Here is a 229,989-nt window from a genome sequence, read left to right on the forward strand (position 1 = left end):
AGCACGTATTCGCCGCGGCTGCTGTCGGCCAGCTGGAACGCTTCCGGGGTGTCCGGATCAATCACCACCTGCACCAGGCCTTCGCGGTCGCGCAGGTCGATGAAGATCACGCCGCCATGGTCGCGGCGGCGGTGAGCCCAGCCCTTCACGGTGACGGTCTGGCCGAGGTATTTCTTGTCAATAAGTCCGCAATAGTCGGTACGCATTTGGGTAAACCCTTTTATTCAAATTCGTTGAGGCTTCCCCGCCCGGGGGAAAGAAAGGCGTTAAGGGCTAGACAGGGTGTCGGTCTAGCCCTGCCGATTATGTTCGTCGTTCAGGCGCGGACGCTGGGCGGCCGGCGGCGGATTCGGCGCCACCATGCCCATGGAGATCGCGTATTTCAACGCTTCGTCCACGCTCATGTTCAAGTTGCGGGTGTCCTTCTTGGCCACCATCACGAAATAACCCGAGGTCGGGTTGGGGATGGTGGGCACATAGACCCCGATGAACTCGTCGTCGGACAAGGATTCGGACACGACATCAGGCAGCGGGCCGGTTTGAAACGCCACCGTCCACATGCCGGAATGAGGAAACTGGACCAGCAGCGCCTTTTTGAAGGCCTGGCCGGAATCGGACAGCAAGGTGTCGCTGACTTGCTTGACGCTGTTGTAAATGCTCTTCACCACCGGAATGCGGGACAGCAGCGCGTCCCACATATCCAGCACGCGCTGGCCCAGCACATTGGCGGCCAACATGCCGGTGCCCAACAGAATCATCACCGACAGCACCACGCCCAGGCCCGGCAGATGGAAGCCGAGCAAGGCCTCCGGCTGCCATTCCTGCGGCAGCAGGTTCAGCGTCTGGTCCAGCGAAGTGACGATCAGGTTCAACACCCACAGCGTCACGGCCAGGGGCAACCACACCAGCAAGCCGGTGACCAGATAGCCCTTTAGCGTCATTTTGATTTGCGGCGTCATTGGGGTTTACGCGCACCCACAGCCAGTGCCGCAACTATGCCCGCCACCGCTGTCCGAAGACGCGCTGTCGGAGGATGCGGAGGATGAGCCGCCGGATGCGCCGCCCTTGAAGTCCGTGGCGTACCAGCCGGAACCTTTCAACTGGAAGCCGGCCGCGGACAGCTGCTTGCGATACTCGGCGCTGCCGCAGGCAGGGCATTGAGCGATCGGCTCGTCGCTGAGTTTTTGCAGGTGCTCTTTGGCGACGCCGCAGGCGCCGCAACGGTATTCGTAGATTGGCATAGCTTTGCTTCCCCACCAGTAATCATGATGGCATAATAAACCGAACTCATGCTGCACTGCACTATCCGAGCGAGAACTTCCGCTCGGCATGCCTAGTCGGACAGATGCGGACGAAGCGCCTCGAGATCAAGCCTTCGTTCCCGCCAAATCGTCGATTATATCCGACTGAATCGTCAATACAAAAATCCCTTTGCTTCATTAGCCCGCAATACTGCCCTGCAACCCTACAAATCCCGGAGGTCACATGGTTTACCAAGAGGGTCAGATGGAAAGCATTCGCAACATTCTTGCCGGCAAGAAAGGCCTGATTGTCGGCATCGCCAATGAGAACAGCATCGCCTACGGCTGCGCCAGCGTATTGCGCGACCTTGGCGCGGAGTTCGCCGTTACCTACCTGAACCAGAAAGCGGAAAAATACGTGCGTCCGCTGGCCGACCAGCTAGGCTCGCCGCTGGTACTGCCGCTGGACGTGGAGCAGCCCGGGCAGATGGAAGCGGTGTTCGAGGCGATCCGCCAGCAATGGGGCAAACTGGATTTTGTCATTCACTCCATCGCCTTCTGCCCCATGGACGACCTTCACGGCCGCGTCACCGACTGCTCGCTCGCCGGTTTTCAGCAGGCGATGCGCGTGTCCTGCTATTCCTTCATCGAAATGGCCCGCTTGGCCGAACCCTTGATGATTCAGGGCGGCAGCCTGATCACCATGAGCTATTACGGCGCGGACAAGGTGGTGGAGAACTACAACATCATGGGTCCGGTCAAGGCGGCGCTGGAAAGCGTATCGCGCTACCTGGCCAGCGAACTGGGCGCCAAGAACATCCGCGTGCACGCGGTGTCTCCCGGCCCGCTGCGCACTCGCGCCGCCTCCGGCATCGCCCATTTCGATCAATTGATCGAGGACGCCATCGCGCGAGCGCCTCAGAACCGCCTGGTGGAAATCGAAGACGTGGGCACCACCTGCGCCTTCCTCATCTCCGAAGCCGCCCGCGGCCTGACCGGTCAGACCATCTATGTCGATGGCGGCCATCACATCAAGGCCTGAGGGAGCACGCCATGACTCGCGACGAACATGCTTTTTCCGACATCCTCCAACAGGCCGTTGGCCTGGGCCCGCTGCCGATGGCCGTGGCCCACCCCTGCAGCCGCGAAGCGCTGCTGGGCGCGGTGGAGGCAGCCGACCACGGCATCGCCACTCCCATTCTGGTCGCCCCCGCCGCCAGGCTGGCCAAGTTGGCCGACGAACTGGAAGTGGACCTGAAGCGTTTTGAGCTGGTCGACGTGCCGCACAGCCATGCCGCCGCCGAACAGGCGGTGACCCTGGTGCGCGAAGGCTACGCCGATATTCTGATGAAGGGCAGCCTGCACACCGACGAATTCATGGGCGAAGCGCTGGCGCGCGGCACCGGCATCCGTACCGACCGCCGCATCAGCCACGTTTGGATCATGAAGGTGGAAACCTATCCGCGTTATCTGTTCATCACCGACGCCGCGATCAATATCGAGCCCGACCTGCTGACCAAGCGCGACATCTGTCAGAACGCCATCGACCTGACCCAGGCGCTGGGCATTTCCCAGCCCAAGGTGGCCATCCTGGCGGCGGTGGAAACCATCAATCCGGCGATGCGCTCCACACTGGACGCCGCCGCGCTGTGCAAGATGGCGGATCGCGGCCAGATCACCGGAGCCATCCTCGACGGCCCGCTGGCCTTCGACAACGCCATCTCGCGCGAAGCCGCCGACAGCAAAGGCATCGTCTCGCCGGTGGCCGGCGACCCGGACATCCTGCTGGTGCCGGACCTTGAAGCCGGCAATATGCTGGGCAAGCAGCTGACCTATCTCGCCGCCGCTGCTTCCGCCGGCATCGTGATGGGCGCGCGCGCGCCCATCGTGCTGACCAGCCGCGCCGACGACGCCACCGGCCGCCTCGCCTCCGCCGCGGTGGCCAACCTGCTGGCGCACAAACGCCGGCAAAGCGGGCCCCGCTCATGAGCCGGGTACTGCTCGCCGTCAACGCCGGTTCCTCCACGCTTAAATTCCGCGCCTTCACCCCGGATGGACGCCAGTTGCTGGCGCGCGGCATGGTGGACCGCTTTGGCCAGACCAAGCCGGAACTGCAATTGCTGGACGGCAAGGGCCAGACGCTGAGCCGCCACGCGCTGGACGACGGCAGCCGCGGCAGCGCCATCGCCGCGGTGATCAACAGCCTGGCCGATCAGCAGCTGGAGCCGCTGGCCGTGGTGCACCGGGTGGTCCACGGCGGCGGCCGCTTCACCGCCGCGCTGCGGCTGGACGCCGACATTCGCGCTCAGTTGGAGGACTATGTGGCGCTGGCGCCGCTGCATCAGCCGGTCAGCCTGTCCGTGATCGCCGCCTTCGAGGAGTACGACGCCCGTTTGCCGCAGTTCGCCTGCTTCGACACCGCCTTCCACGCTCAGCAGCCGGAAGTGGCCACCCGCTTCGGCATCGCCCGCCACTGGCACGACGACGGCGTTCGCCGCTACGGCTTCCACGGCCTATCCTACGCCGCCATCGCGCGGCGGCTGCCGGAACTGGGCCTGGACCGCGCCAAGGTGGTGGTCTGCCACCTGGGCAGCGGCGCCAGCGCCTGCGCGCTGGACGCCGGCCGCAGCATGGCCTCCAGCATGGGCTTCTCCGCGGTGGACGGGCTGATGATGGGCAGCCGTCCCGGCTATATCGACCCTGAAGTCATTCTCTACTGGCAGGAACAGGCCGGCATGAGCGTGGCCGATGTGCGGCGCGAGCTGTACAAAAACTCCGGCCTGCTAGGGGTCTCCGGTCTCTCGTCCGATATGCGCGAACTGCTGGCCAGCGATTTGCCTGCGGCGCGCGAAGCCATCGAGCTGTTCTGCTATCGGGTGGCGCGCGAGGTGGCCAGCCTGGCCGCGGCGATGAAGGGCCTGGATGCGCTGGTATTCACCGCCGGCGTGGGCGAGCACTCGCCGGAGGTGCGCGGCCGAGTGCTGCAACAGCTGGCCTGGCTGGGCTTTGAAGCCGACCAGGCGGCCAACCTGGCCCAGGCCAGGCGGCTGACCACCGCCGCCAGCGCGCGCGCCGCCTATGTGCTGCCCACCGACGAGGAGGGCGAGATGGCGCGCCAAGCGGCCGCGCTGCTGCAATAAGCGCAGGGCCCGCCCATGGGCGGGCCGCTCACATTCTTTCCAGCAGCCACGCAGCGGACTCCAGCCCCGGACAGCTCGCGAGGCTCACTCCAGCCAATCGCTCATCGTCAGGCCAATGCCCAGCGCGCGAGTGCGCACGTTGTAGTCGATCAGGCTTTCGCCGTAACCGTCGAAAGCCTGCACATACCCCCTCAACTTGCCCTTCACCGGGAAACTCCAGTCCAATTGCAGGCCGTGCTTGCCGCTGTCGAAATTAGGCCGCCACAAGGCGCTGAAAGTCTGGCCGCGATATTGGTAGATCGCCTGCAGATCACCGTGCCCCATGTATTTCACGATATCCGGGTTGTCGTCCTTGTCGCCGGATTCCGGCAGCCGCGCCCACCAGCGTCCTTGCAAGGTAAACGGACCGTTGTCCAGCGCCGCCATCGCGTACACCCGGTTCCAGCTGCGCGACAAGGGATTGGCTCGGCCGTTGGATTGATGCAACAAACCCAGGCCGCCCATGCGCAGCCGGGTGTCGCCCCAGGCCCAGGCGGACGGCAACGGGAAGGTCAGGATCAACTCCGGTTCGTAGTCGGTGCCGCGGAACGGCGCGGAATGCGCCTGGTTGTAGATTTGCCAATGCGATTGCTGGGTGTAGGCGAACCACAGGTTCAGTGGGGTATCGAACATGTCTTCCCACACCTTGGTCTTGAACGACAGCTGGAACTTGGCCTCGGTCTTGTCCAGATCCCCGCCCGGCGTCTGACTGGGCGAACGGGTTGGCGATTGCGGCTCGTTGTTGGGCCTGGCCATCTGCCAGACCGGCAGATAGTAATTGGGGCGGTACAAGCGGAAACCAAAAGTGTCGCCGCGGGAGCGGCCGTCCAGATCCCATGCCTCGGCCAACCGGCTGGGCGCCGGCGCCGCGTCCGGCGGAACGCCGCCGGCCGAAACCTGCCGCTTCTGGGACTGAACGGCGGGGGAAGGCAAGGCCGCCGCCGCGGGCTGGCCGGCGGCTAGTCCGTCATAGCAGGCCAAACGCAGCTTGGCGTCCGCCAGGCGGCCGCACTCGGCCAGTTGCTGCGGCAGCTCCGCCGCCAAGGTCTGCGCCGCGCACAAAGCCAGCGCACATGCCGTCCATCCAGACATAGCCATGCCTCCCCCAGGGAAATCAATGCGCCAGACACACAAAAGGCTCCGCGATGCGGAGCCTTTGCGTATTCTTCAGCTCTGGGCTGTGATCAGGCCATGGCCTTGATCTGAGCCGACAGACGGCTCTTGTGACGAGCGGCCTTGTTCTTGTGGAACACGCCCTTGTCAGCAATGCGGTCAATCACTTTTTCGGAAGTGTGGAACACTACCTTGGCAGCGGCTTTATCGCCGGCTTCAACTGCCTTGAGCACTTTCTTAACTGCAGTACGGAATGCAGTACGCAGGCTGGCGTTGTGCGCGCGCTGCTTAAGGGCTGTGCGTGCACGCTTGCGAGCTTGTGCGCTGTTAGCCATGAATCTTTCTCCTGATGAGCGGAATCTGAAACCCGCGATTCTAAGCCCTAAACTCAGGTTTTGCAACAATAAACCTGGCGGCGTACACTAGCGGGCCTGCTCAACGCTAGATAAACCACCCGCAACATGAATCTGCTCAAGGCTCTGGCTGCTGTCAGCAGCATGACCATGGTGTCCCGCATCCTGGGCCTGGTCCGCGACACCATCATCGCTCGCGTTTTCGGGGCCGGCATGGCCGCCGACGCCTTCAACGCCGCCTTCAAGATTCCCAACATGCTGCGCCGCCTGTTCGCCGAAGGCGCGTTTTCGCAAGCTTTCGTGCCCATTCTGGGCGAATACAAGAACCAGCGCAGCGAAGAGGAAACCCGCGAATTCGTCGCCAAAATCACCGGCGTGCTGGGTTCGGTGCTGCTGCTGGTCACCGCCGTCGGCATGCTGGCCGCGCCCCTGATCATGTGGATATCCGCGCCCGGCTTTTACCGCGAGCCGGCCAAGGCGGCTCTGTTCGCCGATATCCTGCGCGTGTCCTTCCCTTATATTTTCTTCATTTCGCTGTCGTCCATGACCGGCAGCGTGCTCAACAGCTGGGGCAAGTTCTCGATTCCGGCCTTCACGCCCACCTTTCTCAACCTCAGCTTCATCGTGTTCGCGCTGTTCTTCAGCAGCCACTTTGATCCGCCCATCATGGCGCTGGCTTGGGCGGTGTTTGTCGGCGGCCTGGTGCAACTGGTGTGGCAGCTGCCCTTCCTGAAACAAATAGGCATGCTGGCGCGCCCGGTGTTCGCCTTCCGCGACCCGGCGGTCTGGCGCGTGATCAAACAGATGGGGCCGGCCATTTTCGGCGTGTCGGTGGCGCAGATCTCGCTGCTGATCAACTCCACCTTCGCCTCCTTTCTGCCCACCGGCAGCGTGTCCTGGATGTATTACGCGGACCGGCTGATGGAGTTCCCCTCCGGCGTGCTGGGCGTGGCGCTGGGCACCATCCTGCTGCCCTCTCTATCCAAACACGCGGCCACCCGCTCCGACGGCGAGTTCAGCGTGCTCTTGGACTGGGGCATCCGCCTGTCGTTGCTGCTGGCGGTGCCGGCCACGGTGGGCCTGGGCCTGCTGTCCGGCCCGCTGCTGGCCACGCTGTTCACCTACGGCAAATTCACCGCCCACGACGCTCTGATGTCGCAGCAGGCGGTGATCGCCTACTCCTTCGGCCTGCTCGGCCTGATTCTGGTCAAAGTGCTGGCGCCCGGCTTCTACGCGCGCCAGGACATCAAAACCCCGGTGCGCATCGCCCTGATCACTCTGTGCCTGACCCAAGTGATGAACCTGGCCTTCGTGTTCCCGCTCAAGCACGCCGGCCTTGCGCTGTCCATCGGTCTCGCCTCCTGCCTCAACGCCGGCCTGCTGCTGCGCGCGCTGCTCAAACGCGGCATCTACCAGCCCTCCGCCGGCTGGGGCGGCTTCCTCGGCAAAATGGCCGTGGCCATCGCCGCCATGGCCGCCGCCTTGCTGGCGCTGCAATGGCTGCTGCCCGTCCACTGGCACGGCCCAGCCTGGCAGCGCGTGGCCTGGCTCGGCCTGCTGGTGACGGCCGGCGCGGTGGTCTATTTCGCCGCGCTGTTCGCGCTCGGCTTCCGCCCGCGCGACTTCATGCGCCGCGAACGCTAAACATGAGCAGCCTGCCGCACACGCCCTCCCTGACGCCGGCCGACCGCCAGGCCGCGGGCGTGCTGCTGGTCAGTTGCCTGTGCCTGACCCTGCTCTACTACCCCGCCAACCGCTACTGGATGCTGGACTGGCTGCAGCAATCGTGGCCGGCGCTGGGCCTGTCCTTCCGCCAGCAGGTGGTGCACAACCCGGACACCGATCTCTACCGCGCCGCCTATTGGGCGCTGGCCAGCATCGCCAGCTACTGCCTGCTGCCGCTGCTGGCCATCCGCCTGCTGGACCGCCGCCCGCTGGCCGACTTCGGCCTGGCCTGGCCGGACCGCGCCGCCTTGAAAACCGATCTGAAGCTGTTTCCGCTGTTCTACGCGGTGATGCTGCCCCTGGTGTGGTGGGCGTCGGGACAGCCGGGCTTTTTGAAGATCTACCCTTTTTTCCGGCTTAGCGCCGGCGAAAGCCTGTGGCCGCACTGGCTGCTGTGGGAGCTGTTGTACTTCGCCCAGTTCGCCGCGCTGGAATTCTTCTTTCGCGGCTATATGGTGCATGGGCTCAAGCCCAGGCTGGGCATCAGCGCCATCTTCGTGATGGTGCTGCCCTACTGCATGATCCATTTTGAAAAACCGCTGCTGGAAAGCCTGGCCGCCATTGTCGCCGGCGTTGCGCTGGGCGCGCTCAGCTATCGCTACCGCTCCATCTGGCTGGGCATCGCCTTGCATTGCAGCGTGGCGCTGACCATGGATGTGATGGCGCTGTGGCGCAAGGGCCTGCTTTAAAAAGCGGCTCACGCTCAGCGACGCCGCGGCGATGCCGCTTTGAAAACCGATATAATTCAAGCCATGAACACTCAAGCCATGTCCCCGGAGCAATCGCCTCTGGGCAAAACCGTCAGCTACCAGGACCATTACGCCCCCGGCCTGCTGTTTCCGATCCCCCGCCAAGTCAAGCGCGATGAAATCGGCGTGGACGCCGCCGCGCTGCCATTTGCCGGCGTGGACATCTGGACCGGTTTCGAGCTGTCCTGGCTCAATGCGCGCGGCAAGCCGCAGGTGGGCATCGCCACCTTCCGCATCCCCGCCGACAGCCCCAACCTGATCGAATCCAAATCGTTCAAGCTTTATCTGAACAGCTACAACCAGACCCGGATGGCCGGCCTGGACGCGCTGCGCCGCCAGCTGGCCGACGACCTATCCGCCGCCGCCGGCAAGGCGATAGGCGTCGACATCATGCTGCCGCAAGAGTTTGGCGGCGAAACCATCGCCGAACTGGCCGGCGACTGCATCGACGATCTGGACATCGAGGTGGATAACTACGCGCCCTGCCCGCAGATCCTGCGCGCCAACGCCGACGATGTCGTCAGCGAAACCCTGTGCAGCCATCTGCTGAAATCCAACTGCCTGGTCACCGGCCAACCGGACTGGGGCAGCGTGCAGATCCGCTACACCGGGCCGCGACTGGACCGCGAGGCGCTGCTGCGCTACCTGATAGGCTTCCGCCAGCACAACGAATTCCACGAGCAATGCGTGGAACGCATCTTCACCGATCTGCTGCGCGCCTGCGCGCCCAGCCGGCTCACCGTCTACGCGCGCTACACCCGCCGCGGCGGACTGGACATCAACCCCTTCCGCAGCAATTGCGGCGAGATGCCGGTGGGGAATACCCGCACCGCGCGGCAATAAGGTTGCTCTGAGAACCAGTTCAAAGTCTGCTGCGCTTCGTGGAGCGTTGCACGGTGAGTACAAGCTCAAAATGCTCATGTACCACGTGTACATTCCGCTTTTTCGCTCGTTTTCGCTCTGTCTCGCCCTTGCTCGCGAGACTTTGAACAGGCTCTGAGCGGGGAAAAGCAAACAGGCCGGCAAATGCCGGCCTGTTTGTCGTATTGGAAACGATGATCAATGGTTCAAGGGTAGAACCAATACAAGCTATACCCCATCGCATGCACCTTGCCCGCATCCAAGCGCATGGTCACCTTGACCTCGCTGTTGGCGTTGAAATGCCCCAGTTTGAAATCGTCGGGCTTCAAATACTCCTTGGGCGCGAACACTTTGCGGATCAGCACTTGGTCGTCCGAATCCTTCAAGGTCACTTCCAGCATCGGATAGGCCTGGGAGTAAGTGGCGTGGTTCTTCAGCGTGGCGGATAACTGGATCAGATTGGGGAAATCCGGGACGAAGGCCAATTCCGACCACTCGGTGCGCACGCGGGCGATGTCGGTGGGCCAAGGCACCGCGCAGCCTACGGCGCCGCACAGGCTTTCCAGCGTCGGACGCAGCTCCGGCACTTCCGCCGCGATCCGGGTGCGGTTGAAATACACCAATTGGCCGGCCAACACCAGCACGCCTATCACCGAGGCGAGGACGGCCAGGAAGGTTAGCGCCGGATGGCGTCGACGCGGCGACTCGTCCGGCTCGTCTTCACGGTGGCTAGACAGCGGCTCGACGCGCGCTTCCTGCATCGGTCTGGCGGGGGGCTCTTCAAACTTGGGCTCAGCAATCGCTGCCGGCGCGGCTTCCGCTTCCGGTTCCGGCGCGGGGCGACGACGGTTGCCGAACACTTCCGGCGCGGGCTCCGCGGCGGCAGGCGGCTCGGCGTCAAACGGGTTGCCCAGCGGCGCGCTGACATGGCGATTCTGCATCGCCTCCGCCAAAGCGCGCTGGAACTCCTCGACGTCGGCGCGGGCGGCCGGGGCCTCCTCCGCCATCGGCGGCGGCATCAGCAATTCGTCCGGCGGCGCTTCAGCAGTGCTGGCGCCCGGATCGAAATCCGGCACTTCCAGCTCGAAATCGTCCAGCGCCTCGCGAGGCTGGGCAACCGGCTGCGGAACGGCCGGCTGTGGCGCCACGGCGCGCGGAGGCTCCGCCGGCGGCGCTTCCGCCGCGACGAAGTGCTCGGTGGCGTTGAACACATGCGAACAGCGCCCGCAGCGCACCAAGCCATTGGCGGCCGCTAATTGGGCATCATTGACCTTGAAGCGTGTCTGGCAATTGGGGCACTGTGTCGTATATGTCATACCGTGGGACGTCGGGTTCCTGTCAGTCTGGTCCATCCTTCGTCGAACACCGGAGCGTCCATCTGGAACCATTGTTCGTAGATGGCCGACAATTCTTCGGCTTGTTCGGCGAGAATGCCTGAAAGCACGATTCTACCACCGGTTTTGACGTGGCTCGCCAGCAACTGGCCCAACATGCGCAGCGGATTGGCCAGAATATTGGCCAGTACCACGTCGTAGACCGCTTCCGGGTTCTGGTCCGGCAGGCGGAAATCCGCCTTGACCTGGTTCTGCTCGGCGTTGTCCTGGCTGGCCCGCACCGCCTGCGGGTCGATATCCACGCCCAAGGCCGAGACCGCGCCCAACTTCAGCGCGGCGATGGCGAGGATGCCCGAGCCGCAACCGTAATCCAGCACGCTTTCTCCGCCTTGCAGATGCGCGTCCAGCCACTGCAGACACAAGCGCGTGGTGGGATGGCTGCCGGTGCCGAAAGCCAGGCCCGGGTCCAGTTGCAGGTTGACGGCGTTCGGCGCCGGCGGTTCGTGCCAGGTCGGCGTGATCCACAGCCGGTCCGAAATCCGGATCGGATCAAACTGCGACTGGGTCAGACGCACCCAATCCTGCTCTTCCACCCGCTCCACGTTGTAGCTAGGCAGGCTCAGGCCGCAGGCGTTGGCGGCGGCGGCGATCAGCAGGGCCACGTCGGCCGCTTCATCAAACAAGGTGATGATGCGGCTGCGGCTCCACAGCTTGTCCACCGGCTCGCCGGGCTCGCCGAAAATGGGCTCTTCGCGCTCGGTGCCGGCAAAAGCGTCCTCGATCGCGGTGGACAGCGCGCCGGCGTCCATCAACGCGTCGGCCAGACGCTCGGCAACGGTTGACTCGGCGTCAATGGTGGCTTGCAGCCAGGCCATTACGCGCCCCCTTTTTTCTGCTGCGACAAACGCTGCTCCAGATAGTGAATGCACGTGCCGCCGCGTTGGAAGGCCGCGTCCATGAACAGTTCCTGATGCAGCGGAATGTTGGTCTTGATGCCGGAAATGGAGATTTCCGACAGCGCTACCCGCATCCGCGCCATCGCCTGCTCGCGGGTATCGCCGAAGGCGATCAGCTTGCCCACCATGGAATCGTAATGCGAAGGCACGGTGTAGCCCTGGTAAATATGCGAATCGATGCGAATGCCCGGGCCGCCGGCCGGATGGTAGCTTTCGATCTTGCCCGGGGACGGCACGAAGGTGAACGGGTCCTCGGCGTTGATCCGGCACTCCATCGCATGGCCGCGCAACACCACGTCTTTCTGTTTGTAGCGCAGTTTCTCGCCGGCGGCGATGCGGATCTGCTCTTGCACGATGTCGATGCCGGTAATCATCTCGGTCACCGGGTGCTCAACCTGCACGCGGGTATTCATCTCGATGAAGTAGAACTCGCCTCGCTCGAACAGGAATTCGAACGTGCCGGCGCCGCGGTAGCCGATGCGTCGGCAGGCTTCGGCGCAGGCTTCGCCTATCTTCTGGCGCTGCTTGTCGGTGATGCCCGGCGCCGGCGCTTCCTCGATGATCTTCTGGTGGCGGCGCTGCATCGAGCAGTCGCGCTCGCCCAGATAGATGGCGTTGCCGTATTCGTCCGCCAGAATCTGGATTTCGATATGGCGCGGCTCTTCCAGGAATTTTTCCATGTAGACGGTGGGGTTGCCGAAAGCCGCGCCGGCTTCGGTGCGGGTCATCTGCACCGAATTGATCAGCGCGCCTTCGGTATGCACCACGCGCATGCCGCGACCGCCGCCGCCGCCGGCGGCCTTGATGATCACCGGGAAACCAATTTTCTTGGCGATCTTGACGATTTCGGCCGGATCTTCCGGCAAGGCGCCGTCGGAGCCCGGCACGCAGGGCACGCCGGCCTCTATCATCGCGTTCTTGGCGGACACCTTGTCGCCCATCTGGCGGATGGTGTCCGGACGCGGGCCGATGAACACGAAGCCGGACTGCTCGACCCGCTCGGCGAAGTCGGCGTTTTCCGACAGAAAACCGTAACCCGGATGGATGGCCTGGGAGTCGGTCACTTCGGCGGCGGCGATCAGGGCCGGCACGTTCAGGTAACTCTTGCCGCTAGGCGCCGGGCCGATGCAAACCGACTCGTCGGCCAGCTTCACGTACTTGGCTTCGCGGTCGGCCTCGGAATGCACCACCACGGTCTTGATGCCCATTTCGCGGCAGGCGCGCTGGATACGCAGGGCAATCTCGCCCCGGTTGGCAATCAGAATTTTTTCAAACATGGAATTCTCCGCTGGCGGCCCCGCCGGCGTCGTCGCCGGCGGGGCCGCCAATGCTGTCGTGGCAAACGACAAGGGCACAGACGCTGCGCCGTGCCCCCTTGCCGTCAGCCTGTCGTCTGGCTTACTCGATGATGAACAACGGCTCGCCGAATTCCACCGGCTGGCCGTCTTCAACCAGAATGGCCTTGACCACGCCGGAACGGTCGGCTTCGATCTCGTTCATCAGCTTCATCGCTTCGATGATGCACAGGGTATCGCCGGCGTTGACGTTCTGCCCCACCTCGATGAAGCTCTTGGCGCCCGGGCTGGGCGAGCGATAGAACGTACCCACCATAGGCGATTTCATTGCGTTCTTGTCGTTGCTGGCCGGCGCGGCGGCCTCGGCAACCGGAGCGGCAACGGCTGCGCTTTGCGCGTTGGGCACTTGCAGTGCGGTCATCGGCTGAGCGTAAGCCATCTGCGGCGCGGCGGATACGCGGGTGATGCGGACTTTTTCTTCCCCCTCGGTCACTTCGAGTTCGGCGATGCCGGATTCCTCGACGAGATCGATCAGCTTCTTGAGTTTACGGAGATCCATTGATAATCCTTCGAGTGGGATATTCGGTAGAGTGAGTCAGGCTTGCGCGGCAAGGTGCCGGATGGCGTGCGCAAGCGCCAGTTCATAGCCGTGGGCGCCGAGTCCGCAGATCACGCCGACCGCGAGGTCGGAGAAATACGAATGTTGGCGGAACGGTTCGCGGGCATGAACGTTGGAAAGGTGGACTTCGATAAACGGCACTCGCACCGCCGCCAGCGCATCGCGCAAGGCGACGCTGGTATGGGTGAAAGCGGCCGGATTGACCAGAATGAAGGCAGTACCGTCATGCAGGCACTGCTGCACGCGATCAATCAACACATGTTCCGCATTGCTCTGCAATGCCGACAATTCAAACCCTGCGGCGCTAGCCTGCTGTTCCAGCCGCTGGTTGATATCGTCAAGCGTTTCCCGGCCGTAGTGCTGCGGCTCCCGCTGTCCCAGCAGATTGAGGTTGGGGCCATGCAACACGAGGATTTTTCCGGTCAAAGCCTGCTCCTGTTTATCATCTTGGGCGCGAGTTTGCCGCAATTCGCTGCAAGATGTCTAGCTTTTGCATCATTTAAAACAGTTGTTTGGACACCAGGCACGGCCATTCTTCGAGTCAAAGCACTAGTATCCACGGGCGTTTTTCCACGTGGCAAGTTTTTACCGCCTTGCCGAAAATCGATGTTGATTCAGCGCAAATCCCGCCACCTCGCTCACTAAGCTGATGCCGGAGGGCGGCGGCACGGGTATAATTTGCCGATTCTGAATCTTTTACGTCTTATGCAGCTTTCCGACTTCGACTACCACCTGCCCGAGCGCTTGATCGCCCAGCACCCCCCGGCGGAGCGCGGCGCCAGCCGCTTGCTGCGCGTGGCCGGCCATGAGCGCGCCAATCTGCGCTTCACCGATTTCATTGATCAGGTCAGCCCCGGCGACGTGATGGTGTTCAACGACACCCGCGTGATCAAGGCGCGACTGTTCGGCGAAAAAGCCAGCGGCGGCAAGATCGAGGCGCTGATTGAACGCGTGCTGGACGCGCACACCGCGCTGGCCCACATCCGCTCCTCCAAATCGCCCAAGCCCGGCACCAGGCTGATTTTCGCCGATCGCTGGGAGGCGGAAATGGTAGAGCGCCACGGCGAACTGTTCAAGCTGCGCTTCCTGGCCGAGGACAATCTGTTCGACATCCTGGAAACCTCCGGCAAGCTGCCGCTGCCCCCTTATATAGAGCGCGGCGCCGGTCACGAGGATGACGAGCGCTACCAAACCGTCTACGCCCGCGAACGCGGCGCGGTGGCGGCGCCCACCGCCGGCCTGCATTTCACCGAGGACATGCTGGAGCAGCTGCGCGCCAAAGGCGTGCGGCTGGCCTACGTCACCCTGCACGTCGGCGCCGGCACCTTCCAGCCGGTGCGGGTGGACAATATCGCCGAACATAAGATGCACAGCGAGATCTACGAAGTGCCGGAAACCACCCGCGCGCTGATAGCGGAAGCCCACGCCGCGGGCCGCAAAGTGTTGTCGGTGGGCACCACCAGCATGCGCGCGTTGGAATCCGCGGCCCGCGGCGGCGAACTGACCGCAGGCCGCGGCGAAACCGACATCTTCATCACTCCGGGCTATCGCTTCCGGGTGGTGGACCGCCTGCTGACCAATTTCCACCTGCCCAAGTCCACGCTGCTGATGTTGGTCTCGGCCTTCGCCGGCTACGAGGAGATCCGCGCCGCCTACCAGCACGCGGTGGAGCAGGAATACCGTTTCTTCAGCTATGGCGACGCCATGCTGCTGGAACGAAAAGACTGATGCGCGGCTTGATCAGCCGCCTTTAGAGGATCAGATCATGTCCGGACTCACCCCCGACGCGCCCTCGCCGCAGGACATCCAGCTGCACGCGGTATCGCGCGTGCTGGAAATCAGCTTCGACGACGGCGCCCGCTTCGAACTGCCTTGCGAATACCTGCGCGTCTACTCGCCATCGGCGGAAGTGCGCGGCCACGGCGCCGGCCAGGAAGTGTTGCAAACCGGCAAGCGCCATGTCGCCGTCACCGCGCTGGAGCCGGTGGGCCATTACGCGCTGAAGATCACCTTCGACGACGGCCACGACAGCGGGCTGTACAGCTGGAGCTATCTATACGAGCTGGGCGCCAAGCGCGACCAGTACTGGCAGGATTATCTCAATCGCCTCGCCGCCGCAGGCGCGAGCAGGGAGTGACCATGGACAAGACGACCCACTTCGGCTTCAAGACCGTAGCCGAAAGCGAAAAAGCCGCCAAGGTGGCCGATGTGTTCCACTCGGTGGCCAAGAAGTACGATGTGATGAACGACCTGATGTCGGGCGGGCTGCACCGGGTGTGGAAACACTTCACCCTGACCACTTCCGGCGTCAAGGCCGGCGACAAGGTGCTGGACATCGCCGGCGGCACCGGCGACCTGTCCCGAGGCTGGGCCAAGCGCGTGGGCAAGAGCGGCGAAGTGTGGCTGACCGACATTAACAGCTCCATGCTGACCGTGGGACGCGACCGGCTGCTGGACGAAGGTCTGATACTGCCGGTCTCGCTGGCCGACGCGGAGAAACTGCCCTTCCCCGAGAATTACTTCGACGCGGTGTCGGTGGCTTTCGGCCTGCGCAATATGACGCATAAGGATGCGGCGCTGAAGGAAATGTGCCGGGTGCTGAAGCCGGGCGGCAAACTGATGGTGCTGGAGTTCTCCAAAGTGTGGAAACCGCTGTCGCCGTTCTACGACTTCTACTCCTTCAAGGCGCTGCCGGTCATGGGCAAGCTGGTGGCGAACGATCCCGACAGCTATCAGTACCTGGCGGAATCCATCCGCATGCATCCAGATCAGGAGACTCTGAAGCAGATGATGCTGGACGCCGGCTTCGGCAAGGTGGACTACCACAATATGAGCGGCGGCGTGGTAGCCCTGCACAAGGGCTACAAGTTCTAAGAAGCTGTTCATAGTCTGCTGCGCGTCGGCGATACGGCGTTGAAAACAGCTTCGAAATGCTCATGTACCTTATGTACATTCCGCTTTCTCAGCCGTTTTCGCCTTGTATTGCTCTAGCTCGCGAGATCGTAAACAGCCTCTTAAAGAACCGGTTTATCATCGGCGGCGCTCCGGCAATGCGGCCTTGAGACTAGACCCCTTCACCTTCCAATCACGGCGGAGACAACGCATGGGCATCCAGATTGCGGCATTCAACCACTTGTTGAACCAGCACCCGGCGGTGCGAGCGGAACTGGCCGCGCACGCCGGCCGACGCGTCGCCGTGGCGCTACCGCCCTTTCATGTGGCCGGCGTGATCACCGACGACGGCTGGCTGGCCGCCTGCGAGGGCGAGCCGGAAGCCACGGTGCGGCTCAAGCACGCTGTCGCGCTGGCGGCGGTGGCCGGACGGGACCCGGCGCTGAACGACATCCAGCTGGAAGGCGACGCCGAACTGGCCGCCGCCCTTGGCCGCCTATTGGGCCGCTTGCAGTGGAACGCCGCCGAGGACCTGTCCCGGCTGGTGGGCGACGCCGCCGCGCAACGCGCGGAAACCCTGGCGCGCGGCCTGCTCGGCTTCAAGGGCCAGGTGGCCTGGCGTTTGGCCGCCAACTGGGTGGAGCATCTGCGCGAGGAAGCGCCGGTCCTGGCCGGCCGCCGACAAGTGCAAGGCTTCGTCGCCGCGGTGGACACCTTGCGCGACGACGCCGGCCGCCTGGAAAAACGCCTGGCGCGGCTGCAGGCCGCGCTGCAACAAGAACAGACAAAGGCCTGACGGCACATGCGGATTTCGCGCTTCATCAAAATTGTTGGCACTTGCTATCGCTTTGGACTAGACGACTTTCTGGAAGGTCATTCCAAACTCGGCTTCATCCACAAGCTGTTCGCCCTGCTGCCGCGGCGCCGCGACGCCAGCGCACCGCTGCCGCAGCGGGTGAGGCTGGCGCTCGAAAGCCTGGGGCCCATCTTCGTCAAATTCGGCCAAGTGCTGTCCACCCGCCGTGATTTGCTGCCCCCGGACTACGCCGACGAACTGGCGCGGCTGCAAGACCAGGTGCCGCCTTACGACGGCTTGCAAGCGCGCGAGATGATAGAACGCAGCCTGGGCCGCAAAGTGGACGAACTCTACGTCGACTTCGACAACACCCCGGTGGCCAGCGCCTCGGTGGCCCAGGTGCACAAAGCCTGGTTGCGCCAGCCCGACGGCGGCCGCGGCCGCGAAGTGGCGGTCAAGGTGCTGCGCCCCGGCATCCAGCCTGTGATAGAGCAAGACCTGGCGCTGATGGCCACGCTGGCCGGCTGGGTGGAGAAGCTGTTCACCGACGGCAAGCGCTTGAAGCCGCGCGAAGTGGTGGCCGAGTTCGACAAATACCTGCACGACGAACTGGACATGATGCACGAGGCCGCCAACGCCTCGCAGCTGCGCCGCAACTTCAAGAACTCGGACATGCTGATCGTGCCCGAGGTGTTCTACGACTACACCAGCCGCGACGTGCTGACGCTGGAATGGATGCACGGCATCCCGGTGGGCCAGGTGGACCGGCTGCGCGAAGCCGGCGTGGACCTGTCCAAGCTCAGCCGCTTCGGCGTGGAAATCTTTTTCACCCAGGTGTTCCGCCACGGCTTTTTCCACGCGGACATGCACCCGGGCAATATCTTCGTCGCCGCCGACGGCCGCTACATCGCGCTGGACTTCGGCATCGTCGGCACCCTGACCGACACCGACAAGCACTACCTGGCGGTCAACTTCCTCGCCTTCTTCAACCGCGACTACCACCGCGTCGCCACCGCTCACATCGAATCCGGCTGGGTGCCGAAAGACACCCGCGCCGAAGAACTGGAAGCGGCGGTGCGCACCGTGTGCGAACCCATCTTCGAAAAACCGCTGTCGGAAATCTCCTTCGGCATGGTGCTGCTGCGTCTGTTCGAAACCAGCCGCCGCTTCAATGTGGAGATCCAGCCCCAACTGGTGCTGCTGCAAAAAACCCTCCTCAATATCGAAGGCCTGGGCCGCCAGTTGGACCCCAATCTGGACCTGTGGGACACCGCCAAGCCCTTCCTGACCAAGTGGATGAACGAGCAGATAGGCTGGCGCGGCCTGCTGCGCACGCTGAAGCACGAAGCGCCTCAATGGGCCACCACCCTGCCCACGCTGCCGCGCAAGCTGAATGACGCGCTGTCCTCCGCCAACAGCGAGCTGCTGATCAGCGGCTATATCCAGCTGATGCGGGAACAAAAGCGCCAGAACTGGCTGCTGGCGCTGATCGCCGTCCTGCTGGGGGCGCTGCTGCTGAAGAACTGGCTTTAAAAGCCTGTTCACAGCTCGCGCAGCGCCGTCCCCTCCACTGGCTTGCGCAGCCAGCCCTCCAGCAGCTTGTAGCTGTCCAGATCGAAAGACGGCGCGCCCTCCAGCGGGCCGCCCTCGCCCTGACGCGACCCCAGATAGCACCAGCGGTCGAACACATGCTCGGCGCGCTCGCCGGTCACTTCGTCGGTTTCCACCACCGCGATGGCGCCGGCGAACGGCCAGGCCTTCACTTTCAGCTTGGCCAAGGCGCCCAGCAACCGGATATCGTGCACCTCCGCCGGCTCGCGGCCGACACAGGCGCCGCGGCAACGGCCCAGCTTCAAGGCCGCGCACGGCGCGCCTTTGCGGCTGGTCACCGCTTCCACTCCCAACACCGACTGGCACAGCGCATTGCCCAGCGCGATTTCCGCCAGGATCTTGCGCGCCTCGCGCGCATGGCGGAACAAGCCGTACAAATCCGCGGTGCGGCTGAAATCCAGTTCGCGCGCGTACACCACCTTGGGACGAATGAAGCCGTCCTCCGTCACCAGTTGGATGGAACACAGCTCAGGGCTGAGCTTGCCGCGATGGTTATGCCTCGGCGCCAAAGCGTGGATGCGCTGCAACTCCAGCAAATGCCCGCCGAAATCGCCCAAGGTCTCCTGCCATTCCACCCTGCCTATCGGCTCGCCGATATGCACCTCGCGGCTCTTGCCTCCGCCTTTGACCGCAACGAAATGCGCCAGCACCCGGTTGCGCAGATTGCCGCCGCGGCCCACGTACAAAGGCTTGTCGTCCTCGTCGTACAGCGTGTACACCCCCGGCACGTCCGGCAGCAGTTCCAATTGATCCTGCAAGGCCGCCGGCAAGCCGGCCAGCTCCGGCGGCGCGGCCAGCACCGCCGCCATCGCCGCGCCCATCGCCTCCGCGCCCAGTTCAAGATGGGCGATGTCCAGAAAACGGCGCACCGCTTCCGCGTCCGCCAGCGCCCGGTGGCGTTCCGGCAGGCGAATGTCGTGGCGCTCTATCAGGCTGTCCAGGCTATGCTTGAAAAACTGCGGGTACAGGCGGCGCGACAGCTTCACCGTGCACAGCGACTGGCTCTGGAAGCGCAGCCCGACGCGGCGAAACTCGTTTTTCAAAAAGCTGTAATCGAAACGCGCGTTATGCGCCAGAAACAGACGGCCGGACAACATCGACAGCAAACGCTCGGCCAAGTCGGAGAACTTCGGCGCCTCCGCCACCATGGCGTTGGAAATGCCGGTCATGTTCTCGATAAAGGGAGGGATGGGCTGGCCGGGGTTGATCAGAGAGCTGAAGCGCTCCACCCGGTCTCCATCGATCAGGATGACGCCCACCTCGGTAATGCGGTCGCGGCTGATGTGGCCGCCGGTGGTTTCCAAGTCGACAATGGCGCAAGGCTGGGCAAACAGAGGGTTCAATGTCTCGCTTTCAAGTGCGGCGCGCGGCGGCTTGATTGCACTATAGCCACCGCCCTGGCCCCGCGAAGTTGCAAATCAAGAGCGGCATTTTACTCCAAGAGCCGGGGCGCAATCCGCTTTCCGCCGCCGCTATTTCGCCTTCGCCACCGGAATATCTTCCCAGCGCGTGGTATAGGCCGGCGACAACATGTCCTGCTTCATCTTCCAAGGCTGTTCCAAGCCTTCCGCCAACAACTTGACCGTCCCACGGCCCATGCGCTGGTTGATCGCGTCCAGCGCCGCCATCAAGCGTTTCCCTTTCTCAGGATCCGGCCCGCTGGCGAACAGGTCCGGCTGCGCCCGCTCCGCGTCCACCAATTGCCAGGCCATCACCCCGCACTTCTGGTAGCTGGCTCCAGGCCGCCACAAGCGTTCAAGCGCTCGGCTGGCCGCGGCCACCAACACCCGGCTGTCGGCGCTGGCCGGCAGCAAGGGCACCACCTCGCCGTCTCGCTGCACCGTGCCCTGCTGGTACACGCCGCGTTGCAGGCTCACTTGCAGGAAGGAGGCCAGAGAGCCTTGTCGCCGCAAACGCTCCGCCACTTGCGCCGCGTGCATCGACACCGCCTCGCGCGCCTCCTCCAGCCGCGTCACCTTGTGGCCGAAGGAGCGCGTGGACATCAAGGACTGCCTCGGCGGCAGCGCCTCCTCCAGGCTCAGGCAGGACAGGCCGTCCAGTTCGTCGGCGATGCGCGCCACAGTGACGCCGAAACGGCGGATCAGCCAATCCCGGTCCGCAGCCGCCAGCGCCGCGGCGTGGTTTATGCGCTCCAGCCGCAGCTTGACCGAAAGCTTGCGTCCCACGCCCCAGATATCCTCCACCGGCACGGCGGCCAGCAAGCTCCGCAGCTCCGCCGCGTCCAGCGCTTGCAGATTCATCACCCCGTCGCAGGCCGGGTTTTGCTTGGCCAGGTGGTTGGCCAGCTTGGCCAAGGTCTTGCTGGGGCCGATGCCGACGCACACAGGCAGGCCCAGGCCGCGCAGCATGGCATAGCGCATCTCTTGCGCCAGCCGTTCCGGCTCCGGCTCGCCGCCGATGTCCAGAAAGCATTCATCTATCGAATACACCTCCTGCGCGCGCGCAAAGCCGGCCAGCAGCCGCATCGCGCGGCCGGACAAATCGCCGTACAAAGCGTAGTTGGAGGAAAACACCGCCACGCCCAACTGCTCCAGCCGCGCCTTGTGCAGGAAGTAAGGCGCGCCCATGGGCACGCCCAAAGCCTTGGCCTCGGCCGAGCGCGACACGATGCAACCGTCGTTGTTGGACAACACGACAATGGGCAAGCCGGCCAGACCAGGGTTGAACACCCGCTCGCAGGAAGCGTAAAAGGAATTGCAGTCGACTTGGGCGTAACAGGATGGCATGGCTGGGCGGAATGGCGCGAATCCGGCGCGGTGGGAACGCTTATAGTGTAGCCTTCGCCGACCGGCGTAAGCGAGCGCGCAAAAAAACGGCGCGCCAGGAAGGCGCGCCGTCTCCGCTCTCTTCAAGCTTCAGAACTTGTTTACGATCTGCTGCGCGTCGTGATACGTCCCACGGCGAGCACCGCTTCGAAACGCTCATGCAGCACGCCTACATTCCGCTTTCTCAGCCGTTTTCGCCTTGTCTCGCCTTAGCTCGCGAGATCGTAAACGCGTTCTCAGAGACCCAGGCTGTCCAGCAAGGGCGAGGAGAACAGACGGTACGGATCGTAAGCCGCCAGCGCCGCCTTGGCCGCATCCCAGTTGGCCGCCGCCGGCTGCCCAGCGCGGAAGGCGTTGGGGATGGTCGTCTGCAGCATGGCGGAATCCGCCCACGCCGCCTGATCGGTATAGCCCCAGCCCTTGGACCACTCCGGACGCACCGCCGCGTAAGAACCGTTGAAATTGGCCTCTATCCACTGCTCTATCTCGCGATAGAACTGGTTGGCGTACGGCGTGCCCGGCAGCGTCAGAATGTCCAGCCACACGGCGACATTCCATTCAGGATGATCCGGGCGCGGGCGAATGGCGGACAGCGCCGGCGCCACGCCGCCGCTCAGCGCCGCCTCGCTCGGATCGTCCAGCCCGGTCACGCGGATTTCCACCGGCCCGTTCATCGGGTAGCGGCCCAACTGCTGATAAGCCTGCACCCGCGCCTGATAGAAGGTGACGAATTCATTGAGCACGCGCTGCACGTTCTCGCGACGGGTCAATACCGCGTAACCGTTGGCGGTGACGCGCAAGGTGGTGGGCTTGACGTAGAGCAGCAGGTTTTTGGACCAGCCCCACAAGTCCCAGCTGGCCGTGGCCACCAGGCCGGCGCTGGCCGCGGCGAACTGCGCCTTGCCGAAGGCCGGCGTCAGCTTGCCGTCTCCCAGCGACAGAATCTTGTTGGCCAGATCGGTCACTTCGTCGGGCAGGTTGTCGGAGAAGGGGTAGTTGAACGGCTTGTCGGTCTGGCGGGAGAACAGCGGCTTGTTCGGCGTCACCGTCCACACCTTGAGCCAGGGATTGCTGGTGAACGGGAACCAGATCGCTTCCACCCGACCCGCGCTGTCCAGGTAGCTGGCGAAAGTCCGTCCGCCGCTGCCCGCCGCGGCGAACATTTCGCCATAGGGGATGTTGAACCAGCTTTGACAACGCAAACGCTGGTTGGGCGCCGCCTGCAAAGTGGCCTCCACAATCAGCGAGCGGCCGACATGCGCCAGCAGCGGCGCGATTTGCGGATCATTGCGGACAAACTTGCGCAGCGCGTAAGCGCCGCTGGCCTTGTCGTAAACCACGGCGGTGAGGCTGAGCACCAGATTGCTGATTGAGCCGTAACTGGCGCCGGCCAGACGGCGTTCGCCCTTTGCCGGAATCGCGGTGCCGTGGCCGTTGATGGCCAGCACGCCGCCCAGGGTCAGGTCCCCCGGCGCAGGCGCGGCGGTCACACCCAGGCCGGCCTTTTCCAGGCCGGTAAGCAACGCTTCCATGGTGATGCCGGCCTGGGCCGTGACCTTGGCCACCGGCCCCGAGGCGTCGATGGACATCGCGGTCAAATATCGCGTGGTGTCCAACAACACCACCGCCGGGCAGCTCACGCCGGCGGCCAGCGTCAACGGCGACCAGTTATGCATCATGCCGCGCGCCCGCACCTTATAGCCGTTGTCCTTGGCCCAGTTGGCCACCTTTACCACCTCGTCCGCGGAGCGCGGCGCGCAGGTCCAGACATCGTCCACCTTGATGTCGCCGGCCCAGTTTTTGAAGCTTTGCTTGTATAAGGGAATTTCCGCAGGGAAATTATTGGGCTGGCTGCAAGTCAGCCTCGCCGCCATGATCCGCTCGGCCGGCAACCACCCCGCCAAGGCCCCCGCGGAAGCCAGTTTCAATCCTCCGGTCAAAAAGTCCCGACGGCTGGCGGCCAAAGGTTTTTCCGCATCATTCGAACTCATTCCAAAACTCCTCGCAATTGCAAAAGTAAAAATAAAAACAATACGGATTAAACATGAATTATTTAAACCGTATTCAGCAGGAATATTTGAAAATTTATAATGCGGATCGCTGATTCAGCTATCCCATTATCTTAATAGAATGACGCTATCATGTAACGCAACCATTAAAAACCTGACTTATTTACCAGTTAAATTGCTTCACTAATTTAATTCACTCCAGTGTAGATTTACGCGACACACACAAGGCCGTACAGAAGCATATTTCGGCATAATACTTTCTAAATAAGATTGGAATAACTCAAATGAAAACCTTCCCGCTTACACGCCGGCAGCTGGAAATTTATTTTCATCAATCGTTATTCTCCGCACCCGAACTATTCAATATCGGCGGTTTCATCAAAATTCAGGGCGCACTCGATATCGAAACCCTGCAAGCCGCGCTCGCCGCCCTGATGGAGCACACGCCGACGCTACGCATCGCCATTGACGATGCCGACGGCCAGCCGCGCCAGGTGCTGTGCCCGCGTCATCCCCGCCCATTGACGGTAATCGACACCCGCGGCGAGCCGGAGCCGGAACGCGCTGCCCGGGAATGGACCGAGCGCGACTTCGCCCAAGCCTTCGCGTTCGACGGCCAAACCCCGTTGGCCGCCTACACCTTGCTGCGTCACGGGGAAGAGGATTTCATCCTGTACGGCCGCTTCCACCACATCGCCTTCGACGGCTGGGCCATCGCCCAGCTCTACGGCGAGAAGTGCCGTTACTACAATCACCTGCGCCAGGGCTTGCTGCCGGCGCCGACGCCGATGATGACGCCGGCCGAATTGGTGGAGGAGGAAGACGGCTACTACGAATCGCGCCATTACGCGAAGGACCGGGAATACTGGCAAAACAAACTCGCCGGCTACCAAACCCGGCTGTTCGCCGACGCCGGCGGACAACTGAGCTGCGGGCAGCGCAGCTTCCAACTGTCGGCGGAAACCTACAGGCGCATCGGCGAACTGGCCGCCGCGCACCAGGCCACCGTCTTCCACTTTTTCATCGGCCTGATCTACACCCATGCGCTGCGCGAGTTCGGCGCCGACGATCTGCTGTTGGCCCTGCCCATCCTCAACCGCCGCAATGCCTTGGCCAAGAACACCCCGGGACTGTTCGCCAGCCTGTGCCCGCTGCGCTTGAAGCTCCAACCGCACTGGAGCTTCGCGGAACTGCTCAGCCTGATCCAGCGCGAACTAAGAGCCGATTTCCGCCATCACCGCTATCCGATAGGCGAAACCGAAGGCCTCGGCCGGGACAGGCTGCCCTACGAAATCAGCCTGTCGTACGAGAAGCACGATTACGACGCCATGTTCGACGGCACCGTCAGCAATATGACCGCGATGCGCGCCTTGTCGCAGCACTATCCGCTGAAGGTCTTCGTGCGCGAGGCGGACTCGCGCCAGCCGGTGAAAGTGGACCTCGACTACAACCTGGCCAGCTTCGCCGAACTGGATGCCGCCGCCTTCATCGACGGCGTGGAGCCCTTGCTGCACAGCCTGCTGCGCGATCCGGAGCAAACGCTGGCCAAGGCCCCGCGCCTCGCCGAGCCGCCCGCGCCCGTCGCCCCACCTCACCCCGATCTGTGCAGCTGGTTCGAACACGCCGCCCGGGCCTTCCCCGAGCGCGTCGCCGTTCAGGGCGAAGCCTCCGCCCTGCGCTACCGAGAACTCGACGCCCGCGCCAATCAATTGGCCCGGCAATTGCTCCAGCTCGGCGTGCTACCGGAACAGCGCGTCGGACTCTGCTGCCAACGCCAGCCCGATCTCCTCGTCGCCATGCTCGCCATCCTCAAGGCCGGCGCCGCCTACGTCCCGCTGGACCCCGGCTATCCCGCCGAGCGCCTCGAGTTCCTCGTCCGCGACAGCGCCATCCATGTCGTCGTCGGCGACGCCGAATCCGCCGAAGCCCTGCCTACCGGCCTCGCCCTGCGCTGGCTGGATGTGGCCGTCTCCTCCGGCGACGCCACGCCGCCGCCGCGTCGTCTGCATCCGCGGCAGGCCGCTTACGTCATCTATACCTCCGGCTCCACCGGCGCCCCCAAGGGCTGCGTGGTCAGCCACCACAACGTGGTCCGATTGATCGCCGCCACCGCCGAGCGTTTCGCCTTCGGTCCCGACGATGTCTGGTCGCTGTTCCATTCCTACGCCTTCGATTTCTCGGTGTGGGAGATCTGGGGGCCGCTGCTGTTCGGCGGCACTTGCCTGGTGGTGCCTTACTGGGTGTCCCGTTCGCCGGAGGCCTTCGCCGATTGGCTGCAGCAGCATCGCGTGTCGGTGTTGAACCAGACCCCGGCCGCTTTCCGCCAGTTGATCCCCGCCGCCGCCGCTCACGCCTTGCCCGACTTGCGTCTGGTGATCTTCGGCGGCGAGGCGCTGGAGCTGGCCAGCCTGGAGCCCTGGTTCCAACAACGCGGCGATCAACGTCCCCAGCTGGTCAATATGTACGGCATCACCGAAACCACCGTGCATGTCACCCAGCGCGCCATACGACAGGCCGATCTCGACGCTCGCAAAGGGCAGGTCATCGGCCCGCCGATTCCCGATCTGGCCTTCCACCTGCTGGACCGCTTCCTGCAGCCGGTGCCCGTCGGCGTGCCCGGCGAGATCTACGTCGGCGGCCCCGGCGTCGCTCGCGGCTACTGGAACCGCCCGGCGCTGACCGCCGCCCGCTTCCTGCCCAATCCCTTCGCCGCCGACGGCTCCCGCCTGTATCGCTCCGGCGATCTCGCCCGCCGCCGCGCCGACGGCGAGATCGAATACCTGGGCCGCGCCGATCATCAGGTCAAGCTGCGCGGTTTCCGCATCGAGCTGGGCGAGATCGAAGCCGCGCTGTGCCGTCTGCCCGCCGTGCGCGAGGCTCTGGTCCTGTTGGACCGCCCCGCCACCGGCGAACCCCGGCTGGTGGCCTATGCCGTCGGCGACGCCGAACCGGCCGCCCTGCGCGCCGCGCTGGCCGCCGAGCTGCCCGAGCACATGCTGCCCGCCGTCATCGTGGCGCTGGAGCGTTTCCCGCTGACCCACCACGGCAAGATCGACCGCGCCGCGCTGCCCGCCGCGCAGGCCGCCAGCGACGCGCCGCGCGTCGAACCCCGCTCCGACGCGGAACGCGCGCTCGCCCAAATCTGGGCCGATGTCCTCGCCGTGCCCCTGCCCGGCATCGACGACAATTTCTTCGCCCTGGGCGGCGATTCCATCCTCTCCCTGCAAGTGGTCGCCCGCGCCCGCGACCAGGGCTTGGCCCTCAACGTGCAACAGCTGTTCAGCCGGCCCACCATTCGCCAGCTGTGCGAAGCGCCTGAGCCCGCCGACGACGGCGCAAGCGCCGCCGCGCGGCAAGCCTTCTCGCTGATTGCCGACGCCGACCGGCTACGCTTGCCGGACGACGTGATCGAAGCGCTGCCCATGTCGCGGCTGCAGGCAGGCATGCTGTTCCACAGCGAGCTGTCGCAAAACGGCGCCATCTTCCACGACATCTTCAGCTTCGATCTGCGCCTGCCCTGGGACGAAGCCGCCTGGCGCGCCGCTGTTCGCCGCTTGGCGGAACGCCACGCCGCGCTGCGCACCACCTTCCACTGGAACGCCTACTCGGAACCGCTGCAGCTGATTCATCGCGACGGCGACATCCCGCTGAGCGTCACCGACTTGCGCGCGCTGGCGCCCGAAGCGCAAAGCCGGGCGCTGGCCGACTTCGTCGCCGCGGAAAAAGCCCGGCCTTTCCAGCCGCAATCCCCGCCGCTGCTGCGCCTGGCTCTGTTCCGCCTGGACACCGGCCGCGCGCGGCTGACGCTGAGCTTCCATCACGCGATTCTGGACGGCTGGAGCGTGGCCACCTTGGTCACCGACCTGCTGCGGCTGGCGCGGCACGCGCAAAGCGCCGGCCCAGCCGACGCGTCCGGCGCGCTGAGCGCGCTGTTCATCGAGCAGGAAAAACAAGCCGAGAACGACCCTGAGCTGAAAGCGGCTTGGCGGCAACGGCTGGCCGGCTTGGAAGCCTCTGTCTTGCCCCGGTTGAGGCCTCAGCCGGCCGCGGGCGGCGCGCGCAGCGTCCGCCGTCTCAGCCGCATGCTGCCGGCCGAACTATCCATGGCGCTGGACGCCGCCGCCGCGCGGCTGGCGCTGCCGCTCAAAACCGTATTGCTCACCGCCCACCTGCGCGTGCTGGCGCTGCTGACCGGTTCCGCCGCCGCCAGCACCGGCTACGTCACCCACAGCCGCCCCGAGCGAGAAGACAGCGCCGCCGCGCTGGGCCTCTTCCTGAACACCGTTCCGTTGAGCGTGGCACTGCAAACCGGCAGTTGGGCGCAACTGGCGCGCCGCGTCTTTGCCGAGGAAACGGCCTTGCAAGCGCTGCGCCGCCTGCCGCTGGCCGCCATCATGCAACTGAACCATGGTAGGCGCGGTTTCGAAGTCGGCTTCAACTACATCCACTTTCATGTCTACGGACAGGCGCTGCGCTTGCCCGACGTGACGGTGGAAGGCGTGGAAGTGTTCGAGGAAACCGACTTTCCCTGCCTGGTGCAATTCAGCCGCGATCCACGAAACCAAGGCCTGGAACTGACGCTGGCCTGGGACGAGGCGGAGTTCGACGCGCCGCAGATGGAGGATATGGCCGGCTATCTGCAAGGGGCGCTGGCGTCGCTGGCCGAAGATACCGACGCCGATTGGCTGGCCGCGCCGCTGCTGAACGCCGAGCAAACCGCCCAGGCTCTGGGCCCCGCGCCGGTTTCCGTCGCCCCGCCTCACCCCGATCTGTGCAGCTGGTTCGAGCACGCCGCCCGGGCCTTCCCCGAGCGCGTCGCCGTCCAGGGCGAAGCCTCCGCCCTGCGCTACCGAGAACTCGACGCCCGCGCCAATCAATTGGCCCGGCAATTGCTCCAGCTCGGCGTGCTACCGGAACAGCGCGTCGGACTCTGCTGCCAACGCCAGCCCGATCTCCTCGTCGCCATGCTCGCCATCCTCAAGGCCGGCGCCGCCTATGTCCCGCTGGACCCCGGCTATCCCGCCGAGCGCCTCGAGTTCCTCGTCCGCGACAGCGCCATCCATGTCGTCGTCGGCGACGCCGAGTCCGCCGAAGCCCTGCCTACCGGCCTCGCCCTGCGCTGGCTGGATGTGGCCGTCTCCTCCGGCGACGCCACGCCGCCGCCGCGCCGCCTGCATCCGCAGCAGGCCGCTTACGTCATCTATACCTCCGGTTCCACCGGCACCCCCAAGGGCTGCGTGGTCAGCCACCACAATGTGGTCCGATTGATCGCCGCCACCGCCGAGCGTTTCGCCTTCGGTCCCGACGATGTCTGGTCGCTGTTCCATTCCTACGCCTTCGATTTCTCGGTATGGGAGATCTGGGGGCCGCTGCTGTTCGGCGGCACTTGCCTGGTGGTGCCTTACTGGGTGTCCCGCTCGCCGGAAGCCTTCGCCGATTGGCTGCAGCAGCATCGCGTATCGGTGTTGAACCAGACCCCGGCCGCTTTCCGCCAGCTGATCCCCGCCGCCGCCGCTCACGCCTTGCCGGACTTGCGTCTGGTGATCTTCGGCGGCGAGGCGCTGGAACTGGCCAGTCTGGAGCCCTGGTTCCAACAACGCGGCGATCAACGTCCCCAGCTGGTCAATATGTACGGCATCACCGAAACCACCGTGCATGTCACCCAGCGCGCCATACGACAGGCCGATCTCGACGCTCGCAAAGGGCAGGTCATCGGCCCGCCGATTCCCGATCTGGCCTTCCACCTGCTGGACCGCTTCCTGCAGCCGGTGCCCGTCGGCGTGCCCGGCGAGATCTACGTCGGCGGCCCCGGCGTCGCTCGCGGCTACTGGAACCGCCCGGCGCTGACCGCCGCCCGCTTCCTGCCCAATCCCTTCGCCGCCGACGGCTCCCGCCTGTATCGCTCCGGCGATCTCGCCCGCCGCCGCGCCGACGGCGAGATCGAATACCTGGGTCGCGCCGATCATCAGGTCAAGCTGCGCGGTTTCCGCATCGAGCTGGGCGAGATCGAAGCCGCGCTGTGCCGTCTGCCCGCCGTGCGCGAGGCTCTGGTCCTGCTGGACCGCCCCGCCGCCGGCGAACCCCGGCTGGTGGCCTACGCCGTCGGCGACGCCGAACCCGCCGCCCTGCGCGCCGCGCTGGCCGCCGAGCTGCCCGAACACATGCTGCCCGCCGTCATCGTGACGCTGGAGCGCTTCCCGCTGACCCACCACGGCAAGATCGACCGCGCCGCCCTGCCGGCGCCGGAGCCGCTGGCGCGGCGCGCCTTCGAAGCGGCGCGCACGCCCAGCGAATTCCTGGTGGCGGAGGTGTTCGCCGATCTGTTGCAGCTGCCGAAAGTCAGCCGCGACGAAAGCTTCTTCGAGTTGGGCGGCGACTCCATCCTGGCGGTGCGCGCCGCCAACCGGCTGCGCGAACGCCTGGGCGTTCCGCTGCCCCTGCGCCTCCTGTTCGAACATCCGCGCGCGGCGGAGCTGGCGCAACACATCGACGCGCAGCGCGGACAGACATCGGCCGCCTCGCCGGTGCGGCAAGCGCGCCGCCAGCTGGCGCGCGTCACGTTCGGCGCCGACGGCGACACCTCATCCCAGCAGTCCAATCAAGGCCAACCATGAACGCAATTGACGCCCACGCCTCTTTCGACGCCTATGTTTTCCCGCAATCCGGCGCCCAGCGCCGCTTGTGGACGCTGGCGGACCTGGCGCCGGACTCGACGGCCTACCACATCCCGCTGGCCCTGCGCCTGCGCGGCGCGCTGGACGCCGACGCGCTGCAAGCCGCTCTGAACGCCCTGGTGGCGCGCCACGAGATCCTGCGCACTCAATACGATCTGGTCGACGGCGAACCCTGCCAGTTGATCCGCCCGCAAGCCGGTTGCGAGCTGCCGCGCACCGCCTGCGACGAGGCCGGCCTGGCGGCGCGCTTGCGCGCGGAAGCCGCCCTGCGTTTCGATCTGCGGCGCGATCCGGTGATCCGGGCGCGCCTGTTTGTTCTGGGCCCTCAACACCATGTGCTCTCCATCGTGATCCATCACATCGCCTGCGATGGCTGGTCGCTAGGCATGCTGGTGCGCGAACTGGGCGCGCTCTACCCGGCGCTGGCCGCCGGCCTACCCGCGCCGGCCCTGCCCGAGGCGCTGCAATACGCCGACTTTTCCGAGTGGGAACGCGAAACCCGCGCCGGCGGCGGCAGCGACGCCGATGCGCTGCGCTACTGGCGCGAACGCCTCGCCGGCCTGGACGGCGAAATGGAGCTGCCCGGCGATTACGCCGCCGGCCAAAGCCGGAGCGAGGAAGCCGGCCACGTCAGCCTGACGCTGCCGGCCTCGCTGGTCGACCCGCTGCGCAAGCTGGCCCTCGCCGCCGACGCCACCTTGTTCATGGCCTTGCTCTCCGGCTTCCAGGCGCTGCTGCAAAGGCTGAGCGGACGCGACGACATCTGCGTCGGCAGCCCTGTGGCCAATCGCGACCGCGCCGAGTTCGAACAAACCCTGGGTTTCTTCGTCAACACCCTGATCCTGCGTCAGGATCTGAGCGGCTCGCCCAGCTTTTCTCAATTGCTGACGCGCAACCGCGCCGATTGCCTGGACGCCTTCGCCCATCAGCACGCGCCCTTCGACCAGGTAGTGAAACTGGCCGGCCCCCGTTCCCAGGCCCAGGACGCGCCGTTCCGCGCCCTGTTCGCGCTGCAGAACGCGCCGCTGGGCCGTTTGGACTGGCAGGGCGTGGAAGCGGAAGCGCTGCCGCTATTCCCCGCCGACGCCAAATTCGACCTGAGCCTGATGCTGGAGCCGGCCGGCGACGGCCTGCGCGCCACGCTGGAATACCGCGCCGGCCTGATCGGCGCCGACACCGCGGCCCGCTGGCTGGAACACTACCGCGAACTGCTGCAATCCGCGGCCGCTCAACCGGATTGTCCTGTGGCGCGGTTGCCGCTGCTGAACGCCAAGCAAACCGCCCAGGCGCTGGGCCCCGCGCCGGTTTCCGTCGCCCCGCCTCACCCCGATCTGTGCAGTTGGTTCGAACACGCCGCCCGGGCCTTTCCCGAGCGCGTCGCCGTTCAGGGCGAAGCCTCCGCCCTGCGCTACCGAGAACTCGACGCCCGCGCCAATCAATTGGCCCGGCAATTGCTCCAGCTCGGCGTGCTACCGGAACAGCGCGTCGGACTCTGCTGCCAACGCCAGCCCGATCTCCTCGTCGCCATGCTCGCCATCCTCAAGGCCGGCGCCGCCTACGTCCCGCTGGACCCCGGCTATCCCGCCGAGCGCCTCGAGTTCCTCGTCCGCGACAGCGCCATCCATGTCGTCGTCGGCGACGCCGAATCCGCCGAAGCCCTGCCTACCGGCCTCGCCCTGCGCTGGCTGGATGTGGCCGTCTCCTCCGGCGACGCCACGCCGCCGCCGCGTCGTCTGCATCCGCGGCAGGCCGCTTACGTCATCTATACCTCCGGCTCCACCGGCGCCCCCAAGGGCTGCGTGGTCAGCCACCACAACGTGGTCCGATTGATCGCCGCCACCGCCGAGCGTTTCGCCTTCGGTCCCGACGATGTCTGGTCGCTGTTCCATTCCTACGCCTTCGATTTCTCGGTGTGGGAGATCTGGGGGCCGCTGCTGTTCGGCGGCACTTGCCTGGTGGTGCCTTACTGGGTGTCCCGTTCGCCGGAGGCCTTCGCCGATTGGCTGCAGCAGCATCGCGTGTCGGTGTTGAACCAGACCCCGGCCGCTTTCCGCCAGTTGATCCCCGCCGCCGCCGCTCACGCCTTGCCCGACTTGCGTCTGGTGATCTTCGGCGGCGAGGCGCTGGAGCTGGCCAGCCTGGAGCCCTGGTTCCAACAACGCGGCGATCAACGTCCCCAGCTGGTCAATATGTACGGCATCACCGAAACCACCGTGCATGTCACCCAGCGCGCCATACGACAGGCCGATCTCGACGCTCGCAAAGGGCAGGTCATCGGCCCGCCGATTCCCGATCTGGCCTTCCACCTGCTGGACCGCTTCCTGCAGCCGGTGCCCGTCGGCGTGCCCGGCGAGATCTACGTCGGCGGCCCCGGCGTCGCTCGCGGCTACTGGAACCGCCCGGCGCTGACCGCCGCCCGCTTCCTGCCCAATCCCTTCGCCGCCGACGGCTCCCGCCTGTATCGCTCCGGCGATCTCGCCCGCCGCCGCGCCGACGGCGAGATCGAATACCTGGGCCGCGCCGATCATCAGGTCAAGCTGCGCGGTTTCCGCATCGAGCTGGGCGAGATCGAAGCCGCGCTGTGCCGTCTGCCCGCCGTGCGCGAGGCTCTGGTCCTGTTGGACCGCCCCGCCACCGGCGAACCCCGGCTGGTGGCCTATGCCGTCGGCGACGCCGAACCGGCCGCCCTGCGCGCCGCGCTGGCCGCCGAACTGCCCGAGCACATGCTGCCCGCCGTCATCGTGGCGCTGGAGCGTTTCCCGCTGACCCACCACGGCAAGATCGACCGCGCCGCGCTGCCCGCCGCGCAGGCCGCCAGCGACGCGCCGCGCGTCGAACCCCGCTCCGACGCGGAACGCCGGCTCGCCCAAATCTGGGCCGACGTCCTTGTCGTGCCCCTGCCCGGCATCGACGACAATTTCTTCGCCCTGGGCGGCGATTCCATCCTCTCCCTGCAAGTGGTCGCTCGGGCGCGGGCGCAAGACCTGCCGCTGAGCCCGCGCCAGTTGCTGCTGGAACCCACCATCCGCCAACTGGCCGCCGCGCTCGGCACGGCCGCGACCGAGGAGGAAGCCGCGGCCGCCGGCCCGCTGCCGGCCACGCCCATCCAGCGCTGGTTCGCCGGCCTGGGTCTGGCCGAGCCGCGGCACTGGAACCAAGCGCTGGCGCTGCAACTGGCCCGCCCCGTGGACGCAGTCCGGCTGCAAGCCGCGCTCAACGCCGTGGCCGCGCGCCACGACGCCTTCCGCCTGCGCTTCACGCCGGAGCCGGCGCTAAGCGAAGAGACCGGCGGCTGGCCTTGCCGCGAACTGGAACTAACAGACGACGGCGACGAAGCCGCGCGCGCGGCGCTGGAACAAGTCCAGCGCGAGCTGGACCCAAGCGCCGGCCCGCTGGCCCGCGCGCTCTTGCTGCGCCGCGGCCGACAAGCGCCGGTGCTGGCGCTGATCGTCCACCACCTGGCGGTGGACGCGGTGTCCTGGGGCATTCTGCTGGACGATCTGAACCAGGCGCTGGACGCGCTGGCGCGCGACGAAACGCCGCGACTCCCCGCCGTGCCAGCCCACTGGCGCCGCTGGGCGGAACAACAACGGGCCGAGGCCGCCGAGGCGGACCCCGCGCCTTGGCACAGCCAGGCCGAGGCAGGCTTCCCCACGCTGCGCCGCGACGCCGCCGCCCCTGCGGCCAATACCGAAGCCGCCTCGCGGCTGCTCAGCCGCGAACTGGACGCGGCCTTGACCGGCCGCCTGCTGGCCGCCGGCACCCGGGCCGCCGGCCAGCGCGTCAGCGCCCTGCTGCTGTTGGCGCTGTGGCGCGCGCTGGCGCCCCGGCTCGAAACGCCGCGCTTCGCTGTGACGATGGAACACCATGGCCGCGACGCCGAATCCGGCCTGGACCTGTCCCGCACCGTGGGCTGGTTCACCGCGCTGTATCCGCTGAGCGTGGCCGGCGACGCCGCCACCGCCGGCGCGGCCGAACTCCTCGCTTCCATCGCCGCGCAATTGTCGCGGCTGACGCCCGTCGCGCCGGAATACGGCCAGGCGCGCTGGCTGGGGCCGGACCTGGACGCGCGCCGGCAACTGGAGGCGGCCGGCCTGCCGGAAATCAGTTTCAACTACCTGGGCGCGCCGCGCGGCGTCGACAAGGCCTGGTTCCAACTGCGGCCCGAGTTGATTACCGGAGAACGCGCCGCCGACAACCTGCGCCCCTTCGCGCTGGATCTGGTGCTGGTCGTGCTGGACGGCAGGCTTCGCGTGGACTGGCGCTACCCCGGCGGCCAGTTCGAGCCGGCCACCGTCGCCGGCTGGGCCGACGCCTTCGCCCGCGAACTGGCGCTGGCGCTGGACGAGATCGAAGCCGCGCCGCTGCTGGCCGCCGATTACCCGCTGGCCCGTCTGGAACAGGCCGCCGTCGAGGAGCTGGCGCGCCGGACCGGCCCCTTCGACGATCTCTATCCGCTGTCCCCGCTGCAACAGGGCATGCTGTTCCACAGCGTGGCCGACGCCGCCGACGGCGCTTACTTGGAACAACTCAGCAGCGTGGTCAACGGCGCGCTGGACCCGGACGCCTTCGCCGAGGCCTGGCGCGCGATGCTGACGCGCCATCCGCTGCTGCGCTCCAGCTTCCACTGGCGGGGCCTGGCCCAGCCGCTGCAGGCGGCGATGCGCGCGGCGCCGCTGCCGATCAGCCGGCTGGACTGGTCCGATCTGGCCGAGCCCGAAGCCGCGCTGGCCGACTACCTGGCCGCAGACGCCGCGCGGCCCTTCGCTCTGGACGCCGCGCCGCTGATGCGGCTGGCGCTGATCCGGCTGGGCCAGGACCGCTGGCGCTGGATCTGGAGCTATCACCACCTGCTGCTGGACGGCTGGTCGCTGCCCTTGTTCTTCCGCGAGCTGCTGACCCTGTACCGCGCGCTCAGCCGCGGCGAAACCCCGGCCCTGCCGCCGGAGCGGCCGTTCTCCGCCTATATCGGCTGGCTGGACCGCGCCGGCCGCCGCGCCCGCTCGGACGAAGGGTTCTGGCGTCGTTACTTTTCCGGGCTGGAACACCCCACCCTGCTCGCCGGCCCCGCCGACGGCGACGCTGACTTCGTCGAACGGGAAATCCGGCTGTCGCCGGAATGGAGCGCGCGCGCCGCCGCCGCGATGCAGGCTTGCTCCAGCACGCTGAACACCCTGTTCCAGGCCGCCTGGGCGCTGACCCTGGCGCGCAGCGGCCACGGCGAGGACATCGTCTTCGGCACCGCCTTGTCCGGCCGCAACGGCGATCTGCCCGGCATAGCCGAAATGATAGGGCTGTTCATCAACACCTTGCCGCTGCGGGTGCGGCTCAACCCCGCCACCGACGCGCGCGCGCTGCTGGCCCAGGTACAGACCAATCAAGCCCAGGTGCAGGACTATGCCCACAACCGGCTGGTGGACGTCCAGCGCTGGGCCGGCCGCGACAACGCCCAGTTGTTCGACTCGCTGCTGGTCTTCGAGAACTACCCCGCCGACGCGCTGCTGCGCGACGAGGCCGCCGGCCTGGGCTTTGAAACTCCGCGCTTCAGCGAACACACCAATTATCCGCTGACGCTGGCCGTGATCCCCGGCGCGGCCTTGACCGTCAAGCTCACCTTCGACCGCAGCCGCGTCGCGGACGCCGCGGCCGAGGCATTGCTGCAAGGCTTGCTCGCCGTGGCGGAAGGTCTGGTCGCCGCTCCGGACACCGCCGTCGCCTCCATCGAGCTGCTGCCGGCGGAGGCGCGGCGGGTGCGGATAGCCGACACCGCCCGGCCCCCGCTGGCGTCGCCGCAACTGGCGCAGCGCCTGTTCGAGCGCCAAGCCGCCGCCGCTCCGCGCGCGCCGGCGCTGCTGGACGAAAACGGCGCGCTTGATTACGCCGGGCTGGACGCCCGCGCCAACCAGTTGGCCTACCGGCTGCAAGCGCTGGGCGCCGGCCCGGAAACCGTGGTGGGCGTGCTGCTGCCACGCGGCGCGGCCGCAGTGACCGCGCTGCTGGCCACGCTGAAGGCCGGCGCCGTCTATCTGCCGCTGGACCCGGCCTACCCTGCCGAGCGGCTGGACTACATGCTGGCAGACAGCCGCGCCGCCATCCTGCTCAGCGAAACCCGCCTGTTGCCGACGTTGAGCCGGCTGCCCGCCAGCCTGCTCTTGCTGGACGACGCCCCAGACGCTGCTGACGCCGCGCCGGACTCCGCCCCGCCCTGCGCCGCCGGCGTCGACAACCTGGCCTACCTCATCTACACCTCCGGCTCCACCGGCTGGCCCAAGGGCGTGGGCGTCAGCCATCGCGGCGTCGCCAATCTCTGCCGCGCCCAATGCGAAGTGTTCCAGGTGGACGCCGGCAGCCGGGTCTATCAGTTCGCCCCGCTGAGCTTCGACGCCTCGGTGTCGGAAATCTTCATGGCGCTGGGCAGCGGCGCGGCCCTGTGCCTGCCGGAGGCCGACGCCGCGCAAGATCCGGCAGGCGCTCTGCGCCGCGCCGCGCAGCGCCACGGTCTGACCCACGCCACCCTGCCCCCGGCGCTGCTGGCGGCGTTGGATCAAAACGATCTGCCCGGCCTGCGCACCCTGATCGCCGCCGGTGAAGCCGCCGCGCCCAGCCTGCTGGCGCGCTGGGCCGCCGCCCGCCGCGTGGTCAACGCCTACGGCCCGACCGAAGCCACGGTCTGCGCCAGCATGCGGGTCTGCGACGCCGTGGAGCCGCTGCCGTCCATAGGCCGCGGCATGGCCGGCGTCCGCCTCTATCTGCTGGACCGCTGGGGCGCGCTAGTGCCGCCCGGCGTGCCCGGCGAGATCCACATCGGCGGCGAGGCGCTGGCGCGCGGCTATATCGGCCAGCCCGGCCGCACCGCCGCCAGCTTCGTGCCGGACGCCGTGTCCGGCCTGCCCGGCGCGCGGCTGTACCGCAGCGGCGACCTCGGCGAATACCTGCCCGACGGCGGCATCCGCTTCCTCGGCCGCGCTGGCGGCCAGGTCAAACACCGCGGCTACCGCATCGAACTGGACGGCGTCGCCGCCGCGCTCAGCGCCCATCCGGACGTGGACGAAGCGCTGGCGCTGATCCGCGTGGACGGCGAGCGCCGCCAACTGGTGGCCTACGCGCGGCTCAAGCCGGAAGCGGGCTTCGACGCCTCCGAGCTGCGAGAACACCTGGCCGCCCGCCTGCCGGCCCACGAACTGCCGCAAGCCATCGTCGGCGTGCGGCAATGGCCGTTGACCCCCGCCGGCAAAATAGACCGCGCGGCGCTGCCGTCGCCGGAGGAGGCCGCACCGGACTCGCCGGACGCGGACAAGACGCTGAACCCGGCCGAGGCCGCGCTGCTAGAGATCTGGCGCTTGGCGCTGGGGCGGAGCGGCATTGGCGTTCACGACAATTATTTCGCCGTCGGCGGCGACTCCATTCTGGCCCTGCAGATCGTCTCTCGCGCCAAGCAGGCCGGTTTCGACATCGAACCGCGCGCGCTGTTCGCCCATCCCACGGTGGCCGGACTGGCCGCCGTGGCCGGCGCCGCCGCGCGGCGGGCGCATATCGAGGAGCCGGAACAGGCCGAGGCGCCGCTGGCGCCTATCCAGCGCTGGTTCCTGCAACAAGACTGGCCCGCGCCGCAGCACTGGAACCTCAGCCTGCGGCTGAGCCTGGACGCCGCCGCGGACCCCGCCGCCTTGCAGGCGGCGCTGACGGCCGTGGCCTTGCGGCACGACGCGCTGCGCCTGAGGCTGCGCCGCGCGCCCGACGGCGCTTGGAGCCAGCATTACGGGCCGCGCGCCGCACCGCCGCTTGAAACGCTGACGCTGCGGGCGACGGAGCCCGCCGCCCGCGAGGCGGAGCTGCAAACCCGCTGCGCGCGGCTGCAGGCTTCCCTGGACCTGGAAAACGGCCCGCTGCTGCGCGCCGTGCTGATCGAGGCCGGGCCGGGCGGCCGCGCCGAGCTGTTGCTGATCGCCCATCACTGGGTAGTGGACGTGGTGTCCTGGCGCATTCTGCTGGACGACCTGGACCAGGCCTACGGCCAGGCCATGGACGGCGCCGAACCTTCGCTGCCTCCCGTGCCCGTCAGCTACCGGGCCTGGGCGCAATCTCTGGCCGACGACGCGCCCGCGCTGGCCGGCGAGTTCGACTACTGGCGACGCGCCGTCTCCCCGCTGACCGCGCCGCCGGGACTTGCCGCCGTCGGCCGCGTGGCGGAACGCCGCCGCGCGACGGTCAGCCTGGACGCCGACGCCAGCGCCGCGCTGCTGGAGGGCGGCGCCGAACGCTACCGCGCCCAGCCGCAGGAACTGCTGCTGGCGGCTCTGACCCTGGCCTGGCGCCGGCTGAGCGGCCTGCCCGCGCTCGCTCTGGACCTGGAAAACCACGGCCGCAACGCGGCGGCCGGCCCCGCGCCCGATCTGTCGCGCAGCGTGGGCTGGTTCACCTGCCTGCACCCGCTGCGCATAGAGCCGGCCGGCGACGGCTGGGAGCCGGCGGCCGCGGCGGCCAAGGCCGCGCTGCGCGGCGTGCCCGGCGGCGGCATCGGCTTCGGCGTGCTGCGCTATCTGGGCGATCCGGCCCAGGCCGCCGCTCTGGACCAGGCGCCGCCTCGGCCGCTCAGCTTCAACTACCTGGGCCGGCTGGACGACGCCGCCGACGGCGTGCTGCCGCGGCTGCGGGCGCGGCTGTCGACGCTAGAGGCCGGGCCGGCGCAAGACCCGCGCCAGCGGCTGCCGCACGCCATCGCCGTCAACACCCGCATAGAGAAGGGTCGCCTGCGGCTGGACTTCGACTACGCCGACGCCCACGAAACCCCGGCGCTGGCCGAACAGTGCCGGCTGGCGCTGGAAGAACTGGCCGCGCTCTGCCGCGCCGGCGGCCTGCCCGCCGTCGCCTACCACACCTCGGACTTCGCCGGCGTCGCGCTGGAGGAGAACGAATTGGCCGCCTTGCTGGACGACCTCACCGACATCGAATGAACATGACAAGCACACCGAACCTCAAAGACCAGATCCAGGACATCCTGCCCCTGAGCCCGCTGCAGCGCGGCGTCTTGTTCCACACCTTGTTCGCGCCCGGCTCCCCGGTCTATTTCGAACAATTGATCTGCCGGCTGGACGGCGCGGTGGATCCCGCCGCCATGACCGACGCGCTGGAGCGGCTGGCCGAGCGCCACCCCATCCTGCGCACCGCCTTCGTCACCAAGGGCCAGGCCGAGCCCCGCCAAGTGGTGTTTCGCCACGCGCGAACGCCGCTGGACGTCCACGACTGGAGCCGGGACGATCCCGCCGAGCGCGAACGGCGGCTGGAAGCGCTGCTGGACGAAGACCGCCGCCGCGGCTTCCAGCTGAACCGGCCGCCGCTGATGCGGCTGACCCTGCTGCGCTACGGGCAAGAGGAATGGAGGCTGATCTGGAGCCATCATCACATTCTGCTGGACGGCTGGTCGCTGCCCATCCTGATGCGCGATTACTTCGCCCTGCTGTCCGGCGCGGCGCTGCCCTCGGCGCCGCCGCCCTTCGCCGCCTACCTCAGCTGGCTGGGCCGCCAGGACCAGGACGCCGCCGCCAAGCGCTGGCGCGCCGCGCTGGGCGATCTGGCCGCGCCCACCCCGCTGGGCCTGGACCGGCCGGCGCTGCCGGGCGCGCTGGCCGGCGCCGACGTCGGCCAGATCGAGATGCGGCTGGACTACCGCTCCGACGGCGACCTCGCGGCCGCCGCCGAACGCTGCCGGGTCTCCCCGGGCAGCCTGCTGCTGGGCGCCTGGGCCATCCTGCTCAGCCGATACAGCCGCCAGGACGACGTGGTCTTCGGCCTCACCCTGTCCGGCCGGGCCATTGATCTGCCCGGCGTGGACGGCATGGTGGGCCTCTTGATCAACTCCCTGCCGCTGCGCTTGCCGGTGCCGGCCGACGCCGCGCTGCCGCAATGGCTGGCCGAGGTGCAACGCCGTCAGTTGGAGCTGCAATCGCTGTCGCACAGCGATCTGGCCGAAGTGCAGCGCCACAGCGGGGTGCCGCGCGGCCAGCCGCTGTTCGAAACCCTGGTGGCGATAGACAACTTCCCGATAGGCGAGGCCCTGCCCTCGGACGGCTTGGGCTTCCGGATATCGGACGTCTCCCAGCGCGAGCGCACTCACTACCCGCTGACCCTGACCCTGGTGCCGGGGGCCGACGGACTGAGCTTGAAGCTGGGCTTCGACCGCGCTCGCGTGGACGATGCTCCGGCCGCGGCGCTGGCGGAGGCCTATCTGGAACTGCTGCGCCAGATCGCCGCGCGGCCGGACGCCGCGCTGCGCGAGCTGGGCCTGGTCCGCCCCTCACCCGCCAAGCCGTCCGTGCCGGGCCCGCGCGGCGGGCCGGACACCCTGGCCGCCGCCTTCCTGGCCGCCGCCGAACGCTTTCCGGACCGCATCGCCGTCAGCGATGGCCCCGCGACGCTGAGCTACCGGCAACTGCGCGCCCAGGCCGCCGCCATCGCGGAACGGCTGCGTCAAGACGGCGTGCAGCCCGGCGTCAGGGTAGGCATTTGCCTGCCGCGCTCCGCCGGACAAATCGCCGCCATGCTTGGGGTGACGCTGGCCGGCGGCGTCTATCTGCCGCTGGATCCGGACTATCCGGCGGAGCGGCTGGCCTACCAACTGGCCGACAGCCAGGCGCTGCTCACGCTGACCGACGCCGAACTCAAGCCGCGATTGCCGGCGGAACACCGCTGCCTGTCGCTGGCGGAGATAGGCTGCGGCGCCAGGCCGGCGGCGCGGCCGCCCGCCGGCCTGGAAGCCGGGCACGGCGCTTACGTGATCTACACTTCCGGCTCCACCGGCCAGCCCAAGGGCGTGCTGGTTTCCCACCGCAACGTGCTGCGCTTGTTCTCCGCCAGCGCCCGCCACTTCGCCTTCGACGAAAGCGACGTCTGGAGCTATTTCCACTCCTTCGCCTTCGATTTCTCGGTATGGGAAATCTGGGGGGCGCTGCTGCATGGCGGACGCTGCGTCGTGGTGCCGCGCGAGCTCAGCCGCGATCCGGCCGCCTTCGTCGAACTGCTGGGCCGCGAAGGCGTCACCGTGCTGAACCAGACCCCGTCGGCGTTCAAACTGGCGATAGCGGCCGAAGCCGCCGCGCCGCTGCCGCGGCCGTCCGCGCTGCGCTGGGTGATCTTCGGCGGCGAGGCGCTGCGGCTGGCGGAATTGGGCCCGTGGCTGGAGCGGCACGGGGACGACAGTCCGCGGCTGGCCAATATGTACGGCATCACCGAAACCACCGTGCACGTCACCTTCCGCCGCATCCGCGCCGCCGATCTTGAGGCCGGCGGCGACCTCAGCCCGATAGGCGAGCCGCTGGACGACCTGAGCCTGGAACTGGCCGACCCCTGCGGCCACCCCGTTCCCTTGGGCGCGCCCGGCGAAATCCTGGTCGGCGGCGCCGGCGTCAGCCTCGGCTATCTGAACCGCCCGCAACTCAACGCCGAACGCTTTCCCGGCGTCGGCGCGGAACGGCGCTACCGTTCCGGCGACCTGGCGCGGCGAACCGCCGACGGCGAGCTGCTCTACTGCGGCCGCATCGACCATCAAGTGAAGATTCGCGGCTTCCGCATCGAGCTGGGCGAAGTGCGCGCGGCGCTGCTGAGCCATCCGGCGGTGCGCGATGTCCATCTCGTCGCCGCCGACAACCAACTCATCGCCTATCTGCTCGCCGACGACCCCGCCGCGGCCGGCGCCGAAACCCTGCGCCGCCATCTGGCCGCGCGCTTGCCGGCGCATATGATTCCGGCGGTCTTCATCGCGTTGACCGAGTTTCCGCTCACCCTCAACGGCAAGGTTGACGCGCGCGCGCTGCCCTCGCCGCAAGGCGCGCGTTCGGCGCTGGACACGCCCTATGTCGAAGCGGCCACCCCCAGACAAAAGCTGCTGGCGGAAATCTGGCGCCAGGTGCTGGACCTGCCGCGCGTCGGCATACGAGACAACTATTTCACGCTGGGCGGAGATTCCATCCGCAGCGTGCGCATCGCCGGGCTGGCCAAGGAACGCGGCTGCCCGTTGAGCATCCAGGACATTTTCCGCCACGGCACCATCGAAGCCATCGTCGAAGCGATAGGCGAAGCCGAAAGCACGGCCGCGCCGGACACGGCACTGCCGCCGTTCGCGCTGATAGACGCCGCGGACCGCGCGCGGCTGCCGCCCGAGGTGGAAGACGCGCTGCCCCTGGCCAGACTGCAGGCCGGCATGCTCTTCCACAATGAATACGACGACGGCCGCAACCTGTACCACGACGTGTTCTCCCACCGGCTGCGCGTCGATATCGACCCGGAGCGCCTGCGCCGGGCGCTGGCGGATCTGAGCCGCGAACACCCGCTGCTGCGCACCGGCTTCGCGCTGGCCGGCTACTCCCAGCCGCTGCAACTGGTTTGGCGCGATCTGACGCCCAGCCTGGACATCGACGACCTGCGCGGCCTTTCTCCGCAGCAACGGGACGACGCCGTCGCCAGCCAGCTGCGACAGCTAAGCGAACAGCGCTTCGCGCCGGAACGGCCGCCGCTGCTGCGCGTCGGCTGCCTGCGGCTAGCCGAGGACGAATGGCAGCTAACGCTGGCTTTCCACCACGCCATCCTGGACGGCTGGAGCGTGGCCACCTTGTGCGCGGCCTTGTTCAAAAAGATGCGCGACCAGGGCGGCCCCGCGCGGGCACCGCGCGCGGCCTTCCGAGAATTCGTCGCTGCCGAACGCGCGGCGCTGGCCGATCCGGCGCAGCGAGACTACTGGCGCGCGCAACTGAAAGGCCTGCCGTCCGCCGCCATCCCGCGCTGGCCTCAACGCGCCGCGCCGACGGGCAAGGCCAGGGTGGGCTCGCGGGAAACGCGCTTGCCAAGCGCCACCGCCGCGGCGCTGATCCGGCTGGCTGCGGACAGCGGCATGCCGCTGAAAACCCTGCTGCTGGCCGTGCACGCCCGCGTGCTGGCCTGCTTGTGCGGCCAGGACGAAATCGTCACCGGCCTGGTCAGCAACGGCCGGCCGGCGGACGCCGACGGCGCCGAAGCCTTGGGCCTCTTCCTCAACACCCTGCCGCTGCGCGTCCGCGTTGGCGGCAGTTGGCGCGCGCTGCTGGCGGAAACCATGACGGCGGAGGGAAACAGCCTGCCCCGCCGCTTCTTCCCGCTGGCGGAAATCCTCAAACTGGACGAGGCCGCCCGCTTCGACGCCTCGTTCAACTATGTGGATTTCCATGTCTACCGCGAACTGAGCGAGAGCGGCGGCCTGGAGGTGCTGGACAGCAGCCGCCTGGAAGCGGTGGACATCCCGCTGGCCGTCACCTTCAGCGCCAGCCGCGCCGAGGGCGCCGTCACCCTGGGCTTTTCCTACGACCGCGCCGCCTTCCCCGACGAGCAGGTGGCCGCCATCGGCCGGCTCTACCTGGCCGCCGCCGCCGCGCTGGCGCGAGACCCCGACGCCCTCTGCCTGGACGCCGCGCTGACGGAGACCGCTGTCGAGCCGCTACGCGGACCGTCCGCCGGTCTCGCGGCCTTCTCGGTGCCGCAGGCGGTCGCCGCCATCGCGCGGCGGCAACCGGACGCGCCCGCCGTCGCCGGAAACGGCGAGGCGCTGAGCTACGCCCAGCTGGACGGCCAGGCCAACCGGCTGGCGCGCCGGCTGTTGGCGCATGGCGTTGGCCCGGACGCGGTGGTGGCGCTGGACTTGCCGCGCTCGCCCGAACTGGTGGTGGCGATGCTGGCGACCTTGAAGGCCGGCGCCGCCTATCTGCCGCTGGACCGAGGCCAGCCCGAGGCACGCCGCCGCGAAATCCTGCGGGAGGCCGCCCCGGCGCTGCTGCTCAGCCTGAACCCCGCCGCTTACGCGCCGCCCGGCTGCGCCGTCTTGCAGGCGAACCTGGCCGAAGATCTGAACGACGAAGACGCGGCGGCCCCCGCCGCGCCCGTCCATGGCGACGCGCTAGCCTACCTGCTGTTCACCTCCGGCTCCAGCGGTCGCCCCAAAGGCGTCGCCGTCGGCCGCGCCGCGCTGGACAACCACATGGCCTGGATGAACCGCCGCTACCCGCTGGACGCGGACGACGCGGTGCTGCAGAAGACCCCGGTGGGTTTCGACGCCTCGGTCTGGGAGTTCTGGGCGCCGCTGACCCAGGGCGCGCGGCTGCTGCTGGCGGCGGAGGACGGGCACCGCGACCCGGACTACCTGATCCGCGCCGTGCGCGAACAAGGCGTCACCGTGCTGCAGCTGGTGCCCAGCCTGCTGGCCGTGCTGCTGTCGATGCCGGACTTCGCCGGCTGCCGCGCGCTGCGCCGGGTCTTCGTCGGCGGAGAAGCGCTGCCGGCCGCCACCCTGGCCCGCTTCCACGCCGCGCTGGACATCCCGCTGGTCAACCTCTACGGCCCCACCGAAACCGCCATCGACGCCTCCAGCGCGGAATACCTGCGCTCGGACCCGCCCGCGGCCGCCATCGGCATCGGCCACCCCATAGACGGCGCCGTCTTCCATGTGCTGGACGCCCGCCTCAATCCGGTGCCCCCCGGCGTGCGCGGCGAACTGTACATCGCCGGCTGCGGCCTGGCCCGCGGTTATCTGGGCCAGCCGGCGCAGACCGCGCGGCGCTTTATCCCGGACCCGCTGTCGCCGCTGCCCGGCGGCCGCATGTACCGCAGCGGCGATATCGTGCGCCTGCTGCCGGACGGCGTGCTGGAATACCTGGGCCGCGCCGACGGCCAAGTCAAACTGCGCGGCCAGCGCGTGGAACTGGAAGAGATCGAAGCCGGCCTCGCCGCCTGCCCCGGCGTGCGCCAAGCCGCCGCCGCGCTCTACCGCGACCGCTCCGGCGCGGACAAGCTGGCCGGTTACGTAGGGCTGACGCCGGAGGCCGAGGCCGGCGACTGGCGAGCCGCCATCCTGGCGGCGCTACGCCTGCGTCTGCCGGAATACATGCTGCCCGCGCAATTGATCGCGCTGCGGCAATGGCCGGTCGGCGCCAACGGCAAAACCGACCGCGCCGCGCTGCCCGCGCCGCAGGCGGACGCGGCGGCCCCAATGCGCAGCCGCGCGCCCAATACCCCTGAGGAACAGGCTTTGGCCGCGATCTGGCGGCAAACGCTGGGCCGCGAAGACATCGGCGCCGACGACAACTTCTTCCAATTGGGCGGGGACTCCATCCTAGGCCTGCAAATCGTGGCTCAGGCCCGCCAGGCCGGCCTGACGCTGGCCGCGCGCGACATCTTCAGCCACCCCACCATCGCAGAGCTGGCCGCCCAAGCGCGCCCGGCGCGGCAGGAAGCCAAGCTGGAGGACATTCCGCCAGGCGCTCCGCTTCCGCTGACGCCGGCCCAACGCTGGTTCTTCGAACGCGTCGACACCCTGCCGCGTCCCGGCCACTGGAACCAGGCGCTGCTGCTGAGCGTGGCCGCCGGCATTTCCGCTCCGACGCTGCGCAGCGCCCTGCTGCGGCTGGAACAGAGCCACGACGCCTTCCGCCTGCGCTTCGCCGCCGGCGCCGACGGCGCCGACGGCTGGCGCCAACACTACGCGCCGCGCGAGGCCTTGCGCGAAGAAGACTGGCTGGAACGCGTCGATCTGAGCGCGCTGCCTGCCGCTGAACGCGCCGCCGCCATCGAGGCCCGCGCCGAAGCGGCGCAGCGCGAGCTGGATCTGGAACGCGGGCCGCTATTGCAAGCCGTGCACTTCGATTGCGGCGACGGCGAAGCCGGCCGGCTGCTGCTGGTCATCCATCATTTGATTGTGGACGGCGTGTCCTGGCGCGTGCTGCTGCAAGATCTCGCCGGCCTGCTTGCCGGCGTCGCCCCCATGCCGGCGAACGTCGGCTTCGGCCATTGGGCTCTGCGCCCGTTCGAGCCCTCCGCCGAAGAACGCGCTTACTGGCTAGACCAGGCGCGGCTGGCCGCCGACGCGGTCCGCATCCCGCTGACGGCGGAGGCGGCGCGCGACAACCGCTACGGGATGACCGACACCGTGGAGCTGTCACTGGACAGCGCCGAGACCGCCGCCCTGCTCCGCGGCGGAGCGCTGCGCGCCAGCGCCGAGGAAATGCTGCTGACGGCGGCGCTGGGCGCGCTGCGCGACTGGCTGGACGCCGACGCGCTGGCCCTCACCATGGAAGGCCACGGCCGAGACGACGAGGCCCTGGACCTCTCCCGCACCGTGGGCTGGTTCACCGCCATGTATCCGCTGACCGTGACCGGCCTGGCCGAGGCTTCGCCGCCGCGGCTGCTGCGCCGGGTCAAGCAGGCCTTGCGCGCGGTGCCGGCCGGCGGCGCCGGCTACGGCGCGCTGCGTCAGGCGGCCGACGCCCGCGCGCTGGCCGCCATGCCGGAACCGCAAATCGCCTTCAACTACCTGGGCCAGTTCGACGCCAGCCTGCCGGCCGACGGCGCGCTGGCGCCTGCTCCGGAATCCGTGGGCGCGATGGAAGACCCGGATGGCTTGTGCCCCCGGCTGATCGACATCGTGGCCCTGGTCAGCGACGGCAAACTGTCCCTGCGCTGGAACTACGGCCGCGCCACGCTGCCGCGCGCGACGGTGGAGGCCCTCGCCCGGCAAATGCGGCAGCGGCTGCTCGCGCTGCTGAGCCTGGACGCGGACGCCGCGGCGGCGGCGCTGACGCCGGACGACTTCCCGCTGGCCGCGCTGGATGAGGCCAGCCTGCCCGCGGCGCTGGGCGAGCGCGGCGACATCGTCGACCTGTGGTCGCTGACGCCGGTGCAGGAAGGCATGCTGTTCCACTCGCGAATGGAAGCCTCTTCCGGCCCCGCCGGCGTCTACATAGAACAAGTGGTCGCCGAACTGGACGGCACGGTGGATCCGGTCTTGCTGCGCCAAGCCTGGGAGCAGGTGCTGACCCGGCACGACGCGCTGCGCGTCAGCTTCGCCTGGGAAGGCTTGGCCGCGCCGCTGCAACGGGTCCATCGCGCGCCCGCGCTGCCGTTCTCCGTCTGCGAAACGCCGGACGAGACCGCGCTGGAACGCTATCTGGCCGACGACCGCGCCGCCGGCTTCGCGCTGGACGCCCCGCCCTTGATGCGCCTGGCGCTGCTGACCCGGAACGGCGCGCCTTGGCGGCTGGTCTGGACCCATCACCACGCACTGCTGGACGGTTGGTCGATGGCCGTCGTCTTCGACGAGGCCCTGGCCCTGTACCGCGGGCTGAGCCAAGGCCAGAGCGCGGCGCTGCCGCCGGCGCCCTCGTTCGGGCGCTTCATCAAATGGCTGCGCGCGCACAGCGACCGCCAAGCTCAGGAAGACTTCTGGCGCAACTACTTCAGCGGCTACGCCGCCGCGGCCGATCTGGCCTTGCTGCCGGCCGGCGGCCCGCCCCAGCCGCGCGCCCATTCTCTGCGGCTGGACTCCGCGTTGACCGCTGAGCTGCGGCGGACGGCGCGAGAGCGCAAAGTCACGCTCAACACCTTGTTCCAGGGCGCGCTGGCGGTGGCTCTGTCCCGCGTCGGCCGCTGCGACGACCTGGTGTTCGGCGTCACCATGGCCGGCCGGCCCGAATCGCTGCCCGGCTGCGACGCCGCCGTCGGCCTGTTCATCTCCACCCTGCCCTTGCGCGCCGACTGCTCGGCCGCTCAAGCGGTGGACGATTTTCTCCACCGGCTGCAGAACGCCCAGAGCCGTCTGGGCCCCTTCGAGTCCAGCGCCCTGGTGGACATTCAGCGCTGGAGCGGCCTGTCCGCGCGCCAGGCGCTGTTCGACGTGGTGCTGGTCTATGAGAACTACCCGATTCGCGCCTCGGTCGGCGACGCCGCCCAAGCGCTGCGCGTGGGCGCGGCCTCCGCGCGCGAACAGTCCAACTATCCGCTGACCCTCTACGTCAAGCCAGACGCCGACACCATTGAGTTGGACGGCGTATTCGACGCCGGCCGCATCGAACCGGAACGCGTCGCGGCGCTGCTGGAAGCGCTGCCGCGGCTGCTGAGGCAGATCGCCGGCGGCGCGGCCCACGTAGGCGAGTTGCGTCTGGCCGAACCGACGCCTCCGGCCGCCTTCCCGCCGCCGGAGCGCGGCGACAATGTGCTCGCCATGTTGACCGCCGCCGCGCGGCTCAACCCGGACAAGATCGCGGTCGCCGCCGAAGACGGCGAGCTGAGCTACCGCCAACTGGTGAACGGCGCGCGCGCGCTGGCGCGCCGGTTGGCGGAGCGCGGCGTCGCTCCCGGCGACACCGTGGCGCTGGCCCTGCCGCCGGACGGACGCGCGCTGACCGCCCTGCTGGGCACGCTGTGGGCCGGCGCGCAATACCTGCCGCTGGACCCGGCGCTGCCGCCGCTGCGGCGCGACGCCATCCTGGAAGACGCCCGCCCCGGCCTGATCCTCGTCGACGGCGAGCAGACCGGCTGGCCCGCGTCCGCCAAACTGCTGACGCTGCCCACGCCTCTGCCGCAAGCCGACTGCTACGACGCTCCCTTGCCCGGCGACGCGCTCCCCCCGGAAGCGCCGGCCTACACCCTGTTCACCTCCGGCAGCACCGGCCGACCCAAGGGCGTGCAGATCGCCCATCGCTCGCTGGCCAACATCCTGCGGCATTTCAGCGCCGAACCCGGCTTCGACGCGGACGACGTGTTGCTGTCGGTCACCACCTGGTCCTTCGACATCGCGGCGCTGGAACTGCTGTTGCCCCTGGTCCGCGGCGGCACGGTCGCCATCGCGCCGGCTTCGGCCAGCGGCGACGGCCCGGCGTTGGCCGCCGAGGCCTCGCGCCGCGGCGCCGGCGTGATCCAGGCCACGCCGGCCAGCTGGCGCATGCTGCTGGAAGCCGGCTGGAAGCCCGCGCCCGGGCTGCGCGCCTGGTGCGGCGGCGAGGCGCTGCCCGCTGACCTGGCCCGCGAGCTGCTGGACGCCGGCGCCGCGTTGTGGAACGTCTACGGCCCCACCGAAACCACCATCTGGTCCGCCCTGCACCGGGTCGACGGCGCGGAACTGCCGCCGCCGGCCGGCCACGCCGTCCGCCGCACCACGCTGTGGGTGGCCGACCACCACGGCCAGCCGCTGCCGCCGCAACTGGCGGGCGAACTGCAGATCGGCGGAGACGGCCTGGCTTTGGGCTATCTGGGCGCGCCGGCGCAAACCGCCGCCCGTTTCCGACCCGACCCGCTGGCCGGCCGGCCCGGCGCCCGCGTCTATCGCAGCGGCGACCTGGCCTGCCTGCGGCCGGACGGCAGCGTCCGCGTGCTGGGCCGGCTGGACGGCCAAGCCAAGCTCAACGGCTTCCGGCTGGAGCTGGAGGAAGTGGAAACCAGGCTGCGCGAACTGCCCGGCGTGCGCCAGGCGGCGGCCGCCGTCCGTCGCGACCCGCAAGGCCACGCGCGGCTGGTGGCCTACCTGGTGCCGGACGGCGGCGGCGCCTGGCGCGCCGGCGACGAAGCCGACCCGACTGCCTTGCAGCGGGTCCGCGCCCAGCTGTCCGCCGCGCTGCCCGGCTATATGCTGCCCAGCCGCTTTGTCACCCTGGAACAGTTGCCGCTGACCGCCAACCGCAAGCTGGACCGCAAGGCCCTGCCCGAACCGGCCGCCAGCGCGCCGACCCGCGCCGGCAGCGCCCCCCAGGGCGCGCTGGAGCAAGCGGTGTGCGCATTGTGGGAAGAAGTGTTCGAACGCGCCGGCATCGCCGCCGACGACGACTTCTTCGAATTGGGCGGCCATTCGCTGCTGGCCACCCGCATCCAGGTGCGCGTCAACAAAATCTTCCGGCAGACGCTGCCGCTGCGCGCCACCTTCCACGCCCAAACCCCGCGCGCCCTGGCCGCGCTGCTGGCGGAGCGCGAGTCCGCGCCCGGCCTGGCCGCCAAGATCGCCGCCGTCTACCTGAAGCTGCGCGGCATGTCCGACGCCGAGCGCGACGCGCTGCGCCAGGCCGCCGCTCAACCCTCCACCATGGAAACCGCAGAATGAAACTGGAACACATCAACGCCATCGTCAGCGGCGCCGCCAGCGGCATCGGCCGCGCCTTCGCTCTGGAGTTGGCCCGCGCCGGCGCTCGGGTCCACGCCGCGGATCTGGACGCCGCCGGCCTGCGCCGGCTGGAAGAAGACGCCGCCGGCCTGCCCGGCTCGGTGTGCGGCTCGGTGCTGGACGTGAGCCAGGAGGCCGCGGTCCGCGCTTTTCTGAAAACCGCGTCGGAAGAGGCGGAACCGGCCAATCTGCTGGTCAACAACGCCGGCATCCTGCGCGACGGCTGGCTGGTGAGGCTGGACGTGGAAGGCTTCGTCCGCAAGCTGCCCACCGCGCAATGGCGGGCGGTGCTGGAAAGCAACCTGACCGCGCCTTATCTGCTGAGCCGCGAGTTCGCCGCCGCTCGCGTGGAGTCCGGCCTCAAAACGCCGGGCCTGATCGTCAACGTCTCCTCGGTCACCAGCGCCGGCAATCCCGGCCAGTCCAACTACGCGGCGTCCAAGGCCGGCCTGGACGCGCTCACCCGGACCTGGGCGCTGGAGCTGGCGCCCTTCGGCATTCGCGTGGCCGGCATCGCCCCGGGCCTGACCGACACCCCGATGGCCGCCGGCCTGGCGCCGGCCACCCGCGAGGAACTGATCGCCCAGGTGCCGCTGCGGCGCATGGCCGAGCCGGCCGAAATCTGGCAGGGGCTGAAATTCATCATCGAATGCGACTACTTCAACGGCCGCATCATCGCGATCGACGGCGGAGCCACCTTCTCGTGAACCCGACACTCGCCACCCCGGCCGCGGACATTCCGCGCCGCATCCATCAGATCTGGTATCAAGGCGCCGCCGCGCTGCCGGACAAATATCGCCGCTACCGCGACACCTGGATGCGGCGGCATCCAGACTGGGAGTTCGTGTTCTGGGACGCTCCCCGGATGCAGGCGCTGGTTGACGAGCACTACCCTTGGTTCGCCGCGCGCTACGCCAGCTTCGAGCGCGACATCCAACGCATAGACGCCGCGCGCTACCTGTTCCTGGCGCTGCACGGCGGCTTCTACATTGACATGGACATCGAAAACCTGCGGCCCATAGACCCGCTGCTGCCTGGAAGGCGGCTCATCTTGTCGCGCACCCACGGTTTCAACAACGCGCTGATAGGCAGCGCGCCCGGCCACCCATTGTGGAACACGGTGCTGGACCGGCTGGCGGCCGGCCAGTCCGCGCCGCTGGACCCGGCCATGCCGGCCAGGCTGCGCGAATCGCCGGCGATGCGCACCGCCGTCACCGTGGGCCCGCGCTTCTTCACCTGGTGCGCGCAGCAAAGCGGCTGTCTGGACGACCCGGCCACGCTGTGTTGCCCCGGCTATTACTTCGAACCCGGCTCGCCCACGCCGGACGGCAGCTCCTGGCCGCCGGCCAACGACCCCGACGGCGGCTATGCCCGTCACCACATGGACCTTAACTGGCTGGGCCTTCGCCACCGGCTGTTGTCCCGGCTGAACCGGCTGCTGTTGCCCTGGCTGACGCGGCGGCTGCCTTTGCAATGAAAAAGTCGCCGCAATGCGGCGACTTCAAAAACAACACATAACAACCATTAATTAGCGGAAGGGGAAGCCGTTTGATTTTCCTGCATGAATTGTCTCAGGCTCAACGGACGCATATCCGTCCAATTCTTTTCAATATAGTCCAGACACTCCTGTTCTCCTCCGCTGACGCCAAGAGAACGCCAGCCCGCGGGGATTTCACGATATTCCGGCCATATCGAATATTGCTCCTCATGATTCATCACCACGATGTATTTGGTTTCATTCATTGCGTCCTGCGTCATAAGCACCTCCATGCCGTCGCTAGAAAATTAAGACAGTTCCAAACAAATAATTTATTCAACCAAAACATTGCTAATTGGAATTGTTTAAATCGGAGAATACCGACCCACAAAACCCGCCAAAGAATATACCGCACAAATTGAATATTTTTACAGACCTCGAAAAATAATCGAAATCAAATCGGGCGCGATAAACGCGCAGCCCGATGGGCGACGACAACACATCACCTGGAAAGCCATTGAAATGAGCGTTAGCGATTGGAACGATAACGATCTGGACCTTCTCGACCATTTGCTGGAACAAGAGCTGGACGTCTTGCCCCCGTCCCCCGCGCCCGTGGACGGCGGACGGATTCCGCGCGGCGACGCCGCCTCCGGCCCGCTGTCCTTTCAGCAGCAGCGGCTCTGGTTTCTACACCAGCTCAGCGCCGGCGCCGCCGCCTACAATATCTGCTCCGCCTTCCGCCTCAGCGGCGCCTTGCAGGCGGACGCGCTATGCCGGGCTTTCGATTGCGTGGTGACGCGCCACGCCTCCCTGCGCACCGCCATTCGCGAAGTGAACGGCGTGGCGACGCAAATCCCGCAGCCCGCCGGCCGCGCCTTTATCGATCGACTGGACTGGTCCGCCTTGCCGGCCGAAGAAGCCGCGTCCCGGCTGGAAGCGCTGGCGCGCCGGGAAAGCGCTCACGCCTTCGACCTGTCCTCCGGCCAGCCGCTGCGCATCGCGCTGGTGAAGCTGGCGGCGGACGAGCACGCGGTGGTGCTGACCCTGCACCACATCGTCGGCGACGCCTGGTCCCTGGCGGTGCTGATGGACGAAGCCGCCAGCGCCTACGCCGCGCTCAGCCGCGGCCGCGCGCCGGATCTGCCAGAGCTGCCCATCCAGTACCTGGACTACGCGCGCTGGCAGCACGCCTGCGGCCGACAAGACCGCTGGGACGCCGACCTCGCCTATTGGAAAACCCAGCTAGCCGGGCTGCCCACGCTGGAGCTGCCCACCGACAAGCCCCGGCCGCCGGTGCAAAGCTTCGACGGCGCCACCGTGGGCTTCGCCGTGCCAGCCGACACCGCGGAACGCCTGCGCCGGCTGGCGGCGGCCGAGCGCACCACCCTGTTCTGCCTGCTGCTGTCCGCCTTCCAGGCGCTGCTGGCGCGCCACGCGCGCCAGGACGACCTAGCCATCGGCACCTCGCTGGCCGGACGCGAACGGGTGGAAACCGAGGCGCTGATCGGCTTCTTCGCCAATATGCTGGTGATCCGCGCCCGCATCGGCCCGGAAGACAGCTTCCGCCAGTTCGCCCGCAGGCAATCGGACGTCATGCGCGATGCCGTCGAACACGCCGCGGTGCCCTACGACCAGCTGGTCGGCGCACTGGGGCAAGCCAGCCGCGACCCCAGCCGCAACCCGCTGTTCCAGGTCGCCTTCACCCTGCTCAACATCCCGGCGGCGATGCCGACGCTGGACGGGCTGCGGCTGACCCCGGTGCTCAGCCAGGAAGCCGCCCGCTTCGACCTTGAGCTGTTCATGCGCGAGACCGAGGACGGCCTGTCCGGCGCCTTCTCCTACAACACCGCGCTGTTCGAGCGGCTCTCCGTCGAGCGTTTCGCCGAACAACTGGTGATTCTGCTGGACGCCGCCAGCCGCCAGCCGGACGCGCCGCTGGCCGCGCTGCCGCTGACCACGCCGCAACAGGCCGCCTCCCTGCTGACGCTGCCGCTGCGCGCCGCCGCGCGCGATGGCGAACCGGTGCACCGCGCCTTCAGCCGTTTTGCCGCGATGCAAGCCGACGCCGCGGCGCTGCGCTGCGACGGCAGGGAGCTCAGTTACGGCGAACTGGAACGGCTGTCGGACGCCGCCGCGCGGCGGCTGGCCGCTGCCGGCGTGCGGCCCGGCGATCCCGTCGGCCTGTGGCTGACGCCCTCGTTCGAACTGATGATCGGCGTGCTGGCCGCGCTCAAGGCCGGCGCCGGCTATGTGCCGATGGACCCGGCATATCCAGCCGACCGCATCCGCTATATCCTGGAGGACAGCGGCGCGCGCGCCGTGCTCAGCACCGAGGCGCTGGCGCCTACGCTGCCGCCCTTCGCCGGCCCGCTGCTGACTCTGGACGCGGCGGAGCCCGCGCCGTCGGCGGCGCTGCCGGCCGGCGACGACCCGGACGGCCTGGCCTACATCATCTACACCTCCGGCTCAACCGGCCGGCCTAAAGGCGTGGCGGTCAGCCACCGCAACTGCGCCCGGCTGTTCTCCAGCAGCGCCGAGCTGTTCCAGTTCGGCCCGCGCGAAGTGTGGACGCTGTTCCACTCCTACGCCTTCGACTTCTCCGTGTGGGAAATCTGGGGCGCGCTGGCCCACGGCGGCGTCCTGCTGATTGTGCCGCCGCTGCTGGCCCGCTCCTCGGACGCCTTCTACCAGCTGTTGTGCGAGGAAAAAGTCACCGTGCTGAGCCAGACCCCGTCGGCCTTCCGCCAATTGATGGCCGCCGAGGAGGCAAACCCGCGCGAAGGCGATCTGGCGCTGCGCTACGTCGTCTTCGGCGGCGAGGCGCTGGACCTCAGCAGCCTGGAGCCCTGGCTGGACCGTCACGGCGACGACTACCCGCGGTTGATCAATATGTACGGCATCACCGAAACCACCGTGCACGTGACCTTCCGCCGCATCGGCCTGCCCGAGATCAAGCGCAAGCTGGGCAGCGTGATCGGCGCGCCACTCCCCGACCTGTGCATCCGCCTGCTGGACGATGCGCTGCAGCCGGTGCCGCCGGGCATGGTGGGCGAAATCCACGTCGGCGGCGCCGGCGTGGCGCTGGGCTACGTCAATCAGCCGGAGCTGAGCGCCCAACGCTTCATGCCGGATCCGCACCTGGACAGCGGCCTGCGCTTCTACCGCAGCGGCGATCTGGCCCGCGTCACCCCGCGCGGCGAACTGGAATACCGCGGCCGCGCCGACCAACAGGTCAAGCTGCGCGGCTTCCGCATCGAAACCGCCGAAATCCAGGCCTTGCTCAGCCAGCACCCGGCGGTGGCGGAAGCCGCCGTGGTGGTGCGCGGCGAAGGCGATCAGGCGCGTCTGGTCGCCTATGTCGCCAAGCGTAGCGGCCTGGAAGCCGCCGCCGCCAAGGACAAGGAAAAGGGCTGGCTGCCCGCCTTCGACATGATCTACGAGGACGCGCCAGCCGAGGACGCCGACCTCGATCTGGTCGGCTGGACCGACTCCTACGACAACGCCCTGATTCCCGCCGCCCACATGCGGCGCTGGCGCGACGAGATCCTGAGCCGCATCCGCGCGTTGCATCCGCGCCGGGTGCTGGAAATCGGCGTCGGCAGCGGCATGCTGTTGCTCGCCGTCGCCCCGGACAGCGAGCGCTACCACGGCCTGGACTTCTCCGCCCGCGCGCTGGAACGCCTGGGCCGCACCGTGGCCGCGCGCGGCCTGAACCAGGTGAAGCTGGAGCGGCGCGAAGCCCGCGACCTGGCCGGCCTGCCGGACGACTTCGACACCGTGATCATCAATTCCGTGGCGCAATACTTCCCCGACGCCGCCTACTTCCTGGACGTGGTGGACCAGGCGCTGGCGCGGCTGCGTCCGGGCGGCAAACTGCTGCTGGGCGACCTGCGCCACCTGGGCATGCTGCGGCACTTCCAGGCCAGCCGCCTGCTGCACCGCCTGCCCGCCGCCGCCCGCCCGACGCGGGCGGAACTGCGCCGTCAACTGGACGCGCTGATCGCGGAAGAAAAGGAACTGCTGGTGGACCCGGCGCTGTTCCGCCGGCTGGCGCGCCGCCGCGGCGACATCGCCGCGATAGAAATCCGCCTGAAAGAAGACGGCGGCGACTGCGAACTGACCACCTATCGCTACGACGTGGTGCTGAGCAAGGGCTCGCCTAAGGCCGCTCCCGCCCCTGATGCGCGGCGCCCGCGGTCCGGCCTGGCCAACCGCCGCGCCGCCGAGGTCAACCGCTTCCTCGCCTGGCTGGATCTGGACGCGGCCGACGACGAAACCGCCGACGGCCAGCCCTGGCGGGCGCAAGCGCTGCCTGACGCCGCCGAGCCCGCGGAGCTGTTGGCGGCGGCCGCCGCCGACGGCCTGGCCGCGCGCCTCTGCTGGAGCGAAAACGCCGCCGACGGCCGGTTCGACCTGGCGCTGGCCGCCACCGCCGACGCCTTGCCCGCGCTGCCGCTGGAGCGGCTGGACGGCGACGACGACGGCGAGCCCGCCGACTGCTTCAACACCCCGGCGCAAAGCCAGCCGCGCGACGCGCTGGGGCCGGAATTGCGCCGTCATCTCGCCGCGCGGCTGCCCGACTACATGCTGCCCGCCGCCTTCGTCACGCTGGACAAGCTGCCGCTGACCCATAGCGGCAAACTGGATTGGCGCGCGCTGCCCGAACCCGGCCAGTCCGAACAAGGCGGCGTCGATGCCGGTGCGCCGCCGCGCAGCCGCGCCGAAAGCGAGGTGGCCCGCATCTGGGGCGAAGTGCTGGGCACCGGCGGCCTGGGCCGCGAACAAAACTTCTTCGAAGCCGGCGGCCATTCGCTGCTGGCCACCCGGGTCATGTCCCGGCTGCGCGCCGAATTCGGCGTCGAACTGCCCCTGCGCACCTTGTTTGAACACCCGACGGTGGCCGAATTCGCCGTTGCCCTGGCAGAACGCGTAGAGCTGGAAGACCCGGCCGCGCCGGCTTCCGCTCCGGAGCGCCGCATCCCCCTGGCGGACCGCTCGCGGCCGCTGCCGTCCTCCTTCGCCCAGCAACGCTTCTGGTTCCTGGAGCGGCTGGACCAGAGCGAAAACGGCGTCTACAACATCGCCCAGGGCCTGCGCCTGCGCGGCCGCCTGAGCCTCCCCGCGCTGCGCGCCGCGCTGGCCGACGTGGTCCGCCGCCACGAGGCGCTGCGCACCCGCTTCGAACTGAGCGACGGCGAGCTGCGGCAAATCGTCGAAAACGGCGACGGGCCGGAACTGCAAGAACAGACGCTACGCGTGGCCGTCGGCGAGAGCCTGGAAACGGCGCTGAACCGCGCCGCCGAAGCCTTCGCCCGGCCCAAATTCGACCTGGAGGCCGCGCCGCCGCTGCGCTTCGCCCTGCTGCGCATCGCGCCGGACGACGCCGCTTTGCTGATCGCGCTGCACCACGCCCTGTCCGACGGCTGGTCGCTGGGGGTGCTGGTGCGGGAGTTCGGCGAACTGTACGCCGCCGCGCTGGAGCAACGCCCGCCCCGCCTGCCCGCCCTGCCCATCCAATACGGCGACTTCGCCCAATGGCAACGCGACGCCCTGGCCGGCGAACGCTTCGAACACATGCTGGCGCGCTGGAAAACACGGCTGGCCGACGCCCCTGCGGAACTGGAACTGCTGGGCGACCGGCCGCGCGGCATGGGCGCCATCGGCCGCCCGCGCCGTGGGCACTTCGTCCGCTTCGGCTTCTCGCCGGCGGAAACCCAGAGCCTGCGCCGGCTGGCCGAACGCGCCGGCTGCACGCTGTTCATGGTGTTGCTGGCCGGCTACGCCGAACTGCTGTCGCGGTACAGCGGCCAGCGCGACCTGGTGATAGGCAGCCCCATCGCCAACCGTCAGCACGCGGACCTGGAGGACCTGATCGGCTGCTTCGTCAACACCCTGGCGCTGCGCGTCGACTTGGCCGGCGCGCCCAGCGCGCTGCAATTGCTGGCTCGGGTGCGCGATGTGGTGCTGGAAGCCTACGAACTGCAAGACCTGCCCTTTGAAACCATCGTCGACGCGCTGCGGCTGGATCGCTCGCTGACGCGCAACCCGCTGTTCCAGACCATGCTGGTGCTGCAAAACGCGCCGCTGGACACCCTGCGCCTGCCGGGGCTGGAGCTGGAAACGCTGTCCAGCAACGACAGCTCCCCGCGCTTCGACCTGACCCTGACCCTGCACGAAGCCGACGGCGGCCTGCAGGCGATGCTGGAATACGACGTCGACCTGTTCGAGGAAGCCGGCGCGCGCCGCCTGGCCTCCCGCTTGCAACGCTTGCTGCTGGCCATGGCCGCGCAGCCGGAGCAAGCGCCGTCGCGCCTGCCTCTGCTGGACGCGGACGAAACCAGGCTGCTGCTGGAACAAGACGGCGAAGCGGCATCCGCGCCGGCCACCCTGCTGCCCCTGATCGAGGCCAGCGCCGCCGCCGCGCCGGAGGCGACGGCCTTGAGCGACGAGCGCCGCGACCTGAGCTACGGCGAACTCAACCGCCGCGCCAATCAACTGGCGCGACGCCTGATCGCCCTCGGCGTCGGCCCGGAAGACATCGTCGCCATCGCGCTGCCGCGTTCCGCCGATACCGTAGTGGCCTTGCTGGCAGCGTTGAAAGCCGGCGCGGCCTATCTTCCGCTGGATCTGGACTACCCTCCGGCCCGCATCGCCTTCATGTTGAAGGACGCCGCCCCGCGCTGCGTGCTGACCCTGAGCGACGCAACGCTGCCGGACGGCGCGGCGCGGCTGGATCTGGACGACCCGGCCTTGCAAGAGCACCTGGCCTCGCTGCCTGACGGCAACCCCGACGACAGCGAGCGCGTCCGCCCGCTGCGGCCCAGCCACCCCGCCTACCTGATCTACACCTCGGGTTCCACCGGCTCCCCCAAGGGCGTGGTGATTCAGCACGGCAATCTCCACGCCTCCACCGCCGCCCGCCTCGCCTTCTATCCTGCGGAGCTGTCGCGCCCGGGCACCGCCTTCCTGCTGCTGCCCTCCTTCTCCTTCGATAGCTCGGTGGCGCTGCTGTTCTGGTCGCTGTCCTGCGGCGGCCGGCTGATCGTCAGCCGCGCCGGCGGCCAGTTGGAACCCGGCTATCTGGCCGGCCTGGTGGAACGCGAGCGGGCCGACGTCTGGCTCAGCCTGCCCTCGCTGTACCGGACCGTGGCGCAAGCCCAGCCCGCCGGCTGGGGCGGATCGCTGCGCGCGGTGCTGTTCGGCGGCGAAGCGGTAACGGCCGGCGACCTGATAGGCGAGGGCCGGCGCTTCTACAACGAATACGGCCCCACCGAGGCCACCGTCTGGGGCACCGCGACGGAAATCGCCTTGCGCGACGGCCAGCCCGTCGACATCGGCCGCGCCATCCCCGGCTACCGCGCCTACATCCTGGACGAGGCGCTGCAGCCGACGGCGCCCGGCCTGGCCGGCGAACTCTATCTCGCCGGCCCCGGCGTCGCCCGCGGCTATCTGCGCCGCCCGCGGCTAACCGCGGAACGCTTTCTCCCCAACCCCTTCCGGGACGGCGAGCGGATCTACCGCACCGGCGACCGCGCCCGCTGGCTGGCCGACGGCCGCATCGAATATCTGGGTCGCGGCGACCAACAGCTGAAGCTGCGCGGCTACCGCATCGAAACCGGCGAGATCGAAGCCGCGCTCAGCGCGCAGCCCGGCATCGCCGCCGCCGCGGTGGCCTTGCACCACGCGCCGCCCGCCGCCGCGCGGCTGGTGGGCTATCTGGTGCCGACGGACGGCGAGATCGACACCGCCGCGCTGCGCAGCGCGCTGGCGGAGCAATTGCCGGAATACATGATTCCCACCGCCTGGGTCAGCCTTCCAGCCCTGCCGCAAACGCCCAACGGCAAGCTGGACCGCCGCGCGCTGCCGGCGCCGGAACTGGCCGCGCGCGCCTACCGCGCGCCGAGCACCCCGCTGGAAGAACAACTGGCCGCGCTGTTCGCCGCCACCCTGGGCCTGCCGAGCATAGGCGTGGACGACAGCTTTTTCGACATGGGCGGCCACTCGCTGCTCACGCTGCAACTGCTGTCCCGCGTCCGCGAGGAACTGGGCGTGGAGCTGCCGCTGGCCTCGCTGTTCACCTCCGGCACCGTCGCCGAGTTCGCCCGGCTGGTTCAGGAGGCCGGCCAAGCCACCCCGCCGTCGGTGCTGGTACCGATACGCACGGACGGCGACGACGCCACCTTGCTGTTGGTCCACGACGGTTCCGGCCAGATCATCGGCTATCAAAAACTGGTGGAGCGGCTGTCGCCGCGCTGGCGCGTCTACGGCCTGCAAGCGGCGGGGCTGGACCCGGCCGTCGCGTCCGACGACAGCGTGGCGGCCATGGCCGCGCGCTACGCCGCAGCGGTGCTGCAAGCCGGCCTGTCCGGACCGTTGATCCTGGCCGGCCACTCCTTCGGCGCGGCGGTGGCGGCGGAACTGGCGCGGCGGTTGGTCGAGGCCGGCGCCGAAGTCCGCCTGCTGGCGGCATTGGACGCGCCGCCGCGCCCGGACGCCGGCTTCCTGAGCGAACTGCCCCAGGACGAGGCCGGGCTGCTGCACTATATGAGCCGCACGGTGGAAATCGCCACCGGCAAAGCGCTGGCCGTCTCGGAAGACATGCTGCGTCCGCTGGACCGAGCCGGCCGCTTCGCGCTGCTGAGCCGGCGGGTGCAAGACTCCGGCCTGTTCCCGCAAGGCATGGACCCGCGCCGGGTGGAAGCCATGTTCGACGTCTACCGCGCCAACCTGCTCAGCCTGCGCGGCCACCAGCCGCGGCCCGCGCTCTGCCCGGTGGCGGTGTGGGTCACCGACGGCCTGGCCGCCGCCACGGCCGGACCGGCCGACCTGGGCTGGTCCGACTACGCCGCCGGCCCGGTCCAAGTGTTCCGCGCCGCCGGCGAACACGCCGACATGCTGCGCGAGCCGCATGCGGCCAGCCTGGCGGAGAGCCTGGAGAGCGCGATGAGGGTCCGCCATGTCTAAGCCCATGCCCGTCCAGCCGGCGCTCTGGCGCGACCGGCGCTTTCTCTGGCTCTCCGCCGCCTGGTTCTGCGCCATCCTGGGCCAGCAGACCGCGCTGATCGCCCTGCCCTGGCTGGTGCTGCAACGGGGCGGAGACGGCCTCGCCCTCGGCCTGATCGTCACCGCCATGGAGCTGCCGCGCGCGGTGTTCATCATCGTCGGCGGCGCGGTGGCGGACCGGTACTCGCCGCGGCGGGTGTTTCAGTGCTCGCTGCTCTGCTGCGCGGCGCTGCTGGCCCTGCTCGGCTACGCCGCCTACCGCGGCGGCCTGCCGCTGGCCTGGCTCTACCCCTTCGCCGCGGCGATGGGCGTGGTCGCCGCCTTCACCGGGCCCTCCGCCGCAGCCCTGCTGCCCAACACCGTGCCGGAAGAAAAGCTGCAACAGGCCAACTCCGTGTTCATGGCGGTCAACCAGCTCACCTTGCTGACCGGCCCCATGCTGGCCGGCGCGCTGATAGCCCTGCCCGGCGTCCGCGCCGGCGGCGGCCTGGGCCTCGCTTTCCTGCTGGGCGCCGCCTGCTTCCTGAGCGCCGGCCTGATGCTCAGCCGCTTGCGGCCGCGCGCCGCCCCCGCACAGGCGCCATCGGCGCAATCGGCCGCCGGCATACTGCGCGCCATCCGCCGCGGCGCCGCCTGGACCTGGGGCGACGCCACCCTTCGCGCGCTGTTCTTCTACTGGGCGGTGATCGCCTTCCTGACCGCCGGCCCCATCCAGATCGGCCTGCCGCTGCTGGTCAAAACCGCGATGGGCCTGGACGCCGGCCACTTCGGCACCCTGCTGTCCGCGCAAGGCGCCGGCAGCCTGCTGGGCATGGCCCTGCTCAGTCTGCTGCCGCTCAAGGCCCTGGGCCGGCTGGGATGGATGGTATTCTGCGCCGACGCCCTGATGGGCGCGCTGATCATCGGCCTGGGTCTGTCTCCCGCGTTTGCCGTCAGTTGCGCGATGATGTTCCTGATCGGCCTCTTGGGCGGTCTGGTTCAAGTTCGTCTGATGGCCTGGATCCAGGCCCGCATCCCGGCGGAAATGCGCGGCCGGGTCATGAGTTTTTTGATGTTCATGATGGCGGCGGTCACGCCCTTGTCCACCACGCTGGCCGGCGTGAGCCTGGCGTCCGCGCCGGTGCGCGCCTTGTTCGCCGGCGCCGGCCTGCTGCTGATCGGCGTCGCCGTGCTGGCGCTGTGCAGCCCCCGGCTGCGCGCCATCGGCGCGCCCGGCGGCTCAGGCCCGGCGGAGCTCCGCCCCAACCCTTCACTGCAAACAGGAGACTGAATCGATGCACCCCTCACCCTGGCTCCAGCGCCAGCCCGGCCGTCAGCCGCCGCGGCTGCGCCTGTACTGCTTTCCCTACGCCGGCGGCCATGCCGGCGCCTATGCCGGCTGGCAAGGCAAGCTGCCTCCCGAAGTGGAGGTCTGCGCCGCGCAACTGCCCGGCCGCGCCGCCCGCTTCCGCGAAGCCGGCTTCAAGGCGCTGCCGCCGCTGGTGGACGCGCTGGCGCGGGAGCTCCCGCTGGACGACGCCCCGCCCTTCGTCTTCTTCGGCCACAGCATGGGCGGGCTGATCGCCTTCGAACTGACGCGGCTGCTGCGCGCTCAGGGCCGGCCCCTGCCACAGCGGCTGATCGTGTCCGGCTGCGACGCGCCGCAACACCGCCAGCCGCCCCGCATGCTGCACCGGATGGACAACGACGGTTTCATCGACGCGCTGCGCGACTACAACGGCACTCCGGCGGAAATCCTGGCCAATCGAGAAATGATGGACCTGCTGCTGCCCACCCTGCGCACTGACTTCGAACTGGTGGAAACCTATCGCTACCAGCCGGCCCCGCCGCTCTCCCTGCCCATCACCGTGCTGGCCGGGCGCGGCGACCGACAACGCCTGCCGGAGCAAACCGAAGGCTGGCAGCGGGAAACCACTTCGCCCACGCGCGTCCACTGGTTCGACGGCGACCACTTCTTCATCGCCAGCGCGCGCGACGCCGTGCTAGCCCATCTCAACAGCGAACTCGCCGACGCGCTGAGCAATCACGCCGCCTCCATGCCGGACCTCGCCTAAGAACCTGTTCAAAGTCTGCTGCGCGACGTGAAGCGTTGCACGATGAGTACAAGCTCAAAATGCTCATGTACCCCTCGCACATTCCGCTTTTCCGCTCGTTTTCGCCTTGTCTCGCCCTGGCTCGCGAGACTTTGAACAGGCTCCTAATCAACGACCAAAGCCCCGCAAGGGGCTTTGGCGTGAAAACCAGCTTAGCATGTTGGCATGAAACGACATTCCCAATCCGCCAGGCCATGTCCGTGTGAAATTTTTTTCAAAAGTGCTTGACGCTCAAAAGCCGGGTCTATATTATTCCGCTTCTCGCAAGACACAACGTCTCGCGAAACAGCGCACCCGTAGCTCAGTTGGATAGAGTATCTGGCTACGAACCAGAGGGTCGGGCGTTCGAATCGCTCCGGGTGCGCCACACTAGTGTCCCTATAGTTTAGCGGTTAGAACACCGCCCTTTCACGGCGGTAGCCGGGGTTCGATTCCCCGTGGGGACGCCACTAGCACCCGTAGCTCAGTTGGATAGAGTATCTGGCTACGAACCAGAGGGTCGGGCGTTCGAATCGCTCCGGGTGCGCCACAATTTAAGTCCCTATAGTTTAGCGGTTAGAACACCGCCCTTTCACGGCGGTAGCCGGGGTTCGATTCCCCGTGGGGACGCCAGCTTTCTCAAAAAGCCCGTCATGGCAACATGACGGGCTTTTTGTCATTTCGGCCCCGCCTCAGAACGTGTTTACGATCTCGCGAGCTAAGGCGGGACAAGGCGAAAACAGCTGAGAAAGCGGAGTGTACAACATGGTACATGAGCATTTCGAAGCCGTTTTCAACACCGTATCGCCAACGCGCAGCAGATCGTAAACAGGTTCTCTCAGCCCTCCGCCCAGGCCAGCGTTGCCGCATAGCCTTCCGGCGCTTCCAAGGCCCAGGCCCGCGTCGACGGCCAGCGGCCAGGCTCGGCAATGCTCAAAGGCAGTTCGCCCCGTGTCAGTTTGGTGGCGGCGAAAGCGGACAGATGCTGAGCAATGCCCACGCCCCAGGCTTTCAGCACCGCCTCCTTGATGGTCCACAACTGAAAGAAAGCCCCCACGTCCCGGCCGTGGCCGCATAACTCAAGCTCCACCGGCAGCAAGGTCTGCTCAGCCAGCGCCGGCACGTCGCGCATGGGCTGCACCGTTTCAATGTCCACCCCCACCTGCCCGCCGCGCGCGATGGCGATCAGCGCGTAAGCGCCGGAATGAGACACATTGAAGGCAGGCGCTCCAGGCCAAGCCAAGACCGGCTTGCCATGTTCTCCCAGCTCAAACACCAGCGCGTCCGGCGCCAGGCCGGTCTCTTGCGCCAACAGCCGTCGTAAAGCCAGCCGGGTCAGAGCGAACTGCAACTGATTGATGGTGCGCAGATAGCGCAAGCAACGCTTGCGCTCATCCTGGCTCAAGCCCGCCAGCAGCGCCTCGTCCACTGGCCAATCCACATCCAGCCGCACGCGGTGCAAGTTCAAGACCTGCGGCGCGCCCGCCGGGCAAGGCAAGGGCTTGATCAAAGCGTTCAGTTCCATCCGCCTCTCCGCGCAAAACCGCCATTATCCCCGGCCTGCGCCGGCTCGGCCATGCCGTTTTGTGACCCCCGCGCCACAGGCCCGCCCTTTTCGTTCGCCTCGCGGCCTTGTCCAGCTTGAATTCGATAATGAGAATCGTTACCATTTGGCCATGGATAAATTCATGCAAGCCCACACCGCCTCCAAGTCCGGCTCCGGAACCGGCGCTGCCAGCCTGTCGCCGGTGCTGCGCAGCTGCGAGCTGTTCGCCAAAGGCAAGGAAATCCTGATCGAACATCAGGGCGAGATGTACCGCTTGCAGTTGACCCGCAACGGCAAGCTCATCCTGATCAAATAGGTCCCAGACCACACACACCGCAAGCCAGCCAAAATCAGCCAGCCAGCGGAAGCACCCAACCTTAGGAAGTTTGGAGTTTCCATGGCCTTATTTCGCGCCACCCCCTTGGTTTTGAGCCTGGCCGCAGCCTGGCCCGCGCTGGCGGCAACGCCGGCGGAACTGGAGACCGTTCAGGTCACCGCTCACCGCAGCAGCAAACCGCTGGCGGAAACCGCCCCCAACGCCAGCGTGATCTCGCGCCACAAACTGGACGATCAACTGGTGCGCGACATCGCCGACGCGGTCAAATACGAACCCGGCGTGGAAGTGGCCACCGATCCGGCGCGCCGCGGCAACGCCGGCTACACCATCCGCGGCATAGACGGCAACCGCATCCTGATGCTGATCGACGGCATCCGCCTGCCGGAATCCTATGCCGGCGGCGGCAGCAATAACGGCGCCGTTTCCGGCCGCGACTACGTGGAACTGGAAACCCTGCGCGCCATCGACATCGTCAAAGGCCCCACCTCCAGCCTGTACGGCTCCGACGCCATCGGCGGCGTGGTGGGCTACCGCACCAAGACCGTGGACGATTTCGTCCCGGAAGAGCAAGGCGTGGGCGGCAGCATCAAGGGCTTTGGCGGCACCGCCGATAATGGCTGGGGCAGCAGCGCCGGCGTGGGCGTCAAGGGCGAGCGCAGCGATCTGATGGTGCTCTACACCCACCGCAACGGCCATGAAACCGATAATCAGGGCAATAACGACAGCAGCGGCACGCTGCGCACCAAGCCGAATCCTCAAAGCTGGGACAGCGACAATGTGCTGGCCAAGCTGGGCTTCAAACCGGCCGCCAATCAGCGGCTGGAGCTGACACTGGAGCACTACCGGCGCGACACCGACAGCAATCTGCTCAACGCCTTGGGCCCCGCCCGACGCAATGTCTACGTCGTCACCAACAATCAGGCCAAAGACCGCATCCAGCGCGACCGCGCGTCGCTGGCCTGGGAAGGCAAGCAGCTGGGCGCTTTCGACCGGCTGGCGGTGAAAGCCTACTATCAGAAGCTGGACAATGCCGACACCAACACGGAATGGCGCAGCAACGGTCTGCGCATCTTGTCCGACTACGGCTTCAAGCAGGATAGCTATGGCCTGACCCTGGAAGCCGAGCACAATTTCCAGGCGCTGTCCGCCAAACATCAGCTCTTGTGGGGCGCGGACTTGAGCCGCACCGACACCAGCCGTCCGCGCATCAAGACCCAATACAATCCAAACGGCAGCACCAGCAATATCGTCGACGGGGAAACCTACCCCAACAAGACCTTCCCTGATAGCCGCTCCGAGCGCATCGGTCTCTTTGTCCAGGACGAGATCAAGTTCGGCAACGGCTTGGTGGCCTCGCCCTCTCTGCGTTGGGACCACTACAAGATGACGCCGCAGCCGGACCAGGCCTTCGCCAACGGCAACTCCAAGAACTACCAGGTGCCCACCTTCAAGGACAGCGCCTTCTCGCCCAAGCTGGGCCTGAGCCTGCCGTTCGCCGATCACTACACCGGCTTCCTGCAGTTCTCCTCCGGCTTCCGCGCGCCGCCGTTCGACGACGCCAATATGGCCTTCACCAACCTGATTCAACGCTATCAAGTGCTGCCCAACCCCAATCTCAAGTCTGAAAGCAGCCAGGGCGTGGAACTGGGGCTGAAAGGCCAGTGGGACAGCGTTGACTTCGGCGTCACCGCCTATGCCAACCGCTACAAGGACTTCATCGATCGTGCCGACATCGGCATGATCAACGGCTTGTCCGCCTTCCAATACCAGAACATCGGCGAAGTCGAGATCAAGGGCGTGGAAGGCCGCGCCGCCTGGCGCTTCGCGCCGAGCTGGCGCGCGATGGCGTCCATCGCCTACACCCATGGCCAGAACAAGCAGAAGAACGAGCCCTTGGCCAGCATTACCCCGCTGAACGCCACGCTGGGCCTGCGTTATGACCAAGCCGTCTTCGGCGCCGAAGCCTTGCTGAAACTGGCGAGCGCCAACAACCGCCTGCCCAATATCGAGCAACTGGGCAGCAGCCAGACCTCCCCGCCGTTCAAGGCCCCCGGCTACGCCGTGCTGGACCTGACCGCTTACTGGAAGCCGGCCAAGAACACGGTGCTGCGCGCCGGCGTGTTCAACGTCTTTGACCAGAAATACTGGAAAGCCGCCGATGTGCGCGGCAAGACCAGCAGCGACCGCACGCTGGACCTGTTCACTCAGCCTGGCCGCAATGTCAGCGCCAGCGTCGAATACACCTTCTGACCGCGAGCGCCCGCCCCTTGGCGGGCGCCCGCCTTTGATCGCTCCAAGGAGAACCCTAATATGACCGACTTCAGCCAGCTGTGGGATCGCTTCCAAATCCTGAAAGCCAGCCAGCCGAAACTGCGCGCGCGCGACGCCGCCGACGCGCTGGGCGTCAGCGAAGCCGAGCTGGTGGCCGCCGATCCGGCGAGCCAAGCCCTGCAGCCGCATTGGAACGACATCTTGAGCCAGATCGGCCACCTGGGCCCGGTGATGGCGCTAACGCGCAATCACGCTTGCGTGCATGAAACCACCGGCGATTACCGCAATGTGCAGATCGACGGCAAGATCGGTCTGGCCATCAACCCGGTCATCGACCTGCGCATTTTCCTGTTCCATTGGCAGCACGCCTTCGCGGTCACCACGGCCGGCGCGCGCGGCGAACAGCGCAGCCTGCAATTCTTCGACCGCTTCGGCGAAGCGGTGCACAAGATCTATCTCACCGCCAATAGCGACGTGATAGCCTACCAGCGCCTGGTGGAGGCCTTCGCCGCGCCCAAGACAGCGCTGCGGATAGACCCTCTGGAAGCCCAAGCGGAGGAGCTGGACGACGAGGCCATCGACAAGGCCGGCTTCCAGCAGGAATGGCGGAGCCTTAAAGACGTGCACGCCTTCCATCCCTTCCTGCGCCGCTGGGGCGTGTCCCGTCAACAAGGCTTTCGCCTGGCGCCTGAAGGCCAGGCCTGGCGCGTGCTGCCGGAAGCGGTGGAGCAATTGCTGCGCCGCGCCGCCCATATCGAAGCCCCTATCATGGTATTCGCCGGCAACCGCGGCATGATCCAGATCCACACCGGACCGGTGCGCAATGTGCAGATCGTCGGCAACTGGCTCAATGTGCTGGACTCTCACTTCAACCTGCATCTGCGCACCGATCTGATTGCCGAGGCTTGGGTCACCCGCAAGCCGGGCGACCACGGCGTGGTGACCTCGCTGGAACTGTTCGACGACCAGGGCCTGTCGCTGGCCACTTTCTTTGGCGAGCGCAAGCCAGGCCAAGCGGAGCGCGTGGAATGGATCAAACTGCTGGGCGAACTGCCGGTACTGGAGCGCGCCGATGTCGCCTAAATTCGCCTTCGCCGCTCTGCTGGGCCTGGCTGCCGCTTTGCCCGTCTGGGCAGCACAACGCATCGTGGTCATGACTCCCGACATCGCCGATATCGTAGTGGCGCTGGACGCCGGCAAGGAAGTGGTCGGCCGCGACCGTTCCAGCAAAGCGCCGGCTTTGGCCCAGGCGCAAGTGGTGGGCTTTTCCCGCGCGCTGAACGCCGAAACCATCGCCCGGCTCAAACCCACTCTGGTATTGGGCAGCGCCGAGGCGCAACCGCCCACGGTGTGGGCCCAGCTGCGCCAATTGCAGGTGCGCGCCGAGGAAGTGACGCGCCGCGAGGACGGCGCGGATTTCGCCGACGCGATCCGCAAAGTGGGGCAACTCTTGGGCCGCGACGCCCACGCCCAGCAACTGGCCAGCCGCTGGCAGCGCGAGATGACGCCGCGCCCGGCGCGCGGCGTGCGCTACTTGGTCAGCTATGACGGCCAACTGGTGGCCGGCCGCGACACCGCCGCCGACACCCTGATCCGCGCCGCCGGCGGCGTCAACGTCGCCAGCCAGTTGTCCGGCTTCAAACCGATGGCGCGCGACGCCTGGCAGAGCCTGCGGCCGGACGTGATCATTCTGGGCAGCCACACCGGCGCGGTGCACGGCGGCAAGGAGGCCTTCTCCAAACGGCCGGAAATCGCTTCCACGCCGGCCGGAAAACAAGGCCGCATCTACCTGCTGCCGGCCAAGGACGCGATGATGGTGGGCCTGAACAGCCCGGCCGTAGTCGATCAGATGGTGAAAATGTGAGCGCGCCGACCCTGGACGCCGTCGCGCCCCACCGCGGCCGCTGCTTGTTGCTGGGCCTGATCGCCGCCAGCCTGCTGCTGCCGCTGCTGGCCTTGTCCAGCGGCGGCAACGGCCTGGCCTGGCCGGACTTCAACGATCCGCTGCTGACCCAGCTGCGGCTGCCGCGCATCGCCGCGGCGCTGGGCGTGGGCGCGGCGCTGGCCGCCAGCGGCGCGGCGCTGCAAGCCCTGTTTCGCAATCCGCTGGCCGACCCCGGCCTGATCGGCACCTCCAGCGGCGCGGCGCTGGCGGTGGTCGGCATGCTGGCCGTCGGCGCCGCCGGCCTGTCCTTGCCGCTGGCCGCCTTTGGCGGCGGCCTGCTGGCCACCTGGCTGATCCTGTTGCTGTCGCGGCTGGTCCGCGGCGGCCTGGCCGGTCTGCTGTTGATGGGCTTGGTGGTGGGCGCCTTCTGCGGCGCGGTCACCAGCCTGATGATTTTCATGTCCGACGACCTGACCCTGCGCGCCGCCACCAGCTGGCTGGCCGGCAATCTGTCCTCCGCTTCGTCGGAACGGCTGCTGGCCTGCCTGGGCGTAGCCGCCCTGGGCTTGCTGATCCTGATCGCGGTGGGCCGCGATCTGGACTGCCTGCTGCTGGGCGAAGACGCCGCCCAATCCCTGGGCATCGACGTGCGTCGCACCCGCCGGCTCACCGCCGTCGGCGCGGCGCTGGCCACCGGCGGCGCGGTGGCGCTGTCCGGAGTGATCGGCTTCGTCGGCATGATGATCCCCAACGCGCTGGCCCTGCTGATGGGCGGCTGCCGCCGCAGGCTGATCCTGCTGTCAGCCTGGGCCGGCGCCTTGTTCCTGCTGGCGGTGGACACGCTGGCGCGCACCATCGCCTGGCCCATTGATCTGCCTGTGGGCCTGATGGCGGCATTCGCCGGCCCGCCGTTCTTCGTATGGCTATTCCGGCGACAACAAAGGAGTCTGATCAATGGCTGAAACCACAACCCTGTGCGTGCGCCAGCTGGCCTGCGACATCGGCGGCAAGCGGATTCTGGACGACATCAACCTGGATTTGCCCACCGGCCGGGTCAGCGCGCTGCTAGGCCCCAACGGCGCCGGCAAAACCACCTTGATGCGGCTGCTGGCCGGCCTGGACACGCCCAGCGCCGGCGCGGTGCGCCTGGCCGGCCAGTGCGTCGGCCGCATGGAGCCGTCGGTGCGCGCCCGCCGCATCGCCTGGGTGCCGCAGCACATTCCCTCCGGCATTCCGCTGACGGTGCGCGAGTTCGTAATGCTGGGCCGCGTGCCCTACCTCGGCGCTTTCTCTCGTCCGCGGGTTGAGGACAAAAGCGCGGTGGCGGATGCCCTGGGCACGGTGGAGCTGGACGATTACGCCGACAAACGGTTGGATCAATTATCCGGCGGCGAACGCCAGCGCGCGGCCATCGCCCGCGCCTTGGCGCAGCAAGCGCCGGTGCTGCTGCTGGACGAGCCCACCAATCACCTGGACCTGCGCCACCAGCACCGCTTGCAACAACTGCTGCTGGAGCTGTCCCGCCAGGGCCGCACCGTGGTGCAGGTGCTGCACGATCTGGCGCTGGCCGCCAGCTATGCCGACCACGTGGCCTTGCTGGAACAGGGCCGGCTGGTGGTGGCCGGCGCGCCGGAACAGGTGCTGACGCCGGAGCGGCTGCTGGCGGTCTACCGCTGGCCAGTGCGTTTGCAGCGCAACGGCAACGACTGGCAGGTCAACGCCGCCTTGGCGCAGGCACAAAAGCCCGCGGCACTGGCTGCCGGGGCCTGAGAGCTTGTTCAAAGTCTGCTGCGCTTCGTGAAGCGTTGCACGGTGAGTACACCTTCGAAATGCTCATGCACCACTCGACCATTCCGCTTCCTCAGCCGTTTTCGTCTTGTCTCGCTCTTGCTCGCAAGAACGTAAACATGCTCTGAGACCCGGTCCAAAAATAAAAACCCCCGGCTTGCTTGCGCGAGCCGGGGGTTTTTCGCTATCGAGTTGCGCTTATTTCAACGCGTAGATCGCCGGCAGATTGCGCCAGGCGCCGCGCACATCCATGCCGTAACCAAACACGTAGCGGTCCGGCACGTCCAGACCGACGAAATCCGCTAGCATCGGTTTTTCCTTGCTAATCAGCTTGTTGGCGAACACTCCGCTGTAGAAGGCCTTGGCGCCCATGGCCATTACCTTGTCGCGGATCGCCGCCATGGTGTGGCCTTCGTCCAGGATGTCGTCCAGCACCAGCACCACGCGGTCGCGCACGTCTTCCTTGGGCGCTTGTTTCCACACCAGCTCGCCGCCCTGGGTCTTGTCGCCGTAGCGAGACACGTGAACGTAGTCAAAGTCCAGCGGGAAAGCCAGGCGCGGCAGCAACTGGCCGGTAAACACCACGGCGCCGCCCATCACGGACAAGACCAGCGGATAGGTTTCGCCCAGTTCCTCGGTGATTTCCACCGCCATGCGGTCAACAGCCGCGCTGACTTCCTCGGCGGTAAACAGCACGTCGGAGCTGTTGATCAGGCCACGGGCCTCGGCAATATTGGGCATGATGACTCCTTGATTCACACACGCAAACGCCGCTCTTGCCCATATCATCAAAAAAACAGGAGCGGCGTGATTGAAAAAACGATTAGTTCTTGGCCAGCGAGCGCAGATAGGCGGCGAACTCGACGCCCACCTCATGATGCTGCAAACCGTAATTGACCGTGGCTTTAAGATAGCCCAGCTTGGAGCCGCAGTCGTAACGCACGCCCTTGAACGGCAGCGCCAACACCGGCTCGTCCTTCATCAGCGCCGCGATGCCGTCGGTCAGCTGGATTTCGCCGCCGGCGCCGGCCGTGGTGTTGACCAGCTTGTCGAAGATGCGCGGGGTCAGGATGTACCGGCCCACCACCGCCAGATTGGACGGCGCCACTTCCGGGCGCGGCTTTTCCACGATGTGCTCGACTTGCTGATGGCCGCGCGCGTCCGGCGCCACCTTGACGATGCCGTAGGAACTGGTTTCTTCCGGTGCCACGGTTTCCACTCCCAGCACCGAAGCATGGGTTTCGTCGAACAGCTTGACCATCTGCTCCATCGCGCCCGGCGCGCCTTCAATCAGGTCGTCGGCCAGGATCACCGCGAACGGCTCGTCGCCCACCACCGGTCGCGCGCACAGCACGGCGTGGCCCAGCCCAAGCGCCTCGGTCTGACGGATGAAGATGCAGGACACCGACGGCGGAATAATGCCCTGAACGGTTTCCAGCAGCTTCTGCTTGTTCTTGTTTTCCAGTTCGGTTTCTAGCTCGTAAGCCTTGTCGAAATGGTCTTCAATCGAACGCTTGTTGCGGCCGGTAATGAAAATCAGCTCGGTCATGCCCGCGGCAATCGCCTCTTCCACCGCATACTGGATCAGCGGTTTGTCCACCACCGGCAGCATTTCCTTGGGGCTGGCCTTGGTGGCCGGCAGGAAGCGGGTGCCCAGCCCGGCAACGGGAAAGACCGCTTTCGTGATTTTTTTCATACCCATTTCTCGTTAACAAGCGTTGACAGGCGCGCATTCTACCGCGCCGCGGCCCGCTGGTGAAAGTCCCAGCCTCACAAACCGGCGGGAAAACGCCGCGCCAGCGCCTGAGCCGCGCTTTCCAGCACCGGCCCCCAAACGCCGGCCTCCGCCTGACGCCAGACCCGCATCGAGTCGTACCACGGGGCTCGCTCGCCGGCGGCCAGGAAGAAGGGCGCGCTTTCCGCGCGCATCAATACCCAAACCGGCTTGCCCATCGCCCCAGCCAGGTGGGCGACGGCGGTGTCCACGGAGATCACCAGATCCAGTTCCGCCACCCAGGCGGCGGTGTCGGCGAAATCGCTCAAGGCCGGCGTGGCCAACAAACCTTGCAAAACCGAAGGCGGCTCGCCCGGCTGCAGGGAAACAAAATCGATGCCCGGCAGCCGGCATAGCGCGGCGAACTCTTCCGGCGGCACCGATTTGTGGCGACGCCAATGATCGGCCTTGCCCACGCCCCATTGCCCGCTCTCCCACACCACGCCGACGCGCGGACGGCCGCCGCTGCGCGGCGGGATTGTCGCGGCCGGCGTCGCCGCCAGATAAGGCTGAGCCGGCAGATTGTCCAAGGTGACGCCCAGTACGCCGGGCAAGGACATCAGCGGCAGTTGGCAATCGAACACCGGCGCGGCCTCCGGCTCCAACAATTCCACGCCGTCGAATTGAGCGAACAGGCGGTGGAAGGTTTTGGGGCAGGCCAATAGCAGGCGCGCCCGCGGGTGCTCGGCTCGCAACCGCGGCAGGAAACGCGCCATCTGCAGGCTGTCGCCCAAGCCCTGTTCCGCCCAGAGCAGCAAGGTGGATGCGCCCAGCGCCTCGCCTTGCCAGCGCCGATCGCGGTGGCGCGGCTGCAGAATGGCCTCCCAGCGCGCCTCGTAATACGGCCAGGCCTCGGCGTAGCGGCCAGCCAGCAATAGCGCGATGGACAGGCTGAAACGCAGATTAGCGTCTTCCGGGTCCAGTTCCAGACCGCCTTGCAGCACAGCGATGGCGTCGTCCAGCAATAAGGCGCAGGTACAGGCATAGCCCAGGTTGTTGCATCGCGCCGGACTGACTCCGGCCAGCTCGATGGCGCGCAAATGGCAGGCGATGGCTTCCTGATATTGCAAGCGGTGCTGCAAAACCACGCCCAGGTTGCTCCAAGCGTCCGCATGCTCGGGCTCCGCCGCCAGCGCCTCGCGCAACAGCGCCTCCGCCAGCTCCAATTCGCCCAACTCCTTGAGCAGCACAGCCAGATTGCATTTGATGTTGACGGACTGCGGATTGAGCGCGGCGGCCGCCAGGTAGTCGTCCAGCGCGCGCGCGCTGTCGCCTTGGCGCAGGCGGGCGTTGGCGCGGTTGGCCAGCGCCTGCCAATCCTTGGCGTTCCGCCTCAGACATTGATCAAACGCCTGCTCCGCCTCGCGCCAGCGGCCTTCCGCCGCGAATTGATTGCCTTGTTTGAAGGCTTGGTCCGCCATATCCGCTCCTTGGCTTACTCTCCGGCCAGCAAGGCTTGCAAGCCGGCTTCGTCCAAAATCGCCACGCCCAGTTCTTCCGCCTTGGCCAGCTTGCTGCCGGCCTCCGCTCCCGCGACGACGTAATGGGTTTTCTTGGAGACGCTGCCGGACACCTTGCCGCCGGCGGCTTCTATCAGCTCCTTGGCCTGATCCCGGCTCAAGGTCGGCAGCGTGCCGGTCAGCACCAGGGTCTTGCCTTCCAGTACGCCAGCCGACGCGGCTTGCGCCGGCAGCGCCGCCAGGATCTCGTCAACCAAGGCGGCCAGGGCGCGCAGGCTGTCGCGCTTGCCCGGCAAATCAAGCCAGGCGGTTGGCCAGCGCCTGCCAATCCTTGGCGTTCCGCCTCAGACATTGATCAAACGCCTGCTCCGCCTCGCGCCAGCGGCCTTCCGCCGCGAATTGATTGCCTTGTTTGAAGGCTTGGTCCGCCATATCCGCTCCTTGGCTTACTCTCCGGCCAGCAAGGCTTGCAAGCCGGCTTCGTCCAAAATCGCCACGCCCAGTTCTTCCGCCTTGGCCAGCTTGCTGCCGGCCTCCGCTCCCGCGACGACGTAATGGGTTTTCTTGGAGACGCTGCCGGACACCTTGCCGCCGGCGGCTTCTATCAGCTCCTTGGCCTGATCCCGGCTCAAGGTCGGCAGCGTGCCGGTCAGCACCAGGGTCTTGCCTTCCAGTACGCCAGCCGACGCGGCTTGCGCCGGCAGCGCCGCCAGGATCTCGTCAACCAAGGCGGCCAGGGCGCGCAGGCTGTCGCGCTTGCCCGGCAAATCAAGCCAGGCGGTTGGCCAGCGCCTGCCAATCCTTGGCGTTCCGCCTCAGACATTGATCAAACGCCTGCTCCGCCTCGCGCCAGCGGCCTTCCGCCGCGAATTGATTGCCTTGTTTGAAGGCTTGGTCCGCCATATCCGCTCCTTGGCTTACTCTCCGGCCAGCAAGGCTTGCAAGCCGGCTTCGTCCAAAATCGCCACGCCCAGTTCTTCCGCCTTGGCCAGCTTGCTGCCGGCCTCCGCTCCCGCGACGACGTAATGGGTTTTCTTGGAGACGCTGCCGGACACCTTGCCGCCGGCGGCTTCTATCAGCTCCTTGGCCTGATCCCGGCTCAAGGTCGGCAGCGTGCCGGTCAGCACCAGGGTCTTGCCTTCCAGTACGCCAGCCGACGCGGCTTGCGCCGGCAGCGCCGCCAGGATCTCGTCAACCAAGGCGGCCAGGGCGCGCAGGCTGTCGCGCTTGCCCGGCAAATCAAGCCAGTCGGCCAGCGCGTTGATCACCTCGGCCGGCAACTCCAGATCCAGCAGCGCGCGACGCTCGCGTTCGGCCAAGGCGGCCAGGCCGTCTATCTGCGCCGCCAATTGCTGGCTGCGCACCTCGGTCAAACGCGGAATGTCCAGCCGCGCCAGCAACACGGCCGGCTGTAGGCGCTCGGCCAGGCGCGGGGACGGCGCGTGCTCGTCGGCCGGGGCGACATGACTCAACAAAGCGTCCAGCGCGGCTTCGTTATTGGCTTCGGCGAAAAAGTCCGCCAGCGATTCCGCCACCACGCCGCCGATATCCGGCAGCGCCGCGAACAAGGCCGCCGGCGAACGGCGGATCAAGCTCATCGTCCCCAGCCAATCGGCCAGGGTTTTGGCGGTGGATTCGCCCACATGACGGATGCCCAGCGCGAATAACAGCCTAGCCAGCGGCGGCCGTCGGCTGGCGGCGATCGCCTCGATCAGGTTTTCCGCCCACTTGCTCGCCACCTTGCCCGCCTTGACGGTTTCCGGAGTCACGCCTTCGTCCTCATCGGCGCGGCGCTTCATCTCCAGCAAGTCTTCCAGCGTCAGCCGATACAGATCGGCCACGCCGCGCACATAGTCGTACTCCACCAGCTTGTCGATATAGCGTTCGCCAAGACCGTCGATATCCATCATGCGGCGGCCGGCGAAGTGTTGAATCGCCTGGCTGCGCTGCGCGCGGCAGGACAAGCCGCCGGAGCAGCGCGCCACCGCCTCGCCCTCTTCGCGCACCACGTGGCTGCCGCATACCGGACAGACCGCCGGCAAACGATAGGCGGGGTATTGCGGCGTTTCGCCGGCGCTGAACAGATCGCCTCCGGCTGCCGGCTGCATTGGCCGGCGCTCCAGCACCACGGACACCACCTCGGGGATCACGTCGCCGGCGCGACGCACAATCACGGTATCGCCGACGCGCACATCCTTGCGCCGCGCCTCGTCCTCATTGTGCAGGGTAGCGTTGGTGACGGTGACGCCGCCGACGAACACCGGCTTCAAGCGCGCCACCGGGGTGATGGCGCCGGTGCGGCCCACTTGCTCCTCGATCGCCTCAACTTGAGTCAGCGCCTCCTCGGCCGGAAACTTGTGGGCGATGGCCCAGCGCGGCGCGCGCGACACAAAACCCAGCTCATCCTGCAAGGCGCGCTGGTTGACCTTGTACACCACGCCGTCGATATCGAAAGGCAGGCCGGGACGCCGCTGCCTCACCTGCTCGTAATAAGCGATCAAGCCATCCACGCCGCGCACCACCGGCCGCAAATCCTCGGCCACCACCGGGAAACCCAGCTCGCGCAACCAGGCCATTTCAGCGCTGTGGCTGGCCGGCCAGTCCGCGCCTTCCACCTGAGCGATGGAATAGGCGAAGAAGGACAAGCGGCGCTGAGCAGTGATGCGCGAATCCAGCTGACGCAGGCTGCCGGCAGCGGCGTTGCGCGGATTGGCGAAGGTCTTGTCGCCGCGCGCCGCCTGCTCGGCGTTGAGCTTGTCGAAGTCCTGTTTCAGCATCAACACTTCACCGCGCACTTCCAGCAGGCTGGGCACGGCGGCCCCAGCCGGCAAACGCAGCGGAATCGCGCGCACGGTACGGATGTTCTCGGTGACGTTTTCGCCCGTCACGCCGTCTCCGCGAGTAGCCGCCTGGACCAGCACGCCGTCGCGGTAGAGCAGAGAGATCGCCAGGCCGTCGAACTTGGGCTCTGTGGCGTACTCCACCTCCGCGGCGTCCAGGCCCTTGCGCACCCGCTCATCGAACTGCAGCAGTTCCTCATGACGCTGTTCGCGCTCGCTCAGCTGCATATCGGAAAACGCGTTGGACAGCGACAGCATGGGCACGCTGTGGGTCACTTGCTGGAACTCGTCCAGCGGCGCGCCGCCGACGCGTCGGGTAGGCGAATCCGCGCTCGCCAGTTCCGGGTGCTCCTGTTCCAGCTGCTGCAGCTCCCGGAACAGGCGGTCATATTCGGCGTCCGGCACCGTGGGCGCGTCCAGCACATAGTATTCGTGGCCGTAGCGATTCAGCAGTTGATGCAGTTCGGCTACGCGCTGTTGCGGGGTGAGGGTGTTCATGTTCAGTCGGGCTCAAACAGAAAAAGCCGGCGTGGCGCCGGCCTTGGAAACGGAAGATTATCGAGCGGGCCGATTACCCCAGTGTAGCGGCTGGACAGCAAGGCGACACCGGGGTTTCCTGCCGGCTTCAGGCAAACAGTCTCAACGCGGCCACGCTGCCGGGGGCGATGCCGCGGTCGTCCATGCTGCCGTAGATGTGCAGCAATTGGTCGCGAATGCGGGTCAGGCCGGCGTCGGACAGCGGACGGCGGTTGTCGTCCACCAGTTGGGCGTCGAACTCCTGCGCCAACTGGCGCGCGAAATACACGGCTCGGTCGAACACCTCGACCCCGCCGGCCACGCGCGGCACGTCGAACAACAGAGTCAGCGCCGGGAAGGATTTGTCCAGCAGCGTGTGGAAGGTGAACGGCATCTGGTCGGCCGCCATCAGCGAATACAGGGTGTTGCCGGAGTCCGCCAGGTAATGGAAAGCGCCGTCCGGCTCCAGTTGCAGGCCGGCGGCCTCGGCGAAACTGCGCAGCCGGGTGCCTTCTATCGGCCCCTGCGGCACGATGTTGATGCCGATCAGCACGTCCACGTCGGCGCAGAAACGGTCCAGTTCGCGCGCCGCCACCAGCTTCTGCTGACGCTGCGGGAAGCTGACCGCGGCGTCGTGCTCCTCGGCGAAACGCGATACTTGTTGGCAGAAACCGGCCAGTTCCTGCTCAGTCACCGCGCCGCTGCGATCCACCATCTGCATGCTGACGTTGATCTGCTTGTAACGGGTTCCAGGCAGGGCTTCGGCCGGCTTCCACAGGCCTTTTTCCGTGCGGCCTATCAATTGGGTGCGCTTGCCCACGTTGAAACGCGGAATCGCCGCCAGCTCGTGCGGCGCATGGAACACCACTTCGGCGATGAAATCCAAAGACGGGTCCAGCATCGCCACCACCAGCGCCTGGTGATCGGCGGAGTCCATCTGCGGGGCTTCGTCCTCTTCCTCCACCACCGGCACCGCGTCGAAGACCGCCTCGCGCGGCCGGTCAGGCTCGGCTCGCGCCGGCTCCACGGGGATTTGCGGCTCAAAGTAAGCGGCGGCGTAATCGTCCGGCTCCGGCGAGGCGTCCACCAGCACCGGTTCCATCCGGTCCTGCTTCACGCCGTCGCGCACATTGTTCTTGGGTACGTCCAGCAGCACGTCGTCGTGGCCGCGCGTAAAGGCCTGGCGAGTCTTCTTGCGAAAACGCCATTCCTGAAAAGCATTGAATCCGTACACCAAAGCGATCACCGCGCCGCCCAGTATCAATACACCAATCTGTAATTCGCTCATCAGCCAGTCCGCATTAAGGCGAATAATCGAAGCCGTCGGCAGCCTCCTCGCCGCGCGCCGGCGCATCTCTCAATGCGCGATGCGGCGTCTTTCGGCAATAGCCGGGCCGACAGCCTCCCTTTAAGTATTCGGCAACAAAACCGTTCGAATCTGGCGTTTCGGCCAGTCGAGAACGGCGATAGACCACGGTTATTATAACGAAAGCCTCAGCTTGCGCATCATTTGGCGGCAATTTAGCCGTAAATGCCTTGCCGCCAGCGTAAATCAAGCCGGGGCGATAGCTGATGCGGGCAATTTGGCGCTTCAAACCGGGTTCTCAACCTGAATTGGATGCCGAATCGCCCCTGCTGGTTCCATCAGACCGCGTAGAACGGCTCCAGCCAGCCGTTGTACGTCGCGAATCGGCCCGCCGCAAGCGGGCCAAATGGAAGCGGAACGTCATTTTCAGTGCCGAAAGGTCCGGCAGATGACATTTCTGACAGGGGCGCTCTGAAATATCTCGTGCCAGAATATTTCGTGTTCATGCAAATGAATGATTCCAAATCGTCTTAAACACTGCTTAGGAAAGCAAGGGATAGATCGATGAAAAACACTTCTCAAGCCAGTTTCCTTCCGGTGGTCCACGAGCTGGCGCGCACCTACCAGGCATTCGAACAGTTTGCCAGCCAGCACATTCGTCAGCTGGGCCTGACTCCGCCGCAATTCGACGTGGTCGCCACCCTGGGCCATAGCAAGGGCATGAATTGCAAGGAGCTGTCCGACCGCACGTTGATCACCAAAGGGACGCTGACCGGCGTCATCGACCGGCTGGAAGACAAGGGTCTGGTTACCCGCACCATGCAGCCAAACGATCGCCGCAGCGTATTCGTTTCCTTGACCCAACACGGAGAACGTCTGTTCGATCAGGCCTTCCCCGCTCATATCGACTATATGCAGATCGCCTTCAAACGCTTTGGCGAACACGACCTGTCCGGTTTCTGCCAGGAACTGGGCCGTCTGCGCGAAGGCTTCAGCCTGGCGCTGGAGGAACAGGAAGAAGTCACGGCTTAATCTCTCCAGCCGTCACCGCCCTTTACCCGGCGGCGAGACGCGGCCCCGCGATGCGGCCCGCGCCCTCGCCGCCATTGCATTTTCAATTCCGGCCGCGCCCGCGGCTCAAGGGCTTTGAAAACGCACTGGCACCATCAACACCGAATCCACCGCCTGGCCATTGCGTTTGGCCGGCGCGAAGCGCCAACGCTCCACCGCGGCCTTGGCCGCTCGGTCCAGCCGCGGATAACCGCTGCTGACGGCCACCGTCACCTCGCCGGCGCGGCCCGCGGCGCTAACGCTCACCCGCAGTAAAACCGTGCCCTGCTCGCCGTTTTCCCGCGAACGTTCCGGGTATTCCGGCTGCGGATTGTTCAGATATTCCGCGCGGTACAATGCCACGCTGTCCGCGCCGCCCTGCGATGTGCCGCCGCCCCCCGGCTGCGCGGCGGCCCCGCTCTTCGCACCACTGTCGCCGGCGGACTCAACGGCGCTTGTCGCCGGCTCGGCCAGGCCGGCCTCAGGTAAAAGCGGAGGCGCCGCAAAACGGGCGCTTGGCTTGGAGCTTGGCCTGGCCGCCGCTTTATTTTCAACCTTGTTGCCGGCCTGATTCCCGGCCTTGGCCGCATTTTGAGCGATAACGGGCTCAGGTCCGCCCGCGGGCTGCGCCAGTCTCAGCGTCAACGCGGCCACGCTTGGCTGAGGCGGACGACCTTGCCAAGCAAACAATAGCAAGGCATGCAGCGCCAGCGACGCCAACAAAGCCCAACAGACAGGGCGCGCGCCCATCTTTCGCCTCAGCAGCGCATCCGGCTGCCCGGCCGGCTGTAATGCCACCAGGCCACCAGCATGGACACCAGATAAAACACAAAGAACATGCCGAAAGCCGGCAGGAAACTGCCGAAGGCGGCCAGCGCGCTGCCGAAGGATTTGGGAATCACGAAGCCGCCGAACGCCGCCATCACCGAACTGACATTCATCGCCGACGCGCCGCGCCGCCCGCCGCGCGCGTAGGCTTCCGCAACGTCCAGGCCCGCGGCCTTGGCCCGCTGGCCCGCTTGCAACAGAAAAACCTTGGGCGCCAATTGAAAAGACGAACCGTTGCCCACGCCCGCAGCGAAGAAAATCAACTGAAACATGGCGAGGAACAGCCAGAACGAACCGCCGTTGCCGGCGGAGGGCATGCTCAGATAAACGCCGACGGTGGCCAGCGCCATCACCCCGTTGCTGAGCATGGTGGCGATGCCGCCGCCGATGTGGTCGCCCATCCAGCCGCCCAGCGGCCGCGACAAGGCGCAGACCATGGGCCCGATAAAGGCGTAGGGCGTGACATCGATCAGCGGGAACATATTGCGCGCCAGTAGAGGAAAGGCGGCGGCGAAGCCGAGGAAAGTGCCGTAGCTGCCCATGTACAGCAGGCAGATATACCAGGTGTGCGGATCGCGCATCGCGTCCAGCTGATCATGCGGTGTGATGCGCAGCTTGGGCAGATCATGCGCGTACAGCAAGCAGGCCAGCGCGATGACGACGATGAAGGGCAGCCACAGATACCCGGCGTTCTGCAGCCACACCGGGTGCACGGCGCCGCCAACGCCCCAGATCTGCGGCCCGCCGGCCGCGCCGAACAAGGGCAGCAGAATCACCACCGGGATCGCCAGTTGCGCCACCGACACGCCCAGATTTCCCAACCCCGCGTTCAACCCCATCGCTAGCCCTTTGGCCGCCTTGGGAAAGAAAAAGCTGGTATTGGACAGATGAGAAGCGCTAGCGCCGCCGCCGATGCCGCACAAGCCGGACACCAGCAACAGCATGGGAAACGGCGTCGAAATATCCTGCACCACCGTGGCCACGCCCAAAGCCGGCAGCAAGAGCAGCAAGGTGGAAATGCCCAGCCACAGGCCGCCGCCCACCCAGCTCCATATCCATGAGTACAACAGCCTCATCAAGGCGCCGACCAGCGGCGGAATCGACACCAGCAGGAACTGCTGCTGATTGCTGAGCGCGAACCCGACCGCCGGCAGGTTGACCACCACCATGCTCCACATCATCCAGATATTGAAGTTCAGGTGCAGCGACAGGATGGACAGCCAGAGATTGCGATTGGCGATGCGCCGCCCGCGGCGCAGCCAGAAGATAGGGTTTTCAGGTTCCCAACGCTTGATGCTTACGGTCATGCCTATTCATCCAGCAATGATATCGTCCGGCGGCCGCTGCCGCCGGGAAGCTGCGCAGTATGCCATTCGCGCACACGCTATAGTTTGCGCGCCGTCAAACCGAAACTAATGAAAACAGTCTGCTGGCAGCTCGAGCCTTCAGAGCCTGTTCAAAGCCTCGCCAGCTAGAGTGAGACAAGGCGAAAGCGGCTGAGAAAGCGGAATGGTCAAGTGGTGCATGAGCATTTTGAGCTCGCACTCACCGTGCAACGCTTCACGAAGCGCCGCAGACTTTGAACAGATTCTCAGGCGGTTTCCCGCATTTTCAACGCTTCCACGATGTCCACCGCCACAATACGGCTGACGCCCTGTTCCTGCATGGTCACGCCCACCAATTGTTCGGCCATTTCCATGGTCAGGCGGTTATGAGAAATATAGAGAAACTGGGTTCGCTCCGACATCTGCTTGACCAGATCGCAGAAACGGCTGGTATTGGCGTCGTCCAGCGGCGCGTCCACCTCGTCCAGCAGGCAGAACGGCGCCGGGTTCAGCGAGAACAGCGAGAACACCAGGCTCATCGCAGTCAGCGCCTTTTCTCCGCCGGACAGCAGATGAATCGTGCTGTTCTTCTTGCCCGGCGGCTGGGCGATGATCTGCACGCCGGCGTCCAGCAAGTCCTCGCCGGTCAGCACCAGCTCGGCGCGGCCGCCGCCAAACAGCGTGGGGAAAAACTCGCGCATCTTGGTGTTGACCGCATCGTAAGTGGCTTGCAGCATCTCGCGGGTTTCGCCGTCTATCTTGGCGATCGCCTCTTCCAAGGTGGCCATTGCCTGATTCAGGTCTTCGGACTGATTGGCCAGGTAGTCGCCGCGCTTCCTGGCTTCATCCAGCTCCTCCAGCGCCGCCAGGTTGACAGCGCCCAGCCCTTCCAACGCGCGCGCCAGCCGCGCGATCTCGGCGGCCAGCGCGTTCGGCTTCACCGACTCGCTCAGATCGGCCATCAGCGCGGCTTCGTCGGCGCCGGCGCTGGCCAGTTCTTCGGCGAAACGCTCCATCGCCAGCCTCGCCTCCTGGTGCTTGAGCAACCAGTCCGAGCGCGCTTCGCGCAGCGCCGGCAAAGCGGCGTTGGCTTGCTGTTGTTGCTGGGTCAATTCGCGCAGCTTCTCGGTCAGGCCGTTGAGCCGGTCACGCACCGCGCCCAGGCTGTGCTCGCGCTGTTCGCGTTCGGCCAAGGCCAGTTGCAAGGCCTCTTCGGGCACCGCCTCCTCCACCGCCTCGGCTTCCTCGGCTAGAGTCTCCAAACGCTCGGCCAGTTGCTGATCGCGCTCATCCAGTTCGCGGCCTCGCCGCGCCAGTTCCGCCACCTTCTGCTCGGCGGTGCTCATTTCCAGCTTGATCTCGTGCAGCATGCGCTCGGCGTCGCGCGTCTTGTTGCGCGCCAACTGCAAACCCGTCTCGGCATTGAGCCGGTCGACTCGCATGTCCTCCAATTGCACCGTGAGTTCTTCCAGCGTCAACGCCGTCTCTTCGCCCAGCATTTCGGCTTCGGCGATGCTCTGGCGCGCCAATTCGCCCTCTTCGGCGATGCGCCGGCGCTCGGCCTCGATCGCCGCCAGCCGCGCCGCGCCCTGGCGCGCGGCCTGGTCCAGCTTGACGTGCTCCAGGGTCGCCGCGTTCAGCTCCGCCTCCAAACGGGTCAACGCGCCCTTTTGCGCCCGCACCGCCTCGGCCAGCATGCCGCCGCGGCTTTGCAATGATTCGCGGCGCCGCTGCAAGGCGTCGATTTCCGGCGACAAGGTCTCCAAGCGCGCCTGGGCCGCTTCCAACAGCGCCTTGCGCGCCATCAGGCCGTCGCCGCCGGCTTCGGCGTGCAGGCACAGGCTGGCGGCGTAAACGCGGTGGCCTTCCGGCGTCAGCAGGCAAGCGCCGGTCGGCAATTGTTCGCGCAAGGCCAGTGCCTCGTCCAACGATCCGGCCAAGTAGACGCCGGCCAGCCAGTCTTGCAAGGCGGCCTGGAAGGGTTGGGCTGCTCGCACCTGTTGCAACAGCGTCGGCCACGAGCGCTCCGCTTCCCAGTCCCGCGCCGTCGCGCCGTCCGCCAACGCCAGCGCCGCCGGCGGCAATTCGCCGGACAGCGCGGCGGCGCGCGCGGCCAGGCGTTCGCCCAGCGCCGCTTCCAGCGCCGGCTGCCATTTAGGCTCCACCTGCAGGCTCTGCCACAACTGCGGCGCCTCGGCCAGGCCCCGGCGCTGCAGCCAGCCGTCCAATTGCTCGCTGGCCGCCTCGCGCGCCAGCATTCCGGCCAGCGCGGCGGCCTCGGCCTCGGCCCGCGCCTGTTCGCCGCGCAGCGCGGCCAGTTGTTCGTCCAGTTTTTCGCGCTCGGCGGCCAGGTCCGCCTGCTTGGCCTCGTCGGCCACCAGCCGGCCTCGCACCGTCTCCAGCGCGCCGCGCGCGCGTTCCACTTCGGCGGCGGCGGCTTGCTGCCGCTCTTGGTCCGGCAGATTCAAATCGCTCAGTTCTCGGCGCAACGCGTCTTCGCGGCCGGACAGCTGCTCCAGATTGCGACGCTGATGCTCGCCGTTCTGGCGCGCCAGGTCTCGATCCCGGCTAAGCTTGGCCTGCTGCGCGGTCAGCCCGTTCAGCTGCTGCTCTATCGCGCGGTATTCCGCCTCGGCGGTGGGCAATTCGTCAGCGCCGTCTTCCAGCGTCATTTGCGCCTCTTCCAGCCTCATCTGCGCTTCTTCGCGCCGCGGCAGCCAGTCGTCCAGCTCAGCCTTCACTTGGCCGCGGCTTTCGGCCAGCACCTGACGCTCGGTGCGCACGGCACTCAGCTCTCGGTCGACGCGGGCGCGGTTTTGCTCTCGGTGGCGCTGCGCCTCTTCCAGTCGCGCCAGTTGGGCGTTGGCCTCGAACAAGCGCTGCTGCGCCTCGTGCACTTCGTCGCTGGCGGCGAAATGGCTTTCGCGAACGGTTTCGGACTCGGCCTCCACATGGGTGACCGCCGCTTCCAGCGCCGCTTCTTCGGTTTCAATACGCGCCAGTTCCCCGCGCGCCGCCGCCTCGTTGCGCGCGGCCTCTTCCCGTCGCGCCAGAGCCAGCAGGTTTTGCTTATGGGTCAGCGCGCCGCGCAGATCGTGGTATTGGGCGGCCACCTCCGCCTGTTCGGACAAGCGCTCCACCTGCCGCTCCAGCTCTTGTCGCAAGTCGGCGATGCGTTCCAGATTGGCGCGGGTGTCCGCGATGCGGTGTTCGGTTTCGCGGCGGCGCTCCTTGTACTTGGACACGCCGGCGGCTTCTTCCAGATAGGCGCGCAGTTCTTCCGGCCGCGCCTCGATGATGCGGGAGATCATGCCCTGCTCGATCACCGCGTAGCCGCGCGCACCCACGCCGGTGCCGAGAAAAAGATCCGTGATGTCGCGGCGACGCACTTGCTGATTGTTGATGAAGTAGCTGGATTCTCCCTGGCGGGTCAGCACCCGCTTGATCGCCACCTCCGCGTACTGACCCCATGCGCCGGTGAGCGCGCCGTCGCCGTTGTCGAACACCAGTTCCACCGAAGCGCGGCTAACCGGCTTGCGCGTGGACGAACCGTTGAAGATCACGTCCTGCATCGATTCGCCGCGCAGTTGCTTGGCCGAGGACTCGCCCAGCACCCAGCGAACCGCGTCTATCACATTGGACTTGCCGCAGCCATTGGGGCCGATCACCGCCACCAGTTGACCGGGCACGGCAATGCTGGTGGGATCGACGAATGACTTGAAACCGGCAAGCTTGATGTGGGTGAGACGCAAGATGTCCTCGCAATGGCTGGGCGAAAATCGGCATTTTAGCAGTTGCCCGCGCCGGCCGCGCGTCGCGCGCGGACCTGTTGCGCGTCGCGCAGCCGCATCTACCCAGACAGCCCACTTATGCCATAATGGCCGCATGGAACCGCTATCGTTGTCCAATCAATTCTTGATCGCCATGCCCAATATGGCGGACCCGCTGTTCTCTCGCTCGCTGGTCTTCGTCTGCGAGCATGGCGAGCACGGCGCCATGGGCCTGATCGTCAACAAGCCTTCCGGCATCGCCATGGCGCAGTTGTTCGATCAGATCGATCTGCCGCTGGACGGCGACTCGCTCCGCGCCGAGCCGATTTACTTCGGCGGCCCGGTGCAGCCGGACCGGGGCTTTGTCCTGCACATGCCGGTGGGCAATTGGCAATCCAGCCTGCTGGTCACCGACGACATCGCGCTGACCACGTCCAAGGACGTGCTGATGGCGGTGTCCGAAAACCACAAGCAGCCGGACCGCATGCTGATCACGCTGGGTTATTCCGGCTGGAGCGCCGGTCAGCTGGAGCAGGAAATCGCCGACAACGGTTGGCTGACGGTGCCGGCGCGGCCGGACATCATCTTCGGACTGCCCTGCGAGGAGCGCTACGACGCCGCGATGGCGCTGCTGGGCTTCGATCCTTCCCTATTGTCCACGGATGTCGGCCATGCCTGAAGGTTGCGCCTTGGCATTCGACTTCGGCGAGCGCCGCATTGGCGTCGCCGTCGGGGACACCCTGCTCGGCATTCCCCACCCGCTCATCACCATAGACACGGAAATCAACGACGCGCGCTTCGCCGCCATCGCCGCTTTAATCGCGGAATGGCGGCCGGCGCAGCTGGTGGTGGGGCTGCCGATGCACATCGACGGCACCGAACACCAGATGACGCAACTGGCGCGCCGCTTCGCCAACCGGCTCAAGGGCCGCTACGGCCTGCCGGTGTGGCTGGTGGACGAACGGCTGACCTCGGTGGTGGCCGAATCCATGCTGGAAGAAGCCGGCGTGCGCGGCCGCAAGCAGAAGCCGGCGCTGGATCAGGTGGCGGCCCAGGCCATTCTGCTGACCTGGTTCGAGCACCCCGGACAAGCCGTCTGACCCCATCATGAAACTCTCGCCGCAAGCCCGGGTCAGCGCGCTGATGCTGGCCTTTCTCGCCAGCCTGCTGGGCTTGATCGCGGTCTTGCTGACACCCAGCCATCAATTGCGCGAATGGCGCAACGCGCCGGGCCACGTGGAGAGCAGCCGCATGCTGGTGGTCTCCAGCGCCGAACACCCCGATCAACTTTACTGGCAGCCGCATGTGCAATACCTGTACACGGTGCGCGGCCAGGTCTATCACAGCGACCGGCTGTTCGCCGTCGACAACGCCCTGCCCGGCGACCGCAGCAACGCCGATGACCTGACGCGGCGCTTTCCCGCCGGCAAGGCGATCACCGTCTACTACAATCCGCGCAGCCCCGCCGAGTCCGTGCTGATCAAGGGCGGGGACAGCGATATCGGCAGCGCCAAATTCATCCTGGCGGCGCTAAGCGCGCTGTTCGGCTGGGCGCTGCTGTATCGGCTGCGGGCCAAGCTGCCGCTGCCGCGCCGGCGCGTTCACCGAGGCATCCGCGCCCCATGAGCGAAAAAGTCATCGCCCTGCTGGTCATCGCCATCGGCTTGGCCATTTCCGTTTATCTGTGGCAGCAGTCCGCCAAGGCGCAACAGGCCGCCGGCTGGCCCAGCGTCGTCGGCCAAATTGTCTCCAGCGAAGTGGACTGGCGACCTATTCGCGGCGGCGACAGCTCGGATCGCAGGGAATACCGCGCCGTCGTACGCTATGAATACCGCGTGGCCGGCCGTATCCACCGCGCCGAGCGGCTGCGCTTCCCCAATCCAGGCTACGGCAGCAGCGATCAACAAGCGCTCGAAATCGTTCAGCGCTACCCGGCGAGCCAAGCCGTGCAGGTGTTCTACAATCCGCAAAACCCAGAGGAGGCCTGCCTGGAGCCAGGCAAGCACTGGTCGGCGTGGCTGGCCCAGGCCGTGGGCGCGCTCGTGGTCCTTGTCGGCCTATGGCTGCTGCGGCGCTGACAAGTACCGCAACCCGCGAGCAACGATCCTTCATCGATGCTCGTAGCCAAGGGCCTGTTTGAACTCAAAGGACTTTGAACAGGTTCGTAAGAGTCTGTTCATAATCTGCTGCGCTTCGCGAGGCGTGACACGATGAGTACCGCTTCGAAATGCTCATGTACCACTTGACCATTCCGCTTTCTCGGCGGTTTTCGCCTTGTCTCGCTCTTGCTCGCTAGATTTTGAACTGGCTCTAAGCGCCGCCAGATCCATCGCTTCGCACGCCAGCACTTTCCCCTCGCGGAACGTCTCCCGGCTCAGGCCGCTCAACACCCGCCCCGGCGGCAGCTCCAGCAAGATGCGCATGCCGCGTTCCCACGCGTGGCGCGCCGCGTCAGCCCAGCGCTGCTGCCTCGCCATATTGAAAGCCAGATCATCGGCCAGGGCTTCCGCGCCGAACACTACCCGCGCGCGTCCGACGCTCAGATAGGGCACGGCCGGGGCGCGTATTTCCACGCCGGCGATAGCCGCCCGCAATGCTTCGGCCGCCGGCGTCAGCAGCGGGCAATGCGACGGCACGCCCAGCTCCAGACGGCGGCAAGCTCGAGCTCCAGCCGCCTTGGCCGCTGTCTCCAACGCCATCAGGCCGTTTTCATGTCCAGCGGCCACGAACTGGACATCACTATTCAGGTTGGCCAGATACAGCGGCGTCGCCGCGCTATGTATCGCGGCGATCAGGCTCTCCAAGCGCGCTTGGCTCAAACCGGTCACCGCCAGCATGCCGTAGCCGGCGGGGAAAGCCGTCTCCATCAATTCGCCGCGCAAGGCCACCAAACGCAGAGCGTCGTCGAAGCTGAGCCCTTGCGCCGCCACCGCCGCGGGCCAGGCGCCGATGGAAAGCCCCGCCACCATCGCCGGTCGCCAGCCTGAGACCGCCAACAAGCGCGTCGCCGCGACGCCGGCGATCAGCAGGCAAAGCTGATGCGCGCGGGTCGAGCGCAAGGCCGCCGCCCCATCCAGAACCAACGGATCGACGGCCAGAATCTCCTCCGCCTGACTCAAGGTTTGCGCAACCAGCGGGTGATTCGGCAAGCGGCGCAGCATGCCGGCATGCCGCTCGCCTTGCCCGGGAAAAGCAAACAGCGCACTCACAGGCCGTCCTCCCACCTCCAGGGATCGCTAAGCAAGCGCGGCCCCCGCCCGGTCTTCAACAGCACGTCGCCACGCGCCGACAACCATTCCACCAACGCGAAGCCGCCATGGCCGACATCGATCTGCACGTCTAGCCGGCACCCCCGCCACGCATTCAAACGCCGCAGCTCGTTCAATCGCGCCGGGTCAGGCCGGCTCGGCAGCCGGATCAGCAGATCCAGATCGCTGTCCGCGCGCAGCAGCGGCAAACCGCTGGCCAGTGCAAAGCCGCAGCTACCCGTGGGCCCCCAGGCCCAGCCGCACGCGTCCATCCATGGCCGCAACGCGGCCAGCGCCGACAGGGCAGGCTGCCTGAAACCGCTCCAATCGTCCAGCCTCGCCAACAGGCTTTCCGGGCTCAGCCGCTTCGCCACCGCCTCCGGCGCCAGCCAGGCCGCCAGCCGCTGTTCCCGTCGCCAGGCGCGCAAGCCCACGGGGATGTCGCCGCCGGAGCGCACATCGCGCCGCACCACCACCAGATCGGCCAATGGCCGGCCCGCGGCCAGCCAGTCCGGCCGTCCCGCCGGCAAGCGCAGTCCGGCGACATCGCCCACCCGCAGCAGATCATGCGCCCGCCAACAAGGCATGCTCAGACCGCCCTCAAAGCCGGCGGCGGCCTGCGGCGGGTCCAGGCGGTACGCAGATCATAACCATGGGCCAGTTGCAACACCGCCAGATCCGCGCGCGGCCGCCCAATGATCTGCATGCCCATCGGCAACCCTTGCCGATTAAAACCCACCGGCACGCTGACCGCCGGCAAGCCGGCCATGGTCGCGGCCAGCACGACTTCCATCCAGCGGTGGTAGCTGCTCATCCGCACACCGGCAATCCGCTCTGGCCAGGCCCGCTCCAACTCGAATGGAAACACTTGGGCGCTGGGCAACAGCAAGTAGTCGTAGTCCTCGAACAGCACCAGCATGGCGCGATACCAATCGCTGCGCACCTTGGACGCCTGATAGACATCCAGCGCGCTCAGCCCAAGTCCGCCCTCGATTTCCCATTTCAGTTCCGGCTTCAACAACCGTCGCTGCTCCGGGTCGCGATAATGGTGCTCCAAGCTGCCGGCCACCAACCAGTGACGCAAGGTTTGCCAGCTTTGCCATAGCGCGCTCATGTCAAAAGCCGGCGACGCCGGCGTCACCGCGCAACCCAGCGCTTCGAAATCCGCCAAGGCGCCGCGGCACAACGCCAGCACACCGTCTTCCATCGGCAAATAGCCATCGTAGTCGCCAAGCCAGCCCAGCCGCGCGCCGCGCAGGTCACGCTCCAACGGCTGCCGCAAATCCGGCGAATCGTAGGCCAGCGGGGCGCGCGGGTCCGCCCCGGCCTGAATGCGCAGCAAGGCCAGCAGGTCCGGCACCGACCGCGCCATCGGCCCCACGGTAGCGAGTTGCTGAAGGTAGAGCTCCGGCGAGGGGCCCAGCGGCGCGACGCCGGCGCTGGGACGGAAACCAAAAACATTGTTGAACGCCGCCGGGTTGCGCAAGGAGCCCATCATGTCGCTGCCGTCCGCCACCGGCAGCATGCGCAAAGCCAGGGCCACCGCCGCGCCGCCGCTGCTGCCGCCGGCGCTGCGCGCCGGATCATAGGCATTACCGGTAGCGCCGAATACCGGGTTGTAAGTATGGGAGCCGGCACCGAACTCCGGTGTGTTGGTCTTGCCGATAATGATGGCCCCCGCCGCGCGCATGCGCTCCACCATGATGTCGTCCTGCGTGGACACTTGGCCGCGATACAGGGGCGAGCCCATGCTGGCGACCAAACCGCGCGCGGCGGCCAGGTCCTTGACCGCCAGCGGGAAGCCATGCATCCAGCCGCGGCTGAAACCGCGGCTCAGCTCGGCGTCGCAACGCTCGGCTTCAGCCAGCAAGACGTCGACGGGTTGTAGCGACACCACGGCCTTGACGCCCGGATTCAGAGTTTCAATCTGCTGCAGATAAGCCTGCATCGCATCGCGGCAGGACAAGCGCCGCTCGTGCAAGGCGGCGGACAGCTCGCCTCCGTCCAACTCAACAATTTCCCGTACGCCGGCAGGCGTTTCGATCCTAAACACGGCTTGCTCCTTCCTTGTGGGGCGGCTGGCCGCGGTTCTCGAATCCGACGGCGCGGGCCGGCGCGCGCAGCCGGTAAGCGCCCAGCAGTCCAATTGGCAGACAGAACATCAGATAGAAGGCCGGCGCCAATGAGGAGCCGCTGTGCTGAGTGAGCAAGGTGACGATGAAGGGCGCGAAACCGCCAAACAGCATCACCGCCAGATTGTAGGAAATCGACATCGCCGTGGAGCGCACCTTGACCGGGAACAGTTCGCTGACCGCGGCCGGCACCGGGCCATTGCACAGGCCTTGCAACACGCACATGGTCACTTGCACCGCCAGCAAGCGCTCAATGCTAGGCGTCTGCTCCAGCCACCAGAACAGCGGATAGACCAGCAGCAGCATCATCCCCTGCGCGCCCAGCAGGATCGGCCACCTTCCAATTCGGTCCGACCACCACCCGGACAACGGCGTCACCAGAGTCAGCACCGCCACCGCAACGGTCTGGGCCGCGAAAGCCTGCTCCAGCGGCAGGCCAAACTGACGGCTGGCATAGCCAGGCATGCTGATCAGGACCACATAGAACACCGCGGTGCCCGGCACGATCAGCGCCAGCGTCGTCCACATACCCCCCATGTTGCCGGCCAAACCCAGCGCAAGCGGCGTGGCGGCCGGCTGACGGCTGGCGTGGACGAAGGCTTCGGTTTCCTCCATATGACGCCGCATCCACAATCCCACCGGCACAATCAGCAAACCAAAGACAAAGGGCAAGCGCCAAGCCCACGCCTCCAATTGCGGCGGGGTGAAAGCATAGCTGACCAAGGCGCCCATGGCCGCACCGGTCAACACCGCAAGCGACTGGCCGAACAACTGCCAGGAACCATACAAGCCGTGCTTGCCCGGCGGCGCCATTTCCACCAGAAAAGCGGTGGAGCTGGCGTACTCGCCGCCGGTGGCGAAGCCCTGGATCAAGCGCGCCAGCAGAATGAGCGCCGGCGCGGCCACTCCAATGGCGGCATAAGGCGGCGCCAGCACAATGATGAGGATGGCCAGGCTCATCAATCCCATGATGAGTTGCAATGCCGCCTTGCGGCCTTTGCGATCCGCGTAGACGCCCAACAGCACTCCGCCCACTGGCCGCATCACAAAACCGGCGCCGAAAGTGGCTGTGGCGAGCAGCAAAGAGGTGTACTCCTGACCATCGGCGGGAAAGAACTGCTTGGAAATCACCCCAGTCATGAAGCCGTAGATAATGAAGTCGTACCATTCCAAGGCATTGCCTATGATGGCTGCCGCCACCTGTTGAATGCGAGAACGGGAAGAAGTCTCAAGCGACATAGCGGCCTCCTGCTATTGGTTGGGGACTTAAGAACGTGTTTACGACCTGCTGCGCTGCGTGAAACGCTACCAGCGCCCCCCGACCACGCAGCCACTCGCTGCTGGCGATCAGCAGCAACATGAAGAAGCCCACGCCGCCGACATCGGCTGTGACGCCGATCTGCCACCCCAGCACGTCCCCCAGCGGCAGGCCACACAAAACGCAGGCCGCCAGTAAGACCACGCAATAAGTCACCATGAGCTCTGCTCCCATTGCTCGCGCAGCCGTTGCCGCACCAGGCGCGACGCCCTTTGCGCCATCCCCGCGCCTTGCCGCCGGCCCTGATCGCCAGCCTGCCGGATATCGGCCAAGGCCTCGCCCAAGGCAATGCGAACCCGAACGATGTCGGCCGCCGTGGGGGCGTCGATGTCCTCCACCGGCAATAAGCGCCACAGCAGCCCCAAGCCGGCATAACTGCGGATGTCGTAAGCCATGGGCGGCAACTCCGCAGCCAAGGCCTCCAGCGCCTCCACCGAGCGCAGGGTCACCTGCGCCGCCGCCTGCTTGCCCATCGCCTGCGTAATGACCTCGGCGGCGTCCAAGGCCAGCAAACGATTGGCCTGATGACCGTGGGCAAGCAGGCCTCCGGACATGGCCTGGCCAACCATCAGGCCAATCACCGGGTGGCCGGCCAGCCGCGCGCTGGCATAGGCGTCCACTGCCGCCGCCAAGGCCAGGTGGATGCCGTAAGCCTCCTCCCGGCGGCCATAAGCCTGGCCCGGAGTATCGATCACCGCGATGATGGCGCGTTTGTCGGCGCAGCCGGCATCCGCCGCCATGCCATCCCTCACCGCTTGCGCCAGCGCCCAGCCCTGTTCCAGCCCCACCTCCCCATGGCGAGCCCGAACAAAGCGGTTGTCCGGATCCGGCGTCAGGGCGATATAGCGCGCGGCCTGTCCCCTCAGGCTGGCATCGACCACCCGCAGCGCCGTGCCATAGACGCCACTGTCCGGCGCTGGCGCACCGCTCAGCGCCGCCAGCCAGCGGCTGGCCCGATTCCGCGATATCCCATGCTCTCCCATCTCTTCACGCCTCCTTCAGTCGATGGCCGCCAAGTTCATTCCAGACCGACGCCGGCGCCGGTTTTTTTCTGTTCAATACTCCGCCTTGCCTGATAAACCGCCGCCAAACTGAATATCCCCAAAACCACCAGATAATAAGCAGGGGCCAAATCGTCGCCGGTCGATTTAATCAACCAGATGCAAATCAATGGCGCAAAACCGCCAAATAGAGTCACGGCGATGTTGTAACTCAAGGCAATGCCTGTGGCCCGGCTTGCCGGCGGAAACAAATCCGCCATCACCGAAGGAATCACGGAAAAATACAACGCCTTGAGCAAAGCCAGCCACATCACCAAAAATATCAGACTGGTTTGACTGAGCTGCTGGCCCAATAGATAGAAGCCTGGATACGTGGTGAGCACTACCAGCAGCACCGACCATTTCATCAAAGTCATACGCCCTATTTTTTCCGCCCACAGTCCAGCCAGCGGGGTGACCACCGTCAGAATCACTCCCCCGACAAAGGTGGAGGTATAAGCGTCAAGACTGGGCAACTTCAGGGTTTGAGTGGCATAGGTGGGAATATAACTAATGACATAATTAATGGCGGTCGAGACCATCATTAAACCGATAGCGGTAAAAAACCAGGTTTTTTGCCGTAAAAATATATTTTTCAGCGGCTGTTCATCTTGCAAACCCTGGTGAAAACCGGGAGATTCATCGATATGGCGCCTAATATACAGCCCCACCGGGCCGATCAGCAGGCCAAAAAAGAAGGGAATGCGCCACCCCCAATCTTGTATATCCTGCTCGCTCAAAGCGCTCGCCAAGCCCATGCCGAACCCGGCCGCCAACAAGGTGCTGGCCCCTTGCGTGGCAAACTGCCAGCTGGCGATGAATGCCTTGCGCTCGGGGAAGTGTTCCACCAGAAAAGCGGTGGAGCTGCCAAACTCCCCTCCCGCCGAGAAACCCTGGATCAGCCGCGCCAGCACGATCAGCACCGGCGCGGCCATGCCGATGACGGCATAACCGGGCATCACGGCAATCATCAAACTGCCCAACATCATCAGCGAGATCGACACCAGCAAAGAAGCCTTGCGACCGGCCCTATCCGCATAAGCGCCCAAGACAATCGCGCCCAAAGGGCGAATCATGAAAGACATGCCAAAGCTGGCGAATGTGATCAACAGGGAATTGCTGACATCCTCACTAGGGAAAAAGGCATGGCCGATATAGCTGGCAAAAAACACATAAATGGTGATATCAAACCACTCTAGGCCATTGCCTATGCATGTGGCTATCAAGGTACGGTATAAATTGGGCTTGCCCAGCTTTTCCTCACTCGGCGCAGCCGCAACAGAATTAGCCATGTTCTATCCTCTTTGCCCGGCGAACGCTATTCGCAGGCAATATATTGTTAGCCATGCCTGAAATGACCATCTATTTCACCGCTCGGCCCAATCCTTGCCGCACAATGGCACCCTATGTTTTCCCGACTCTCCCAATTCCCAAAAAAGCCGGGTCATGATTTGCAAACCTTCTCTGGCGATGGATTTCAACATATGCTCATTCGCGCCATGCTGGCCACAAGCGGGATAGGAATGGGGAATCCATAAAGTGGGCAGTTGCAGGATGTCGGCAAACACCTCGTTCGGCAGCGAACCGCCGATATTGGGCAGCAAGGCCGGTTTTTTCCCGGAAGCTTGTTGAATAATCTGCAAGGCCCACGACACCAATGGGCTTTCCGGATCAAAACGCGTGGCGGGGGAGCTACTCAATACCTCAACCTCCACCTGTTCAAAACCATGCGCGTCCAAATGCCTGCGCACATGCTGACCGCAGGCTTGCCAATCCGTGCCTACGACGAAACGCAGCTGGCACACCGCGGCGGCGGAAGGAGGAATCGCATTGACTGGTTTCACCGGATCCCCGGCCAGGAAGGACAACACCTCCAGGCTATTCCAGCCGTAAAGTCTCTCCGTCGGACTTAAGCCGGCCTCGCCCCAGTCCGGATCAATCAGCGGATCACCAGGCTGCGGCTCAAGCGCAATATCGCTTAACAGCGCCTTCAGGCCGGCGCTCAGCGCCGGAGGCTTCAAAGCGCTCACCTGAATCTGCCCATGCTGATTCACCAGGCAGGCGATGGCGTTGGCCAATTGAATGGCGGGGTTGCTCAAGAGACCACCCCAGTTCCCGGAGTGATAAGCCTGTTGGCGCGCCCGCAGACTGAGTCGAAAATTAATACAGCCCCTAGAGCCTAAAAACAGGGTGGGCCGTTCCGCGTTCAAACGCGGGCCGTCCGAGGCGATGAAAATATCCGCCGCCAAGCGCCGCCGATGCCGAAGACAGATTTCCGCCAGGCCGGGAGAGCTGATTTCCTCGCCCATTTCGAACAGGATCTTGCAGTTAAAGCCCAAGCGCCCGCCCCTGGCCTGGTACACCTGTTGCAAGGCTGCGAAATTAATCGTGTGCTGCCCCTTGTTGTCGGCGCTGCCGCGGCCATACCAGCGATCGCCCTCCTCAAGCAGCGTCCAAGGCTGCAAGCCCTCGCGCCAATGTTCCGCCTGCCCGAACACCACGTCGCCGTGGCCGTAACACAGCAAGGTTGGCAAATCCGCCCCTTCCCGCCGTTCCGCCAGCAAAAACGGGCAATCGGCTTGCACCGGATTGTCGAGCAATTCGCAGGTAAACCCGATGGCGCTCAGGGCTGGCGCGATTTCAGTTTGCAAATACCGCAGCAAACTCTCCCTGCCCTGCGGATCCTGGCTTTCGGTCGCCATCGCCACCCGCCGCGCCAACGCTTGCCGCAGCTCGCCGCGGTCAAAGAATGCCTGCGCCTGCGCGGCGACTTGTTGTCCAGTCATCATCACAGCCCTCCTTCCATGACATCGCCTTGCGTCAGGGAGAACGCGCTCCGCGCTCGCCCCGCGTCAGCCTGTTCCGCCGCATCCAGCCGCGCCAGCACCGCGCGGTAATCATCAATGCGCTGGCTGCGGTGCCGCGGCGGCGGGCCCCGTCGCAACCAGTCCTGCACTTGCCGGCGGATCGCCGCCGCGTCATCGACGCAACACACATCGGCAAAGCCGGTGACATGGCGCTGCTCGCCGCCGCTCAGGCTCCAGATCAACTCGCGGTCGCTTGCGTCGTACTCCGCTGGCCCGGCCTCTTGCTCGATCACCGCCGGCCCATTCAGCCCCAGGCGCGCCTCGCGGGTCAGCAACAAATAGCTGCATAAGCCGGCGGCGATGCCCATGCCGCCAAAACACCCCACCGGTCCAACGCTGACCGCGATCACCGGCCGGTAGCGGCGCAGGTCGACGATGGCTGCATGGATATCGGCGATCGCGGCCAAGCCCAGATTCGCTTCCTGCAGCCTGACTCCGCCGGTTTCCAGCAATAGCAAGGCGGCCGTCGGCCGGCCGTGACGGTTGGCCTCGGCGGCCAGTTCCAGCATGCCGGCGATCTTGGCGCCGGAGACTTCGCCCAGGCTGCCGCCGAGGAAAGCGCCCTCTATCGCCAGTGCGGCGACTTCATGGCCATCCAGCCGGCCTCGCGCCGCCACCACGCCGTCGTCGGACTGAGCGACGATGCCCTGCCGCTCCAGCCATGGCGACTCCAGCCGCTGAAACGGATCCAACAGCTCTCGGAAACTACCGGGGTCCAACAGCTTTTTCAGCCGCTGGCGCGCGCCATGCTCGCTCAGGCGGTCACGTTGCAGAATCTCAACAGCGGCCATCGTCGCCCCCTGTCCGCCGGCCGGCCTCCAGCGCCTGCGCCAGCCGCAACCGGATCACCCCGGGGCTGGCGCCGAAGTCATGGATTTCCAAACGGACCGGCGGCCAGGCAGTCTCGGCGAACACGCGCTCCAGCACCCTGCGCCAAATGAGTTCGGTTCCCGCCAAGGCGGTGCTCACCATGACTTGGCTCACGCCGGACGTTGACGGCTCCAGCAATACCTCCAAATCCCCGGATCCCACAACCCCGGCCAAGCTCCGCCGGACGCCAGGACCGGCCGTTGCCGAGTAAGTGAATGTGTAGCGTTCCATCTCGTAGTCCCCCCTTGCCTGCGCCAGGCTGTCCAACAATAAGGTCGCCGCCAGCAAATCCGCCGCGCCGCCCGGCGACAAACGGCGGCGGCGCAGGCGCTGGTCCAGCTTCAACAACAGCCGCCATCCCTCTTGACTGGCGCAGCCCCCCGCCTGCAATACCGCCGCCGCGCCGTCTTGCGCCAGTTCCAGGCCGAACCTGCCGCCTCGGGCCAATAAACAGGTGTCGTCCAGTTGCCGCATGATCGCCAGCAGCGCGTCCAGCCGCGCCGGCGTCTCAGCCGCGCCGCGCCGCCGCGCCGCTTGCAGGGCCGGCAGTCCGTGATCCATCACCTGCGGGAAACCGGCGGCCGCCTGATGGCGCGCGCCGCCCACTCCATAGCGGGCACAGACGCGCCCACCCGGCAAGGCAAGCAGCGGCGGCGCGCCGGCATCCTTGACCCGCGCCAGCTCCCCAGCCCGCGCTCCCAAGGCCCTTAGCGGCAGCACAGGCCAAGCGGCGGCGGCCGTCACCAGCAGACCCAGAGCCCAAATCGCGCCGCGATGCGTATTGACGCCGCCGCTGGCGGCCAGCATCGCCGCCTCGGCTTGCCTTCCAGCCGCACCGATCCGGGCGCGCAGCTCCGGCAATCGGTCCTCTCCTGCTCCCTGTTCTCCCGCCTCCGCCATGGCCAGAAAGCCAGGCCGCAGCGCCCGCGCCGACCGGCACAGCAGCGCCCAATCCATGTCCCGGTGCGCGCCGCCGCCTCGCAGGTCGACCAGGCCGGGCTTGGGCGTCAATGTCGCCTCCGCCAACAAGGCCGCCACGGCGGCGTCGGCCAAAGCCGTAGGCGACACATGTCCTGTCCTCGGCTCGGGAGCACAGCTCATCCGGCCCGGCATCATCCGCTCCGAAACCGCGCGGGAGGCCGGTACAGGCCGCCGGACCACTCCACCAGTTCGGCCATGCTTTTGGCCGCCAGCCATTCGCGGCCGGCCTCGCCACGCGCCACGCCCAGGTCCTCCGGCAAGGCCACCAGCCCCTGCCGGCGCAAGCTTGCCCTTTGCGCGGGATCGCTGCGCAACCCTACCGGCGTGACTCCAGCCACCGCCGCGATCATCTGCCGTCGTTGCTCAAGCGATTCCGCCCGATAGAGATAGGCAATGCCGTCCTCGGTCAGAAGATGGGTCACGTCGTCCCCGTAAATCATCACCGGGGCCAGCGGCATGCCGCTGCTGCGGCCTACCGCCAACGCGTCCAGCGTTTCGACGAAGGTGGGCTGCATGTTTTCCTGAAAGGTTTCCACCATCTGCACCACCAGCTTGCGGCCGCGCTCCAGCATCGGTTCCGGCGCTGGGGGGCGCATGGCCAGCCAGGCCGGCGTGGCGTGACGACGGCCGCGCGGATCATGGCCCATATTGGGCGCGCCGCCAAAACCAGCCAGGCGGCCACGCGTCACGGTAGAGGAGTTGCCGTCGCCATCGACTTGCAGCGAGGCGCCGATGAACAGATCCACGCCGTATTGCCCGGCCAGTTGGCACAGCAGGCGATTGGAGCGCAAAGCGCCGTCGCGACCGGTAAAGAACACATCCGGCCGCGCCGCGACGTAGTTCTCCATGCCCACTTCACTGCCAAAACAGTGCACGCTGTCGACCCAGCCGCTCTCAATCGCGGGAATCAGCGTCGGATGCGGATTCAGCGCCCAATGCCGGCAGATCCGCCCCTTCAAGCCCAAGCGCTCGCCATAGGTGGGCAGGATCAATTCGATGGCGGCGGTATTGAAGCCGATACCGTGATTCAGCGACTGCACCTGATGCCGCTGGTAGATGCCGCGTATCGCCAGCATCGCCATCTGAACCTGCAAGGGTTTGATGTGGCGCGGATCGCGGGTGAACAAGGGCTCCATATGGAAAGGCCGATCCGCCGCCACCACGAAGTCTATCCAGTCGCCGGGGATGTCGACGCGCGGCAGTTCGGATGCGTCGTCGACCACTTGGTTGACCTGGGCGATGACGATGCCGTTGCTGAAGGCGGCGGCCTCCACCAGCGCCGGAGTGTCCTCGGTGCTGGGACCGGTATAGAGATTGCCGGCGCGATCGGCGCTGAAAGCGGCCACCAAGGCCACATTGGGCCGCAAATCCACTAGCAGCCGCGCATACAGCTCGATATATGTATGAATCGCGCCGATCTCCAACAAGCCGTCTTCCAGCAGTTGGCTGATGCGCAGGCTTTGCGGCCCGGCGAAAGAAAAATCCAGCCGGCGGGCGATGCCGCGCTCGAACGCGTCCAGGTGCTCGCTGCGGCTGACGCAGGGCATGATCATGTGCAAATCCCGCACCCGCTCCGGGTCCAGCTGCGCCAAGGCCCGCGACAGGAAATCGGCCTGTTTCTGGTTGTTGCCCTCCAGCACCACCTTGTCGCCCGACCGCAACAAAGCCTGCAAAGCGGGGACGATGTCGGCGCCGGCCAACAGCTTGCCCTTCGCCATCGCCCCCAAGCGCTCCACTCGCCGCCGCTTGTCCTGCCGCCGGTGTTCCCAGCCTCGCGTATCGCCCATGAACCATCCTCCAGGCCTTCACTTGATGCAGCTACCTTAAGGACTTGGCAACGCGGCCATCAATCAAGCACACTGGCGCATCATTACTAATAAGTTAATGATTGGCTTCAGCCAGCCGCTGGGAGGTCGCATGTGGACGCACGATGAAGTCACGTTGAAAAAGCTGGGGGTGTTCCTGGCCTTCATGCGCTTGGGAAATATGAGCCGCGCGGCGGAAGCGCTGGGACAAAGCCCGGTCAGCGTGCACCGCGCCCTGCACTCGCTGGAGCAAGCCTTGGCCTGCCCGTTGTTCCAGCGCAGCGGCCGCCGGCTGATTCCATTGGAGTCCGCCCAGGCTTTGCTGCTCAGCGCTGAACGGGCTTTGCTGGAGTTGGAGCATGGCGTGCGCCAGACTCGGGAGGCTGCGGGCTTCGGTTCGGCTAGGCTGCGGGTGGGCGCACTGTACTCGCTGACCGCAGGCGCGCTGCCACGCATTTTGGCGGGCCTGAAAACACGCAGGCCGCAATTGACGGTGGACCTGACGCTGGCCTCCAATCAGGAACTGCGGCAAAAGCTGGCCGATGGCGCGCTGGATGCTGTGGTCATTGTCGCGCGGGAAACACGCGCCGACCCGGCCTGGGTGAGCATCCCCATGTTCGAAGACGAAATCTGCTTCGCCGCGCCGCTCAACTCGCCATTGGGGCAATCCGAAAGCATCGATTTGGCCACGCTGCCCAAGCTGCCTTTTGTCAGCCTGCATGACAGCTTCGCCACCGGCCAGGATTTCATGCAAGCCTTCGCCATAGCCGGCGTCCTTCCAAATGTGGTGATGCGGGTGGCCGACATTTTTTCGCTGAGCAATCTGGTGTGCGGCGGCATCGGCTATTCCTTGTTGCCGCGCCGCGTGGCCTTGTTCAGCCCGCAGTTGCAGCTGATTCCGCTGGCCGCGCCGTATCGGCGGACCCAGCACATCCATTTACTCTTGGCCAGCAAACGCGAGCGCGATCCCAATCTGCTGGCGCTGGCGGCGGAATGCCGCCTCTACGGCCGCGGCCATTCCCCGCTTATCCCGCCTTCAGCCGCAACGGCACAAGCCTGAAAATACCAAGGTCATTTTTATGGCTATAACTACTACGGTATGAAATTTTTCTAATCACCAAGTAGTAGCCACTGACAAAAAATGACATTGCCGTCACAATGTCGCCCCATCTGAAACTACAAGCCGCTTAGCCATGCCTCGTGCGTTGCCGATCTTGCTCTTGCTATGCCTGTTCTTCGCCGTCAACGCGGCGCAAGCCGGCTTCCGCTCGTTCAGCGAACGGGACGCCAGCGCCTTTTGCAGCGCCGACGCCAGTCTCGGCATCAATCAAATATCCAGCCCCGGCTGGCAAGCGCGTTTCCAGCCGCTGCCAGACGGCAAACTGGCGCGCGGCTACGGCCACGACACCTGCTGGCTGCGGCTCCAGCTACATGATGTGCCGCCACGGCCCTGGCTGGAGCTGATCCCCAGCTATTTGGCCCGCTTAAGCTTATTCCAACCCCTGCCAGACGGCGGCTGGCGAAGGCAGGACATCGGCTCCTGGCGGCCGATGTCCGCGATGGAGCTGCCGCTGATGGCCGCCAGCTTTTCCCTGCAGCCGCGCGAACAGACCGTGTTCGTCAAGATCCAGTCCCTGGCTCTGAACGCGCAGCCGCGCCTGTGGAGCGAGCCGGATCTGGTCGCCCACCACAACGAGCGCCTGCTGCAACTGGGCCTGATTTACGGCTATATGCTCACCATGGTGCTGATCGCGCTGGCGGCCTGGCTTATCACCCGCCAAGCGCAGCACGCCAAGCTGTTCGGCTACATCCTGGCGGTGGCCTGCCATCGATTCGCCACCGACGGCATGGCACGCCTGCTGCTGTTTCCGGAGCAGCCCAAGATCGCGCTGCTGTGCAATTACGTCGGCCTGGGCGCCGCCGTCATTCTGGGTTGCGCCTACTTCGCCCATCTGCTGGAGCTGAAGCGAGACTACCCGCGCACCTACCGGCTATACCAGTTGCAGGCCGCCACCGGCGCCGCCACCGTGCTGTGCGCGCTGTTTTGGCCGTTTGGCCTGGCCTACAGCATTCCGGTCACGCTCTACGCCGTCATCTTCATCAATCTGCTGACCTTGCCGGTCTGCTGGCGTCTATGGCAACGCAACGATAGCGGCGACCGCCTGATCGCGCTGCACCTGCCCACCAATCTGGCGCTCAATATCCCCGCGCTGCTATTGCACCTGGGGCATATCCCCTATCAATCCTGGATCCAGGAATACGGCCGGCTGGCCGACCTGCCGCCCATCACCCTGCTCTACATCGGTCTGTTCCTGCGCATGCGCACGCTGGAGCGCGAACGCATCGAGGCGCTGCACCAGGCCAGCCAGGCCCAGGCCGATAGCCTGCGCCAGCGGGAGGCGCGCGAGGAGCAGACCGACCTGCTGGCGATGATCACCCATGAAATCCGCACCCCGGTGGCCATCATTGACGCCGCCAGCAGCAGCTTGCGTCTGCTGGAAGAGGACGCGCCGGAGCCGACGGTGCTCGCACAGCGCCAGGCCCGCCACGAGCGCATTCAGCGCGCGCTGCTGCGGATGCAGGAATTGATGCGGCTGGCCGAACAACACGGCCGCGCCGATGTGAGCGACGCCAGACTGCACGCGCAATCGCTGGACTTGCTGGAGCTGACCCGCCACAGCCTGGAACAGCTGGACGCGGATGAGCAGCGGCGGTTCCGGCTGCAAATCGGCCAAGAGCGCATGCCGCTCTACGGAGACGCGCAGCTGCTGTCGGTGCTGTTGCAGAACCTGATGGAAAACGCCCTGAAATACGCGCACCCGGACACCCCCATTCAAATCGGCATCCGCCGCCAAGCCGACCGCATCGTCTGGCAGATCAGCGACCACGGCCCCGGCATCGCGCCGGGCCAGGAAGAAGCGATTTTCCAGCGTTTCACTCGGCTGGCGGAGACCAGCAACCGTCCCGGCCTGGGGCTAGGCCTCCATCTGGCGCGGCGCATCGCCGTTCAGCACGGCGGCGAACTGGGCCTGGACCCTGACTGGCCGCACGGCGCTAGTTTCATCTTGTATCTACCGAAAGCCGCTCATGACGCATATAGCCTTGCTTGAAGACAATCCGGACCTGCGCGAAGAGTTGCTGTTCCAGCTCAAACGCTGCGGCTATCAAGCCACCGGCCTGGCTTGCGGCCAGGAGTTGGAGCGGCACTTGGCCGAGCATCCCTGCCGCTTGCTGATTCTGGATCTGGGCTTGCCCGATATCGACGGCATGGCGCTCAGCCGGAGGCTGCGCGCCAGCCACCCAGGCCTGGGACAAGTCATGCTCACCGCGCGCGGCGCGCTGGACGACAAGGTTCAAGGCTTGCAGCAAGGCGCCGACGCCTATCTGGTCAAGCCCACCCCGCTGGCGGAATTGCTGGCCACGCTGGCCAGCGTGCTGCGGCGGCTGGACGGCGACGCGGCGGAACGCGCCGACGGGTGGCGCTACCACGCCGCCAACCGCATGCTGACCGCGCCCAACGGCCAGCAGTTGCACCTGACCCACGCGGAACACCAAGTGCTGAGCGCAATGCTGCGGCGCGCGCCGGAACCGGCGCACCGCCGCGAATTGGCGGAAGCGCTGGGCGCCAATTACCTGCACTACGATGAGCGCCGGCTGGAAACCTTGATCAGCCGGCTGCGGCGCAAACTCAGCGGCATCGCGCCGCAGCACAATCCCATCCTGGCGGCCCGGGGCGTGGGCTATGGGTTCAGCGAACCCTGCCAGCCGCTTTGACCAGACAAATAAAACGCGGCCCGGAATCGGGCCGCGTATGGGCGGGGCGAGAATGGACGCCGGCTCAACGGCTGCCGGATTTCTTGCTGTCTCTCTCCTGTTGCCTGGCTTCGCGCTCGGCGGCCCGGATGGCGGCCAACTCCTTGGCCCGCTTTTCCCACGCCAGCCATTCGGCCGGACGTTCCAGCGTGATGCGGCCAATATTGCCATCGCGAAAATCGGTCAGCACGATCTCGGCCGCCTTTTGCACATTGATCTTGCCGCCGGACTGCACCGCGCCGCGCTTGCGGCCTATCATTTCCAGCACCTGCCAGTCCTGCTGGCCGGCGATGTCGTCCAGCTTGTAGCGCGCGGTCAATTCCGGCGCATAGTGCTGGAGCAGATACTTGAGCAGCTCCAGCGCCACTTCCTCCTCATCCATCGCATTGCGGCCCACCGCGCCGCTGGCCGCCAGATTGTAGCCGCCCTCTTCCACCTCGATCTTGGGCCACAGCATGCCTGGGGTGTCGAATAACTCCACGTCGTCGGCCAGAATGATGCGCTGTTCATTCTTGGTAACGCCCGGCATATTGCCGGTCTTGGCCACTTTGCGGCTGCTCATGCTGTTGATCAGCGTGGATTTGCCAACGTTGGGGATGCCGCAGATCAACACCCGCAGCGGCTTTTCCAGGCCGCCGCGCGTCGGCGCCAGCTCGCGGCAGGCCGCCACCAGCTTCTGAGCGGGCGCGCGTTCGCCGGCATCCATGCCCAGCGCCTGGGTGTTCTTCTTGGCGCGATACCATTCCAGCCACTGCGAAGTGGCGGCGGCGTCGGCCAGATCCTGCTTGTTCAGAATCATCAGCCGCGGCTTGCCCTTGGCCATGCGCGCCAGCATGGGATTGGCGCTGGAAGCCGGCAGCCGCGCGTCCAGCATTTCAATGACCACGTCGATGTCTTTCAATCGCTCGGCCACATCTTTGCGGGCCTTGTTCATATGGCCGGGGAACCATTGGATTGCCATGCTTCTAGCGCTTTCTTATCGGATCAAGTAGATAGGTTAGACCATTATGGTCCAGCTCCTGCATCAATTGCAGCAGGCGGCCAATTTCGCCGGGGGGAAATCCTTCGCGGGCGAACCAGTTCAGATAGTTGCCGGGCAGATCGCAGATCAGCGTGCCCTTGTGTTTGCCAAACGGCATGGCCCGGGTCACCAGGCTTTGCAAATCATCGGCTTGCATTGCGGCTCCCTTCAAGCAAGTTGCGCATTGTGCCAAAACCGCGGCGCTCTGACCATGCCCGTTGCCCGGCTACGGCTTGACATGGCGCAAACGCGGGCGGGGTTTAGCTGGGGACGAGCAGGCACGGGGTTTAGCATGTAGGCGGCCTTCAAAAACCAGCGGCGTTCGCCGCCCATTTTCCGGTTCGCGCAGAACCCTTGCGGGCGCCGGGCATCATCCATGTCCGCACCCGCCTTTTTTACCGCTTTACTCCGGCATCGGCTTGCCGTCGTTGAAATTCAGGAAACCGCGCACAATGCGGTAGACGTACCACACCCAGGTGACGCCCAGGATCACGAAGCCCACCAGGATCCAGGCCAGGGCCACGCCCAGCACGGTGCCGAGCAAGGCCCACCAGAAAGTGCGGATCTGCCAGTTGAAATGGCTCTCATAACGCGTGCCGCGCGCATCGTCGCGCTTGACGTAGTTGATGATCACCGCCACCAGGCCGGTCAGGCCGACAAACAGGCTGATTGCCTGCAGGATATAGACCACAAGGGTCAGATTATTCAGTTTGCGTTCGTCTTCTTGCGTAATCACGTCCATCGACATCATGCCTCCCCGGCTCAAAATTTATGCAAAACAATTAACAAGATACCCTAGCCAGCAGCGCTTGCAAGCGCTGCTCGCAATGCCGCGTCAATGCCGCCTCCGCTCTGCCGCCGGCCAAAGCCAGCGCCACTTCGGCGCTGCGGCTCCAGGCTTGCAGGCAAGATTCGCCGCCGGCGTCCGCCACCAGGATGGGCAGCGCCGGCGCAAACGGCTGGCCGGTCTGTTCGGACCACGCGCGGCAGCGACGGTTCGCCAAATCCAGCAGGGAAAAGCTCTCCGCCGTCACCAACACATGGCTGAGACCCAGCAGCAGAATGCGCGCCGCCAGCCAATCCGCCGCATCGGCCAGCCGCGCCGAGGTCTCCCCGCTCCGTTCGCGCCAGCGTTGCGCCGCCAGCAGCATGGCCATCGCGCGCAGTTGCGGCAAGCGGCTTTCCAGCACGCCGCCGTCGCGTCGCGCGGCGGCCATCCACGCGGCGTCCGGCGCCGGATGGTTGGCGTAGCGTTCGCCGTCGGTCAACACTCTCACCGGCACGGCGTCGCAAGGACATAGCAGGGACCAAGACTGGCGCGCGATTTGCGCGGCATCGCTGACTTCATTCATGGAACGGACCTCCTGGGGTCGGGCCTGGCTTCCGGAGGTCATGTATTTCGGGGAGGAAAAACAAATGCCGCCGGTAGCGCGGCGGCATTTATCGGGAATCTTTACTAGTGCTGGATCAATCTTTCAGTTCACAGCCATCCCTTGGCGCCGCCGGTGTGCGGTACCAATAAAAATAGCTGTTGAAGAAGGCGAAAGATTGAGTCATGTCGTCCATGCTGCCAATAATCGGCCCGGCTTGTCAAGAAAAACCCCGGAGCGCGCTCCGGGGTTTCGCCAAATCATCCCGTTCACATATTGGGATAGTTGGGGCCGCCGCCGCCTTCCGGCGTGGTCCAGACGATGTTCTGGCTTGGGTCCTTGATGTCGCAGGTCTTGCAATGCACGCAGTTCTGCGCATTGATCTGCAAGCGCGGCTCGCCTTCTTCGCGGCCGACGATTTCGTAAACGCCGGCCGGGCAGTAACGCTGTTCCGGCGCATCGTATTTGGCCAGATTGAGCGCCACCGGCACGCTGGCGTCCTTCAGCTTCAAATGCGGCGGCTGATCTTCTCCGTGATTGGTGTTGGAGATGAACACCGAGGACAGGCGATCGAAGGTCAACACCCCGTCCGGCTTGGGGTAGGCGATGGGCGAGCACTCGTCGGCCGGTTTCAGGCTTTGATGGTCGGCCTGGTGATGACGCAGCGTCCACGGCGCCTTGCCGCGGAACAGGAAGGTGTCCAGCGCCGAATAAATCATCGCCGGCCACAGGCCCCAGCGGAACGACGGCCGGATATTGCGCACTCGGTGCAACTCCTCATGCAGCCAGCTCTGCTTGAACTTCTCGCTATAGGCGGTGGCTTCGCGCGCGGGCTGCTCCTGGCCCAGCAGTTCGAAAACCGCTTCCGCCGCCAGCATCGCCGACTGCATCGCGGTGTGCGTTCCCTTGATCTTGGGCACGTTGAGGAAGCCGGCGGTGTCGCCCACCAGCAAGCCGCCGGGGAAAGTCAGCCGCGGCAGGCTTTGCAGGCCGCCTTCGGTCAAGGCGCGCGCGCCGTAGGACAGGCGGCGGCCGCCCTCGAACACCTTGCGGATCGCCGGGTGGGTCTTGAAGCGCTGGAATTCCTCGAACGGCGACAGGTAGGGGTTCTGGTAATCCAGGCCGATGACGAAGCCCACCACCACTTGGTTGTTCTCCAAGTGGTACATGAAGGAACCGCCGTAGGTGGCCGTGTCCACCGGCCAGCCCACGGTATGGGTGATGCTGCCCGGCTGGTGCAGTTCCGGCTTCACTTCCCACAACTCCTTGATGCCGATGCCGTAGGTTTGCGGATCGGCACCGTCGTGCAGGCGGAAACGCTCAAACAAGGCCTTGGTCAAGGAGCCCCTACAGCCTTCCGCGAAGATGGTCTGCTTGGCCCACAGCTCCATGCCGGGCTGCCAGGCGTCGGTCTTTTCGCCGTCCTTGCCGATGCCCATGTCGCCGGTGGCCACGCCCTTGACCGAGCCGTCCTCGTGATAAAGCACTTCGGCGGCGGCGAAGCCGGGGTAGATCTCCACGCCCAGTTCCTCGGCCTGCTGGCCGAGCCAGCGACAGAAATTGCCGAGGCTGACGATGTAGTTGCCGTGGTTGTGCATCTGCGGCGGCGTCGGCAGCTGGATGGATTCGGTCTCAGTCAGCAGCAGGAAGCGGTCGGACTTGGCCTCGGTGTTCAGCGGCGCGCCTTTTTCCTTCCAGTCCGGAATCAGCTCATTGAGCACCCGCGGTTCGATCACCGCGCCGGACAGGATGTGGGCGCCGATTTCCGAGCCCTTCTCCAATAGACAGACGCTGACCTCCCGGCCCTGCTCCGCCGCCAGTTGCTTCAGGCGAATCGCCGCGGTCAGCCCGGAGGGGCCGCCGCCGACGATCACCACATCGTATTCCATGTAATCGCGTTCCACTGCATCTCCTTAATCGCGCGCCGGGTTCAAAAGCCCCGCTACCGCATGCATGTTGCATGGCGCGCGATCAAAAATCAAACAACCGTTTAAAAACTGTCAGACGCCCGACCGTCGCCCGCGCGTCTGACTTCAATCTGTAAGGGCTCGCCCTGTTGCAAATGCACATCGCGCTGCGGAAAAGGCAGCTCGATGCCGGCCTTGGCCAGCGCGCCGTCTATCATGTGGCGCAAGTCGCTGGCCACCTGCACGGAGTCGGCATCGCCGATGTCCAGCCAGTATTCCAGTTCAAACTCCAGCGCGTCGACGCCGAAGTTGCTGAACAGCACCCGAGGCGGCGGTTCCTTGAGCACAAGGCCATGACGCTCCGCCTCCGCCAGCAACAGATTGCACACCTCGCGCGGCGGGCTGCCGTAAGCCACGCCGATGGCGATTTTCCGGCGAATTCGCCGGTTGCTGTACGTCCAGTTGGTCACCGCACTCTCCACGAAGGTGGAGTTGGGGATCAGCGTTTCGATGCCGTCGCCGGCGCGCACCACCGAAGAACGCAGCCCTATGCTGCTGACGGTGCCGCTGATGCCGCCGACCTGAACGAAATCGCCCACTTTCAGCGGCCGTTCCACCAGCAGCATCACGCCGCTGATCAGGTTCTTCAGCAGGTTCTGAGTGCCGAAGCCGATGCCGATCGCCAAGGCGCCGCCCAGGAAGGCGAACACCGTCAGCGGAATCTTGACCAGATTAAGCGCGAACACCACCAGCAGAGCGATCACGCAGACATAACTCCAACGCCACCAGATATTGGCGGCGGCTTCGCTCACGCCCAAGCGATGCGTGGCCAAACGCCGCAAAGCGCGCAGCAACGCAGTGCTGGCGGCGTAGCCTATCAGCAGCACCAGGATGGCGCCCAGACTCTTGCCGATGGTCACGCTGCGGGTGGCCTGCACTTTCTGGCCGTTGATTTCCACGCTGTCGTCGGCGCTGAACAGCTCATAATTCCACAGCGCCCGCGACGCCTGCAACACGCGCTCGCTTAGCCGGCGGGACACCTCCTGCGGCGTGCCCTCCGCCGGCGCGCCGACATCGAACTCCTGCTGCAGCAGCAGAATGCCGATCAAAGCCGCCTGCACCGGCTGCTGAGCGGCGTTGATGATGTCCAGCCGCTGGCGCAGCAGTTGCAGCATGGCCAGCGCGTGGCCGCTGCCGCGGTCCAGGCCGATCTCATGCTGCACGTCCGCCATCTTGGCCATCGTCAGCTCGGCCTCTTTTTGCAGATAGTCGCGCACCGCGCCCAACTCCTCGCCGGCCTGGCGGCTGGCGCTGGCCACTTCGGCCAGGTTGGCCGCCTTGCCGGCGTACAGCTGGTAGCGGTATTCCCAAATACCGCCTTCCTGTGAATTGGCCTCTTGCCGGATGCGCGTCAGTTGCACCGCGAGGTCGCTATTGTCCAGAGCCTGGCGTTGCTCGACTGTGCGCTGGGTCAAATCCTGTAACAGGGCAGCCTGCGCCGGCGCGTCCTTTTTAAGCTTCAACGCGGCCAGCTGCCTCTCCAACTCCTCCAACTCGGCCTTGGCCCGGCGGCGGCGCTGCTCATGCGCTCCCATTTCCCGCTCCAGTCGCAGGCGTTCCTCTCCCAGCCGCCTTTGCACCCCGTCCAGCTCAGCCGGCTGAAAGCGTACCTGTTTGCCGATGCCGTCCAGTTGCTTGCGCCAAAGTGCCAACTGCGCCTGCAATGTTTGCTGGCGGATGCGCAGCACCTGTCCCAAGGCATCGAACTGCAGCAACTCCGACGCGCTGATGTCGCGACGCCAACGCGCGCCGTCCATCTTCCAGCGCAGCGCCTCGGCCTCTCCGGCAGCCGCGCCCTCCAACTGTTCACGCGCCTGGCGCAAGCTCACTTCATTAAGCTTGAGGCTATTGCGCATCGCTTCCTGCATCTGCGACAGCATCAGTTGCTGAGCCTGCTGGGTCTCTTTCTCCCAGCCTCCAGTCTGCAAGCGGCTGCGCAAGCCTTCCACCAAGGACACCGGATAAGGGCCGGCTTGCGCGAAGCCGCTCCAGTTCCGTAAAGCCTCCTCGGCCTCGGCTTGCTGCCTCAGCCGCTGATCGCGTTCGCCCGCGAGATCCAGCTGCCAGGCGTAGGACGCCACCAGACGCTCCAGCAAGGCACGGCGAAACAACAGCTCTCCCGGCGTCACGCCGGCCGGCAGCTTGTCCAGCTTGATGGTTTCCAATTGATCCAGCGCCTGCTGCGCCTCGGCCAGCTTGTCCGTCAGGCTGACAGCGGGCGCCGAAGCCGCCTGCTTCGCCGCGGGCTTGGGCATTGTCGGCAGAGCCGCGTAAGCCGCGGAGCTCGACAAAAACCCGGCAAGCAGACAACAGGCGAAAATGAAGCGGCTCTTCACGCTAGGCATTTCATTCAACATGACGGTGGACCTTGCCCTAGCGCAGACCGCCGGCGGCAACTCGACGGCGCATTTTCGCACGAATCCGCGCGCGACACCCAGACGCCTAAAATGCCGAAAGCATCTCCATGCTTCAGATCACGCCCGCGCCGCGCAAACGGGCGATAGCCTCGGCGTCGTAACCGGCCTGCTCCAGCAAGGCGTCGGTGTGCTGTCCCAGCCGGGGCGGCGCGTCGCGATATTGAGGCGGCGTGTCCGACAGTTTGATCGGGCAGGCCACCAGAGGCACCGCCTCGCCGTCCAAACCCGGCAGTTCAATCTGCATCCGCCGGTGTCGGATTTGCGGGTCGGCGAAGGCCTCGTCCACGGTGTTGATCGGCCCGCAGGGGACGCCCGCCTGGTCCAGTTGCGCCAGCCAGGCGTCGCGCGGCTGGGCCAGGAAGCCGGCGGTCAACAAGGGCACCAACACGTCCCGGTACGCGACGCGCTGCGGATTGCTGGCGAAGCGGGGATCGTCGGCCAATTCCGGGCGGCCAATCAGTTCGCACACCGAGCGGAACTGCCGGTCGTTGCCGCAGGCCAGGATGAAGTGGCCGTCGCCGGCGCACTTGAACACCTGATAGGGCACAATATTGGGATGGGCGTTGCCCAGGCGCGGCGGCACCGCGCCGCCCACCAGCCAATTCATGTTGACGTTGGCCAGCATCGCCAGCGCGCAGTCGAACAAAGCCATGTCGATATGCTGACCGCGACCGCTGCCTTGCCGCGCCCACAAGGCGGCCTGAATCGCGTTGGCGGCGTAGAGCCCGGTGAACAGATCGGTGACCGCCACCCCCACTTTGTGGGGTTCGCCATCGGCCGGGCCGGTGATGCTCATCAACCCGGACATGCCCTGCACGATGTAGTCGTAGCCGGCCATCTGCGCGTACGGTCCGTCCTGACCGAAGCCGGTGACCGAGCAGTACACTAGCCGCGGGTTGAGTTCGGCCAGGCTGGCGTAATCCAGCCCGTATTTGGCCAAGCCGCCCACCTTGTAGTTTTCGATCAGCACGTCGGCGTCGGCGGCCAGCCGGCGGACGATTTCCTGCCCCTCCGGCTTGGCGATGTCCACGGTCAGCGATTTCTTGCCGCGGTTGGCGCACAGAAAATAGGCCGCGGTGCCATCCGGCAGGCTGGGCGGCGCCCATTGCCGGGTATCGTCGCCGCAGCCTGGGCGCTCCACCTTGATCACTTCCGCGCCCAGGTCGGCCAGCAACTGGCCGGTCCACGGCCCGGCCAATACCCTGGACAAATCCAATACCTTGATGCCTTCCAGCGCGCCCGTCATCTGCGTCTCCCGATACATCGGTCCATCGAAAAAAAGCGGCCCGGCAAGCCGGGCCTCCAAGGACAGACAGGAATAACGGCGCGGCCGGCCTCCCGGCCGCGCCGGCTTATCAGGCGAACGCCTGAATACCGGTCTGGGCTCGGCCCAGAATCAAGGCATGCACATCGTGCGTGCCTTCGTAAGTGTTGACCGCCTCCAGGTTCATCACATGGCGGATTACGTGGAATTCGTCGGCGATGCCGTTGCCGCCGTGCATGTCGCGCGACAGCCGGGCGATGTCCAGCGCCTTACCGCAGTTGTTGCGCTTGATCAGCGAGATCATTTCCGGCGCGGCCTTGCCCTCGTCCATCAAACGTCCCACGCGCAGCGCGGCGTGCAGGCCCAGCGCGATCTCAGTCTGCATATTGGCCAGCTTCAGCTGGATCAGTTGGTTGGCGGCCAGCGGGCGGCCAAACTGCTTGCGGTCCAGCGTGTACTGACGCGCCGCGTGCCAGCAGAATTCGGCGGCGCCCAGCGCCCCCCAGGCGATGCCGTAGCGCGCCTTGTTCAGGCAGCCAAACGGCCCTTTCAAGCCCTTGACGCCCGGCAGGATGGCGTCTTCCGGCACCAGCACATCGTCCATCACGATCTCGCCGGTGATGGAGGCGCGCAGCGAAAACTTGCCGTGGATCTTGGGCGCGGACAGACCCGCCATGCCTTTTTCCAACACGAAGCCGCGGATTTCGTCCTCGTCGTCCTTGGCCCAAACCACAAACACATCGGCCTGCGGACTGTTGGTGATCCACATCTTGCTGCCGTTGAGCAGATAGCCGCCGTCCACTTTGCGCGCCCGCGTCTTCATGCTGGCCGGGTCCGAGCCGGAGTCTGGCTCGGTCAGGCCAAAACAGCCCAGCCATTCGCCGCTGGCCAATCGCGGCAGGTATTTGTCTTTCTGCGCGTCCGAGCCGTAAGCCCAGATCGGATGCATCACTAGGCTGGACTGCACACTCATCGCCGAGCGATACCCAGAATCCACTCGCTCCACCTCGCGCGCCACCAGGCCGTAGGCCACGTGGCTGAGGCCTGCGCAGCCATAACCTTCGATAGTGCAACCCAGCAGCCCGAGCTCGCCCATCTCGTTGATGATTTCGCGGTCGAAGCGTTCTTCGCGGTTGGCGCTCAACACCCGCGGAAACAGCTTGTCCTGACAGTAGTCATGGGCGCTCTGCTGCACCATGCGTTCTTCTTCGCTCAGGCATTCCGCCAAAAGCAAAGGATCGTCCCAACTGAACGGCGCGCGACTGGAAGGGGCTGCCATAAGTTCTGTCTCCGCGTTATCTTGTTCCGCATTGCGGAACTTAGTTTCACATTGCAGAATAGGCTAATCGCCGTCTGGACGGATGTAAAGCGTTTTTGCGAAACTCGACGCCCGCCCGCAGCGCGCAACCCAAGCGGAGGCTCACCAAACAAGATGGATGCAATGGATTTGGAAACAGATAAGGACCGGTTGTTCGTCACCGCGCTGGCGCGCGGGCTGGAAGTACTGGCGGCGTTTCGCCCTGGCGAGCTGGCGCTGTCCAACCAGGAGCTGGCCAAACGCACCGGCCTGCCCAAATCAACAGTGTCGCGTTTGAGCTACACCCTGACCCGGCTGGGCTATCTGGCCCAGGACGAGGCCAGCGGCCACTACCGGCTAGGGCTGGCTGTGCTGGCTTTGGGCTCCACTGTCCTGGCCAGCTACGACATCCGCCAGATCGCCGGACCGCTGATGCGCGAGTTCGCTCTGGAACAGGGCATGTCCATCAGCCTGGCGCTGCGCGACGGCAGCGATATGGTCTATCTGGAGACCTGCCGCAGCCCGGCGCGCATTTCGGTACAGCTGACCGTGGGCTCGCGGGTACCGCTAGCCACCACCGCCATAGGCCGCGCTTATTACGCCGGCTTGACGGCGACGGAGCAACTCAAGCTGCAGCCGGTGCTGGCCGCGCGCTACGGCGCGGAATGGGGGGAAATCAGCACGCGCTTGGAGGAGGCCCGCCAAGACTATCTGCACCAAGGCTATTCCGCGTCCTTTGGAGAGTACGAACCGGATGTGATGGCGGTGGGCGTGCACTTGGCCGTGCCCGGCCAGCCGGCGATGGCGCTGAACGCCAGCGGCCCGGCCTTCGCCTTGAACGAAAGCGCGATGCGCGAACGCATCGCGCCGGCCTTGAAGGCCTTGCGTCAGCGGCTGGCACCGCTGGGCTAAGAACCTGTTTACGATTGGCTGTGCGTCGTGGAGCGTTACACGGTGAGTACGGCTTCGAAATGCTCATGTACCGTGTGTACACTCCGCTTTCTCGGCCGTTTTCGCCTTGTCTCGCTCTTGCTCGCTAGATTTTGAACAGGCTCTAAGCGCGCGAGACCGTTCGCCGGGTTCAGGCGGACTGGATGTAATGGACCAGGTGATTGATCACCTGCTCCTGCTCCTCTATGGTGGCGCGGACCAAGTCGCCAATGGACAACATGCCCATCACATCGCTGCCTTCCAATACCGGCAGGTGGCGAATGCGCTTTTCGGTCATCAGGCCCATACAGTCGTCCAACGTTTGGCTGGGCGTCACGTAGACCACGCGGCTGGTCATGATGTCTCGCACCTTGGTGCCGGCGGAAGTGCGTCCCTGCAACACGATGCGCCGCGCGTAATCGCGCTCGGAGAAGATGCCGACGATGCCGCCCTCCTCCATCACCAGCACCGCTCCAATATCGTTTTCCGCCATCACCTGCAAAGCCTGGAACACCGTGCTCTCCGGGTTCACATAGACCAAGGCGCGGTTTGGCTTGCTGTCCAACAACTGTCTTACCGTTTGCATGCATGTCCCCTTTCAAACCGGCAATCCGGCCGTTCCCGTAGCCCTCTCCCACCGCCGGACGACGCGGACGAGCGCCTACCAATCCACTATAGCGCAGGCTGCGACGCCTCGGTAAGCACGCAAGCCTGCCCGCCATCCCCAAGCCGAGACCTCGCGGCGCGTCAGGCCCGGATCATGGTGCCGACGCCCGCGTCGGTCAGGATCTCCAGCAACAGCGCATGCGGCACGCGCCCATCGATGATGTGCACCGCGTTGACGCCGTTGCGCGCCGCGTCCAACGCCGAGCTGATCTTGGGCAGCATGCCGCCATGTATGGTGCCGTCGGCGAACAAGCCGTCCACTTGCAGCGCGGACAAGCCGGTCAACAACTTGCCGTTCTTGTCCAACACGCCCGGGGTATTGGTCATCAACACCAGCTTTTCCGCGCCCAGAGTCTCCGCCAATTTGCCGGCCACCAGGTCGGCGTTGATATTGTAGGCTTCGCCGTCTTCGCCGACGCCTATGGGCGCCACCACCGGGATGAAGTCCTGGCTGTCCAGCAAAGACACCAGCGACGGATCGATGCCGGAGATTTCGCCCACCTGGCCGATGTCGATCTCATCATCGGTTTCGGACTTCAAATACATTTTGCTGGCGCGAATGAAATGCCCGTCCTTGCCGGTCAGGCCCACCGCCTTGCCCCCGTGCTTGTTGATCAGCGAGACGATTTCCTTGTTCACCAGGCCGCCCAGCACCATTTCCACCAAATCCATGGTGTCCGAGTCGGTCACGCGCATGCCCTGAATGAACTCGCCCTGCTTGCCAACGCGGTTCAACAGTTCGTTGATCTGCGGCCCGCCGCCGTGCACCACTACCGGGTTGATGCCCACCAGCTTGAGTAAAACCACGTCCTTGGCGAAACCCTCTTTCAATGCCGCGTCGGTCATGGCGTTGCCGCCGTACTTGATCACCAGGGTCTTGCCGGCGAAACGGCGGATATAGGGCAGGGCTTCGGCAAGAATCAGGGCTTTTTCTGCTGCATCGGTCGGCACGGCGTTCTCCATGGTTGCGCCGGACCGTTGCCGGCCGGCGATATGACGGTTCTGACCTAGTGGTCTGATCTGTTGCATTTTAATCAAACCGGTTAATGAACTGTAATTTATTAATTGCAGAACAACGGCATTTTGCAATACAGTCCAACTTATTAATGAACCAATATTCAGCTATATCCCCATGGCACAAGTCCCCGCCTCGCGCTGGCAGCGCAAAAAAGACGCGCGTCCCAGCGAAATCCTGGACGCCGCGCTGACCCTGTTTGTAGAAAAAGGCTTCAGCGCCACCAAGATGGAAGACATCGCCCGCGCCGCCGGCGTGACCAAGGGCACGCCTTATCTGTACTTCCAAAATAAGGAAGAGATCTTCAAAGCCATGGTGCGCCACCATTTATCCAGCCGGCTCAGCGCCTTCGTAGAACTGGAACAACAACATACGGGGCCGGTAGGCGAGCTGCTGCAAATCCTCCTGCTCAAGTGGTGGGATGAAGTGGGCGCCACGCCCGCCGCCGGCCTGTGCAAGCTGGCCATAGCCGAAGCCACCAACTTCCCGGAACTGGCGCGCTTCTACACCACGGAAGTGATTTCCCCTTGTCTGAGCATGATCGAGCACATCCTGCGCCGCGGCATGGATAGCGGAGAATTCCGCGTCCTGCCCATCGCCAGCAGCAGCGACGCTCTGCTGGCCCCCCTGGTGATGGCGATGACCTGGGCCCACTCCTTCGCCAAGGTGGTGCCCGATGTTTGCGGCTACTCGCATCAGTACTCCCGCGCGCACCTGAGCGAAGCCTTGCAGTTGGTGCTGCAAGGCCTGAAGAATCCAACCTGCGAGAATTGACATGAAAACCGCCGCTCACTGCCTCTGGCTAGGCATCGTCAGTCTGACCCTCGCCGCCTGCGGCAAACCGGAGGCGCCTCCGGAAGCGCCTCGCCCCGTCCGTTACGTGGTGGCGGGCGCCACCGCCCAGCAACAAGGCGATAGCTACTCCGGCGAAATCCGCGCCCGTCACGAGACCAATCTGGCCTTCCGCGTGGCCGGCAAAGTGGTGGCCAAGCTGGCCAATAGCGGCGACCGGGTGAAAAAAGGTCAGGTGCTGGCGCGGCTGGACCCCAGCGACTACGCGCTGGACCTGTCGGCCAAACAAGCTCAGTTGGCCGCCGCGCAATCCGACCTGGGCCAACAAGAGCTGAACCTGAAACGCTACCGCGAGCTGCTGGCCAAGCAGTTCGTCAGCCAGGCGCAGGTGGACGGGCAACAGAACGCGGTCAACGCCGCTCGGGCCAAGGTGGATCAAGCCAAGGCGCAGTTCGCCGCCAGCCGCAATCAAACCGGCTACACCAGCCTGGTGGCGGACGCCGACGGCGTGCTGAGCCAGATGGTTGCCGAGCCCGGCCTGGTCGTGGCCGCCGGTCAGGCCATGGCTAGACTGTCGCAGGACGGCGCGCGCGAGGTCGCGGTCCAAGTGCCGGAGAACGCGCTGGACAAGGTGCGCCGCGCCGGCCAATTCCAGGTGAGTCTATGGAACGGCGGCGCGCCGATGTCGGGCACGCTGCGCGAGTTAGCGGCCGACGCCGATCCCGCTACCCGCACTTACGCCGCCCGCGTCGCCATCAGCGGCGACTCCAGCCGCCTGCAATTGGGAATGACCGCCAGCGTCGCCTTGCCTAACGCCGCGGACGCGCAGATGCGGCTGCCGCTGACCGCCTTGCTGGACGAACAGGGCAAGCACTATGTCTGGCTGATCGCCGCCAACGGCAAGGTCGCTCGCCGCGCGGTGACGGTCAGCCGCGTAGACGCCGACTCCGCCACCCTGTCCCAGGGCGTGCGGCCTGGCGACAAAATCGTCACCGCCGGCATCCACCTGCTGCGCGACGGCCAGGCCGTGAAACTGTTGGAGCACTGAGACGGCCATGAAAAAACTGAATCTGTCGGAATGGGCGCTGCGTCACCAGTCCTTGGTGCGCTACCTGATGGTGATGCTGATGCTGGCCGGAGTCTGGGCCTACACCCAGCTGGGCCAGAAGGAAGACCCGGAATTCACCTTCAAGGCCATGCTGGTGCAAGCTTACTGGCCCGGCGCCGGCACATTGGAGATGGAACAGCAGGTCACCAACAAGCTGGAGGAAAAGCTGCAGGAGATGGGCGAGATTGACTACGTCCAAAGCTATACCAAACCGGGCGAGAGCCTGCTGCTGATTTCGGTGCGCGAAGACGTGCCGCCCAAGAACGTGCAACAACTGTGGTACCAGGTGCGCAAGAAGATAGGCGATATCCGCGCCACCCTGCCCGCGGAAGTCCAGGGACCGTTCTTCAACGACGAGTTCGGCGACACCTTCGGCAATATCTACGCCTTCGCCGGCGACGGTTTCAGCTACGAGGAAGTGCGCCAATACCTGGAGGACGCCAAACGCGAGATCCTGCGCGTGCCGGACGTGGCCAAGGTCAGCCTGCTGGGCGTGCAGGAGCAGCGCGTCTACGTGGACCTGTCCACCGCCAAGCTGGCTTCGCTGGGGCTGGACACCAGCGCCATCTGGAAAGCCTTGCAACAACAAAACGCGATGACGCCGTCCGGCGTGTTCGAAACCGCCAGCGACCGCATCTGGGTCCGCCCCACCGGCAACTACGCCAGCGTGGAGGCTATTGCCGCCACCCCGGTCACCGTCAACGGCAAAACCTTCCGCCTGGGCGATATCGCCTCGGTCAAACGCGGCTACATTGATCCGCCGCTCAGCACCATGCGCTTCAACGGCAAACCGGTGCTGGGCATGGCCATCACCATGAAGGGCGGCGGCGACGTGCTGCGCTTGGGCAAAAAGCTGGATGCGGCCATGCGGCAGATCCAGTCCAAGATGCCCGTGGGCCTGGAAATCCATTCGGTTTCCGACCAGCCCAAGGTGGTCAAGAACGCGGTTGGCGAATTCATGCGTTCGCTGGTGGAGGCCGTAGTCATCGTGCTGGCCGTCAGCTTCTTCAGCCTGGGCCTGCGCACCGGCATCGTGGTGGCGCTGTCCATCCCGCTGGTGCTGGCAATGACTTTTCTGGCCATGTATTTCTTCAATATCGACCTGCAGCGTATCTCGCTGGGTTCCTTGATCATCGCGCTGGGGCTGCTGGTGGACGACGCCATCATCGCGGTGGAAATGATGGCACTGAAGCTGGAACAAGGCTGGAGCAAGTTTCAGGCCGCCACCTTCGCCTACACCAGCACCGCCTTCCCCATGCTGACCGGCACCCTGATCACCGCCGCCACTTTCCTGCCCGTGGGCATCGCCAAGTCCAACGCCGGCGAATACGTGTTCAGCCTGTTCGCCGTGGTCGGCATCGCGCTGGTGCTGTCCTGGATCGTCGCGGTGGTGTTCACTCCCTACCTGGGCTACAAGCTGTTGCCGGAAAACCTCCAGCACTACGAGGCGCACGATGTTTACGACAAACCGTTCTACCGCCGCTTCCGCAGGGTGGTGGAATGGTGCCTGGAACGGCGCAAGACCGTGATCGCCCTGACGCTGGCCGCCTTCGTGCTATCCCTGCTGGCCTTCAAGCTGCTGGTGGCTCAACAGTTTTTCCCCTCGTCCAACAGGCCCGAACTGATGGTGGACATGTGGCTGCCGCGCGGCGCCAGTCATCAGGCCACCGAGCGCGAAGTTGAAAAACTGGAAGCCCTGCTCAAACGCGACCCGGACATCGTCAGCGTCACCAGCTACGTCGGCAGCGGCAGCCCGCGTTTCTATCTGCCGCTGGATCAGCAGCTGCAACACTTGAACTATGCGCAGCTGATGTTGATGACCCGGGACGAACATGTGCGCGAAGACGTGAAGAAACGGCTGGAAAAGCTATTCGACAACGACTTCCCCAATGTCCGCGGCCGGGTGACCCGGCTGGAGAACGGTCCGCCGGTGGGCTACGCGGTGCAATTTCGGGTGATGGGCGAGGACCACGTCAAGGTGCGCGCCATCGCCGCCCAGGTGGAAGCGCTGATGCGCGCGCATCCATCCACCCGCCAGGTCAATATCAACTGGGGCGAGCAGGTGAAGGCCCTGCGCATCCGCATCGATCAGGACAAGGCGCGCGCGCTCGGCCTGTCCTCTCAGCAATTGTCGCAGCAATTGCAGATGCTGATTTCCGGCGCCACCGTGACCAGCTTCCGCGAAGGCGACCAGGCCATCGCCATCGTCGCGCGGCTCAATCCGGACGAACGCAAGAATGTCGCCGGCCTCGGCAACTTGATGATACAAACCGGCAGCGGCCGCTTTGTGCCGGTGTCGCAGATAGGACACATCGAATACCAGCCGGAAGAAAGCATCATCTGGCGGCGCAACCGCCTGCCCGCCATCACGGTGAGCGCGGATCCGGCGGAAGGCGCCCAGGGCGCGGACATCTCCCGGCAACTGCTGCCCAAGATGCAAGCGTTGGAGCAGACGCTGCCGCTGGGCTATCACATCGAAACCGGCGGCAGCATGGAATCCAGCGCCAAATCGCAAAAAGCCATTGCGGCGGTGGCGCCGTTGATGCTGGTGGTGGTGGTAACCCTGCTGATGTTGCAGCTGCACAGCGTGCAACGCAGCATCATGGTGCTGCTGACCGCGCCGCTGGGCATGATAGGCGTGACGCTGACCCTGATCGCTTTCAGCGCTCCGTTCGGCTTCGTCGCCATGCTGGGGGTCATCGCGCTGTCCGGCATGATCATGCGCAACTCGGTTATCCTAGTTGACCAGATCGAACACGACATTCGCGACGGCATCGATCCCTGGCACGCTATTGTCGGCTCCACAATTAGACGTTTTAGGCCTATCATGCTGACGGCATTGGCGGCCATCCTGGCGATGATCCCGCTGAGCCGCAGCACGTTCTGGGGACCGATGGCCGTGGCCATCATGGGCGGGCTGCTGGTGGCCACGGTGCTAACCCTGCTGTTCCTGCCGGCGCTGTACGCGCAATGGTTCAAGGTGCGGCGGCCTCAGGCCTGACGACACCTTGCCGCGCGACGAGACAAAACAAACCGAGCATATAAACACAAATGAACAAGACCCGATTCCGATTGCCCCTGCTGGGCAGCCTGTTGCTGCTGGGTTTCGCCCTGCCGGCCCACGCCTTCGACCTGGTTGAAGCCTGGCGCGCCGCCCGCGATTACAACGCCGACTTCGCCGCCGCGCGCTCCGACCTCGACGCCGGCCGGGAAAAAGCGACGCAAAGCCGCGCGCTGCTGATGCCCCAGGTGGGCGCCACCGCCAATTACAATTACACCAATCCAATCGCACCCGCGGGCCAAGGCGGTTACGACTCCACCACCTACGGCGTCAACTTGCAACAGCCGCTGTTCGATGTCAGCAAATACACAGGCTACCAAAAAGGCAAGCTGGCCACTCTGCAAGCGGAAACCAGCTACGGCGCAGCTGAACAACAGCTGATCCTGGATACCTCCCAAGCTTATTTCAACGTGCTGCTGGCCAAGGACACCCTGTCCGCCACCAGCGCCAGCAAGAAAACGTTCCAGCAACAATTGGAACAAGCCAAGACCGCCTTCGAAGTGGGCACCGCCACCATCACCGACACCCACGAAGCCCAAGCCGGCTACGACGGCGCGGTGGCCCAGGAAATCAAGGCGATCAACAGCCTGGAATTGGCGGAGAACAATCTGCGCCGCATCACCGGGCTGGACCCCAAGACCATCCAACCGGTGTTGGACAAGCTGCCGCTGGAACTGCCGACCCCGGCTACCCTGGAAGCCTGGATCGGGATCGCCCTGCGCAACAGCCTGAGCATCAAGGCCGCCGAGCAAACGCTGGAAATCGCCGGCAAGAACGTCACCGAGAAAAAAGGCGGCCACCTGCCGGTGATCAGCCTGACCGCCGGCTACAGCGATACCCAGACCCGCGCCCCGATGCAGCAGCCTCACACCCGCGGCAGCAGCATAGGCGTCGGCATCACCCTGCCCTTGTTCGCCGGCGGCGGCATCAACTCGCAAGTGCGCGAGGCGGCGGCGCAGCAGGAGTCCGCCAAGGACAAGCTGGAAGCCGTCCGCCGCCAAGTGCGCGAAGACGTGCGCCGCACCTTCCTGGGCGTTACAAACGGCGCGGCTCTGGTGCGCGCTCAGGAGCAATTGCTGATCTCCGCCAAGAGCAAGGTGGAATCCACCCGCCTGGGCAAGGAAGTGGGCATCCGCACCAATATCGACCTGCTGCAAGCCGAACAGGCTTACTACTCGACGCTCACCAGCCTGGCCACCGCCAAGTATGAGTATCTGATCGCGCGGCTGTCGCTGTCCCAGGCCGCCGGCCAATTGGATAGCGAGGTACTGAGCAAGCTCAACGCCGTCATCCGCCGTTAACCCCCGCTAAGAGTGGCTAACAACCCCCTGATGCTGCGCGCCGACTTGCCGTACTCAAGTACTGCCTGCGTCGGCGCGCCTTGGCTCAAGTTCTCCGCAGCCATGCCAGCAGGCATGGCCGCCGTCTCCCCGCCCCTTCCACGCTCCTCCGCTGGCATCCGCGCAACAGGTGTTTAATTTTTTAGTGCGCGTGTAGCTTTTTGCTAAACACAAACATAGAATGCCTGAGAACGTGCTTACGATATCACGAGCGTGGGCGAGACAAGTCATTGCGGCTAAGAGAGCGGAATGTACGCATTTCGAAACCGTTTTTAACGCCCTTGTCTAAACTATTCCGCCAATGCGCAACAGATCGTAAACAGGTGCTGAGACGGTCAGACAAGAATAATGAAAGCCAAGCCACGGAGCGGCCAGCCGGCGCCACGATAGACCGGCATCGCTCCGACACCGATTCGCGGCGGTCCGCCAGACGCGGCGCCGACCGCACAACGCCGAGGAGATAGCAGATGAGCAATAAGGATTTGATGCAACGCAAGGCCGACGCCACCCCGCGCGGCGTGGGCGTGATGTGCGGCTTCTTTGCCGAGCGCGCCAAGAATGCCGAAGTCTGGGATACCGACGGCAAACGCTATATCGATTTCGCCGGCGGCATTGGCGTATTGAATACCGGCCATCTGCATGACAAAGTACAGGCCGCGGTCGCCGAACAGCTGTCCCGGTTCAGTCACACCTGCTATCAAGTTGTCCCGTACGAATCCTATATCCGTCTTGCCGAGCGGCTGAACCAGCTGACGCCGGGCCAACACGCGAAGAAAACCGCGCTGTTCACCACCGGCGCCGAAGCAGTGGAAAACGCGGTGAAAGTGGCGCGCGCCGCCACCGGCCGCGCCGGGGTGATCGCCTTCGGCGGGGCCTTCCACGGCCGCACCCTGCTGGGCATGGCGCTGACCGGCAAGGTGGTCCCGTACAAAGTGGGCTTCGGCCCCTTCCCCAGCGACGTCTATCACGCTCCCTATCCCAACGCGCTGCACGGCGTGTCCGTGGAAGACTCCCTGAACGGGCTGGAAAAGCTGTTCAAGTACGACGTCGACCCCAAACGCGTCGCCGCCATCATCTTTGAGCCGGTGCAAGGCGAAGGCGGTTTCTACGTCGCGCCCAGCGAGTGGGTGGTCCGGCTGCGCAAGATTTGCGACGAGCACGGCATCCTGCTGATCGCCGACGAAGTGCAGTCCGGTTTCGCCCGCACCGGCAAGCTGTTCGCGATGGAGCACTATCCGGTGCAGGCCGACCTGATCACCATGGCCAAATCGCTGGCCGGCGGTTTCCCGCTGTCCGCGCTGACCGGCCGGGCCGAGCTGATGGACGCTCCCGCCCCCGGCGGCCTGGGCGGCACCTATGCCGGCAACCCGCTGGCGGTGGCCGCGGCGCTGGCGGTGATCGACGTCATCGCCGAAGAAAAGCTGCTGGACCGTGCCAACCGCCTGGGCGAGCTGCTGAAGGAAAAACTGCACGGCCTGAAGAGCGCGGTGCCGCAGATCGCCGAGGTCCGCGGGCTGGGCGCAATGCTGGCGGTGGAATTCAATCAGCCCGGCAGCCCGCACCCCGACCCGGACTTCGCCAAGAAAGTGCAGACCAAGGCCTTGGAATCCGGCCTGATCCTGCTGACCTGCGGCGTCTACGCCAATGTGGTGCGCTTCCTGTTCCCGCTGACCATAGAAGACGCGGTGTTCGAAGAAGCCCTGGCCAAGCTGGAAGCCGCGCTCAAAGCTTAAAGGCCGCGCCGTGCCCGCGCCGCCGGCGCGGGCCTAGTCCGACATCTCTGCGTTGGAGAACCCATGTTGAATTTGAAAGACCCCGCGCTGCTGAAGCAGCAGTGCTATGTGAACGGCGCCTGGCTGGATGCCGACAACGGCGAAACCATTCCCGTCACTAACCCCGCCACGGGCGAAACTATCGCCAGCGTGCCCAAAATGGGCAAGGCCGAGGCCGAGCGCGCCGTGGCCGGCGCGGCTGAAGCCTTCCTTCTCTGGAAACGCAAGCCGGCGAAAGAACGCGCCGCCCTGCTGCGCCGTTGGTTCGATCTGGTGATGGCGAATCAGGACGACCTGGCGGTCATCCTCACCAGCGAACAGGGCAAGCCGCTCTCGGAAGCCAAGGGCGAAATCGCCTACGGCGCCTCCTATATCGAGTGGTACGCTGAAGAAGCCAAGCGCCTGTACGGCGACACCATCCCCTCTCCCGGCGCCGACAAGCGCATCCTGGTCAACAAGGAACCAATCGGCGTCACCGCAGCGATCACGCCGTGGAACTTCCCCAATGCGATGATCACGCGCAAAGCGGCCCCGGCGCTGGCCGCCGGCTGCCCAATGGTGGTGCGCCCAGCCAGCCAGACCCCGCTCTCGGCCCTGGCCCTGGCCGTGCTTGCAGAACGCGCGGGCATTCCCGCCGGCGTGTTCTCGGTGCTCACCGGCGGCTCCAGCGAAATCGGCGCGGTGCTGACCGGCAGCGACTTGGTAAAGAAATTCTCCTTCACCGGCTCCACCGAAGTGGGCCGCAAGCTGATCGCTCAATGCGCGGACACCGTCAAAAAAGTGTCGATGGAATTGGGCGGCAACGCGCCCTTCATCGTATTCGACGACGCCGACCTCGACGCCGCGGTGGAAGGCGCCATCATCTCTAAATACCGCAACGCCGGCCAGACCTGCGTCTGCGCCAACCGTCTGTTGGTGCAGGATGGCGTCTACGACGCCTTCGCAGAGAAGTTCGCCGCCGCGGTGGCCAAGCTCAAAGTGGGCAACGGTCTGGAGCCTGGCGTCACCCAAGGCCCGATGATAGACATGAACGCAGTGGCCAAAGTGGAAGAACACATCGCCGACGCGCTGGCCAAGGGCGGCAAACTGGTGGCAGGCGGCAAGCGCCACGCGCTGGGTCACAGCTTCTTCGAACCGACGGTAATCACCGACGTTACGCCGCGAATGAAGGTGGCCAAGGAGGAAACCTTCGGCCCGCTGGCGCCGCTGTTCCGCTTCCATTCCGAAGAAGAGGCGATCCGGATGGCCAACGACACCGAGTTCGGCCTGGCCAGCTACTTCTACGCCCGCGATATCGGACGCATTTTCCGCGTGTCAGAAGGTCTGGAATACGGCATGGTGGCGGTCAACACCGGCATTCTGTCCAACGAGGCCGCGCCCTTCGGCGGCGTCAAGCAATCCGGCCTGGGGCGTGAAGGCTCCAAGTACGGCATCGAGGACTATTTGGAAATCAAATACGTACTGCTAGGCGGCATCGACCAGTAAAGCGCCCCGCCAATGCGAAACGGGCTGGATATCCAGCCCGTTTTTTATTGCCGCAGTCGCGACGCTTAGAACCTGTTCAAAATCTCGCGAGCAAGAGCAAGCGCAGAAGAAGTGGAATGTACACACGGTACACAAGCACTCTGAAGAGCCTTCCAAGGCCGCACCGCCGAAGCTCAGCACACATTGAACAAGTACGGCTAACAAAAATCAGTTTCACGGCTGAGGCAAGGCGCGCCGACGCAGGCAGTACTTGAGTACGGCAAGTCGGCGCAACGCAGCATCAGGTATTTTGTTAGCCGCTCTTAGTGGAACTTGGCCAAGGTCTCCGACAGGGGAATCCCGGCCTCTTTCAGGCATTCAGCCAGATCCCGCCAGGCCTCGTCGCGCTCAGGCGCCACATCCGGCGTCACCAGCCACGGCGCGTGCGCCGCCACTTCCTCTCGGCCGCGCAGGCGGAAGCCCACTTCGTAGCCCTGCATTTCCGGCTGATATTCCGCAACAGCCTCCAGCTCTTGCACCCCGCCCGCGCTCGCGGCCAGCAAGGCCGCGGTCACGCCCAGGCGCTTGCGGTTCCAGGCTCGTACACCGGTCTGCACCGCCTCCCACCAGGGCAAGGGCGCGAACAGTTCGGCCTCGCCGTATTCCATCTCGGCGCCCACCGCCTGCTGTACCAGCGGCATCGCCGCATCCAGTGCCTTGCGCGCCAAACGGCGCGCCTGCTCCGGCGGCAAAGCCCCGCGCTCCACCAAGAAGGGAATCCAGGCCAGCACCAGTTGCGGCTCGTTGGTCTTGCGCGCCGCCTCGTATGTGGCGCGCGAGGAGTCCGGATCCAGCGGCGCGAAATCGCAACCCGCATCCATCACCGGCGCCAACTGCACCAGGTCTTGGCAGGCGCGTTCGTTCAGCATCTCCAGAGAGAACAAGGTGGGCGAAATCCACAGTATCGACTGCTCCGGCACCTCCAGTGCATCCGCCAGCACCACTTCCAGCCGCTCCAGCTGAGGGAAATGCCACCACACGCCGCCCTGAGCGCGTGAAAACGCGAACGGCAAGGCCCAGAGTTCGAACGACACCACCGAGCCATCCTTGCGCATCACCTCGGGGAAAGCGATTGCGTCGCGCGCGCAATTGACCAGCAACTGACGCGCGGCCGGTTGGGACAACAGCGCCAGTTGCGACTCGGTGAACACGGCCTGGTCGCCGGCCGCCAGCGCCATCTGCACCTCGCCTGCCAGCTGCGCGCGCTCCATGGGCTGATCCACCGCGCGGCGCGCCAGCTCCACCAATTGCTTCACCGCGCGACCGCGCTCCGCCGGAGGCAGCGGCTCGGTAGGGCCGGTGCGCATCTCGCGCGGAACCGGACCCGCTGCCTCGCGGTCGGCATAGGCCTTGTGCAGACGCTGATAAGCTTGCATCGCTTCGTCGCAGATCGCCTGCAACTGGCCCACGGTCGGCATCTCGTCTTCATTGCTGAAGTTGAAGTCGAATAAACGCAGACGCAGATTGCAGACATAGACCGTCACATTGTCCGCCTCGTCGAACAGCATGGCGCTAGTCAGACCTTCGCGATCGCGTCCGGGAAAGTCCGTGTCGTCATCGCCAACCAAACGGCAAACAAAAGCCGGCGCTTCGGTGTGAATCAGGTACTCGGAACCTTCCAGGCCCTGATCGTCAACGGCATCACCAAAAATGAAGCGGTTGGGCAAAAACGGCTCGCCCTTGATGCGGGCATTACGCGGCAGGGATTTCATCTGGCAAGCGAATCTATTCAATAAATCAAACACTCATTGTACCTGCCTAGCGTGGCGGCTTGAAGTCCGCTGGCCAAATCAATCCTCTCCCCTCCATTGCGCCAATGTTCGGCGCTGCTCGCCCGCCGCGTCGAAATTGTCAGCGGACAACCAGTTCTCGAAGCCCAGCCGCAATGCCGGCCACTCATGATCCAGGACGGAAAACCAGGCGGTATCGCGATTACGCCCCTTGTAAACCATGGCCTGCCGGAACAGACCCTCGAAGCGGAAACCCAGCCTTAGCGCCGCCCGCTGTGAAGGCTGGTTCAAGGCGTCGCATTTCCATTCATAACGGCGATAACCCAGCGCGAAGGCCTGACGCATCAATAGATACATCGCTTCCGTCGCCGCCGGCCTGCGCTGCAGCAAGGGAGAGAAATTCAGATGCCCCACCTCGATGCAGCCCATCTTCGGGTCAATGCGCAAATAGGCGGCTACACCAAGCGCCTCCCCGCTGACAGCGTCCACGATCGCGTAAAAGTGCGGATCACGCTGCCGTTGCTGCTCGGTCAGCCAATCAGAGAAGTCGGCGTAAGCGGCAAACGGGCCATAGCTCAGATAAGTCCAGTTGCGCCCCTCCGCGTCCGCGCCCATCGCCGCGAACAGGCCTGGGCCGTGCCGCTCGGCCTGCAGCGGTTCCAGCCGGCAGAACTTCCCCCGCAGATCCGTCTTAGGCGGCCAGGCCGCCTCGCGCCACTCCGACACCGGCAGCCCCACCGCCTGGCCCAAGGCGTTGACCGTGCCCGCCGACGCCATGCTCGCCTCAATCATCGCCTTCTCCTTCAGCATGCGCAGGACACGGCGACGCCAGCTCGCGCCGTGGTTGCATAGCCGTCGCGTACCCACCAATCCAGGCCGCCCTGCAATTCGCGCACATTGAAGCCAAGACGCGCCAGTTTCAAGGCCCCCTTGGTCGACGCATTGCAACCGATGCCATCGCAGAACGACACCAGAACCGCATCCCTGGGCAAGTGCGCGGTGCTTGCCTCGTCCATGGTTCTATGCGGCACGGACACGGCGCCGGGCAGGGTTTCCTTAAGGAAGGCCTCTTCCGCGCGCGCGTCGATCAACACCAATTTTTCTCCGGCTTGCAAAGCACTCCAGACATCGGCGGCGTCCATCTCGTACGCCAGCTTGGCGGCGTAAAAATCTTGCTGGCTCAACATTTTTTTCTCCTGTGGCCTTGTAAATGCTGTTAGCCTAAGCGACAAGTCATACCCTAAACAGTGCCACCATGCAAAATATGGAGGAACCACTTTGTCCACCGAGTGGTTGATCGATTTCCTGCGCCAGCGGCTGCAACGTCAAGGCGCGGAAAGCCTGGCTCGCCAGCTGTACCGCTTATTGCGCGAACTGATCCGCGCCGGTCAGTTAGCCGGCGGCGCGCCCTTGCCGGCCAGCCGCGCGCTGGCGGCGGAACTGGCTCTGGGCCGCAACACCATTCTCAACGCCTATGAACAACTGGGCGCCGAAGGCTATCTGGAAAGCCGTCACGGCTCAGGCACTTATGTCGCGGCCTTATTCAGCCCGCGTTCCGCTCCGCCGCAGCGCACTCAGCAACACCCGGGGCTGTCGCAACGCGGCCAGCGCGTCTCCGGCCACTGCACGCTGCCCACTGGGCTGGCTGGCGCCTTCGCCCCTGGGACGCCAGAGCTGAAACAATTCCCCCACGCCCAATGGCAGCGCTGCCTGCAAAACCATATCCAACGCCCGCAGCTGGACCATCTGCACTACCGCCACGACGGCGGTCTGCCCGAACTCAAGCGCTCCCTCAGCCAATACCTGTATCTATCGCGCTCGGTGCGCTGCCAGCCGGAGCAAATCGTCATCACCCAAGGCGCGCAGCAAGGACTGGAACTGCTGGCCCGGCTATTGGCCGACCCCGGCGACGACGCCTGGGTGGAAGATCCCGGCTACAGCGGCGCGCAGGCCGCGCTGCGAGCAGCGGAACTGAACATCGTCCCGGTTCCCGTTGACGCCCAAGGCATGGCCCCGACCCCCGCGCATCAGGCCACGCCTCCGCGTCTGATTTACATCACCCCGTCCCATCAATATCCAACCGGCGTCGTCATGTCGCTGGCGCGGCGGTTAGCACTGCTTCAGTTAGCCAAGCTACACGACAGTTGGATCATAGAAGACGACTACGATAGCGAATTCCGCTACACCACCCACCCCATCGCCTCCCTGCAAGGGCTGGCCGACAGCGAGCGCGTCATTTATCTCGGAACCTTCAGCAAAGTCATGTTTCCCGCGCTGGGACTGGGCTACCTGATCCTGCCCGAAACGCTGGTGGAGCCGTTCCGCCGCGTCCTGGCGCGTTTGTACCGGGAGGGCAATTACCAGGTGCAAGCCGCGCTGGCCGACTTCATCGAACAAGGTCATTTCGCCCGCCATATCAAGCATATGCGCGAGCTCTACCAATTGCGGCAACACCTGCTGCGCGGCACTCTGCAGCGCGCGCTGGGCGACGCGCTGCCGTTGTCCGCCGGCGAGGCCGGCTTGCACTTGGTCGCTCAGTTGCCGACCGGCTTCGATGAGTTGGAACTCAGCGCCGCCGCCGCCCGGCAGCAACTATGGCTGCGCCCTTTGACCAAGCACTTCATCGGCCCGGTGGACCGCAACGGATTAGTGCTTGGCTACGCCGGAGTGGAAGAACAGGAACTTCACGCCGCCGCGCTCAAGCTGGCGGCGCTATTGGAAACGCGATGGAAGTGAAACCTACGCTGCTGGTCAGCGCCTGCCTGCTGGGGCAGCCCGTACGCTACGACGGCCAGGCCAAACCGCTGGCTGAGCATGACTGGACACGATTGCGCCGAGAATTCACCCTGATCCCCGCCTGTCCAGAATGCATGGGCGGCCTGCCTACGCCCAGGCCCGCGGCGGAGCTGCGCGGAGGCGACGGCGCTGCCGCGCTGCGCGGTCAGGCCACGGTGGAAACCGCCGCCGGCGAAAATGTCAGCGCCGCCTTTGTGCGCGGAGCCCAGGCCAGCCTGCGCCTGGCTCAGGCCCATGGCTGCCGGCAGGCACTGTTGAAGGCAAACAGCCCCTCATGCGGCACGCTCCGCATCTACGACGGCGAATTTTCCGGCAAGCTCAAGGACGGGGAAGGTGTGACCGCCAGCCTGTTGCGACAGGCCGGCATCAAGGTCTGTTCGGAGGATCGCATGGAAGAACTGCTTAGAGCGCCAGGGAAGTAAGTCGCCTCGACGCTCTCGTTAACGGCGTTTACAGAAACTCGAGGCGGCCGCCGTTCAGGTGATACATCGCGCCGGCAATCTTGATCCGGCCCTCTTTCTCCAGCTTGGCCAGCACATCGCTGCGCTTGCGAATCTGATCAATGGTATGCAGCACATTGCTGCGCGCCACCGCATCGACAAACTCCGCATTCTTGCTGCTGCGCTCGCCATCATACTTGGTTAGAGAAACCGCCGGCCGAATGCGCGCCAGCAAACCCGTCAGATTGCCCAACTCCACGTGGTCGATAGCCCCCTTGATAGCGCCACAGGCGGTATGCCCCATCACCAGCACCACTTTGGCGCCGGCAACCGCGCAGGCAAACTCCATGCTGCCCAACAAATCGTCATTCACCACATTGCCGGCAACCCGGGAATTAAAGGTTTCGCCGATGCCCGCATCCATCACGATTTCCGCCGGCGCGCGCGAATCTATGCAGCTGAGCACCACCGCGGAGGGGTACTGCCCCTCGGCGCTGGAACGCTTTTGCGCCAAGTAGTCGTGCTGCATCGGCTTGCCGCTTCGGAAGCGCTCATTGCCTTTCGCCATCTCCGCCAGCACTTGCTCCGGCGTCATCGCATCCCGCTGAGACTTGCTCAAAGACGCCGCATACGCCACGCCGTTCAGGCCCCCGCCGGCACCCATGGCAAATAGCGCCGCGGCGCCCAAGGCGGTTTTCATCACCGTCCGTCGGCCGATAGACTCGCCGCAATTCACTTCCCGACACAGATGCTCGCTCATTCGCGTCCTTTCCTAGTGTAGTGACATAAAGGTACAGTGGTATAAAGTTTTTTAATTTTATTTAGTAACTATCTAATTAGATGATAGTTTGCGACTTAGTTCACTGCACAGGCAATTAGGACATGGTGATGAAAAGTGCCGCTCCGGCTGCAGGCTGCCAAACACAAAGCCTCGAACAACTCTAAAGAAGAGAAACAAGAAGGAAATAGAGAAAACGGCACTGCCGTTGTGCTTATTCAGCCTCCAGCGCGCCCCAGACGCACGAAAGCCTCCCATGGGGAGGCTTGGCAAGGTCTGAACACCAATGCAAAAGCCCAGCTCGTCTGAGCTGGGCTTCGCAATCGGGCGTCTGGCGGTGTCCTACTTTCACATGGCGAATGCCACACTATCATCGGCGCTAAGGCGTTTCACGGTCCTGTTCGGGATGGGAAGGCGTGGGACCACCTCGCTATGGCCACCAGACATAAACTGGTACAAACTAGAAGAAGCCTAGGCTGATCTTTGATCAGCCCACATATATTCGGTATTCAATTGTGTCGCACACCCACATCTCGTCGCTCAGTCTCCCAAGCCACTCAAATGATAGGATCAAGCCTCACGAGCAATTAGTATCGGTTAGCTTAACGCCTCACAGCGCTTCCACACCCGACCTATCAACGTCCTGGTCTCGAACGACTCTTCAGGAGGGTCAAGCCCTCAGGGAAGTCTCATCTTCAGGCGAGTTTCCCGCTTAGATGCTTTCAGCGGTTATCTCTTCCGCACTTAGCTACCCGGCAATGCGACTGGCGTCACAACCGGTACACCAGAGGTGCGTCCACTCCGGTCCTCTCGTACTAGGAGCAGCCCCCGTCAAACTTCCAACGCCCACTGCAGATAGGGACCAAACTGTCTCACGACGTTTTGAACCCAGCTCACGTACCACTTTAAATGGCGAACAGCCATACCCTTGGGACCGGCTACAGCCCCAGGATGTGATGAGCCGACATCGAGGTGCCAAACACCGCCGTCGATGTGAACTCTTGGGCGGTATCAGCCTGTTATCCCCGGAGTACCTTTTATCCGTTGAGCGATGGCCCTTCCATTCAGAACCACCGGATCACTATGTCCTGCTTTCGCACCTGCTCGACTTGTCGGTCTCGCAGTTAAGCTACCTTTTGCCATTGCACTATCAGCACGATTTCCGACCGTACCTAGGTAACCTTCGAACTCCTCCGTTACACTTTGGGAGGAGACCGCCCCAGTCAAACTGCCTACCATGCACTGTCCCCAATCCGGATCACGGACCAAGGTTAGAACCTCAAACACACCAGGGTGGTATTTCAAGGACGGCTCCATGAGAACTAGCGTTCCCACTTCATAGCCTCCCACCTATCCTACACAAGTCTGTTCAAAGTCCAATGCAAAGCTACAGTAAAGGTTCACGGGGTCTTTCCGTCTAGCAGCGGGGAGATTGCATCTTCACAAACACTTCAACTTCGCTGAGTCTCAGGAGGAGACAGTGTGGCCATCGTTACGCCATTCGTGCGGGTCGGAACTTACCCGACAAGGAATTTCGCTACCTTAGGACCGTTATAGTTACGGCCGCCGTTTACTGGGGCTTCGATCAAGAGCTTGCACCCCATCACTTAACCTTCCAGCACCGGGCAGGCGTCACACCGTATACGTCCACTTTCGTGTTGGCACAGTGCTGTGTTTTTGTTAAACAGTCGCAGCCACCGATTCTCTGCGACCTCTCAAAGCTCCTCCCGCAGGGGATTCACTCTAAGAGGCATACCTTCTCCCGAAGTTACGGTATCAATTTGCCGAGTTCCTTCTCCTGAGTTCTCTCAAGCGCCTTAGAATTCTCATCCTGCCCACCTGTGTCGGTTTGCGGTACGGTTCTTATGCAGCTGAAGCTTAGTGGCTTTTCCTGGAAGCGTGGTATCAGTCACTTCAGGTCCGTAGACCCTCGTCATCACGTCTCGGCCTTAAGGGAAGGCGGATTTGCCTACCTCCCCAGCCTACCGGCTTAAACAGACTATTCCAACAGTCTGATGACCTAACCTTCTCCGTCCCCACATCGCACTGCATAAAAGTACGGGAATTTTAACCCGTTTCCCATCGACTACGCTTTTCAGCCTCGCCTTAGGGGCCGACTCACCCTACGCCGATGAACGTTGCGTAGGAAACCTTGGGCTTTCGGCGAGCGGGCTTTTCACCCGCTTTATCGCTACTCATGTCAGCATTCGCACTTCTGATATCTCCAGCATCCCTTACGAGACACCTTCTCAGACCTACAGAACGCTCCCCTACCATCTGCACTTACGTGCAAATCCGCAGCTTCGGTTATCAGTTTGAGCCCCGTTACATCTTCCGCGCAGGACGACTCGACCAGTGAGCTATTACGCTTTCTTTAAATGATGGCTGCTTCTAAGCCAACATCCTGGCTGTCTAGGCCTTCCCACTTCGTTTACCACTTAACTGATCATTTGGGACCTTAGCTGGCGGTCTGGGTTGTTTCCCTCTTGACGATGGACGTTAGCACCCACCGTCTGTCTCCCATGCTCGCACTTTCCGGTATTCAGAGTTTGCCATGGTTTGGTAAATCGCAATGACCCCCTAGCCATAACAGTGCTTTACCCCCGGAAGTGATACATGAGGCACTACCTAAATAGTTTTCGGGGAGAACCAGCTATCTCCGAGTTTGTTTAGCCTTTCACCCCTATCCACAGCTCATCCCCTAGTTTTGCAACACTAGTGGGTTCGGACCTCCAGTGCGTGTTACCGCACCTTCATCCTGGCCATGGATAGATCACTCGGTTTCGGGTCTACGCCCAGCAACTAAATCGCCCTATTCGGACTCGGTTTCCCTACGCCTCCCCTATTCGGTTAAGCTCGCTACTGAACGTAAGTCGCTGACCCATTATACAAAAGGTACGCAGTCACGGAACAAGTCCGCTCCCACTGTTTGTATGCATCCGGTTTCAGGTTCTATTTCACTCCCCTCCCGGGGTTCTTTTCGCCTTTCCCTCACGGTACTGGTTCACTATCGGTCGATCATGAGTATTTAGCCTTGGAGGATGGTCCCCCCATCTTCAGACAGGATTTCTCGTGTCCCGCCCTACTTATCGTACGCCTAGTCCTTGGAATGCGTTTTCGTGTACGGGGCTATCACCCACTATGGCAGTCCTTTCCATGAACCTTCCACTAACACAATCCATAACACGTACAGGCTCTTCCGCGTTCGCTCGCCACTACTAACGGAATCTCGGTTGATTTCTTTTCCTGCAGCTACTTAGATGTTTCAGTTCGCTGCGTTCGCCTCCTCGTGCCTATGTATTCAGCACGGGATCTCCTTGCGGAGGGGTTTCCCCATTCGGACATCGCGGGATCAAAGCTCTATTGCCAGCTCCCCCGCGCTTTTCGCAGGCTTACACGTCCTTCTTCGCCTATGATCGCCAAGGCATCCACCAGATGCACTTAGTCGCTTGACCCTATCATTTCAGTAACCTGGATCACTAAAACAACAAGTTGTGTTTGTGCGACGACTACACCGCCCCTTTTGATATGGCGACGTAGCCTAGATACAATCAAATACCCAAGATGACGATCCAGCCAATGAAGACTTAACTCCATCGTCTTTCTCGCCGTCTTTATATATTCGGCTTCTTCAGTTTGTTAAAGATCAGTGCGTTTAAACAACGCGATCACAGTACTCATTAAGCACTCTGATCGCGATACTCAAACTCGCGAATAACCGATAGGCTGTAAGTACTCGATCAACAACCTTCTCTAGAAAGGAGGTGATCCAGCCGCAGGTTCCCCTACGGCTACCTTGTTACGACTTCACCCCAGTCATGAATCCCACCGTGGTAAGCGGCCTCCTTACGGTTAGCCTACCCACTTCTGGTGAAACTCACTCCCATGGTGTGACGGGCGGTGTGTACAAGACCCGGGAACGTATTCACCGCAGCATGCTGATCTGCGATTACTAGCGATTCCGACTTCACGCACTCGAGTTGCAGAGTGCGATCCGGACTACGATCGGTTTTATGAGATTGGCTCCACCTCGCGGCTTCGCGACCCTCTGTACCGACCATTGTATGACGTGTGAAGCCCTGGTCATAAGGGCCATGAGGACTTGACGTCATCCCCACCTTCCTCCGGTTTGTCACCGGCAGTCCCATTAGAGTGCCCAACTTAATGATGGCAACTAATGGCAAGGGTTGCGCTCGTTGCGGGACTTAACCCAACATCTCACGACACGAGCTGACGACAGCCATGCAGCACCTGTGTTAACGCTCCCTTTCGGGCACCGCCACATCTCTGCAGCGTTCGTTACATGTCAAGACCAGGTAAGGTTTTTCGCGTTGCATCGAATTAATCCACATCATCCACCGCTTGTGCGGGTCCCCGTCAATTCCTTTGAGTTTTAACCTTGCGGCCGTACTCCCCAGGCGGTCAACTTCTCGCGTTAGCTTCGCTACCAAGGATTCAAACCCCCAACAGCTAGTTGACATCGTTTAGGGCGTGGACTACCAGGGTATCTAATCCTGTTTGCTCCCCACGCTTTCGTGCATGAGCGTCAGTGTCATCCCAGGGGGCTGCCTTCGCCATCGGTATTCCTCCGCATCTCTACGCATTTCACTGCTACACGCGGAATTCTACCCCCCTCTGACGCACTCTAGTCGTGCAGTCTCCAATGCCGTTCCCAGGTTAAGCCCGGGGCTTTCACATCAGACTTGCACAACCGCCTGCGCACGCTTTACGCCCAGTAATTCCGATTAACGCTTGCACCCTACGTATTACCGCGGCTGCTGGCACGTAGTTAGCCGGTGCTTATTCTTCCGGTACTCTCAGCCCCAGTAGGTATTAACCACTGGGATTTGCTCCCGGACAAAAGTCCTTTACAACCCGAAGGCCTTCTTCAGACACGCGGCATGGCTGGATCAGGCTTGCGCCCATTGTCCAAAATTCCCCACTGCTGCCTCCCGTAGGAGTCTGGGCCGTGTCTCAGTCCCAGTGTGGCGGATCATCCTCTCAGACCCGCTACTGATCGTCGCCTTGGTGAGCCTTTACCCCACCAACTAGCTAATCAGACATCGGCTGCTCGTATAACGTGAGGCCTTACGGTCCCCCACTTTCCCCCTCAGGGCGTATGCGGTATTAATCCGGCTTTCGCCGAGCTATCCCCCATTACACGGTACATTCCGATGCATTACTCACCCGTTCGCCACTCGTCAGCGGTGCAAGCACCCTGTTACCGTTCGACTTGCATGTGTAAAGCATGCCGCCAGCGTTCAATCTGAGCCAGGATCAAACTCTTCAGTTCAATTCCAAGCAAATTTTCTGGCACGCAAGATCAAAGAAACATCGAGACATTTCTCGTCTTGCAGTGCAAGTGTTTGGTCATCGACCGAGCACTTACACCTATCGGTTATTCGTTCTGTTAAAGATCGGTGCAGATCGCTGCGCTTCGTTTCCGTCGCTGCGTTGTCTGCTGAGGAGGCGAACTATACGTCACGACCCTAAACCCGTCAACACCTTTTTTGATAAAAACCTCAACAACGGTGGGCCGTGCAGGGCAAGCCCTTGATGCGGCAATGGATATCCATAAAGGGTATTTGCCACCCCCCGCCCCATGACCCGACTATCCATGAAAAACGGGCCGGCGAAACGCCGGCCCGTACCGTTTCAGAGGCCTGAAACCGCTTATTCCTTCCTCACATCCAGCAGTTCTTGCAGCTGATTCAGCGTGGAATCGTCCTTGACCACGTGCTGCAGCCACTCTTCCAGGCTCATCTCGGCCCAGCGCGCCGCGCGTTCGGCCAATAAGGCCACCGGGCTATGCGGTTCGTTGCTGCGGAAGTAACGAGCGACCTCGCTCAACATCTGCACCGCTTCCTGGCGGCTGCGGATCTGGCCGTTAAAGACGACGGGCGCCGTCGAAGCAGTGGCGGAGGGGGTGGGCGCGCTATAGCTTTGGGTCACGGCTTTTCTTTCCACAACAGGTTCAACGGGAGCCGGCGTAACGCCGGCTGGCGCGGTTTGTTGACGGTAACGCAACACTAGGTCCTGGCAGGCGTAAATGCCGTTGCGGATCTCCGCCAGGCTGGGGGCCTCGCCGCCGAAGCGCAGGTCCACTTGCTCGTCCAATGCTTCGTAGCGGCCCAATGCCTGCACCAAGGCTTCCGCTTGGCTCTGGAACCAGGCATGACCGGACAGGGTGGCGCTCTTTTCGAACTCGTCCCCGGAGAGCTTGCCCTCGGCGATGGCGGCGGCCTTGGCCTCTGCATCTTTCAAGCCAAGGTTTTCCACGTCGCGCGATTGCTGCCAATCGTTCCAGCCGTAAGCGCCGAACTCCGGCTTCAGCAGCGGCACGCTGCGGATGGCCAGCCCCAGTTGCTGATTCAACCATTCCAGCTTGCCGACGCGTTCGTCCAGGTCGTGCGGGTCCAGCTCCGGATAGCCGCTCTCCCAGTATTGACGCAGCCAGCCATCCAGCGCGGCCAGGCCCAGAGCCAAACCAGGGATTCCGTTGGCCTGAACTTGGGCTTCCGCGTACCAGACCAGTAATTGCAGGTCTTTGCTGTTTTGGCTCAGCGCGTCTTCACACAGACGGATGACTTTGGGCCACTCCGCCGTTTTGAGGGTTTGTTCCCAGTCCCCTTGTGACAGACCTGGGTCGTCGCTGCGGCGAGCCTCGCGAATCTGGTCGAATAGAGTGGAGTAGGCCAGATCCTCGCCCGCCGGCGATGAACCGGGTATGGGAGCCAGGAGTTGCTCCACGGTTTGTTCGATGTTTTCCATGCTTGTATGGCTTCTATATATTAAGAACCTGTTTACGATCCGCTGCGCGTCGTGAGACGCCGCACGGTGAGTACACCTTCGAAATGCTCATGTACCACGAGTACATCCCGCTTTCTCAGCCGTTTTCGCCATGCCTCGCCTTAGCTCGCGAGATCGTAAACAGGCTCTAGGAGGTATTGCGATCAGCCCTTGCCGACTTCCGGCATGGTGGAGATCAGCGAGGCGCCGCAACTGACTTTATGTCCCTCCAACGCCACCGGCTTGCCGCCGACTACCCAACTGGGGTCGCCTTCCACGATGGTGCAGTTGACGTGCCCTTGCTGCGGGCAAGTGACCGCGTCGCCCAGGCAGGCGACCTGCTTGCCGAACAAGGTGGTGCTGGATGCGGCGCTGACGACTTTGCCGCCATGATCGGTGGGGTCGCCCAATCGGATCACGCGTTTCATGCTGTGGCCTCCTCGCGCGGCGGTCTGGCCATGGCCAGCGCCACATGATCGTTGCTGAATTGAGTAATGAGGGCCGGCGCGGCAAGACGCGCGCTGTGGCTGACGGCGCCGGCGGCCAACATGGCGTCGGCGGCGACGCCCACGTCGCCCCACTCCCGCGCCAGATTGCTGGCTTCATCGATGGGATGCAGTTCCACCGCGTGGCGGTTCAAGGCGCTGGCGATGGCGGCCAGACGCACGCCGCCAGCGTCGACGTCGCCGCTGTTGTGCACCAGCCAGCCCAGGCTGGCCGCCTTATCGTTTTCCGGCTTGGCGTCTTCCGGGCTGAACGGGTAATCCAGCAGCGCGGCGTTGACCAAGGCGTTGTCCAGCACCGGTTGGAGCTGCCTCGCCAGTTGCAATGCGCGCTCCTGCGGCGCCGCGGACGTGCTGGATTGGCCCAATTGGGCCAGGACCGGCATCTGGGCCAGGCTGGCTTGATGGCGAGCGGGCACCATGCCCCAGCTGCCCCCGGCACGGCTGAAGTCTTTTTCCCAGTAAGGCTGGTAAGGATCCGCGCCCTCGGCCACGGCGACGGGACCTAATTCCGGCTCCGGCAACTGTTCGCGCAGGAACAGCAGGACGGCGACGGCCAGGCCAGGCTTGCCCAGCCAGCGCTGGCGTTCCGCCGCAGCGGGATCGCTCTCGTCCCACTGCTCCCCGCCCAACGTCAGCAAAGGCGCGTCGGCCCCCAACATGATCACGCCCGGCAGCTCCGGCTGCTGTTGCAGCAACTGCCGTGCGCGGTCCGCCACCGTGCCGGTGCCGGCGCCCGCCAGGAAGCGAGCTTCCGGCGCCGGCCATTCGCCGTCGTCCAGCGTTTCAGCCATCGCTTCCGTCTGCCATTCCTTCACCGCGGCGATTTGTTCGATGCCGGACAGGCTGGGCACCACTTCCATCACCAGCGGCAGCCATGCCGCGCCAGGCGCGACGGCGTAAAGCTCCCGCAGCGCCTCGGTCACATGAGGACGCAAGGCTTGCAGCGCTTCGTCGGCGTCGACGTCCGCCGCGTCCAGGCATGACCATAGACAGCCGTCCGGCGCTTCTGCCAGCCAGCCAGGCTCGCCATTGGCCGGAACGGCGCGCGCCCATAGCCAGCGGCAGTCCACCACCGCCTGGCGTTCGCGCAATTCGGCCCGATGCCGTTCACGCGCGGCGTCGCGCGCGGACTGGCGCTCGGCCTCCGCCGCGGCCTCCTGCACCGCCTCCTCCTGCTTGGCGCGCTTTTCCTTCAGATAAGCCCACAACTTGACCCCGGCGCTGAGCAGCATAGGCGGCCCCAGGTGCAGCAGCAGGATGGCCGATGGGCTGATGCGCTGCCAGCTCTGCGGCAACACCAGCCATAGCAGCCCCCACCAGGCGACGGTGCTGACCCCGAACAGGCCCAACATTTTCCACATGGACGCGTTTCCTCAGCTCAGCCGCACTTTGACCTGCTCGCCCTTGAGCGAGACGGCGATCTTCTTCACCGGCTTGCCGCTGGCCATGCGCGCCAACAAGTCGCTGGAGATCTGCGCCAACAGGGTGCGAGTCAGGATGGCGTCGGCGTTGCGCGCGCCGCTGTCCACGTCCAGGCAGCGCGCCGCCATCTGTTCCGCCAGTTCCTCCGGGAACTCCACTTGCGCGCCGTGGTTGTCGGCGATGCGCTGGCGGATCTTGTTCAGCTTGAGGCCGACGATGGCGCGCAGCACTTCGTCGCTGATCGGCAGATAGGGCACGATGGTCAGACGGCCGAGGAAGGCCGGCTTGAATACGCTTTGCAAGGTGGGCCGCAAAATCTCCACCAGGTCTTCCGGCGTCGGGTCGCGGGTTTCGCCTTCAACGGTGACGCCGTGCTCGCAGGCGCGCATCACTAGATCGGAGCCGGCGTTGGAGGTCAGCAGGATGATGGTGTTCTTGAAATCGACTTCGCGGCCTTCGCTGTCTTCCAGCAGGCCTTTGTCGAAGACCTGGAAGAACAGCTCCATCACGTCCGGATGGGCTTTCTCCACCTCGTCCAGCAGCAGGACCGAATAGGGCTTGCGACGCACCGCCTCGGTCAACACCCCGCCCTCGCCGTAGCCGACATAGCCCGGCGGCGAGCCCTTGAGGCCGGAAACGCTGTGGGCTTCCTGGTATTCCGACATATTGATGGTGATCAGATTGCGCTCGCCGCCGTACAAGGCCTCGGCCAGAGCCAGCGCGGTTTCGGTCTTGCCCACGCCGGACGGCCCCACCAGCAGGAACACGCCCTTGGGCTTGCCCGGGTCTTCCAGGTTGGCCTTGGCAATCTGCACCCGCTCGGCGATCTGCTCCAAGGCGTGATCCTGGCCGATGACGCGCGCGCCCAGCAGCGAGGCCAGCTTCTGCACCTGTTCCAGCTCATTGCTGACCATGCGGCCCAGCGGGATGCCGGTCCAGCCGGAAATCACGTCGGCGATCACGCTCTCGTCCACGCACTCGAAGGCCAATGGCTGATGCTTCTGCAATTCGCGCAGCGCCTTGCGCTTGGTCTGCAGCGGGCTGAGCTTCTTGCCCTTGGCCGGCTTGGCCTCGGCCCGCTGCTGTTTGAGTTCGTCGATTTCCGCCACCAGCTTTTGCTGTTCGTCCCAGGCGGCGTGCAGTTTCTCCAGGTCCGCTTGTAGTTCGGCACGCTGAGCTTCCAGCTCCGCGATGCGCTCGGCGTGGCCTTCTTCGCACTGCAGCGCGGCCACTTCGCGGTCGATATTGTCTATCAGCACCGACACGTCCTCGATCGGCCCAGGCTTGCCGGCGCGCGACAGCGCCACGCGGGCGCAGGCGGTATCGAGCACGCTGATGGCCTTGTCCGGCAGCTGGCGGCCGGCAATGTAGCGGCTGGACAGATGCACGGCGGCGGCCACCGCCTCGTTGAGGATTTCCACCTTGTGGTGTTGGGCCATCGCCGGGGTCAGGCCCCGCACCATTTGCACGGCGATTTCCGGCGCCGGCTCCTCCACTTTCACGACTTGGAAGCGGCGCGCCAGCGCGGCGTCTTTTTCAAAGTACTTCTTGTACTCGGCCCAAGTGGTGGCCGCGATGGTGCGCAGTTCGCCGCGCGCCAGCGCCGGTTTCAGCAGGTTGGCCGCGTCGTTCTGGCCGGCCGCGCCGCCGGCTCCGATCAGGGTGTGAGCCTCATCGATGAACAGAATGATGGGCACCGGGCTGGCCTTGACCTCGTCGATCACCTGGCGCAGGCGGTTCTCGAACTCGCCCTTTACGCTGGCGCCGGCCTGCAACAGGCCCAGGTCCAAAGTGCGCAGGGTGACGCCAGCCAGCACCGGCGGCACTTCGCCATGCACGATCTTGCGCGCCAGGCCTTCCACCACCGCGGTCTTGCCCACACCCGGCTCGCCGGTAAGGATGGGGTTGTTCTGCCGGCGGCGCATCAGGATGTCTATCATCTGACGGATTTCGACATCGCGGCCCAGGATGGGATCGATCTTGCCGGCCTTGGCCTGAGCAGTCAGGTCTATCGTGTATTTGTCCAACGCCGGGCTGCCGCGCTTGCCGGCCACGGGCGGGGCCATTGTCGGTTCCACGCCGGCTTCGGCGGCCGGCGCGTTGGCCGATGCCTCGCCGCCGTGCTGGCGCAGCGCGGCGTAAGCGCCTTGCAGGCGGCCGGCGTCCTGACGCGCCAGCGCGGCGGATCCGGATTGCAGCGCGCCGCGCAGCGCCTCGTCCTGCCACAGCGCCAGCAGCAGGTCCAAGGTGGACACATCGTCCTGCCCCTGTTCCGCGCTGGCCAACAGCCAGGCTTTTTCCAACCACTTGGGCAGCCAGGCGGACAGCACCGGGTTGCGGGTATTGCCGCTGCGGAAGGCGTCCAGCGCCGCTTCCAGTTCACGCTCGATGCGCGGCAGGTCCGCGCCCAGCGCGTGCAGCGCCGCGAGCGCGGCGTTGTTGTCCTGATCGAACATCGCCAACAGCGCGTGTTCGATCTCGATTTCGAAATGCGTACGCGCCAAGGCGCGGCTGGCCGCCTGCTCAATCGCCTGGCGGGCGGTGGGGGTCAGTCTGTCGATCAGGGCTTTCAGGGATACGGACATATCGTTCCAATACACTCAAAATGAAAAGTCGATTTCGCTCGCGCCGCTCAATGCAGCAGCGCGTAGCGCATGTCTTCAGGATCTTGCTTTTGCGGGCCTAGCCAGCAATTGCCGCCCAGGCGCAAGTCCGCCGGGCCGCCCAGCTGCGCCGCCGGCACGTCGCGCTTGTCCAGCACCAGGCTGACGTCGGCCGCCAGATTATGGCCGACGGCGAATTGCAGCAGCGCCTGCAAGGCCTGCGCGCCGGGGCCGCCGGGCAGCAGGGCTTCGAACTGGGCGCGGCGCATGCTGCCCAGCCGCAGTTGCAGCTTGGTCTGACGGTCCCAGACCCGGGCGCCGGCGAACAAGGACACGCCCAGCTCGCTCTCACGGTCGCCCAGCCGGCTTTGCTCCGTCGCCGGCACCTGCATCCATTGGCCGACGAACTGCCGCAGCTCGGCGTCCACGCCGAAAAAGCCCTGGATCAGGGTCTCCAGCGCCTGCGCCGACAAGGGCTTCTGGCTGAGCAAACCCGCGTAATAGATGAACAGGTTTTCGTCCAGGCTCGCGTCCGGCCCCATCTGCTTACGTAGCTGGGACAGGCCCAGGCCGCCCAGGTCCAGCAGATTGCGGGTGAAGCCGTCGCGCTCGCCGGCTTCCACTTCCAGCCAATAGCGGTATTTGCGCCAGGCGCCGAAAAACAAGGCGGTGGCGCGGTGGCTGAAAATGTCCAGGAAGGCGTGCAGCGATCCGTCCTTGTACTGCTGGCGACGTTCCAGCAGCAGCTCGGTATAGCTGGTGGGCAAGGCGCCGCTGGGCCCGGTCAGCCCGATGAAGCTGACCGTCATCTCGTCGGTGGCGTCCAGTTGTTCCGGCTCCTTGGCCGGCTGATAACGACACAGCTCGCTGGCCGGGAAAGACAACGAGGCCAACGAACGGAAGCGCAGGCTGGCCGGCAGCCGGCCGCGGCGCTCGCCGCGCTTGCGCGCGGACAAGCCCAGGATGCGTACCGCCTGGAAAAACCCGAACTGGCTGGCGTCACGCGCCAGCTCCAGCTTCAGATCACGCGGCTTGCGTTGGGCCGCGGCCCGCAGAGCCCTGTCATTGGCGCTCATGATCTACCTCCAACCGGCTGCGGCGACGCATCACCCACAGGCCAAACACCAGCCCGGTGATCAAACCCAACACGCCGCCCGGCGGAAAAAGCAGGATGCCATAGCCCGCCATCGGTCCCGAGCCGTTCACCAGTTCCAACCCGCCCATGATCACCATCGCCAGCGGCAACATGAGACACATCACCCAATCTATCGCCGGGCCGCGCAGCCGCAAGCCCTCCTCAGAGGACAGCGAGTAGTACAGCAATTGGCAAAAGCTGGGCGCCAGCAGCGAAGCGATCAATATTTCCATGGCATCCTCAAATCACCAAGGCCTCGCCGGCTCGGGCTGGCCATGAGGCGACCTCCTCGTCTTGTTGCACCGCATGCACCCGCAGGCGGGTGAAGCTATTGGGCGCGCAATACAGCGCGAAGAAACGCTCCAGCACCGCGGCGAACAGATAGACGCTGCCGCCGACGTAGTAATCCGGGTCCAGCGTCAGGCGGATTTCGCTGCCGCGCACAAAACCGCTGAAATCGCGGCCGGACACGCGGGCCACCGCCGGCTGGCTCTCAATTCCCACCACGCCCTGGATCTGGCGCACGTTCACCGGGGAATCGGTCAGGTTGTACAGGGCCAGCATTTCCTGCAAGGCGGCGCAACCGGAATCCACGATGGACATGTAGTTAAGCGATAAATGCGATACCAGCCGCCACTGCACCGCGCGCCCCAGCGGGCAGCGCTGGCTGGCGCTGGGCTTGCGCAACAGGCGCACGCGCTTGACCACGGAATGGCCGGGGAGCGAGAAATCCGTCCGCTGGGTGGACTGGCTGCCGCCAAACGGAATCTGCTCCGGCAGATCACGGTTACTGCACAACAGCTCCAGGCTCAGCACCTCGGTGGCCGGCCGCACCGCGTTGAACTCCAGGTCCGCCAGGTGCAGCTCCAGATCCGTGCCCTTGTCGCTCTGGCGCGGCGAAGGCTCCCGGCTGGCGTGCCAGTAGAAGCGCGGCGCTTTCTTCTCGCTGCCGTGGCGTATCGCATAGAAGGACGGCACCTCCTCGCTGCTTTCGCCGTCGCCGGATTTCTCCACCCTCACCACGCGCTTGATCTGGATCGCCTCGTAAGCCTGCTGCTTGCGCGCGTCCACCAGCACCGGGTAACTGGCCTTCTGGTGGGTCACGCGGATGGGCTCGCCCGGCTGGGTGAACAGGTTGACGATGGGCGTGCAGCCCAGCTTCATATGCTGGGCCTGTAACTGAGTCTGCAGACGATTGTGGCGCTCGCTGTCCGGGTATTCGTCCAGCAGCAGACGCAGCACCAGCTTCTCGCCGTCCAGCCGCGCCGTCGCCTTGTCCAGCTGCAGCAGATCGACGAAAAGGAATTTGTCCGGATAGCAGAAGTACTCGGTCAGCAGCCGGTAGCCCATGAAGGAGCGCTCGTCGTAGTCCAGCAAGCCCTCCTCGCGGCCGAAACCCACCGCCCGCAGGCTGTCCGCCGGCAGCTTGCGCGTGCGCGCCGGGTCTTCGCTGCCATCGCCCACGCTGACGCTCAGGACATTGGACAACAGCATCTCGTACAGCAGATGCATCAGCGCCGGCTCGCCGTCCAGAAAGAAGCGCAGCGATTGCAGGCCGATGGCGTTGACCGCCAGGCCGCCGTGGGTATGAAACTCCAGCGTCAGCACCGCTGCCGCGTCCGGCGCCAACTGGCGCAGATAGGGCGAGCCGCTGGTCAGCTCCAGTTTGGCCTCGGTCAGCGACAGCGGATACAGGTCCACCGGATAGGCGCTGCGGAATTTGCACACCACGCCCTGCATCGCCGGCGCATGCACCGGCTGGCCGCGCTCCACTCGGTAACGCTTGGCGATTTCCGGCCGTTGCGGATCGCACTCGAACTGCACGATGGTGGCCGAGGGAATCGGCTGCAGATAATGCGGATAAAGCACGTTGAGAAAGCTGGTGGCCACCTCCGGATATTCGTCGTCCAGCTTCTTGTGGATGCGCGCGGCCAGGAAGGCGAAGGATTCGATCAGCCGCTCGGTGTGCGGGTCTTCGCACTGGTCACCTTCCATTTGCAGGCGGCCGGCGATCTTGGGATAGCGGCGCGCGAACTCGCCGGACAGCTGGCGCAGGTGTCCGAGTTCGCGTTCGTAATACGGCAATAAGGATTCAAGCATTAAGGCTCACGCGCAATTCATTAAGTATTCATTTCATCAGGCGAGCAGCGCCCGCCCTGTTTTAGTCTTTGTGTCCGGCCCAGTCTTCAGCCGCCCCAATACCGCAGCGGCAAACGCCAATCCAGACCATGCCGCCACGCGTAGTACAACCACAGGCCCGCAGCGGTATACAGCAGTGGCAGCAAGTTGTAAGCCAGCAGTTCCAGCCAGGAGCGCAGTTCCGATTCCCCGCTCGCTTGCCGAATCGCCTTGGGGAAGCGGCCCTCGTAGCTCAACAGCAGCGAGGCGTAATGGCCCAGGCCCCAAATCACGAAGACCGGCGTCAGCGCCAGTCGCAGCCACAAGAAGCTGCGTCCCAGGTCGAAACCACCCGGCAGGCTCAGCCGCGACACCGTCCACATGCTGCTCAAGGGGTTGGGCCACTTGCTGCGCAGCCGTTTCGGCGCCGGCACCGCGTCCGCGCCGTCTTCCATGAAGCGGCGGATGTACTCCCAGAACGACAGCAAATGCTGGTAATCCCGGCTCGGCAAGCCGAGGAAGGCGCCGTCCACTCCAAAATTCCGATATGGATTTTCGTTTTCCTCGGTTTTAACCGCCAACACCAACATGCCGCCAATCCCCTCATGATTCGGCATATTTTTAGGCAAAATGGCATCAACCTCCTCCCAGCCATAGGTCTTGCCCCCCCCCAGAAAACCAGGGCGCAAAAAATAGACTTTGCGTGTTTCACGATTAAAACGCACCACTAAACGACGCATAGTGAAGGCCTCTAAACGCCACACACCAAATAGATAGCGAGCAAAAACATAAGTAACCGGCAACAAAACACCTGCACTCAACAGCAGAACTAGAATATACCCTGCATCGAGAGCATCTCCGTTTATAGCCACACCCTTATCAATAATTGACCACCACTGCGCAACATCTCCAAACCACCAAGGAATTAAGCCATAGACCAACACTCCAAAAGCCAATGTTAGCAAGCCACGCTTATCATCATTATAAGTACACACATCTAAATACGCGTTTGTCTTTCGATAAATCGCGCCATTATCATCTACCACTTCGGAACGACTTTCACGAATATCCGATTCTTTCTTGGCCAGCAAATGCCCTAGGCCTTGAGAGAACAACTTTTTCTCATGCTGTTTTTCACTCTCGGCATTTTTCTTTTGCTGCTCATCCCATATCGAGCCAGGTTTGTAGCGCTTGTGATCCAAGACCACCATCCACTCCATCAGGTACATATCACCTTACCTCCAAGACCGCGGCATCCAAAGCGGCGCCTTCTTCCGCCACGCTGCCAAAGCCAACGGCCTTTCTATCCTTGCGCAGACAGGATTTGTCACACCAGCTTTCCAATGCATTATCGCTAAACAACCAGATCGCCACGGTCAAACCTATGCCCGCCATGGTAAATAAGCGCGCACCGCGCAATAACAGCAAGGCAATACGCTCTCCTGCCGCAAACTTGCTGGCGGTAAGTACACCTTGCAACAACACCCGACCAAAGCTGCTGGTCGCCCGCTTTAACAGCCACTCCAAAAATGGTCCTGAAGCCCCCAATGCTATGCCAGCACCAACAATTGCTCCAGAAATGGAAACTACTCCTCTCAATTGATAAACAACTGATAAAGCTGTACTTTTCCCACCAGCCTTTTTCTTTTCATCAGCTGCATTATCAAAATCCACAAACGCCCCAATTATTCCCGCCACCGTACCCAAGCTACCGGAGGCCAGCTTTAAAGCCCCAACCCCCACCTTGCTGCCGCTGATCAGCGCCGGGTTGCGGCTCTCGCCGATCTTCTCGCAGACGCTGCCGGTCAGTTCCAGCATCACCGCGCCCAGGCCCAAGGCGGCGGCAGTCAGTTCCCAGACTTCGCGCTGCGCCGGCTTTTCTCCCAGCTTGCCGGCCTTCATCATCACATTCATCATTTCCAGCATCGCCACCACCGAGCCGAAGCGCAGGCCGTTCATGCTGTTGGATTTGCTGGCCGCGGTCAGTGCCTGATTGATCTGATTGCGCTGGGCCTTGGCCGCCGCCACGCTCTTGGCGTCGAAGGCGGCGGGATTGGGGTAGGCCGCCGCCAGATCCTTGCTTATGATCTTGCCCAGCGACAGCGACAGCAGCCGATGAACCACGCTGGCGCGCAGCACCTGCTTGTCCAGCAGCTTGCCGCCCGGCATCCGCGCCAGCCCGGCGTGGCCCAACTGCAGCAGCAGCAGGTTGACCCCGCCCAGGTGGGCGGTGCTGACGCCGCTGACATGGGCGACGGTTTCCAGCTTCTCGGCCAGGTCCTTGATCTTGGACCACATATCGCTGATGCCCTTGCCGGCTTCCTGTATTTTTTCATACGGGGACAGCGCGTCGCTGAGCCCGCCTTTCGCCACATAGGCCTTGGCCGCGGCTTGATAGTTCAGCATGCCCGCGTTAAACATCAAGGTGCTGGGCTTCAGGTCTTTTTGCTCGACCTGCTTGATCAACCAATCCTGGCCGATGCTGCAGCTATTGAGGCCGTGCACGCAAAAGCCCATCTGGCCGGCGTAAGCCACGCCACTCTCAAAATGCTGGTCATCGTAAAACGCCAGGGTGTCGTGCAATAGCGGCGCATTCAGCCACGGCATCAAGTCCTGCGCCCGCTCCTCGTTCTTCTGGTCGCAAACGTCGCCCAGCGCCTCGAAGCTCTTGAGCACCGCGTTGTAGGACGATTTGGGCCACAAGCGCTTGCCGTATTTCTTCCAGGCATCATCCCCTATCTCCTGAGCGTACTTGCGCCGCCATTCCTGCTTTTTGCTTTCGTATTCTTCCCGATTCTTGTAGATGCTGTCATACGGAATGCCTCGCAAATCCGGAGCCCGGAACTTCGGATTCGTTTTCGCCTCCTTGGCCAAGTCATCCAGAGCCACCCCTAGTTTTGGTTCGCGCCGGCTGATAGCTCCATTGCGAATCTGTTCCTCCGCGGCGTTGACCGTGCGGATGATGGACATCAGTTGCTCGTTCGTATACCTAGCGAACACCGTGCTCTCCGCCGTCATCACAGTATGAAGCCGGCCGATGGACAGATTGCGCCAGGTGTTCAGTTCCTGAGCCAGGCCCAGCGGGTCGTGCAAGACGATGGCCATGCCTTTTTTATTGAGCAGCTCCACGCTCAGGTTTTTCAGCCGCCCGGTGTAGGGATAAGGCTCATTCTTGACCAGCTTGGCTTCCGCGCCGAAGAAGGGGTACATATGATCGTTGAAACGCGGAGCCAGTTTGCGCTCGCCGCCCTCGATGGAGCGGAACTCCACCACCTTGGAGCGCAAATCGCCAGGCTGCAGCGCATGCGGCTGGACCACCGCCTTGGCCTGGAACTTTTGCAGCTTGTTATACAGCTTGCTGTCGGATTCGATCTTGCTCAGCGCGGCCTTGGACAGCGGGTCCGGCATGAACAACACGCGGAATTCGCTAACATCCTGCGCTTTCTCGATGGAAATCATCGAGGCGTTGATGTCGTCGCCCTTGGTGGTGCAGGTGAACTCCGGGGGCTGCACCGCGTCGCCCAGGGCGATTCTGGAGATGTAGCCCTGATGGTTGACCGCCCAGGCGCTCTCCCACTTGAGCTTGCCCGAGCGTTTAGTCATTACGTACAGAAAACCTTGGCGCATCATGCGGACGGTGTAGGCGGCGGTGCGCAGTTTCTTGTCCGTCACGCCCTGACCCAGCGTGCCGCTGAGTTCCGGAAACTCGGCGTGCCCTTCCTCGCTCGCCGCCACCGCATAGCGCAGCGGCAGCAACATCAGTCCGGTCTTGCCGCAAAATTTGTTACCGCAGGGGGTTTTAGTGCTCACTTGATCGCTTCCAGGTTTTCTGACACGGCCTTGCGTCGACATGCCTCAGGCGTTGAACCGAAAATATTGGCCACTGTCATCACACAAACGGCGGCTGCCTTGGTTTGTTCCAAAATTCCGCGCCGGCGAACAGCAGCCACTCCGTCAAGGTCGGGGCCCTGTCCTGCCGGTACTGCTCCAACTCCACCGCCACGTCCGGGTAGCGCTCTTCGCAATCCCGCCCCAGCAGCCACCACAGCGCAACACAGCCCGCGGCCTCATCCTCGGTGCCCACCCAGGGCAAGACTGCGGCTTCGCGCAGCCACTGCCGCGCGAGCGGAAAGTCCGGCCACTGCGCCGCCACCGTGTCGGGATGGAGTTCGCTCAAGCCCGCCACCGTGCGCAGCAGCTTGTGGTAATGAGCGGCCCAGTCCAACTGCTCCCAATGCTCAGCGCGCAGAGACACCGCGCTGGCGCGGCCCTTGGCCTCGTCTATCGCCATATCCCGATACCCGGCCGGATGGGCCGGATAGCACCAGTGGTCGATAGGCCCCAGCAACTGGTTCTTGTCCTCGACGCTCAGACTCTGGTCCAGCAAACGTGTAATCCTGGGGTCGTAGTAGCGCAGATGATGCTGCCGTCCATCGGGGTGCGGCTGGACGAACAGGCGTTTCAAATGCCGGGCCACCTGTTCCACCGGCTGCGCGGACCGCAGCCAGGCGCTGACCATGACAGCGCCGCCCTTGCGCAGCGAGTCCTCAATGTCGTCCGTCCCCCGCGTCAACCAGGTCCGGCGTTCCTCCGGCCCAAAGTCCACGGTTTCCGCCAAGTTGACCAGCAGCGGCGCTTGCTCCGGCGCATGGGCAAAAAAAGCGTCGTTCAACACCGTGACCGCGGGCTCCGGGAAACAGGCCGCCAACGATTCCGATGCCAGCGGGTCACCCTGGGTCCGGTCCAACAGCAGATACCAGCCCTCCGGCGCCTCTGCCTGCAAAATTTCATGCAATGCCTGCATATTTCTAATCTCTCATCCTGGCCGCGATGCTCAGTCCGGATAGGGCGCGCTCGCCGCGCCAGCGTGGGCGGCGTCCGCGGCCTGATAGTTGCAGGGTTGCGGCGGCTTGAACGAAGGCGTGGGCAGGCTGGTGCTGGCCGGCCCGCTCCAATCGTGGCTTCCGCCCTTGAAGCTGACGGTGCCGGGCGCGTGCAGCTCTATCTTGCCGTCCTTGATCCGCACATAAGCGCCGCCGCTGGTCAGCAGAATCTCCTTCTTGCCGTTCCACAGCTGCTGACCCTTGATGGCGGTGATCTTGACGTCCTGATCGCCGGTCACCTCAATGCTGTCGCTCTGCGCTTGAACCTGCACCTTGCCCTTGGCGGCAATCAGCTTCAGCGCCACCTTGTCCTTCACCCCGGCCACGAACAGGCTGATGTGCTGGCCCACATTGTGAATCCAGCGCCGGCCGCTGGTCTGGTTGGTATCGCGCTGCGCTACCAGGTCCAGGTTGGTCCCCGCCGCCACGGTCTGGCTTTGCTGGCTCAGGCTGGCGATGCCCGCAGGGGCGGACAGCACGATTAACGGCTGCTGGCCGGCTTGGTCTTTCGCGGTCTTGCCGTCTTTGTCGGTGTTGGAGCCGGCTTCCCAGGCTTTCAGGGCGGCGGCCTGGTGTTGCAGGTGGCCTTCGGTTTTCTTGGCGGCTTTGGCATTGTCCGCGCCGATTTCTTCCGGCCCGGTTTCCATGGTGTCGGCCTGCTGACCAGTGGCGGTGTCGCCCAGGCTTTGGCTCAGGGCCAGGGCCGCGTCCAGCTGGCTTTGCGCCTGTTCGCGCGCCAGCTGTTTGCCGGACGCGCCGTTCTGCGCTTCGGTGCTCAGCAGCAGGCCGTGGCCGGCGCGGATGGCGCCGTGCTGGTCGGTTCTGAGTTCGAAGCCGTCGCCGCGCGGCTCGGCTTTGCCGTTGCTGCGCGGGTGGGTGAGGAAGCCTTGGTTGAGTTGGGTTTTGCCCGGTTCACTCGATAGCTTGGTTCTGACTTCACCGGGGGTGTCGTCAAACAAGAGTTCGTTGTATTGGCCGCCCTGGTGTTCCTTGGATTTGATGCCGGACAGCGTCTTGTTGGCGGGTAGCGCGCCGGCGCCGCTGAAGTCCGGCGGCGGGTGGCTGCCGTTGTAGAGCACGCCGGTGATCACCGGGCGGTCGATATCGCCTTCGATGAAGTCGACCAGCACTTCCTGGCCGATGCGCGGGATGAATTGGTGGCCCCAGCCGGCGCCGGCGCTGGGCATGACCACGCGCAGCCAGCAGGAGGATGTGTCGTCCAGGTTGGCGCCGATACTCGGGTGTTCGTCCGGCCGTTGCCAGTGGAATTGCACCTTGATGCGGCCGTGCTGGTCGGTGTGCACCTCTTCGCCCTGGGGGCCGACCACGGTCGCGGTCTGCACGCCGCGAGACTTGGGCTTGGCCAACTCGGTGTGGGCGTAGGCCGGGGTCAGCGGCACGCCGCGGCGTTGGGCGTCGAATTCGGCGCGGAAGGGGTGGGCGTCTTTCTCTCCCGCCAGCGCTTTGAGGTCCGCCGGCAGGTTGTTGCGCGCGCTCAGGGTTTGGCGGGTGACGACGAATTCGCGCTGTTCGCTGCTGTCGCCGTCGTGGGCCGGGTGGTCGTCCAGGCGAAACCATTGGCCGGCGGCCAGGCCGCGCACGCTGCCGCCGCCGCTGAATTGCTTGGCCTTGAGGTCATGCGCTTGCTGGCGCAGTTGGGCGTAGTGGCTGAGCTGGTCGGCGTCGCCGGCGTAGTACAGCGATTGCGGGTCGTAGTCGTGCAAGGAAGACTGCAGCGCCTTGCCGTTCTGGCCTTGATCAATGCGGCTGTCGTCGCCGCTGTGCTGGGTGCTAACAGGTTGGTAGTCGAAACTGGCCAGCGCCACCGCGCCGGGGACGATCTGGCGTTGGGCGTTCCACTCGGTCAGGCCGTCCTCGGCCTCGGTGGCGTCGCTGCGGTGGAAACGCACGCGCTCGATGCCGGCCGGCGGCAGGCTGTAGGGGTCGTCGAAGGCGACCAGTTGCACCTTGGGAGTGTCACCGTCGAGGTGATCGAAACGCCAGGCGTAGCCCTCTTCGTGCAGCAGCCGCACGATGAAGTCGTAATCGGATTCGCGGTATTGCAGGCAGTAGCTGCGCGGGGACGCCGCGCCGGTCTTGAACTCCAGCGTCTGCACCCGGGCGAACACCGGGTTGGCTTGCTGATGCTCGGCCAGGATCTGTTTGACGATGTCCGGCACCGACAGGTCCTGGAACACCCGCGAGCTGACGCGATGACGCAGCAGCGCGAACGGCGGTTCGATGGTGAGCTGATAACGGCTGAAACCGCCGTCCGAGCCCAGGCTTTCCACTTTGGACACCACGCCGCAGCGCAAGGACTCGGCGCCGGCGGCGTCGAGGATGCCGATGCGGGCCGGCAGGCCGAGCAGGGTCTTGAGTTCGATGGCCCCGTCCGGGGACAGACAGGTGAGCTGGTAGGCGTAGGGCCGGGACACGCCTTCTTCGCCGGCCAGGCTCAGGGGCAGCAGTTGCTCGGCCGCCACGCTGCCGTCGCCCAGGCTGAGGGTGAGCAGGCGTTGGTCTTGGTTGAAGGCGGAGGCGAAGCTGGCGAGCAGGGTGCTGAGGTCCATGGGGCGCTGTCAGGCTGGGTTAGCCTTGTACCTTGTATACGTTGGAGGAGAGTTGCAGGGTGGCGTCGAAGGTGACCGGCGGCCGGTGCGGATGTACTTTCAGCACCGCGTCGACGCGGAAGCGCAGGTGGCGCTCCATCTCGCGCGGCGCGTCGAGATTCACCCGCACGCGGGACAGGCGCGGTTCGTGCATTTCGATGGCGCGGCGCAGCTGTTCGCGCAGCAGTTCCCGGTCGTGGGGATTGAGCAGGCTGATGCCGGACAGGTCCGGGATGCCGAAGCTCAGCATGCTGTCGTGCGCTTGCGGATACATGTCGAACAGTTCTTGCAAGGGCGCGAGCCGGGTGTTCAGCAGCGCTTCCAGATCCCGCGCCAGCGAGCGCTTGACCTGCGGCAGTTCGTACAACATGGTTTCCGCGCCGTGGCTGTTGTCCGGCTGGTCGTCCAGCAGCCGGTCCAGCACCGACGGCAAGATCTGGGCGTGGCGGCTGCTGTGCATGGCTTACAGGCCGAAAATGGATTGGAGCTGGTTGGACAGCAGCCAGCGGTAGGCGACGAAGATGCCGGCGCCCACCACGGCCAGCAGGGCGAAGTACAGCCACAGCGGCAGTTCATGGCGGACAAAGGCTTGGAAGCGCTGAGGCAGCTGCCAGTTGGGCGCGAACTCGGCCTTGCCGCCGCGCACTTGCTGGATTTCCTGGCCCAGCTTGTGGGTCAGGTAGCCCAGTTTTTCCTGGCCTTCCAGCAGGTATTTGCCTTGGAAGCCCAGCAGCAGGCAGGTGTAGAACACTTCCAGCGGTTCGATATGAGCGGCCGGGTCCAGGCGCAGCTGTTCCAGGCGGTTGAAGAAGCCCTCGCCGGCCAGGTGCTCGCCAAACAGCCGCAGCTGCAGCGGCATGCGCTCCCATTCGTCACGGATGTCGAACTCGGAAGACAGGATGATCTCGTCCATCAAGGCGCAAAACGCGTACTTGGAGTGGTTGATGGCGTTCTGGTCCTTGCCGAAGTTGCGGGCGTTGCGCTCGTATTGGTTCAGAAACTGGTCGACGCGGCGGTTGAACTCCACCGCGCTGCTGGGGGCGTTGCCGTCCCGGAGCAGGAATAGCAGGTAGATGCCGTCTTCCAGCATTTCGCGCAGGGTGGGCGCCGAGGCGGAGGCTACGGTCAGCGGGCGTTCTTGGAGAGTTGCGGCGGTTTGGTTCATGGCGGCCTCAGCGGAATACGGCGATCAGTTCAAGCGTCAGGTTGGAGAGGGTCTGCGGCATATAGATGCAGATACTGCGCGATTGCAGCATGCGGCTGAAGATCTCGCCGTGCGGCTCCAACGCGAAATAGTGGTTGCCCACCCGCACCGGAATGGCGGACGGGGTTTGCGCCGCATGGCTGAGCGCGACGCCGCGCATCGCGGAGTTGAGGATTTTTTCCACGTCGTCCGGCGCGCCGATTTTCATCTTCAGCGGGACGCTGTCGATGATCTGGCTGGCTGGCAACTCGCTCTGCACCGACAGGTAGTAATCGACGTTCTCCAGCAGGCGGTCGCTTTCCAAGCGGCCGATGTAGAAGGACGGCTTGGGCGAATGCAGCGGGATAATGGCGTAGCGCGAGGAGATCACGGTTTCCAGCAGCTCGCGGATCTGCGTGTCCAGCGCCGCCAGCACGGCGTGCAGGTCGTCGTGGCGGTAGGCCGGGATGTCGGACAGGGTGTAATGGGTGGAGAAGGTTTGCAGCTCGCCGCAGAATTCGGCCAGCGCCAGGTACAGTTCTTCCGGGTGCAGGGGGCTGGACAGCGACAGGTGGCGCAGCTTGGCGAAATTGCGGTTGACGGTGTGCAGCAGCCAGAAAGAACTGATGTCGCTGGAGCTGTACTCCATCACGTTCTTGGCGCGTTCACGCTGTCCGCCGGACAGCGCCTGGTTCTTGACCAGCAAGATGTCCAGCAGGCGGCGCAGCATGTGACTGACCTCGCGCGAGCCTTCCACCGTGACCAGCGGGGGAATGAAGCCGCCGCCCAGGCTCCATTGGCCGGTGGCGTCTTTCTCCAGGCGGCACAGCGGAATGGCGTCGTAGCCGTCGCGGTTCTCTTCCTCGATCATCAGCCGCACGTCCAACTCCAGCGTGGACAGGTCGGCGTCCAGAGCCTGGGTGTACAGGTCGGCCACTTCCGCGCTGGCGCTTTGAAAGCGGGTGGGGCGAGACATGACTTCGCCGTTGCGGGTATTGCCGCCGTAAGGCTGCATATGGGCGAGACAGGCGTAAAGCGTGGTCTTGATGCCGGCTTGCGGCAAGGTGTTCAGGTCGCGGGACAGCGGCAGCGGCGCACTGGCCGGCGCTTGGTACAGCGTGCCGTCGCGGAACAGGATGGACAGCGCGTCGATGCGGACCGCGCCGCCCTTGAGCGCCTGTTCGTCCAAGGCAATATGCTGCAGGCCCCAAGCGTGGCGCTGGCTCAGTTGCTGCCGCGAGGCGACATGCTGCTCCAGCAAGAGGGTTTGCTGTTGAAAGTGCTGCGGGCGCAGAAACATGCCTTCGCCCCAGAGCACTCGTTTGGCTTGTTGCATTACTGATACACCTTGTCTGGAAATCTACTGAAATCTCAATTGCGCCTGAAAATTCATTGGCTTGTCAGTCGGGCCAGGCCGCGGTGGGCGAAGGACCGAACGGGCTTTGAGCCATGTCATGACCAAGGCGGTCCGTACCCGGTAATAACACCCTGTTCAAACTGTGTACACGATCGCTAAAATGCGCGACATTTTGCAGCAAGAGCGCAGCCCTTGTCATGCAAAAGGGTTTGTTAATTTTCAGCGTTGGCTTGGCGCCGTTTTCAGGCGTCAGTTCCGGCTGGCGGCGCAGTCCGCCTTGGCGGGCGAAGGCTGGCCGGGCATGGTCAATGCCTTGGGCTTGATGGCTTCCAAGTGGCAATCTGCGGCGCGGAAGCTCAGATCTTTGCTGCGGACGGCGTCTGCGTCATACAACAAACGCCAGAAGTGGGCATCCGGCCGGCGGAAAAAACCGACGACGCCGATGAATTGAGCGTCTTTTTCAATGGTGACGTCTTCCAGTGTCACTTTGCCACCTGGCAAAAAGGTCAGTTCTTTGCTGCTGATCAGGCTGTCGCCCAGCAGTTCTGATTCAGGCTTGCCGCTGGACAGCGCCTCCATGGTCAGACGGTTGAAAGCCTGCTGGTTTTTCAGCTGGTAGACGTGCACCACTACGGACAGCGGTTTGCCTTTGGCGTCGCGGTTTAGCGAGGGGCTGCCCTCAGCTTTGATGTCGATGGTCTTCGTGCTGGAACAAGCGGTCAGAGAGGCAATGACAATGGCGTAAAACAGGGTGCGTGCCTGTTCCCAGTAGGGGCGTTTTTTCATCATGACGGCGGTTCCTAACGATTGGATTTGTGACTATCTGCTATCGAAAGTATCCCAAATTTTTGGTTTAATTGGAATGCATGTCCCATTGCACATTGATTTGCACGCAGTTATTAAAATTCGAAATCGGGTAGCTCAAGCTATTGATTTAAATTGTAATGTCATTTATTGTCTCGCGTCAAAATGCATTTGAACTATATATTGCCGATTCTGGTGCTTGGCATCGTTTTGCTCCTGTCTTGGCTGGGCTGGAAATTCTTCCTGGGACAGCCCCGCATCTTGGAAGGAAATCGCTCTCCAAAGCCGGTGTTGACCGGGGCGGAGGCCTTGGGCGCGCTTGCGGCCGGAAGACCTGAAAAACGCAATGAAAAGCCGGCGGTAAGCGCCGCTTTTTTGCGTGCGTCGCGCCGTGCCCCCAGCGTAGCCGCGCGTTATTGGCGGGTGTGGCTGCCGGTGGTGTCGCTGCTGTTGGTGGCCCTGGCGGTGGCCATCACGCTGAAGTTGAACCGTTTTCATCGCAGCCCGGAGTTTGAGGTTTCCGAGTATGCGCAGGGCATGAGAATCAAGCAGACGCTGCTTGAAGAAAAACTAGTGCCGCCGCCGCCGCTTCCGCCGGAAGCTTTTGTCAATGTCATTGCGGAGCGGCCCAGCCTGGGACATGCGGATCGAGACTGGAGCAAACTGAATCCCGAGTTCGTGCAAGTGGTGCTGCGGGTCATGGAAAGAATGAAGGCCAGGGGCTTCCCCATGGTGCTGCTGGAGGGCTATCGCAGTCCGGAGCGTCAGGATTCTCTGGCCGGGCAGGCCACGCTGGTGACCAAGGCCAAGGGTGGGCAGAGCAAGCATCAATACGGCTTGGCGGTGGACCTGGCGCCCATCCGCGAAGGCAAGGTAGTGATATCGGAACGTGATCCCTGGGCGATGCAGGCTTACAACGCGCTGGGAGAAGAGGCGACGGCGGCCGGCCTGACTTGGGGCGGCAACTGGAGTTTCAAGGATTTCGGACATATCGAGCGCTCAGGCTCGCTGAAGTCCTTGCTCAAAAAATAACGGTTTTCAAGAAGGTGGTGGGTGTTTATGAAAGGTTGGCTGCGTCACGCCAAGGTGGCTTCGGCGATCGGGTTCCTGATCCTGATCGCTCTGATCTGGTTCCTGGGACCGTGGTTGGGCCTGGAGTCGCTGGAAGCCCGTTTGGGCTGGATTATCGGCGTCATGTTGTTATGGGTGCTGACCCTGCTGGTGGGCCAGGTTTTGGCGCGCCGTGCCGGCGGTCTGGTGGAGCGCATGCTGCGCAAGCAGGCTGACGAGGCGGTGATCAACGCCAGCTCCGACAAGCGCGCCGAGGTCACCCTGCTGCGCCAGCGGCTGTTGGGCGCGATAGACACCCTGAAGAAATCCAAGCTGGGCAGCGCCAGCGGCAGCGCCGCGCTGTACGAGCTGCCTTGGTACATGATCATCGGGCACCCGGCTGCGGGCAAGAGCTCGGCCATTCTGCAGTCCGGCCTGACCTTTCCGTTCAGCGACAAGAGCGGTATTCAGGGCGTGGGCGGCACCCGCAACTGCGACTGGTTCTTCTCCACCGAAGGCGTGCTGTTGGACACCGCCGGCCGTTACGCGACTCAGAGCGAGGACCGGGTGGAGTGGCTGGAATTCCTCAAGCTGCTGAAAAAGCACCGCGCCAAAGCGCCGGTCAACGGCATCCTGATCGCCATCAGCCTGCCGGAGCTGGCGCAACACCATAGCGAAGGCTTCACTCTGTACGCGCGCCAGATCCGCGAGCGCATTCACGAGGTGTGCAACACCTTCGGCCTCTTGGTGCCCATCTATCTGGTGTTCACCAAGCTGGACCTCTTGGGCGGCTTCGCCCAGTTTTTCCAGGACGCCAGCGATGAAGACCGCGCCAGGGTCTGGGGCGCGACGCTGAGTGCGGATCAGGGCACGGGTTTCGACGTGGCCACCGTGACCGGCCAGCAGTTTGAACTGCTCTACCGCGGCCTGGTGCAGGCCGGCGAGGAAAAGCTGATCCAGTACCGCGGCGACCAGGTCAAGCCGGCGCACTTCGCCTTTCCCATTGAATTCCACGGCTTGAAAGAGGCGGTGGTTAAATTCGTCAAGCTGCTGCACGAAGAAGACCCCTATCACGCGCGTCCCCTGCTGCGTGGTTTCTATTTCACCAGCGCCTTGCAAGAGGGCGTGCCGCGCATCGTGGCAGCCAATCGCGTGCAAGGCCAATTCGACCTGAGCCAGGGCGGCCAGGAGATGAAGCAGGCGCCGGCGTCTTACAGCTACTTCCTGCGCAATCTGTTCCGCGACGTGCTGTTTCAGGATCAACACCTGATTTCGCGCCAGACCAAGCCCAGCGGCAGCCGCTGGCGTTTGTTCGGCATGGCCGCCGGGGTGTTGTCGCTGGCCGCGCTGGCCAGCTTCTGGACCTGGTCCTTCATCGGCAACCAGCATTTGCTGGACGAGGTGAAGGCCGAGCGCGCGCAGGCGCAAAAGCTGGCCGCCAGCGGGCAGTTGTACGACAAACTGCGCTCGCTGCAGATCTTGCAGAAGCGGCTGGAGGAATTGCAGGCTTACCGCAAGAACGGCGCGCCGTGGCAAGTGGGCCTGGGCCTGTATCAGGGCAAGGAGTTGGAGCCGCAACTGCGTCGCGAGTATTTCACCGGCTTGAAGGAAGTGATGCTGCGCCCGGTGCAGCGCAATCTGGAAACCACCCTGGTGGCGCTGAAGCCGGAGTCTCCGGCGCCGGCTCCCGCGCCCGCGCCGGTTGTGAGCGAGCCGCCCAAGCCGGCCGCGCCCGCGCCGTTCAAACCCAAGCCTAAAAAGCACGCGCCGCGCGGCGGTTTGCCCAATATCAACCTGAGCGCGCTGGATTGGCCGCAGCGCGCCACCACCGCCAAGCTGGAAGCCTCCTCGGCGCAAGGCGAGCCCGCATCCGCTCCGCAGCGTAATCCGCAGCAACTGGACGCCAGCTACAACGCTTTGAAAACCTATCTGATGCTGCATGAGCAGAAGCGCATGGACGAAGCGCATCTGATAGATCAGCTGCCGCGCTACTGGCGGCCCTATCTGGAAAGCCAGCGCGGCCAGTATTCGGTGGAAGAAGTGATGGCGGTGGCCGAGAAGCTGGTGGCTTTCTACGTTAGCCAGATCAAGGAAGCGGACCTGCCGCTGATTGAGAACAACGCCAAGGTGGTGGGCGAGGCCCGCGATGTGCTGCGAGGCTCCTTCAAGCGCCTGTCCGCTCAAGAGCGAGTGTTCAACGAAATCAAGGCCCGCGCCAATACCCGTTTCGCTCCGCTGACCGTGGCGCGGATTCTGGACAACCGGGATCTGGACGTGATGGCCGGCAGCCAGATGGTTGAGGGCGCCTACACTCGCGAAGCCTGGAACACCTATGTTAAGGGCGCTATCGACGAAGCCAGCAAGGGTGAAATCCGTAGCGACGACTGGGTGCTGGCCTCGTCTACTCAGGACAATCTGGGCCGGGACGGCGACGTGGAGAAAAACCGCGCCGCGCTGGAGGCCCTGTACCGCGCCCAATACGCCGCCGCCTGGAAGAAATTCCTGATCGGCGTCACCACCCGCGACTTCACCAATCCGGCCCAGTCCGCCTCCGCTATGGCGCGTTTGTCCGATAAGCAAAGCTCGCCCATCAAGCTGGTGCTGGCGCGCGCGGCGATGGAAACCGCCTGGGACAACCCGTCGGAGCTGAACCGCTCGCTGGAAAACGCCAAGCAGTCGATGCTGGAAAAAACCGCGGAATTCCTCAAGGGCGGCAGCTCGCCGACCCAAGCGGACAAGACCAAACTGTACGGCGAAGTGGGCCGTAAGTTCGCCGGCGTGGCGCAACTGGTCAAGGGCGACAACCCGCCGATCAACGCTTACCTGGAACAGTTGGCCAAGCTGAAAGCCAAGCTGGCGGCGATCTCCAGCACCGACGAACCCGGCCCGCAAGCCCGCGCCGCCTTGCAGGCGACCCTGGGCGGCTCCGGCTCGGAGCTGGGCGATACCGCCTCCTTCGTAGACAACACCCTGCTGAGCCAAGTCACGCCGGAAACCGGCGAGATGGTGCGCCCGATGCTGGTGCGCCCGCTGACCCAATCCTACAACGCTCTGCTGGGGCCGGTGGCCAACGACATCAACCAGGCCTGGGCCAACGAAGTGCTGCCCCAGTGGAAGCAGCTGGCCGGCAAATACCCGTTCGCGGATTCCAGCAACAGCGCCTCGGTGGCGGAGATCAGCCGCTTCGTCAAGGCCAACGACGGCACGCTGGACAAATTCATCAACAAATACCTGAACGGCCTGGTGCAGAAGAAGGGCGACCAATTGGTGCCGCGCGCCTGGGGCAATATGGGCGTCAAGTTCAACCCGGCCTTCCTGTCCAGCGTCAGCAGCCTGTCCGCTCTGGCCAACGCTCAACTGCAAGACGGCGAAAACACCCGCTTTGAACTGCAGCCGACGCCGACGCCGGGCCTGTCCGAAATCGTGTTCGAGGTGGACGGCCAGGAACTGCGCTACCGCAACGGCCCGCAGGCCTGGCAGCCGTTCACCTGGCCCGGCAACGGCCAGAACGCCGGCGCCCGCATCCAGGTGGTGTCCTACAGCGGCGCCAGCAGCGTGGTGGGCAACCAGCCGGGACGCATGGGCCTGATGCGCTTGCTGTCCAGCGCCAAGGTCAGCCAGGACAGCCCGGACTCCGCTCAGCTCACTTGGAACCTGCGCAAGCCCGACGGCGAGGCGCAAACGGTGAAATTCAATTTCCGCATGGTTGGCGGCGTGAATCCGCTGCAACTGAACAAGCTTTACAAGCTGACCTTGCCTGAGCGCGTGACGCTATAAGGGAGACACAGTCATGGCGTTCAATTTCAAGCGGGCGCAGGAAACGCCTCCGCAATTCTGCATTTTTGGCAAGTTGCCGCGCCGCGGCGACTTCGTCCGCGTCAATGCCACCCACCCGGCGGCCACTCAGCTGGACCAACTGCTGGCGCAAAGCCTGGGCGGGCTGGAGGCCGGTCCGGACGCGGTGGAGCGCTACCGCGCGATGCCGGGCACCAGCTTTGTGCTGCGTAGCCGCGACCAAATGTGGCTGTCGCTGGGCGTGATGCAGCCCAGCCGCGATGAAAGCGGCCGTAATTATCCTTTGGTGGCGGCCTCGCTGATGCCTTGCGACGGGCCTTTGCCGCCGCTGTCGGTGTTGATGCTGGCCAATGAGCTGTTCTTCTCCGGCTTGAAGGAGCAACTGAGCAGCGCCATCGACAACGCGGTGGAAATGCTGGCTTGCCGGCAGTTTCTGGAGGAGCAGTCCTTGTTCGGCATCTCCTCCGTGGCGGATCTGGACTTGGCGCAGCAACTGCTGGAGCGGCATCTGAGCGTGACGCCGGCTTCCCATCTGAGCCGGCTGTTGAGCAGCCGGGGCCTGCCGGATCTGGAAACGGTGCTTCTGGCCTTCACCTTCCACCACCAGCTGTTGCGCAAGTTCCAGGGCAGCCTGACGGCGCAGACCTATCTGCTGCCGCTGCCGGACAGCGATGGCGAAGACATGTTGGCTGCGGCCACTTGGTTGTCGCTGTACCAGGCGGCTACCGCCGGCCAGGCCGGCCAAGCGGAGCAATGTCTGCTGATTCACCGGCCGGAAGGGCGCTTCCTGGCCCTGCTGCCGGGCGACTTGAACGAGCAGATTGTCTCGCAGTGCTGGGGAGGGCAGCTGGATGCCCGCTTCATCGTCGACGTGGCTGAGCCGCAGGCGCCGTGGCGCAGCCATCAGGCCTACGCAGAAGCGGCTTACATCCTGGGGCGGAGGCTGAACGATCCGTCCATTTCGGTGGCGCAGTTGCGCGAAGTGGCGTCCAGCCTGTCGCGCAGCGTGGCCTGAGTAGTGACGTAACACCGGAACGGCCGGCGATATCCGCAGAGGCCGCTCCAATCAGAGCTTTGTGAACTTGAGAGAGAACCATCATGGCCAAAGAAAGCACACAGAAAAAACTGTCGCGGGTACGCCCGCCGCGCGTGCAGATCACTTACGACGTTGAAATCGGCGACGCCATCGAAACCAAGGAACTGCCCTTCGTGCTGGGCGTGCTGGGCGACTACTCCGGCCACAGCAAGGAGCCGTTGCCCAAGATGAAGGAACGCAAGTTCGTTCAGATCGACCGCGACAACTTCGACGAAGTGCTCAAGGGCATGGCGCCGCGCCTGGCCATCAAGGTGGACAACAAGCTGAAAGACGACGGCAGCCAGCTGGCGATGGAGCTGAACTTCGAAGAACTGGCCGATTTTGAGCCGCAGAACGTGGTGGATCAGGTCGAGCCGCTGAAAAAACTGCTGGACGCGCGCAAGCGCCTGGCCGACCTGCGCAACAAGATGGCGGGTAACGACAAGCTGGAAGAATTGTTGGACGAAGTGGTGCGCGATACCGAAAAGCTGAAGGCAATCAGCCAGGCCGCGCATCCGGACAAAGCGGGAGAGTGATAGATGAGCGCAGAACAACAACTTGAGGCCGTCGCGGCCGCAGCACCGGCGGCGGCCGGCAGCCTGCTTGACTCCATCATCGAGCAAAGCCGCGTCGCCACCAACGACAACGAAAAGGGCCACACCCGCGACCTGATCGGCGAACTGGTCGACCAGGTGCTGGAAGGCAGCGTCAGCGTATCGCGAGACCTGTCCGCCAGCATTGACGCGCGCATCGCCGAGATCGACGCGCTGATCTCCTCCCAGCTGAACGAGATCATGCACCACAACGACTTCCAGAAGCTGGAAGCTTCCTGGCGTGGTCTGAAGTATCTGGTGATGGAGTCCGAAACCAGCACCATGCTCAAGATCAAGGTGCTCAACGCCTCCAAGAAAGACCTGGTCAAGGACTTCAAGGCGGCGCCGGAATTCGACCAGAGCGCGCTGTTCAAGAAAATCTACGAAGAAGAATACGGCACCTTCGGCGGCGCGCCTTACGCCGGCCTGGTGGGCGATTACGAATTTACCCGCCACCCGGAAGACTTCTACCTGCTGGACGAACTGTCCCATGTAGCCGCCTCCGCGCACGCGCCGCTGATCACCGCGGCCTCTTCCGGCCTGTTTGGCCTGGAAAGCTTCACCGATGTGGGCAAGCCGCGCGATCTGGCCAAGATCTTCGACACCGTCGAATACGCCAAGTGGAAATCCTTCCGCGAGTCGGAAGACTCCCGTTACGTCGGCCTGGTGTTGCCGCACGTGCTGGGGCGCCTGCCTTACGGCCGCGATAACGTGCCGGTGGAGGAATTCGACTTTGAAGAAAACGTGGACGGCAGCACTCACGAAAAATACCTGTGGACCAACGCCTCTTACGCCTATGCCGCGCGTCTGACCTCCGCCTTCGCCCAATACGGCTGGCTGGCGGCCATCCGCGGCGTGGAGGGCGGCGGCCTGGTGGAAGGCCTGCCGGCCCACACCTTCAAGACCGACGACGGCGAAGTGGCGCTCAAGTGCCCCACCGAAGTGGCGATCACCGACCGCACCGAAAAACTGCTGTCCGACTTGGGCTTCATCTCGCTGGTGCACTGCAAGAACACCGACTACGCGGCCTTCTTTGGCGGCCAATCGGTGCAGAAGGCCAAGACTTACAACACGGACTCGGCCAACGCCAACGCGCGCCTGTCCACCCAACTGCCCTACATCTTCGCGGTATCGCGCATCGCGCATTACATGAAATCCATCATGCGCGACAAGATCGGCAGCTTCGCCTCGCGCCAGAACGTGCAGGACTTCCTGAATACTTGGCTGGCGCAATATGTGCTGCTGGACGACTCCGCCAGCCAGGAAGCCAAAGCCAAATATCCGCTGCGCGAAGCGCGCGTCGACGTGGTGGAAGTGCCGGGCAAACCCGGCGTCTATCGCGCCGCCGCCTTCCTGCGGCCGCATTTCCAGCTGGATGAACTGACTATTTCCCTGCGTTTGGTGGCGGAACTGCCGCAACCGGCGGGTTAAGGCTGGAGAGTCCGCGCGCGTCCGCCGGGTTTAGGCGCGGCGGCGGGCGCGGGCGTCTTTTGGAATGGGGGGCTTAGCCTCCAATTTTTGACCTTTGTTTAAGGAGAAGTAAATGGCTTTTGATGCATTCCTGAAAATTGACGGTATTCCTGGCGAAAGCAGCGACGACAAGCACAAAGACTGGATCGAGATCCAATCCTTTGCTCACAAACTGGAACAGCCGGCCCAGGCTACCGCCAGCTCCGCCGGCGGCGCCACCGCCGAGCGCGTGAACCACGCCGCTTACGAAATCACCCACTTCCTGGACAAAGCCAGCCCGAAGATCTACGAAGCCTGCTGCAAGGGCCAGCACATCAAGGAAATCACCATCGAACTGTGCCGTGCCGGTGGCGACAAGGTGAAGTACATGGAGATCAAGATGGAGCAAGTCCTGATCGCCAAGGTTGAGCCGCATGGTTCCGCTAACGACAACGGCTTCCCCAGCGAAAAAGTGAGCTTCACTTACGGCAAGATCAAGTGGACCTACACCCAGCAGAAACGCGCTGACGGCGCTGGCGGCGGTAACGTCAGCTCCGGTTGGGACCTGACCGCTAACAAAGCGATCGCCTAATTTCCTAGCGGTGCTGGAAAGCTGACCCGCCCGTCGTTCGGGCGGGTTTTAGGCATCCGGGAAACTGCCGCGCGCCAGCCCGGCGCAGCGGTTTCCCGGCTGCTCTTCGCCATGTTTAAAGTCAATCCGGGAAGTAATGCTATGAAACGTTTGCTGATGGTCGCCGCGCTCGCCTTGTCGCTGGTGGGCTGCAAGACCAATCCTAACGCTCAACAAGCCTCGAAAGACCCCGCCGTGATCAAGGCGGCGGAAGAAAAGGCCGCGCTGGACAAGGCCGTGGCCGCCAATATGGCCATAGACCCCAACCTGATCCCGTTTGAAAAAATGAGCCCGAAACTGTCCCCGGTGGGCGAGGCTCAATTGCAACTGCTGCTGCCCAAGCTCAAGACCGCCAAATCCATTCTGGTGCGCGGCCATTGCTACCGCGGCGACATCGGCAACGCTCGCGCCGCCGCGCAAACCCGAGCTATCGCCGTCAAGCAGTTCCTGACCGATGCCGGCGTGCCTGCCAATAAAATCACCGTGCGTTACGACACCGAGCGTCAGTTGCACGCGGTGCGTTTGATCGCCAACTGAATCTCGGCGCCGGGCCGCCATGCGTAAGCGGGCGGCCGGGCGTTTTCGGGTGCTTAAGCAAACCCGGCGCTACCGCGCAGGGTTTGCTTAAGGACTCGCCAATTGCGCAGTCGATTTGAATCGGGTTAACGCCATGGACCTCAGCACCCTGCTCGCCAGCTTCGCCTCCGCCTTCAACCAAGACCAACGCCTGCTCACCCTCAGCCTGGGCGACGGCAGCGTGGCGGCCGAGCAACTGCTGCCCCTGAGCCTGGCCGGCGAAGAAGGCGTGTCCCGGCCCTACGCCTACCAGCTCACCTGTCTGTCCCCGGACGGGGCCATCGAACTCAAGACCCTGCTCGGCCTGCCGGCCCGCATCGGCATCCTCGACGCCGCCGGCGCCGAGTCCTTGCGCTGCGGCGTGGTGTCCAAAGTGGAAAGCCTGGGCTCGGACGGCGGTTTCAGCCGTTATCAGCTCACCATCGAACCGCCGTTCGCGCTGCTGCGTCATCGCGTCAGCTCGCGGGTGTTCCAGGACCTGTCGGTGCCGGACATCGTCAAACAGATCCTGGCCGAGCATCAGCAAGCCAACCCGGTGTTCGCCCGGGTGCAGACGCTGGAGTTCAAGACCGGCGCGGCGTCCCCGCGCAGCTACTGCCTGCAATACCGCGAATCCGATTACGACTTCATCGTGCGGCTGCTGCACGAAGAGGGCTACGCCTGGCGTTTCGATCACCTCGACGGTGACACTCCCAAGGTGCAACTGGTCGCCTTCGACGACCCCTACAGCCTGCCGCCGGCCGGCATCGAGCGCGTGCGTTTCCACCGCAGCGACGCCACCGAGGCCGAGGACGGCCTGACCGAGTGGAACGCCCAACGCCAGATCGTCCCCGGCGCGGTGGCGCTGGCCAGTTTCGACTACCAACCTGTTAGCACCCAGCACAGCGGCGACGACAGCCGCATTGATCAAGGCCAGAACGGCAAGGCGCTGCAGTCTTCCTTGCACGACTACGACCCGCAATCGCTGTACTACGCCGGCGACGCCGACCAGCTCAGCCACTACGCCCAACTGCGCCAGCAAGCGCATGACCTCAAGGCCAAGCAATTCAGCGGCGGCGGCAGCGTGCGCGGCCTGGCCGCCGGCCAATGGTTTCGCCTGGACGACCACCCGGCCCACGACGGCGACAGCAGCGAACAGCGCGAATTCGTCGTCACCCGCCAAACCCTGAGCGCGCGCAACAACCTGCCGGCGGACCTCAAAGCGCTGGCGGGAGAGAAAGACGCCCACCCCTTCCGCGCCGAATTCGACGCCCAACGCCGCGGCGTGCCGCTGACCCCGGCCTACGCCCACACCGAGTTGGCCAAGCCCAAGTCTCGCGGCGTGCAGACCGCGACCGTGGTCGGCCCCCAGGGCGAAGAGGTGCACACCGACCAGCACGGCCGCATCAAGGTGCAATTCCACTGGCAACGGCCGGACGAACACCCGAGTATCGGCGCCAACCTGGACGACACATCCTCCTGCTGGCTGCGCGTGGTCATGCCCAGCGCCGGCGCCGGCTGGGGCCACCAATTCATCCCGCGCATCGGCCAGGAAGTGCTGGTCGACTTCATCGAAGGCGATATCGACCGCCCGGTGATCACCGGCGTGCTCTACAACGGCAGCCACCCGCCGCCGGACTTCAGCGGCGCCGGCGCGCTACCCGCCAACAAGACGCTGTCCGGCATCAAATCCAAGGAACACCAGGGCGGCCAATACAACGAACTCTTGTTTGACGACACCCCCGGTGAAGTCAGAACCAAGCTATCGAGTGAACCGGGCAAAACCCAACTCAACCAAGGCTTCCTCACCCACCCGCGCAGCAACGGCAAAGCCGAGCCGCGCGGCGACGGCTTCGAACTCAGAACCGACCAGCACGGCGCCATCCGCGCCGGCCACGGCCTGCTGCTGAGCACCGAAGCGCAGAACGGCGCGTCCGGCAAACAGCTGGCGCGCGAACAGGCGCAAAGCCAGCTGGACGCGGCCCTGGCCCTGAGCCAAAGCCTGGGCGACACCGCCACTGGTCAGCAGGCCGACACCATGGAAACCGGGCCGGAAGAAATCGGCGCGGACAATGCCAAAGCCGCCAAGAAAACCGAAGGCCACCTGCAACACCAGGCCGCCGCCCTGAAAGCCTGGGAAGCCGGCTCCAACACCGACAAAGACGGCAAGACCGCGAAAGACCAAGCCGGCCAGCAGCCGTTAATCGTGCTGTCCGCCCCTGCGGGCATCGCCAGCCTGAGCCAGCAAAGCCAGACCGTGGCGGCGGGGACCAACCTGGACCTGGTAGCGCAGCGCGATACCAACCAGACCAGCGGCCGGCGCTGGATTCACAATGTGGGCCAGCACATCAGCCTGTTCGTGGCCGGGGTGAAGGACAAGGTGGCGCTGAAGCTGATTGCCGCCAAGGGCAAAATTCAAATGCAGGCGCAAAGCGACACTATCGAAGTGACCGCGGACAAGGATGTGACCGTCACCGCCTGCAAGGGCAAGGTGGAAATCGCCGCCGGCCAGGAAATCCTGCTCACCAGCGGCGGCGGCTATATCCGCCTCAAGGGCGGCAATATCGAAGTGCACTGCCCGGGCGAAGTCAGCGTCAAGGGTGCCAGCCACGCGCTCAGCGGGCCGGCCAGCCTCAGCACGCCCACGCCCACCTTCAACAAGCCGGGCACGGGCAATCTGCAAGTGATCCACGATTTCGCCAACGGTTACTCCATGGACCAGGGCAAGTTCGTGGTCACCGACGCGCTAGGCGTCAAGCACAGCGGCGTGCTGGACGCCGCAGGCAAGGCCATGGTCAACGGCCTGCCCACCGGACCGGCGCAAGTGAAATTCCTGGGCCGTCCGCACAAGAGCGAGGCGGACATCTTCCCCTTTGTGCCGCAGCCGGAAGCGGTACTGCAAAAAATGGGGGCCGCGGTGCAGCAGCAGGCCATGAGCCAGCTAAGCAGCCTGGTGGGCAAGGCGCTACCGCCCGCCGCCGCCGGCCTGGCGCAAAACCTGGCCCAAGCCAAGGGCGCGGTGGATCAGGCCAAGGCCATGGCCTCCCAAGCCCAGGCCGCGCTGCAACAAGCGCGCGACATCAAACAACTTGCCTCCGGTGCGTCCCTCCCTTCCGCCGCCGGCATGATCAAGAATATCGCTTAAGAGCCCTTCTCCAACATGAGCACCGCAGCCCAAGCCAAACCCGTCGCCGTGATCAACGGCACGCCGCAAAACGCAGCCCAGGTCATCCAACAAACCGGCAAGACTTTCGATCAATGGCTGCAAAGCATCAGCGACGGCCATCTGTCGGTGGACAGCCTCAAAACCATAGGCAGCGCGGTGCCCATCGTCGGCAACCTGATCTCGGTGGGCGACGTCATCGTCGATCTGATGGAGATGTCGGAAAAGAGCAAGAAGAAACAGGAAGTCGACGTTTTCGACTGGCTGTTTCTGGGTGTGGATCTGGTGGGCGTGGTACCGGCCGCCGGCGGCCTCTTCAAAATGGGTGCGCGCCCCACGCTGAAGCTGTGCGCCACCAGCGTGCGCCGCGCCGGCGGCGACTGGCTGAAAATGGAACTGACCGAAGGCATAACCCGGAAAGTGGCCAATATGCTGCCGGCCGACTTCCGCAATATGCCGGACCAATGGGTCAAGCACGTGGACAGCAAAATGCAGAGCACGCTGGAAACCTGCGGCGGCAAGGGCAAGGTCATCATCTCAGACCTGGCCAATCTGCTGATCAGCCTGGGTTCCGGCAATTTCAGCGGCTACGTCAAACAGCACGTGCCGCAAGCGCCGGTCAAATACCACCTGGAGAAAACCAATAAGCAAGGCTTCTGGGCATCGGTGGGCGCGGAGCTGGACGCGCTGAACCGCGCCGCCGCCAACGCCAAGAAAGAAGCTGCGGCCGGCATGACCGTGGCCGCGGCCAAAGGCATAGACATGGCGCTGAAAGGCAGCGCCGCCGCCCGCATGATGTTGAGCCTGGGCCGCACCCTGCTGGCCTGGGCTGGCCAGCTCACCGCCAAGCTGCTGTCCATGTACTCTAGCCACCTGAAGCCCTTGCTGAACAAGCTGCTGGAAGCTTTTCTCAAGCACCTGCCCAACAAGGCCGCCGCCGTGGCCAACAAAGTGACCAACAAGGCCAAGAAAGGCACCCAGCAGCTTTATCAAGAGGTCACCAGCCGCTTCAAGGGCAAGATCAAACCGCCGCCCAAATGCGCCTGCGCCGCCTCGCCCAACAGCATAGGCTATGTGCTGGGCGAAGAATCGCTGCAACACACCGACTTCAGCCTGCCCGGCGTGCTGCCCATCGTCTGGACCCGGCAATACCGCTCCAATTTTGACGGCAACGACGCCCACGGCGATCTGGGCGCGCGCTGGGGCGTGGCTTACGGCGCGCGCTTCGACATCGAAGGCGAAGCGCTGAAGCTCCACGACGACAGCTGCCGCACGCTAGACTACCCGCTGCTGCCGGTGGGCGAATCCCTAAAGGACGAACTGGAAGGCTTCACCCTCAGCCGCCTGTCCGACACCCTGATCTCCCAGACCTACGGCCACGACCTGGTGCAGCTGTACGAGCGCCACGGCGACAGCTTCCGCCTGGCGCTGATCAAGGACCGCGCTGGCAACAGCATCGCAATGAACTTTCGCGACGGCCGGCTCAGCCAGTTGGTCAGCAGCGCCGGCTATGTGGTGGATTTGGCGCATGACAAGCACGGCCGCATCGTCCGCGTCAGCCTGCAAAACCCGGAAACCGGACTGCCGCTGCGCACACTGGCGCAATACCAATACAGCGAGATCACGCCGCTGGCCGCGGATGCCGGCGACCTGCTGGCCGCCAGCGATGAAAACGGACAAAGCTGGAGCTACCAGTACCAGCACCACCTGCTGACCCGCTACACCGACCGTACCGGCCGCGGCATCCACCTGGAGTGGGACGGCAGCCACTTGGACGCGCGAGCCGTGCGCGAATACGCCGATGACGGCAGCCAGGACATCCGCCTGGCCTGGGACGACAATATCGACCTCACCTACGTCACCGACGCCTACGGCCGCACCACCGAGTACTACTTCGACGACAAGGGCTACAACTACCGCATCATCTACCCGGACCACAAGGAAGAATGGTTCGACTACGACGCCCAGAAAAACCTGGTCAACCACATCTACCCGGACGGCTCGCAAGATAGCTTCACCTACGACGACAAGGGCAATATGGTGCTGCACGAGCGCCGCGACGGTAGTGAAGTGGCCTTCGCCTACGACGCCCAGGACAATCTGGTGGAGATCACCGATCCGCTCGGCGAAAAATGGCTGCGCGCCTACAACGACAAGGGCCAGCTGATCGAGGAAACCGACCCGCTGGGCCACAAGACCAAGTACGCCTACAACGAACAGGGCCTGCCGGTGGCCATCACCGATGCCAAGGGCGGCAAGAAGCAAATTGCCTACCGTCCGGACGGCCTGCTGCAGAGCTACACCGACTGCTCCGGCAGCGCCACCCAATGGCAGTACGACGAACGCGGCCGCACGCAGTTGATCGTAGACGCGATGGGCAACGCCACCCGCTACCAATACGCGGCCAACGGCACCCTGCAAGCCATCGTCCAGCCAGACGGCCAGGCCACCCAGCTGGAACACGACGCCGAGGCGCGCCTGCTCAAGCTCACCGACCCGCTGGGCCGCGCCACCCATTACGACTACGACAAAGCCGGCCGGCTGCAAACCCGCACCGACGCCAACGGCCACAGCCTGGCCTACAAATACGACAAGCTGGGCCGGCTGACCGCGCTGCGCAATGAAAACCACCGCCAGTATTTGTTTGAATACGATGCCGGCGGCCAGCTGATTTCGGAAACCGGATTTGACGGCAGCACCACCCGCTACCACTACAACGCCGCCGGCCAGCTGGAAAAACAACAGGAAGGCGATGTCGCCACCCTCTACCGCTACGACCGCGCCGGCCGCCTGATCGAGCGCAGCGCGCCCGGCAGCCTGGAAAGCTTTAGCTACGACCCCGCCGGCAGGCTATACCAGGCCAAGAACCGCTACGCCAGCCTGCGCTGGATTTACGATCCGGTGGGCAATGTAATAGAAGAACACCACGGCTATAGCGTGGCCGGCGTCAAGGAAACCTACCGCTGGCAACATGAACACGACCCGCTGGGCAACCGCATTGCCACCGTGCGTCCGGACGGCCGCCGCGTGGACATCCTCAGCTACGGCAGCGGCCACGTACACGGCCTGCTGTTCGGCCAGCGCGACATCATCAACCTGGAGCGCGACAAGCTGCACCGCGAAACCCAGCGCGTGCTGGGCAATGCCTTGCAACAGACCCTGGCCTACGACAAGGCCGGCCGCCTGGCCAGCCAGCGGCTGATGGGCAGCACCCAGTGGAACCGCCAATACCAGTACGACGCCGCCGGCCAGCTCACCGGCATTGCCGACAGCCGCGCCGGCCAGCTCAACTACCGCTACGACCCGGTGGGCCGCCTACTGGAAGCCGCTACTCCCAAGGGTGTGGAAAGCTTCCGTTTCGACCCGGCCGGCAACCTGCTGGACAACACCCCGGCCGCCGATGGCCACCAGGACAACAGCCTGCTGGGCAACCTGCTCAGCCAGTACGCTGGCCGCCACTACCGCTACGACAGCCGCGGCAACCTGGTGGAAAAACGCGTCAACGGCGCGCTCACCAAGCTGGAATGGGACAGCCACAATCGCCTGTCCCACCTGACCGCGCCGGACGGCCAACGCACCGACTACCACTACGACCCGCTGGGCCGCCGCATCGCCAAAACCCAGGCCGGCCAGACCACGCTTTACGGCTGGGACGGCGACGTGCTGGCCTTTGAAACCAGCGACGAACAAGCGGTGCACTATCTGTTCGAGCCGGACAGCTTCGTGCCGCTAGCCCAAGTCCACACCGAAGCCGTGCGCGGCGTCAAAGTGCCGCGCTGGAGCCAGCACCACCCCTACGACCCGGACAAGGACCCGCTACGCCAGCCCGCGCCGGAACCCGAAGCCCCTAAGGCGGTGTACTACTACCACACCGACCATCTGGGCACCCCGCAAGCGCTGACCGACGAACAAGGCGCGCTGGCGCTGGAGATGGACTACCAGGCCTGGGGGCAAGCGCGCGAAATCATCGCCGACGCAGCCAACAAGGCCGGCATCCGCAACCCCTTCCGTTTCCAGGGCCAGTACCAGGATGAAGAGTCCGGGCTGCACTACAACCGGTACCGCTACTATGATCCGGAAATCGGGCGGTTTATTTCGCGGGATCCGATTGGGTTGTTCGGGGGCTTCAACCTATATCACTACGCGACTAACCCAGTTGAATGGGTAGACGTTCTTGGCTTAAGTGGCTCTAATGTTCGCTATCGTCATGGTAAGAATGGAGAGCTACGCTCCGCGTTTGGCAAAATAACCCCTGGCGCCAAAGGCACAGCTACAAACTGTTGCTCTCGCGCTAAAGCTCGTCGTTTAGGACAAGAATGCGATGATGCAGGCCATGCAATTGGCAAACAATTAGGCGGCAGCGGTGGAATTAATGGCATTTTCCCGCAAAACAAAAACAAAAATCGTGGAGAATTTAGGGACTTCGAAAATGAAACAGCTGCCTTAGCAAAAAACAATACCGTATTCGTCAGAGTAATACCAAAATATAAGACTGGTGAAACTCGGCCTCACGAGATTTTATATCAGCGACGAGTAAATGGCACAACCGAATCTGTTATATTTAAAAACCCAGACTGCCCGTGAGACAAAAATGACCCCTACCGAATTCGCCACTAACTTTTTCGAGCAAATGCTTAACTGGGAGGACTGGTATTATGCAGAAAAGAAAAAACCAGAGTATGAAACAGACAATGAGTTCATTAAAAAAACCGACCAAGAATCCAGATCCAAACTAGAGCTTATTCTACGATCATTTTTAACTGAATCTGCCTTTAGTAAGATTGGACAGGAAAAGCTAGAAACATTAGGAGTTGGAAGACCTCGCCTCTACGATCAGGAAGCCATCTCCTGCACTGAAAGCTCTTCCTTAAAGTTTGAAGTCATTTCAAAAAATAGAAAAAAACAAAACAGCTATTCAAAGTATCTTGTTTTGCAGAAAGAAGGTACCTACAAGATTGACCAGGCATACCAAAGCATTGACGGACAAAATTGGAGAAAAAAGAATTCCATATAACCTCATTGAGAATTGGCACCTAAAGACATATAGCCAAGCCAGTAACTCTGAATAGGAATTCGTACTAACCCACGATTCTCTAGGCCCTCACATCGCCAAAACCCAAGCAGGTCAGACCACGCTTTGCGGCTGGGACGGCGACGTGCTGGCCTTTGAAACCCGGGACGAACAAGCGGTGCATTATCTGTTTGAACCGGACAGCTTCGTGCCGCTGGCCCAAGTCCACACCGAAGCCGTGCGCGGCGTCAAAGTGCCGCGCTGGAGCCAGCACCGCCCCTATGACTCGGACCTGGACCCGCTGCGCAAACCGGCGCCGGAACCCAGCGAACCGACTGCGGTGTACTACTACCATACCGACCACCTGGGCACCCCGCAGGCGCTGACCGACGAACAAGGCGCGCTAGCGCTGGAGATGGACTACCAAGCCTGGGGGCAAGCGCGCGAAATCATCGCCGACGCCGCCAACAAGGCCGGCATCCGCAACCCCTTCCGTTTCCAGGGCCAGTACCAGGATGAGGAATCCGGGCTGCACTATAACCGCTATCGCTACTATGATCCGGAGATCGGTCGATTCATATCGAGGGATCCAATCAGGTTAAAAGGTGGGGTTCATGTTTATCAATATGCGCCGAATTCGACTGAATGGATTGACCCACTTGGCTTGGCCAGGTCTGGACAATGGGTTACTGTTGGCAATGGTAGGATACGTATTGATCCACCTCATGTAGAAAATACAAACCAGCAGACCCATGCTCATTGCCAATGTAAGTCACGAAAACAAGAGGTAGTTGTGAACAAAGATGGTTCTCAAAGTCACGGATCACGTGGCGATGTTTCTGGGCTTACCCGGACAGAGAAAGATTATTTACGTAATCAGGGATTTAACATATGACAAACCTTGGAGACTTAAAGATTTTGGGGACTATTGAAGGCGATGATAAACCTCAAAAATTAGATGAAATATCTATTCTCGCAAACGCGGACGTCATTCGAGATCTCGGAATATTTCTCATTAATGCCGCATACGAAATGGAGCTTAATGAGGTTGAACATGTTCACCTCCAGGACTCAATACAGAATTTTTCGTACAATAATCACGCAGATGTAATTGCCATTAATCAGGAAATAGTTAAGCCAATTGATAGCACAAAACCATAAGAGGCAGACCAAGTCCATAGACAATACCTGAGTCAGTGAATTCCGCCCACTGTTAAACCAGTGCGACATCATGATGATCAAACTGGCCATAGAAATAGTGTGTGGAAGGTGTTTGATAAAAATAGCACCTGGGTTGTAGATGCTGACGTTTACGGTGACTATATGAATAAGCACAAGAGCGAAGTTGGAAAAACATCAACTTCAACTCCTTAAAATGCAAGGATTCAAAATAATCAACTCTGCCGAAGAATTTATTGCTTTACGAGACAGTGAAAAAAAGAAGAATATGACAGATCCGCACAAGAAGAAGCCCCAAACCATGTATGGATAGATATTATCAACCGTTTTCCTGAGTATCAAAAATGGGTCGCACACAACAAAACAGTACCTCTTGAAATACTAGAAGAGTTATGCAAACACGGGCCAGAAACAAGACAGTTTGTTGCCACAAAAAGAAAGCTATCTAAAGAGTTGTTTTATTTACTTGCGAATGACGCTGAATCAACAGTACGTCAAGCAATTGCAGCAAACAAAAAAGCACCAATCGATATATTAAATTTCTTAATAAATGACGATAATGAAGATGTAGCAAGTGTCGCAAAATACAACATCCAAAACAGACAACCTCATACAAAGAGAAAATAAATTTGTAAAAATATGCCCCAAAAAAAACAAAGTACAGGTCAACATTTTTTGCTTATGACAGCACATATGAGCCGTCTTCCTGTGTTGCAAGCCAGAGGTTCGGCCACTTCAACATTGTTTACCTGTCGCACACAAACTGTACTAAGAAACTCAGCACGTACCGGGCAACAATTCAAGCACCAATAATACTGATGTTTTCGGCGACCACATGACAGACAAGCACAAAGGTGGCACCGGGAAAGTCATGGATATGAAAAACATGACGTGTGAGGATGTCTAAGTGAAAACATCGAAAATAAAAGAAATTTTTTGGAGACAACTGCTTTTCGAGCGCAGTGTTCTACAAATACAAAGACAGCTTACGTTTCGAAATAAGTCAAAGAGACGACAGGCTCAATCAGTTTGCAACCGCATATGAAAATGCCAAAACCATATTGCACTCCATTTTCGAAAAGGATAATGAAGTATACTGCTCACTTAGTTTATCCGGCGAAAACTTATTACCTGCCCGATCTCAAATCAAAGAGCTACAACATGGTGGCTTCACGATTCCAAGCCAAAGATTTATCGATTACGATATTGATGAAGACGAAAAAATTGCAAGAATACTCTTCCAAACAAGCAAAGAAGAATGCGCCAAATTACTTTGGATGAAAATCGCGCACGAGCTTGGCATAAGCCCATCCACCTGGCTTGATTTACACATCTTCAGCATTGAAAATAAAATATTAGCACACCCTTACGATGAGCGCGGGATTGATGTCATTGGGGAAAAGAGCACACTCAAGACTGCTTTCAATAAATTACATCACCTGCTCATTAATTATGATATAGAAAAAATGGAAAGTAGTTTTAAATAGCAAGACACGCAATCATTACCCTATTTGCAAAAAACAGAATGAAAGCCCAAAGCCCCATCCGGGGCTTTGGTCGTTTGGAAGAATTAAGCCAGTTCCTGCATTTGCACCGTGGTCTGCTGCAAACGGCGGGCGAAGGGTTCCAGCAGGCAATACATCTGCTCGCACTCCAGCGTGTCCAGGTTGGATTGGTCCAGCATGGCCGCCAACGCGCTCAAAGCGCTGCTGACCTGGCCGAGTTCCAGGCAGATCAGTTGAGCGCTGTGATGGAAGTGCTCGCCGTATGCGTCGAACTGCTGCAACAATGGGTCAATCGGGTTCAACGAGGGATTTTGCTGACGCAAGCTTTTCAGCTGGGACAGCAAGGTTGGCAGTGACGGGATGTGGAGGGTTTGAGTGGCGCTAGTCATGGCGACTCCTTGATGAGCATTATGCCCGCCCTCCGACGCTAAGCGGAGGCGGCGGGAACATGGCAGGATTAGCGTTACCGGCATCAAGGACCCGGCGCGTGCAAGCACGCTCCCACCATGACCCGCCCAAGAGTTGACGCATCTATGGTGTGTTCGGACATGAGATGCCGCATGTGCGGCTGTCCGCCCTGATGTTCGGAACGCTAATTCCGGTGCTGATGCGCAGCACGGTCGGATTATCACGTGCTTGGGGCCGGGAGGCAAGACGCTGGCGCCTTCTGCGGCATCCCCTTGGCCGATGCCGAATCCATGCGTGCCGTCAACGTGCTGTGTAGCAAGCAACATTAGGCCAACCGTTCAGACTCCGGCCAACTGCACAAACCCGCAACGGTGTACTACTATCACTCAGACCAACGCGGCCCCTAGCACTCAATGGAGGTCAAAAGACATGACAAAGCCACTTAATCAAGATGAAGTCTTGAGAGTATTTGCATTAGTTGAAAAAATTCACGAATTATTTCATCAGCCAGACAATTACTCTTTGGAAAATTTTTATAAATTTGGCGAGGAAAACTACTCAGAAATTCACGAGGCATACTATAAGATCATTTGGAACTGGCTATCCGAAGAAAACCAAAACAAAATAATAGAGAATCAGTAAGTCGTTCTTTTGATACTCGATCGTTGGCAATGTCACCTCATGCCCACAAGGAAAGACTACCTACCAGACATGGGGCTAGATGTGGAAAACCCTTCCTTGTGCGGCAAACGAGCCCCCATCTTCAGGGCTAGAAAAAGCACCTAGCCTGCACGACAAGTGCTGACCGCTTCGACGTAATCAACTCCCACAAGCACACTCCACTTGAGCCGTGCCCGCCCCCCTCCCCCATCTGTCACACCAGCATGAAGTCTGCTACGCTGCCTATCCATTTCGACTCTGCGTCCTGCAGGATTTCATCATGCTCAAGTTTGATGTTCTGATCATCGGCAGCGGTCTGGCCGGGATGACCCTGGCCTTGCACCTGGCGGAAAGCCGCAAGGTGGGCCTGATTACCAAGCGCGATTTGCTGGAGGGCAGTTCCACTTACGCCCAGGGCGGCATCGCCGCGGTGCTGGACACCGAGGATTCGGTGGAGGAACACATCCGCGATACCCTGATTGCCGGCGCCGGACTGTGCAACGAGGAGGCCGCGCGCTTCATCGTCGAGCATTCCAAGGAAGCCATTGATTGGCTGATTGCGCTGGGCGTGCCCTTCACCAAGGATGAAACCCACCGCACCGGCTATCACCTGACCCGCGAGGGCGGCCACAGCCACCGCCGCATCATCCACGCCGCGGACGCCACCGGCGCGGCGGTGACCAGCACGCTGGGGCAGAAGATCAAAGCTCACCCCAATATCACGGAGCTGGAAGAGCATATCGCCATTGATCTGATCACCTCGCGCAAGCTGGGCTTGCCGGGCAACCGCGCTTACGGGGTTTACGCGCTGGACAAGCAGGCGGACCAGGTGGTGACCATTGCCGCCAAGCACACCATTCTGGCCTCCGGCGGCGCCGGCAAGGTTTATCTGTACACCACCAACCCGGACACCGCCACCGGCGACGGCATCGCCATGGGCTGGCGCGCCGGTTGCCGGGTGGGGAATATGGAATTCATGCAGTTCCACCCCACTTGCCTGTATCACCCGCACAGCAAGTCTTTCCTGATCACCGAGGCCGTGCGCGGCGAGGGCGGCATCCTGAAGCTGCCGGACGGCACCCGCTTCATGCCGGAGCACGATCCGCGCGCCGAGCTGGCGCCGCGCGACGTGGTGGCGCGCGCCATCGACTTTGAAATGAAGAAGCACGGCCTGGACTGCGTCTATCTGGACATTTCCTACAAGCCGGCCCATTTCATCCGCGAGCATTTCCCCAATATCTACGCCCATTGCCTGGAGCTGGGCATAGACATCACCCAACAGCCCATCCCGGTGGTGCCGGCGGTGCATTTCACCTGCGGCGGCCTGGTTACGGACCTGACCGGCCACACCGATGTGGACGCGCTGTACGCGGTGGGCGAAGTGGCCTGCACCGGCCTGCACGGGGCCAACCGGCTGGCCAGCAACTCCTTGCTGGAATGTCTGGTGATAGGCAAGGCGGCGGCGGAGGACATCCTGGCCGCGCCGGAGATCAAGCTGCCCAAGATCCCGGACTGGGACGACAGCCAGGTAACGGACCCGGACGAGGAGGTGGTGATTTCCCACAACTGGGACGAGCTGCGCCGGGCGATGTGGGACTACGTGGGCATTGTGCGCACCAATAAGCGGCTGATGCGGGCGCAAAACCGCATCCGCCTGCTGTCCGAGGAGATCAACGAGTATTACCGTCATTTTCATGTCAGCAACGATCTGATCGAGCTGCGCAATCTGGTGCAGACTTCGGAATTGATCGTGCGCTCCGCGCTGCTGCGCAAGGAGAGCCGCGGCCTGCACTACAGCCGCGACTATCCGGAAAAGCTGGAGCTGGCACAGGAGACTATCCTGACGCCGGAGGCGCCGGCCGCCGGTGGCTGAGCGGCGGCGGCCCCCAGGACTTAGAACGTGTTTACGATCTCGCGAGCTAAGGCGAGATAAGGCGGAAACGAGCGAAAAGCGGAATGTACACGTGGTACATGAGCATTTTGAGGGCGTACTCACCGTGTCACGTTTCACGACGCGCAGCAGATCGTAAACAGGTTCTTACACGCCGCCCAAGTAATCCATCTTGCCCAGCGCCACGCCGTTGTGGCGCAGGATGGCGTAGGCGGCGGTAAGGTGGAAGTAGAAGTTGGGCAGCACAAAGCCCAGCAGATAGTTTTGTCCGCTGAAGCGGATTTCATCTCCGCGCACTTTCAGCACTACTTCCCGCGCCTCGCTGCCATCGATCTGGGCGGCGTTGAAACCCTGCAAAAACGCCACGGTCTTGGCAATGCGCTGTTGCAAATCGGCAAAGCTGGCTTCGTCGTCGGCGTAGCTCGGCACCTCAACGCCCGCCAGCCGCGCGGCGCAGCCTTTGGCGCTGTCGCTGGCGATCTGCACCTGGCGCGTCAGCGCGAACATGTCCGGCGCCAGCCGGGCGTTGAGCAGCACGTCCGGCGCGATATTGCGCGCGGCGGCGTCTGCGGCGGCCTTGACCAGAATGGCGGACAGATTACTCAGGCCCCGGATCAGCACCGGGACAGAGGCTTGGTACATGGAAACGGACATGGCGGGCTCCTGTCGGATGAGGAAAGGCGGACGCGGCGGACATGCCGGCGCGCCGCCACAGCATAAGCCAATCCGCCGCCGGGAAACAGACGCCAGCCCGGCCACGGCCCATTCGGCACGGCCCGCCGGAAACCGGCGAGCCCAGCGGTTTCACGCGCCCTCAACGCTTCACGGGCAGGAGACGTGGATGCTTTTCGAACCAGCGTAAACATTTTTGCAAGACGCCTTGGAGCCGATGCCGTCCAGGGTGAAATGCGGATCGCTCTTCTGATGGCAGCCTTTGGACACATTCAGCTGGCAGGCGGGCTTGTCGATCATTTCCTTCAGCGAATCGCTTTTATTGCGCAGGTATTCGGTGGCCTCGGCCTGGGTGTAGGTTTTCACATCGCTGTTGTCGGGATCGTTCCAGCCTTTCTTGAAAGTGATCGCCGCATTGGCGGCCCCCATCGTCAAGACGGCAAGCAAACCTGCCAATAGACACATCGCGCTTGTGGTTTTCATGAGCCTCTCCTGCCTGAGTGAATGGATGCGCGGCACTGGCGGGCGACGCGTGTCGGTCCAGGCCTCATGACAAACAATAGTTATTGAAGCGCCCGTCGTTCACCTGACCCATCAGCCACTTGTCATTCCACTCGGCCGGATTCAAGGCCTCACTTGGCCAGCGGCAAGGTGAACCAGAAGGCGCAGCCGCCGGCCACGGTACTGTTGGCGCCAAACTCGCCTCGGTGGAATTCCACGATGGAGCGGCAGATGTTCAGGCCTATGCCCATTCCCTCTGGTTTGGTGGAGTAGAACGGAGTAAACAGATTGCTTTTCATGGCCTCGGACAGGCCGGGGCCGTTGTCCACCACTTCCACCCGCCAGAAGGCGGTGCCAATGGAGGTGCGCACCTTGACCCTGGGCCGCTTGGTCTGGGCTTCTTGCATCGCTTCGATGGCGTTTTTCATCAGATTGAGCAGCACTTGCTCAATCAGCACCGGGTCCATGTCCAGCAGGCAGCCTGCCGGGTCTTGCTCCACCTGCAGCTTGATTCCGGCCTTGACGGCCAGGCCTTCCGCCAGGCCGACGGCGCGCAGCACCACCGGCCCCGGCTCCACGCGTTGCAATTGCGGCTCGTGTTTTTTGACGAAGGCGCGGATGCTGCTGACAATCTGGGCGGCGCGCTTGGCCTGCCCGGCGATTTCCTGGATCGCCTCGCGCACGCCGGCGGGAAGTTCCAGTTCCGCCGGCAGCCGACGGCTAACGCCGGCGGCGTAGGTGTTGATGGCGGTCAGCGGCTGGTTCAGTTCGTGCGCCAGCGAGGAGGCCATCTCGCCCATGGCGATCAGCCGCGAGGTGTTTTGCAGCCGCTCCTGCTGCGCCAGCTCCCGCCCCTCGCGCGCCTTATCTTCGCTCACGTCGGCCAGAATGGCCAGCCAGGCGGATTCGCCATTCACCCAGTCTATGCGGCGGCGGTGCATCTGGAACCAGCTGCCGCCGCCGTCGGTGGTGAATTCCAGGCCGTATTCGTCCTGTTCTGGCTGGTCCTGCAGGCCGGGCAGCAGCACGCAGCAAGGGCCGTCCGGCTCTTCCGCCAGCCATAGACGGGCAAACGCGGGGTTGGCGTACAGCAGCAGGCCGCCGCTTTCTTCCATCACGCACACACCGGCCACCAGGCCATTGAGCACGGTGAGGAAGCGCTGGTGGGAGGCGTTGAGCGCCAACCGCTGTCGCTTGCGTTCGGTGATGTCGAACAAGGAGGCGATCCAGCCGCGCTGGCTGCCGTCGGCCTCCACCAGCGGGGTGGCGTAGAGCCGCACTTCGATGAATTCGCCGTCCTTGCGCGCAAAGCGCAGTTCGAAGCCCTGCGCCGGCTGGCGATGCTCTCGCACCGCGGCGATCGCCGCGGTCATGGCCTCGTGGTCGTCCGCCGGCCAGAATGGATGGGGCGGCGCCTGGCCCACCAGTTCGTCCGCGCTGAAGCCCAGCATGTCGCAGAAGGCGCGGTTGACGCGCACGATGCGCCCTTCGTCCTCCAAGGCCACCAGGCCGCTTTTCATGCAGTCTTCTATCGCCTGGCGCAGCGACACTTCCTTGGCCAGCGCCTGCTCGGCGTGCGCGCGCTCGCGCACATGGCGGCGGATGCGCCAGGCGGCGTACAGCAGCGCGCTGAGCAGCAGCGCGATCAGGCCGGACAACACCGGCAGGGTCAGGCCCAGGCCGGCGCGGTAGCTGACCGCGTGCAGGTAGAGGCCGTAGCCGGGCGGGTCGAAGCTGGTCTGGTGGGAGATGGTGCCGGGGCGCTCCGCCGGGTCGAACTTACTGGCCAGGGTTTTGCCGCTCAGGTCCTGGATGCTGATGTAGTTCTTGGAGGCGATCCACCACGGCACTTGGTTGAACAGCAGTAAATCCAGTTGGTAGGACAGCCGCAGCCCGCCCAGGGCCTTGCCGTCGTGGACGATGGGCACGGCCAGATCGAAACGATATTTGCCGTCGCTGCCCTGATAAGGCGCGCCGTAGCTGGGGCGCAACAATCGGTTGGCGCGCCACAACGCGTCGAAGGTTTCGCCGGACAGCACGCTGCCGTCGCGGCGGGTGCCGTGCTGGTCGCGCAACACCTTGCCGTCCAGGTCTACCTGCTGGATGTTCAGCAGTTCCGGGTTGCCCCGCAGGTAAAACGCGGCTTGCCGAGCAAAACGCTGACTGTCGATATTGCCGCTCTCGATTTCCCGGCCCAGGTTTTCAGCCCATTCCTGCTGCCCTTCCAGATACATGCGCAAGGACTGCTCCAGCCACAACACCTCCTGGATCAGGTTGTCTTGCTGCTCGTCGCGCCAGTCGCGGTACACCAGATAGAACAAGCTGCCCAGCGCCAGCAGCAGGGCCAATAGCAAGGCGCTGACGCTGAGCCAGAGCATGCGGGAAGAACGGCGTGACAATAAAGTTTTTATCTGCATGACATGCTAGGGAAAGCCCTAATGCGGAAGTCCCTAATAGTTGAAAGAAATAGGAAATTCTACTTTACACGGAACAAGCAGACTGTCCACAAGGACAGCGCATAAGGAAAAATCGGCCATGGCGCCGGCTAAATCTCTTTTGCCGGTCATAAAATGCCAATGGGTTGATTGATTCCATATAACACCAAACAAGTGAGATGGAGATAGAGAATGAAACTGAAGACAGCCGCCGTGGCCCTCTGCGCCGCGTTCGCTTTATCCGGCGTAGCCAATGCCGCCGGCGAAATCCTCATCAAATTCAGCCATGTGGTCTCCCCGGACACGCCCAAGGGCAAAGCCGCTGAATATTTCAAGAAACTGGCGGAGGAGCGCACCAAAGGCAAGGTCAAGGTGCAAGTGTATCCCAACAGCCAGTTGTACAAGGACAAGGAAGAACTGGAAGCGCTGCAACTGGGCGCGGTTCAGATGCTGGCGCCCAGCCTGGCCAAGTTCGGCCCGCTGGGGGTCAAGGAGTTCGAGGTCTTCGACCTGCCCTATCTGTTCGACAACTACGATCAGGTCAACAAGGTGATGCACGGCCCCATCGGCAAACAATTGCTGGGCAAGCTGGAGAGCAAGGGCATCAAGGGCCTGGCTTATTGGGACAACGGCTTCAAGAACTTCTCCGCCAACAAGCCCATCCGCACCCCCGCCGACCTCAAGGGCCTGAAGATTCGCATTCAGTCGTCCAAGGTGCTGGAAGAGGAAATGCGCACTCTGGGCGCGCTGCCGCAAGTGATGGCTTTCTCCGAGGTGTATCAGGCGCTGCAGACTGGCGTGGTGGACGGCACCGAGCTGGAAGCATCCAATCTGTACACCAGCAAGGCCTATGAGGTGCAAAAGCAGCTGACGCTGACCCAACACGGCTTCCTGGGCTACGCCGTCATCGTCAACAAGAAGTTCTGGGACGGCTTGCCGGCCGATGTGCGCGGCCAACTGGACAGCGCGATCCGCGATGCGTCCACTTACGCCAACGATATCGCCAAGAAGGAAAACGAGCGCGCGCTGGCCGGCATCAAGGCTTCCGGCAAAACTCAAATCTACACCCCCACTCCGCAAGAACGCAGCGCCTTCAAAAAGGCGCTGGCGCCGGTTCACGCCAAGATGGCCGGCCGCATTGGCCAGGATCTGCTAAACCAGATCTATAAAGAAACTGGTTTCAACCCGGCCAAATAAAGCCAGCCCGGTTCAAGAGCATGTCTGCCAGGCATGCTCTTGTTCCATGCGGAGACAGTCATGCTCAAATTCCTCGATCACCTTGAGGAGTGGATGATCGCCTGCCTGATGGGGGCCGCCACCCTCATCACCTTTACCGCGGTGCTGCACCGCTACGGTTCGGGCATCGCCACTCTGCAGCCCCTGCTCGCCCACATCAATATGTCCTGGGCGCAGGAGTTGACCATTTACCTATTTGTCTGGATGGCCAAGTTTGGCGCCGCTTACGGCGTGCGCACCGGCATCCATGTCGGCGTCGATGTGCTGATCAACCGGCTCAGCGACAAGCGCCGCGGGCGCTTCATCGTGTTCGGCCTGCTGGCCGGCGCGCTGTTTACTGGCACCGTCGCCGTCATGGGCGGGGATTTTGTCTGGAACATCGCCCACACCGATCAAACCTCTCCGGATCTGGAAGCGCCGATGTGGCTGGTCTACCTGGCCATTCCCTGCGGCTCCACCTTGATGTGCTTCCGTTTCCTTCAAGTGGCCTGGAACTTCATCAGGACCGGCTCGCTGCCCAAGCATGACCACGGCCATGTGGACGGCATTGAGGGCGACGAGCAACTGGACAATATGCACCCGCACGATATGCATCACGGAGGCCGCCCATGAGCGCGTTGATCATTTTCGGCCTGCTGATGCTGCTGATGCTGACCGGCATGCCGATCTCCATCTCCTTGGGCCTGACGGTGCTCACCTTCCTGTTCACCATGACGGACGTGCCGGTCACGTCGGTGGCCCTGAAGCTGTTCACCGGCATAGAGAAGTTCGAGATCATGGCCATCCCCTTCTTCATCCTGGCCGGCAACTTCCTGATGCACGGCGGGGTAGCCAAACGCATGATCCGCTTCGCCACCACGCTGGTGGGGCACTGGTACGGCGGGCTGGGCCTGGCTGGCGTGGTGTCCTGCGCGCTGTTCGCTGCGATCACCGGCTCATCTGTGGCCACCGTGGTGGCGGTGGGCTCCATCATTCTGCCGGCCATGGTCAAACAAGGGTATCCGCAACGCTTCGGCGCGGGGGTGATCACCACTTCCGGCGCGCTGGGCATTCTGTTTCCGCCGTCGATCAACCTGGTGATGTACAGCATCGCCACCGCCGGCATGGATGTCACCGGCCCCAACGGCATGAGCGTCAGCACCGCCTCGGTGGGCCAGTTGTTCATGGCCGGGGTGCTGCCCGGTCTGTGCCTGTCCTTACTGCTGGGCCTGACCACTTGGTTCCGCGCCAAGAAGTTCGACTACCCGCGCCTGCCCCGCGCCGGCTGGGGCGAGCGTTGGCAGGCTTTCCGCGACAGCGTCTGGGGCCTGCTGTTGATCGCGCTGGTGATAGGCGGCATCTACAGCGGCATCTTCACGCCCACCGAGGCGGCGGCGATGGCCGCGGTGTATGCCTTCGTGATCGCGGTCTTCGTCTACAAGGACATGGGACTGAAGGATGTGCCCAAGGTGTTGCTGAACGCCGCATCCATGAGTTCGATGCTGCTCTACATCATCACCAACGCGGTACTGTTCTCCTTCCTGCTGGCATCCGAGCAGATTCCGCAGGCAATGGCGGCGTGGATGACCAGCCAGGGTCTGGGCATTGTGGCCTTCCTGTTGCTGACCAATATCCTGCTGTTGGCCGCCGGCAACTTCATGGACCCGTCGGCCATCGTGCTGATCATGGCTCCCATCCTCTATCCGGTGGCGGTGAAACTAGGCGTCAACCCCATCCACTTCGGCATTCTGATCGCGGTGAACATGGAGGTGGGCATGTGCCACCCGCCGGTGGGATTGAACCTTTACGTCGCGTCCGGGATCACCAAGATGGGCATCACCGAACTGACGGTGGCGGTATGGCCCTGGCTGCTGACCATGCTGGGCTTCCTCGTAGCGGTGACCTATGTGCCGGAAATCTCGCTGTGGCTGCCGCGCGCGCTGGGCATGCTGAATTAGCAGCGTCCGACAGACATGAAAACGCGATGGCCGACGCCATCGCGTTTTTTGTCGGACAAGACGATAGCCCTGTCCACCGTTAAGCCCGTATAATGTGTAGTCACTCTCTTACACCAACCAACCACCTAAAGATCAACCTCAGGAGTCCCAGAGAATGGACGAGCAATTGCGCCAGAGCGCACTGGAATACCACCAGTACCCCAACCCGGGCAAAATCCAGGTTGCCCCGACCAAGCCTCTCACCACCCAACGCGACCTCGCCCTGGCCTACTCCCCCGGAGTGGCGGCCGCCTGCGACGCCATCGTGGAAGATCCGCTGAACGCCTACAAATACACCGCGCGCGGCAATCTGGTCGCGGTGATCTCCAACGGCACCGCCGTGCTGGGCCTGGGCAATATCGGCGCGCTGGCCGGCAAGCCGGTGATGGAAGGCAAGGGCGTGTTGTTCAAGAAGTTCGCCGGCATCGACGTGTTCGACATCGAAGTCAACGAACTGGACCCGGACAAACTGGTGGACATCATCTGTTCGCTGGAACCCACCTTCGGCGGCATCAACCTTGAAGACATCAAGGCGCCGGAATGCTTCTATATCGAGAAGAAGTGCCGCGAACGCATGAACATCCCGGTGTTCCACGATGACCAGCACGGCACCGCCATCGTGGCCGCCGCCGCGGTGCTGAACAGCCTGCGCCTGGTGGAGAAGGACATCGCTCAAGTGCGCGTGGTGGCTTCCGGCGCCGGCGCCGCCGCCATCGCCTGCCTGGACCTGCTGGTGGCCCTGGGCGTGAAACGCGAGAACATCACCGTCTGCGACTCCAAGGGCGTGATCTACGAAGGCCGCGACGAGAAGCTGGACGACTCCAAGAAGCGCTACGCGATCAAGGACAACGGCCAGCGCAAGCTCGCCGACGCCATGACCGGCGCCGACATTTTCATGGGCCTGTCCGGTCCCAAGCTGGTGTCCCAGGACATGGTCAAATCCATGGCCCGCTCGCCGCTGATCCTGGCCATGGCCAATCCCGAGCCGGAAATCCTGCCGCCGCTGGTGAAGGAAGTTCGCCCGGACGCCATCATCGGCACCGGCCGTTCGGACTACCCGAACCAGGTCAACAACGTGCTGTGCTTCCCCTTCATCTTCCGCGGCGCGCTGGATGTGGGCGCCACCACCATCAATGAAGAGATGAAGCTGGCCACCGTGCGCGCGATCGCCGACCTGGCGCTGGCGGAACAGAACGACGTGGTGGCCACCGCTTACGGCGACCAGGAGCTGTCCTTCGGCCCGGAATACGTGATTCCGAAGCCGTTCGATCCGCGCCTGATCGTCAAGATCGCCCCCGCCGTGGCCAAGGCCGCGATGGATTCCGGCGTGGCTACCCGCCCGATCCAGGACTTCGACGCCTACGCCGATCAACTGGCCCAATTCGTGTACAAGACCAATCTGTTCATGAAGCCGGTGTTCGCCCAGGCCAAGAAAGACCAGAAACGCGTGGTGCTGGCCGAGGGCGAGGACGAGCGCGTACTGCACGCCACTCAGGAAATCGTCACCCAAGGCCTGGCCAAGCCCATCCTGATCGGTCGCCCCAGCGTCATCGACATGCGCATCCAGAAGCTGGGCCTGAAGCTGGTGGCCGGCAAGGACTTCGAGATCGTCAACAACGAATCCGACCCGCGCTTCGCCGACTACTGGAAAGAGTACTACCAGCTGACCAAGCGCAAGGGCGTGTCCCAAGAGCAGGCTCGCCGCCGCGTGATCGGCAATACCACGCTGATCGGCGCGCTGATGGTGCGCCGCGGCGACGCCGACGCGATGATCTGCGGCACCTACGGGCCGTATCGTCAGCACTTCGACATCGTTGAAACCGTGCTCGGCTACAACAACCCAGAGAAAGTGGCCGGCGCGATGAACGCGCTGATCCTGCCCACCGGCAACATCTTCATCGCCGACACTTACGTCAACGCCGACCCGAGCGCAGAACAACTGGCCAGCATCACCCGCATGGCCAGCGAATCGATCAAGCGCTTCGGCATTGCGCCCAAGGCCGCGCTGCTGTCCAACTCCAGTTTCGGCACGCTGAACAGCGCGTCGGCGCAGAAGATGCGCGCCGCCTTCGACCAGATCCGCGCCGCGCAGCCGGACCTGGAAATCGACGGAGAGATGCAGGGCGACGCCGCGCTGGTGGAAAGCATCCGCAACCAGGCGATGCCGGACAGCACGCTGAAAGGTTCCGCCAACCTGCTGATCATGCCGAATGTGGAAGCCGCCAACATCAGCTACAACCTGTTGCGCGTCTCCGCCTCCGACGGCGTGACCATCGGCCCCATCCTGATGGGCATGAGCAAGTCGGCTCACATCCTGACCCCGATCGCCTCGGTTCGCCGCATCGTCAACATGGTGGCCCTGGCCGCCGTGGACGCGCAGAACAGCAAGTAAGCGTCGGCCTGGATTTAAAGGCATATACTGAACGGGCAAGCACGGCTTGCCCGTTTTTTCTTCGCCGAGGGAGCAGCCCATGAGCAACGAATTCAATCCCAACGATCCCTTCGCCCTGTTCCGCCAGTTCTGGCAAACCGCCACCCCGCCGGGCATGCAACCGTTCCTGCCGCCGATGAGCGAGGAAGAAATAGACCGCAAGCTGGCGGAATTGCGCGTGGTGGAAAGCTGGCTGACCATGAATATGGGCATGTTGAGCATGCAGATCAAAGCCCTGGAAATGCAGAAGTCCGCGCTGCACTCGATGCGGCCGAAAGACCCGCCGCACAATTGAGGCCGCACGGTTCCCACGCGGCCGAGCTCAAGTTTGCTTGAAGCGCAAACAACGCTACACTCTACCCTCTGGCCGCGGACCTTCCTGGCAGAAGCCCGTGGCCGCTACGCATTATCGTGATGAGCGGGACGGCGTGCCCTCCCCTTTCCCATAACAACGAATTTTCCGCGGACTCCATGCGTTTTTCCACTCCACCCGCCGAGCAGCCCGCCGACTCCGGTCTGCCGTCCATCCCCGCTTGGCTGTTCTTGATCATTGCTGTCGCCTGGCTGTTGCCCGGCTTGGTAGGCCATGAGCCTTGGAAGCCGGACGAAGCCTATACCTTTGGCCTGATCCGCCATATCGCAGAGACCGGCGACTGGATCGTGCCGACGCTGGCCGGCGAACCCTTCATGGAAAAGCCGCCGCTATTCTTCATCAGCGCCGCCTTCACCATGCAATTGTTCAGCGGCTGGCTCAGCGCCCCGGACGCCGCCCGCTTGGCCGCCGGCGGCTGGATGGCGCTGGCTCTGGCCGGCACCGCCGTCTCCGCCGGGGCCTTGTATGGCCGGCGCGCCGCGCCCTGGGGCCCCTTGTTGCTGTTGGGATGCCTGGGCCTGCCGATGCGCGCCCACCAAATGATCACCGACACCGCCTTGCTGGCCGGCATCGCCTGGGGCCTGGCCGGATTGGTGCTGCTGCGCCGGCGCGCCTGGCTGGGCGGGGCGCTGCTGGGCCTGGGCGGAGCCGTCGCTTTCTTGAGCAAGGGCCTGCTGGGGCCCGGCTGCCTGGGCCTGGCCGCCTTGCTGCTGCCGCTGCACCCCGATTACCGCAGCCGCCGTTACGCCGGCGGCCTGCTGCTTGCCGCGCTCATCGGCTTGCCGCTGACCGCGCTGTGGGGCTTAAACCTGTACTTGCGCGATCCCGCCTTGTTCCAGCTCTGGTTCAAAGTGAACAATTTCGGCCGCTTCGACGGCAGTGCCCACTTGGGCCCCAAGGCACCGCGGCTCTTCTACGGCCGCACTCTGCCCTGGTACGGCATTCCGGTGTTGCCACTGGCCTTGTGGGGGCTTTGGCGCGGCCGCCGGCAATGGACCCGCGCCTGGCCCGCCGCGCCGGCCCTGCTCTGGCTAGTGACGCTGACGGTCTTGTCGTTGGCGGGCGACGCTCGCGAACTATATGCGATGCCCCTGCTGCTACCGCTGGCGCTGTTGGCCATCTCTGGCTTGCGCGCCGGCGAAGCCCACCGCGCCTGGCGCGCGCTGTCCGGCTTCAACCTGCTGCTCTGCCTGACGCTGGGAGCCATCGTGCTGGTTGTCGCCTGGGTGCTCTCCACCGGCGAACCCGCGCAATTCGCCCGCTACCTTCTGCAGCGTAAATTCACCGACTGGCACCCCCAATGGTACCCGTGGACCTGGCTGGCCTTCAGCCTGATTGCCGGTGGCATGGCTTCCCTATGGCGACGTTTCCCATCAAACACCGCTCCCGGCTTTGCCTGGCGCTGGAGCCTCACCATCGTGCTGTTGTGGGGGGGCCTAGCCACATTGTGGCTGCCGGCGCTGGATCACGGCATGCGCTATCGCGAAACCTTCGCTCCGCTCCGCCCCGTCCTCGCCGATATCGACCGGCAGGGCGAATGCGTCGCCAGCATCGGCCTCGGCGAGCCCCAACGAGCCTTGCTGGACTACTACGCCGACTACCGCACTCAGCGGCTGGAAAGCACACCACAGGCCAAAAACTGCCGCTGGCTGCTGGTCCAGTCCCTGCATGACCAATTGCCGCCCTACCTGACCGGCCTGACGCCGATAGCAAGCTTCCAGCGCCCGGGCGACTCAAAGGAACGCTTCCGCCTTTATCGGCTGGAGCAGCCGCTGGGCCAGTTCTTGGGCGCGACAAAATAATTACAACGTATTTAATTTATTGGAAAATTGTCACAATCAGTCACATTTTGCCCAATATTCCTTAACAATCACAGTGCCGGGATAACGTAGCCTTAACCCTTTTTTTCTTGAGGTTATGGTATGTCGGCGCTGAACGCGGTGGAGTTGTTCTGGTCCTTGGCCAGCGGGCGCTTCTCCCGCGAGGACGGATTCGACGAAGGAAAGAACCGCTGTAAATTCGCGCTGCGCGGACTGCTGACCTTGCCATGGACGTTGCGCTGGCTGGACAGCTGGGGCCAACCCGCGCTGCGCCGCCACCTGCAAGCCAATCCTAGACTGGCCTGCAAGCTGCATCGCCCCTACTTGTACCGTTCTCTTGGCCCAAGCGGCAAACTAGCCGCCCTGCGCGAACACTATCAGACGCTGGCCGAGCGTGTGTCTCCCGCCGCCTATCACGATCTGCTCAGCGACGCTGGCCTGACGCTGGCCGAGTTGCTCGGCAAAAACGACGCTGCGATCACGGCGGTGCTGACGCACCGCCATAGCTTCGACAAAGAGGGCGAGCTGTCCTTGCAAATCTGCTCGGGAAAGCGGGTCGCCATCGCCACGCTGACTTTCACCATCACCCGCCGTCAGGGCGAAACCGCCATCATCATCGGCGGCCTGCAAGGCCCGCGCAAACCCCATGGCGCGGAAGCCGTGCACCAGCTGACCAAGCAAAGCCATGGGCTGTTTCCCAAGCGCTTGGCGGTGGAGGCCTTGATCGCGCTGGCCCGGGAGATAGGCGCCAGCCAGGTACTGGCGGTCAGCAAATGGCAGCATATCTACAGCTCTTGGCGCTATCGTCGTGAATTCTTCGCCGATTACGATAGCTTCTGGGACACCTTCGATGCCCAGCCCACTGCTTGCAAACGTTTCTTCAGCCTGCCGCTGCAGTTGCCGCGCAAGCCCCTGACCGAGATCGCCAGCAAGAAGCGCGCGGAATATCAACGACGCTACGCTCTGCTGGACGAACTCGCCAACCAAAGCCGCCGAGCCGTCACGCTCCCGGCCGCCGCAAACTGAAGGCGGGCTCGGCGCGACTGAAGTCGTCGCCGCCCAATTTTCCCACCAAGGCCAGGACCTCGCCCGCCACGCGACCATCGCGCCACGCCTCATCCGCCACATGCACGTGACGCACCTCGCCCAACACTAAGTTGCCGGCGCCCGCGCCATCGCCCAAGGCCAGGCACTGGGTCAACACGCACTCGAAGCGAAGCGGTGCCTGCTCCACGCCCGGAGCCCTCACCTGCCGGCTGCGCGCCTTGGCTACGCCGGCCAGATCGAACTCGTCCACATCCGGCGCGTAAGCGCCGCAGCTCAGATTCATCTCTTCCGCCAAGCGTTCCGGCACCACGTTAACCACAAACTCCCCGGTAGCGCGAATATTGGCCAAGGTGTCCTTAACCCCACCGTCGGCCGGCGTCAGAATGCTCAGCGCCAGCACCGGCGGCTTCACGCTGGCCACGGTGAAAAAGGAAAACGGCGCCAAGTTGGCCACGCCCCGCAAATCCTGGGTGCTGACCCAGGCAATGGGCCGGGGCAGCACGCTGCCCACCAGCAAGGGATACACCGCTTCGGGCGGCAGCATCTTGATGTCGCAGTCCATATAGACTCCTCTCTGATGCCATCATTCTAATGCTGCAAAGCAGCAAAATACTAGCGCGTCAAATGCGCCCGGCGATGGTGTCGCAACCGCTCGGCAGGTAAAATAGCGCGATGAACTCACCTCGTTTTATCCATCTGCGCCTCCACTCGGAGTTCTCCATCACCGACGGCATCGTGCGCCTGGATGACGCCATCAAGCGCGCCATCAAGGACAATATGCCCGCGGTGGGCATGTCCGATCTGATGAACATCTTCGGCATGGTCAAGTTCTACAAGGGCTGCCGGGACAAAGGCATCAAGCCCATCGTGTCCTGCGATGTCTGGCTGGAAAACGAGGAAGACCGCGATAAGCCTTATCGCCTGATGCTGACGGTCAAGAACCGTCAGGGCTACGGGCGCTTGTGCGAACTGCTGGCCGACGCCTATACCCACAACCAGTACCGCGGCCGTGCCGAGCTCAAGCGCGCCTGGCTGGAAAACGGCGACAACAGCGGCCTGATCTGCTTATCCGGCGCTCACCTGGGCGACGTTGGCCAAGCCTTGCTGATGGGCCAGCGCGACGAAGCGCGCCGCCGCGCCGAATATTGGGAACGCTGCTTCCCGGACAATTTCTACCTGGAACTGCAACGCCTGGACAACCCGCAGGTGGAAAACGCGGTACAAGCCTCGCTGTGGCTGGCCGGCGAGATCGGCCTGCCGGTAGTGGCCACCCACCCGATCCAGTTTATGGACCCGGACGATTTCAAGGCCCACGAGGCCCGCGTCTGCATCGCCGAGGGCTTCACCCTGGGCGACAAGCGCCGGCCGCGCAGCTTCGAGGAAAACCAGTACTTCCTGTCCACTGACCAGATGCTGGAGCGCTTCGCCGACATTCCAGAAGCGCTGGAAAACTCAGTGGAAATCGCCCGCCGCTGCAATATCAGCGTGCAACTGGGCAAAAACTACCTGCCGCAATTCCCCACCCCGGACGGCATGACGCTGGACGACTACCTGGTGCACCTGTCCCAGGAAGGCCTGGAAGAACGGCTGGCCAAGCTCTACCCCGACCCGGAAGTCCGCGCCCAAGAGCGGCCGCGTTACGACGAGCGTTTGAAGATCGAGTGCGACACCATCATCCAGATGGGCTTCCCCGGCTACTTCCTGATCGTTGCCGACTTCATCAACTGGGCAAAAAACAATGGCTGCCCGGTGGGGCCGGGCCGCGGCTCCGGCGCCGGTTCGCTGGTGGCCTACAGCATAGGCATCACCGATATCGATCCGCTGGCCTACGCGCTGCTGTTCGAACGCTTCCTCAACCCCGAGCGGGTATCGATGCCTGACTTCGACATCGACTTCTGCCAAGACAACCGCTATCGCGTGATCGAGTACGTGCGCCAGAAATACGGCGCCGAAGCGGTATCGCAAATCGCCACCTTCGGCACCATGGCCGCCAAAGCGGTGGTGCGCGACGTCGGCCGGGTGCTGGACCTGCCCTATATGTTCTGCGACGGCGTATCCAAGCTGATTCCGGCCGCGCCCGGCAAGCAGTATTCGCTGGACGACGCAGTGGAAATGGAGCCGGTGCTGCGCGAGCGACTGGAAAACGAGGAGGAACTGCGCGAGCTTTGGGAGCTGGCCAAGAAGTTGGAAGGCCTGACCCGCAACATCGGCATGCACGCCGGCGGCGTCTTGATCGCGCCGGGCAAGATCACCGACTTCTGCCCGATGTACCAAGCCAGCGCCGACGGCGCGGTGCCGGTATCGATGCTGGACAAGGACGATGTGGAAAAAGTGGGCCTGGTGAAGTTCGACTTCCTGGGCCTGCGCAACCTGACCATTATCGAACTGGCGGTCAACTACATCAAAAACCTGGACCCGAGTTTCGACACCGATCTCAACCTGCTCGAGTTCACCGACCCCGCCGCCTACAAAGTACTGCAACAGGCCAACACTACCGCCGTATTCCAGCTTGAATCGGACGGCATGAAACGGCTGCTGGAAAAACTGAAGCCAGACCGTTTCGAAGACATCATCGCTGTGCTGGCCCTGTATCGACCCGGCCCGCTCGGCTCCGGCATGGTGGACGACTTCATCCTGCGCAAGGCCGGCAAGCAAGAGGTCGACTACTACCACCCGGACCTGCAGGCCTGCCTGGATCCGACTTACGGCGTGATCGTGTATCAAGAGCAGGTGATGCAGATTTCGCAGATCATCGGCGGCTACACCCTGGGCGGCGCCGACATGCTGCGGCGCGCGATGGGCAAGAAAAAGCCCGAGGAAATGGCCGAACACCGCGGCAAGATCGCCCAGGGCGCGGCCACCAAGGGCTACGATCCCAAGTTGGCCGAGATGCTGTTCGACCTGATGGCCAAGTTCGCCGAGTACGGCTTCAACAAGTCGCACACCGCCGCCTACGCCGTGGTGTCCTACCAGACCGCCTGGCTCAAGGCCCATCACACCGCGGCCTTCATGGCGGCCACCATGTCCTCTGAATTGGACAACACCGACCAGCTCAAGGTGTTCTACGACGACAGCGTGGACAGCAAAAACGGCCTGATCTTCCTGCCGCCGGACGTCAACCAGAGCTACTACCGCTTCGTGCCGGTGGACCGCAAACACATCCGCTACGCCTTGGGCGCGATCAAAGGCACCGGCGAAGCGGCCGTCGACCACATCGTCGCGGTGCGCACGGAGTCCGGCCCATTCAAGGACCTGTTCGACTTCTGCCGCCGCACCGATAAAAAAATCGTCAACAAGCGCGTGATCGAGGCGCTGATCCGCGCCGGCGCCTTCGACAGCATCGAACCCAACCGGGCCAAGCTGTTCGGCAATGTCGGCCTGGCGATGAACGCCGCCGAGCAAGAACACGCCAACGCCAATCAGGGCGGCCTGTTCGACATGTTCGGCGACGATGTCGCCCCCAGTGTGGAAATGGTGGAAATCAAGCCGTGGAGCGACGCCGTCAAACTGGCGGAGGAAAAGCTGGCCATCGGCTTCTACCTGTCAGGCCATCCCTTCGCCGCGTACGCCAAGGAAATTCGCGGCTTCATCAAAACCCCGCTGTCCCGGCTCAGCCCGCGCAAAGAGCCGCAACTCCTGGCCGGTTTCGTCACTGGCATCCGGGTCAAAGTGGGCAACCGCGGCAAAATGGCCTTCGTCCAGTTGGATGACGGCAGCGCCAAGCTGGAAGTCAGCCTGTTCGCTGAAAGCTTCGAAGCCAACCGCAGCCGGTTGAAAGACGACGTGGTGCTGGTGATAGAAGGCAAGGTAAGCGAGGACAACTTCTCCGGCGGCCTGCGCATCATCGCCGATAAAGTCTATGAATTGGGCGAGGCGCGCAGCCGTTACGCACGCAGCCTGTCGCTGAAACTGGCCGGCAAGGTGGACGTCAGCAAGCTCAAGTCCCAGCTGCATCCGTTCCGTAGCGAGGATGCCGGCTGCCCAGTGCGCATCCATTACAACAACGGCGCGGCCAGCGGCGATCTGATGCTGCCGCCGCCCTGGGGCGTCCGCTTGGACGACGGCCTCTTGCTGGCGCTGCAGGACTGGCTGGGCAACGACAAAGTCAAAGTGATGTGGTAACCGCTCCGCTTCCTGCAAGCCGCGCCCAGCGCGGCTTTTTTCTTGTCCCGCGCCTTTGCAAGCGCCGGACATTACAGTAGGCTTCCCCGCTCAAACGCACACGCAAAAGGATGTTTTCAGATGACGGCACGCCCGGCGCAACTCCAAGACATCGCCCCGGTCTTCCAGATCGAACAAGCGGTATTCGGTCATCACGTCTACCCGGACTTTTTCTTCCGCCAGGCTCACGACCTGTGGCCGGACCTATTCTTCGTCGCGCCAGGTGCTCAAGACGGAGAACTGGGCGGCTACATCATCGGCGCTCCAGGCAGCGGGCAAGGAGAGTTCTGGATTATGTCGCTGGCGGTCCATGAGCATTGCCGCGGACAGGGCCTCGGCAAGCAACTGCTGCAAGCCCTGCTGCAAGCGCTGCGGACTCGTCAGGCCAAGCACGCGAAGTTGACCGTGCATCCCGACAACTCCGCGGTCAGGCTGTACCAAAACCAGGGCTTCTCCGTTATCGAACATCAGCCTCATTACTTCGGCCACAACGATCCACGCTTGGTCATGCGCGTGGATTTCTAGCTTGCAAACACACGAAAGCCTCCCATGGGGAGGCTTGGCAAGGTCTGAACACCAATGCAAAAGCCCAGCTCGTCTGAGCTGGGCTTCGCAATCGGGCGTCTGGCGGTGTCCTACTTTCACATGGCGAATGCCACACTATCATCGGCGCTAAGGCGTTTCACGGTCCTGTTCGGGATGGGAAGGCGTGGGACCACCTCGCTATGGCCACCAGACATAAACTGGTACAAACTAGAAGAAGCCTAGGCTGATCTTTGATCAGCCCACATATATTCGGTATTCAATTGTGTCGCACACCCACATCTCGTCGCTCAGTCTCCCAAGCCACTCAAATGATAGGATCAAGCCTCACGAGCAATTAGTATCGGTTAGCTTAACGCCTCACAGCGCTTCCACACCCGACCTATCAACGTCCTGGTCTCGAACGACTCTTCAGGAGGGTCAAGCCCTCAGGGAAGTCTCATCTTCAGGCGAGTTTCCCGCTTAGATGCTTTCAGCGGTTATCTCTTCCGCACTTAGCTACCCGGCAATGCGACTGGCGTCACAACCGGTACACCAGAGGTGCGTCCACTCCGGTCCTCTCGTACTAGGAGCAGCCCCCGTCAAACTTCCAACGCCCACTGCAGATAGGGACCAAACTGTCTCACGACGTTTTGAACCCAGCTCACGTACCACTTTAAATGGCGAACAGCCATACCCTTGGGACCGGCTACAGCCCCAGGATGTGATGAGCCGACATCGAGGTGCCAAACACCGCCGTCGATGTGAACTCTTGGGCGGTATCAGCCTGTTATCCCCGGAGTACCTTTTATCCGTTGAGCGATGGCCCTTCCATTCAGAACCACCGGATCACTATGTCCTGCTTTCGCACCTGCTCGACTTGTCGGTCTCGCAGTTAAGCTACCTTTTGCCATTGCACTATCAGCACGATTTCCGACCGTACCTAGGTAACCTTCGAACTCCTCCGTTACACTTTGGGAGGAGACCGCCCCAGTCAAACTGCCTACCATGCACTGTCCCCAATCCGGATCACGGACCAAGGTTAGAACCTCAAACACACCAGGGTGGTATTTCAAGGACGGCTCCATGAGAACTAGCGTTCCCACTTCATAGCCTCCCACCTATCCTACACAAGTCTGTTCAAAGTCCAATGCAAAGCTACAGTAAAGGTTCACGGGGTCTTTCCGTCTAGCAGCGGGGAGATTGCATCTTCACAAACACTTCAACTTCGCTGAGTCTCAGGAGGAGACAGTGTGGCCATCGTTACGCCATTCGTGCGGGTCGGAACTTACCCGACAAGGAATTTCGCTACCTTAGGACCGTTATAGTTACGGCCGCCGTTTACTGGGGCTTCGATCAAGAGCTTGCACCCCATCACTTAACCTTCCAGCACCGGGCAGGCGTCACACCGTATACGTCCACTTTCGTGTTGGCACAGTGCTGTGTTTTTGTTAAACAGTCGCAGCCACCGATTCTCTGCGACCTCTCAAAGCTCCTCCCGCAGGGGATTCACTCTAAGAGGCATACCTTCTCCCGAAGTTACGGTATCAATTTGCCGAGTTCCTTCTCCTGAGTTCTCTCAAGCGCCTTAGAATTCTCATCCTGCCCACCTGTGTCGGTTTGCGGTACGGTTCTTATGCAGCTGAAGCTTAGTGGCTTTTCCTGGAAGCGTGGTATCAGTCACTTCAGGTCCGTAGACCCTCGTCATCACGTCTCGGCCTTAAGGGAAGGCGGATTTGCCTACCTCCCCAGCCTACCGGCTTAAACAGACTATTCCAACAGTCTGATGACCTAACCTTCTCCGTCCCCACATCGCACTGCATAAAAGTACGGGAATTTTAACCCGTTTCCCATCGACTACGCTTTTCAGCCTCGCCTTAGGGGCCGACTCACCCTACGCCGATGAACGTTGCGTAGGAAACCTTGGGCTTTCGGCGAGCGGGCTTTTCACCCGCTTTATCGCTACTCATGTCAGCATTCGCACTTCTGATATCTCCAGCATCCCTTACGAGACACCTTCTCAGACCTACAGAACGCTCCCCTACCATCTGCACTTACGTGCAAATCCGCAGCTTCGGTTATCAGTTTGAGCCCCGTTACATCTTCCGCGCAGGACGACTCGACCAGTGAGCTATTACGCTTTCTTTAAATGATGGCTGCTTCTAAGCCAACATCCTGGCTGTCTAGGCCTTCCCACTTCGTTTACCACTTAACTGATCATTTGGGACCTTAGCTGGCGGTCTGGGTTGTTTCCCTCTTGACGATGGACGTTAGCACCCACCGTCTGTCTCCCATGCTCGCACTTTCCGGTATTCAGAGTTTGCCATGGTTTGGTAAATCGCAATGACCCCCTAGCCATAACAGTGCTTTACCCCCGGAAGTGATACATGAGGCACTACCTAAATAGTTTTCGGGGAGAACCAGCTATCTCCGAGTTTGTTTAGCCTTTCACCCCTATCCACAGCTCATCCCCTAGTTTTGCAACACTAGTGGGTTCGGACCTCCAGTGCGTGTTACCGCACCTTCATCCTGGCCATGGATAGATCACTCGGTTTCGGGTCTACGCCCAGCAACTAAATCGCCCTATTCGGACTCGGTTTCCCTACGCCTCCCCTATTCGGTTAAGCTCGCTACTGAACGTAAGTCGCTGACCCATTATACAAAAGGTACGCAGTCACGGAACAAGTCCGCTCCCACTGTTTGTATGCATCCGGTTTCAGGTTCTATTTCACTCCCCTCCCGGGGTTCTTTTCGCCTTTCCCTCACGGTACTGGTTCACTATCGGTCGATCATGAGTATTTAGCCTTGGAGGATGGTCCCCCCATCTTCAGACAGGATTTCTCGTGTCCCGCCCTACTTATCGTACGCCTAGTCCTTGGAATGCGTTTTCGTGTACGGGGCTATCACCCACTATGGCAGTCCTTTCCATGAACCTTCCACTAACACAATCCATAACACGTACAGGCTCTTCCGCGTTCGCTCGCCACTACTAACGGAATCTCGGTTGATTTCTTTTCCTGCAGCTACTTAGATGTTTCAGTTCGCTGCGTTCGCCTCCTCGTGCCTATGTATTCAGCACGGGATCTCCTTGCGGAGGGGTTTCCCCATTCGGACATCGCGGGATCAAAGCTCTATTGCCAGCTCCCCCGCGCTTTTCGCAGGCTTACACGTCCTTCTTCGCCTATGATCGCCAAGGCATCCACCAGATGCACTTAGTCGCTTGACCCTATCATTTCAGTAACCTGGATCACTAAAACAACAAGTTGTGTTTGTGCGACGACTACACCGCCCCTTTTGATATGGCGACGTAGCCTAGATACAATCAAATACCCAAGATGACGATCCAGCCAATGAAGACTTAACTCCATCGTCTTTCTCGCCGTCTTTATATATTCGGCTTCTTCAGTTTGTTAAAGATCAGTGCGTTTAAACAACGCGATCACAGTACTCATTAAGCACTCTGATCGCGATACTCAAACTCGCGAATAACCGATAGGCTGTAAGTACTCGATCAACAACCTTCTCTAGAAAGGAGGTGATCCAGCCGCAGGTTCCCCTACGGCTACCTTGTTACGACTTCACCCCAGTCATGAATCCCACCGTGGTAAGCGGCCTCCTTACGGTTAGCCTACCCACTTCTGGTGAAACTCACTCCCATGGTGTGACGGGCGGTGTGTACAAGACCCGGGAACGTATTCACCGCAGCATGCTGATCTGCGATTACTAGCGATTCCGACTTCACGCACTCGAGTTGCAGAGTGCGATCCGGACTACGATCGGTTTTATGAGATTGGCTCCACCTCGCGGCTTCGCGACCCTCTGTACCGACCATTGTATGACGTGTGAAGCCCTGGTCATAAGGGCCATGAGGACTTGACGTCATCCCCACCTTCCTCCGGTTTGTCACCGGCAGTCCCATTAGAGTGCCCAACTTAATGATGGCAACTAATGGCAAGGGTTGCGCTCGTTGCGGGACTTAACCCAACATCTCACGACACGAGCTGACGACAGCCATGCAGCACCTGTGTTAACGCTCCCTTTCGGGCACCGCCACATCTCTGCAGCGTTCGTTACATGTCAAGACCAGGTAAGGTTTTTCGCGTTGCATCGAATTAATCCACATCATCCACCGCTTGTGCGGGTCCCCGTCAATTCCTTTGAGTTTTAACCTTGCGGCCGTACTCCCCAGGCGGTCAACTTCTCGCGTTAGCTTCGCTACCAAGGATTCAAACCCCCAACAGCTAGTTGACATCGTTTAGGGCGTGGACTACCAGGGTATCTAATCCTGTTTGCTCCCCACGCTTTCGTGCATGAGCGTCAGTGTCATCCCAGGGGGCTGCCTTCGCCATCGGTATTCCTCCGCATCTCTACGCATTTCACTGCTACACGCGGAATTCTACCCCCCTCTGACGCACTCTAGTCGTGCAGTCTCCAATGCCGTTCCCAGGTTAAGCCCGGGGCTTTCACATCAGACTTGCACAACCGCCTGCGCACGCTTTACGCCCAGTAATTCCGATTAACGCTTGCACCCTACGTATTACCGCGGCTGCTGGCACGTAGTTAGCCGGTGCTTATTCTTCCGGTACTCTCAGCCCCAGTAGGTATTAACCACTGGGATTTGCTCCCGGACAAAAGTCCTTTACAACCCGAAGGCCTTCTTCAGACACGCGGCATGGCTGGATCAGGCTTGCGCCCATTGTCCAAAATTCCCCACTGCTGCCTCCCGTAGGAGTCTGGGCCGTGTCTCAGTCCCAGTGTGGCGGATCATCCTCTCAGACCCGCTACTGATCGTCGCCTTGGTGAGCCTTTACCCCACCAACTAGCTAATCAGACATCGGCTGCTCGTATAACGTGAGGCCTTACGGTCCCCCACTTTCCCCCTCAGGGCGTATGCGGTATTAATCCGGCTTTCGCCGAGCTATCCCCCATTACACGGTACATTCCGATGCATTACTCACCCGTTCGCCACTCGTCAGCGGTGCAAGCACCCTGTTACCGTTCGACTTGCATGTGTAAAGCATGCCGCCAGCGTTCAATCTGAGCCAGGATCAAACTCTTCAGTTCAATTCCAAGCAAATTTTCTGGCACGCAAGATCAAAGAAACATCGAGACATTTCTCGTCTTGCAGTGCAAGTGTTTGGTCATCGACCGAGCACTTACACCTATCGGTTATTCGTTCTGTTAAAGATCGGTGCAGATCGCTGCGCTTCGTTTCCGTCGCTGCGTTGTCTGCTGAGGAGGCGAACTATACGTCACGCCCCTAAACCCGTCAACACCTTTTGTGAAAGTTTTTTGACAACACCCGCCCCATGTAAGCTATCTACATGATTTATATTGAATCACCCGCGCAAACAAATTTAAGCCTGGTCACCGACACTGATAAGGACTGTCGCTTTCGGATTGAAAAAACGATAATTCCTCCCCTCGTCCGCCCTTCTAGAAGCACGATAATGCGCAACAAAACCTGGATTTTCGACCTGGACGACACGCTGCACCACGCCAGCGGCGGCATTTTCGCCCACATCAGCCATGCGATGTCAGCCTATATGATGAAACATCTGCAGGTGGACGCCGTGGAAGCGCGCTTGTTGCGGGAGCGTTACTGGGCGCAGTACGGCGCCACCATGCACGGCCTGGTGACCCATCACAACATCGATCCGCACGACTTTCTATTGGAAACCCACAAATTGGAGGAGCTGGAGCAGTGGTTGTTCGCCGAACACAATCTGGCGGAGTCGCTGCGCGCCCTGCCCGGTCGCAAGGTGATTTTCTCCAACGGGCCGCATCACTATGTGGAAGGCATCTTGCAGCGTTTGGCGATAGAACGGCATTTCCATTCCATTTACGGCGTCGAGCAACTAGACTATGTACCCAAGCCTCACGTGAGCGCCTTCCGTAAAGTGCTGGCCAGAGAGAAACTGGATCCGCGACACTGCATCATGGTGGAGGACTCGCTGCCCAATCTGCTGACGGCGAAGAAGCTGGGCATGAAAACAATCTGGGTCAGCAAGCAGGTTCGGCGACCAGCGCATGTGGATATCCGCATCTCCTCCATTGGAGAACTGGCGCGCCGACGCTGGGACTGAAATGAAAAAAGGCCGGTTTCCCGGCCTTTCCTATATAGAGAGTGTCCCGCTTACTTCAACTTGATCTCGGACCACACCTTGTTCAGCTCGCGGCGGTCCTTGGCGTTCAGGTCTTTCAGCTGCTGCAGACGCGGCAGTTCGCTGGCGGTCGGGAAGATCGCATGCACCTTGGTCAGTTCCGGTTTGACGAACTTGCCAGCGGCGGCGTTGGGATTGCCCGAGCCCATCTCGTTGGTCAGACCGGAAGCGTTCTTGCCGTCCAGCATGAAGTTGATGAACTTGTAGGCCAGGTCCTTGCGCGGCGCATCCTTCAATACCACGAAGTTGTCCAGCGACAGGGTGTTGCCTTCTTTCTGCAAACCAAAATTGACGCCAAACTTGCGGCCGGCCTTCTTGGCGTCCTGCTGTGCCTGGTACATATCGTTGGAATAGCCCAGCGCAACATAAATGTTGCCCACGGTCAGCTCCTTGATATAGCTCTGGTTGTTGAAAGCCGCCCAGTAAGGCTTGGCTTTCAGGATCACGTCGCGCGCGGCTTTCCAGTCCGCCGGGTTGGTGGAGTTGGCCGGCTTGCCCAGATACATCAAGGCGGCGGACACCAGTTCGCGCTGGGAATCCAGCACAGTGATCTTGCCCTTGAGCTTGGCCAATACGGCTGGATCGAAGATCAAGGCCCAGCTATTGGCCTTATCCAGCAAGCCCAGCTCTTTCAGCTTGGTTTCGTTGTAGCCCAGCAGCGTGGTGGTGAAGGCGTAGGGTACGGAATACTGGTTGCCCTTGTCGAAGAAGCTGTTCAGATAGCCTGCGTTCAGGTTCTTGAAATTGGGCAGCTGCTTTTTATCCAGCGGCTGAGCCTTACCCTGCTTGATCAGCGCTTCCACCGCGAAGCCGGTAGGCACCACAATGTCGTAGCCCTTGGCGCCGGCGGCCAGCTTGGCCAGCATTTCTTCGTTATCGCCGTAGAAGTCCTGCACCAGCTTGCACTTGCAGTAGGCTTCGAAGCTCTTGGCGGTGCTTTCCGACAGGTAGTTGTTCCAGTTGTAGAGGTGCAGTTCTTCCGCTGCGTACGCCTGAGCAGATACGGCCAGGGCAAGCGTCACGAGGACTTTTTTCATTGCGTTTTTCCTTCTATTCGCACAAGTGCGTTGCGACTACATGAAAAACCGGCCGGCTCCCTTGTGCCCGGCCGGGGCCCTACTACTTAGACCCGCCAACAAAACCCCTGGTCCAGCGTTGCGCCTCCTTGTCGTACGACTGGTACTGCCTGCGTCGGCGCGCCTTGGCTCAGGTATGCTGCGCGGTTTTGTTTGCGGCTCTTAAAACAGGCTTTTAGCCATTGGCCCGCAATGCGCTGGGCGACACGCGCGAAGCAATGACGATCAGCACCAAGGTCAACAACATCAGCAAACTGGAAACCGCGTTCACCTCCGGCGTCACCGCGATCTTGATCATCGAGTAGATCTCCAACGGCAGCATGCTGGCACCGGCGCCGGCGGTGAAGAAGGTGATCACGAAGTCGTCAATGGACAGGGTGAAAGCCATCAACGCGCCGGCAATGATGCCAGGCTTGATCACCGGCAGAGTGATCAGTCGGAAGGCCTGGAACGGCGTCGCGCCCAGATCTCGCGCCGCTTCCACCAAGCTGTCGTCCATGCCTTGCATCCGCGCCCGCACCACGATGGCGACAAAGCCGATGCAGAAGGCCACATGGGACAGCAGGATGGTGATCATGCCCAGTTCCAGAATGCCGATGAGCTGATTGACGATGACGAAGAAGATCACCAGCGACACCCCCATCAGCAGTTCCGGGATGGCAATGGGCGTCAGCACCAGGAAGGGCAGCAGGCGCAGCTTGTAACGATGCATGGCGATACCGGCCAGCGTGCCCAGCACGGTGGAGCACGCGCTGGCGATGATGCCGATGATCAGCGAGTTGGCCGCTGCGCTCAGCATCTTCTCGTTGTGGAACAGCTTGTCGTACCACTTGAGGGTGAAACCCACCCATTCCGCGTTGAGCCTGGAGTCGTTGAACGAGTACAGCACCACGATGACCAGCGGCAGGTAGAGGAAGAGATAGGTCAGCAGCGCCGACGCCCACAACCAACGGGATTGTTTCTTAGCCACGTTTCTTACCTCCTCTGCCCACCATCGCGCCCAAGGCCGCGATCAGCAGCACGCCGCCCGTCAACATGATGGACAGCACCGAGCCGAACGGCCAATCGCGAGTGTCCAGGATCTGCTGCTTGATCAGGTTGCCGATCATGATGGAATCGGTGCCGCCCAAGATGTCAGGGATGGCGAACATGCCTAGCGCGGGAATGAACACCAGCGCGGAGCCCGCGAACACACCGGGCAGCGACAGCGGCCATGTCACTCGCCAGAAGCGTTGCCAGGCGTTGGCTCCCAAATCCTGCGCCGCGTCCAACAAGGCCATGTCGTGCTTTTCCAGATTGGCGTACAACGGCAACACCATGAAGGGCAGGTGCACGTAGACCAGGCCGACGATGACGGCGAACGGGGTGAACAGCAGGCGCACCGGCTCGAAGCCCAGCGACGTCACCGCCACATTGAGCATCTTGGTGAACGCCGACTGCGGCCCCAGGATAATCATCCAGGCGTAGATGCGGATCAGGAAGTTGGACCAGAACGGCAGGATCACCAGCAACAGCATCAAGTCGCGGTATTTCTTGCCGGAACGGGCGATCAGCCAGGCCAGCGGGTAGGCCATCAGCAGGCAGACCACCGTGGTGATCCCCGCGTAGCCGGCGGATTTGATGAACAGCTCGATATAGAGCGGTTCATCCACTAGCCGGTAGAAGTTGTCCAGGGTCAGATCCCAGACCAGCTTGCCTTCCTCAAGGTAATACATCGGCGCGAGGCCGCCGTAATCGCCCGGATTGCGGAAAGCCGCCACCACCATGATTAGCGACGGCACCAGGAAAAACAGGATCAGGTAGACCAGCGGCGGCCACGACAGCGCCCACTTGCCGAATCGATCTCGAATCGCCATGCGCGTTTACTCCGTCAGGAAGCTGCCGGCGTCGAAGCGCCAGGCCAGTTCCACGATGTCGTTGTCGTCAAAGAATTTGGCGACGCCCGGGATGCTGTTGGGCAGCATCGCTTCCACCATCACGCCTTCGCCCACTTCCACCACGTAGAGCGTGACGTCGCCCAGGTACAGGCAGTCGTGGACGCGACCCTTGAAATAAGCCTCGTCGTTGTGAGCGGGCAGGCTTTTGTCCAGTTTGACCTTCTCCGGCCGCAACGCCAGCCAGCCGGTCTGCCCTTCGCGCACGTCCGGCACGGTCAGACAGCGCACTTCGCCGCAGCCTTTCAGGTCTACCAGCATCGTGTCGCCATCCACGCTCTTGACCTTGCCCTCCAGCACATTGCACTGGCCGAGGAAGTCCGCGACGAAGCGGTTCTTGGGCTTGCTGTAAATGGTTTCCGGCGCGTCCAATTGCTCCACCTGACCATGGCTCATCACCGCGATGCGGTGGCTGAGCGCCAGCGCTTCGCCCTGGTCGTGGGTGACGTAAACGAAGGTGATGCCCACTTCTTTTTGCAGATTGATCAGTTCGAGCTGCATTTCTTCGCGCAGCTTGGCGTCCAGCGCGGACAAGGGCTCGTCCAGCAGCAGCAGCCGCGGGCGGTCCACCAGCGCTCGGGCGATGGCCACGCGCTGACGCTGGCCGCCGGACATCTCATGCGGGTAGCGGTCGCCGAACTGGGTCAGACGCACGTCTTCCAGCAACTCATCCACCTGGGCGGCGATCTTGTCTTTGTCCCACTTGGCCATTTTGAGCGGGAAAGCGATGTTCTCGCGCACTGTCATATGCGGGAACAAGGCATAGCTTTGAAACACGGTATGCACCGGACGTTTTTCCGGCTGCACCTGCGACATGTCTTGACCGTCCAGCAGAATCTGGCCGGAATCCGGCTGCTCGAAACCGGCCAACATGCGCAGCAAGGTGGTCTTGCCGCAACCGGAGGGCCCGAGCAGGGTGAAGAACTCGCCAGCTTCTACCGACAAGCTGACATTGTTGACCGCCGTGTAGTCGCCGAAGCGCTTGACGACATTTTTGATTTCAAGGAGAGCCATTATCTTCCCCGCCCAAGAAAAAGGGCGCCAGTTTAACAAAAAAGATAAAGCTGAGGCCGTTGAAATCCCTTGAAAATTCAAGACCTCAGCGCATTTTTTCCATTGTGCGAGCCAAGCGTTCGAACCGGGGCGGTAAGTTGCTATTTTCTCAGCAGAAAACCACGCGCGGCCCGCTGATTTTCGATGCGGCGCAACATGGTTCCAATTCAAATAATTGATGCTTTTTGACAACAACGGTCGGCATCTCGCCGTCTACGAGCCGCCAAACGATGCTTACCACTGCCCTTCATTAAAGAAACGGCGATAGCGCTCCACCCAGCTCGAGATGTCGAAACCGTTGGCCTTCAGCCAGTCGTGGTCGTAGTAGCTGCCCAGGTAGCGGTTGCCGTCATCGCAGATCAGCGTGACGATAGAGCCGCTGCGGCCCTGACTGCGCATCTGCCCCACCAGTTCGCAAACGCCGTAAAAATTAGTACCGGTGGAACCGCCGCAACGACGACCCAGCACTTCTTCCAGAAAGTGGATGGCGGCGTAGCTGGCAACATTGGGCACCCGGATCACACTGTCGATGACTGTTGGAATGAAAGAGGGTTCCACCCGAGGCCGACCAATGCCTTCCACCCCGGAGCCGCCCTCGCAGCGGCAATCCATGCTGCCGGTATGGAAACTGTCGTAGAACACCGAGTTTTCCGGGTCCACCACGCACACTTTGGTCGGCAACTTCTGGTAGCGCACGTAGCGGCCAAAAGTGGCCGAAGTGCCGCCGGTGCCGGCGCCGCAGACGATCCAGTCCGGCACCGGATTGGGTTCGTACGCCATTTGGGTGAAAATGGTGTCGGCGATATTATTGTTGCCGCGCCAGTCTGTGGCGCGCTCGGCATAGGTGAACTGGTCCATGTAATGACCATTCAGCTCCTGCGCCAGACGCTTGGATTCGTCGTAAATGGTGGCCGGATCGTCCACCAAGTGGCTGCGCCCGCCATAGAATTCGATGGCGCGAATTTTTTCCTGCGATGTGCTCTTGGGCATCACCGCGATGAAGGGCAAGCCCAACAAGCGGGAAAAATAGGCCTCGGATACCGCAGTGCTACCGCTGGATGCCTCGATAATGGTGCTGCCTTCGCGTATCCAGCCATTGCACAAGCCGTACAGAAACAAGGAGCGCGCCAGCCTGTGCTTGAGGCTGCCCGTGGGGTGAGTGGATTCGTCCTTGAAATAGAGCTGTATCTCCGGCGCGCCGGGGATGGGCAATGGAATCAGATGCGTGTCGCTGGAGCGATTGAAATCGGCCTCGATCTTGCGCACTGCCTGGGCAACCCAATCAGTCATCTTGCTTCTCCAGTGTCGGAAAGTTCTCAATCGGCCATTCTAACGCGACAAGCAAGAAAAAACGCCCCGTAGGGCGTTTTGGGCTCGTATATGGTTTTACGATCAGAACTTGGTGCCGAAGCCGATGCCGAATACCCACGGGTTGATCTTCAGTTCACCCAGTTTGGCGCCGCCCAGTTGATCGGCGGTCACGTCTGTCTTGATCCAGATCTTCTTAACGTCCAGGTTGACGAACCAGTTCTTGTTGATCGCGTAGTCCGCACCCAGTTGCAGCGCCGGCCCCCAGCTGTTTTTCTTCACGCTCAAATTGGTATTGGCGGCGGCTGCACGCAAACCGTCATTGTAGAAACGGGTGTAGTTGATGCCGGCGCCCACATACGGACGGAAGGTCGCGTCCGGCGCGAAATGGTATTGCAGGGTCAGGGTCGGCGGCAGCACCGATACTTTGCCGACGGAACCGAAAGCGTTAGTGGTGATTTCGTGGCGGGTGGTGCCCAGAATCAGTTCGGCGCCGATATTGTTGGTGATCATGTAGGTGAAGTCGACTTCCGGCGCCCAAGAGTCTTTGGCATCGACATTCAAGCCCGCCACCGCGCCAGAGTTGCTCCAGCTGGCGTCCGGGTTAACATTGATCACGCGGAAGCGCGCCAGAATGTCGCCTTGGGCGGCAAAGGCGCTAGCGGAAACTAGGCCGATCATTGCGGCGAGAGCGAGCTTTTTCATATTGGGTTCTCCTGTCATGTTTGGTCGAATGCAGGCCTGGCGCTTGCCGCCATCGTTGACTTTGACTGCGGGCAGCAGTAGCGTTCGGCGTCCGGTGGCAGATTATCCAAGCACCTAATATCAAACTTTGCGCCAGATCATGAGATGGTCATGAAATATGCAGATTTACGGGAGTTTGTCTCCCAATTGGAACAACAAGGCCTGCTGAAACGAATTGCGGCCCCGGTCTCCCCGCACCTGGAGATGACCGAGATCGGCGACAGGGTACTGAAAGCCAGCGGCCCGGCGCTGCTGTTCGAACAGCCAGTCAAGGACGGCAAGCGTTTCGATTACCCGGTGCTGGCCAATTTGTTCGGCACGCCCGAACGGGTGGCGCTGGGCATGGGCGCCGCCGACGTAATGCAACTGCGCGAGATCGGCAAGACCCTGGCCTACCTCAAAGAGCCGGAGCCGCCCAAGGGGCTGAAAGACGCCTGGAACAAGCTGCCCTTGCTGAAGCAACTGCTGTCGATGGCGCCGAAGGAAGTCGGCAAAGCGCCATGCCAGCAAATCGTCTGGGAAGGCGAGGAGGTGGATCTGGAGCGCTTGCCGATCCAGCACTGCTGGCCCGGAGACGTGGCCCCGCTGATCACCTGGGGCCTGACCGTGACCCGCGGGCCCAACAAGAAACGCCAGAACCTGGGCATCTATCGTCAGCAGTTAATCGGCCGGAACCGCGTCATCATGCGCTGGCTGGCCCACCGTGGCGGCGCGCTGGATTACCGCGAGTTCCGCCAGCAATTCCCGGATCGCCCCTATCCGGTGGCGGTAGTGCTGGGTTGCGATCCGGCGACGATACTGGGCGCGGTGACGCCGGTGCCGGACACCCTCTCCGAATACCAGTTCGCCGGATTGCTGCGCGGCAGCCGCACCGAGTTGGTGAAATGCCTGGGTTCGGACCTGCAAGTGCCGGCGCGCGCCGAAATCGTGCTGGAAGGGCATATCCACCCGAACGACACTGCGATGGAAGGCCCTTACGGCGACCACACCGGCTATTACAACGAGCAGGACCGCTTCCCGGTGCTGACCGTGGACCGCGTCACCCTGCGCGAAAACGCGATCTATCACAGCACCTACACCGGCAAGCCGCCAGACGAGCCAGCGGTGCTGGGCGTGGCGCTGAACGAGGTGTTCGTGCCCATCCTGCAAAAGCAGTTTCCGGAGATCGTCGATTTCTACCTGCCGCCGGAAGGCTGCAGCTACCGGATGGCGGTGGTCAGCATCAAAAAGCAATACCCCGGCCACGCCAAGCGGGTGATGATGGGCTGCTGGAGCTTCTTGCGCCAGTTCATGTACACCAAGTTCATCGTGGTGGTGGACGACGACGTCAATACCCGGGACTGGAAGGAAGTGATCTGGGCGATCACCACCCGCATGGATCCGGTGCGCGACACCACCTTGATCGAGCACACGCCGATCGACTACCTGGACTTCGCCAGCCCGGTGTCCGGCCTGGGCGGCAAGATGGGCCTGGACGCCACCAACAAGATGCCCGGCGAAACCAGCCGCGAATGGGGCGTGCCCATCGTGATGGACGAGACGGTCAAACAACGCGTTGACGGGATGTGGCGGGATTTGGGCCTGTAGGCCCGAAAAACAAGCGCCTGGCCTCTTTCGAAGCCAGGCGTTTTTTTACGACTCAGCGCGGCTCAAACACTTCCGCCTGCAGCAGCACGGCCTCGCGCCCCAACAACGGATGGGTTAGGTAAGGACCAGCCCGGTAGCGAATGCGCGAACCGGTCCGTTTCTTCAACATGGCCACTTCCGCGGCCCCCAGCCCTTTGCCGTCGGCGGCGGGCAGGATGACAAAGGTGCCGCCATCCCCCTTTTCCACGCCCAGACGCACCAGCGGCGGCGCGCCCACGGCCACTAGGGTGCCCTCCTCCCACGGCGGCAGCGACATTGCTCCGACGCCGGCGCAAAGGCCTAGCCACAGCAGCAGCCCTCGCATCACGGCTTGACCAGAATCAGATGGCTATTGGCCGGCACCGTCACTCTCGCCACACCGCGCGACAACGGCAGGCTCTGCCTGTATGTTTCCGCCGTAGCCAACGCGCTCCACCCGATTTCCTGAGCCTGGAACGGCACCGCCGGCAGCAGCAGGTTCTTGCCATTGGGGAAGTACTGATTGGCAGGCAGGCTCAGCGTCTTGGCCGGGAAGCCGTAGCCGCTGGCAGGATTACCGCCCAGCGCCAACGTGGAGTTAAGACGCAGCATCAGACTGCCGTAATCCCCCGCGCCCACCGCGCGCAAACCATCGTTCAAGGCGCGCTCGCCGGTATTGGCTCCGGTCACCCACGGCTTCATCACCCCCACGCCGAACTGGTGCAACATCTGCATGCCCACCGCCAGTGCTTTCGGGTAGCAAGTGTAATTCGACGCCGCCACGCTCCAGCCCTTCAAATTGCAGGCCGGCCTGCGCAGAAAGCTTTCAAAGTCGCCGCCGCGACGCAAGTCGGGATGAGAATTGGCGTCGCTGCCGCGTCCACCGGTGAAGGTGTCCGCCGACACCAGATAGCCCATGGTCTGGGCAGCCAGCTCGTTTTCCCACACTGTTGGACTGCCGGAGCCCGGCGGCTTCCGCAAAATCTTGTTGTAGGCGTAGAGCACATGCAGGTATTCATGAGCCAGCGTGGACAAGGCCAGGCTGGGGCCGTTGCCCTTCATGCTCCAGTTGCGGCCCGGATCGGCCTGGGCGAAGGTGTCCAGGTCCACGAAGGTGGCCAATGCCTGGTTGCTCTTGCCCACCACCTCGAGGCATCCTTGATCCGCGCCGCACATGGTCGGCGCAGCCGACGCCAGCAAGGCGTTAGTCCAACGCACATAGCCGAGCAAACGGTTTCCATTGGCTTGACTCGGATCATTCAGCCGGCTTAGCACCAAGTGCACATCCTTGGTGTCCCCGGGCAGGGCCAGCGCTCGCCAACCCGGATCAATGTCGTCGCCCCAGGGTTCGCTCACCACCGAGGCTTCCAACGGGTAAACGCTGTTGGCGAAGCGCTCTGCCAGAGCGTCGGCCTGATCGCTGCCGACGCTGACGTCCAACCCGTCCTGCGCCCACACATAAACCTTGCCGCCGCCGTTGGGTAAATCCCGCATGGCTTGCAGGCTAGTGGCGCTGTCGCTGTCCATATCGTGCCAAACCCGTTTGTCGCCGATAGCATAGCTGGCCGCCTGCAAGCTGGCCTGCTCCGCCAGCAATCGATGCGAACCGGCACCCCGCAGCGACAAAGCGCCTGAACGCGCCGCCGCGCCAACCGCGGCCGTCACCGCGAGGCTTTCCGCCTCCAGGCGCTCCGCGGCGGCGTCGGACCCGCCACGCAAACCGGAGGAGCCCAGTTTGGTCTGGCGGGAGGTGTCGCCGGCGCTGACGCGCGACACCACCATTTGCCAAGCAGTGCTCAAGGGACTGCCGCTGATCGATACCGTTTGCGCCAGCGCGCCGGTATTGGTGTACTGGTAGACAGAGCCCGACTGAGCCCTATTGGCCGACGCCGGCAAACTACACACATTGCCCGAGCACTGCAGTGCGGTGACCTCCGCGCCGTCCGTTGCCAACATCCTGCCAGATGCCGATGTTCCAGCGGCCGAGCCGCTACTGCCAGCGCTACCTCCGCCGCCTCCGCCGCATGCGCTCAACAGCGCTGAAATCACGGATACCGCCAATATTGTTTTTGTATGTTTCATCCCTGCAGTCATCCATTTCATGTATTGAGAATGAGAAAAAATACTAATTCCATTCCAATGGCAATGACTAAGGCAAATAATTACGTTTTTTTATGATATTTGTTTAGTTAGAGTGACAGAAACCTACGCACGGTCGACAGAGCGCAAAGCCGACAAGCCTGCTATCATCGCCAGGTCTTTGAATAAGGAGCAGTCATGTCCCTGCGCAACCCCAATTCCCCGCATCGCCTGAGCCGCCTGAAAACCCGTCAACGCAAGAAAATGCGCGTCGGCGAATTTCGCGAGCTGGGCTTCCATCTGATCGCCATGCTGCACGACGGCGCGGATTCCGAGGCCTTGCTGGACGCCTGGCTGGTCCAGGTGGACGACGCCGGCATCAGCTTTGGCGGCCATTTCGACGGCGCGGGCAAGCTGGAAGGCGTGGCCTTCCCGGTGGGTGAGGTCAAGATCAGCGACGCATTGCGCCAGCAACTGCTGTCCTGGCTGCAAGCACGCGCCGAAGTGAAATCGGTTGAAGGCGGCGAGTTGATCGATCTGTGGCACAACCACTGATCTTTCCCCGTCCAATGTAAAAAAACCGGCTTCTAGCCGGTTTTTTTATGTCGAGTCCAATGGACTGGCCATCCCGATAAAGTCAGGACAGCTTGCGGAACACTCTATAGCCAATATAGAGCCAGGTTTCCCTCGCCAGAAAGCGGGACCAACTGGACAGCGTCCGGTAGCGGCTGGATTGCGTGGGCGCGGGATAGGCGGTCAGGCCGATATCGGTGGCCATCAGCACCGAGCGGCGCATATGCAGCGGATCGCTGACCAAAAGGAAGGAACGGATGCCGAACTGGCTGCTCAACTCACGCGCGTTTTCCAGGTTTTGCCATGTGGTGCGCGACTGGTTTTCCACCAACATCGCCGTCATCGGCACTCCCTGCTTGGCGGCGAAGTCGCGGCCCACATCGGCTTCCGATGGATAACCCGGCTCCGGCGTGCCGCCGGTAAACACGATCCAGCGCACCTTGCCGGATTTATACAGTTTGACCGCGTGGTTGATGCGCTCGCGGAACACCGGCGACGGGCGCTTGCCCCAGGCCGCCGCCCCCAACACCAGCGCCGCGTCGGCTTGCGGTTCGTTTGCGCTGTCGCCGAAATCGACGATGCTCCAGGCTATGTAGCTAAAGCCCAGCACCACTAGCAAAATCGCCAGCACAAAGCCTTTCAACATCAAACGCAAGTAGAGCATGGGTACCGCAAGTGAAGGAGTGAAGGGTGGAACGCCGATTGTACTCGCAAACCGGAGGCAAGCGGCAAGGCCGCACGCGCGGCGTCTACTTCTCTAATTCCCAAATCGCCGCCTGCAAGGACTCCATCCGCGCGGAGAGCGCCAGTTGCGCGTCGTCCAACGCCTTGTTGTAAATGTCTCTGCCGATTTTGTCCGCAACGAAGTCCAGCAGAAATTGCGCGTCGAACTGCCCCAGCTCGATGCCGAACTGATCTTGCGCATACTGTTGCAATTGAGGAGCCAGCGCTTGCAGCTGAGCGGGGGTCAACATCGAATGATTGGCCATGGCGTGCCGCCCTGTGCGATTGAAAGCCGCGATTATGGCGGCTATTCGCCGATGCTGGAAGCGGTTTCCCCGCCCGCGGCTAAGCGGACATCATCCGCCCCCATTTCAGCAGGCCCTCCCGCCACTGCCGATGAGCGTTCAATTGCCAGACAAGTAGTTGGTCCCCGGCGTCGCAGCGCCAAAGGGGATAGGCCCGCATTTCGCCAAGCAAGGCCTCAGCGGCCTGGCTGTCGTCAAAACACAGCGCCAGCCAATCCGCCCCTGTGCGCGTCAGTACGCGGCGCAGCTTATCCGGCCACGGCGCTCTGCCGCGCCACACCGCGGCGCCGTGAAAACAGCCTGAGCGCAGCCATTGCCGCCGGATGCGCCACTGTTCGGCGCTCAGCGCGTACAGGCCGCGCGGAAACTCCAAGCTCCACCATAGCGCAGCTTGCATATTTCGCCCTTTCGATTGTGCGGTGCACAATTTTTTATACCCGCATTCCGCTCCCGCCGCAAGCGCCGCCGGCGCCAATAAAAAACAGGCCGCGAAAGGCGGCCTGATCAAGTTGAAACGCTCACAACGATAAGTCATACAAGGGAAATCAATTACACGGTCACCCAGCGCGGCCGGGTCAGCTCTTCCGGCTTCAGCAGCAAATCCAGCTGCTCGCGGCTCAGCAGGCCTTGTTCCAGCACAATGTCTGCCACGCTGCCGCCAGTGGCGTGCGCCTGGGCCGCCACATTGGTGGCCGCGGCGTAGCCGATGATGGGGTTGAGCGCGGTCACCAGACCAATGGAGTTCTCCACGCTGGCGTGCAGACGTTCGCGATTCGCGGTAATGCCTTTGACGCAGTTATCGGTCAGCGTGGCGCAGGCGGCGGCCAGATGGCCCATGCTGCGGAACAGACTGTAGGCGATCACCGGCTCGAAAGCGTTGAGTTGCAACTGCCCGGCCTCCGCCGCCATGGTGATGGTGACATCGTTGCCTATCACCTCGTAGGCCACTTGGCTCACCACTTCCGGAATCACAGGATTCACCTTGCCCGGCATGATGGACGAACCGGCCTGCCGCGCCGGCAGGTTGATCTCGCCGAAGCCGGCGCGCGGGCCGGACGAAAGCAGACGCAAGTCGTTGCAGGTCTTGGACAGTTTGACCGCGATGCGCTTGAGCACGCCGGACAGCTGCACAAAGGCGCCGCAGTCCTGAGTGGCTTCGATCAGATTAGGCGCGGTCAGCAAGGTGTGGCCGCTCAGTTCGGACAAATGCAGGCAAGCCAGACGCGCGTAATCCGGGTGCGCGGTAATGCCTGTGCCGATGGCGGTGGCGCCCAGATTGATCTCCAGCATCAGCGCGCTGGCTTCCATTAAGCGCTGCTCGTCCTCTTGCAGCATCACCGCGTAGGTCATGAACTCCTGGCCCAGCGTCATCGGCACCGCGTCCTGCAGTTGGGTGCGCCCCATCTTCAGGTAGTCCTTGAACTCGTCGGCCTTGACGGCGAAGGCCTCGCGCAACGCCGCCATCCGGGTCAGCAACTTGTTGGCGCCCCAGAACGCCGCCAGCCGCAAGGCGGTCGGGTAAACATCGTTGGTGCTCTGACACAGGTTGACATGCTCGTTAGGATGCAGATGCTGATACTCGCCCTTGGCGTGCCCCATCAGTTCCAAGGCGCGGTTGGCGATCACCTCATTGGCGTTCATATTGGTTGAGGTGCCTGCCCCGCCCTGGATCGCATCCACCACGAACTGCTCATGCCAGCGGCCAGCGCGGATTTCCTCGCAAGCGGCGATGATGGCCTGGGCGATGGGCGCCGGCAGCAGCCCCAGATCGCGGTTGGCCTGGGCAGCGGCCTGCTTGATGCAGGCCAAGGCGCGGATCAGGTCGCCGTAGCCGGCGATGGTCTGGCCGGTGATGGGAAAGTTTTCGACTGCGCGCAAGGTGTGCACGCCCCAGTAGACACCGGCGGGCACTTCACGATCGCCTAACAGATCATGTTCTATGCGAGTCGTCATGGATGCTTCTCCTGATACGGATGGCGCCACGCGCTCGCGTGGCTTGAAGCTGCGCACTTTATGCCATGCCGCGACGGCTGGCCAATTCGAAATGCCGATGGGGTCATGCAGGAAACGCATAACCTTGCCGGCGCCCGAGCCGGCCCCCCCTCCTCAACAAGCCTGGTATTGGCGTGTCAGGTAATGCCAAAACGCCTGCAAAGCCGGGCGCTGACGCTTCTGATCCACGTAAAGGCGAATGTCCATCTCCACCTGCCAGGACTCGTCGCCGGCTGCCGCCAACAAACCCTCCTGCGTCTCCCTGCGCGCTGAGCTTTCCGGCAAGAAAGCCAGGCCATGCCCTTCCAGCACCATGTGCTTGAGGCCTTCCGCCATATCGGTTTCATAGCGCAGCGCCAGCTTGGCCGGCTGTGGAGCGGACTCTAGGATTAGATCGCTCATCAGCCGGAAATAGGCGTTGCTTGCATAGCCGAGAAAGGGCAACGGCTGCTGCGCGCTGCCGGGCAGCGGATAGCGCGGCCGGCCGGCGTCTGCGATCGAGAACGGCCTCAACCGCTCAACGCCCAGCTTTAGTCCCTGATAGCGGGCGTCGGTCAACTCCACCGGCTGCTTGGGGTGGTGGTAGCACATCAATAGGTCGCTGCCGCCTTCCACGAAAGCCAGCAGCGCGTCATGCACATTGCTGGCCTGCAGCCTACAGGGCAAGGCGCCGTAACCGCTCTGCGCCTGAGACAGCCATTTGGGGAAGAAGGAGAAGGAGAGCGTGTGCGGCACCGCGAACTCCAGCGTGCCGTCAGCCAGGGGCTGCAAACCGCGCAATAGGGCGCGGCTGGTGTTGAGCTGGGACAGCATGGCCACCGCCTGCTCGCGAAACAGCGCTCCGGCCTCGGTCAAACGCGTAGGATAAGTGGTGCGGTCGATCAGGTCGGCTCCAAGCCAGCTCTCCAGCGACTTGATCCGCCGCGAGAACGCCGGTTGGGTCAGATGGCGCAGTTCCGCCGCGCGGGTAAAGCTGCCGGTTTCCGCCAGCACCAGGAAGTCTTCAAGCCACCGGGTTTCCATCGCGCTGTTCCGCTAGATTGATCAGGAGTTGCGATAGTAGCGCAAACGCAGCGCAAGCCGGCGACTTTGACCTGCTGCAAACCCAAAGTCATAAACCGGGTTAGAATAACGCAACTATCTGGCACCATCCGCATGCATATTACTCACTTCATCTGGCAAAAGCTGCTGGGCCTGGCGCCCGGCGAGATCCAGAGCGGCGACACGCTCTGGCTGCTGAGCCCTCGCCAGCACATGCCCTTGCTGACTCAGCGACGCGCGCTGATGCTGGTCAACCGCTGCCGGCTGTTCGCCATCCTGTTCTCCGCGCTCACCCCGGCTTGGGCGGTGATCGACTTGCTGACCCTGCCCTATCCGCTGTCGCTACAGCTGGCGGCGCTGCGCTTGCTGGTCTCCGCCGCCTTCGTCGCACTGGCGGTTTGGCAGCCGATGGACGGCCGCCTGCCTGCGGCCTATCGCGGCATCTCGCTCTTGTTCGCCATCCCCACCCTGTTTTACATCGCCTCTCACTTGATGCTGCGCCGTTATCATCTGGAGGGCTTGTCCGCCGCCATCGGCGCCGGCTACGCCTTCCTCCCCTTCGTGCTGCTGGCCGGGCTGGCGATCTTTCCGCTGACGCTGCTGGAGAGCCTGGCTTTCGCCAGCCCGGCCTTGCTCGGCTTCGTGCTGACCAGCCTGCTGGACCTGAACGGCGACAACCTGCCCGGCTTCGGCGGCGAATTCTGGCTGCTGTCTCTGCTGGCCGGCGTCTCCGCCATCGCCAGCGTCAGCCAGTTGGCCTTCATCATCGTGCTGGTCAACCAGGCGATACGCGACCCGCTGACCGGAGTCTTCTCGCGCCGCAGCGGCGAGGAGATGCTGGGCTTGCTGGAATTACAGGCTCAACGCAGCCGACAGCCGCTGAGCCTGGCCTTTATCGATCTGGATCACTTCAAGGCGATCAACGACCACTACGGCCACTTGGCCGGCGATCAGGTCTTGCGCCATTTCGCCGAGCTGATGGAAGGAAGGCTGCGACGCAGCGACGTGCTGGTGCGTTGGGGCGGCGAGGAGTTCGTGCTGCTGATGCCCGGCGCACAGCTGGTCCACGCCGCCCAGGTCATCGCCCGGCTGCGCGCTCAGGGCCTGGGCGAGCGGCCTGAAGGCCTGCCGCTGAGCGCCAGCATCGGCGTGGCGGAGCTGTTTCAGGATGGCTGCGCCGACTGGCGCGCGCTGGTAGATCTGGCTGATACCCGCATGTATCGGGCAAAGCAAGCCGGGCGCAACCAGGTCGTGATCTCCGACTGACGCTTTACCCGTCGGGCGAGTTTGCTTATCGTTGACGGCATGACCGTTCTCACCGCCTCGTCCCGTCCCCGCCCTCGTGGCGTCGCCGCCGCGCTGCTGCTCAGCCTGTTGGCCCATGGCGCGCTGCTGTGGCTGGCCAAGCCCGGCGGCCGCCCGAACGCCGATGCGGCCCCGCCGCTGCGAATACAGCTGAATCCGCCAGCTCCAGCCATTGTTCCGCCCCCGGCGCGCGCCGTCGCGTCCGAGCCCCCTTCCCGAAAACCTGCTGTGGCGCCGAGGCATCCGCCGGCCGCGGCGCGGATACACGCGCCCGTCCCCGGCGAGCGTCGCAATCAAAGCAGGCTCGAGCGAAACCAACGCGAAGCTTCGGCCCCGAGCCCGGGCTTGACCTTGGGAGGCCTGCGCCAGCAAGTGCGCGAACAAGCCGCCGCCGCGCCGGAAAAAATCAGCCCGCTGCAGGCAGACCCCGCCAAAACGAAATTGGCCCGCTCTATTGAGCGGGCCGAAAAACCGGACTGCAAGACCCGTTACTCCTCATTTGGCCTGCTAGCGATCCCTATCTTGGCAGTGCAAAGCGCGCGCGAGGACGGCTGCAAGTGGTAGGCCGCTAGCCTCACGAAGCCGCGTTCGCCAGCGTCACCCAGTCCTGAGTGGCCTTGGCGGCGTGGAACTCGCGTACCGCTTTTTGCAGCAAGGCAAACGCCGCGGGCGCGTCAAGACGCCGGCAAGCCTCGTCCATGCTCGCCAGCACATCCCGCATTTCCGCTTCCGGCAGGCAGTATTCCTGAGCGCGCATGATGCGCTCGTGATCCGTGGCCAGCACGTTGTCGCCGATCAACAGCTCCTCGTACAGCTTCTCCCCCGGCCTCAGGCCGGTGATGCGGATCTCGATGTCGCCGCCGGGCCGGCTCGCGTCCTTCAACTCCAGGCCGGACAGATGGACCATGCGCCGCGCCAAGTCGATGATGCGCACCGGCTGCCCCATATCCAGCACAAACACGTCGCCGCCGTCGCCCATCGCGCCGGCCTGTATCACCAGCTGCGCAGCTTCCGGAATCGTCATGAAATAACGGGTGATGTCGGCGTGGGTCAGCGTGATTGGTCCGCCTGCCTTGATCTGGGCGCGGAACAAGGGCACCACCGAGCCGGAGCTGCCCAGCACATTGCCGAAACGCACCATCACGAAGCGGGTGGCGCTGCCGCGCGCGTGCCGGGTCTGCAGCGTCAGCTCCGCCATGCGCTTGGTGGCGCCCATCACATTGGTGGGCCGCACCGCCTTGTCGGTGGAAATCAGCACAAAGGTGTCCACGCCGCAATCCTCGGCCGCGCGCGCGGTGGTGTCGGTGCCAAACACATTGTTGACGATGCCGGCTACGGGATTGTGCTCCACCATGGGCACATGCTTGTAGGCGGCGGCGTGATAAACGGTATCCACCTTGAAAGCGCGCATCACCTGCACCAGCCGCTGGTAATCGGTAACCGAGCCCAGGACCGGCGTGCGCGCCGGCGAACCCGCGGCGCGATCCAATTCCTGATCGATGGCGTACAGCGCGTATTCGGACTGCTCGAACAAAATGATGCGCGACGGCTGGTTCTTGGCGATCTGGCGCACCAGTTCGGAGCCGATGGACCCGCCGGCACCGGTGACCATCACCACCTTGCCTCGGATATTGCGCGCCAGCAGATCGGGCTTGGGCGGCACCGGGTCTCGGCCCAACAGGTCTTCGATCTCGACCTCTTTCAACTCCTCCACCTTCGCCTCGCCGGACACCAGGTCCGCCATGCCCGGCAAACGCTTGATCGGCACTCGCAGCAGTTCCAGGGTCTCCAGTATCTCCCGCTGACGGCTGCGGCTGACCGAAGGCATCGCCAACAAAATGCTCTTGGCCTCCAGGTCTTTGACCAGCTGCGGCAGATCACGCGGCGGATGTACCGCCACGCCGCGGAAAGTGCGGCGATGCAGCTCGGGATTGTCGTCAACAAAGGCCATCGGCCGATATTCGCGGCCGGCTTGCAAGGCCAACATCAACTGCACGCCGGCACGACCGGCGCCGTAGATGATCACGTGCTCGCGCGGCGCGTCCACCGCGTCGATGCGACGCACCAGGCCGCGCAGCAGAAAACGGCTGCCGCCGATATAGGCCATGGCGAACACCCAGAAGATGATCACCGAGGTGCGCGGCATCGCCCAGATATGGGCCATCTGTAGCACCGCCTGCAACACCAGCACCGACAAGGTCACCCCGGAGAACACGGTCAGGATGATTTTGTCGTCCAGATATTTGAGCACCGCGCGGTACAGGCCCAGCTTGATGAAGATGGGAATCGCCCACAGCGGCGGCACGATGAAAATCCACAAATGCGGATTGAGCTTGGGGTCCCAATAACCGCCCAGGCGGAGGAAAACCGCGCTCCACAGCGCCAGCGGCAACAGCAGCGCGTCCATCAGCGCCAGCATCGCCATCTTGTTATGGCGGGAGAAGGCGAGCAGTTTTTCAAACATGGTCATTCTTTCGCGTCCGGCGGCCGTTGATACAGCGCATCCGGGCAACATTCCTCATTATCTTGGCCATCGCTCAGGCTCAGCAGCGCGAAGCCATGCGTCTCGTAGAAACGGCGCGCTCCCAGATTGGCCTGGAACACGAACAGCCGGCAGGCCGGCGCCGGGGGCGACAACAACCGTTGCAGCAGCATTCCGCCGACGCCCACGCCGCGATGTCCGGCGCGGACATATAACTGGTCTAGCCATAGCACATCGTCTTGCAGCGACGCGGCGGCGAAGCCGGCGATATCGCCGTTCCGTTCCGCCAACCATGCTCCGCCGGACGGCAATAGCGTGCCGGCGAACCAGGCTCTCACCTCCGCCTCGGCGTGCGCCAACGGCGCGTAGTTCATCTCGCTGCGGCAGTCCAGATAGATATCCGTTAGAGCGATGGCATCGGCGGGTCCGGCCAAGCGGATGGAGACCGTCATCGGCTGACGATCTTCATCAGCGTGGCGACGATGATGCGGACATCTTCAAATAAGCTGTGGCTTTCGGCGTAGCGCACGTAATACGCCAATTTTTCCGGCAATACCTGCTCAATGTAGGCGCGCTCCGGATCCTTGGCTCGGCCCAGGATTTCGTTCTCGTCTATCATCTTGATCGACGCCCAGTCGGTAATGCCGGGGCGCACCGACAACACGATGTCGCGGACTTCGTCCGGATAGTGGGCAACGTACTTGGGCACCTCGGGCCGCGGGCCGACCAAGCTCATATCGCCAAACAGCACGTCGATCAACTGCGGCAGTTCATCCAGCTTGGTCTTGCGCAACAAGCGGCCGGCGCCGGTGACGCGCGCGTCCGCGCCGACGGTCAGTTGGCCGTGTCGCTCGGTGTCCACCTGCATGGTGCGGAATTTGTGGATACGGAACAGTGTGCCGTTCCGCCCCACACGTACCTGGCGGAAAAACACCGGCCCCGGCGAATCCAGCTTCACCCACAGCGCCACCGCGAGCAGCGGCAGCGCCAGCACGGCCAGGCCCAGACCCGCCGCGACGATGTCGAAACCTCGCTTCAGCAGCCGCGAACCATGGCGGCGCGGACGGCAGCACGGCGGCAGCAAGCCGCCGCGGTCTGAACCACGCTCGCTCATGCGCTCAGAATCTCGCGCACCGCGGCGATGACCCGGGTCTGGTCATCATCCGTCATCCGGGTGTACAGCGGCAAAGTCACTTCGGCCTCGAAGGCGGCGTCGGCCACCGGGAACTGCTCGCGCGTCAGCTGATAGCCATCGCGCCACACCGGCTGGCGATGCAAGGGAATGAAGTGCACCGAGCAACCAATGCCCTTTTCCGCCATCCGAGCGATGAAATCATCGCGGCTGACGCCGGCTTCCGGCTTGATGCGCACCGGGTACAGGTGCCAGGCGTGGTTGCTGCCCGCGTCCTTCGGCCGCGCCGGCAGGATCAGCGGCAGGTCGGCCAGCTCGCGGTCGAAGCGCTGGGCCATCCCCTCGCGCAACTCCTGGAAGCGGCGGATCTTCTTCAACTGGTGGATGCCCATTGCCGCGGCGGTGTCCGGCATATTGTATTTGAAGCCAGGCGCCACCACTTCGTAAAACCAGGCCGGGGTCTTGGACACATAGCGGTCGAAGGCGTCGCGGCTGATGCCGTGCAGACGCATCACCTTGCAACGCGCGATCAAGTCCTTGTTCTTGGACACCACCATGCCGCCTTCGCCGGTGGTCATGGTCTTGTTGGCGTAGAAGCTGAACACGGTGACGTCGGAGTCCAAGGTGCCCACCAGCTTGCCCTTGTAATAAGTAGGCAGCGCATGGGCGGCGTCTTCAACAACCTTCAACCCATGCTCGCGAGCAATGGCGATGATCTCGTCCATCTCGCAGGCTAGCCCGGCGAAGTGCACCGGCATGATCGCCTTGGTCTTGGCGGTGATCGCGGCGCGGATCGCATCCGGGCTGATGTTGAAGGTGGCCGCGTCCACGTCCACGCATACCGGATGCGCGCCCAGGTAGCGCACCACTTCGGCGGTGGCGGTGAAGGTGTAGCTGGGCACGATGACCTCGTCGCCAGGGCCGATGCCGATCGCTTCCAGCGCCAGATGCAGGCCGGCGGTGGCCGAGTTGACGGCGATCGCCTCGACGCCGTCGCCGATGAATTGCGCGAAGTCGGACTCGAACTGCTTGGTCTTGGGACCGGTGGTGACCCAACCGGAACGCAGCGCGTCGACCACTTCGTTGATCTCTTCCTCGCCGATGTCCGGCAAGGCGAACGGCAGGAATTTTTGTTCGCTCATATCACTCTTTTCGCTATCAGTTAAGCGCATGGACACATCAAGACTTGTTCATGCGACCTTGCAAACCCAGTAGGGTGGGCAAGGCCAAGGGCTTGCCCACGCACAGCGCTCATTCCCCAAACACGCCGCCTTCCGTCTCTCCGGCCCAATCCAGCGGCAGGCGGCCTTCCCGCACCCAACGATGGAAACTGGAATACGGCCAATCCCTCACCCTATCCACCAGCCCATGTTTGAGCGGATTGCCATGGATGTAATCCACATGGCGCTGCAAATCGTTTAAATCCGCAATGGTATGCTCCCAAAACCGGCGTTGCCAGATCCCTTTTTCCCGCTGTCTGAGCTTACTCAAGGTCCGATTTCCCGCCGCCGGCAGAGCACGGCTGAAACCGGACTTGATCCAGCCCCAGCGACGCGAATAATCGGCGTCCTCCTCCGGCAAGGTCCAGATCGCGTGCAAATGATCGGGCAGCACGCATATCGCCACCGTTTTGAAAGGCAAAGCTTGGCAAACCTGGCGGTAAATCATGCGCAAATTCTCTACCCGCTCCACCAGCAAGGATGAGCGTCTGTCAGCCAAGCTTAGGGTAAAGAAGTATGTGCCTCCCTCCAACCTGGAGCGACGATAGCGCGACATATGCACCTCCTCGACCTTGGCCCCCGCCGCCGTGTGGGCAAATCAAGATTTGCCCACCCTACCCTGGGCATCATCAACATGCACCGCTAGTAAAAACCGCCGCGCCAGTACCGCGTAATCATGGTGTTCCAGCACATAAGCGCGGCCGGCCACGCCCATCGCTTCGCGTTCGGCTAAAGGCAGCGCCGCTATCCGCCGCGCCGCGTCGGCGATCGCGGCCGGATCCTCGGCGCCCACGCTGATGCCGGCGCCGGCGTCCTTCACCATATCGTTGCCGGCCTCCACCGAATGGATCACCGGCTTGCCGGCCATCAGGTAGTCGAACAGTTTATTGGGGTTGATGCCAAAGCGATAGATCGGCAGTTTGCGCCAGCCTATGAACAAGGCGTCCATTTCAGCGAGGAAGCCCGGCACCGCGCGCTTGGCGATGGCCGGCAGCAACATCACATTGTCCAGCCCCAGTTCGGCGGCGCGCGCCGCCAAGGCCGGCTTGTCCGGCCCGTCGCCGACCAGCACGAAGCTCAGCGGCGCGTCCTTGAGCCGGGCCGCAGCCTCCAGCAAGTAATCCAACGCATTAGCCAAGCCATGCCCCCCGGCATAGCCGATCAGGAAACGACCCTGCGCTTTCAGTTCCGCCAGCCGCATCCGGTGCTCGGCCGGCAGCGCCTCAGCCTCCCCCCGCCATTCCCCAACATCGACGCCGTTGGGAATCACCACGTACTTGGCCGGGTCCATGCCGTGCGCCACCATATAGTCCTTGGCGCAGGGCAGCATGGACACCACGGTGTCGGCCTTGCGATAGCCGAAATCCTCGGCCCACTGCAGCAGGCGGATGAAGGGATGCTTGGGCGACATGCCGCCCACCTCCACCGGCGTCAGCGGCCACAGATCATGCACCTCGTACACCAAGCGCGCGCCGGTCTTGGCGGCGATCCAGGCCGCCGGCACCGTGTCCAGCGGATAGGTGGACGAAGCGATCACCACGTCCGGCTTCCAGTGTTTCCGATAAAGGCCGGACAAGCCCATTACCCGAGCCAGGAAGCTGAAGATATTGAGCACGCGGCCCACGCCGTTGCCCTCGTAAGGACGCGTGCGGCACCAGGTGTAACGGATGCCGTCGATATCCTCGTCGCGATATTTGCCGTCCACTTGCGGGTGGGTCTGACGCAGATGGGACACATCGGCGGCCAGCATATTGACTTCGTGGCCGGCCTTCACCCATTCCCGCGCCAGATAGTAGGGGCGGAATTCCATGCCATGCCGGGGGCTGCCGGCATAGTGGTTGATGTAGAGAATTTTCATGATTTACAAGGTCGCGTACAGCTTGACCAGCTTGTCGGCCTCCGCCGCCCAACTGTATTTGTTCAATACCGCCTGCTTGCCGGCTTCGCCCAGCGCGCGCATGCGCGCTTCGTCAGCCATCAGTTCGTTGACGGCGGCGGCGATGGCCGCCGGGTCCTGCGGGTCCACCAGCAGGCCGCAGCCGGCGTCGTCCACGATTTCGCGCCACACCGGAAAATCCGACGCGATCACCGGCATGCCGGCGGCCATGTATTCGAACAACTTGATCGGCAAGGCGTCGACATAATTCGGCGTCGGAAACAGCGTCACCAGGCCGATCTTGCTCTTGGCCAGCACCTCGGCCACGCCCTTGCGGTCCAACACGCCCAGGTCATTGACCCGTGCCCAGCCGGGCCGGGCAGATACCCGAACCTTCAGGTCGCTCTCGCTCCACGGCCCGGCCAGATTCAAGCGCGTCGCGGTATCCGGCAGCGCCTCGACGATGGGTTCGATGCCGCGGATGCGCGAGATGCCGCCGATATAGCACAACTCGTTGCGGCGCTGTTCCCACGGCGTGTCGCGCACCAGTTCTTCCAGGATGGGGAAGTTGCACACGTCCAGCGCGCGCGCGCCCAGTTTCTCGAAGCGCTTGCGGATGTGCGGCGTCGAAGTCACCACCGCGTCGAAGCGGCGCGCCGCCCAGTCCTCCAGCGTTTCAAAGCCGCTGGACACCAGGGGCCGCACCGCGCCGGGTATCCAGTGCTTGGCCAGGATCTGGCGCGGCACGTCCTCGTGCACGTCGTAGACCACCTTGATGCCGGCCTGCTTAAGGCGCAGCGCGGCGGGGATCAGCTCCGGGTCGTGAAAGTGGACCACGTCCGGGCGCAGCTTCAGCGTCGCCTGGTAGACGCGCTTGACGGTGCCGGTCATCCGCGCCAGCCGGCCACCGGATTTGGGGCCCACATCGTGAAAGCGCACGCCGCGGTTGATCTCCTCGCCCTGGCCGTCGGCCACGATCAGCGTCACCTCATGCCCTGCCGCGGCCAGGCTCGCGCACTCCTTGACGAAGATGCGGATGTCGTGACGGGGATGAGCGGAAGTGAGATGGGCAATTTTCATATTAAGCTCTGTTTTGCGGCCGTCCGGCCCGCAACGATCTCGGGCCCGCGGCAAAATCCTAGTTGTCGGAACCCAGCAGTTCCCGGTACAGCCGGGCAAAGCCGGCCATATTCGGCTGATGCAGCCCCTTGTCTGCCACCAGCCGGCGATTGAGCCCGGCGGCCTCGTCCAGCTTCGCGTCCTCGCCGGCCCATTCCATCGCGCGCAGCAAGGCCTCGTCCAAACGCCCCACATCCTCGGCGATCACGCCGTTGAGGCCGTCTATCACCCATTCGCCGTTGGCCGGCAGATTGGACAGCAAGGGCAAGCAGCCGTGGCCCATCGCTTCCAGCAGGCTGATGCTGGTGGCGTCCGAGCGCGGCACGCTGACGAAGACTCTGGACTCCGCGTACATCCGCCCCAGCGTCGCGCTGTCGACGAAGCCCGCGAAGTCGACACGTTGCAGCCCCAGCTCGGCGGCCAGGCGCCGCAGCGCTTCGGTTTCGCTGCCGCTGGCGGCCACGGTCAAGCGCCAATCGCCAAAGCGATCGCCGCGTTCCACCCTCTCCCAGGCGCGCAGAATGGCGTCGATGCGGTACAAGGGCTTGTGCAGCCGGCAGGACAGCACCGTCTTGCTCTTGCCCGCGCTGGCCGCCGGCGCCGGCATGGCGTCCATGCCGTAATTGAGCAGGCGGATGCGGCAGCCCTCGCCGGCCAGCTCGCGGATCTTCGCCGCCATGTGCAGCGAATCCGAGGTCATCGCGTCGGCGGCGGCCAGATTGGCGCGCACCATCGCCCGCATCAGCGGGTTGCTGTCCGGCAGCAACAGCACATCGGAACCCCAGGCGGTCAACACCATGGGCAAGCCCAGGCTGGCGGCCGCGCGGCTGCCGTGCCAAGCCACGCTATTGGCCTGGTGGATATGCAGCAGCCGCGGCCGCGTCTCGCGCAGCCAAGCGCGCAAACGCCCCGCCGTGCCCAGCGCCGCCAGGCGGAAATCCACTTTCAGGCTGCCGGCCAGCAAGGCGGCCACGTCCGCCGGAATCTCGCCGTTGCAGGCCAGGAATAATTGATCCACATGCGGCGCGATGCCTCGCAAAAAACGCCAGGTATGCACCGAGGCGGACCCCACCACCGCAACGCTGGCGATCTTGCTTCTCACAGGCTCAGTCATGCGCCCAGGCCTCGTACAAGGGCAGCAATTCCGGATGCTCGTCCAGCCATTTGGCGTCCATCTCGCGGGTATCGCCCACTACCCGCGCCGGGTTGCCGGCCAGGATGGCGAAATCGGGATAAACGCCGGCCGGCACATAACTGTAAGCCGACACCATGCTGCCCTTGCCCAGCTCCACGCCCGGCATCAGCACGGAGTGCGGGCCGATGAAACTGTACGGGCCCAGCTTGGTGGGCTTTTTCAGATAGCCCACGTGATTGTTGCTCTCCAGGTAGCGGTCGCCATACAGGCGAATGGCCACATGGCTGGAGTGGGTCAACAGCGAAACATAGTTGGTGATCTGACAACCTTCGCCGATATACAGCCCGCCGGAGGCGTCGATCAGATTGAAATGGCCGATGTAGACGTTGTCGTCCACCATCAGCTTGCCGACATGTTCGATGCGGGTCATGTTGGACACCCGGGTGCGTTTGAGGAACACCCCGTCGCCGCGGGTGAATCCATACACCATTCTGGGCTGCACCCACGCCGACAGGCGGAAACGGATGCGGCGGAATAGAGCGTGCCAATTCATCGGGCTGCCTTGTAAAGCCATGAAAAATAAGCCAGGAAGTACGCGGCCATCACCACCGACACCAGTTGGAAGGTGGTCACAGCGTCGTTCCACAGCATGAAACCGGCCCACATCGTGCCTAGAAACAACACAGCCTGCAGCAAGGACCACAGAAAAGCCTGGCGCTGGCGATTGATCACCGGCGGCACCATGCCCAACGGCGAGGCGACGAAGTGGAACAGGATATAGAGCGACATCGCCTCCGCATAACGTCCGGCGGTAGCCCAGTTCTGTCCGAACACCAGCGAGAACAAGGGTTCCCCGGCCAGCTGTATCACCAGAAAGGGCAGCAAGGCCATGCCGCCCAGCGTCAGCATCATCTTGCGCAAAATGGGCCGCAGCGGCTGGCGCTGATTGCGGGCGTCGGCCAGCTCGCGATAGGCCACTTGCGCCACCGCCTGGCCTATCAGCGCCGCCGGCAGCTTCAACACACGCATCATCAGGCCGTAGAAGCCCACGGAGGCGGTGCCCGCCAGCATGGTCAGCGCCACCAAGGTCGCTGAATCCAGCAAGGCAGTGCTCAAGGCGTGCGGCGCGTTGATCTTGGGAAACTCGATATAAGCGCGCGCCACCTCGCGCATGTCGACGCGGCTGAGCTCATGACGCCAAGCGAAACGAGCCTTGATGTCTTGCCAGGTTTGCGCCAGCAGGGAGCCTAGCTGGCCGGCCAATTGGCCCAGAATCAGGCCGGCGGCGCCGGCTCCTATCCAGCCCAGCCCCACTTGAGTGGCCGCCATGCTCAAGGACTGCAACATGCGGCCGTTCGCGTTGGCCTGGTAGCGTCGATGACGGTTGTTCCAGTTGGTCCAGGCTTGCATCAAGCCCGCCAGCGCCACGGACAACGGCAACAGCAGCAACCAGGGTTCCAGTTCCGGCGCGCCCAGATGGCGGGCGATATGGACGTTGCCGTCAAAGGCCACCACCACGCCCACCAGCAAAGACAGAGCCAATGCGCAGGCGATGGACAAGCCCATCAGATTGCTGGCCCGCCTCTCCTCCGCCGGCAGCACGATGGCCATCTCGTAACGCGCGGTGGCCAGCACCGCCAGCGTGGACAGCCATGAGACGTAGACCGCCTGCACCCCCACCTCGTGCGGGTTATACAAACGGGTGATCAGCGGCGACACCAGCAACGGAATCACCTGCGCCACCGCCGCCCCGGTGACCAGGGTGATGATGTGACGGATGAAGCCGCTCTTGGGCAGGCGGGACAGCAACAAGCTCATGCGCTCAGGCCAGCGCCTGTTTGACTGCGGCGACGATGGCGTCTTGCGTCGCCTCGTCCAGGAAGGGATGCATCGGCAGACTCATCACCCGGCGGCCGGCGGCCTCCGACAGCGGGAAGCTGCCTTCCGGCAGGTTCAGGTGAGCGAAAGCCGGCTGCAGATGCAGCGGAATCGGGTAATGCACGGCGGTGGGCACGCCCAGCTCCTTCAACTTGGCCTGCACCGCTTCGCGATCATCACCTCAATGGTGTACTGCGCGTAAACATGGCTGTTGCCTTCGGCGATCACCGCACCCGCGCCACGTCGCGCAGCAGCAAGCTGTAGCGCGCGCCAATACGTTCGCGCGCCGCCACTTCGTCCGCGAAGCTGGGCAGCTTGGCCAGCAGCACCGCCGCCTGTATGGTGTCCAAGCGGCCGTTCAGGCCGATGATGGGATGGTGGATAGCGGCGGTCCTGGCAGTGCACGCGGATCTCGGCGCATTTGCTTGGCCGAGCATCGTCGCGGGTGGTGAAGCAGGCTCCGCCGTCGCCGTAGCAGCCCAGGGCTTGCTGGGGAAGAAGCTGGTGCAGCCTATGGTGGACAGGTTGCCGGACTTCTTGCCGCGCTGGCCCGCGCCAAGCTCTGCGCGCCGTCCTCGATCACCGCGATGCCGTGTTTGGCGGCGATGGCGTGATGGCGTCGAAATCAGCGCACTGGCCATACAGGCTCACCGCATGATGCGCTGGTGCGGGGCGTGATCGCCGCTTCCAAGCGCGCCGATCCATGTTGTAGCTGACAGGATCGATGTCGACGAACACCGGCTTGGCGCCCAGCAAGGCTACATCTCGCTGGCGATGAAGGTGAACGGGGTGTGATCACTTCGTCGCCGGGACCAATGTCCAAGGCATCATCGCGATCGCAGCGCCCTTGGTGCCGTCGCAAACGCCGATGGCGTTGCTTGGCGCCGGTGTACTCCAGCCACCTCTTGCTCCCCTCCTTCACTTCCGCCCCATGATGTACTGGCCGTGG

General features: G+C 63.7%; 168 protein-coding genes, 4 tRNA genes, 6 rRNA genes and 2 pseudogenes (1 of these 180 cut by a window edge). 75 read left to right on the forward strand and 105 right to left on the reverse strand.

Going from position 1 to position 229,989, the window contains the following annotated elements; all coding sequences use genetic code 11:
• The 3 genes from aspS to DXT74_RS21825 form a co-directional block, all read right to left on the reverse strand.
• On the reverse strand, positions 1–206 hold the beginning of the coding sequence (aspS, locus tag DXT74_RS21815) for an aspartate--tRNA ligase (RefSeq protein WP_043632136.1). It extends 1,588 nt beyond the left edge of the window; the window shows 206 of its 1,794 coding nt (coding positions 1–206); its start codon is at positions 204–206; the stop codon falls past the left edge of the window.
• A gap of 84 nt (positions 207–290) precedes the next feature.
• Positions 291–959, reverse strand: a complete 669-nt coding sequence (locus DXT74_RS21820) for a DUF502 domain-containing protein (RefSeq protein WP_043632133.1) — start codon at positions 957–959, stop codon at positions 291–293.
• Positions 960–965: 6 nt separating this feature from the next.
• Positions 966–1,241: an FmdB family zinc ribbon protein gene (locus DXT74_RS21825; RefSeq protein WP_114153413.1), complete on the reverse strand. Its 276-nt coding sequence runs from the start codon at positions 1,239–1,241 to the stop codon at positions 966–968.
• 265 nt (positions 1,242–1,506) lie between these two features.
• On the opposite strand from DXT74_RS21825, the gene fabI reads away from it, so the two are divergent.
• The 3 genes from fabI to DXT74_RS21840 are packed head-to-tail and all read left to right on the forward strand — an operon-like array spanning position 1,507 to position 4,381.
• On the forward strand, positions 1,507–2,283 hold the full coding sequence (fabI, locus tag DXT74_RS21830) for an enoyl-ACP reductase FabI (protein WP_043632752.1): 777 nt from the start codon (positions 1,507–1,509) through the stop codon (positions 2,281–2,283).
• An 11-nt stretch (positions 2,284–2,294) separates the two neighbouring features.
• Positions 2,295–3,230 (forward strand): phosphate acetyltransferase, encoded by a 936-nt coding sequence (locus tag DXT74_RS21835; RefSeq protein ID WP_043632128.1) that lies wholly within the window; start codon positions 2,295–2,297, stop codon positions 3,228–3,230.
• Positions 3,227–4,381, forward strand: a complete 1,155-nt coding sequence (locus DXT74_RS21840) for an acetate/propionate family kinase (RefSeq protein WP_114153412.1) — start codon at positions 3,227–3,229, stop codon at positions 4,379–4,381. The genes DXT74_RS21835 and DXT74_RS21840 overlap by 4 nt, the downstream gene beginning before the upstream one ends.
• 84 nt (positions 4,382–4,465) lie before the next feature.
• On the opposite strand, the gene DXT74_RS21845 is transcribed toward DXT74_RS21840, so the two are convergent.
• Together DXT74_RS21845 and rpsT are read right to left on the reverse strand one after the other, a co-directional pair.
• Positions 4,466–5,518 (reverse strand): phospholipase A, encoded by a 1,053-nt coding sequence (locus DXT74_RS21845; protein ID WP_194426983.1) that lies wholly within the window; start codon positions 5,516–5,518, stop codon positions 4,466–4,468.
• Between the two features lie 86 nt (positions 5,519–5,604).
• Positions 5,605–5,868, reverse strand: a complete 264-nt coding sequence (rpsT, locus tag DXT74_RS21850) for a 30S ribosomal protein S20 (protein WP_039756090.1) — start codon at positions 5,866–5,868, stop codon at positions 5,605–5,607.
• Between the two features lie 126 nt (positions 5,869–5,994).
• Here rpsT and murJ point away from each other — a divergent pair, with 126 nt between their 5' ends.
• The 3 genes from murJ to queF all read left to right on the forward strand — a co-directional run bounded on the left by murJ (position 5,995) and on the right by queF (position 9,203).
• The gene (murJ, locus tag DXT74_RS21855) at positions 5,995–7,530 is read left to right on the forward strand and encodes a murein biosynthesis integral membrane protein MurJ (RefSeq protein ID WP_194426984.1); all 1,536 of its coding nucleotides are present in this window, start codon (positions 5,995–5,997) and stop codon (positions 7,528–7,530) included.
• Between the two features lie 2 nt (positions 7,531–7,532).
• A complete protein-coding gene (locus tag DXT74_RS21860; protein ID WP_194426985.1) occupies positions 7,533–8,300 on the forward strand; it encodes a CPBP family intramembrane glutamic endopeptidase in 768 nt (255 codons plus the stop codon).
• Positions 8,301–8,363: 63 nt separating this feature from the next.
• Positions 8,364–9,203, forward strand: a complete 840-nt coding sequence (queF, locus tag DXT74_RS21865) for an NADPH-dependent 7-cyano-7-deazaguanine reductase QueF (RefSeq protein ID WP_196783796.1) — start codon at positions 8,364–8,366, stop codon at positions 9,201–9,203.
• A 224-nt stretch (positions 9,204–9,427) separates the two neighbouring features.
• On the opposite strand, the gene DXT74_RS21870 is transcribed toward queF, so the two are convergent.
• The 5 genes from DXT74_RS21870 to aroQ form a co-directional block, all read right to left on the reverse strand.
• Positions 9,428–10,537, reverse strand: a complete 1,110-nt coding sequence (locus DXT74_RS21870) for a DUF3426 domain-containing protein (RefSeq protein WP_194426986.1) — start codon at positions 10,535–10,537, stop codon at positions 9,428–9,430.
• Positions 10,534–11,430 (reverse strand): 50S ribosomal protein L11 methyltransferase, encoded by an 897-nt coding sequence (prmA, locus tag DXT74_RS21875; protein WP_043592855.1) that lies wholly within the window; start codon positions 11,428–11,430, stop codon positions 10,534–10,536. The genes DXT74_RS21870 and prmA overlap by 4 nt, the downstream gene beginning before the upstream one ends.
• Positions 11,430–12,788 (reverse strand): acetyl-CoA carboxylase biotin carboxylase subunit, encoded by a 1,359-nt coding sequence (gene accC / locus DXT74_RS21880; RefSeq protein WP_194426987.1) that lies wholly within the window; start codon positions 12,786–12,788, stop codon positions 11,430–11,432. The genes prmA and accC overlap by 1 nt, the downstream gene beginning before the upstream one ends.
• Positions 12,789–12,909: 121 nt before the next feature.
• Entirely contained in the window at positions 12,910–13,365 is a 456-nt protein-coding gene (accB, locus tag DXT74_RS21885) for an acetyl-CoA carboxylase biotin carboxyl carrier protein (RefSeq protein ID WP_043592859.1), read from the reverse strand.
• A gap of 36 nt (positions 13,366–13,401) precedes the next feature.
• Positions 13,402–13,851, reverse strand: coding sequence for a type II 3-dehydroquinate dehydratase (gene aroQ, locus DXT74_RS21890; protein ID WP_043592887.1), 450 nt, complete (start codon positions 13,849–13,851; stop codon positions 13,402–13,404).
• Between the two features lie 279 nt (positions 13,852–14,130).
• Between aroQ and queA the strand changes: the two genes are divergently transcribed.
• The 5 genes from queA to ubiB all read left to right on the forward strand — a co-directional run bounded on the left by queA (position 14,131) and on the right by ubiB (position 18,646).
• Positions 14,131–15,153, forward strand: coding sequence for a tRNA preQ1(34) S-adenosylmethionine ribosyltransferase-isomerase QueA (gene queA, locus DXT74_RS21895; RefSeq protein ID WP_114154942.1), 1,023 nt, complete (start codon positions 14,131–14,133; stop codon positions 15,151–15,153).
• A 37-nt stretch (positions 15,154–15,190) separates the two neighbouring features.
• Positions 15,191–15,562 carry a gamma-butyrobetaine hydroxylase-like domain-containing protein gene (locus DXT74_RS21900; RefSeq protein WP_043592862.1) on the forward strand — a complete coding sequence of 124 codons (372 nt, stop codon included), beginning with the start codon at positions 15,191–15,193 and terminating at the stop codon, positions 15,560–15,562.
• A 2-nt stretch (positions 15,563–15,564) separates the two neighbouring features.
• Entirely contained in the window at positions 15,565–16,299 is a 735-nt protein-coding gene (ubiE, locus tag DXT74_RS21905) for a bifunctional demethylmenaquinone methyltransferase/2-methoxy-6-polyprenyl-1,4-benzoquinol methylase UbiE (protein WP_043592865.1), read from the forward strand.
• A gap of 229 nt (positions 16,300–16,528) precedes the next feature.
• Positions 16,529–17,113, forward strand: a complete 585-nt coding sequence (locus tag DXT74_RS21910; RefSeq protein WP_043632097.1) for an SCP2 domain-containing protein — start codon at positions 16,529–16,531, stop codon at positions 17,111–17,113.
• 6 nt (positions 17,114–17,119) lie between these two features.
• Entirely contained in the window at positions 17,120–18,646 is a 1,527-nt protein-coding gene (gene ubiB, locus DXT74_RS21915; RefSeq protein ID WP_081555472.1) for a ubiquinone biosynthesis regulatory protein kinase UbiB, read from the forward strand.
• Between the two features lie 8 nt (positions 18,647–18,654).
• Here ubiB and DXT74_RS21920 read toward each other — a convergent pair whose 3' ends face one another.
• From DXT74_RS21920 to DXT74_RS21930, 3 genes are all read right to left on the reverse strand, one after another.
• Positions 18,655–20,067, reverse strand: coding sequence for a 3'-5' exonuclease family protein (locus tag DXT74_RS21920; protein WP_231138241.1), 1,413 nt, complete (start codon positions 20,065–20,067; stop codon positions 18,655–18,657).
• 129 nt (positions 20,068–20,196) lie between these two features.
• Positions 20,197–21,471 (reverse strand): Y-family DNA polymerase, encoded by a 1,275-nt coding sequence (locus tag DXT74_RS21925; protein WP_081576181.1) that lies wholly within the window; start codon positions 21,469–21,471, stop codon positions 20,197–20,199.
• 275 nt (positions 21,472–21,746) lie between these two features.
• A complete protein-coding gene (locus DXT74_RS21930) occupies positions 21,747–23,501 on the reverse strand; it encodes a cholesterol oxidase substrate-binding domain-containing protein (protein ID WP_052370271.1) in 1,755 nt (584 codons plus the stop codon).
• A gap of 302 nt (positions 23,502–23,803) precedes the next feature.
• Here DXT74_RS21930 and DXT74_RS21935 point away from each other — a divergent pair, with 302 nt between their 5' ends.
• Genes DXT74_RS21935 through DXT74_RS21955 form a run of 5 tightly spaced genes read left to right on the forward strand, consistent with a single transcriptional unit; the run spans position 23,804 to position 51,612 of the window.
• Positions 23,804–30,133, forward strand: coding sequence for a non-ribosomal peptide synthetase (locus tag DXT74_RS21935; RefSeq protein WP_194426988.1), 6,330 nt, complete (start codon positions 23,804–23,806; stop codon positions 30,131–30,133).
• Positions 30,130–39,147: a non-ribosomal peptide synthetase gene (locus DXT74_RS21940; protein WP_194426989.1), complete on the forward strand. Its 9,018-nt coding sequence runs from the start codon at positions 30,130–30,132 to the stop codon at positions 39,145–39,147. Before DXT74_RS21935 ends, DXT74_RS21940 begins: the two co-directional genes overlap by 4 nt.
• A 2-nt stretch (positions 39,148–39,149) precedes the next feature.
• Positions 39,150–50,075 carry a non-ribosomal peptide synthetase gene (locus DXT74_RS21945; RefSeq protein WP_194426990.1) on the forward strand — a complete coding sequence of 3,642 codons (10,926 nt, stop codon included), beginning with the start codon at positions 39,150–39,152 and terminating at the stop codon, positions 50,073–50,075.
• On the forward strand, positions 50,072–50,842 hold the full coding sequence (locus DXT74_RS21950) for an SDR family oxidoreductase (RefSeq protein WP_194426991.1): 771 nt from the start codon (positions 50,072–50,074) through the stop codon (positions 50,840–50,842). The genes DXT74_RS21945 and DXT74_RS21950 overlap by 4 nt, the downstream gene beginning before the upstream one ends.
• Complete coding sequence (locus tag DXT74_RS21955) at positions 50,839–51,612, forward strand: glycosyltransferase family 32 protein (RefSeq protein WP_019102903.1); 774 nt, start codon at positions 50,839–50,841, stop codon at positions 51,610–51,612. The genes DXT74_RS21950 and DXT74_RS21955 overlap by 4 nt, the downstream gene beginning before the upstream one ends.
• A 47-nt stretch (positions 51,613–51,659) precedes the next feature.
• Here DXT74_RS21955 and DXT74_RS21960 read toward each other — a convergent pair whose 3' ends face one another.
• A complete protein-coding gene (locus DXT74_RS21960) occupies positions 51,660–51,893 on the reverse strand; it encodes an MbtH family NRPS accessory protein (RefSeq protein WP_043594131.1) in 234 nt (77 codons plus the stop codon).
• A gap of 241 nt (positions 51,894–52,134) precedes the next feature.
• Between DXT74_RS21960 and DXT74_RS21965 the strand changes: the two genes are divergently transcribed.
• The 7 genes from DXT74_RS21965 (at position 52,135) to DXT74_RS21995 (ending at position 63,323) form a co-directional block, all read left to right on the forward strand.
• Positions 52,135–60,579: a non-ribosomal peptide synthetase gene (locus tag DXT74_RS21965; RefSeq protein ID WP_194426992.1), complete on the forward strand. Its 8,445-nt coding sequence runs from the start codon at positions 52,135–52,137 to the stop codon at positions 60,577–60,579.
• Positions 60,572–61,888, forward strand: a complete 1,317-nt coding sequence (locus tag DXT74_RS21970) for an MFS transporter (RefSeq protein WP_081950525.1) — start codon at positions 60,572–60,574, stop codon at positions 61,886–61,888. Before DXT74_RS21965 ends, DXT74_RS21970 begins: the two co-directional genes overlap by 8 nt.
• 4 nt (positions 61,889–61,892) lie before the next feature.
• Positions 61,893–62,672 carry a thioesterase II family protein gene (locus tag DXT74_RS21975; protein WP_194426993.1) on the forward strand — a complete coding sequence of 260 codons (780 nt, stop codon included), beginning with the start codon at positions 61,893–61,895 and terminating at the stop codon, positions 62,670–62,672.
• A 329-nt stretch (positions 62,673–63,001) separates the two neighbouring features.
• Positions 63,002–63,078 (forward strand) — tRNA-Arg (locus DXT74_RS21980).
• A gap of 7 nt (positions 63,079–63,085) precedes the next feature.
• Positions 63,086–63,160: transfer RNA gene (locus tag DXT74_RS21985), tRNA-Glu, on the forward strand.
• Positions 63,161–63,163: 3 nt separating this feature from the next.
• A tRNA-Arg gene (locus DXT74_RS21990) sits at positions 63,164–63,240 on the forward strand.
• Positions 63,241–63,248: 8 nt separating this feature from the next.
• Positions 63,249–63,323: transfer RNA gene (locus DXT74_RS21995), tRNA-Glu, on the forward strand.
• A 205-nt stretch (positions 63,324–63,528) separates the two neighbouring features.
• On the opposite strand, the gene DXT74_RS22000 is transcribed toward DXT74_RS21995, so the two are convergent.
• Positions 63,529–64,215, reverse strand: a complete 687-nt coding sequence (locus DXT74_RS22000; RefSeq protein ID WP_194426994.1) for a 4'-phosphopantetheinyl transferase superfamily protein — start codon at positions 64,213–64,215, stop codon at positions 63,529–63,531.
• A 163-nt stretch (positions 64,216–64,378) separates the two neighbouring features.
• On the opposite strand from DXT74_RS22000, the gene hemP reads away from it, so the two are divergent.
• From hemP to DXT74_RS22030, 6 genes are all read left to right on the forward strand, one after another.
• Positions 64,379–64,552 (forward strand): hemin uptake protein HemP, encoded by a 174-nt coding sequence (gene hemP / locus DXT74_RS22005; protein WP_081555510.1) that lies wholly within the window; start codon positions 64,379–64,381, stop codon positions 64,550–64,552.
• Between the two features lie 81 nt (positions 64,553–64,633).
• Positions 64,634–66,823, forward strand: a complete 2,190-nt coding sequence (locus DXT74_RS22010; protein WP_194426995.1) for a TonB-dependent hemoglobin/transferrin/lactoferrin family receptor — start codon at positions 64,634–64,636, stop codon at positions 66,821–66,823.
• 60 nt (positions 66,824–66,883) lie between these two features.
• Positions 66,884–67,927, forward strand: a complete 1,044-nt coding sequence (locus tag DXT74_RS22015) for a hemin-degrading factor (RefSeq protein ID WP_194426996.1) — start codon at positions 66,884–66,886, stop codon at positions 67,925–67,927.
• Positions 67,917–68,708 carry a hemin ABC transporter substrate-binding protein gene (locus tag DXT74_RS22020; RefSeq protein ID WP_043594143.1) on the forward strand — a complete coding sequence of 264 codons (792 nt, stop codon included), beginning with the start codon at positions 67,917–67,919 and terminating at the stop codon, positions 68,706–68,708. The genes DXT74_RS22015 and DXT74_RS22020 overlap by 11 nt, the downstream gene beginning before the upstream one ends.
• Positions 68,705–69,691: an iron ABC transporter permease gene (locus DXT74_RS22025; protein WP_231138242.1), complete on the forward strand. Its 987-nt coding sequence runs from the start codon at positions 68,705–68,707 to the stop codon at positions 69,689–69,691. Before DXT74_RS22020 ends, DXT74_RS22025 begins: the two co-directional genes overlap by 4 nt.
• A complete protein-coding gene (locus DXT74_RS22030) occupies positions 69,684–70,499 on the forward strand; it encodes an ABC transporter ATP-binding protein (RefSeq protein WP_161523166.1) in 816 nt (271 codons plus the stop codon). Before DXT74_RS22025 ends, DXT74_RS22030 begins: the two co-directional genes overlap by 8 nt.
• 216 nt (positions 70,500–70,715) lie before the next feature.
• Here DXT74_RS22030 and DXT74_RS22035 read toward each other — a convergent pair whose 3' ends face one another.
• The 10 genes and pseudogenes from DXT74_RS22035 to DXT74_RS22070 form a co-directional block, all read right to left on the reverse strand.
• On the reverse strand, positions 70,716–71,258 hold the full coding sequence (locus DXT74_RS22035) for a hypoxanthine-guanine phosphoribosyltransferase (RefSeq protein WP_019103182.1): 543 nt from the start codon (positions 71,256–71,258) through the stop codon (positions 70,716–70,718).
• Positions 71,259–71,340: 82 nt separating this feature from the next.
• The gene (gene galU, locus DXT74_RS22040) at positions 71,341–72,213 is read right to left on the reverse strand and encodes a UTP--glucose-1-phosphate uridylyltransferase GalU (protein ID WP_043594145.1); all 873 of its coding nucleotides are present in this window, start codon (positions 72,211–72,213) and stop codon (positions 71,341–71,343) included.
• 74 nt (positions 72,214–72,287) lie between these two features.
• On the reverse strand, positions 72,288–73,712 hold the full coding sequence (locus DXT74_RS22045; protein ID WP_194426997.1) for a tetratricopeptide repeat protein: 1,425 nt from the start codon (positions 73,710–73,712) through the stop codon (positions 72,288–72,290).
• A gap of 14 nt (positions 73,713–73,726) precedes the next feature.
• A pseudogene (locus DXT74_RS22050) lies at positions 73,727–74,056 on the reverse strand (BRCT domain-containing protein); the annotation flags it as partial.
• On the reverse strand, positions 74,049–74,183 hold the full coding sequence (locus tag DXT74_RS23075; protein WP_255524772.1) for a hypothetical protein: 135 nt from the start codon (positions 74,181–74,183) through the stop codon (positions 74,049–74,051). The gene DXT74_RS23075 and the pseudogene DXT74_RS22050, both read right to left, overlap by 8 nt.
• A gap of 14 nt (positions 74,184–74,197) precedes the next feature.
• Positions 74,198–74,527: pseudogene (locus tag DXT74_RS22055) on the reverse strand (BRCT domain-containing protein); the annotation flags it as partial.
• Positions 74,520–74,654 carry a hypothetical protein gene (locus tag DXT74_RS23080; RefSeq protein WP_255524772.1) on the reverse strand — a complete coding sequence of 45 codons (135 nt, stop codon included), beginning with the start codon at positions 74,652–74,654 and terminating at the stop codon, positions 74,520–74,522. The gene DXT74_RS23080 and the pseudogene DXT74_RS22055, both read right to left, overlap by 8 nt.
• A gap of 14 nt (positions 74,655–74,668) precedes the next feature.
• On the reverse strand, positions 74,669–77,089 hold the full coding sequence (gene ligA / locus DXT74_RS22060) for an NAD-dependent DNA ligase LigA (RefSeq protein WP_194426998.1): 2,421 nt from the start codon (positions 77,087–77,089) through the stop codon (positions 74,669–74,671).
• Positions 77,090–77,216: 127 nt separating this feature from the next.
• Entirely contained in the window at positions 77,217–78,395 is a 1,179-nt protein-coding gene (locus DXT74_RS22065) for a cell division protein ZipA C-terminal FtsZ-binding domain-containing protein (RefSeq protein WP_081555488.1), read from the reverse strand.
• 13 nt (positions 78,396–78,408) lie between these two features.
• The gene (locus DXT74_RS22070; RefSeq protein WP_143330247.1) at positions 78,409–78,702 is read right to left on the reverse strand and encodes a hypothetical protein; all 294 of its coding nucleotides are present in this window, start codon (positions 78,700–78,702) and stop codon (positions 78,409–78,411) included.
• A gap of 275 nt (positions 78,703–78,977) precedes the next feature.
• On the opposite strand from DXT74_RS22070, the gene DXT74_RS22075 reads away from it, so the two are divergent.
• Positions 78,978–79,445, forward strand: coding sequence for a MarR family winged helix-turn-helix transcriptional regulator (locus tag DXT74_RS22075; protein ID WP_019103187.1), 468 nt, complete (start codon positions 78,978–78,980; stop codon positions 79,443–79,445).
• A gap of 105 nt (positions 79,446–79,550) precedes the next feature.
• On the opposite strand, the gene DXT74_RS22080 is transcribed toward DXT74_RS22075, so the two are convergent.
• From DXT74_RS22080 to smc, 3 genes are all read right to left on the reverse strand, one after another.
• Complete coding sequence (locus DXT74_RS22080) at positions 79,551–80,213, reverse strand: energy transducer TonB (RefSeq protein WP_194426999.1); 663 nt, start codon at positions 80,211–80,213, stop codon at positions 79,551–79,553.
• 8 nt (positions 80,214–80,221) lie between these two features.
• On the reverse strand, positions 80,222–81,598 hold the full coding sequence (locus DXT74_RS22085) for a nitrite extrusion protein (protein ID WP_019103189.1): 1,377 nt from the start codon (positions 81,596–81,598) through the stop codon (positions 80,222–80,224).
• A 284-nt stretch (positions 81,599–81,882) separates the two neighbouring features.
• Entirely contained in the window at positions 81,883–85,368 is a 3,486-nt protein-coding gene (gene smc / locus DXT74_RS22090; RefSeq protein ID WP_194427000.1) for a chromosome segregation protein SMC, read from the reverse strand.
• A gap of 133 nt (positions 85,369–85,501) precedes the next feature.
• Between smc and DXT74_RS22095 the strand changes: the two genes are divergently transcribed.
• From DXT74_RS22095 to DXT74_RS22110, 4 genes are read left to right on the forward strand one after another with little or no spacing between them, the layout of a single operon-like run.
• Entirely contained in the window at positions 85,502–86,065 is a 564-nt protein-coding gene (locus DXT74_RS22095; protein ID WP_043638035.1) for a YqgE/AlgH family protein, read from the forward strand.
• Positions 86,049–86,486 carry a Holliday junction resolvase RuvX gene (gene ruvX, locus DXT74_RS22100; RefSeq protein WP_043594155.1) on the forward strand — a complete coding sequence of 146 codons (438 nt, stop codon included), beginning with the start codon at positions 86,049–86,051 and terminating at the stop codon, positions 86,484–86,486. Before DXT74_RS22095 ends, ruvX begins: the two co-directional genes overlap by 17 nt.
• A gap of 7 nt (positions 86,487–86,493) precedes the next feature.
• Positions 86,494–87,012, forward strand: coding sequence for a DUF3592 domain-containing protein (locus DXT74_RS22105; RefSeq protein WP_081862652.1), 519 nt, complete (start codon positions 86,494–86,496; stop codon positions 87,010–87,012).
• Positions 87,009–87,464 (forward strand): DUF3592 domain-containing protein, encoded by a 456-nt coding sequence (locus DXT74_RS22110; protein WP_114153717.1) that lies wholly within the window; start codon positions 87,009–87,011, stop codon positions 87,462–87,464. Before DXT74_RS22105 ends, DXT74_RS22110 begins: the two co-directional genes overlap by 4 nt.
• Before the next feature lie 153 nt (positions 87,465–87,617).
• Here the strand turns inward: DXT74_RS22110 and mdcH are convergent, their stop codons facing one another.
• From mdcH to mdcA, 11 genes are all read right to left on the reverse strand, one after another.
• Positions 87,618–88,595, reverse strand: a complete 978-nt coding sequence (gene mdcH / locus DXT74_RS22115) for a malonate decarboxylase subunit epsilon (RefSeq protein ID WP_194427001.1) — start codon at positions 88,593–88,595, stop codon at positions 87,618–87,620.
• A complete protein-coding gene (locus DXT74_RS22120; protein ID WP_043638028.1) occupies positions 88,592–89,221 on the reverse strand; it encodes a malonate decarboxylase holo-ACP synthase in 630 nt (209 codons plus the stop codon). Before DXT74_RS22120 ends, mdcH begins: the two co-directional genes overlap by 4 nt.
• A 2-nt stretch (positions 89,222–89,223) precedes the next feature.
• On the reverse strand, positions 89,224–90,687 hold the full coding sequence (locus DXT74_RS22125; RefSeq protein ID WP_196783798.1) for an amidase: 1,464 nt from the start codon (positions 90,685–90,687) through the stop codon (positions 89,224–89,226).
• Positions 90,680–92,005, reverse strand: coding sequence for an MFS transporter (locus tag DXT74_RS22130; RefSeq protein WP_043638026.1), 1,326 nt, complete (start codon positions 92,003–92,005; stop codon positions 90,680–90,682). The genes DXT74_RS22125 and DXT74_RS22130 overlap by 8 nt, the downstream gene beginning before the upstream one ends.
• On the reverse strand, positions 91,995–92,243 hold the full coding sequence (locus DXT74_RS22135) for a malonate transporter subunit MadL (RefSeq protein WP_194427002.1): 249 nt from the start codon (positions 92,241–92,243) through the stop codon (positions 91,995–91,997). Before DXT74_RS22135 ends, DXT74_RS22130 begins: the two co-directional genes overlap by 11 nt.
• Complete coding sequence (gene mdcE, locus DXT74_RS22140; protein WP_194427003.1) at positions 92,237–93,067, reverse strand: biotin-independent malonate decarboxylase subunit gamma; 831 nt, start codon at positions 93,065–93,067, stop codon at positions 92,237–92,239. The genes DXT74_RS22135 and mdcE overlap by 7 nt, the downstream gene beginning before the upstream one ends.
• 35 nt (positions 93,068–93,102) lie before the next feature.
• Positions 93,103–94,416 (reverse strand): MFS transporter, encoded by a 1,314-nt coding sequence (locus DXT74_RS22145; protein WP_194427004.1) that lies wholly within the window; start codon positions 94,414–94,416, stop codon positions 93,103–93,105.
• A 75-nt stretch (positions 94,417–94,491) separates the two neighbouring features.
• Entirely contained in the window at positions 94,492–95,913 is a 1,422-nt protein-coding gene (locus tag DXT74_RS22150; RefSeq protein ID WP_196783799.1) for a M20 family metallopeptidase, read from the reverse strand.
• The gene (locus DXT74_RS22155; protein ID WP_194427005.1) at positions 95,913–96,782 is read right to left on the reverse strand and encodes a biotin-independent malonate decarboxylase subunit beta; all 870 of its coding nucleotides are present in this window, start codon (positions 96,780–96,782) and stop codon (positions 95,913–95,915) included. The genes DXT74_RS22150 and DXT74_RS22155 overlap by 1 nt, the downstream gene beginning before the upstream one ends.
• Complete coding sequence (locus DXT74_RS22160; RefSeq protein ID WP_231138243.1) at positions 96,769–97,929, reverse strand: triphosphoribosyl-dephospho-CoA synthase; 1,161 nt, start codon at positions 97,927–97,929, stop codon at positions 96,769–96,771. The genes DXT74_RS22155 and DXT74_RS22160 overlap by 14 nt, the downstream gene beginning before the upstream one ends.
• Positions 97,930–97,973: 44 nt before the next feature.
• Positions 97,974–99,629, reverse strand: coding sequence for a malonate decarboxylase subunit alpha (gene mdcA, locus DXT74_RS22165; protein WP_194427007.1), 1,656 nt, complete (start codon positions 99,627–99,629; stop codon positions 97,974–97,976).
• A 130-nt stretch (positions 99,630–99,759) separates the two neighbouring features.
• On the opposite strand from mdcA, the gene DXT74_RS22170 reads away from it, so the two are divergent.
• From DXT74_RS22170 to DXT74_RS22180, 3 genes are all read left to right on the forward strand, one after another.
• Positions 99,760–100,707 carry a LysR family transcriptional regulator gene (locus DXT74_RS22170; protein ID WP_194427008.1) on the forward strand — a complete coding sequence of 316 codons (948 nt, stop codon included), beginning with the start codon at positions 99,760–99,762 and terminating at the stop codon, positions 100,705–100,707.
• A 133-nt stretch (positions 100,708–100,840) separates the two neighbouring features.
• A complete protein-coding gene (locus DXT74_RS22175; RefSeq protein ID WP_194427009.1) occupies positions 100,841–102,757 on the forward strand; it encodes an ATP-binding protein in 1,917 nt (638 codons plus the stop codon).
• Positions 102,735–103,421: a response regulator transcription factor gene (locus DXT74_RS22180; protein WP_081555504.1), complete on the forward strand. Its 687-nt coding sequence runs from the start codon at positions 102,735–102,737 to the stop codon at positions 103,419–103,421. The genes DXT74_RS22175 and DXT74_RS22180 overlap by 23 nt, the downstream gene beginning before the upstream one ends.
• A gap of 64 nt (positions 103,422–103,485) precedes the next feature.
• On the opposite strand, the gene ylqF is transcribed toward DXT74_RS22180, so the two are convergent.
• From ylqF to DXT74_RS22220, 8 genes are all read right to left on the reverse strand, one after another.
• Positions 103,486–104,421 carry a ribosome biogenesis GTPase YlqF gene (gene ylqF, locus DXT74_RS22185; RefSeq protein WP_043638016.1) on the reverse strand — a complete coding sequence of 312 codons (936 nt, stop codon included), beginning with the start codon at positions 104,419–104,421 and terminating at the stop codon, positions 103,486–103,488.
• Between the two features lie 4 nt (positions 104,422–104,425).
• Complete coding sequence (locus DXT74_RS22190) at positions 104,426–104,638, reverse strand: DUF3820 family protein (RefSeq protein ID WP_019100859.1); 213 nt, start codon at positions 104,636–104,638, stop codon at positions 104,426–104,428.
• A 246-nt stretch (positions 104,639–104,884) separates the two neighbouring features.
• Positions 104,885–105,223, reverse strand: coding sequence for a DUF4870 domain-containing protein (locus tag DXT74_RS22195; RefSeq protein WP_043638081.1), 339 nt, complete (start codon positions 105,221–105,223; stop codon positions 104,885–104,887).
• Between the two features lie 40 nt (positions 105,224–105,263).
• Positions 105,264–105,833 carry a hypothetical protein gene (locus DXT74_RS22200; protein ID WP_019100861.1) on the reverse strand — a complete coding sequence of 190 codons (570 nt, stop codon included), beginning with the start codon at positions 105,831–105,833 and terminating at the stop codon, positions 105,264–105,266.
• A gap of 287 nt (positions 105,834–106,120) precedes the next feature.
• Complete coding sequence (locus tag DXT74_RS22205) at positions 106,121–107,740, reverse strand: electron transfer flavoprotein-ubiquinone oxidoreductase (RefSeq protein ID WP_043638073.1); 1,620 nt, start codon at positions 107,738–107,740, stop codon at positions 106,121–106,123.
• A gap of 101 nt (positions 107,741–107,841) precedes the next feature.
• On the reverse strand, positions 107,842–110,073 hold the full coding sequence (locus DXT74_RS22210; RefSeq protein WP_194427010.1) for a mechanosensitive ion channel domain-containing protein: 2,232 nt from the start codon (positions 110,071–110,073) through the stop codon (positions 107,842–107,844).
• 214 nt (positions 110,074–110,287) lie between these two features.
• The gene (locus DXT74_RS22215) at positions 110,288–111,481 is read right to left on the reverse strand and encodes a CaiB/BaiF CoA-transferase family protein (RefSeq protein ID WP_114154956.1); all 1,194 of its coding nucleotides are present in this window, start codon (positions 111,479–111,481) and stop codon (positions 110,288–110,290) included.
• 109 nt (positions 111,482–111,590) lie between these two features.
• Positions 111,591–112,778: an acyl-CoA dehydrogenase gene (locus DXT74_RS22220; protein ID WP_043594164.1), complete on the reverse strand. Its 1,188-nt coding sequence runs from the start codon at positions 112,776–112,778 to the stop codon at positions 111,591–111,593.
• Between the two features lie 162 nt (positions 112,779–112,940).
• Between DXT74_RS22220 and DXT74_RS22225 the strand changes: the two genes are divergently transcribed.
• On the forward strand, positions 112,941–113,708 hold the full coding sequence (locus DXT74_RS22225; RefSeq protein ID WP_081555508.1) for an IclR family transcriptional regulator: 768 nt from the start codon (positions 112,941–112,943) through the stop codon (positions 113,706–113,708).
• Between the two features lie 169 nt (positions 113,709–113,877).
• On the opposite strand, the gene DXT74_RS22230 is transcribed toward DXT74_RS22225, so the two are convergent.
• Both DXT74_RS22230 and argB read right to left on the reverse strand, forming a co-directional pair.
• Positions 113,878–114,312, reverse strand: coding sequence for a CBS domain-containing protein (locus DXT74_RS22230; RefSeq protein WP_019100867.1), 435 nt, complete (start codon positions 114,310–114,312; stop codon positions 113,878–113,880).
• A gap of 161 nt (positions 114,313–114,473) precedes the next feature.
• On the reverse strand, positions 114,474–115,343 hold the full coding sequence (gene argB, locus DXT74_RS22235) for an acetylglutamate kinase (RefSeq protein ID WP_370551734.1): 870 nt from the start codon (positions 115,341–115,343) through the stop codon (positions 114,474–114,476).
• A gap of 181 nt (positions 115,344–115,524) precedes the next feature.
• Here argB and DXT74_RS22240 point away from each other — a divergent pair, with 181 nt between their 5' ends.
• From DXT74_RS22240 to gabD, 6 genes are all read left to right on the forward strand, one after another.
• Entirely contained in the window at positions 115,525–116,181 is a 657-nt protein-coding gene (locus DXT74_RS22240; RefSeq protein ID WP_043638010.1) for a TetR/AcrR family transcriptional regulator, read from the forward strand.
• Position 116,182: 1 nt separating this feature from the next.
• Complete coding sequence (locus tag DXT74_RS22245; RefSeq protein ID WP_194427011.1) at positions 116,183–117,247, forward strand: efflux RND transporter periplasmic adaptor subunit; 1,065 nt, start codon at positions 116,183–116,185, stop codon at positions 117,245–117,247.
• A gap of 7 nt (positions 117,248–117,254) precedes the next feature.
• The gene (locus tag DXT74_RS22250; RefSeq protein WP_194427012.1) at positions 117,255–120,308 is read left to right on the forward strand and encodes an efflux RND transporter permease subunit; all 3,054 of its coding nucleotides are present in this window, start codon (positions 117,255–117,257) and stop codon (positions 120,306–120,308) included.
• Positions 120,309–120,358: 50 nt separating this feature from the next.
• Positions 120,359–121,669 carry a TolC family outer membrane protein gene (locus tag DXT74_RS22255; RefSeq protein ID WP_194427013.1) on the forward strand — a complete coding sequence of 437 codons (1,311 nt, stop codon included), beginning with the start codon at positions 120,359–120,361 and terminating at the stop codon, positions 121,667–121,669.
• A gap of 506 nt (positions 121,670–122,175) precedes the next feature.
• Positions 122,176–123,441, forward strand: a complete 1,266-nt coding sequence (gabT, locus tag DXT74_RS22260; RefSeq protein ID WP_194427014.1) for a 4-aminobutyrate--2-oxoglutarate transaminase — start codon at positions 122,176–122,178, stop codon at positions 123,439–123,441.
• Between the two features lie 63 nt (positions 123,442–123,504).
• On the forward strand, positions 123,505–124,965 hold the full coding sequence (gene gabD, locus DXT74_RS22265; protein ID WP_194427015.1) for an NADP-dependent succinate-semialdehyde dehydrogenase: 1,461 nt from the start codon (positions 123,505–123,507) through the stop codon (positions 124,963–124,965).
• Positions 124,966–125,267: 302 nt separating this feature from the next.
• Here the strand turns inward: gabD and DXT74_RS22270 are convergent, their stop codons facing one another.
• From DXT74_RS22270 to DXT74_RS22280, 3 genes are all read right to left on the reverse strand, one after another.
• Complete coding sequence (locus DXT74_RS22270) at positions 125,268–126,716, reverse strand: hypothetical protein (RefSeq protein ID WP_194427016.1); 1,449 nt, start codon at positions 126,714–126,716, stop codon at positions 125,268–125,270.
• A gap of 78 nt (positions 126,717–126,794) precedes the next feature.
• Complete coding sequence (locus tag DXT74_RS22275; protein ID WP_231138244.1) at positions 126,795–127,526, reverse strand: GNAT family N-acetyltransferase; 732 nt, start codon at positions 127,524–127,526, stop codon at positions 126,795–126,797.
• 11 nt (positions 127,527–127,537) lie between these two features.
• Positions 127,538–127,921 (reverse strand): rhodanese-like domain-containing protein, encoded by a 384-nt coding sequence (locus DXT74_RS22280; RefSeq protein ID WP_081557036.1) that lies wholly within the window; start codon positions 127,919–127,921, stop codon positions 127,538–127,540.
• A 91-nt stretch (positions 127,922–128,012) separates the two neighbouring features.
• Here DXT74_RS22280 and DXT74_RS22285 point away from each other — a divergent pair, with 91 nt between their 5' ends.
• Positions 128,013–129,470: a PLP-dependent aminotransferase family protein gene (locus DXT74_RS22285; protein ID WP_194427017.1), complete on the forward strand. Its 1,458-nt coding sequence runs from the start codon at positions 128,013–128,015 to the stop codon at positions 129,468–129,470.
• Positions 129,461–129,952 (forward strand): DUF523 domain-containing protein, encoded by a 492-nt coding sequence (locus DXT74_RS22290; RefSeq protein WP_194427018.1) that lies wholly within the window; start codon positions 129,461–129,463, stop codon positions 129,950–129,952. The genes DXT74_RS22285 and DXT74_RS22290 overlap by 10 nt, the downstream gene beginning before the upstream one ends.
• A gap of 28 nt (positions 129,953–129,980) precedes the next feature.
• Here the strand turns inward: DXT74_RS22290 and DXT74_RS22295 are convergent, their stop codons facing one another.
• From DXT74_RS22295 to tssJ, 19 genes are all read right to left on the reverse strand, one after another.
• Positions 129,981–130,730: a carbonic anhydrase family protein gene (locus DXT74_RS22295; RefSeq protein ID WP_052370544.1), complete on the reverse strand. Its 750-nt coding sequence runs from the start codon at positions 130,728–130,730 to the stop codon at positions 129,981–129,983.
• A gap of 347 nt (positions 130,731–131,077) precedes the next feature.
• Positions 131,078–131,192 (reverse strand): 5S ribosomal RNA (gene rrf, locus DXT74_RS22300).
• A gap of 122 nt (positions 131,193–131,314) precedes the next feature.
• A 23S ribosomal RNA gene (locus DXT74_RS22305) occupies positions 131,315–134,203 on the reverse strand.
• 302 nt (positions 134,204–134,505) lie between these two features.
• Positions 134,506–136,041 (reverse strand): 16S ribosomal RNA (locus DXT74_RS22310).
• Together the 16S, 23S and 5S rRNA genes form the textbook arrangement of a ribosomal RNA operon.
• Before the next feature lie 380 nt (positions 136,042–136,421).
• Entirely contained in the window at positions 136,422–137,519 is a 1,098-nt protein-coding gene (tssA, locus tag DXT74_RS22315; protein WP_043641374.1) for a type VI secretion system protein TssA, read from the reverse strand.
• Positions 137,520–137,701: 182 nt separating this feature from the next.
• Positions 137,702–137,965 carry a PAAR domain-containing protein gene (locus tag DXT74_RS22320; RefSeq protein ID WP_043641377.1) on the reverse strand — a complete coding sequence of 88 codons (264 nt, stop codon included), beginning with the start codon at positions 137,963–137,965 and terminating at the stop codon, positions 137,702–137,704.
• Positions 137,962–139,404, reverse strand: coding sequence for a hypothetical protein (locus DXT74_RS22325; RefSeq protein ID WP_194427019.1), 1,443 nt, complete (start codon positions 139,402–139,404; stop codon positions 137,962–137,964). The genes DXT74_RS22320 and DXT74_RS22325 overlap by 4 nt, the downstream gene beginning before the upstream one ends.
• Before the next feature lie 12 nt (positions 139,405–139,416).
• Positions 139,417–142,050, reverse strand: coding sequence for a type VI secretion system ATPase TssH (gene tssH / locus DXT74_RS22330; RefSeq protein ID WP_194427020.1), 2,634 nt, complete (start codon positions 142,048–142,050; stop codon positions 139,417–139,419).
• Between the two features lie 47 nt (positions 142,051–142,097).
• Positions 142,098–143,144, reverse strand: a complete 1,047-nt coding sequence (tssG, locus tag DXT74_RS22335) for a type VI secretion system baseplate subunit TssG (RefSeq protein WP_231138245.1) — start codon at positions 143,142–143,144, stop codon at positions 142,098–142,100.
• Positions 143,131–143,436 carry a hypothetical protein gene (locus DXT74_RS22340; RefSeq protein WP_194427021.1) on the reverse strand — a complete coding sequence of 102 codons (306 nt, stop codon included), beginning with the start codon at positions 143,434–143,436 and terminating at the stop codon, positions 143,131–143,133. The genes tssG and DXT74_RS22340 overlap by 14 nt, the downstream gene beginning before the upstream one ends.
• A gap of 7 nt (positions 143,437–143,443) precedes the next feature.
• A complete protein-coding gene (gene tssF / locus DXT74_RS22345; RefSeq protein ID WP_043641388.1) occupies positions 143,444–145,303 on the reverse strand; it encodes a type VI secretion system baseplate subunit TssF in 1,860 nt (619 codons plus the stop codon).
• Between the two features lie 86 nt (positions 145,304–145,389).
• Positions 145,390–146,550, reverse strand: a complete 1,161-nt coding sequence (locus DXT74_RS22350; RefSeq protein ID WP_194427022.1) for a DUF6708 domain-containing protein — start codon at positions 146,548–146,550, stop codon at positions 145,390–145,392.
• 1 nt (position 146,551) lies between these two features.
• On the reverse strand, positions 146,552–149,131 hold the full coding sequence (locus DXT74_RS22355; RefSeq protein WP_194427023.1) for a T6SS effector BTH_I2691 family protein: 2,580 nt from the start codon (positions 149,129–149,131) through the stop codon (positions 146,552–146,554).
• Positions 149,132–149,210: 79 nt separating this feature from the next.
• Positions 149,211–150,125 carry a DUF4123 domain-containing protein gene (locus tag DXT74_RS22360; RefSeq protein ID WP_194427024.1) on the reverse strand — a complete coding sequence of 305 codons (915 nt, stop codon included), beginning with the start codon at positions 150,123–150,125 and terminating at the stop codon, positions 149,211–149,213.
• 30 nt (positions 150,126–150,155) lie between these two features.
• The gene (locus DXT74_RS22365; protein WP_194427025.1) at positions 150,156–152,774 is read right to left on the reverse strand and encodes a type VI secretion system Vgr family protein; all 2,619 of its coding nucleotides are present in this window, start codon (positions 152,772–152,774) and stop codon (positions 150,156–150,158) included.
• Positions 152,775–152,793: 19 nt separating this feature from the next.
• Complete coding sequence (gene tssE, locus DXT74_RS22370; protein WP_019101088.1) at positions 152,794–153,273, reverse strand: type VI secretion system baseplate subunit TssE; 480 nt, start codon at positions 153,271–153,273, stop codon at positions 152,794–152,796.
• Between the two features lie 3 nt (positions 153,274–153,276).
• Positions 153,277–153,978 carry a type IVB secretion system protein IcmH/DotU gene (gene icmH / locus DXT74_RS22375; RefSeq protein WP_019101087.1) on the reverse strand — a complete coding sequence of 234 codons (702 nt, stop codon included), beginning with the start codon at positions 153,976–153,978 and terminating at the stop codon, positions 153,277–153,279.
• 7 nt (positions 153,979–153,985) lie between these two features.
• Positions 153,986–155,332 carry a type VI secretion system baseplate subunit TssK gene (gene tssK / locus DXT74_RS22380; protein ID WP_081557083.1) on the reverse strand — a complete coding sequence of 449 codons (1,347 nt, stop codon included), beginning with the start codon at positions 155,330–155,332 and terminating at the stop codon, positions 153,986–153,988.
• Between the two features lie 270 nt (positions 155,333–155,602).
• Complete coding sequence (gene tssJ, locus DXT74_RS22385; protein WP_194427026.1) at positions 155,603–156,142, reverse strand: type VI secretion system lipoprotein TssJ; 540 nt, start codon at positions 156,140–156,142, stop codon at positions 155,603–155,605.
• A 180-nt stretch (positions 156,143–156,322) separates the two neighbouring features.
• Between tssJ and DXT74_RS23000 the strand changes: the two genes are divergently transcribed.
• The 13 genes from DXT74_RS23000 to DXT74_RS22450 all read left to right on the forward strand — a co-directional run bounded on the left by DXT74_RS23000 (position 156,323) and on the right by DXT74_RS22450 (position 176,145).
• Entirely contained in the window at positions 156,323–157,189 is an 867-nt protein-coding gene (locus DXT74_RS23000) for a M15 family metallopeptidase (protein ID WP_231138246.1), read from the forward strand.
• Between the two features lie 27 nt (positions 157,190–157,216).
• Positions 157,217–160,984 carry a type VI secretion system membrane subunit TssM gene (tssM, locus tag DXT74_RS22395; protein ID WP_231138247.1) on the forward strand — a complete coding sequence of 1,256 codons (3,768 nt, stop codon included), beginning with the start codon at positions 157,217–157,219 and terminating at the stop codon, positions 160,982–160,984.
• A 13-nt stretch (positions 160,985–160,997) separates the two neighbouring features.
• Positions 160,998–162,017, forward strand: coding sequence for a type VI secretion system-associated protein TagF (gene tagF / locus DXT74_RS22400; RefSeq protein WP_043640824.1), 1,020 nt, complete (start codon positions 160,998–161,000; stop codon positions 162,015–162,017).
• An 83-nt stretch (positions 162,018–162,100) separates the two neighbouring features.
• Positions 162,101–162,613, forward strand: coding sequence for a type VI secretion system contractile sheath small subunit (gene tssB / locus DXT74_RS22405; RefSeq protein ID WP_043640826.1), 513 nt, complete (start codon positions 162,101–162,103; stop codon positions 162,611–162,613).
• A gap of 3 nt (positions 162,614–162,616) precedes the next feature.
• Positions 162,617–164,101, forward strand: coding sequence for a type VI secretion system contractile sheath large subunit (tssC, locus tag DXT74_RS22410; protein ID WP_043640828.1), 1,485 nt, complete (start codon positions 162,617–162,619; stop codon positions 164,099–164,101).
• A 112-nt stretch (positions 164,102–164,213) separates the two neighbouring features.
• The gene (locus DXT74_RS22415) at positions 164,214–164,711 is read left to right on the forward strand and encodes a type VI secretion system tube protein Hcp (RefSeq protein WP_043640831.1); all 498 of its coding nucleotides are present in this window, start codon (positions 164,214–164,216) and stop codon (positions 164,709–164,711) included.
• A gap of 141 nt (positions 164,712–164,852) precedes the next feature.
• On the forward strand, positions 164,853–165,287 hold the full coding sequence (locus DXT74_RS22420; protein WP_052370795.1) for an OmpA family protein: 435 nt from the start codon (positions 164,853–164,855) through the stop codon (positions 165,285–165,287).
• A 133-nt stretch (positions 165,288–165,420) separates the two neighbouring features.
• Positions 165,421–168,450 (forward strand): type VI secretion system Vgr family protein, encoded by a 3,030-nt coding sequence (locus DXT74_RS22425; protein WP_194427028.1) that lies wholly within the window; start codon positions 165,421–165,423, stop codon positions 168,448–168,450.
• A 15-nt stretch (positions 168,451–168,465) separates the two neighbouring features.
• Positions 168,466–173,052: an RHS repeat-associated core domain-containing protein gene (locus tag DXT74_RS22430; RefSeq protein ID WP_194427029.1), complete on the forward strand. Its 4,587-nt coding sequence runs from the start codon at positions 168,466–168,468 to the stop codon at positions 173,050–173,052.
• A gap of 7 nt (positions 173,053–173,059) precedes the next feature.
• Positions 173,060–173,482, forward strand: a complete 423-nt coding sequence (locus DXT74_RS22435) for an NTF2 fold immunity protein (protein ID WP_176219584.1) — start codon at positions 173,060–173,062, stop codon at positions 173,480–173,482.
• A gap of 142 nt (positions 173,483–173,624) precedes the next feature.
• Positions 173,625–174,374, forward strand: a complete 750-nt coding sequence (locus tag DXT74_RS22440) for an RHS repeat domain-containing protein (protein ID WP_194427030.1) — start codon at positions 173,625–173,627, stop codon at positions 174,372–174,374.
• Positions 174,371–174,640: a hypothetical protein gene (locus DXT74_RS22445; protein WP_194427031.1), complete on the forward strand. Its 270-nt coding sequence runs from the start codon at positions 174,371–174,373 to the stop codon at positions 174,638–174,640. The genes DXT74_RS22440 and DXT74_RS22445 overlap by 4 nt, the downstream gene beginning before the upstream one ends.
• Positions 174,641–175,620: 980 nt before the next feature.
• A complete protein-coding gene (locus DXT74_RS22450) occupies positions 175,621–176,145 on the forward strand; it encodes a DUF3885 domain-containing protein (protein ID WP_194427032.1) in 525 nt (174 codons plus the stop codon).
• An 83-nt stretch (positions 176,146–176,228) separates the two neighbouring features.
• On the opposite strand, the gene DXT74_RS22455 is transcribed toward DXT74_RS22450, so the two are convergent.
• Complete coding sequence (locus DXT74_RS22455; RefSeq protein WP_194427033.1) at positions 176,229–176,552, reverse strand: hypothetical protein; 324 nt, start codon at positions 176,550–176,552, stop codon at positions 176,229–176,231.
• A 448-nt stretch (positions 176,553–177,000) separates the two neighbouring features.
• Here DXT74_RS22455 and DXT74_RS22460 point away from each other — a divergent pair, with 448 nt between their 5' ends.
• Together DXT74_RS22460 and nadB are read left to right on the forward strand one after the other, a co-directional pair.
• A complete protein-coding gene (locus DXT74_RS22460) occupies positions 177,001–177,213 on the forward strand; it encodes a hypothetical protein (protein ID WP_194427034.1) in 213 nt (70 codons plus the stop codon).
• 298 nt (positions 177,214–177,511) lie between these two features.
• The gene (gene nadB, locus DXT74_RS22465; RefSeq protein WP_194427035.1) at positions 177,512–179,104 is read left to right on the forward strand and encodes an L-aspartate oxidase; all 1,593 of its coding nucleotides are present in this window, start codon (positions 177,512–177,514) and stop codon (positions 179,102–179,104) included.
• A 165-nt stretch (positions 179,105–179,269) separates the two neighbouring features.
• Here the strand turns inward: nadB and DXT74_RS22470 are convergent, their stop codons facing one another.
• From DXT74_RS22470 to DXT74_RS22480, 3 genes are all read right to left on the reverse strand, one after another.
• A complete protein-coding gene (locus tag DXT74_RS22470; RefSeq protein WP_194427036.1) occupies positions 179,270–179,776 on the reverse strand; it encodes a DUF1993 family protein in 507 nt (168 codons plus the stop codon).
• 168 nt (positions 179,777–179,944) lie between these two features.
• Positions 179,945–180,277: a hypothetical protein gene (locus DXT74_RS22475; RefSeq protein WP_081556963.1), complete on the reverse strand. Its 333-nt coding sequence runs from the start codon at positions 180,275–180,277 to the stop codon at positions 179,945–179,947.
• Between the two features lie 149 nt (positions 180,278–180,426).
• On the reverse strand, positions 180,427–182,673 hold the full coding sequence (locus tag DXT74_RS22480) for a PAS domain S-box protein (protein WP_194427037.1): 2,247 nt from the start codon (positions 182,671–182,673) through the stop codon (positions 180,427–180,429).
• Between the two features lie 249 nt (positions 182,674–182,922).
• On the opposite strand from DXT74_RS22480, the gene DXT74_RS22485 reads away from it, so the two are divergent.
• From DXT74_RS22485 to DXT74_RS22515, 7 genes are all read left to right on the forward strand, one after another.
• Positions 182,923–183,927: a TRAP transporter substrate-binding protein gene (locus DXT74_RS22485; RefSeq protein ID WP_043640792.1), complete on the forward strand. Its 1,005-nt coding sequence runs from the start codon at positions 182,923–182,925 to the stop codon at positions 183,925–183,927.
• A gap of 60 nt (positions 183,928–183,987) precedes the next feature.
• Positions 183,988–184,578 carry a TRAP transporter small permease gene (locus DXT74_RS22490; protein ID WP_081556966.1) on the forward strand — a complete coding sequence of 197 codons (591 nt, stop codon included), beginning with the start codon at positions 183,988–183,990 and terminating at the stop codon, positions 184,576–184,578.
• Complete coding sequence (locus DXT74_RS22495; protein WP_043640786.1) at positions 184,575–185,903, forward strand: TRAP transporter large permease; 1,329 nt, start codon at positions 184,575–184,577, stop codon at positions 185,901–185,903. The genes DXT74_RS22490 and DXT74_RS22495 overlap by 4 nt, the downstream gene beginning before the upstream one ends.
• Before the next feature lie 154 nt (positions 185,904–186,057).
• Positions 186,058–188,334 carry an NADP-dependent malic enzyme gene (locus tag DXT74_RS22500; RefSeq protein ID WP_043640783.1) on the forward strand — a complete coding sequence of 759 codons (2,277 nt, stop codon included), beginning with the start codon at positions 186,058–186,060 and terminating at the stop codon, positions 188,332–188,334.
• Positions 188,335–188,413: 79 nt separating this feature from the next.
• Entirely contained in the window at positions 188,414–188,668 is a 255-nt protein-coding gene (locus tag DXT74_RS22505) for a PhaM family polyhydroxyalkanoate granule multifunctional regulatory protein (RefSeq protein WP_019102797.1), read from the forward strand.
• Positions 188,669–188,844: 176 nt separating this feature from the next.
• Positions 188,845–190,548 (forward strand): glycosyltransferase family 39 protein, encoded by a 1,704-nt coding sequence (locus tag DXT74_RS22510; protein ID WP_194427038.1) that lies wholly within the window; start codon positions 188,845–188,847, stop codon positions 190,546–190,548.
• A 120-nt stretch (positions 190,549–190,668) separates the two neighbouring features.
• Complete coding sequence (locus DXT74_RS22515; RefSeq protein WP_194427039.1) at positions 190,669–191,592, forward strand: VirK/YbjX family protein; 924 nt, start codon at positions 190,669–190,671, stop codon at positions 191,590–191,592.
• On the opposite strand, the gene DXT74_RS22520 is transcribed toward DXT74_RS22515, so the two are convergent.
• Positions 191,567–192,175 carry a flavin reductase family protein gene (locus DXT74_RS22520; RefSeq protein ID WP_194427040.1) on the reverse strand — a complete coding sequence of 203 codons (609 nt, stop codon included), beginning with the start codon at positions 192,173–192,175 and terminating at the stop codon, positions 191,567–191,569. The genes DXT74_RS22515 and DXT74_RS22520 overlap by 26 nt on opposite strands.
• A gap of 110 nt (positions 192,176–192,285) precedes the next feature.
• Between DXT74_RS22520 and dnaE the strand changes: the two genes are divergently transcribed.
• On the forward strand, positions 192,286–195,735 hold the full coding sequence (gene dnaE, locus DXT74_RS22525) for a DNA polymerase III subunit alpha (RefSeq protein WP_043640776.1): 3,450 nt from the start codon (positions 192,286–192,288) through the stop codon (positions 195,733–195,735).
• 120 nt (positions 195,736–195,855) lie between these two features.
• Positions 195,856–196,299, forward strand: coding sequence for a GNAT family N-acetyltransferase (locus DXT74_RS22530; protein WP_043640773.1), 444 nt, complete (start codon positions 195,856–195,858; stop codon positions 196,297–196,299).
• 97 nt (positions 196,300–196,396) lie between these two features.
• Here DXT74_RS22530 and rrf (DXT74_RS22535) read toward each other — a convergent pair.
• The 3 genes from rrf (DXT74_RS22535) to DXT74_RS22545 form a co-directional block, all read right to left on the reverse strand.
• Positions 196,397–196,511 (reverse strand): 5S ribosomal RNA (gene rrf / locus DXT74_RS22535).
• Between the two features lie 122 nt (positions 196,512–196,633).
• Positions 196,634–199,522: ribosomal RNA gene (locus tag DXT74_RS22540) — 23S ribosomal RNA — on the reverse strand.
• A 302-nt stretch (positions 199,523–199,824) separates the two neighbouring features.
• A 16S ribosomal RNA gene (locus tag DXT74_RS22545) occupies positions 199,825–201,360 on the reverse strand.
• A 386-nt stretch (positions 201,361–201,746) separates the two neighbouring features.
• Here DXT74_RS22545 and DXT74_RS22550 point away from each other — a divergent pair.
• Positions 201,747–202,382 (forward strand): pyrimidine 5'-nucleotidase, encoded by a 636-nt coding sequence (locus tag DXT74_RS22550; RefSeq protein WP_043636102.1) that lies wholly within the window; start codon positions 201,747–201,749, stop codon positions 202,380–202,382.
• Positions 202,383–202,432: 50 nt separating this feature from the next.
• Here DXT74_RS22550 and DXT74_RS22555 read toward each other — a convergent pair whose 3' ends face one another.
• The 6 genes from DXT74_RS22555 to DXT74_RS22580 form a co-directional block, all read right to left on the reverse strand.
• Positions 202,433–203,497 carry a PotD/PotF family extracellular solute-binding protein gene (locus tag DXT74_RS22555; RefSeq protein ID WP_043636105.1) on the reverse strand — a complete coding sequence of 355 codons (1,065 nt, stop codon included), beginning with the start codon at positions 203,495–203,497 and terminating at the stop codon, positions 202,433–202,435.
• A 214-nt stretch (positions 203,498–203,711) separates the two neighbouring features.
• Positions 203,712–204,506 carry an ABC transporter permease gene (locus DXT74_RS22560; protein WP_039755527.1) on the reverse strand — a complete coding sequence of 265 codons (795 nt, stop codon included), beginning with the start codon at positions 204,504–204,506 and terminating at the stop codon, positions 203,712–203,714.
• Entirely contained in the window at positions 204,499–205,392 is an 894-nt protein-coding gene (locus tag DXT74_RS22565; RefSeq protein ID WP_162835142.1) for an ABC transporter permease, read from the reverse strand. Before DXT74_RS22565 ends, DXT74_RS22560 begins: the two co-directional genes overlap by 8 nt.
• Before the next feature lie 6 nt (positions 205,393–205,398).
• Positions 205,399–206,484: an ABC transporter ATP-binding protein gene (locus tag DXT74_RS22570; RefSeq protein WP_043636108.1), complete on the reverse strand. Its 1,086-nt coding sequence runs from the start codon at positions 206,482–206,484 to the stop codon at positions 205,399–205,401.
• A gap of 273 nt (positions 206,485–206,757) precedes the next feature.
• Positions 206,758–207,813 (reverse strand): PLP-dependent cysteine synthase family protein, encoded by a 1,056-nt coding sequence (locus DXT74_RS22575; protein ID WP_081556576.1) that lies wholly within the window; start codon positions 207,811–207,813, stop codon positions 206,758–206,760.
• Between the two features lie 102 nt (positions 207,814–207,915).
• Positions 207,916–208,536 (reverse strand): OmpW family protein, encoded by a 621-nt coding sequence (locus DXT74_RS22580; RefSeq protein ID WP_194427041.1) that lies wholly within the window; start codon positions 208,534–208,536, stop codon positions 207,916–207,918.
• Positions 208,537–208,686: 150 nt separating this feature from the next.
• Here DXT74_RS22580 and ubiD point away from each other — a divergent pair, with 150 nt between their 5' ends.
• Entirely contained in the window at positions 208,687–210,162 is a 1,476-nt protein-coding gene (gene ubiD, locus DXT74_RS22585; protein ID WP_194427042.1) for a 4-hydroxy-3-polyprenylbenzoate decarboxylase, read from the forward strand.
• Between the two features lie 52 nt (positions 210,163–210,214).
• On the opposite strand, the gene DXT74_RS22590 is transcribed toward ubiD, so the two are convergent.
• Together DXT74_RS22590 and DXT74_RS22595 are read right to left on the reverse strand one after the other, a co-directional pair.
• Positions 210,215–210,526, reverse strand: coding sequence for a hypothetical protein (locus DXT74_RS22590; protein ID WP_081556573.1), 312 nt, complete (start codon positions 210,524–210,526; stop codon positions 210,215–210,217).
• A complete protein-coding gene (locus tag DXT74_RS22595) occupies positions 210,526–212,136 on the reverse strand; it encodes a hypothetical protein (protein ID WP_194427043.1) in 1,611 nt (536 codons plus the stop codon). The genes DXT74_RS22590 and DXT74_RS22595 overlap by 1 nt, the downstream gene beginning before the upstream one ends.
• Positions 212,137–212,457: 321 nt before the next feature.
• Between DXT74_RS22595 and DXT74_RS22600 the strand changes: the two genes are divergently transcribed.
• Positions 212,458–212,814 carry a 50S ribosome-binding protein YggL gene (locus DXT74_RS22600; protein ID WP_043636121.1) on the forward strand — a complete coding sequence of 119 codons (357 nt, stop codon included), beginning with the start codon at positions 212,458–212,460 and terminating at the stop codon, positions 212,812–212,814.
• 82 nt (positions 212,815–212,896) lie between these two features.
• On the opposite strand, the gene DXT74_RS22605 is transcribed toward DXT74_RS22600, so the two are convergent.
• From DXT74_RS22605 to DXT74_RS22625, 5 genes are all read right to left on the reverse strand, one after another.
• Entirely contained in the window at positions 212,897–213,496 is a 600-nt protein-coding gene (locus DXT74_RS22605; RefSeq protein ID WP_043636123.1) for a YdcF family protein, read from the reverse strand.
• A gap of 85 nt (positions 213,497–213,581) precedes the next feature.
• Complete coding sequence (locus DXT74_RS22610) at positions 213,582–213,821, reverse strand: DUF2164 domain-containing protein (RefSeq protein WP_043636126.1); 240 nt, start codon at positions 213,819–213,821, stop codon at positions 213,582–213,584.
• A gap of 79 nt (positions 213,822–213,900) precedes the next feature.
• Positions 213,901–214,257, reverse strand: coding sequence for a hypothetical protein (locus tag DXT74_RS22615; RefSeq protein WP_194427044.1), 357 nt, complete (start codon positions 214,255–214,257; stop codon positions 213,901–213,903).
• 152 nt (positions 214,258–214,409) lie between these two features.
• Positions 214,410–215,813: an aspartate ammonia-lyase gene (gene aspA, locus DXT74_RS22620; RefSeq protein WP_194427045.1), complete on the reverse strand. Its 1,404-nt coding sequence runs from the start codon at positions 215,811–215,813 to the stop codon at positions 214,410–214,412.
• A 153-nt stretch (positions 215,814–215,966) separates the two neighbouring features.
• On the reverse strand, positions 215,967–216,875 hold the full coding sequence (locus tag DXT74_RS22625) for a LysR family transcriptional regulator (RefSeq protein ID WP_194427046.1): 909 nt from the start codon (positions 216,873–216,875) through the stop codon (positions 215,967–215,969).
• A 132-nt stretch (positions 216,876–217,007) separates the two neighbouring features.
• Between DXT74_RS22625 and DXT74_RS22630 the strand changes: the two genes are divergently transcribed.
• Both DXT74_RS22630 and DXT74_RS22635 read left to right on the forward strand, forming a co-directional pair.
• The gene (locus DXT74_RS22630; RefSeq protein ID WP_081556569.1) at positions 217,008–218,159 is read left to right on the forward strand and encodes a diguanylate cyclase; all 1,152 of its coding nucleotides are present in this window, start codon (positions 217,008–217,010) and stop codon (positions 218,157–218,159) included.
• Positions 218,160–218,198: 39 nt separating this feature from the next.
• Positions 218,199–218,762, forward strand: a complete 564-nt coding sequence (locus DXT74_RS22635) for a hypothetical protein (protein ID WP_194427047.1) — start codon at positions 218,199–218,201, stop codon at positions 218,760–218,762.
• Between the two features lie 10 nt (positions 218,763–218,772).
• Here DXT74_RS22635 and DXT74_RS22640 read toward each other — a convergent pair whose 3' ends face one another.
• The 13 genes from DXT74_RS22640 to DXT74_RS23095 form a co-directional block, all read right to left on the reverse strand.
• Positions 218,773–220,668, reverse strand: coding sequence for a polysaccharide biosynthesis protein (locus tag DXT74_RS22640; RefSeq protein ID WP_370551735.1), 1,896 nt, complete (start codon positions 220,666–220,668; stop codon positions 218,773–218,775).
• The gene (locus DXT74_RS22645) at positions 220,665–221,132 is read right to left on the reverse strand and encodes a GNAT family N-acetyltransferase (protein ID WP_194427049.1); all 468 of its coding nucleotides are present in this window, start codon (positions 221,130–221,132) and stop codon (positions 220,665–220,667) included. The genes DXT74_RS22640 and DXT74_RS22645 overlap by 4 nt, the downstream gene beginning before the upstream one ends.
• Positions 221,129–221,794, reverse strand: a complete 666-nt coding sequence (locus DXT74_RS22650) for a sugar transferase (RefSeq protein ID WP_081556566.1) — start codon at positions 221,792–221,794, stop codon at positions 221,129–221,131. Before DXT74_RS22650 ends, DXT74_RS22645 begins: the two co-directional genes overlap by 4 nt.
• Entirely contained in the window at positions 221,791–222,954 is a 1,164-nt protein-coding gene (locus tag DXT74_RS22655) for a DegT/DnrJ/EryC1/StrS aminotransferase family protein (RefSeq protein WP_043594544.1), read from the reverse strand. The genes DXT74_RS22650 and DXT74_RS22655 overlap by 4 nt, the downstream gene beginning before the upstream one ends.
• A 109-nt stretch (positions 222,955–223,063) precedes the next feature.
• The gene (locus DXT74_RS22660; RefSeq protein WP_194427050.1) at positions 223,064–223,588 is read right to left on the reverse strand and encodes a transposase; all 525 of its coding nucleotides are present in this window, start codon (positions 223,586–223,588) and stop codon (positions 223,064–223,066) included.
• A gap of 42 nt (positions 223,589–223,630) precedes the next feature.
• The gene (locus tag DXT74_RS22665; RefSeq protein WP_194427051.1) at positions 223,631–224,890 is read right to left on the reverse strand and encodes a glycosyltransferase family 4 protein; all 1,260 of its coding nucleotides are present in this window, start codon (positions 224,888–224,890) and stop codon (positions 223,631–223,633) included.
• Between the two features lie 3 nt (positions 224,891–224,893).
• The gene (locus DXT74_RS22670; RefSeq protein ID WP_194427052.1) at positions 224,894–225,988 is read right to left on the reverse strand and encodes a glycosyltransferase family 4 protein; all 1,095 of its coding nucleotides are present in this window, start codon (positions 225,986–225,988) and stop codon (positions 224,894–224,896) included.
• A gap of 58 nt (positions 225,989–226,046) precedes the next feature.
• Positions 226,047–227,141: a glycosyltransferase family 4 protein gene (locus DXT74_RS22675; RefSeq protein WP_194427053.1), complete on the reverse strand. Its 1,095-nt coding sequence runs from the start codon at positions 227,139–227,141 to the stop codon at positions 226,047–226,049.
• The gene (locus tag DXT74_RS22680) at positions 227,134–227,715 is read right to left on the reverse strand and encodes an acyltransferase (RefSeq protein ID WP_114154913.1); all 582 of its coding nucleotides are present in this window, start codon (positions 227,713–227,715) and stop codon (positions 227,134–227,136) included. The genes DXT74_RS22675 and DXT74_RS22680 overlap by 8 nt, the downstream gene beginning before the upstream one ends.
• Positions 227,712–228,980: a lipopolysaccharide biosynthesis protein gene (locus tag DXT74_RS22685; protein ID WP_194427054.1), complete on the reverse strand. Its 1,269-nt coding sequence runs from the start codon at positions 228,978–228,980 to the stop codon at positions 227,712–227,714. Before DXT74_RS22685 ends, DXT74_RS22680 begins: the two co-directional genes overlap by 4 nt.
• 4 nt (positions 228,981–228,984) lie before the next feature.
• A complete protein-coding gene (locus tag DXT74_RS23085) occupies positions 228,985–229,176 on the reverse strand; it encodes a DegT/DnrJ/EryC1/StrS family aminotransferase (protein WP_255524773.1) in 192 nt (63 codons plus the stop codon).
• Between the two features lie 88 nt (positions 229,177–229,264).
• Positions 229,265–229,669, reverse strand: coding sequence for a DegT/DnrJ/EryC1/StrS family aminotransferase (locus tag DXT74_RS23090; RefSeq protein WP_255524813.1), 405 nt, complete (start codon positions 229,667–229,669; stop codon positions 229,265–229,267).
• On the reverse strand, positions 229,620–229,745 hold the full coding sequence (locus DXT74_RS23095) for a hypothetical protein (RefSeq protein WP_255524814.1): 126 nt from the start codon (positions 229,743–229,745) through the stop codon (positions 229,620–229,622). Before DXT74_RS23095 ends, DXT74_RS23090 begins: the two co-directional genes overlap by 50 nt.
• Positions 229,746–229,989 lie beyond the last annotated feature (244 nt).

Origin of the sequence: Chromobacterium sp. Rain0013 (assembly GCF_015291765.1) — a bacterium.
GTDB lineage: Bacteria > Pseudomonadota > Gammaproteobacteria > Burkholderiales > Chromobacteriaceae > Chromobacterium > Chromobacterium haemolyticum.

What these genes read in the sequence shown, in the direction of transcription:
- DXT74_RS22280 (WP_081557036.1), bottom strand. Translation starts at nt 127,921, where the DNA reads ATGTTGAGCCAGCAAGATTTTTACGCCGCCAAGCTGGCGTACGAGATG.
- tssK (WP_081557083.1), bottom strand. Translation starts at nt 155,332, where the DNA reads ATGCAACAAGCCAAACGAGTGCTCTGGGGCGAAGGCATGTTTCTGCGC.
- DXT74_RS21930 (WP_052370271.1), bottom strand. Translation starts at nt 23,501, where the DNA reads ATGAGTTCGAATGATGCGGAAAAACCTTTGGCCGCCAGCCGTCGGGAC.
- DXT74_RS22555 (WP_043636105.1), bottom strand. Translation starts at nt 203,497, where the DNA reads ATGAAAAAAGTCCTCGTGACGCTTGCCCTGGCCGTATCTGCTCAGGCG.
- nadB (WP_194427035.1), top strand. Translation starts at nt 177,512, where the DNA reads ATGCTCAAGTTTGATGTTCTGATCATCGGCAGCGGTCTGGCCGGGATG.
- DXT74_RS22430 (WP_194427029.1), top strand. Translation starts at nt 168,466, where the DNA reads ATGAGCACCGCAGCCCAAGCCAAACCCGTCGCCGTGATCAACGGCACG.
- DXT74_RS22085 (WP_019103189.1), bottom strand. Translation starts at nt 81,598, where the DNA reads ATGACCGTAAGCATCAAGCGTTGGGAACCTGAAAACCCTATCTTCTGG.
- DXT74_RS22675 (WP_194427053.1), bottom strand. Translation starts at nt 227,141, where the DNA reads ATGACTGAGCCTGTGAGAAGCAAGATCGCCAGCGTTGCGGTGGTGGGG.
- DXT74_RS21835 (WP_043632128.1), top strand. Translation starts at nt 2,295, where the DNA reads ATGACTCGCGACGAACATGCTTTTTCCGACATCCTCCAACAGGCCGTT.
- tssH (WP_194427020.1), bottom strand. Translation starts at nt 142,050, where the DNA reads ATGTCCGTATCCCTGAAAGCCCTGATCGACAGACTGACCCCCACCGCC.
- DXT74_RS21860 (WP_194426985.1), top strand. Translation starts at nt 7,533, where the DNA reads ATGAGCAGCCTGCCGCACACGCCCTCCCTGACGCCGGCCGACCGCCAG.
- DXT74_RS21900 (WP_043592862.1), top strand. Translation starts at nt 15,191, where the DNA reads ATGTCCGGACTCACCCCCGACGCGCCCTCGCCGCAGGACATCCAGCTG.
- DXT74_RS21965 (WP_194426992.1), top strand. Translation starts at nt 52,135, where the DNA reads ATGAGCGTTAGCGATTGGAACGATAACGATCTGGACCTTCTCGACCAT.
- aspA (WP_194427045.1), bottom strand. Translation starts at nt 215,813, where the DNA reads ATGACGACTCGCATAGAACATGATCTGTTAGGCGATCGTGAAGTGCCC.
- rpsT (WP_039756090.1), bottom strand. Translation starts at nt 5,868, where the DNA reads ATGGCTAACAGCGCACAAGCTCGCAAGCGTGCACGCACAGCCCTTAAG.
- DXT74_RS22575 (WP_081556576.1), bottom strand. Translation starts at nt 207,813, where the DNA reads ATGACTGATTGGGTTGCCCAGGCAGTGCGCAAGATCGAGGCCGATTTC.
- tssF (WP_043641388.1), bottom strand. Translation starts at nt 145,303, where the DNA reads ATGCTTGAATCCTTATTGCCGTATTACGAACGCGAACTCGGACACCTG.
- DXT74_RS22650 (WP_081556566.1), bottom strand. Translation starts at nt 221,794, where the DNA reads ATGAGCGAGCGTGGTTCAGACCGCGGCGGCTTGCTGCCGCCGTGCTGC.
- DXT74_RS22035 (WP_019103182.1), bottom strand. Translation starts at nt 71,258, where the DNA reads ATGCCCAATATTGCCGAGGCCCGTGGCCTGATCAACAGCTCCGACGTG.
- DXT74_RS22475 (WP_081556963.1), bottom strand. Translation starts at nt 180,277, where the DNA reads ATGAAAACCACAAGCGCGATGTGTCTATTGGCAGGTTTGCTTGCCGTC.
- icmH (WP_019101087.1), bottom strand. Translation starts at nt 153,978, where the DNA reads ATGAACCAAACCGCCGCAACTCTCCAAGAACGCCCGCTGACCGTAGCC.
- DXT74_RS22595 (WP_194427043.1), bottom strand. Translation starts at nt 212,136, where the DNA reads ATGTTGGCAACGGACGGCGCGGAGGTCACCGCACTGCAGTGCTCGGGC.
- gabT (WP_194427014.1), top strand. Translation starts at nt 122,176, where the DNA reads ATGAGCAATAAGGATTTGATGCAACGCAAGGCCGACGCCACCCCGCGC.
- ligA (WP_194426998.1), bottom strand. Translation starts at nt 77,089, where the DNA reads ATGAACACCCTCACCCCGCAACAGCGCGTAGCCGAACTGCATCAACTG.
- DXT74_RS22660 (WP_194427050.1), bottom strand. Translation starts at nt 223,588, where the DNA reads ATGTCGCGCTATCGTCGCTCCAGGTTGGAGGGAGGCACATACTTCTTT.
- DXT74_RS22610 (WP_043636126.1), bottom strand. Translation starts at nt 213,821, where the DNA reads ATGGCCAATCATTCGATGTTGACCCCCGCTCAGCTGCAAGCGCTGGCT.
- DXT74_RS22290 (WP_194427018.1), top strand. Translation starts at nt 129,461, where the DNA reads ATGGAAGTGAAACCTACGCTGCTGGTCAGCGCCTGCCTGCTGGGGCAG.
- accB (WP_043592859.1), bottom strand. Translation starts at nt 13,365, where the DNA reads ATGGATCTCCGTAAACTCAAGAAGCTGATCGATCTCGTCGAGGAATCC.
- tssA (WP_043641374.1), bottom strand. Translation starts at nt 137,519, where the DNA reads ATGGAAAACATCGAACAAACCGTGGAGCAACTCCTGGCTCCCATACCC.
- DXT74_RS22680 (WP_114154913.1), bottom strand. Translation starts at nt 227,715, where the DNA reads ATGAATTGGCACGCTCTATTCCGCCGCATCCGTTTCCGCCTGTCGGCG.
- DXT74_RS22320 (WP_043641377.1), bottom strand. Translation starts at nt 137,965, where the DNA reads ATGAAACGCGTGATCCGATTGGGCGACCCCACCGATCATGGCGGCAAA.
- DXT74_RS22635 (WP_194427047.1), top strand. Translation starts at nt 218,199, where the DNA reads ATGACCGTTCTCACCGCCTCGTCCCGTCCCCGCCCTCGTGGCGTCGCC.
- fabI (WP_043632752.1), top strand. Translation starts at nt 1,507, where the DNA reads ATGGAAAGCATTCGCAACATTCTTGCCGGCAAGAAAGGCCTGATTGTC.
- DXT74_RS22605 (WP_043636123.1), bottom strand. Translation starts at nt 213,496, where the DNA reads ATGCTCTACTTGCGTTTGATGTTGAAAGGCTTTGTGCTGGCGATTTTG.
- DXT74_RS22500 (WP_043640783.1), top strand. Translation starts at nt 186,058, where the DNA reads ATGGACGAGCAATTGCGCCAGAGCGCACTGGAATACCACCAGTACCCC.
- dnaE (WP_043640776.1), top strand. Translation starts at nt 192,286, where the DNA reads ATGAACTCACCTCGTTTTATCCATCTGCGCCTCCACTCGGAGTTCTCC.
- DXT74_RS21840 (WP_114153412.1), top strand. Translation starts at nt 3,227, where the DNA reads ATGAGCCGGGTACTGCTCGCCGTCAACGCCGGTTCCTCCACGCTTAAA.
- DXT74_RS21845 (WP_194426983.1), bottom strand. Translation starts at nt 5,518, where the DNA reads ATGGCTATGTCTGGATGGACGGCATGTGCGCTGGCTTTGTGCGCGGCG.
- gabD (WP_194427015.1), top strand. Translation starts at nt 123,505, where the DNA reads ATGTTGAATTTGAAAGACCCCGCGCTGCTGAAGCAGCAGTGCTATGTG.
- tssJ (WP_194427026.1), bottom strand. Translation starts at nt 156,142, where the DNA reads ATGATGAAAAAACGCCCCTACTGGGAACAGGCACGCACCCTGTTTTAC.
- DXT74_RS22220 (WP_043594164.1), bottom strand. Translation starts at nt 112,778, where the DNA reads ATGGCAGCCCCTTCCAGTCGCGCGCCGTTCAGTTGGGACGATCCTTTG.
- DXT74_RS22195 (WP_043638081.1), bottom strand. Translation starts at nt 105,223, where the DNA reads ATGGACGTGATTACGCAAGAAGACGAACGCAAACTGAATAATCTGACC.
- DXT74_RS22510 (WP_194427038.1), top strand. Translation starts at nt 188,845, where the DNA reads ATGCGTTTTTCCACTCCACCCGCCGAGCAGCCCGCCGACTCCGGTCTG.
- DXT74_RS22420 (WP_052370795.1), top strand. Translation starts at nt 164,853, where the DNA reads ATGAAACGTTTGCTGATGGTCGCCGCGCTCGCCTTGTCGCTGGTGGGC.
- DXT74_RS21960 (WP_043594131.1), bottom strand. Translation starts at nt 51,893, where the DNA reads ATGACGCAGGACGCAATGAATGAAACCAAATACATCGTGGTGATGAAT.
- DXT74_RS22495 (WP_043640786.1), top strand. Translation starts at nt 184,575, where the DNA reads ATGAGCGCGTTGATCATTTTCGGCCTGCTGATGCTGCTGATGCTGACC.
- DXT74_RS22470 (WP_194427036.1), bottom strand. Translation starts at nt 179,776, where the DNA reads ATGTCCGTTTCCATGTACCAAGCCTCTGTCCCGGTGCTGATCCGGGGC.
- DXT74_RS22180 (WP_081555504.1), top strand. Translation starts at nt 102,735, where the DNA reads ATGACGCATATAGCCTTGCTTGAAGACAATCCGGACCTGCGCGAAGAG.
- DXT74_RS22665 (WP_194427051.1), bottom strand. Translation starts at nt 224,890, where the DNA reads ATGAAAATTCTCTACATCAACCACTATGCCGGCAGCCCCCGGCATGGC.
- DXT74_RS22240 (WP_043638010.1), top strand. Translation starts at nt 115,525, where the DNA reads ATGGCACAAGTCCCCGCCTCGCGCTGGCAGCGCAAAAAAGACGCGCGT.
- DXT74_RS23000 (WP_231138246.1), top strand. Translation starts at nt 156,323, where the DNA reads ATGCATTTGAACTATATATTGCCGATTCTGGTGCTTGGCATCGTTTTG.
- DXT74_RS22175 (WP_194427009.1), top strand. Translation starts at nt 100,841, where the DNA reads ATGCCTCGTGCGTTGCCGATCTTGCTCTTGCTATGCCTGTTCTTCGCC.
- DXT74_RS22570 (WP_043636108.1), bottom strand. Translation starts at nt 206,484, where the DNA reads ATGGCTCTCCTTGAAATCAAAAATGTCGTCAAGCGCTTCGGCGACTAC.
- DXT74_RS22230 (WP_019100867.1), bottom strand. Translation starts at nt 114,312, where the DNA reads ATGCAAACGGTAAGACAGTTGTTGGACAGCAAGCCAAACCGCGCCTTG.
- DXT74_RS22295 (WP_052370544.1), bottom strand. Translation starts at nt 130,730, where the DNA reads ATGAGCGAGCATCTGTGTCGGGAAGTGAATTGCGGCGAGTCTATCGGC.
- DXT74_RS22170 (WP_194427008.1), top strand. Translation starts at nt 99,760, where the DNA reads ATGTGGACGCACGATGAAGTCACGTTGAAAAAGCTGGGGGTGTTCCTG.
- tssB (WP_043640826.1), top strand. Translation starts at nt 162,101, where the DNA reads ATGGCCAAAGAAAGCACACAGAAAAAACTGTCGCGGGTACGCCCGCCG.
- DXT74_RS21910 (WP_043632097.1), top strand. Translation starts at nt 16,529, where the DNA reads ATGGGCATCCAGATTGCGGCATTCAACCACTTGTTGAACCAGCACCCG.
- DXT74_RS22340 (WP_194427021.1), bottom strand. Translation starts at nt 143,436, where the DNA reads ATGGAAATATTGATCGCTTCGCTGCTGGCGCCCAGCTTTTGCCAATTG.
- DXT74_RS22205 (WP_043638073.1), bottom strand. Translation starts at nt 107,740, where the DNA reads ATGGAATACGATGTGGTGATCGTCGGCGGCGGCCCCTCCGGGCTGACC.
- DXT74_RS22150 (WP_196783799.1), bottom strand. Translation starts at nt 95,913, where the DNA reads ATGATGACTGGACAACAAGTCGCCGCGCAGGCGCAGGCATTCTTTGAC.
- DXT74_RS22365 (WP_194427025.1), bottom strand. Translation starts at nt 152,774, where the DNA reads ATGGACCTCAGCACCCTGCTCGCCAGCTTCGCCTCCGCCTTCAACCAA.
- DXT74_RS21950 (WP_194426991.1), top strand. Translation starts at nt 50,072, where the DNA reads ATGAAACTGGAACACATCAACGCCATCGTCAGCGGCGCCGCCAGCGGC.
- DXT74_RS21935 (WP_194426988.1), top strand. Translation starts at nt 23,804, where the DNA reads ATGAAAACCTTCCCGCTTACACGCCGGCAGCTGGAAATTTATTTTCAT.
- queF (WP_196783796.1), top strand. Translation starts at nt 8,364, where the DNA reads ATGAACACTCAAGCCATGTCCCCGGAGCAATCGCCTCTGGGCAAAACC.
- DXT74_RS21925 (WP_081576181.1), bottom strand. Translation starts at nt 21,471, where the DNA reads ATGCCATCCTGTTACGCCCAAGTCGACTGCAATTCCTTTTACGCTTCC.
- DXT74_RS21940 (WP_194426989.1), top strand. Translation starts at nt 30,130, where the DNA reads ATGAACGCAATTGACGCCCACGCCTCTTTCGACGCCTATGTTTTCCCG.
- DXT74_RS22010 (WP_194426995.1), top strand. Translation starts at nt 64,634, where the DNA reads ATGGCCTTATTTCGCGCCACCCCCTTGGTTTTGAGCCTGGCCGCAGCC.
- DXT74_RS22110 (WP_114153717.1), top strand. Translation starts at nt 87,009, where the DNA reads ATGAGCGAAAAAGTCATCGCCCTGCTGGTCATCGCCATCGGCTTGGCC.
- DXT74_RS22480 (WP_194427037.1), bottom strand. Translation starts at nt 182,673, where the DNA reads ATGCTCTGGCTCAGCGTCAGCGCCTTGCTATTGGCCCTGCTGCTGGCG.
- DXT74_RS23080 (WP_255524772.1), bottom strand. Translation starts at nt 74,654, where the DNA reads ATGGCGGACCAAGCCTTCAAACAAGGCAATCAATTCGCGGCGGAAGGC.
- DXT74_RS22515 (WP_194427039.1), top strand. Translation starts at nt 190,669, where the DNA reads ATGTCGGCGCTGAACGCGGTGGAGTTGTTCTGGTCCTTGGCCAGCGGG.
- DXT74_RS22630 (WP_081556569.1), top strand. Translation starts at nt 217,008, where the DNA reads ATGCATATTACTCACTTCATCTGGCAAAAGCTGCTGGGCCTGGCGCCC.
- DXT74_RS21970 (WP_081950525.1), top strand. Translation starts at nt 60,572, where the DNA reads ATGTCTAAGCCCATGCCCGTCCAGCCGGCGCTCTGGCGCGACCGGCGC.
- DXT74_RS22015 (WP_194426996.1), top strand. Translation starts at nt 66,884, where the DNA reads ATGACCGACTTCAGCCAGCTGTGGGATCGCTTCCAAATCCTGAAAGCC.
- DXT74_RS22045 (WP_194426997.1), bottom strand. Translation starts at nt 73,712, where the DNA reads ATGGCGGACCAAGCCTTCAAACAAGGCAATCAATTCGCGGCGGAAGGC.
- DXT74_RS22425 (WP_194427028.1), top strand. Translation starts at nt 165,421, where the DNA reads ATGGACCTCAGCACCCTGCTCGCCAGCTTCGCCTCCGCCTTCAACCAA.
- DXT74_RS21945 (WP_194426990.1), top strand. Translation starts at nt 39,150, where the DNA reads ATGACAAGCACACCGAACCTCAAAGACCAGATCCAGGACATCCTGCCC.
- DXT74_RS22120 (WP_043638028.1), bottom strand. Translation starts at nt 89,221, where the DNA reads ATGCCTTGTTGGCGGGCGCATGATCTGCTGCGGGTGGGCGATGTCGCC.
- mdcA (WP_194427007.1), bottom strand. Translation starts at nt 99,629, where the DNA reads ATGGGCGATACGCGAGGCTGGGAACACCGGCGGCAGGACAAGCGGCGG.
- ylqF (WP_043638016.1), bottom strand. Translation starts at nt 104,421, where the DNA reads ATGGCAATCCAATGGTTCCCCGGCCATATGAACAAGGCCCGCAAAGAT.
- DXT74_RS22275 (WP_231138244.1), bottom strand. Translation starts at nt 127,526, where the DNA reads ATGATTGAGGCGAGCATGGCGTCGGCGGGCACGGTCAACGCCTTGGGC.
- DXT74_RS22485 (WP_043640792.1), top strand. Translation starts at nt 182,923, where the DNA reads ATGAAACTGAAGACAGCCGCCGTGGCCCTCTGCGCCGCGTTCGCTTTA.
- DXT74_RS22685 (WP_194427054.1), bottom strand. Translation starts at nt 228,980, where the DNA reads ATGAGCTTGTTGCTGTCCCGCCTGCCCAAGAGCGGCTTCATCCGTCAC.
- DXT74_RS22210 (WP_194427010.1), bottom strand. Translation starts at nt 110,073, where the DNA reads ATGCCCAAGCCCGCGGCGAAGCAGGCGGCTTCGGCGCCCGCTGTCAGC.
- DXT74_RS22325 (WP_194427019.1), bottom strand. Translation starts at nt 139,404, where the DNA reads ATGTGGAAAATGTTGGGCCTGTTCGGGGTCAGCACCGTCGCCTGGTGG.
- DXT74_RS22520 (WP_194427040.1), bottom strand. Translation starts at nt 192,175, where the DNA reads ATGGACTGCGACATCAAGATGCTGCCGCCCGAAGCGGTGTATCCCTTG.
- DXT74_RS21820 (WP_043632133.1), bottom strand. Translation starts at nt 959, where the DNA reads ATGACGCCGCAAATCAAAATGACGCTAAAGGGCTATCTGGTCACCGGC.
- DXT74_RS22455 (WP_194427033.1), bottom strand. Translation starts at nt 176,552, where the DNA reads ATGACTAGCGCCACTCAAACCCTCCACATCCCGTCACTGCCAACCTTG.
- DXT74_RS22645 (WP_194427049.1), bottom strand. Translation starts at nt 221,132, where the DNA reads ATGACGGTCTCCATCCGCTTGGCCGGACCCGCCGATGCCATCGCTCTA.
- hemP (WP_081555510.1), top strand. Translation starts at nt 64,379, where the DNA reads ATGCAAGCCCACACCGCCTCCAAGTCCGGCTCCGGAACCGGCGCTGCC.
- DXT74_RS21975 (WP_194426993.1), top strand. Translation starts at nt 61,893, where the DNA reads ATGCACCCCTCACCCTGGCTCCAGCGCCAGCCCGGCCGTCAGCCGCCG.
- tssC (WP_043640828.1), top strand. Translation starts at nt 162,617, where the DNA reads ATGAGCGCAGAACAACAACTTGAGGCCGTCGCGGCCGCAGCACCGGCG.
- mdcE (WP_194427003.1), bottom strand. Translation starts at nt 93,067, where the DNA reads ATGGGAGAGCATGGGATATCGCGGAATCGGGCCAGCCGCTGGCTGGCG.
- DXT74_RS22200 (WP_019100861.1), bottom strand. Translation starts at nt 105,833, where the DNA reads ATGAATGAAGTCAGCGATGCCGCGCAAATCGCGCGCCAGTCTTGGTCC.
- DXT74_RS22135 (WP_194427002.1), bottom strand. Translation starts at nt 92,243, where the DNA reads ATGGTGACTTATTGCGTGGTCTTACTGGCGGCCTGCGTTTTGTGTGGC.
- DXT74_RS22550 (WP_043636102.1), top strand. Translation starts at nt 201,747, where the DNA reads ATGCGCAACAAAACCTGGATTTTCGACCTGGACGACACGCTGCACCAC.
- DXT74_RS22360 (WP_194427024.1), bottom strand. Translation starts at nt 150,125, where the DNA reads ATGCAGGCATTGCATGAAATTTTGCAGGCAGAGGCGCCGGAGGGCTGG.
- DXT74_RS22530 (WP_043640773.1), top strand. Translation starts at nt 195,856, where the DNA reads ATGACGGCACGCCCGGCGCAACTCCAAGACATCGCCCCGGTCTTCCAG.
- accC (WP_194426987.1), bottom strand. Translation starts at nt 12,788, where the DNA reads ATGTTTGAAAAAATTCTGATTGCCAACCGGGGCGAGATTGCCCTGCGT.
- DXT74_RS22105 (WP_081862652.1), top strand. Translation starts at nt 86,494, where the DNA reads ATGAAACTCTCGCCGCAAGCCCGGGTCAGCGCGCTGATGCTGGCCTTT.
- DXT74_RS22075 (WP_019103187.1), top strand. Translation starts at nt 78,978, where the DNA reads ATGAAAAACACTTCTCAAGCCAGTTTCCTTCCGGTGGTCCACGAGCTG.
- DXT74_RS21825 (WP_114153413.1), bottom strand. Translation starts at nt 1,241, where the DNA reads ATGCCAATCTACGAATACCGTTGCGGCGCCTGCGGCGTCGCCAAAGAG.
- DXT74_RS21870 (WP_194426986.1), bottom strand. Translation starts at nt 10,537, where the DNA reads ATGACATATACGACACAGTGCCCCAATTGCCAGACACGCTTCAAGGTC.
- DXT74_RS22225 (WP_081555508.1), top strand. Translation starts at nt 112,941, where the DNA reads ATGGATTTGGAAACAGATAAGGACCGGTTGTTCGTCACCGCGCTGGCG.
- DXT74_RS22615 (WP_194427044.1), bottom strand. Translation starts at nt 214,257, where the DNA reads ATGCAAGCTGCGCTATGGTGGAGCTTGGAGTTTCCGCGCGGCCTGTAC.
- tssG (WP_231138245.1), bottom strand. Translation starts at nt 143,144, where the DNA reads ATGAGCGCCAATGACAGGGCTCTGCGGGCCGCGGCCCAACGCAAGCCG.
- DXT74_RS22415 (WP_043640831.1), top strand. Translation starts at nt 164,214, where the DNA reads ATGGCTTTTGATGCATTCCTGAAAATTGACGGTATTCCTGGCGAAAGC.
- DXT74_RS22590 (WP_081556573.1), bottom strand. Translation starts at nt 210,526, where the DNA reads ATGCGAGGGCTGCTGCTGTGGCTAGGCCTTTGCGCCGGCGTCGGAGCA.
- prmA (WP_043592855.1), bottom strand. Translation starts at nt 11,430, where the DNA reads ATGGCCTGGCTGCAAGCCACCATTGACGCCGAGTCAACCGTTGCCGAG.
- DXT74_RS22460 (WP_194427034.1), top strand. Translation starts at nt 177,001, where the DNA reads ATGACAAAGCCACTTAATCAAGATGAAGTCTTGAGAGTATTTGCATTA.
- murJ (WP_194426984.1), top strand. Translation starts at nt 5,995, where the DNA reads ATGAATCTGCTCAAGGCTCTGGCTGCTGTCAGCAGCATGACCATGGTG.
- DXT74_RS22255 (WP_194427013.1), top strand. Translation starts at nt 120,359, where the DNA reads ATGAACAAGACCCGATTCCGATTGCCCCTGCTGGGCAGCCTGTTGCTG.
- tssM (WP_231138247.1), top strand. Translation starts at nt 157,217, where the DNA reads ATGAAAGGTTGGCTGCGTCACGCCAAGGTGGCTTCGGCGATCGGGTTC.
- DXT74_RS22130 (WP_043638026.1), bottom strand. Translation starts at nt 92,005, where the DNA reads ATGTCGCTTGAGACTTCTTCCCGTTCTCGCATTCAACAGGTGGCGGCA.
- DXT74_RS22095 (WP_043638035.1), top strand. Translation starts at nt 85,502, where the DNA reads ATGGAACCGCTATCGTTGTCCAATCAATTCTTGATCGCCATGCCCAAT.
- DXT74_RS22215 (WP_114154956.1), bottom strand. Translation starts at nt 111,481, where the DNA reads ATGACGGGCGCGCTGGAAGGCATCAAGGTATTGGATTTGTCCAGGGTA.
- DXT74_RS22190 (WP_019100859.1), bottom strand. Translation starts at nt 104,638, where the DNA reads ATGCAAGCCGATGATTTGCAAAGCCTGGTGACCCGGGCCATGCCGTTT.
- DXT74_RS22565 (WP_162835142.1), bottom strand. Translation starts at nt 205,392, where the DNA reads ATGGCGATTCGAGATCGATTCGGCAAGTGGGCGCTGTCGTGGCCGCCG.
- DXT74_RS22250 (WP_194427012.1), top strand. Translation starts at nt 117,255, where the DNA reads ATGAAAAAACTGAATCTGTCGGAATGGGCGCTGCGTCACCAGTCCTTG.
- DXT74_RS22000 (WP_194426994.1), bottom strand. Translation starts at nt 64,215, where the DNA reads ATGGAACTGAACGCTTTGATCAAGCCCTTGCCTTGCCCGGCGGGCGCG.
- DXT74_RS22270 (WP_194427016.1), bottom strand. Translation starts at nt 126,716, where the DNA reads ATGAAATCCCTGCCGCGTAATGCCCGCATCAAGGGCGAGCCGTTTTTG.
- DXT74_RS22065 (WP_081555488.1), bottom strand. Translation starts at nt 78,395, where the DNA reads ATGAGCGAATTACAGATTGGTGTATTGATACTGGGCGGCGCGGTGATC.
- ubiD (WP_194427042.1), top strand. Translation starts at nt 208,687, where the DNA reads ATGAAATATGCAGATTTACGGGAGTTTGTCTCCCAATTGGAACAACAA.
- DXT74_RS22600 (WP_043636121.1), top strand. Translation starts at nt 212,458, where the DNA reads ATGTCCCTGCGCAACCCCAATTCCCCGCATCGCCTGAGCCGCCTGAAA.
- DXT74_RS22640 (WP_370551735.1), bottom strand. Translation starts at nt 220,668, where the DNA reads ATGACCATGTTTGAAAAACTGCTCGCCTTCTCCCGCCATAACAAGATG.
- DXT74_RS22505 (WP_019102797.1), top strand. Translation starts at nt 188,414, where the DNA reads ATGAGCAACGAATTCAATCCCAACGATCCCTTCGCCCTGTTCCGCCAG.
- ubiB (WP_081555472.1), top strand. Translation starts at nt 17,120, where the DNA reads ATGCGGATTTCGCGCTTCATCAAAATTGTTGGCACTTGCTATCGCTTT.
- DXT74_RS22245 (WP_194427011.1), top strand. Translation starts at nt 116,183, where the DNA reads ATGAAAACCGCCGCTCACTGCCTCTGGCTAGGCATCGTCAGTCTGACC.
- DXT74_RS22350 (WP_194427022.1), bottom strand. Translation starts at nt 146,550, where the DNA reads ATGTACCTGATGGAGTGGATGGTGGTCTTGGATCACAAGCGCTACAAA.
- ruvX (WP_043594155.1), top strand. Translation starts at nt 86,049, where the DNA reads ATGTCGGCCATGCCTGAAGGTTGCGCCTTGGCATTCGACTTCGGCGAG.
- DXT74_RS23075 (WP_255524772.1), bottom strand. Translation starts at nt 74,183, where the DNA reads ATGGCGGACCAAGCCTTCAAACAAGGCAATCAATTCGCGGCGGAAGGC.
- DXT74_RS22020 (WP_043594143.1), top strand. Translation starts at nt 67,917, where the DNA reads ATGTCGCCTAAATTCGCCTTCGCCGCTCTGCTGGGCCTGGCTGCCGCT.
- tssE (WP_019101088.1), bottom strand. Translation starts at nt 153,273, where the DNA reads ATGCACAGCAGCCGCCACGCCCAGATCTTGCCGTCGGTGCTGGACCGG.
- DXT74_RS22155 (WP_194427005.1), bottom strand. Translation starts at nt 96,782, where the DNA reads ATGGCCGCTGTTGAGATTCTGCAACGTGACCGCCTGAGCGAGCATGGC.
- DXT74_RS22655 (WP_043594544.1), bottom strand. Translation starts at nt 222,954, where the DNA reads ATGAGCGAACAAAAATTCCTGCCGTTCGCCTTGCCGGACATCGGCGAG.
- DXT74_RS22080 (WP_194426999.1), bottom strand. Translation starts at nt 80,213, where the DNA reads ATGGGCGCGCGCCCTGTCTGTTGGGCTTTGTTGGCGTCGCTGGCGCTG.
- DXT74_RS22145 (WP_194427004.1), bottom strand. Translation starts at nt 94,416, where the DNA reads ATGGCTAATTCTGTTGCGGCTGCGCCGAGTGAGGAAAAGCTGGGCAAG.
- DXT74_RS22030 (WP_161523166.1), top strand. Translation starts at nt 69,684, where the DNA reads ATGGCTGAAACCACAACCCTGTGCGTGCGCCAGCTGGCCTGCGACATC.
- ubiE (WP_043592865.1), top strand. Translation starts at nt 15,565, where the DNA reads ATGGACAAGACGACCCACTTCGGCTTCAAGACCGTAGCCGAAAGCGAA.
- DXT74_RS22490 (WP_081556966.1), top strand. Translation starts at nt 183,988, where the DNA reads ATGCTCAAATTCCTCGATCACCTTGAGGAGTGGATGATCGCCTGCCTG.
- DXT74_RS22435 (WP_176219584.1), top strand. Translation starts at nt 173,060, where the DNA reads ATGACCCCTACCGAATTCGCCACTAACTTTTTCGAGCAAATGCTTAAC.
- DXT74_RS22670 (WP_194427052.1), bottom strand. Translation starts at nt 225,988, where the DNA reads ATGAAAATTGCCCATCTCACTTCCGCTCATCCCCGTCACGACATCCGC.
- DXT74_RS22445 (WP_194427031.1), top strand. Translation starts at nt 174,371, where the DNA reads ATGACAAACCTTGGAGACTTAAAGATTTTGGGGACTATTGAAGGCGAT.
- queA (WP_114154942.1), top strand. Translation starts at nt 14,131, where the DNA reads ATGCAGCTTTCCGACTTCGACTACCACCTGCCCGAGCGCTTGATCGCC.
- tagF (WP_043640824.1), top strand. Translation starts at nt 160,998, where the DNA reads ATGGCGTTCAATTTCAAGCGGGCGCAGGAAACGCCTCCGCAATTCTGC.
- DXT74_RS22625 (WP_194427046.1), bottom strand. Translation starts at nt 216,875, where the DNA reads ATGGAAACCCGGTGGCTTGAAGACTTCCTGGTGCTGGCGGAAACCGGC.
- galU (WP_043594145.1), bottom strand. Translation starts at nt 72,213, where the DNA reads ATGAAAAAAATCACGAAAGCGGTCTTTCCCGTTGCCGGGCTGGGCACC.
- DXT74_RS23095 (WP_255524814.1), bottom strand. Translation starts at nt 229,745, where the DNA reads ATGGATCGGCGCGCTTGGAAGCGGCGATCACGCCCCGCACCAGCGCAT.
- DXT74_RS22580 (WP_194427041.1), bottom strand. Translation starts at nt 208,536, where the DNA reads ATGAAAAAGCTCGCTCTCGCCGCAATGATCGGCCTAGTTTCCGCTAGC.